The sequence below is a fragment of the Roseiconus lacunae genome, assembly GCF_008312935.1.
GTDB classification, from domain to species: domain Bacteria; phylum Planctomycetota; class Planctomycetia; order Pirellulales; family Pirellulaceae; genus Stieleria; species Stieleria lacunae.
This window is the reverse complement of sequence record NZ_VSZO01000001.1, coordinates 461,372-692,057: the sequence shown is the minus strand read 5'-3', so window position 1 is coordinate 692,057 and position 230,686 is coordinate 461,372. Positions and strand designations below refer to the sequence as shown.

Below are 230,686 nucleotides of genomic sequence, written 5' to 3'. Positions count from 1 at the left end.
TCCGCCACGTTTTTGAGTGCGGTAGCGGGCCGACGAAGATCCACCGTCGACTTCTGATTCCGCATCGCTCTCGCCTTCGCTTGCGTGTGGGCCGAATGGGGTGCGTTTGCCGTAGCCGTTTTCGCAAACCGTCAGCAACGTCGCTTCGGGTTCGGCGACAACCATCCCGACGACTTTGTCATCGCCGACCAGGCTGATGCCTTTGACGCCGGAGGTGTTGCGTCCCATCGGACGGGCATCGGATTCGCGGAAACGAATCGCCATTCCGGCCGAGGTGACCAGAATGACTTCGTCACCGGGGCCGATAACGGCGGCGGAAACGAGTTCGTCATCTTCGCGCAGTTTGATCGCGATGATGCCACCTCGTTTGGGGCGGCTGTATTGTTCCAGCGGTGTCTTTTTGACGAGGCCATTTCGCGTCGCCATGACCACATAGTAGCCTTCTTGATTGAAGTCACGGACCGCGAGGCAGGACGCGATCTTTTCGCCTTCTTCGAGTGCGAGCAGATTGACGATCGCTCGGCCTTTGGCGTCACGGGGCAATTGTGGCAGGTCGTAGACTTTCTGCCAGCGGACCTTGCCCGTCGTGGTCAGGAACAGCAAGTACGCGTGGGTGCTAGCGACGAACAGGTGTTCGATCGGGTCTTCACTACCCGTCTTGGCACCTTTTAGTCCTTTGCCGCCACGGCGCTGTGTGTTGTAGACACTGCTGGGGGTGCGTTTGATGTACCCTTCGTGACTGATCGAAACGACCATCGTTTCTTCGGTGATCAGATCTTCGAGGTCGAAGTTACCGAGTTCTTCGTTGCTGATTTCGGTACGTCGTGGTGACCCGAAACGACGTTTCATCTCTTCCAGGTCATCTTTGATGATGCCATGGACACGGGATTGGTTGGCAAGGATGTCCAGGTAGTCGGCGATCTCTTCGAGCAACTGGCGATGCTCGTCGGTTAGCTTTTCCTGTTCCAAGTTGACCAGTTGACCGAGACGCATCTTCAGGATTTCGTCGGTCTGAACACTGGTCAGCGCGTACGTGTCTGCTTCGCCGCGTTCGAGTTGAAATTGTCGAAAACCTTCGTCACCGAGGGCGCGTTGCATCATCGATGCAGGACACTCGATCCCCATCAAACGTTGCTTCGCTTCGGCTTGCGTGCGGCTTGTGCGGATCGTTTGGATAATCTCGTCAATGTTGGCCAGTGCCAACAGCAGGCCTTCGACGGTGTGCTTTCGGCGTCGTGCCTTGGCCAGCAAGAACTGGGTTCGTCTGCGGATTACGTTGACGCGGTGCCGCAAAAATTCGGCGAGCATTTCTTTCAGCGTTAGCTCGCGCGGCTTACCATCGACCAACGCCAGGAAGATCATCGAGATCGTGTCCTGGAGCGGCGAGAACTGGTAAAGCTGATTCAAGATCACGTCGGGATCTTCGTTGCGTTTCAGCTCGATTACCAAACGCACCGGCTCCTTCAGGTCCGACTCATCGCGGATTCCGGAGATGCCCTTGATACGATCGCCGTTGACCAAGGCGGCGATCTTTTCGACCACGCGGTCGCGGTACTGCTGGTAGGGGATTTCCGAAACGATGATGCGGTGACGGCCGCCTTTCATCTCTTCGATGCGAGTTTTAGCGCGAACGACGATCGTGCTGCGGCCTGTTTTGTAGCCGCGGCGGATGCCCGCTCGGCCGCAGATGATGCCACCGGTGGGAAAGTCCGGCCCGGGCACGATTTCGCAAAGCTCGTCGATGCTCGTTTCCGGTTCGTCGATCAATTTGATCAACGCGTCGCAGATTTCGGTCGGGTTGTGCGGCGGGATGCTCGTTGCCATCCCGACGGCGATCCCGCCGGAACCGTTGACCAGCAAGTTAGGGAACTTGCTCGGCAATACGGTCGGCTCGGTCCGCGCCTCGTCATAAGTCGGGATGTAGTCAACGGTGTCGAGCTTCAGGTCGTCCAGCAGTGCCGCGGCCACGGCAGAGAGGCGGGCTTCGGTGTACCGCATCGCCGCCGGTGGCAGACCCGCGATCGAACCAAAATTTCCCTGCTTGTCGATCAAGGGCGATCGCATGTTCCATTCCTGGGCCATGCGAACCAGCGTCGGGTAAATTACCGACTCACCGTGGGGGTGGTAGTTACCGGAGGTGTCACCGGAAATCTTCGCACACTTCACCCGCTTGCTGCCCGGCCCGAGGTTCAGGTCGTTCATCGCGACTAAGATCCGCCGCTGACTGGGCTTCAGGCCGTCGCGAACATCGGGCAGGGCTCGGCTGACGATGACGCTCATCGCGTAAGTCAGATAGCTCTCCCGCAGCTCATCCTCGATCGGCAAATCGATCAGCCGCAAGGCGCCTTCGCCGCGGTCTTGATCGTCACCGCCGCCCTCGCCTTCGGGCTGTGGGGGGCCGCCGGAGCCGTTCTCTTCATCCTGCGATTGATCGTCGTTTTCGTCTGCCACTTGGTGTCCTAGCGGAAGGGTGAAAAGCCGCTAAAAACCCGTCTTTTTCGGGCTCAGCGAGAATCACATAGGATACCAAATTTGGGCCATTTTCACAACGACCGGCAATGGCCTTGGGGACCTGCTCGGGCAGGCTTTTAATCCCGCCGCCGAGTCCCGCGTCGGACTCGACCGAAAACGTCACACAGCCGTCGTTTAGCTAACGAATTTGGCGTTCAGCAATCGCTGCTTGGTTTCCGACATCAACGCGTCTTCGTCTGCTTCGGATTCCGCGACATAGGTCACGCTGAATCGCAAGTAGGCGCCCGCGTCGTCCCAGGGAACGGTGACAATGCCGAGTTGTTCGATCAGGAATCGAGTCGCATCTTCGGCCTTGTCGAACGTCTCACCGCCTTCGGTGCCTTTCGGCGACGGTGTGTAAAGGAAGTACGTTCCGCCGGGCATCTCGCACTCAAAGCCGCAATCCTTCAGCACGGCGACGAGCTTTTCCATTCGGCGGCGGTACTTGGCGTTGATCCGCGTGGGAATCGAGTCGTCATCGAGCGCCGCCGCGGCCGCTTTTTGCGTCGCGATGAACTGGCCGCTATCGCTGTTGTCTTTGACGTCGGCAAATGCCGAGACGATTCGCTCATGCCCGGCGACAAATCCCATTCGCCATCCGATCATGTCGTAGCCTTTGCTCATCGAATGTACTTCGACGCCCACGTCCATCGCGCCGGGGGTTTGCAAAAAGCTGCGCGGCTGGCCGTCGAAGGTCAACAAGATGTGGGCGGCGTCGTGGACGACGACGAATTGCTTTTCCTTTGCTAAGGCGACGACCTTTTCAAAAAATTCTGGTGGCGCCAAGCGACCGGTCGGCGAATTGGGATAGTTCAGCACCAACAGCTTCGCGCGGCGATAAATGTCGTCGGGGATGCTGTCCAGATCCGGCAGGAAATCGTTCTCGGCCAGTAGCGGCAAGCGGAAGACTTCACCGCCGTAGTACCGCGTGTGCGTTCCGGCGACGGGGTAACCAGGGACGGTCATCAGGGTCACGTCACCGGGATTGATAAAGACGGCCGGAAGCATCGCGTAGGCAGGCTTGCTGCCGATGCAGTGATTGATCTGCGTGGCAGGATTTAGGCTCACGTCAAAGTGACGCTTCATGAATCGTGCCGCCGCCTCCTTGTATTCGGCGACACCGTTGTCGGCATAGCCGCGGTTTTCCGGCTGGTTGACCTCGTTTGCCATCACCTGACGAACCGATTCGTCGGCCATCGCATCGTTTTCACCGATGCCGAAGTCCAGCAATTGCCGGTCGGGATGGGTTTCGAGTGCTTTGCGTTTGGCTCGCTTGATCTTTTCGAACTTGTAGATCTCGGTGCTCTTTCCGTACTGCGATCCGCCGATTCGGTCGGCAAAAAGCTCTTGGAAGTAGGGATCGGCAACTTGTTGTTCGGAAGCGGTCGACATGGCAAATAGCAGAGGTGGCAACAAAAAAATAACGGGCCCGAAATCATAAACGCCAAGTCGCGGGCTGGCGAGTGCCAAAGGGGATCACGTGTCTGGGGAGCATTCGATCACATCGCTACTGGGCGAATGTCTTCGAACGAAACCCGCCGCCACAAGTTCAGGTAGCGGTCAGCCGTTCCCTCGACATCTTAGGCTCGGCATGGCTTTCCTTTTAGCGAACCGATCGCTCGATAGGCTAATGCGTCGGCGACTGCGGCGGTCGGCCCCAGGTAGTCACCGACGTCGAAAATGACCTGTGGGTGCCTGGCACGGGCTTCGTCGACTTGATTGCAGATCGCGTCGTAAAGCCGCCCTTGAAACAGCAAGTGGGGCTGAACGACCACGCGTCTGATTCCCGGTTCCGTCGCGGCTCGGTCAAGTACGTCGGGTAGCCGAGGTTCTGCCATCGCGTAAAAGCCGACCGCCCTCGATTGAAAGCCGGCTTGGTGGGCTACGATTTCGGCAAGTAGTCTCATGTCCGTCGTCGCACAGCTGTCATAACTTCCCCGCCCGACCATTACGAGGGCCGTATCTGGATCCGGCGGTGAGCCGTCAAGCGTTGCGGAGATCCGTTGTTTGAGCAGCTCGACGATTTGAGGGCATCGCGAAAGCGGACCGCCGTGGTAGTAGCGAGCGTCGATGCCGCGGTCCCGCGTTTCGTTGGCACACTGCTGGATCGTCTCGGGGATGTCCCGGCGGGCGTGACCGGCGGCGAACAGAAGCAGCGGTGCGACACTGATCGACCTCGCGCCACGCTCGATTAATCGCTGCCAGCCTTCGGCGATCGTTGGGTGCTGAAATTCAAGCAGGCAACCTTCGACATCGACGGGAGCAAGTTTTTCGCGCAGCAGTGTCGCGAGCGTGAAAAACTGCTCGGTGCCCAGTCGATCGCGTGTTCCGTGCCCGACCAGCAATAACGCGTCGGGCTGCCAGGGAGAGCGTTCTTGCGGCACGTCGGTTGGCTATTCGACGACGGTCGATCCGGCGAAGCCTAGTTCGCCAAGTTGTGCGATCGCGTTATCAACCACGAAGCCGTCTTTGTACTGGACAACGACTTGCGGTGTATCGATGACGCCTTCTTCTTTTTGAGGCACCAGTTCAACGCTAACCACATCGTCGCGGCCTTCCAAAGTTTTCTTGACGTTCGGATAGCACGCGAAGGGGCAATGCATGTCCGGGACGTTGAGAGTCAACGAGGCGGTGTTCACGTCGACTTCCGGGGCCACCGATGACGCCGCTTGCTGTTCCGGTGTACTGGTCGCTTCTTCGGGAGACTGGATGATGAAAAACATGATCGCCGCGGCGACAACGATTGCGGTGACGTAAGCGATAGCTCGCATGGTTGATTCCTAAATGGGGTTGGATCGTGGAAGGTTTTTTAAGGAGTGGCGCGAAGGAGGGCTGGTCAGCACCGAGATCGGATTTCGCAGGATACGACCATTCGAGGCAAGGCCAAGAAAGGTACCGGCCGCATTTTCGACGGGGCGCGTTGTTTCCGGCAAGGCGCAGTTTCATCTTGACGCGGACTCTCCAATTATCGCAATTTCTGACGCGGTTCGGCAGTTCGAGCCGAAATCTTGAGTCAAAAACTATGCGGTGGTTATTTTTGTGGATTTTCACTCAAAGACCAGTCGAAAAGCCTGTTCTCAATGCCCACGTGCGACGATTTGCCGAACATGCGCGGCGATCCGTCGAGCAATCGCACGCGTCGGCGTCATTGTTGGGCGAAAACGTAGCGTCGAACCGGGCAAACCGAACCGAGGGCCATCTCTGGTGGTCACCGCGTTGGTCTTCGGAACTGTGATCTTGTGGGGGAATTCGCATTGTTTTGTTTCGCCCGCCGAGGCAATCGATCCCTACCAGCGGGTGTCAGGCACTGGTCAGACGGCGACCGGTTCATCCGGTTTTTTTTCAGGGGTTCAGCGGATTGGTGATTCGTTGTTTTCCGGTCCCAGCTATCAGGTGGCTGCCGTTCCGCCGCAGCTAAACGCGCCTGCGACGATCCCCTCGCCTGTCGTCGGATCGCCGGTGATTCAGGGAGGCCCGGTTTACAATTCGATCGGCGGATTTGACCCTTTGTTCCCGGGATTGCGCAGCCAGATCGACACACGTTTATATTTCCGCGGCGAGTACCTGTTGTGGGATGCGACAGGAATGGGGACCCCCGCGTTGGTGACAACCAGCCCTAACGGAACCGGCCAATCGGTGGCCGCGGTGCTCGGGCAACCGTCGACCTCGACGTTGTTCGGCGCAAGTGATCTGAACGACGGGTCGGCGAGTGGGTTCTTGTTTGGCGGGGGTCTCTGGATCACTCCGCAGCAGACGGCGGCAATCGAAGGTGAGTACTTTCAGCTATCCGAGGAAAACGATCGCTATCGTGGTTCGAGCGGTGGCGATGTGATTCTCGGACGCCCCTATTTCGATTTAAGCAGTGGCCAAGAAGCTGCCGAATTGATTTCCTTTCCGGGGGCATTCGGCGGTGATATCAGTGTCGACAGTTCGTCCGAGTTGCGCTCGTTCTTACTTAACGCTCGGATCGCACTGTGCAATCACGGGATGCATTGTGTGCAGTGTGGTGAACGCGACCATACGGATTGGATCATCGGTTACCGCAATATTCGATTGCGAGACAGTTTGCAGATCAACGAAAACTACAACAGCATCGGGACGGCTCCATCGCTCGCGCTGTCTCGAAGTGATTCGTTCCGAACGACAAATGAGTTTCAAGGATTACAACTCGGCTTCATTCATCGAATCTTACTCAATCGCGCCTGGTTAGAATCGAGCATGCGAGTCGCGCTTGGTAACAATGAACAGACGCTGCAAATCTCTGGGAATACGACGCGAACTCAATCCGGAGTCACGGATACCTTTGACGGCGGTTTGTATGCACTTCGATCGAATAGCGGAACGCATAAGCGAGATGAATTCGCGATGATTCCCGAACTGGGATTACGTTTTGGCTATCGTTTGACCGATCGACTTCATGCGAGCATTGGTTATTCGGTGCTGTATTTGCCAAATGTGGCGAGGGCATCGGAGCAGATCGACCGTGACCTCAATTCTGGGTTAATCCCCGAAGAGACAAATCCGTTGATCGGTCCGCTTCGCCCGCAGGTGCTCTGGGTCCATTCAGACTACCTTGCTCATGGTGTACACTTTGGTGGTGAACTGCACTTTTAACCAAACGCAACAGAAGCACGATTTATGACAGAGAGCGAATCGCTACCTATCATCGGCTGGCGAGAATGGTTGTCTCTGCCAGAACTCGGGATCAAATTTGTGAAAGCAAAAATTGATACCGGAGCGAGATCGTCATCACTTCACGCATTCGACATTGAAACATACGAAGAGAACGGTGTTTCACAGGTTCGTTTCAAGGTCAATCCGATTCAGCGCAACGACGATTGGACTATTCAATGTTCGTCGCCGGTTCTTGACATGCGATCGGTGCGCTCATCAAGTGGTCAATCTGCTGTGCGTCCTGTGATTAAGACCCCGGTTACCTTGTTCGGTCATCGAATCGAGATCGAATTGACGTTGGCGGACCGGAATCAAATGGGGTTCCGAATGCTGCTCGGTCGCGAAGCATTTCGACGCCGCTTCTTGATCGATCCGGGGAAGTCTTATCTGGGTGGCGTTCCCAAAAAGAAACGAAAATCCTAGACCAACAAAATGAAACTCGGCATCCTTTCCTGCAGTCCGAATTGCTACAGCACCCGACGGCTGAAAGAAGCGGGCGTGCAACGTGGGCACAAGATCAAGGTCTTGAACACATTGAAGTTCGCGATCGACCTCGATCGTGGCGCACCGGATCTTTACTTTCGCCGCAAGCATCTCAGTGACTACGACGCGATCCTGCCTCGCATCGGAGCATCGATCACGTATTACGGTACCGCGGTCGTTCGTCAGTTCGAGCAGATGAATGTTTTCTCGACGAACTCATCATCCGGAATCGTTAATTCACGGGATAAGCTTCGCAGTTTACAAATCTTAAGCCGGCATCAAATCGGGATACCGCGAACGACTTTCGTTCGAGATAAACGTGATGTCTTGCCAGCGATCGAACGTGTCGGCGGCGCTCCGGTCATTATCAAGTTGCTCGAAGGCACCCAAGGGATCGGAGTGCTATTGGCCGAGACCATCAAGTCGGCCGAGGCAATCGTGGAGCTTCTGCAAAGCCAGAATCAAAACGTATTGATCCAGAAGTTTGTCGCCGAAAGCAAGGGACGCGACATCCGTGCGTTTGTCGTCGGTGATCAAGTCGTCGCGGCGATGCGACGTGTCGCGCAGGGACAGGAGTTCCGCAGCAACGTCCATCGCGGCGGAAAGACCGAACGGGTCGAATTGACGGACGAGCAACGTGACACGGCGCTCCGGGCCGCACAAATCATGGGCCTGCGTGTTGCCGGGGTCGATATGCTTGAAGGTCGTGATGGGCCCCAGATCATGGAGATCAATTCGTCACCAGGTTTGGAAGGAATTGAACGCTGTACGCAGCTCGATGTCGCCGGCGCGATAATCGATCATATCGCCGCACATGTCGACTTCCCCGAAGTCGATTTGCGTCAACGGTTGACCGTCAGTCGAGGTTGGGGAGTGACCGAGATCATCATTCCCGAAGGCGCAGATATGGTCGGCAAAACGATCGGCAGTTCTGACTTGCTAGATAAAAATATCAATATCTTGACGCTCTATCGGGACGCCACGGTCGTTCCCAATCCACGCTCCGATCGTGTGCTCGAGGCGGGCGATCGGCTGCTATGTTTCGGCAAACTCGAAACACTTCGACACCTAGTTCCCAAGAAGATTCGACGTCACCGACGACCGAAGATACAAGATCTTCCCGAATTGCCGGTCGCAAATATCGTTCATGATCCGCCGCCCGGATCGTCGGCGACTGCGGATAGCAATCGCGGCGAGGACTGATTCGCTGGAGCAAAGTAGCATTGAGTAAAAAGAAACAATCGTCGATCGATGTTTGGCAAGGGCAGCGGGTCGAACCGGGACAAAGCGTTGATCTGAAGTTAAAAGTCGGCGAGCGGCGTACCGGCGCACCGGTGCGGATTCCCATGCACGTTCGCCGTGGCCTCGATGATGGCCCGACCGTGTTCGTTACCGGCGCCCTGCATGGCGACGAAATCAATGGTACCGGCGCGATTCAGCAGTTACTTGTCGACCCAGAGTTTCAAATCACTCGCGGGACATTGGTGCTGATCCCGGTATTGAACATGCTGGGCTTTGAACGGCACGAACGGTACCTTCCCGATCGTCGAGACCTGAATCGATCTTTCCCGGGGACGCCAAGTGGGTCACTGGCGAGTCGATTGGCGTATCGTATCTTTAATGAGTTGGTCTTTCGTTGCGACTTTGGGATCGATCTTCATACCGCATCGGTTCGACGCACGAATTATCCTAACGTCCGCGGTGATTTGTCTGACGCTGCCGTTAAACGCATCGCAATGGCGTTCGGATGTGAAGTCATCATCAACGGCGTCGGTCCCGCCGGGGCGCTTCGCAGTGAAGCGACCGCGCATGGTTGTCCGACGATTGTGATGGAAGGCGGCGAGGTTTCGAAGGTTGAACCGGGGATCGTGCAGTCAGCCGTGCGTGGTGTTTGCAACGTGCTTCGTGAACTTCAAATGCTGTCCGGCGTCATCGAAAGCCCGCGGTATCAAGTGGTGATCGAGCAGAGCAAATGGCTGCGGGCGAACAAAGGCGGCTTCATGCAATTTCATATCGTGCCCGGAGAATTGCTGGAGCGAGATCAGCCGGTGGCAACGATTTTCGATTTGCTGGGACATGTTCAAACGACGATCTCGTGTCCTTTCGATGCCGTGGTGATCGGTATGAATACACTGCCGGCGGTCAGTCCCGGTGAACCGATCTGTCATCTCGGTCAGCTTCCCAGCCAGACCAGTGTCGCGACCCTGCGCAAGAGTCGGCGGCAGGAAGATGGCTTGGAGGAAAAGCTCGTCGACCAACTCTCTTCGAACGTTGTTTCGGTTACCCCTGACGACGTCGACTCGCCCTGACGTCTGCCCGGTGCTGAGAATTCACGCAATTCACCGGTGGGCGGAAGCTACGGTCGACCGACTTGCGTCTTGGCCGGTGACCCTCGTTCTGTCCGCTTGGGGCCGGCCTTAAGTGTTGCAAGTCGTATAAACAACACAGCCATGTCAGCCGGTAGCCGCGCGGCAAGTGCCGCCGACATTTTCTAAAACTCGACGCAAGTCGAGAACCACCTTCTCGATGACCCCCAATGGATCGGGGGTGATTGCGCAAAACCTGTGCGTTGCGTTGAGTTCTCCGATTGGATCTTAGGTAAATCAACATCGGAGAAGATGCGTGGAAGGTTTCGACGAAATCATTAATGAATTTTTGGTCGAGAGCTATGAAAGCTTGGACACGCTCGACGACGATCTCCTTGCGCTCGAAGATGCGCCCGATGATCTTGAACGTCTGGCTAGCATTTTTAGAACGGTCCACACGATCAAGGGGACCTCTGGCTTCTTGGCCTTGCCAACTTTGGAACGAGTCGCACATGTCGGCGAAAATTTGCTCGTACCTTTGCGCGACGGAGAGTTTCAGCTTTCCAGTGACATCGCCAATGTGCTTTTGGAAATGGTCGATGCGATTCGTGAAATCCTTAGCATGCTGGAGTCGGGACAAGGCGAAGGCGACAACGACTATGCCGACCTCGTTTCACGTCTACAGGTAGCCTTGGATAGCCGTCGCGGTGGCGGTACCGAAACGCCTGCGGAGGAAATCCCCGTAGCAGAAACGCCGACAAGCGAGGCGTCTGCTGTCGAAGAAGCCCCTGCTGTCGAAGAAACCCAGCCTGATTCTTCGCAAACTGGTGCACCAGCGATGGAGCCGGAGCCGAAATCTGCCGTCGAGCCATCGGAGGAGGTTTCGGAAGCTTCAGCCGAGACAACGGCTGCTTCTCAATCAGGTGACTCCCCTGGGGATACGGTCTCGAAGGTTGACGCGACACCTGCTTCCGTTGCTTCCGAGGCTGCGTCAACAGCGTCTTCCGAATCACCGAAACCGTCCGCGTCAACGCCGGCACCTAGTAAGCCCGTCAAGCGTGAGACTGGAAAGTCGGGTGAAGGCAGCGAGAAATCGGCTTCGGTCGTCGACAGCACGGTGCGGATCGACGTCGCATTGCTCGACAAATTGATGAACTTGGTTGGCGAGCTCGTGCTGGCGCGAAACCAAATCATGCAGTTCAGTGGCTCGACTGACGATCCAGCGATGGCCGCCGCGAGCCAGCGTTTGAATCTGATCACGACGGAGCTCCAAGAAGGCGTGATGAAGACTCGGATGCAACCGATTCGCAACGCATGGAACAAGCTTCCGAGAGTCGTTCGTGACCTTTCGGCATCGTGCGGAAAGAAGGTCAGCGTGGTGATGGAAGGCGCGGATACAGAGCTTGATAAAACGATCCTTGAAGCGATCAAGGATCCTTTAACACACATCGTCCGTAACTCTGTCGACCACGGGATCGAATCCGCCGACGTTCGAGCAGCTGCCGGCAAACCCGAGGAAGGAACGTTGTGCCTTCGTGCCTTTCATGAAGGCGGTCAGGTCAACATCGAGATCGTTGACGACGGCGGCGGGATCAATGGCGACCGCGTTCGAGACAAGGCGATTGAGAAAGGCTTGATCAGTCAAGAACAAGCCGAAACGATGGGCGAACGAGAGCTGACCAATTTGATCTTGTTGCCCGGCTTTTCGACCGCTCCAAAGGTCACCAACGTTTCTGGTCGCGGCGTTGGAATGGACGTCGTCAAAACCAATATCGAACGCATCGGCGGGACCTTGGAAATCCAAAGCGAAGCCGGGAAAGGTACAACGCTGCGGATCAAAATACCGCTAACGTTGGCCATCATCCCCGCCTTGATCATCAAAGCCGGGGGCGGTCAATACGCGATCCCACAAGTCAGCTTGTTGGAGCTTGTGCGTCTTGACGGAGAACGCGCACAACGGGAAATCGAATACATTCACGATGTCCCGGTCTATCGTTTGCGCGAACAGCTATTGCCGCTCGTTTACTTGGACGAGCAGCTCGGTTTGCGATCGTATGGCGAACATCGATCCGAATCCGAAGCCGTCAATATCGTGGTCTTGCAAGCCGAGGATCGGCAGTTCGGATTGGTGGTCGAAGCGATCACTGATACCCAGGAAATTGTTGTCAAGCCACTCGGGAATCACTTGAAAAATATTAGTGCGTTTGCCGGTGCGACGATCATGGGGGACGGAACCGTGTCGCTGATTCTCGATGTGATCGGCATCGCTCAGAAAAGCTGTGTCTTGACCGAACATCGTGACCGATCCCTACGAGAACACGCACATCGCGGGATGAGTCGAACCAAAGACGGCGAGTCAGTATTAATCATAGACTCTGGTGACGGTACCCGCGCGGCGATCCAGCTTTCATCGGTGGCTCGGCTTGAGGAGTTCACCTGTGAGGAACTTGAACGCAGCGGGCATAACTATGTCGTTCAGTATCGCGGCCAAATTTTGCCGCTAATTTCACTCGGTCCACAACTCGGTGACCCAAACCCCAGCGAAGAGACTCGCGGACGGCTACACACGGTGGTGTATTCACACGAGGGGCAAAGTGTTGGGATCGTGGTCGGCAAAATCGTTGACATTGTCCACGAGCAACTCAGTCGTACCGAAGATGTTTCCTCGGGTCGCAGTGTGATTCAAGATCGGGTGACGCAAATTATCAACCTTCAAGAGGTCGTCAGTCAGGGCGTCGGAACATCCTCGCATTGGTGAGGCAATAGCGTCATTGCGATTGAGCAATATTCGGCAAGGTACCTGTTTTTGCAACGTAGCGTTAAACGTTCTGCAAAGTAGGACTCACTCGACCGCCCCGACCAAACTCTCGTTCGGTTGGATGCCTCGTTTGAAAGCCGACTTGCTCATCACAAGAACACGGATTGGCATTCGAACCGTTTCACGAGTCTCGACGATTCAATCGTTCGTAGCGAAATATATAACAGTCATGTCGCAACAAACCAGCCAACAACTTGAATCTTATTGCACCTTCCGAGTCGACGACTTGCTATTCGGAGTCGAGGTTTGTCAGGTTCAAGAGGTGATCCGAACCCATCCCACGACGTCTGTTCCTCTCGCGCCGGCCGTCGTTCATGGGTTGATGAACTTGCGAGGACAAATCGTGAGTGCTCTGAACCTCCGTTACGTCCTCGGAATGCCACCATCCCAGTCCGAACGAAAACCAATGAACGTGGTCGTGCGTTCTCAAGAAGGTCCGATCAGCCTGCTCGTTGACGAGATCGGTGACGTGGTGCAAGTCGATCGAGATCGCTTTGAGCCTTTGCCGGAAACGCTCCAGAGCCAACAACGCGAGATGTTGACCGGGGCATTCAAGCTAGACGGTAAATTGCTTTTGATTCTCGACATTGAACGGGTTTTGGCGATTCCCGTGTAACGACATGGTGGTGGTAATCGCATTGTGAACGAAAGCGATTACAGACGACAACAATGATTGATCATTTACTTCCAGAGGCTACTTCAGTGTTACTTAGTCGATTCACCGTCCGGGCCAAAATTGGACTCTTGGTTGCGGTCGTCTCCCTTTGTTTTATCGGTTACGGGGTTTGGTCCTGGACGACCTTGAAAATCGCGAAAGTCAACGGGCCTTACTACAACGAAATCATTGACGGAAAAGACCTGATCGCAGACATGCGTCCGCCGTCGAACTACATCATCGAACCCTATGCCCTCGCGCTTCATATGGCGAATGAGGTGGACCAGGGGGCGGAAGAACAAACGATTCGACGACATGTCGCACACTGCAAAACTTTGAAGAGTGAGTTTGCAGATCGATACGCCTACTGGAATACGCATCTGCAGGATAGTCGAATTAAACAGATCAAGAACACCGACTGCTACCAGCCTGCGGTTGAATTCTTCGAGCTGCTGGAGACGGCGTTTATTCCCGCTTGTCTTGGCGGCGATGCTCGCGCAGCACAAATGCTGATCCGAGGGCCGATGCGTCAGGCGTTTGTCGCACACCAAGAATCGATCAATCAAGTGATCGACTTGACCGCCGAACGCAATGCGGAAAAGGAGGCGGAGGTTGGCAGCGTGATTCAGACCCGGCGAAATATTTCACTTGCCGCGACATTCGGTGTCTTGGTGGTTTTCGGCTGCGTTGGGTGGTACATCGCCCAGCAGACCGTGCAGCCACTGCGACTGTCGGCAAACGATCTTCGCCGGCTATCCAACGAAGAATTGACCAAGGTCAGTCGACGCTTGCGAGAAGATTCCGAGCAGACGTCCGATCAAGCCACGCTTGCCAGTGGTGTCGCTCGGCAGTTAAGCTCGAATGCCCAAACGCTCGCGACGGCTGTAGATCAATTCGAAGAGAGCATCAAAGAAATTTCTGCCAACGCTTCGAACGCCGCCAACGTCGCCAGAAATGCGGTGGAAGCGGCTAGCTTGACCAATGACACCATCACTCGTTTAGGCGATAGTAGCGGCGAGATCGGCAACGTGATCAAAGTGATCAACTCAATCGCCGAACAAACGAATTTGCTTGCCCTCAACGCGACCATCGAAGCGGCACGTGCCGGCGAAGCGGGAAAAGGATTTGCGGTCGTGGCCAACGAAGTCAAAGAACTGGCAAAAGAAACTAGTAAAGCAACCGAGGACATCATCGGACGTATCGAAACGATTCAAGGTGATACCAAAGAAGCGATCACTGCGATTGGTTCGGTCAGCCAAATCATTTCGGAGATTAGCGAGAGTCAAAACGCCATCGCCGGTGCGGTCGAAGAACAGACTGCAATGACGTCAGAGATCTCCCGTAATATCGGTGAAGTTGCCGCCGGCAGCAATGAAATTGTCGAGAGCATCACCAAAGTCGCTACCGCAGCAAAAAGCGCGACGACCTATTCCGATCAAACGCTAGATACGGCGGCCGACATCGATCGACTCGCCGAAGATCTGTTGCACCTCGTCGGCGAAGCACGCAATACCATTGAAGGGAAAGTGGTATCGAGTTCCAAGTCGCGATCCGATACAGGAGCTAGCGTGAATTCCGAAGCGTCTTCGGGCGGGAAGTATCGACTCGCCGAGGCTCAGGAAGATTCCTACTTGGGGTCGTTCTAGTTCGATCACGACGGTGACGTCATTTCGTTCGCCACCGGATTGAGAATCATAGTGACTTTGCAAGCCAGGTTCGGCTCCAGCATTCTTATTCGGGCGAAGCGCGAGGGGATCAATTTGATCCCCTTTTTTCGTGGTCGAATGCCATCGCGGGTGAAGATTTAAAAGGCATTTGGCGGGCTTCCGGCGGGCCGTGAGTCCGTGTTCCCTAAGCAACGCAAAATTCGAATTTACTGGCGGCAACCTGACTAGTGGCCAGCCAAGTTTCAACAACCGGCAGCGTTTGACATTCTGGCTGCTCCGCGAGGTCAAAGGTAAAAGTGATGAAATCTTTAGTCATTGATGATTCCCGCGCGATGAGACGCATCCTCCGTTCCATCATGTTAAGTCTTGGCTTTGACGTGATCGAAGCGGGGGACGGACGAGAGGGACTCGAACAGCTCACTTCAGCGGCAGACGAAGTCGAAGTGGTCCTGGTCGATTGGAATATGCCCGAAATGAACGGTTTGGAGTTCGTCAAGGCGGTTCGCAAGATCGACCATCTTGCCGACAAGAAGCTTGTCATGGTGACAACCGAGACAGAGCCGGCGCAAATGGCCCGTGCATTAATGGCGGGCGTCGACGAGTTTGTGATGAAGCCGTTTACCAAACAAATCCTTGTCGAAAAGCTTCGTTTAATCGGCGTCGATATGAATGCCGCCAAAGCCTAACCCCGAATATACCTTGATACCTTTTTCGTACTGGAAGGAAATGCAATGACCGCCAAAGTTAGTCCTAACGCCGATGCGTTGAAACAGACGTTGCTGGACCGGGCGGATCAATTGGCGATGCTCCCCGCCGTCGCGAGCGAAGCATTGCAACTCGCCAACGATCCTGAGTGCCGCACCGAGGAACTTGCCAACGTCATCGAGCGTGACGTCAAGTTAGCCACCGAGACACTTAAGATCAGCAACAGTGTGATCTTTTCGGCTAGCACTCCGGTCGTCAGTCTTCGCCAGGCTGTCGTGCGGCTCGGGCTGAAGCAAGTACGAAACCTGATCATCAGTTCCAGTGCCGCAAGTTTGATGAAGAACATGCCGTTGGAACAGGAGTGGGTTCGCGAGATCGTCTGGCAGCATAGCTTTCGCACCGCAACGGTAGCGTCACACCTGAATCAAAAAATGCGTTTCGGATTCGAAGGGGAAGAGTTCACTGCCGGGTTGTTGCATGATTTCGGGCGTTTGCTGCTGGCCGTCGCCGCACCCGAAGATTTCGCCGAAGCGGACCCGATGTCATTCGAGGAAGAAAGTGAATTCCTTTCCCGCGAACGACAAGTGTTGGGGATTGATCACTGTCAGTTCGGAGCATGGTTCGCCGAATACAACAAACTTCCCCGTTCATTGGTCGCCGTGATCGAATTGCATCACCTTCCCGAGACCCACCACCCCAATCAAGAGTTGATCGCACTCGTCGCAGCCGCAGATCATCTCGCAAGTCACTTTCAACGTTATGAAGAAAACAATGGCTATGACGTCGGGCTAAACCGTGGTGCCCACGCGCTGTCTAAGCTGGGACACCCTGAGCTGCTTGAAGATCGCGACCAAGTGATCGACGAAGTCTTTGGCGAGGTACTCAGTGCAGCCGGTACCGATCACTCCGACTTGGCATAAACAACGGAGAACGAAGGCTCATGTCCAACGAAATCCGAGTTTTGCTTTGTGATGATTCATCGGTGATGCGACGATTGCTCAAAGCTTCGATGCAAAGCGAGCCTCGCTTAAACGTCGTCTTCGAGGCCGAAAACGGGCTGGAAGCGGTGTCCAACGTGACCAAGGTCAAACCCGATGTCATCATCATGGATGTCGAGATGCCGGTGATGGACGGTGTCGATGCGGTCCGCGAGATCCGAAAGTTGTCGCGAACCGTGCCGATCATCATGTTCAGTTCGTTGACCAGTCGCGGTGCCGAGGCGTCCTTTGACGCGATCGAAGCCGGGGCATCTGACTTCGCGACCAAACCGATCGGTGCGGGGCATATCTCCAAGGCAATGGCATCGGTGCGGCGTGATTTGATTCCCAAGGTAATGCAATGGGCTCAGCCCCACGTACAGCCCGTCTTGTCGAAATTGGAGCAAGTAAATCCATCTAGCATTCAAGCGGCCCCGTCGCCGGCACCGGCATCGATACCGGCGGTGGGGTCGCAATCGGACAGTGTCCGCCCGTTGGTAAAGTCCGCCGGCGGAATCGCCGCGGTCGGTGTTGGCGTTTCCACCGGGGGGCCGCAAGCATTGATGAAGTTGCTCGGTGGTTTACCGAAGGATTTTTCGACACCAATTCTGATCACGCAGCACATGCCTCCGGTATTCACGGGATTGCTCGCCGGTCGGTTGGCCAGTCAAACGGGACGACCGATTCGTGAGGCGACTGACGGAGAGTCGCTGTCATCGGGGGCGGTGTTGATCGCACCCGGCGACTACCACATGACGGTCGCTCGTGTTCAATCAACTGTCGTGGTGAAACTTGATCAGAACCCACCGGTGAATTCATGCCGGCCATCGGTCGATCCGATGTTCGATTCCCTTGCCGATTGTTTTGGAAATCAGACACTCGGGGTGATCCTGACCGGTATGGGACAAGACGGGATGAATGGGGCCAAAAGACTAAGGGACTGCGGCGCCCCGGTGATCGCTCAGGACGAGCAATCGAGTGTTGTCTGGGGGATGCCCGGACAGATTGTCAAGGCAGGCTTAGCCACAAAAGTTCTGCCGATCGATCAGATGGCGAATGAAGTCACTCGGATTGTGCTTGCCGAGAAATCGGCGAGCACAATTTGATCAACTCCAGGGATTAAACGCAACGATGCCTTTAGCAACCGCTGACATTGACTTCCTTCGCGATCTTGTTGCCAAACACTCCGGCAATGTGATCGCCCCAAGGCAAGTCTACATGCTCGAACAGCGTCTGGCCCCACTAGCCGGCACGGTCGGACTCGGCGACGTCACCGCTTTGGTTGCGAAGCTGCGCGCGACGAACGATCGTTCTTTGTCCAAGCAAGTTGCTGAAGCGGTCACCGTCAACGAAACAAGCTTCTTTCGGGACATGCATGTTTTTGAGGCGCTACGAAAGTCGGTGATTCCTGACTTAATGAAAAAGAACGAGAAGTCGAAAGAGATTCGGCTTTGGTGCGCCGCTTGTTCGAGCGGTCAAGAGCCGTATTCGATTGCGATGGTCATCCGCGAACACTTTCCTCAACTTGCCAATTGGAAGGTCAGTATCACGGCGACAGATCTCTCCGAGGAAATGCTCGCGAAGTCTCGATCGGGTTCCTACTCCCAGCTGGAAGTCAATCGAGGGCTGCCGGTGAAAAGCCTCGTCAGATACTTCGAACGAAAAGGATCCCATTGGAATGCCAAGCGGGAACTATCGGATCTGATCGACTATCGACGGTTAAACCTCACGACAGCTTGGCCTTTTCTCGGACAGTTCGACATCATTTTTATTCGCAACGTCCTAATCTATTTTGACCAGTCAACGAAGGCCGACATTTTGAGCCGAATGCGTCGATCGATGCGATCGGATGGCTACTTATTTATCGGTGCCGCCGAAACAACCATTGGTCTTAACGTTCCCTTTAAGAGGACAGAAATTGATGCAACCGTCTGCTATCGACCCTGTAGCTAGTGAGCAGGTAGACGAATCGACCGTGACGATCGAAGAGATCGCTCAGATGGTCGACGACCTGTTCACGGCGATGCTTGAACTTGATGTCAACGCGTCGCCGATTGAGCCGCCAGAAGTCACCGACGAAACACTCTCTGCCACGGTGCAGATCAGTGGCGACCGAAACGCAATCATTCAGGTGTTCGCGTCTCACGATTTGGCTACAAAAATCGCGACTGCCATGTTCGCGATCGAAGCAAACGAGCTGTCCGAAGAAGAGATTCTTGACGCCCTCGGCGAAGTCGTGAATGTCATCGGCGGAAACGTGAAAGGGATCTTCGACCAAGAGTGTGCCTTGTCGCTGCCTTGTGTCGGACCGGTCCCGCAACCGCTACCAGAAGACGCGTTGACCACAGCCTTCGAATTGGAAGGCGAACCGATCACCGTCTTGTTCAAAGACCGAACTTAATCCCCCCATTCCCGTTTCCATTGCCAAGGCAGCATTTGCCTGTGGTGAATATATTTTCAGAAGGAAGTTAGATGAAGATCTTAATCGTTGACGACAGTAAAGCGATGCGAATGATCGTCACTCGCACGCTCAAACAAACCGACCTGAGCGATTTCACCGTCATCGAAGCCGGGAGCGGTGTCGAAGCGCTTGAAAAACTTGAAAGCGAGTCTCCCGACTTGATCCTTTCCGACTGGAATATGCCGGAGATGAAAGGGATCGAACTGTTGCAGAAGGTACGTGAAGCCGGAAACAACATTCGCTTCGGATTCATTACGTCTGAAAGCTCGGTCGAAACTCGAAAGCAGGCGACCGAAGCCGGTGCCGCCTTCCTGGTTACCAAACCGTTCACCGCCGATTCGATTCAAGCCGCTCTTGAGCCAATTTTGACTTAGTCGTCGGTGCCAATTTTCCATCCACATCCAAGCCCTTTGGATGTCTTCGTTCCCCATCTTTGCTCTCGGAAGGTCAATCATGACGACTGCAAGTTCTAACGTTACCGCCGAAGATGTCGGCTCTTTCCTATCAAACCTGCTTGGACTGAAGATTCAATCCAACGATTGCGACAACGATGTCGAGCCCGCCGCGGTCGCCGTCTATGTTGACGACGAAGGCAACCCGGCTGGATACATCGTGACCGACGTCGCATGTTCGGCAACGCTGGGTGCCGCTTTGACCCAAATCCCTCCAGGGATCGTCAAGGAAAGCATTCAGACCAAGCAAATCGCTGAGAACCTTCGTGAGAATATCGGCGAAGTTTTCAATATCGCGGTCAATCTGCTGCCGTCACATGAATCAAGCCATTTGGTTTTGCAAAAAGCTGACTACGAAGGTGGTATCGAGCTGCCAGCTCCGGACAAGATTTCGCTTGATCACAGTTTCGAACTGGATGTGCAACGCTACGGCAAAGGAAAAATTCGCTTGATTCAGTGCTAAAGTACGATCGCTCTGCGAGCAAACTGAACCACGAATTAGTACGACAACGCCGGATGAATGACTTTGGTCAAGCATCCGGCGATTGTCGTTTCGGCGTCTTTGGTCAGACGGTAAAGACCAAGCAATCAGCCGTCGCTCTAAGGGGGCGAGAACGCTTGGTGGACCCGAGTTGGCGGCAGCGTCTACGTTGCCTTTAAAGCTGACCGCCAGTGCTCGTTGCTGCCGAGAAAACCAATCAATCCAAAAACTTGAAACCACGGCCAATCGAAGTCTTTCGCGGATCGATTGTCAACCAATTCTTGAAGCGAATGAATTCGGGATCGGCATGGATTCGCTGGATATGGTAGGGATCTTCGCCTGGAAAATTGTACGCCCCGTACGCCGAACAAACGCCTTTGAGTCCCATCTGCCGTGTCAAATCGACGGCCGCCTGACTCATGTTTTCCGGTTTGCCGTAGGGAAACGCGAAGTATCGAATCGGACGCGAGATAGCTTCGGACAGTTCTTCGGTCGCCGTGACGACTTCGTCAATGAGCATCGCCCGGTCGGCGATGCCACCGACGTCACAATGGGAACGCGTATGGGCTCCAATTTCTACTCCTTGCTCGGCCATCCACCGACAATCATCGATGGTGTTGGTCGGTAGTGGGATCCCGCGTTTGAGATCATGTGGAAACGCCCGTTCCCCGTCCATGAAGCCGAAGGTGACAAAGTATGTGACGGGGATTCCCAGGTCCAAGAGCAGCGGGATCGCGAATTCCATGTTCTCGGCGTAGCCATCATCAAAGGTGATCGCAACGGCCATGCGGTCATTGTTGCCGCTACTGACCCGCCGTTGGAGATCGGGCAGCGAAATCAGCTCGAATTCCTGTTGCAACCACCGAATTTGGCGTTCGAAGTCGGCACAGGAAATTGACCAGGGATTGGGATGCGCATCGGCGACGCGGTGATAAAAAAGCGAGCAAACCGGCAACTGTCCTGTCTGCCGGAGTTTCTCACGAGACTGCTTGCGCCACCAAGACGTACCAAGGTAGTAAGCGTGTAACCCGATTTGCCGAGTGTCTAACATCGTCCCGGCCTTTAGGTTCTTGATGTTCCGAGACTAATGCCCGATTTGACGATGTTCTTGAAGGTGACACCGGTTTTCGAAACCTGTTTGCGAATCTGTGCCAAGCCGGAGCGACTGTACGTGCGGACCACTTGGGTCGCGACTTCTTCGGCTCGCCATCGCAATTTGTATGGTTCATCACCGCGCATCATGTCGAACGTCTTGCGGCCAGATTCGATCGACTCACGTATGGTGTGACAAAACACCGATAGTCCCGGACGCATCGCTGAGGCATCCGGATCCATTCCCGACTGATAAAAAGACCACGTGTCCTGGTCAGCAATCGCAAAATGGGCACAGACCGGCTTGTCGTTGGCGTACGCAAGGTAAAACTGCAAATAGCCGGATTCGAGCAGCCGCGATGCCGCCAATTTCAGAAACGTATCGAAGCCGGGGTAGTCGAAGCAGTTTGTCGTTCCGGCATCATCGCGGCGTTTCTGATGCAGGGCAACAAACTGGTGCCAATGAGAATCTAGCTCCTCGCATGTCCGGATACGGTCAAGCTTGAGTGTTCCGTCTTCGATCTGTCGAAGCGACTGGCGGATTTCACGACGTCCGCTTTTCGACCGAAGCTGAACGTATTGGTCCCAGGAATCGGGAAGTGGAACGGCAAAACAAGGGTCGCCGGATTCGCGTTCGACGTCTAAGCCGGCTTCGTTTAACGCCGTAGCTAACTGGTTGATCGTTTCGTCTTTTAAGTCGACGCCGACCAATTCCAGCGAATCCCAAAGCGATTGATGTTCCGGGGCCGTCAACCATCGGGCAATCGCGTAGGTCACACGTTGTTTATTTCCGGCACCCACGGAAATCGTTAAATGGTCCGTGCAGGCTTTTCCAGATCCGATAAACGCAATCGTCCGGCCGCCGATGGCACGTCGTTGCAGACACCAAGGAGCGATACCGATGATCTCGTCTTTTTGGTAGACGGCCAAGAGAAACGGGGATGCCGTTGATTGAAATGCCTCTAGCCAGCTTCCCATCCATTCAAAACGCTGGAACGGATGCGGTGCGAGTCGATTGATCGCTTCGATCACGTCATCCGATAGTAGTTCCGAGCGATCGATCAGCTCGATGCGAAGGGGCATGATGAATCCTCAGTTCCTCGAAACGACAAGGGAGTTTGTGTCTTTTTCGATTCGCACGTCTCGAACAGCATGCATGCTGTCGTGGTTGACTACAGTTTTTGTAAGATTTTGATTCGGTCTAAGTAACCAATTCGAAAGCCGAGATCCGAAAACGCGAGTGTCGGGGCTGCGTTCCCCAGCCTAGGTGAAAACTGCAACCTGCAGCCACCACCCTCGGGCGATTCATTCGCATTGATCGGTTTCCAGAATGGGGTCTTTCGACTCACGAGATTCTCATGGGCGAGCTAGACCTCATGAAACGTGGGTTACCCTCTGCAAGAGGCAAACCGACATGGGCCTTCGGGTGCCCAACTATCGCAGTCTCTTTGATCACGGCAACGCTTGGTCGTTAAATACCTCACAATCGATTCGACTTTGTGATCGTGTAATCGTTGGCGGCGCTACAGGCATCACCGACTTTGCATTGCGATGTAGCGTTGACCATCAAACCACCGATGTCGAAAGCCATCGAAAGCGACGGTCGTAGCGGGGGAGCCGCGGGGAAAAGATGAGTCGAGCCACTTCCGAATCGGTGCAGCAACCGAGAGGACGCAACACCGCAGCAGACACGTTTTCGAAAAGTGTGCTTCTGATCGCTTGCCTAATGATCGCCCAACGCGCGATCGGCTTCTTTCGTAGTTTCTACGTGTGTGGTGCCCTGTCTGCAGATGAAGTAGGGCAATGGGACCTGGCTTTCAACTTCCTAATGTTGGCCGCTCCGTTGACCGTCTTGGGAATCCCCGGTGCGTTCGGCCGGTTTCTTGCAAAGTACGAAACCCGCGGCGCGCAGAAGCAGTTCTTGTCACGAACCTTGTCCGCTTGTTTGATCATGACGGTGCTGACGTGCACGTCGCTATGGTTGTTCAGTGACGTGGTTGCGGAGTATTTTTTTGGCAACCCTGACGACCGATCGTTCGTTCGTCTGCTAGCGATTGGTCTACCCGCCGTTATCTTTTTCAATTTCGCAAGTAGTTGGTTTAGTGCCAAGCGACTGAATCGATTTGTCTTCAGAATTCAGTTTATTCAAACCCTGTTCTTCGCACTCGCTTGTGTCACGACGCTTCGGCTGTTTACAGTTTCTGCTCAATGGGTCGTTGTCTCCTACCTGGCATCCTGCTTGGTTGGCGTTCTGTTGGCATTCGGCTATGTCATCACCGACCGAGAGGGCGAGACTTGTGATTCACAGGCCATCAAGGATGACCAAGCAACCTTTTGGCGGTCGTTATTGCCGTTCGCCATTTGGGTTTGGGTGGGGAACGCGCTAGAGAATCTGTTCTCGCTCTGTGATCGATTGCTATTGGTGAACTTTTATCCGAATCCAGATGTTGAGATTCAGTACCTGATCGGCCAATACCATACCGCATGCATTTTCCCATTGTTGTTGATGTCGATCGGAGCGATGGCGGCATCAACGGGGATGCCCTACCTTGCGAAGGACTGGGAGGAAGGTCGAACCGAATCCGTTGGAAGGCAGATGAACTTGATGATCAAGGCGGTCGGATTGATTTGCCTAACCGGATCGGTGGTCGTCATGTTGGTCGCGCCGATTCTGTTTGGCGAACTTTGGAAAGACAAATTCACACTCGGTGAAGCCTTGTTGCCATTGACCTTGTGTTTCTGTTCGATCGGCGCCGTGTCTGCGGTCTCGCAGAACTACGTGTGGTGTATCGAAAAGGCATGGATCACCAGCTGCTTCGTCTTATTGGGACTACTCGTCAATTTCGTTGCCGGATATTTGTTGATCGGGCGGTTCGGTATCAATGGTGTCGTCGGTTCGACCTTGGTGGCGCATCTGGTCGTGCTGTTGAGCGTGTTTGGAATTTGTATCCGCTATGGTTTAAAGCTCGACAACGGCGTTATTCTGATCGGAATCGCATTACTTGGTATCGCCGGCGGCAAAGCATCCGCGTTGGTAGGGTTCCTCTTTATCGCGGTGTTGCTGTTATGGACGTCGATGATCATCGATGCTCAGATGCGCCGATCTTTGATCGAGCAACTCAAGCTGCGATTGCGATTGGTGTGACCGTGCTTCGTTGATTTGGAAGTGAACCGGTTGTGAAGAGACGCTGATCCTCCCGAACCTTAACGTACTCCGTCACTATTCGGATTGACGATCAACCGAATGGCGTTAGTCGTGGATTCCGTCCGATAACGGATTCCATGCAATAACGGGGCTAACAACCGTCGCCGGATAAATCGAACCCAGACATTTGGTCTCGACGGCGTACTAGCCGGTTCATGCAGACTGCGGTTAAAGTATCCGGGGTGCTTCAACAGACGTTGGCTACGGAGCCTTCCGGTGGCATTGGCTGCTTGCGATGGAAGTTGTGCTCGCTCCATCGACTTCCCGCTGATGGGCGGGTGGAATGTTGAATTCGCTGAGAAGGGCTTACTGAGAAGGGCTTTGGGACCGAAAGTTCTACTTGTGGCAATGCATTGGCTCGCTTAACGATGAAGATGGTATGAAGGAACCGCAGGGACTCACCGAACAAGAGCGTCAGACGTACCAATGGCAGATGTGGGTCGATGATTTTGGAGAGGCCGGCCAACAGCGTTTAAAGTCAGCGTCGGTCATGATCAGTCGTGTCGGCGGGGTGGGAAGCGTGGTGGCTTATGAGTTAGCCGCTGCCGGTGTTGGTAAGATGGTGCTGGCTCACGCCGGGAATGTCAAACCGAGTGATCTCAATCGTCAACTGTTGATGACACACGATTGGATCGGTAAGCCACGGATCGAATCAATCCGCCGTCGCCTGCTTGATCTCAATCCACGATTGGAACTGGTGACTGTCGGCGAAAATGTGAGTGAAGTGAACGCCGCCGGTTTAGCGAGCCAAGCAGATCTGATCGTTGATTGTGCGCCGTTGTTTCCCGAACGTTTTGCGATGAATCGACAAGCGGTCGAACAGGGGATTCCTCTCGTCGAGTGCGCAATGTACGAACTCGAGGCACAGATCACGACGATCGTGCCAGGGCAAACGGGCTGCTTGGCGTGCTTGTATCCCGAGGCTCCACCGAGTTGGACACGTCAGTTTCCAGTCTTTGGTGCTGTCTCGGGTACCGTCGCTTGTCTGGCGGCGATGGAGGCGATCAAGGTCATCGCGGGAATCGGCGAGACGCTGCAGAACCGCCTGCTAAAGATGGACTTGCGTGACATGCGTTTTCATTCGTTGAAATTTAGCCCACGCGCGGACTGTGGCGTCTGTGGATCGATAAACTCTTAGTCGGACATCATCGTCCGAATTGATTTTTTAATGAACATCATCATCCCGACTGCGTTTCGAAAACATACCAGCGGTGCCAAGGAGGTACCCTCGACCGCCGACACTGTCGGCCAGGCGATCGAGCAACTGGTTGTTGAATACCCAGCTCTTCGTGAGTATCTGTATTGCCAAACGGGAGAAATCGCTTCCTTTGTTGGTGTCTTTGTCAACGATCAAAACATTCGCGACTTGGACGGTGATCGAACCGTCGTGACCGAGCGTGACGAAATCCTGCTGGTACCCGCGATTGCGGGAGGATGAGTGATTCGATGTCTTTCACGAAGCCGCTTAGCAGGGATGAGCATCTGCGTTATTCCCGGCATACGATTCTTCCCGAAATTGGGATCGAAGGCCAACAGAAACTAAAATCTAGTTCTGCATTGGTTGTCGGTGCGGGAGGTTTAGGGTCACCGGTCTGCCTCTATTTGGCGGCGGCCGGGATTGGAAGGATCGGCATCGTCGATTTTGACCGAGTTGACGAGTCAAATTTGCAACGACAAGTCATCCACCATTCTTCCGATGTCGGTCGTCCCAAGGTGCAGTCGGCGGCGGGGCGGATTGCCGAGATCAATCCCTTTGTCAAAGTGCAACCGTTTCAAGAAAGGCTCTCAAGCAAGAATGCTCTTCGGATCGTGTCCGACTATGACATCGTCATCGACGGTACCGATAACTTTGCGACGCGATACCTTGTCAATGACGCTTGTGTCATGCTCGGAAAGCCGAACTGTTACGGAAGTATCTTTCGTTTTGATGGGCAGGCCTCTGTGCTTTGCCATTCCGAAGGACCGTGTTATCGCTGCCTTTATCCACAGGCCCCCGATCCTGGATTGATACCGAATTGCGCCGAAGGAGGTGTCTTGGGGGTGTTGCCCGGATTGGTGGGCACGATCCAAGCTACCGAAGCGATCAAGGTGCTACTAGGGATCGGAGAGCCGTTGATCGGCCGTATGTTATTGATCGATGCGCTCGACATGCAGTTTCGGCAATTGAAAGTTCACCGCAGCCCCGATTGTCCGGTTTGCGGTGAGCATCGTTCGATCACAGAACTGATCGATTATGACCAGTTTTGTGGTGGCGAGAATAAGCGACCAGAACCGCAAAGTCCGTACGATATCGAGCCGACCGAACTTCAACAGCGGCTTCAAGCGAAGACTCCGACTTTGGTGTTGGACGTTCGCGAAGCTCACGAATACGAAATTTGTAATCTTGCTGGGACATTGATTCCGCTCGCCGATCTTCCCGACCGAATGTCGGAACTCGATCCGAATGCAAGGATCGTCGTGCATTGCAAAATGGGTGGGCGAAGCGCCAAGGCTGTCAAACAACTGCGAGAGGCCGGATTTAAAAACGTCGAAAACCTTCGCGGCGGGATCATGGCATGGAAGGAACAGATCGATCCGACTCTGCCTAACTATTGATCGGTCTCGTCGACAATTCACCTCGATGAAGCTGGTACCGCACGTCACCGAGTGCTTCGGCTTCGTCTCGGTTGTGCGTCACATGCAGGATGGTGACTGTCTTCTTTAGCCGAGCAAGTAGCGATTGGATATCTTTTCGTGTTGCATCATCGAGTGCGCTCAGAGGTTCATCGAGAAGCAAGATTGAGGGGCGGAACGAGAGGGCGCGGCCGAGCGCGACACGTTGTGATTCGCCGCCGCTCAGGTGAGTCACCCGCCGCCGCAACAAATGATCGATCCCCAACAAGTCGGCCATTTCTTCGATCCGGTCATTGATCCGCGATTTTGGCCATTTTCGCAGACGCAGCGCAAACGATAAGTGTTCGGCGACGTTCAAGGTTGGAAACAACGCTAGGTCTTGAGGGACGTAGCCGACTTCGCGATCGCCGGGGGGCCAGCCGGTCATGTCTTGCCCGTCCATCAGGATTTGGCCGGCGGCGACTTTTCGGAGTCCGCAGATGGCTTCTAGAATCGTTGTCTTGCCACGTCCCGTCCGCCCCATGAGTACCGCATAGGTTCCCGCCGGAATCTGCATCGAGAGGTGATCGAGCCGAAATTCTCCCGCGACGATCCTGACGTCTTTCAGCTCGATCATGTGTTTAGCCCGGTCCCGAGTAATCGCAGGATCAACAGGACAACGATCGCCATGGCGACCATCAAAAGGGAGACGGCAACGGCAGAGTCCAATTCGCCGACGCTGAGTTCCAAAAACACGGTCGTCGATAAGACCTCTGTCCGCATTCGCGTTGCTCCGGCGAAAACAAGGATCGGCCCAAATTCCCCGAGTGATCGCGCCCAGGCGATGGTAGTGGCCGCGATCATCCCACGTCGAGCCTGTGGAAGAGTGACGGTAAGAAATGCTTGCCCGCGAGTACAGCCAAGTGTTCGCGCGACGTCTTCGGTTCGCGGGTCGATTTGATCAAATGTCACTCGCATCGTTCGCACCGCGAACGCACACGCCACCGAAAACTGGGCTAGGACCACGGCAGGCCAGCGGTAAGTCACCGAAAAGCCTCTATCGCCAAGGAAACGCTCCAGTTGCCAGTCGCCGATGGGTTGATGGAACAATATTAGTAGGCTCAATCCGAGCACGAGCGGTGGCAGCACGATTGGAATGTCGACGATCGTATCGATCAGCCAGCGCAGCGGAAATCGATACCGGCTGAGTAGATAGCCCAGTGGCACCGCGACCCACAACGAAAGGATCGCCGCCACCGAACAACTGGTGATCGTCAACCGCGTCGCCGCAATGATTTCCGGCTTGCTGAGCGCATCGCGAAAATCCGAGAGCGAAGTAAACCGCAGGTCGGCGACGAGTAGCAAAACGATAAGCAAGATGAACGTCGCCGAAATGCCGCTCATGACGATAAAGAACGGCGCATCGCTGCGTTTGCGAACACGTGATTTCGGGGCATCGTCGGGCGTCGCAGCGACCGATTTTGTCTGATGTGACGGTGTCGGTGTGGTTGACGAAAAAGCAGTCGCCTCTGCCGAATCCGATTGACTCATCGACCGGCTGGCTCCAATTGCCAACTGAAACCTTCCGACTTGAATGTGTCTTGCGATTCGACACTGCAGATTCTTTCAAATAGCCGGCTCGCCAATTGAGGGTAGGGGGATTCCTTAGCTACCGCCCATGGTTGTATTGCCGTACTGCACTCGATGCCTTCGATTCGAATCGCATCCAAAAAATCGGCCGCACCGGCCGCATTGCTCAGGTAGGCGACGGCGGCGTCGAGCGATCCCGTTTGCAATTGATTGACGAGCATGTCACCGGTCGGAGTTTGGACCGTCACGTTCGGCATAATCTCTTGCTGGACTCCACCTTCGCGAAACGTGTTTTGCGTGATCCATCCCATCGCGCACTGCTTTTCATGTCCGATTCCGACCCGTAAGCCTTCGCGCGAAAGGTCTTTCAACGAGCGGATGTTTTTCGGATTCCCTCTTTGGACCAAGATGACCAACTCGTTGTTGCTGACCGAGACTGGCTCGGGAAAGAGGTCGTGGACTTGGTTCATGAATTCTAGATCGCAAGCAAAGTAGGCATCGGGCTTTTGACCGGCTTTCATCTGGGCGACCAAAATGCCACAGCCGTTGTAAACTCGATTGACTTTAACTCCTTCACGCTCTTCGAATTCTCGAATCGTGTCTTCGATCGCGGGGCGTAGCATAGATCCGGCGAAAACTGACAGTTCCGGGGTTTCCGCCCATTGGTCACCTCCTTCGACTCCGAAACCGTATTGCTCGTACAACTCCAGCCCACGGTCTTGTGCCGTGACATAGCGGGCGAAGTGAAGGGCCGTGGTGGGTTGCTCGGTGCTTTTAACGACACCTAAGGCAATCGTTGACGAGGCCTCTTTGAGATCGTCGATGACAACTTGGTCGACGTCTTCAAAGGTGTGAAGGACGGCGTCGTATACGATTCCCGCGTCGGCAGCACCGATGGCGATGTCACTGACGACTTCATTGACGGTCGCACGGACCGCGACGGTGGAAGCTTCAAGGTCGGACCACTTCGATTGAGCGGACAAGACATCTTTGGTGACCTTGCCGATAGCCGCAGTTTCCGGGTTCGCCAATACCAAGCGAACATCATCACGCTTCAAATCGGCGAGTGACTTGATGCCTTTTGGATTGCCTTTGGCGACCGCAACCACCGCTCGCATTTTCGCAATCGGAATCGTTTCGGCTACGAACCCCTTTTCTTCGGCCATGGCCAGATAGCTATCGTCGGCTGGCAAAAATAGATCACCTTGACCGGCCACCTCGATCGACGACAGTAATGTTTGCGATGGGCCGTATTGGATATCGACTCGGGTGCCACATTCGTCTTCATAGCGTTCTTTGATCGCTTCCATCACGGCACGGTTGCTCGCGGCGCAGAACAACATGATTGATGCTTCGCTACCGTCGGCATTCAGTTTGGGTTGTCGCGGAACGGTGCTGCCACCGGGGCGGCTCATCGCGTAGACCAATCCGATGAGGGCAAAAAAAGACGCCGCGATCCAAATCAAAGTACGGTTCATCGCAATCTAAAGATCTCTATTTTCGACCGGGGGGGATCGGGACCAGGGTCGGTGGTTGGTTTGTTCCTTCGATATTTGACCGATCGGGCGGTCGATTATCTACTCCTCCGAACAATTCTGAGTCCCATTCACAATGAATTAACAAATCGAACCCAGGATTTTGTTCTTTAACTTGGCACGAGCAAGCACCGGCTAGGTATTCGGTAATCTGCCTCACCATGGATTCGTCAACAAGCCTCGCCGGAAGGACTTCCAGTGCCCGCCCGCGACCGAACACGGGAACGATTATCGGATCATCTTCTTGCCAGGGTAGCGGCCCCAAGCTGGTCAACGCGTCGATCAAATAGGGATCTTCGTTTTTCTTTGGGTCGATCTCTAAGACACTAAATTGCATCACTAAAGGGACGTCCGCATACAATTCTGATCCCGGAAGTCCGATACCTTCGGGCAGCTTAATCTTTGATTGCAACGATCGAAAACTGTCCCGCAGCAGCTTCGTCGCGGCGTCGTTTTTCGTCGCATCGGGTGATTTGATTAGCAGCCAAACCACGCTATGCCCGGCAAGCAGGCGTCGTTTTAGTTCATCGCGAACGGCTGATCGAATGATCGTCTCCGGGGCAACGTCACGAAGAGGACTCCTGAAATACCTTCCACCTCGTCCTCCGTTTCCCTTCGTGCAGACGGTCAAGTAGGGCATCGCAGAAACCTGATGCTTCAATCTTGACCACAAGGTTTCATAAGACGCATCGATCGGTTTCGTAACGTCGACATAAATCAGTTTCGCATTCAGGCTGGAGTCTGGCCCGCTGGCAAGATCGGACAATTGTTTCAATTTCAGGGCATCCGATTCTGGAAGATCACCTTTGCCAAAAACGACGATTTCGACGGGATCGGTTTTCCACCGTTCGAGGGCATAGCGGAAAACCGGGATGTTGCACGCTTTCGCCGATAGAGCGAAGGCCACAAGGAATAGCATCGGTGTGAACCAGCGAATTCCTACGGTAAAGACTCCAACTCTTAATCGCTGAAACTCTCTCATGGGATGTCGTTGCCTCAGGGAATGTTGGGTTACTGCTCGACGCGTTCTCGTTTTTCAAAACAAATCAATCCGCCGTCCATCGTTGACAGGTACAGTCGGCCGCCAGCCCCCGCCAGGCCATCCCATGTCGGTAACGATTCGATTTCAAGGTTGCCTTCGACGTTACCCGTATCGATATTGACCGAAAGTAATTTCGCGCCTTCGGCACCAGAAAGAATCTGGTCTTGTTCGTTGAGTATCGCTTGGACTTTGGGATCGCTTTCGCTGAGTTGCTGGAATGTTTCTTCTTCGTTGATCGAATCTCTGGGACCGACGACGAACAGGTTGTTGCCGGCGAGTACCATACCGCGGACATAGATCGGAACGTCCTGGGCCCATTTGGGATCAACTAAACTGTTCCCTTGGCGATTGTTCCCGCCGCTTCGCTTTTTGTTATTTCGAGCGATTTTGAATTGAATGCCTTTGCCGTATTTGCCATCGACAATCGTTCCACCGTCGATGGTGCCGCTGTTGCGTTGCAGGCTATGATCGCGAGCGGTGCCGTCATCAAAGCTGACCGCTAGCACGGCATCGGGAGAAATCTCTTGTCCGTTTTCGTAGCGGCGCAGAATTTGTTCGTCAGTTGCGGCGATGAAGTACAAACGTACTTCGTCGATCACGCCACTGAACTGGCTAGGCGATTGATAGTCACCGACGGCGGTCATGCCGTCGGCACCGACATCTAAGCCTTGCGCCGGGTCGACCGTTAGTGTTCCAGTCGTTTTTCCTTCGGTTACCAATTCGCCATCAACATATAGTTTCATCGAGCCGTCGACGTCGAGAACTCCGACCAGGTGATGCCAGCCGCCGACAATGCGATTGGGACCCGTGATTGTTTTCAGTTTCTTCTCGACGCGAACATGGAACTGCGGTTTTCCGTTGTTGAGCGATAGGGCGAAACCTTCGGTTGGCCCCCCGCGAGCGATCACAACGCCTTGGGGACGAATCGTCGTCATCCAAGCTTCTACTGTGATCGGTTTGCCGGCCGGATTCAGGCTCGCAGTTTTTGGGAACGACGCCGATGGAACCGAAGCCGCGCCGCCCCGCCGTCCAAAGTTCTCTGGGATTTCAGGTGGGTTTTGTTCGGCGGCAAACAGCTGGTGCTCAAGAACCGTCGTCCAGCGTAGGTATTGCGGTTTGCGTCCGTAGCCATAGACGTAGCCGTTACCCTTGACCAGGATTCTGCCTGACGGAGCGAAGCGTCCGGCTTGGTAGTACCCGCCATGACCGCCGGCGAAACTTTGTCCCATCACCCAGTACGAGCGATGGAACCAAGTGTCATCAAGGAAGCCCATCGGGGCAAAGAGATGCGCGTCATCCCCGCGCTGCTTGGATGCTTGGGTTGCGAAGTCCCCGGAATTCGGGCCTATCTCTAATCGATTGCCGTCGAAGTCGAACTTCTGGGATTTCATATAAAGGAATCGCCCATCGGTTGACAGGATATCGGGCAAGCCGACGGGCATCTGCAAGATCTGCAGTTTTTCCTGAATGTTATTTCCCGTCTCGGGGTTGGTTTCATCCAGGATACGTTCGAACTGTTGTTGGCCCGTTGCCAAATCAAGTTTGATCAAACGCAGTCCTCCGTCGATGAAAATCGAACGTCCGGCGACGCAGTAAACCGATTCGTCGTGAATCAATACGCTGCCGTGAACCGGCCAAAGAGACTCGAGTTGTTCATAGGCCATCGCACGGCGATCCAGCGGTGCGGCTCGGTATCGCCACACCAGCTTCCCTTCCTCGGTCAAGCAATAGACCCGGCCATCGGCACAGCCAAAGACCACTCTCCCACGCCGGACCGTTGGTGGTGAATCAATGCGGCCGCCCGCGGTGAACGACCACAACGTTTGTCCGTCATGTTCGTCGATCGCATGAAGGGTGTGTTGATCGATCTGGGCAACATACACACGTCCCCCGGTGATAACCGGTGAGGTCAAACGGCCACCTAGGTTAACTCGCCATTTCGTCTTCAAAGTTGCGTCGATCGGGCCATTGGTCGTGCCGCTGCGATTGGCATCATGACGGTACGTTGGCCAGTCATCGAGCGGTTGATCGCCGGCTGCGAGCAGAGCTGTACCGTAGGCCTCGCCTTGAGTCAGTCGTCCTTCTTCGGGGACTTCGTTGGGAATCGGACGAGTCGGCGCGACCGGGGCCAGGGCATTGAAGCCGTATAGCTTTGCTTCCGGGTAACACGCGCAGTTGTGAGGCGGCGCGTAGGTCAGGCCGTTGCATGGCAAGACACCGTAAAGGCAGCCGCCGCGGACCCAGTGATGAATATCCCAATGTTCCTGCTTGGGATCGACAAACTCGATACCGGTACGCGAAGGCATCAAAAAGTTGTCGGTCGCCTTGGCGATATAGCAGCGGTGATGGAACCAGTAGGTGTCGACATCAGGAGCGAAGGTCTTTTCGACTTTGCCGGTTTTGGGATCGCGTCCGGTGTAGACGCCGGAATCGCGCCCGCTGGTCAAGGGAGCCAGCCAAACTAGGCCGTCGACGACCATCAAGTCTTGTGGCGACTGGTAGCCACTGTTGGGGAAGTCGGCTTCCCAAAGGCGTTCGCCGCTCTTGGCGTCCAAGCTGACCAGTTTGCCATCGCCGCCGGCGTACAGCGCGACATCGTCGTGTAAGACCAAGCGGGGCCCGAAATTGAAGGTGAATGAATCTCGCCGCGTGACCGAATCACTCCGCCAAACTTGTTCTCCGTCGTGGCCGTTGACGCAGACGATGTGTTCGCCATCATGAAAGAAGACCTTGCCGTCGCTTGCCGAAAGTGACAGCGGCGAAACGACCGACTTCTTGGACCAGAGCCGTTCACCGCTACTGGCGTCAAACGCCATCAGCACACGTGGTTCTTCGTTCCAGAGGATGCTTCGAGAACGCGCTTGGTCTCCAACGGTGCCAAACAATGGCACGTAGTTCTGCAGTTCTGCTTCGCCTTTCCGGACAACGAGGTACAGTGTCTCGCCGGTCGAAATGATCTCTTCGGTTGCATCGCTGTCGGCGTACTCCTGCAACACTTCACCGGTTTCGGCATCCAAGGCTACCAATGGGGCGTTATAGCCAAGTGTCGCGTAGACGCGGTCTTCGGTGCAAACGAGTCGGCGTGCGAGTTGACTGGGGCCGCTCTTTAACGGCCATAGGTGTGATTGCCATGTCGCGATGTCTTTTTTCCAAAGGATGGTTCCGTTGAAGGCATCGCGCGCGATCAATTTCCATTTCGAAGGCAACTGAATCGAGATGCGACTGCCTTCGTCCATGATGTAGAACATCCGTCCGCCCGCCGAAACCAAAGCGCTCATGCTGGCCATTCGATCGTGGTGCCGCGACCAACGCGGCGAACCAACCCATTGCAGGTGACGTGGCGGGGCAACCACGTCATCATGGGCGACCGAATTGCCAGTCGGGTCGTGCAGGTAATGCGTCCATTCGTCAATGTTGTCCGGCCGTGGTTTGACGCGTCGTTCCCATCGGTCGCCTTGCTTGATCAGTGCCACGCCGTTTGGGACGAGCACTCGCAATAGTTCGTCAGTGGTCAGTCCCGCGGTCGACTCGGCGATCAAGAGATTGACCATGTTGTCGACGTAGGGCAATTGATCACCGTCTAAGTGGTCGGCTGAGATATCGCCGTAGTCACCGCTCGATCGAAGTCGCGTTCGGAACCGATCAACGGCAGCGTCATCATCCAACAGGACTTGCAGTTGCACCGAGTCACCGCCGCCGAGTGCTTTGGCAAGTTCTGGATCTTCACAGCCCAAGTGGACGAAGAACCCGGCTTTGATCCCCGCGTTGTCCAACAGCGACTGGGCGTCCGCAGAAGGAGTCGCCGCGTGCGAGTGTGCGGCGAAAAAGAATGACACCACCAAACCCAACAATGGGCGAGACAACCAACATGGCCGCATCGTAAAACTCCGGGCAGAGACAGGGACGGTCGGATCGACCGCCATTGTAGCCGAGTGTTTCGCCCCTCGTTGGGTCGGGGGGGGGCGACTTCGCCAGAAGTTTCGTTTCCGCCGTGAATCTTTGCGCCGTAAATCAGTCCGCTTTCGATCAACGTAGGCACAGAAAGCTGCCGCGGATGATCTAAGAGTTACTACCGAGACGCTGCACGGTTAGTTCGATCGCGGTAATCAACGCTCGCGCCTTGTTCATCGTTTCGTCGTACTCGGCATCGGGGTCGCTGTCGGCGACGACACCGCAGCCGGCTTGGACATGGACCGTTCCGTCCTTGATCACCATGGTACGCAGGGCGATGCAGGTATCCATGTTTCCCCGATAGTCGACCCAACCGACGGCGCCGGCGTAAGGTCCGCGTCGATGAGGTTCGATCTGATCGATAATTTCCATGGCGCGTACCTTCGGGGCACCGGAAACGGTTCCGGCGGGAAGTGCTGCCTTGAGTGCGTCGAATGCGTCCAAGCCCTCTCGCAGTTTGCCTTGCACTTCGCTACTGATGTGCATGACGTGGCTGTAACGTTCGACGACCATCACCTCGGTCAATTCGATCGAACCGAACTGTGCCACTCGGCCGACATCGTTGCGTCCCAGGTCGACCAGCATGACGTGTTCGGCACGCTCCTTAGGGTCGGCTAGCAACTCTTGTTCGAGCGCCTTGTCTTCCTTCTCGGTCTGGCCACGCTTCCTTGTACCGGCGAGCGGTCGTACGGTGACGATGGAGTCTTCGACACGACACATGATCTCGGGTGAGCAGCCGACCAAAACGCAATCGCCGGTTCTCAAGTAGAACATGAAGGGGCTCGGATTGACGACCCTCAGGGAGCGGTAGATCTCTAACGGATCCACCTCCGTCTTCACCGACAGACGTTGGCTGGGGACGACTTGAAAGATATCGCCAGCACGGATGTATTCCACGCACTGACGCACCGCATCGCAAAACGTTTCACGGGTGAAGTTCGATTCAATCGTCAGGGGTGACTCCTTCGCCGATTGCCGCCATACCGATTCATCCCAGGCGGCGGGCTGGAATTGATCGCCACCGGTTCCCATCAAGCGATCGATGGTTTGATCGACTTGTTCGGACGCTTGCCGATACACCTCCGACGCGGATGATTCGTCGTTGATGTGACGGCAATCGGCGAGGGTGACGACCGTGATCGTTTTGTCGACATGGTCGAACACACAGACCGTGTGATAGAACGCAAAGTCGAGATCGGGGATACCGCGATCGTCCTCGGGTGAATGGGGCAAGTCCTCGACATAGCGGACGACATCGTAGCCGGCATACCCGATCGCACCCCCGACAAAGGGCGGCAGTTCATCAAGCTGCGCGACCGTTTTATCAAGGTACTTGCGAAAAGCATTAAGCGGATCGGGATCTTCGAACTCGTCAATTACTTGGCCGCGTTCAAGGTCCAGCACCTGCACTTGCCGGCGTGTCGCGGCAAACCGCAAGATCGGCTCGACGGCCAAGAAACTATATCGGCCGACCTTTTCGCCCCCGATCACACTTTCGAAAAGGCAGGCACCGCCGGTCGTTTCGGCCGGTGACGTGTTCGATCGGCTGCTTTGACGGGCGGCACCATCAAGGCGCCGGAAAGCGGTCACGGGCGTAAGGGCATCGCTGAGTAGTCGCCGATAAACGGGGACAAAGTCATACTCAGTCGCCAAGGCGGCAAAGGCGTTTGGGGTCGGGTGATGCATCGTCAGATGAAGATCAGGAACGGGGCGACTGCTTAGTGGACTCGAACAACAGGGGGATCCGGCTGCAATGAAATCTCGCACGATCCTGCCAATTTTGGCCTTTTCAAGCGGATTCCCGCTAGTGTTGTCCCCCGAGCGTCCGACGTGTAGGGGGCTGACCGATGGAAGCCCGCCGCAAAACACGTCGCAGCGACGGCAGGCGACCTCCGCAGCGGTGGTGATGACCGCACGAGCTGACCACGTTTTTATTCGTCCCAGCAGGACTTCACCACCAGCGGGAAGGTTCGGGGGAACTCCGCCCGGTTTTGGTCGTGTCGCGATGCCCCCCAGATGATCGCCGATCGTGACGCCTTCAACGCTGCTGGGTTGGTTTTGCATTCGGCGAGCGATAGAATCGAGTCGGCCAAAACGCGAACGATCAATTTTAGATTCGAACCGGTAGCAAATCATGAAGTGCCAATTCTGCGAAAAACCGGCGACCTTCCATATCACCGAACTGACCGAACCGACCGGGCCCCAGGTGATGCACCTTTGCGAAGAACACGCCAAGGGGTTTCTGCACAAAGGCGCCAGTTCTCCGATGGCGGCGATCGCGACGGCACTTGCGAAGCAACTCGGACAAAGCGGCGATGACCTTGAAGAGCTCGATCAGAAAGAATGTCCCGTTTGCGGGATCACGTTCCGCGAGTTTCGAAACAGCGGTCGTTTGGGGTGCCCGTACGATTACACGCATTTCGAAGCCGATTTACGCCCACTACTGATCAACGTTCATGACCGCACCGATCACGCCGGCAAACATCCTCAGCGGTCTGCCGGGACAGCCGACTCCCAAGCTCGGATGATTAAACTGCGGAGCGAAATGGAAGAAGCGATCAAGTCGGAGGACTATGAACGCGCTTCCGAGCTTCGCGACGAATTGAAAAATATGGCCGCCCCGCTGAATCCACCTAACACTGAAACGGATGACCAATCGTGAAACGTGACGCTGACTTTGAACAGCTTGCACGCTACACCGGCGAATGGATGCGAGGCGAAGGCCCTGAGTCGGATATCGTGATCAGCACCCGCGTTCGCTTGGCACGCAACCTCGCCGACTTTCCTTTCATTCGTCGCTGCAGTGACGAAGACCGGTTGAGTATCGAACGGACGGTTCGCTCGCGGATGGAAACGATCGCCGATCGCCTCTGGGAATCGGCCCAATATGTCGACCTCGAACCGCTCTCGGAAATCGACCGGCAGTTGCTGGTCGAACGGCAGTTGATCAGCCGGGAAATCGCCGACTCCGATGGATCTCGCGCGGTCGCTTTTGATGCCAGCGAAGGCTACAGCGTGATGATCAATGAAGAGGATCATTTGCGAATCCAAGTGATGCGTAGCGGATTGGATATCGAGAACACTTGGAAGCAGGTCAACCGAATCGATGACATGCTCGAAGAAGTCGTGCTCTACGCCTTTCATCCCCGCTACGGATACTTAACCGCCTGCCCGACCAACGTCGGCACGGGACTGCGGGTGAGCGTGATGTTGCATCTGCCCGCGTTGGTGATCACCGAACAAATGGATCGCGTGTTCCGCAGTATGCAACGAATCAATGTGACCGTTCGCGGCCTTTACGGCGAAGGATCACAGTACACCGGTGACTTTTATCAAGTCAGTAACCAGGTCACGCTGGGCTACACCGAATCAGAATTATTAGACTTGGTCGGCAAAGAAGTCGCCCCTCGGATCATCGAGTACGAACGCAAAGCACGCGAAGCGCTGTTGAAAAACAATCGCGATGATCTGCACGACGAAGTCAGCCGTGCGATGGGGATCTTAAGTACCGCAAGAAAAATCAGCAGCGAAGAAACGATGCACCATCTGTCCAAGATTCGGCTGGGCATCAGCATGGGCTTGATCGACAAACCCGATGTCAAAATCATCAACCAGTTGTTCTTGCAATCACAGTCCGCCCACCTGCAGAAACTGCAAGGGCGAATCCTTGGTACCGCCGAACGTCACGCTCGCCGGGCGAGTTTCTTGCAGCAGCACCTTTCCGGAAAAGACGACGCGACATGGAATTGACCGTTCTCGGATTGACTTCGTGAACGTATTTTGAAAGCCGGTTGGATTGGTCCAGCCGGCTTTTTCTCTTCTGGGGTGACGTGTCTTGCGTCGCAGCAGGGCTCTGAGTGACCGATCAATGCGAATGTGCAAAATCGGGCTCTTTGCCTTCGTAAACGCGGTAAAAATCGAAGATCGCTTTTTCAAGTGCTTTTGCGGTCGCCGGGTCGGCAGATTGCTTGCACTTCATCGCACCGACCATCACGGCGTGCGCGGCAGTCAGTTTCTTGGTGTAGTTGTCGCCATCGGCTTTAATTCGCTGAGCCATGAAGTACGCGGCGATCGTGCTTTGGATCTTTGTCGCGTGCTCTTCTTTGGTGGTGACCCAGCGAGCGGCCTGATTGATCGCCTGGGCTTCTTGAAGGTTTCCTTTAGCGATTTCGCCGACTTGCGATTGCGCCTTGGAAATCGTCTGCGTGTCTTCAAGCATTTGCTCGAAACGCATTTGGTCGCCATAAATGCCACACGGTACTTGGCAGTGGGCCGATGCGATCGACGCGGTGAACATCAACGCCAGAGTAGTTGTCAGTAATCTAGTCATGTTCAGGTTTCAATTTGAGGGCGAACGAGAATGGGGTGATGGGGTTTGGGCACCCTTCCGCGGTCAAATTATAGCTGATGGGAAGTCGTCTCGTGAAAGCCGCCCCATTACAATGTCGCCGGTCCGATTATGAAGTAGTTCCAACCGATGGCCGCGTTTTGCCAACTGATAACGAAGCATTTGAACATGGGATCTATCGCGTCCTTGCGGCGGCGCCTCACGTTTCGGTGGGGAATCCGCAGCAAAACGCAAACTCGATCGGGGCTGTCATTGATTCGAGCGATGCCGATCTGATTGTTTTTCCCGAACTCGGGCTGACAGGGTACACCTGCGGAGATTTATTCGGTTGTCAGTGGTTGCTCACGGCTGCCGAGCAACAACTAATCGAACTGGCTCGGCGAACCGCGGGCAAGGCTGTCAGCGTCGTGGTCGGGTTGCCACTCCGGGTTGCGGGATCGTTGATGAATGTCGCCGCAGTCTTGGATAGTGGCCGGATCGCCGGTGTGGTGCCGAAAACATTTCTACCCAATTATCGCGAATTCTACGAAGGCCGGCACTTTCGCCCATCCGGTCCTGGGGATCCCAATCACGTATCGATCGATGGTGACTCGGTTCCTTTCGGCACCGACTTGTTATTTCGATGCGGCGAAGCGGTATTGGGGATCGAGCTATGCGAAGACCTTTGGACACCGAATCCGCCCAGCGGAAACCAAGCAATTGCCGGTGCGAATGTGTTGCTGAATCTGTCGGCTTCCAATGAAACGATTGGCAAAGCGGAATGGCGTCGTGACCTAGTTCGTTCCCAATCCGGGCGGTGTATCGCCGGCTACGTATACGCCTCCGCGGGCCCCGGCGAATCATCATCGGACTTGGTGTTCGGCGGACATTGTTTGATTGCCGAAAACGGAAGTTTGCTCGGCCAGTCGCGGCGGATCGGTGACGGGGAAACCCCGCCTTATGTCAAGGAAACCGAAGTCTGCTGTGATCTTGATTTGCAACGACTTGCCCACGACCGTCGTCTTGTCAGCTCGTTCGATGATGCGATCGATCGTCAATCAAACTCGTTTCGCTGGGTGGAGCTGAGCAATCAAAAACCGGCGAAACCCGCTCCAACAAAGTTGCGGCGATACGTCGATGCGCATCCGTTCGTCCCGGCGAAGTCGGAGGAGCTCGCCGATCGCTGTGCAGAAATTTTTGCGGTCCAGTCGGCCGGCCTGGTCAAACGCCTTTCGTGTCTATCCAAGACAACGCCGTTGGCAATTGGGATTTCTGGTGGTCTCGATAGCACCCTCGCGTTGTTGGTGGCGATTCAGGCTGTCGATGCCGCCAACTGGCCACGGACGAGTCTCGTTGGAATCACCATGCCTGGTTTTGGAACGACCACGCACACCAAAACGAGCGCCGATCGATTGATCGAACAAACCGGGATCACCGGCGAATGCATCGACATTCGCCAACTTTGTCTCGACACTTTTCGGTCGCTTGGACACTCACCGCTAGGGATTGAGATCGATGAACAGACGACGGTACAGTCGCTGCAAGAGCGGCTCTATCAGGTTCCCGAGGATGCGGCCGACCTGACGTTCGAGAATGTCCAAGCCCGTATCCGTACGATGTTGTTGATGAACCGTGGTTTCGTGCTCGGCACCGGTGACATGAGTGAACAGGCACTCGGTTGGTCGACCTATAATGCCGATCATATGTCGATGTACAACGTCAATACTTCGATCCCGAAAACGTTGGTGCGATTCTTAGTTCGATTTGCCGCCGACCATTATTTCCAAGGCGAGACGACAGAGCTGCTTCACCGTGTTGCCGACACGCCGATCTCGCCCGAGTTGCTGCCTCCGGGACCTGACGGCGAAATCCGACAGAACACCGAAGCGTCGATCGGAGCTTACGAATTGCATGACTTTTTCTTGTATCATTTTGTTCGCAACGGCTTCGATCGCGACAAGATTCTTTACCTCGCGACGCAAGCCCGTTTTGATGGCGACTACGATCAAGCAACGATCGCGAGCACGCTCGATCAATTTGCGACGCGATTCTTCCGCAATCAGTTCAAGCGAAATTGTGTTCCCGATGGTCCCAAAGTCGGTTCGGTCAGCTTGTCACCGCGCGGTGATTGGCGAATGCCAAGTGACGCCGATCACCGCGGATTTTAGACCGCATCGATCTGTTACCCACCTGAAACCTTTAATCACGCTTCTCGTTGGCATTCTGGTACCGACGGCAATCAGCGTTGCAGATGAAGCAAGGGGCATTGATCGACTGGACCGGGTCGCTTGCATCGAATCTCAGGTTCCATCGCAGCCAAACACTCGCAAGTTGTGCTCTGTCTTCGTCGTCAGTGCGGGGGCTCGGCTATTTCTTGTTACCGCCGGTCATGCCTGTGCAGAGACCAGCGGCGAAAGCCGACTTCGTTATCGCGACGCCCGTGGCGGTTCACAATGGGTGACGTTGAGATCGTTGGTTCCTAAGTCTTCGAATCCATGGCGACGAGATCCGACATCTGATTTTGCGATCGCGGAGATTCATTCACGTGAAGGCAACGAAGTTTACCTTTCGCATCTTGATGGACTTTCGATCCCTCTTGAATCGCTCTCTTCCGACACACCTCGGCGAACAACGCCGATTGTCACGATCGGATTTCCTCTCGGGATGGGAATTCAGGATGAGGTTTCGCCACTTGCGGTCGTGGGGCACATTGCTTCGCGAGAGACCTTGGCCGAAAGTCGCTGGGGAAACGAGCCGGTCGTCTTTTGCACTCCCCCTCTCGCCCAGGGAACCAGTGGCGGTCCAGCATTTCTTGCGTCTGAGGCGAACGACTCGTTGACGGTAATCGGGATGTATATCGGTGTCATACGTGATTCCACCGGGGCAAAGTTATCGAAAATGGTGCCCGCTCATCTGATCCGTAAGAGCATCAAATCGATGATCGCAGAATCGAGTGTGGATTGAGTCGGCGATCATGAGTGCGTGGATAATGGCGACTTATGCTTCGTTTCATTTGAAAATACGGGTTCGAGTCACCAGCCGACGGGCGTGAGCCCCGGTTATTGCACTGAAACCGTGACGAACGCTGTGCGGCTATTTCTAAAATCGAGTTGGAACGAGCATTCGCTGACTCGTGTTAATCCTTGACGGTTGTGCCTGTCCGAGCTTCTGTTCTGAATCGAAAGCTCGTTCGCTTGTCGACGGTTAAGTCTATTGCCCGTCCGCCCCCAAGTTGATTCGGAATGATCGGTGAGGATCTGGTTGGGCCATCCGCTATCAGATGACGACGCCTTCTTCTACGCAAGAGATTCAACGATTGAATCTGATTGGCGTGACCACGCAAGGAAGCGTTTATGTTGCAACGATCTGTTCGAGTACAAAACCTGCGTTACGCACTACTGGCATCGCTCACCCTCGTCGGAAGTGGTTCTGGCTTCGCGCAAACGGCAGCGACTCTCTCTCAATCAACGCCGGCGGGGACACCGCTCCGGTCACTTCTTGCACCTGCCCCGGTCACTCCGACCTTCATCAGTCCGGCGACCGATCGAAGGATGATTACGCGAGACGGCGCGGGGGCGCCTCGGATCAATCGGTACGTCGATCTGCATCAATACGACCAGTCACAACCAACTCGGTCCGCGTCCACGCCAGCGTATACGCTCGCCCAGCACGATGCCAATGCAGAGATCGTTGAGCGGTCATCGCAAGGCCAGGTTCGTCGGAATCCTTTGATCGCTGACGTCGCACCCAAGTTGCGGCAGTTTCACGTCGATGATCGCCAGTTACGAATTCCCGTTGATTCGAATCATCAAACACTCTCGGGAGCCTTGGTTGTGCGTGATCCGGTGATGCCGGAACGCATTTTCGAAGACATCGATGAAGTCGTCGATGTCTTGTCAGATGTTGACTCATCCGACGTCGAACGATCTCTCGGCGAAGCGCGTTCGACGGCGTCCCATGGTGGTTTTGGGATGCTGGCGATCGATCAACTTGGGAGTCATCTTCCGATGGATGAATCGCTGCCGATCGAACCCACTTGGGACCGCGACCGGCTGGCGACCGACTTGGTTCCGTTGCCAAAAACGCAGCTCGCGATGAAAGCTACGCATCCCAGCGATGCCGATTCGGTAGCAGGTTCGGCGACGCAGTCACCGCCCAGCACGGACTGGCTGAATCCACGCAAGAACACCGCGGACCTTGCCAACGTGATTCGTTCGCAAACGGTCAAACCAGATGAATCGACCGGATCGTCGAACTGGGCGGCGCGTGCAACTCAACTCGAAACAACGGAATTAGAGGAACTTAACCGATCGACTCCGTCTCGTGAATTATTGGTGACCAGTGAGAGGTTACCTTTGCTTCCGGCTCCAAATGGTCAGGCTGATCGGGGTGACGTCCGAGCATTTTTAAGCCCCGAGACTGGTCCGAGAGTAGATCGGCTATTTTCAGAGGCATCTGGAGCATTCGGGCTCGATCAACACGACGAGTCGAACCGCCGTGACGAGTCCGATGCCGATGAAATTGCATCGCTGGAGTCGGCGCCCGGGGAGGCAGCGACACCGACACGCCTCGTAGCCCGAGAGCCACACGCACCGATCGGAGCTCCGGCGACCTCGCCGACACTTGCCCAGCGTTTCTCGATTTGGACGAAACGGTTGGGGCCTGATCAAGCGTCGGCACAACCGGTATCGACACCGATCGAGCAGAAACAAAAAGGCATTTTTAGCCACTTTTTGCGAAGGTCAGAACCGGTGTCGCGTTCGGGGCGGTGATCACTGTTGCTGATCAGCGACGTTCGTTCCAAAGCTGTTCGCAGGTAAACGAGGAACACTTCGTTCCATTTGAAACTACGGTTTCGTGTGATCAGTCGACGGGCGTTGGCGCCAGTGATTGCAACGAAACCGTGGCGAACGCCATGCGGCGAATCCTAATCTCAAGTTGGCACGAAGCACTACTCACTCAAGACGGACTTTCCGAGTGGGTTGTGACGCGCGGTGTGTGGCACATCGACGAGTTCTTCGTTCATGCGTGCTCGGTATTCCATCAAACTATTGGGACCTTGAAAGCCGACAACGGTCTCGTCCCAGTTGAGTTCTTTGCTAATCATGTGACCGGCATCAAGATCGAATTTTATCGTTCCGTTGCTCAGTTGTTGAACGACCTGGGCACGCACAGACTCTTCTTTGATTGGCGTCAGCGGTTCGCTGCGAATGGACAGCGTGGCGACGCCCGACTTGACTTTTTCGAGGGTGTAGAGTTCGCGGATTTTGATGGGCTTGACCAAGCCATCGTCCGTTCGCGTTTTGATCTCGCGAGGGATCGACCAGGACTCGCCGATTGCGATCGGGTTTTCTGGAAGAGCCAACGTTAGTGAGCCCATGCCCAGGGAGGCTTTGCTACCGCCATGGTCTTCGCGAGCGGTCTCCTGACCGCGTGCGTTGACAGAAATGGTCGACAATGTTTTTCCGATTTGTTCGGCAACCTTTGAAAATTGAACCGGTGCGTCGTCGCCGGATGTGCTCGACCAGCGGATTTCTTCTTGGTCACCTTGTTGCTGGGTCATCTCGACAGCATCGACGACGTGATCGAAGGTCATGTCTTTTTCGTTGACATCTTTCACATCCCAATAACGTTGGCTGACGGTATGAACTTGTGAGACTTCTTCTTGGCCTTGGATGCGTGTTTTGGTTTTGGCGACGTGAGTCACCTCGTAATTCAATCGTTGACCATGATCGAGAGCATACCGAAGCGTGTATTTTTCGGGCTCTCCATCGGCGGCGCCGACTTTGGCAACTGGGAAAGACACAAAGAGTGCGACGATGGTCAGAAAAACAAGTAATCGGGCCACGGTAGCGAGTCTCCATACGGATGGCGGGTGGGGATACCAAGGGCATCATGCCGACGGTCCCCGTGAAACTCGCAGAATCGGGACGCCAACGCAAGATGGATCTCGCGGCGTTTTGAACCATTGCATCGAGACCACTGAATGCCTGGCCGGCTTCCGTTATGGTGTGAACGTTGGTTTCAGGAGTGATCCGGTTGACGTCTTAGCCGGCCACCTACGGAAGCAACTTGTGAGTCAGCATTGCTCGCCCCGATGGATACGACTCTGACGTGGCGAACGCGATTTGGCTGATCGTGAGAGCGATTCTAGTGCGTTGTTCCATTTGAAAAAGCGGGTGCGAGTCTTCGGCCGACTGGCGTTGGACTCGGGTATTGCTCGGAAACCGTGGCTAACGCCATTCGGCTGATCTTGGAATGGAACCGCGGCTAACGCCATTCGGCTGATCTTGGAATGGAACTGGAACGAAACACTAGCTGCGTTGAGCAGCGACTTGAATGTTTCTCAGTAGCGTCTTCGCACACAATTGTGCAAATTCGGGGTCATTGATTCGGCGGTCTTCCCAGTGGACAGGAATGTCATCTCGCAGCGAATTGGCCAGGCTCTCGAACAACGCTTGGTCGGCGTTCGGGTCGTGAAAGGGCCCCCCTTCGGCGCTGATGACGCTGATCGCTTTTCGGGGGATGAGCACCGATACGGGTGCCGACGATGGATTGATTTTTTGGGCTAGCACGCGCCCCAATTCGCGGCATTCTTCCCTCGACGTTCGCATCAAGGTGACTTGCGGGTTGTGTGCATAAAACCTTCGGTTGGCGAACAGTGGTGGGACGGAATTTTGTTCTCCGAAGTTAACCATATCCAGACAGCCCGGTACGACGATCGCAGGAACGCCCGCCTTGGCGGCGGCTTCGAGTCGATGGGGACCCGCAGACAGGATGCCGCCGACCAATTCGTCTGCCCATTCGGTCGTGGTGATGTCAAGAACTCCGGCAACCATTCCGCTCTCGATCAGCGATTCCATCGCCCTTCCCCCGGCTCCGGTGGCATGAAAGACCAGCACTTCATAGCCGGCTTCTTCGAGAACCGGTGTCGCAGCCGCGATGCACTCGGTGGTGTTTCCGAACATACTTGCAACGATCAGTGGTCGGTCGTCGGTGTCGGGAGCGACGTCGGATTCAACCATGCCACAAATCGCACCGGCGGCTCGCGTGAAGATCATTCGCGACACACGATTGAGTCCGGCGATATCGACGATACTGGGGATCATCACGATATCTTTTGTACCGACGTAGTGCACGATGTTGCCGCTTGCCATCGTCGAAACCATCACTTTGGGAAAGCCGATGGGGAGGACTCTCATTGCCGCGGTCGCAATGGCCGTCCCGCCACTACCGCCGAGCGAGATCACTCCCTGGATACGGGTTTGCCGGTACAGCTCTTGTAGCAGCAAAGGAGCAGCGGCCGTCATTGCGGCGACACACTCACCGCGGTCGCTTCGTGATTCCAACTCGGACCAGACAATGCCCCCCGCTCGCGCGACTTCATGTCGATCGATCTTCACATCCATCCGTAAATCATCAGGCGGCTCATAAGTCCCCACGTCAATCAGTAGCGGCGTATGCCCATGCTGGCGGATCTGTTCGGCCACGAAGGCATGTTCGCTGCCTTTGCTGTCCAGGGTTCCCAATACCGCGATCGTTGCCATGTCGGCTTCATCCTATGTTGTGTTCAATTCACGTGGAATTTTAAAGTCTAGCAGCGTTTCGCTAGGGGTTTGGGAACAGCTGCGTGAGCCAAGGTTGTGTCGAATTAGCCATAGCGATGCCGTTCGGCTATTCGGTCAGGTTTGAATTTTCGAGTGAATCAATTCACCCTTCGAGTCGCTGAATCACATTGCGATAATGAAGGCGACGTTTCGTCGGAAGTTTCCCGCTGTGTTTCCACCCTGGTTCGTGAGGCGGTTATCCTGGGCGGATTAGGTCTATCGTCGACCTTCCCCAGCCACGGCTCCTACCTGAATCAGATGATGAGACTACTTTGGAAAAGACGTTTGCTACCGATGGCGGTGTTGCTATCGGTGTTCGCTTGCACGGTGAAAGCTACCGATCTGCCGAACGTGATCATCGTTTATACCGATGACCAAGGTTTCGGGGATTGCAGTGCGCTAAATCCGGACAGCAAATTCAAGACGCCCCATCTGGATCGCTTGGCCGAACAGGGAGTGCTGTTTACCAACGCCCATTCCTCGGATTCGGTTTGTACTCCTTCGCGTTATGGCCTGCTGACCGGACGCTACGCTTGGCGAACGACATTGAAACGGGGGGTCATGAATGCGGAGGGAAAATGCCTGATCAAAGATCACCAACAGACGATCGCATCGTTCTTGCGCGACCAGGGGTACGCGACCGCGATGGTTGGGAAATGGCATCTCGGCATGGACTTTCCCGGCACCGGTCCGCAGACGCGCGATTGGACCAAGCCGGTGCAAGACATGCCGCTCGATAAAGGGTTTGATTACTTCTTCGGAATACCGGCGTCACTGAATTATGGCGTGTTAGCTTGGTTCGAAGGTCGGCACGCGAAGGTCCCACCGACGTTGTTTACCGCGAAGAAACCCAACCAACGCCATGTCGATTATCGAATCAAGCCGCCCTATCAAGACACACCGGAGCAAACCCGCAAGGCACTTGGAAAACGGGGCATGGAGGTCGCGCCCGACTTTGTCGACAACCAATGTCTGACACGGTTTACCGACAAGACGATCGAGTGGATTCGATCCCACCAGCAGAACGATCAAGACAAGCCCTTTTTCGTTTATCTTCCACTCACCTCGCCGCACTATCCGGTTTGCCCCTTGCCAAAGTATCACGGTCAGGGCGAATGCGGTGGATACGGCGAATTCATGATTGAAACTGACGATCATCTTGGGCGATTGATGGCGTACTTGGATCAAGCAGGATTAGCTGACGATACGATCGTCTGTGTGACGAGTGACAACGGCCCCGAAAATTCTTGGAAACAACGCATCGAAGACTTCGGGCATCGCAGTAACTTGCATTTCCGCGACGGGAAGCGGTCGGTCTACGAAGGCGGCCATCGTGTCCCGATGATCATCCGTTGGCCGGCTGGGATTCAATCCCCGGGGCGTCGCTGCGACGCGTTGGTCGGTCAAATCGATTTGTTCGCGACGTTGGCAGATCTTCTTGGCCAACCGATCGACAACGACCAAGCACCTGATAGCCAAAGTTTCGCTTCGGTGCTTTCTGACCTCGCCGCCAAGCATCAGCGTCTACCGCTGATCAATCATGGAATCAAAGGTCGCTTTTCGGTGACCGAGGGCGATTGGAAATTGGTCTTTCCCCATTCAGGCAGCGGCATCGAACTTTACCAACTTGCTAATGATCCGAGTGAAACCAAGGACGTTGCGGAGGCGAATCCTCGACGCGTCGACACGCTTCGTCAAAAGGCGACGCGCATCGTGGTCGATGGCCGGACCACGCAGGGGCCACGGCTATCCAACGACACCGGGTATTGGCCTGATCTGACGTGGATCAGTGAAACGCAATACGCTGACGGACGTTAACGGCCAGCGATCGATTCGATTTGGATCGAATCGATTTTGATTTCGCCGTCCGACTCGCCTTCGAACGAGAGCGTCAGCTCCGTGATTGGCTTTTTCCATTTCACCGGGAAGTACACGGTGGTCGCATCTGCCGTGTTGACCATCGAAGGTTGGGCAACGGTTGATGCTTCGGTTTGGCTGATCAAAACAACTTTCGTTTTCGAAGGGCACTGCAGCTTGATCATGACGAGTCCTTGATTCGACTTCGGGTCCAAGTTTAGCCCGGTACGCTGGATCGCCGCCTTGCCATCGGCAAGCTTGAAATCTAAGTAACCGAGTTGCCCGGCGATGTTGCCGATCACCGGATCGGTGGCGGTCCAACCCTCGGTCTGCCAGCCGCCGCAATCGAACGTGAATAACAGCTTTCCGTCGGAGGGATCACGATCGTTGATGCGTTCCCATTCGTCGCTAAGCCCGTCGCCATCGTTGTCTTCACGAACCAGTTCGTATTCGGGGTTCACGCCTTCGCCCCACTTGTGGCCACTTGCTTGATAGGCCAACTCACCGAGCGGTTCTTCGTCTTCACCGGCGTCGCCTTTTGCCAGCCAGTCGGCGAGAAGTTTGCGATGACGTTGGAGCTCGTCCGAGTATTTAGAGGAATCGGCCAGGTTATTGATTTGAGCCGGGTCGGCGACGACGTCATAGAGTTCTTCTTCGGGGCGCTCGCCGAAGTAAATCTGAGTCAGCTTCGGCGAGAGTTCACCGGACTGAAATAAGTCATGCAAGTTCTGTAGAAACGGACGCCCGTCGCGGTACTGAGGCTGCAACAGGATTCGATCGGTCTTGTAATTTCGCGTGTAACGAAACCGGTCCGTGCGCAGCGATCGAACACGATCGATCGTGTGGTCCATCCGGTCTTTGGCGGCCGCGACGAAGACACGTGGGACGACGATTTCGCCGAATAGATTTTGACCTTCAAACCATTTCGGTTGATTCACCCCTGCCCATGCGAGCGTGGTCGCAGAAAGGTCCAGCAAGTTGACCAAGTCGTCGCGGACCGAAGGCGACGGGACGTACGGCGATGGCCCCGCGATGATTAAGGGAACATGCAAGCCACCTTCGGTCACCATCTGCTTGTGACGAACCAGATTGTTGGCGCCGTGGTCACTGAAGTAAACCACAATCGTATTGTCGGTCAAACCATGTTCTTCGAGCCCTTGTAGGACGGTTCCGATGAAGTCGTCGTCTTTGCGGATCGCGTCATAATGCTGAGCAACCGTTTCACGATACAGTTGATTCTGTGGGTAATCCGCCGGGACGGTGACCGTGGCCGGATCGGTCTTGCGTTCGGCAGGAAAGTTGCTGGTGTTATTTTTGCCACCGGCGGTTTGAATTTGCCCAAAGAATGGCTGGTTGGATTTGATCTTGTCCCAGTCCAAGTTCCCGCGACGCTTGTTTTGCCACGAATAGGTCGCCGCCTGATCCCAGGCATAGTTGTAGTCGTCCTTTCCAAGGTTGAACGTGAAGTAGCCGCTGTCTTTGACCAGTTGCGGCAGCAGGCGAACGTTCTCGGGCAGTTCGATTTGTACCGGGCCACGACCGGATCGATGCTCGTGGGCGCCGAACCGAATTTGGTTCATACCCGCCATCATCGCCGATCGGCACGGCGAACAGACCGGGGCGGGCGCGTAGGCACGCGAAAAACGAACGCCTCGCTGAGCCAGTGAATCGATGTGAGGTGTCTGATCGCGGTTGATCGGGTCGCCGTAGCATCCCATCCAAGGTGACGTGTCTTCGGCGAAGAGCCATAAAATGTTGGGACGTTTGGCGGCTTTTTTATTGCGATTCTTTTGCGCCGACGCCGGCGACGGGAACGCAAAGAGAAGCAACGAAGCACACAGCAATGAAAGCAGTCGCATAATCGGTTCGGAGGCTGGAATGCGTTGGGGGAAACAAATACGGGACGGTGAAACCTGTGCCGACGGCGTCCAGTATAACGACACGCTTGGTAAGCGCCGAAAAGCCATGCCCCTGAAAAGTCAACGTGATCGTCACGTCAGGACCGTGCAAACTTTGCAACGATCGTGCCCTCGCTGAGTGCCGATGTAAGAACCGAAGCACTGTGTGGTCAGCTCTGCACCTTGCTTTGGGACCGGCGCGTCAACTGCCGGATTTTCGTCGCTGCCGCCCCTCCGGTCCCGATCGTATTCCCAGGTTTCATCCGGCCCTCACCATAGTCAGCCGGTATGTGCGCGTACCCATTTCATACGATGGAAGACTCTCGACGCTCCAGTCCCATTCTGGTCCTGTTGACGATTGGTTTGTTCGTGGGCGGAGGCTTGTATTTTGCACAGCATTACAAGATCGCCGGCCTGGATCAGATCCAAATCAAACCGAAGGACGAACCGGCGCCCACCCCGTCGCCTGAAACTGATTTAGACGATGTCTTCTTTGTCAATTCGTTGGACACCGCGGACAAAAGCCCGACGACGTTTTCCAGCTATGCCAAACCGGCGGGTTTCATCGCACGTCAAACCGTCCCGCCGCGAAACCTGAAACCGATCGTGATTGCATCGTGGGCACTCAGCGGATTCGGTCCCACCAAGTTCGCCGATGACCAGACTCGCAGTCGCGTTATCCGAATTTTACGCAAGTTTGACGTCATCGCACTGCAGCAAATCACGGCGGCCGAGCGTGATCTTGTCCCACGTTTGACCGATGCGATGAACGAAGGCAACGGGGCCAAGTTTGATTTTGTGATGGGGGATCCAACCGGTCCAGTCGCGCAAAGCGAGCAGCTCGCGATTCTGTTCAATCAGAACCGTGTCCGGATCGATCGTTCGCAAACCTACACCGTCGCCGATCCTCAAAATCAGATGACATATGATCCGTTGGTCGCTTGGTTTCGCGCCGCCGAACCGCCCGAGCAAGTCGCTTGGACGTTTTCGATGGTTAACGTTCGTGTCAACCTGGCACGTGCACCGGCGGAGGTTGCGCTATTGCCAGGCGTGATGTCTTCGGTCCGGTTGGACGGGCGTGGTGAAGACGACGTCGTGATGGCGGGACTCTTTCAAGCCGACGACACGTATCTGATTAAGCGCGTGATGGGGAACGGCGTGGCTGCAGCAGTGCAAAGCTTGCCCACAGACATCTTCGGACGTCATCAAACTTCAAATCTCTTGGTCGACCGCAATCGAACCAACGAATTCATCGGGCGCGGCGGGCCATTTGATTTTCTTCGCAAGGATAACCTCAGTCTTTCGGAAGCCGAAGCGATTAGCAGCCATCTTCCCGTGACCGGAGAGTTCACGGTTTGGGAAGGCGGGATCTAGACGGAGCATTGGCCGTAGGTCTTGCTTCTTAACTGCCTTTAGCGATACAAGGCCGACGCTATGTCGTTCGGCAGGATTCCAAATTTCTGTCGCGTTTCACGAAACCGTCCGTCAATCATTCAGGGGGTGCCAAAGTAACGTGGCGACCCAAATCAGTGTCAGCGCCGCCGGGAATGACGGCAGAATGGTATCTTCAACTAATCCCGATACCAACACATAAGTCGTCACGCCGCGCAACATGGGCTGACGCGACTTTAATGCCACCGCCAGCGTCATTATCAGCAGGCCAATCATCAACAAGCCGGCGATGATGCCGCCTGAAAACACGACGTGTAACAACAAGTTGTGCGTGCCGACGGATTCGGCGCTCATCACTGACGCGGCGCTGTCCATGCCATAGCCGATCCACGGGCGTTGGCTGATCAAGTCCCATGCTTCCTGCCAGATTCGCGTGCGACCGGTCAGTGACGTCAGTTCCTCGACGTTTCCCGACTTGGTGACCTTCGATGCGACGCTTCCCAATGCTCCGTCGTCGCTGGTGAGACCGATCCATCCCGCGATCAACAAAACTGCGATGAAGACAACGTTGGCAAGCAGTAATCCTGCGCGGCTGTAGAGTTTGTCGAACATCAATATGATCGTCGCGGCACCTACGGCGAGCATTGCCGTTCGTGAGACCGTCGCGACCATGGTCGCGATCACCAACAAACAGATCAAACACATCGGCCAGCGAAAACGATAACGCGTCACGTTGGTTTCCGCTGAATGCGTCGAATCGAAACGCCAAACGCCGAGCATGAGCAGCCAAGCTGTTGCGGCTTCGTGGGCGATGGCATTGGGATGCGCGACGCCGCCCATACGCGTGACGGTGTTGACCGCGTCGATGTATTCGTGAAATTGTCCGACCGAAGGGACGAATAAATAGACTCCCCATGCCAGACATAAAAACGCAACCAAACCCGCCAGCAGTGACCGCGCCAGTCCGACGATACCAAACGTCGCCAGCGCCGTAGCCGATAGCTGTAAGTAGCCAATCAAAATCAATGCCGCGGCAATGCTGATCATGCGCGAAGACGTCGGAGAAACGACGCCCGAAAACAAAAACACGGTGGCCAACAAGATCAACGCGGTGCCCGCCAGCGTGCCAAACATCCGCCGCGCCCGCCCGCTGTGCAATAGTCCCCAAACGCCTAAAACCCACGCCGCTGCGGCCGTCGCCAATTTGGCTAATAGGACGGGGTTGCCCGCACCTACGCGACCTTCGCTTACCGGTTGAATCGGGTTCAGCAGCGCCGCGGCGGAAACGATCGTGATGACGGCGACCATCAGGACCGGCAACCGGGTGCGCAGATGACCGGCGAGGGTCAACGGTGGGGGGGACGCCGAGGTTTCCATCGGTTGCAAACGCGGTACTTTTCTACGGTGGTTGGTATCCGAACGTGAGCCGACAGGATAGTCGGTCGAGGCCGTATCGTTACACTAGGTTTAAAGCCAGAGGGAGGCGTGGTGAAAACGCAAGTGCCCCATCGAAGTATTTTCCTTGCCCGACCCGTGGGAAAAATGATGGCGCTCGCTGGCTGAAAACGATTATTTGGAATCAAACGACCCGATCCGTGGGATCCCGATGGGACAGAACGAGACCGAAACTTATCAACTCAACGACGAACAACGCAAAGCCGCCCAATTCGATGGGGGTCACGCGTTGATTCTTGCCGGTGCCGGGACCGGAAAAACGAGCACCATTGTCGCTCGTGTCGATCATCTCTTGTCGCGCGACGTCGACGCACGGCGTATTCTGCTGCTGACCTTCACCCGACGGGCCGCCCGCGAAATGCGTTTGCGGATGATGCAGCGCAGCGGAGAAAGTACAAAGCTGGTTTCCGCCGGCACGTTTCATAATTTCTGTTTGCAATTCCTCCGTCGCTGGCCCGACCTGTTTGGCTGCGGAGCGCTGTCGATCATCGATCGCGATGATCAACTGCAATTGATGAAATTAGCGCGAGGAACGATCGTCGGAAAAGACGCCCAGTTCCCAAAGTCCGCCGAATTGGTGAACTACTACTCGTACGCCCGGAACACCAACCGCACCATCGCGGAATACCTCAAGCAGTTCACCGAACACGACGAAGAAACGATCCAACGGATCACGGGCGTCTTACAAGACTACACCAAACGTAAACTTGATTGCCGCTACTTTGACTATGACGACATTTTGCAATTGTTTGCTAAGGGACTGCACCAGAACAATGTGCTTCGCGAAAAGCTAAAGCGACGATTTGACCACATTTTGGTCGACGAAATGCAGGACACGAATCCGCTGCAATGGTTGATCCTTGACGGCCTTCGCGATCCGGCCAAGCTGTTTTGCGTCGGTGATGACGCACAAAGCATCTACGCGTTTCGTGGGGCTGACTTTAAGAACGTGCACTCGTTCACCGACCGTGTCGAAGGTGCTCAGGTTCTGCGGTTGGAAGAGAACTTTCGCAGCTATCAAGAAATCCTTGATGTCTCGAATTGGTTGTTGAAGCAATCGCCGTTGGATTACAACAAGAACCTGCACGCGGCGCGTGGGAGCGGTGACAAGCCGCGGATGCTGGAGTTCAGCGAAGACCTGGAAGAGGCGGACTGGATCACCGAAGACCTGGCCGCCCGTCACGAAGGCGGCACGCCGTGGGCCGAACACATGATCCTGACACGCACCGCATTTGGAGCGCGGCACGTCGAAGCGTCGTTGGTGATGAAAGACATCCCCTATCGCTTTGTCGGTGGGACGCAGTTGTTGCATTCGGCACACGTCAAAGATCTGCTCAGTCTGCTGAGGGTCGCGGACAATTCGGCCGATCAGTTAGGCTGGATGCGATACTTGACGCTATGGCCACGGATCGGTGAAAAGACCGCTGCGACGATCATCGGGAAACTGATGGGGATCTCCAGAGCCGACATGATCGAGAGCATTTTGACGGAACGGACCAAGGCGAACCCACGTTTGGCCGAAGCGTTCGCGGCTTGCGTCAAGCTGCTCGACCGACCCCAGCAAGCGATCACCGCCGCGGTCGACAAGATGACGCCGCTGCTGGAAAAGAAGTATGACGATTGGGATCGTCGATCAAAGGACCTTAAATTGCTCGAACGACTTGCGGAAAAGCATGCAACGATCGGCGAGTTCCTTGAAACGTATACGTTGGATCCGATCTCCGAAAGCGAAGCGTCCAACGAAGACGACCAAGACGTGGTGACACTGATCACTGTCCACAGCGCAAAAGGCACCGAGGCACCGGTATGTTACCTACTGGGAGTCCAGCCGGGTAATTATCCACACGTCCGCTCCATCGGGGACGATGATCAGGAAGAAGAAGAACGTCGCGTCTTGTACGTTGCGATGACACGCGCCAAAAACGAACTGATCATGACGGGGACGTCACGATACCAAGGCGCGTTCGTACCGTACCACAACCGCTATTTCGCCGCCGCGGGAACAAACTGCCAGTTGTACTTTTTGAGCGATCTGCCTGGTCATCTGTTGGGAGATGATTTGCCGTTTGACGACGATCCTTTTGACGAACCGATTCGTTCCTACCGCGACTAGTCACGGGGATGTTTGCCGCGTTTCTGATTAGATCGACGGGGATTAGCCCCGATTTGTGCTGAAGAACCACACGCTATCGCGATTGTGGCTGATCAAATCGGCAAGCCGTTGGCGAGTTTCGCTACCCAAAAAATCGCTTGAATTTATGCGTCCGGTTAACGGCGGGCGCTGCTTTCGATCAGGCTTAACAGTTCGGCAGTTGGCTGGCGGACGTTCAACACCCGTTGTCCGCTGGGATGATTGGGATCTCGGATGATCACGATCATGTCTTGGCCGACGGGATTTTGTGACGGTGCGTGACTCGCCGAAGGAAGGGCGTGAGGTATGGTGGCGAGCTGTGTTTGTGGTCCGGAGGGTCGCGCTGGCGCCGTCGCAGCAACGTTCGCGTTCGAGCTGCCATCACAGAGGTGTGACATGCCGATACGTGACATCTGCCAAGCGATGTTGCGAGGGCCGGTGTAGATGCCCACATCGTCATTGTAGTCGGCGGCGTTGCAAACGCCGATCAATACACCCCGGTCATCGAACAGTCCGCCACCGCTGCGGCCATCGATCGGTGCACCGGCGATTTCTAAGTTCGACGCGTTGATCTGTGGATTATATTTGTCGACTCCGGTCACGCGGGTGTCACGGCGCGAGGGATCGGCACCACGGTCACATCCAAAACTGAACGCAGTCTGACCGATTTGCGGGACTTCATTGCCGCCGATCAAAGGAACCACTGCGACATCACAGCCGGGACGAATCGTCACCAGGGCGATGTCGCGATCTTCGGCGTCATAGTCGACGACCTGACCGGGGACCGTGCGAACTTGGTTGCCGATAAATAAGTCAACTTCGACGTTGGATTGGAGTTGGGTTTCGCGGAACAAGTGGCCGCAGGTGAGCACCAACGCCTCTTCGCCGTGGCGGTCGATGATCGTCCCGGTACCGACGCCAAACCCGTGGCCGTCTTTGACCCGCAGGCGAACCGTTGCCGCACGAGCACGCTCGACCGCTTGCGCCCGCTGTAAACTGGGCATCGCTTCACCGACCGAGCTGTTGCCAATGGGTGGGTTTTGCACGAACGATTTTTGCGCGAACCGAGCGTCAGGTGAATCAATCAGTTGTCCATGATGAACGCCGGTTTCGGTCGGCAGCAATCTTCGTTGATCAAATTCCAGTGCCTCACGGATTTTGCTCATCGACTGGGCACCAACTAGCCGAGTCAATTCTCGTCCGCCCGACAAAACGACAAGTGTTGGTACTTGCCGTACACCGTGGCGACGAGCAAAATCCGATTCGCGATTGACATCGACGTAGCGAATCGGGGTGCCCTGTTGTTCGAGTTGCCGAAGAGTTGGTTCCATCGCTTTACAATGGCCGCAGTGCTCCGATCCAAAGGCGACTAAGACGGGCTTGGCAGAAGCCGTTTCCGTACCGGTCACCATCGAGACCAAAAATACAACCAGTGTGACCGCCGCCCCTGAAAGGCGGCCGAACATCGTTTGGTCCAACATTGTCACTCCATCGACTCGATAAGTCAGACGCGCGAATCCGTGCACGTCGGGGCGTACCATGCGGCGGTCGTTGCCGCGGACGGGTGACTGTCGGCGATCGCCCTTGTCGACGGCAAGGGCAAACCGGGGATCAAGTTTGCGAAACAGTGTGAAACACGCGGGATTACGAGTTTCACGGCGTTCGGTACAATCCTCACCATCGCCGAGCGTCGGCCGAGCATTTTGCGGGCAAACGCACCGTCAGGGCGGCTCGAATGCCCCCGCCTTGCGAGCCATCGTGTGGGCAAAATCCGTGTGGTGCGTTCGGCACGCTCGGAAACGGTCTGACACAAAGGCCATCCTTCGCCGCTGGTTTTGACAGCAAATCTAATATTTTCGCATCCATCGCCCGAGAATCTCCCCTACGAATCAATGACCCGACGAATTCTCGTTACCAGTGCGTTGCCCTATGCCAACGGCCCGATCCATATCGGTCACTTGGTCGAATACATCCAGACCGATATTTGGGTACGGTTTCAGCGATTGATCGGCAATCGATGTGTTTACATTTGCGCCGATGATACGCACGGCACGGCGATCATGATTCGCGCTAAGAAAGAAGGCCGCAGCGAAGAGGAGTTGATCGCGGACATGAGCGGTCAGCACCAACGCGACTTCGCCGGCTTTCATGTCGAATTCGATCACTACGGCAGCACGCACAGCGAAGAGAATCGCGGACAGTGCCACTTGATATGGCAGGCTCTTCGCGAAGCCGACTTGGTGACCGAAAAGTCAATCGAACAATTGTACGATCCCGAAGCGGAAACGTTTCTTGCCGATCGCTTTGTCCGAGGGACTTGCCCTACCTGTGGACGCAAGGATCAACCGGGCGATAACTGCGTTTGCGGTGCGACGTATTCGCCGACCGAATTGATCGACCCGATCAGCACGCTCAGCGGTGCGACCCCAGAAGTCCGTTCGGCGATTCACTTGTTCGTACAGCTGGAAAAACTGCGCGGCTTTCTGGCTGATTGGATCGAAAACGGCGATGCATTGCAGAAGGAAACGGCGAACTATTTGAAAGGCTACTTTTTAGCCGAGGACAAAGAGCTTCGCGACTGGGACATCAGCCGGCCGGCGCCGTACTTTGGTTTTGAAATTCCCGATTCACCGGGCAACTATTGGTATGTCTGGTTTGACGCACCGATCGGGTACATTTCGTCTACCGAACAGTGGTGTAAAGCAAACGGTGAGTCTTTCGATCAGTGGTGGCGCGATGAGTCGACGGAGATTCATCACTTCATCGGCAAGGACATCACGTATTTCCACACGTTGTTCTGGCCCGGTATGCTGCACACCGCCGGTTATCAGTTGCCGACGAAGGTCCACATCCACGGCTTCCTGAATGTCGACGGCGAGAAGATGAGCAAGTCCAAGGGGACATTGATCACCGCCGAGACCTATTTGAAGCACTCCGAGCCGGACTACTTGCGTTATTACTATGCGACAAAGTTGACGCCACGGGTCGAAGACTTGGACTTGGGGATCAAGGAGTTTGTCGACAAGGTTAACAGTGACTTGGTCGGCAAGGTCGTTAATTTGGCAAGTCGTGTTGGAAAGTTCGCGGGGATTACCGGACTAGCAGACACCTATCCCGATGACGGCGGATTGTTCGACAAGGCGGCCGCCGCTGGCGAAGAAATTGCCCAGGCCTATGAAGGTTGTGATTACAGCCGTGCGATGCGGCTAATCATGGAACTCGCCGATGCGGCGAATCCCTTTGTCGAACATGCCAAGCCGTGGGAGATGAAAAAAGATCCCAAGCGCCAGGATGAACTGCGTGACGTGGTCACTGTGGCGCTCAATCTGTTTCGACAGTTATCGATCTACCTGTCGCCCGTTCTGCCGTCGCTGGCCGAGAAGTGTTCGGCGCTGCTGAACGAACCGATCACGTCTTGGGATCAAAGCCAACAGCCGCTGCTGGGGACGTCGGTCGAAAAATTCACACGCATGATGGAACGTATTCAACCCGAGGATCTAGAAAAGATGATCGAAGAAGAGAAAGAGCAAGCTGCCGCCGATAGTGACGCGCCGGTTTCCACATTCAATGATTCCGACCAATGGATCAAAGAGAAACCGATCGAAGAGGAAATCACGATCGACGACTTTGTCAAAGTCGATTTGCGAGTCGCGCGCATCTTGACGGCCGAGCACGTACCGGAAGCCAATAAACTGTTGAAGCTAACCCTTGGGCTTGGCGGTGACGAAACGCGGCAAGTGTTTGCGGGAATCAAGTCGGCTTATGATCCAGAAGCGATCGTCGGCCGATTGGTGGTCATGGTCGCCAATTTGAAGCCACGCAAAATGCGGTTCGGACTGAGCGAAGGGATGGTCTGTGCCTCCGGTCCGGGCAAGGAAGACATCTTTTTGTTATCCGTCGACGAAGGTGCTCAGCCCGGTCAGCGTGTGACCTAGTCAGCCAAGTCGTTGATGGTGAGTCGTCAGCGAAAACTTCGGCCCCCATTGCGAAGACCGATTCATCCAATCGATTTCTGACCGGATCGAAACTTCCAAATCGAGCGATCGCGGTAGACACCAACGATTCGGTTTCTATCATGCCAGAGTCAGTGTCCACCGAATGCGAGAAGCGGAATCGCCATGATCGTTGCGTTTCGACGCCGAATTCTCGACCGATTCGTTCTGCGGCCGACGCGGAACGAATTAGACATCGGATCAAAGCAACGGCGTTGGTTTCAGTCTGGGCGTCATCGCGATGAGTACTTTGTCAGCGAGACGACCCCATCGGAGTCGAACGACTCGCGGGGCGGACCAGAGTTGTTGGTGATCAAGTTTCCTGGGACGGCCGGCCGTGCCGAACGGGCGACTGGGTGGCCAGGACAATTGCTTGAAAACGTTCACGTCCGACTCTGTACCTGGAACGCACCGGGCTACGGTCGTTCGACCGGACGTGCCTCGTTGTCCAACATTCCTGCACGTGCGCGTCCCTTTGTGTCGCACCTTTTGGATCAAATCGATCCCAAGCGGACCCGAGTTTGGTTGACTGGCAATTCGCTTGGCTGCGCGACGGCGACTTATCTGGCGAGCGAATTCGGTGATCGCCTTTCGGGATTGATCCTACGAAATCCGCCACCCTTGATCGAAACGGTCAAGGGGGTCGCTGATCGATATCCGATGGGGCGCCTGGCGCACGCGATTGCCGAGAGTCTGCCTCCGGAAATGAATTTGCACCAAAGCGCGCCGAAGGTCACCGTTCCTACGGTGATGTTGCAAAGCGAGCTAGACGAATTGGTGCCGCCGGAGCTTCAAGAGGGCGTCTTCGATCGATTGCCCGATCCCAAACGCCGCGTGCTACTAAAAGGCATCGGACATGCGGGGTTGATCAACGAGGATCATCAGCAAGATGTCGACGAGGTGATCGGTTGGTTGTGGCAGCAGTCACGTTAGCGAATGTTTTTCGGGCGATCAGCAGAACGTCTTCGACGTAGCGAGACGGCGGTCGCGATCGAGACGACCGCGGCTAGTAAGCTTGGTTCAGGAATCGCGGTCACAAACGTTGTCGACGAACCTCCGAGCGGACTGCTGTACGTCAGGTCGATCAACGAGGACTCGGTAACGGATCGAAGACCAACGACGGTGGTGCGTGTTGGTTTGTCTTCATCGGTGCCAAAGATATCTAAAGTGATCGTTGAACTTGAAGGCAAGTTCAACGCTCCGTAGTCGAACGTAAAAGTTCCGATCGTAAGTGGCTGTGTATCCTGGATCAAAAACACATCTGTTCCCGGTGGCGAGAATGGTTCGATCACCATTCGTGATTCGCTACCGGGCGTTTGCCCGAACGGGATTTGCCTCCAAACATCGAAGGGCATGGCGGCTTCGAATTCGACCACCGAAAAATTGGTCAGTGGAACAGAATCGATGTGCGACCCGGAAATATCGAGTTCGATGTATTCGATGTCGTCACCGACCAAATCAGCGGTGGCTTGGAAGTGCAAGTCAGTCTGAAAATACCCCGGTCCGGTCGATCGGGTTTCACTGAGGTAGGCAATGACATCGGCATCGCAACGCCTCTCTTCTATTGCTGTACTACATAAGAAGAGAAACAGGATGGCGGTGGGGTTTCGGATAGCTAACTGTTTCATGGTGCTGCGATGCTAAGCAGTTCCGTCGCCAATCGCAACTAGATAGTCCGTTAAATCACACCATTTCGATGACTCGAGAGCGAACTACGTCAAATGAATTTCTGTGTCCGACGAAGTTCGATGGCTAGTGCTTCGTTCTTCTGAAAATGCGGGTTCGAGTTATTAGCCGACGGGCGTTAGCCACGGTTTCTGCGCCGAAACCGTGGCTAACGCCATGCGGCTAATCCTAAATCAAGATGTTGACGAAGCACCACCGTCAGCAGAACTAGGCCCGCGGCAAGCGCCGCCGTCTCACTGTTGGCATCCCTTCTTTTCCGGATAGACTCTGGCCGACTGATCTAGAACATCTGGTCTAGAAAAAGCATTTGCACCGTCCCTCAGATGCCTCATTGAAACACGTGTCTTGCCGCCGGACGATGGTGAGCTCACCTTTTGAAAGAACGTTTGAATGAATTCGCCGCGACAAATATTGCTGACGCTCGCCAAAGTCATGATCCCTTTGGGAATCATCGCATTTTTGGTTTCTCGGGTGACGCCCGAGCAATGGGAGTCTTTGTCCGAGCATGACAAGAATTACCCGCTGTTAGCATCGGCTCTGTTCGTCGCCGTGGGGGCGATCAGCCTCTCGTTTATCCGATGGTGTTTGCTAGTTCGTTGTCAGGGGATCGACTTGACGATGCTCGAGGCGCATCGACTGGGCGCGATTTGTTTCTTGTTGAACTTTGTATCTGCCGGCAGTGTCGGCGGCGATTTATTCAAAGCCATCTTCTTGGCCAAGCGGCGTCCCGGTCGACGGGTGCAGGCGGTCGCGTCGGTAGTGGTCGACCGCGGTGTCGGGCTTTACGGATTGCTGCTACTTGCATCGGCCGCGTTCGTCTTTCAAGGCAACCAATTGGCAAGTGGTGCCGAATCAGAGGACATGCAGAAAATTCGCTTCGGATGCGGTGTGCTCGTGATTTTGGGAACCGTTGTGCTGTGCTTGTTGGTCTTTGGCGGTGCCTTTGTCGATCGACTGGTTCGGCGCGGGGCACGCTTGCCAATGATTGGTCCGGTCGTCGAACGAGTCGGACCTCCCTTGCGGATGTTCCATCACCATCCCTTGGCTTTCGGCATGTCGATTTTGATGAGCCTTGGGGTGCACGGCCTGCTGACGGTCAGCGTGTACTTGATCGCGCGATCGTTGTATCCATCGGTGCCGACCTTTGCCGAGCACTTTATCATCGTGCCGATCGGGATGCTTGCTTCGGCATTGCCGATCACACCTGCCGGTTTGGGGTTGTTCGAAGCCGCCATTGAATGGCTGTATCAATTGATCCCATCCGAACCGACGTTGGCGTCGGGGACGTTGATCGCCTTAGTGTTCGAAATCGTCAAAGTGATCATCGCGATCATTGGGACGGTGTTTTACTGGACAGCCGGTGACGAAGTCCGTGAAAGCATGGAAGAGGCCGAGCACGAAGCGGAAAGTCATTAGCGATCGAGACGGTCGAAAGTTTGGTCCCGAGTGAAAGCCGGCGACCGCGGGTAGATTAGGCGGCTAGCTTTCGCCGTTCGACGTGTAATTCTTGAATGCGGCGATACAGAGCTTCACGTTCGGCAGCGTGTTCGGCGTTGCGTCGCGCGAGTTCGCGGCTGAGCCGCTTCGCTTCGGCAGCCGGATGTTCGAGTCCATCAAAGAGTTGCAATTGTTGCGTTTCGTCAATTAAACGTTGTTCCAGGCGCGCGATGATCGCTTGCATCGACGCATTCAGCGGGGATGCGATCGGAGATGATGCAGTTGCCGCCGATTCGAGTTTGTGTTGCAGCGTCGCGATTTGATCGGCGTATTCGGCCAGACGAAGCTTGTGGTTCTCGACTTCGGATCGCAATTGACGGGCTTCGTTTTCGTATGCCCCACCGGACTGACGAAGTTCGTCGAGGGCGAGTTCTCCGAGCTGTAAGCGTTCGTTGGCCAAATGCAACTTTTCTTCGGTCTGGGCGAGCCGCCGGTGGGCCTGTTCGAGCTGTTTTTGTAGCCCGTCGTTTTCTTTGGCAAAGGCCTCACTGATGCGTTCTTTGTCGGCAAGCTGTGATTCGAGTTTCGCCGTCTTGGCGGTCAACTGGCCGACTTCTTCGGCACGGGTTTCGCCGTCGCGTTGATATTGTTCAACCAGCGTTTCCAATCGTTCGATCTCTAACGTTGATTCACGCGCCGTTTCGTGTTGTTGCAGTGTCGCGTTGGCTTCGGCGGCCCGCGTCGCGGCTTGCATTTGACGCAATTCTTGGTCACGCTCGTCGACCAGCTTCAGCGCTTCGTCGGCGTGATCATTCGCCTCGGCGAGTTTCGATTGCAGTTCTTCGATCTTGCCATCTTGTTCGCGGACTTGGGTTCGCAGTTGATCGTTTTGTCCGATCGCGACGGCATGTTCTTTTCGTAGATGATCAAGCTGCCGCTGTTTGTCGCTCATGTTGCGACTGATCGCGCTTATTTCCTGTTCTTTGGCGAACAGCGAAGCATCGAATTCATCTTCGGCTTGACGGTGTTGCTCGATCGTTTCAAGCAACGCCTGTTTTTCCCGCGAGAGCGCATCGAGTTTTAGGTTGGTCGTAGCGAGTTGATCGCTGACCGTTTGGGTTGCTTGGACGAGTTGTTGTTGATCGCGACGGGCGTGGGATGTCAACAAATCGCATTGTTCGGCGAGCAGTTCATTTTCGAATTCTAGCCGGGCACACAATTGATCAAGGTCATCGTTGGTCAGTTCGACCGTTTCGTGATCAACCTGCAGGACTGCAACGGTGTCGCTAAGTTTTCGAATCTGTTGATCTCGTTGACGAAGCAAACGCATCGCCTCGTCGTGTAGCTGATCATACGCAGATTCCGATGCGATGGCGTCACGCGTCATTTTTCGGCATTGATCGTCAAGCCAGTCGGCCAAGTCAACGGCCGCTGTCTGAGCCGTAGCCCAAGACTCAAGACGTTGCTCGGTGTCTTCGAGTTGCGCTCTCAAGGTCTGCGTTTGTTCTGCGGCTTTGGATACCTGCAGCTCTTGGACACGGATTTGTTGGTCGCGTTCGCTGACAATGGCGTCGTGACGCTGCGTTTGAAGCTGTAGACGTTCGGTAAGCTGCCGCTGTTCGCCCGAAGCGGCGGAGGCTGCGTTAGCCAGTTCCTGTTTCAAGGTTTCGATTTCATTGTGCAACTGATGTTGCCGCGTTCGGCTTTGGTCACGTTCGCGGCTGAACTGCTGCTCTAGCTCTCTCACTTGATCGGCGCGAGCTTGGGCTTCCTGTCGCAGGTGTGCCGTTTGTCGATCCTGCTTTTCTTGCGCAGTAGACAGCAAGGAACGCAAACGGACGATTTCCGCATTGGCTTGGCTGAGCTGGTGATAGATCGCTGCCGCGTTCGGGTCATGCGATCTTATCGGCGGCGATGGTTGCGGTGCGGCATAGCCATGTGCCACACCGGGATGATGCGGAACGGCGTCTCTGCCGCCCGACGCACCGGGCTGAGGCGGAACGTGGGGTTGGAATGCCGGCCCGACATTCGGGTTGGACGCTGGAATCGCATCGGATTGCATGCGCCAATGTTGCGTACGCCAGCGATGATCCATCGAATTATCCCTTCCGTGGGAGAGTGTCTGTTGTTTCCGCAAGTCCCTTTTCCGACAGGGCACGCTTCCCTTGCGGTTTTCCACGCGTGAAACATAGGCGAAATCGTCAAATCGACAAAGATCAGTTTCACGCGACTGGATCTTGGCAGAGCTTTGACGCGGTTTTGACATTGTTCTGATGATTCAACGCCCGTCCAAAATCATACTCCGGTCGAGGTTGCAAACTCGACGTTTGGCCGAACGGAGTGGTGCCTAAGGCTGCTTTGTTCAACTGCCAAGCAAGCCCCTTATCAAGGCTATCGTCAATGCTGTTATTTGCTTCGTTTCGTTTTCGCTCTTGTTGGACGGTCCTGTTTCTGTTGGGGTCGGCCGGGATCGTGGTCAGTCTGTGGGCTTACTTCGACAATGACCGAACAGCGACGTTTCTGTTGGAAAAAGGCCCGCTCAGGCACGATGCTTTCTGGCAGACCGCGTTCTATCTTCACCTCGTCTCATCGACGGTTTGCTTGCTCAGCGGACCGGCATTGATGTTTCGAAGGCTGATTCGGCATCGCCGGTTTCACCGCTGGATCGGCTATCTGCATCTTAATTCGGTTCTTTGGATGGCCGCGCCAACGGGATTGATGTTGAGCGTCAACGCAAAAGGCGGCGTTCTGTCAGCGATCGGGTTTGCGATCACGGGCATGTTGTGGTGGCTGGCCACGTGGCAGGGATACCGGTCGGCACGTGGCTGTCGGTACGCCGAGCACGCCAAATGGATGATCCGGTCCTATTCGCTTGCACTCGGTGCGGTTTGGTTTCGATTGCTGCAGATCGCGATGGCCTACGGCATACCGATTCTCACCGGCAAAGAAACCTATGTCGCCAGCGTTTGGCTGAGTCTTGTGGCCAGTTTGTTGGTCGCCGAGTCGAGCGTCATCGCACTCTTTCGCCAATCTGAAAAAGCCGTTGAACATCAACGGCGTGGGGATCAACGCCCCGCCGATTCGGTCTCCGGCGAAGCTCTCACCTCTCTTTCTGTTTCCGTTTCACCATCCGTTGAGGTTTTGTCATGAATCGACTGCTTGTGATTCCGCTTCTCGCTTGTGTCTTGCTATTCGCGGTGGTCTTTCAGGACCGGTCCCAGGATTCGCCTTCCGGGGAAAGATCGGGGGCCGCCGCTGCGACGCTCGCCTCGTCCGATCACCTGACCTCGTCCGATCTGCGTGGCGATCATCACGGCTTGATGCCGCTAGAGGAAGCTCGCCGCGAGATTCTCGAGCCCTGGCCGGAAGAGTCGATTGAGGAAAGATTCAGTCGACGGGAAACGTTTTTGTCACTTTCGGCTTGGTTGTCGCCGCCGGACGAGGTTTCCGTGAAGCAGTCGCCGACACGCTTTTTGTGTTCGTTGTCGGTCGATTACCATGCAACCGATCTCGATAGTGCGGCGATCCTGAATGCCACACTCGCCAATCCTTTGCCGATCTATGTCGACCGCCGGTCCCGCGAGATTTTCGTTTTCTATGACAGTCGTTGGCACGAATACCATGACTGGATCGGCACCTATCAGCCGGACATTAAGAAAATGACGGGCTTTGGGACATGGTAAGCCGTTGCCGGAGTTGCTGAAAATCGCCGGCCGCGGCGACGTATCGGATCCAATCCCTTTGCCGCGTGTTGAGAGGGACCGGCGTGCCGGGGGCCGTGAGTGCGCCGGTTAAATGGTCGAGCACCGTCTGAATCAAATCGTCGACTCCCAGACCCTCCGGTGCGATCGTCTCGATAGGCTTCGGATCCGTTATCTCGGCCTCCGTCTGATCGGCGATCAAATCGGCTTTGTTGAGCACTCGGATGATCGGCGGAATCGTCGCCAATTGATCTATCGCTTGATCGAACAGTTCCCCGGGCCGGGGTGTTCCGGGTTGAGAAACGACGATCAGCAGGTCTGCTTGCCGGACCGCATCGAGTGCTCGTTCGATGCCTAGACGCTCGATTTCGTTGGCCGCTCGGTGCAGTCCCGCGGTGTCCCGAAGTCGGATCGGCCAGCCGTTGAAGACCGTCTCCGCATCGAGCACATCGCGGGTTGTACCGGCGACATCCATCGTGATGCTTCGGTCATAGCCGACCAACGCGTTGATCAAGCTGCTTTTGCCAACGTTGGGGGGGCCGCATAAGACGACATCAAACGGACGCGTCAGACGAACGCCAACTGTGCCGGCGTCTACGATTAGCCGAGCTTGGTCGACAATCGTGCGATAAAGCTCATCCGCATTTGTCTCGTCGGAGGCCGCATCACTGAGTCTTTGCAGTTGGGTATCACGCCAGTTGCAAAACGCACCACGAATTTGATCGAGAACAATCGCGGCGGTTTTGGTGGTCACGCACTTCGGCAAGACCGTCAAGGCTTCGGCGACGAGCAGGTCTTCGTCTTCTTGGGAGTCATCGCTTGGGCGGAAATCGAGAGTTTGCAGCTCCGACGGATCGACCAGGACGGCGCCGAAAGACTGTAAATCGTCGAGGATTCGTTGGGCCGCGGCCGCTCCGCCGTGGCTGTGGATTTCAAAGCGATCGCCGTCCCCGTCGTGACGCAGGGGAACCAGCACGACGGACTCGCCGGCGGCTTGATCTGTTTTCGACCAGGTCCCGTAACGCACTTCTCCGATCGTGATCGGCCGCGTGTGTTGGGTGCGAAAACAGCGATGCAGCAATGTCGTCGCCTCGGGGCCTTCGATCATCACCACGGCGATGGCAGAACGGCCCGCACCGGTCAACTTGCAGCAACGGGTGGATGACTGGTTTCGATTCGTGGTGATCTCGTTCACTCGAGTTTGTTTTGATCTCGTTGGGTTGTTAGACTCGCCATCAGTGTTTGATGACCTATCGTTGAAGAAGTCAATGCCGTAAGACTTCGTCGAGCGGACGACTCAGTGTGTGTGTGAAGTGTCAGGGCTTTCAAGGCGGTCAGGCTTTCAAGGCGGTCAGGGCGATGAAAGTGTCAGAGGCTTCGATACGTCAGAGTTGTTTGTTTGAGCGGACGATGTGATTGGACGCATGTTCGTTCCGTCGCACCGAAGGGCTGAACCGTATGGCGATGCCTCGCGATCAACGACCGTTGCTAAAAGTTTGTGGAGAACCATGGGTGGGAGCGTGCCAGATCTAGCGTCGATGTCTGACGACGAACTGTTGGACATGCGGATCTGCGATCTGAAGCTGTCGATCCGTGACACGCCACTGGAAGCCCGCGTCGACCAGCTCAACGGCGAGTTGTCCGAGCGGGGACTTCGGTTCCGCCCGCACTTCTGGCTCAGCGACGACTGGTTTTCACCCGATGGTATACCGGGAATCGCGATTCCGTTCTATCTGGCCCATCCACGATTGTGCCGGCTCGAACGCAAACAATTGCTCGAAGTCGAAGGTGGGACGAAGCAGTGGTGCATGAAAATTCTGCGGCATGAGGCCGGACACGCGATCGATACCGCGTTTCAAATCCGACGCAAATCACGCTATCGTCAACTGTTCGGTAAGCCTTCGGACCCCTATCCGGAGTTCTACAAGCCGAATCCACAAACGCGAGACTACGTGCTGCACTTGGACATGTGGTACGCCCAGGCGCATCCGCTGGAAGACTTTGCGGAGACGTTCGCGGTTTGGTTGCCGACCAAAAGTCGTTGGAAGGCGCGGTACCGCAACTGGCCGGCTCTGAAAAAGTTGGAGTACGTCGACAAGTTCATGAGCGGAATTGTCGGCAAGCCCCCCGTCGTCCAGTCCAAACGGACGATCGACCCGGTCAGCCAAATCCGTCGTACGTTGCGGACCCATTACCGTAGAAAACGCGAGTACTACGAAATGGATTATCCGAATGTTTATGACAAGGATCTTCGCAAGCTCTTCTCCTGCGATCGCGCTCATCGTCGCAACCCGACCGCCGCGGCCCTGCTGTCTCGATGGCGTGGGGAGATCCGACGGGTCGTCGCGGATTGGACCGGTGCATACTCGTATATGGTCGATCAAGTTCTGCAGGAAATGATCGAGCGGTGCCGAGAACTAGAACTAAGGTTGGGCACCAGTGCGGAAGTCTGTAAACGAGATGCAATGATTTTGGTGGCCTTGCGGACAAGCAACTATCTCAATTCGGGCCATAGACGGGTGATGATGTGAGCAAACTGCGTGTGTTGGTGCTGGTACGGACCGGTCATGTCCCCCCGCTAACACTGGACGGTATTTCTGATAAGGAGCTTGACGCATGGAAGGCCGAATTTGACGTCTGCGACACCTTGCGACACCTCGGGCATGAGGTCTTGCCAATCGGTGTTTACGATGACTTGGCGCCGATCCGCGATGCGCTCACTGAATTCAAACCGCACATCACGTTCATGCTGCTCGAAGAATTCCACGGCGTGGTGACATACGACTTCGCGATCATCAGTTACCTAGAACTGATGCAGCAACCCTATACGGGATGCAATCCACGCGGCTTATTGCTCAGCAAAGACAAGGCACTGAGCAAAAAAATCCTGACCTATCACCGCATCCCCACGCCCCGCTTCACCGTCTTTCCGGTTGGCCGGACGGTTCATCGTCCGAAGAAGCTGGAGTTCCCACTGTTTGTCAAATCGGTCACCGAAGACGCTTCGTTCGGGATCAGCCAAGCATCGATCGTCCGTACCGACGAGCAGTTGATCGAACGTGTTAGCTTTGTCCACGAGCATGCCGGCGATGATGCGATCGTCGAACAATACATCGAAGGTCGTGAAATTTACGTCGGCGTGATCGGCAACCAGCGATTGCAAACCTTCCCCGCCTGGGAGATGGACTTCGGGCAAATGCCAGACGACACCGCGCGGATCGCGACCAGCCAAGTGAAATGGAATCGCAAGTACCAGGAAAAACACGGCATCACGACTCACGAGGCCGATGACTTACGCGGCGAAGCGGGTGAAAAAATTGCCAAGATCTGTAAACGAGTTTACCGGGCCCTCAATATGAGCGGTTACGCTCGAATGGACCTGCGCCTGACGGACTCCGGTGACATCTATGTGTTGGAGGCCAATGCGAATCCCAACATCGAATATGGTGAGGACTTTGCCGAATCCGCCGAGCGCGCCAGCGTCGATTATGAATCACTGTTGCAGCGAATCTTAAACCTGGGGCTTCGCTATAAAGCCGCTTGGATGACCAATCTGTAGCCGGTCTCGTGACGTTTTGCTGGTCGTCGGATCGTTTGTCCCGCCAGGTGCCCCGCCGAACCGCGGGGCGCGATCGCAGCAATCCAGATCAAGTCGATCGCCTTCGATTGCTGATTCACTGAGACTGCAGTGCGGGGCTGGGTGTGTAGCCTCGCAGGGCTGGCTGAGGAGAATAGCCACGCAGTGCCGGCTGGGGATAACTGCGGTTATTGGTCGACGGCAAGATCGTCGGTACCGGGTAATAGTACGGACGAACGATCGGCTGCGAATAGTACCAGGGCCTCGGTTGGTAGCGACGCTGTAGTTGCCACGCGGCATAACGGCGTGCGTTCAACGCGGCACGGTATTGGTTATAGAGGTAGGGATTACCGGCCGTGGTGACCGACATCATCGCGATCATGATCGCTGCGAAACAAAGTAACCGACGCATGTTTTTGATCCTAAAGGTTGGAGTTTTCGCGCGGCACTGTTCACCTTAAACGGGCTGATCGTACCGGCATGTCCGAATTTAGATTTTGTCGCATCTAAATCCTGCCGCGTTTGAACCGGTTGCAACTTTCGTTCCGCTTCCACTCGGTACTTTCCAAGCCAGCGCCTTCCTTGGTCGCGCTCTCGCGGGCAATGCACTGGATTGCCTGCTCGCTTTGAGCTGTCTTGGATTAAGGTTGGAGGTGCCGTTTTGCGAACTGGATGTACTGCTGCCAATCGAAATCTTTCACGTCGTGTTTACCTTCGCGGACGTGATAGCCGATGGTTCCCTGCACGCTGTTGCCGACAGTTGGCATTGATGTTGTCGGCAATCCTTCTTTGCCCAGAAGCTTGTAAACCGGATCGGCGTGGACGCATGAAAGGAATTCACCCTTGGGGTCCGCCCACCGATCCTCGACCGCACTGGCGACATACAGCGGTCGTGGGGCGATCAATGCCAACAACACATGATTGTCGAACGGCATTGTGTCTTCTTTATTGTTGTACTTTGTAAAGTTGCTACAGAACCAATGCGGAAATGACGTGTTGATCCGCCATAGTGTTTCGCCGTATTGGCGACGCGATAGGGCGGCGCCACCACAGCCCGAATTGTTGGAAATCACCAATGCGAAACGCGGATCAGAGGCTCCCGCCCACAGACTGGTTTTTCCTAATCGCGAATGACCGATGACGGCGATCCGATTTGCGTCGACCTCGTCAACTGTTTCCAAAACATCGACGACGCGGCTAAGGGCCCACGCCCAGGTGGCGATTGAGCCGGCTTCGTCCGCTATTGGGGGCCCGAGAACCGCATGGACTCCGTTTTGAAATCCATCGTCGTAATCGGGATCGACGTCACCGTAGTACAGCGTGACTAGACCAAATCCGGCGTCGACAATTCGTTCGATAGCCCATCGTGAAGCATTCGCACCACGATCAGATTCCTTTGCCTTGTGATCATCTGTCTTACGCATCCAACCGGACGGCAGTTTGATCGCGGGGTGATCGAAAACCGTGTGATTGCCACCGAAGTTGTATCCCATGAAGACCGGCACCGCAGTTTCTTTGGCTTTCACCGGCAAGAACATTGCGACCTCAATCGGTTGCTCGGCGATGGTCAGTGTCATCTGCCGCAGGAATCCCTTGCCGCCAAGAATTTCGACCTCCGGTGCGGTGTTTGCGACTGTGATATTACCGCCGGCTTCGGCCGCCGGTCCGCGTCCGAACATTTCGCGTGACAACAGGTCCAACCATTCGGCGCGTTTCGCCGGCCAATCCTTGGCGTGCGAGACGCCACCGAGCACGTCGGGCAAAGTGTATGACGGGATTTTGGATTCGTCGTAATTGGCGACGAAACGCTTTGCCGGTGGATCTTGGGCGATGACCGAAGACGCCAGGCAGACCATTGGTGTCAAGAAAAGGCAGCAGACAAGTTTCGGGGGCGTAAATCCGATCGTTTTCATGATCATGCTGAATCCAAGGGGGGAGGGTGCGGGCTGGGGACTTAATTTGCGTCAAAGTCGATGCCAATGATTCCAAGGCCAGTGAGTCAATCCGCGGCGTCACTCCAGCCCGGTGTCACTTAAACGCGGGGGGGGTGGGGCCATTCTCCGTGACTGCGGCGACGGATTCAAGTGAATCGATGGGCGGTGGCGGGGGGCTGACCGCTGTCTCCTGGAATGGTTGTAATCGCCACAACGCCCCAGTCTGCCTTGATTGGCCAAGTTTGCCTTGGTTGGCAGCATCGATCTGCTGTGAAAAACGGCCAATTTCTTGGCTATAATGTAGCAACGGCTATAATCGTGAAGCGAGAACGAAGTGTACGCCACGTGCGCGGTTTCGCGATGATCACGGGGCCGTAACGCCCCACTCCTCTTCTCGACGCCAAAAAGATCCGATGGGAATCCGTTTCGCTTGTCATGCCTGTGGAAAGCCACTGAACATCAAGAACGAATTGGCGGGGCGTCGAGGGGTCTGTCCGAAATGCAAGGAACGGTTCCGGATTCCCGAGTCGGACGCCAAGATTTCCTTGCCGCTTGAGGAGCAGCACCAAGCTGTCCACGAGCAGGATGAAACGCGCGAGAACCGTTCGGCTGGACTTTCGGAGGGCGTTTCGACTGGCCAAGCCTACGCCGGCGAACAGCAATCGGCGGTCGCGACCCTGCCGCGAACACAAACGGCGGTGAAGGCTGCACCGACTCAGGCCGCGTTGTCTCGCCCCACACCGGTTCCCACCGCAAAACCGAACTCAGCGAAAACGAAACCGAATTCGCAGTCTCCGGCCCCGCAGCCCTCTGTGGACAACGCTCCGGATATCCTCAGCGGCGACGATCCGGCGACGTGGTATGTTCGTCCGCCGAGCGGTGGGCAGTACGGGCCCGCTGAAACTAGTGTCCTCCGCGACTGGATCGACGAAGGGCGTGTCGCCAAGTCGGCGCTGCTATGGCGAGATGGCTGGCCCCAGTGGCGTGAGGCGGCCGAGGTGTTACCGGAGATCGCCGAGCGTTTGCCCGGGGCGGTGAACGTGGGGCAAACCGGTGGTGCGCAGTCGACCGCGCAGGGCGCCGCGCTAGGCAAAACGAAATCGATCGCGGCGGAGAAGACCAGCCCGCTGGATCCGTCGCTGGCGGGAACGGCGAAGATCGGGGCCGCCCGCCGCAAGCGGGCCAATCAGCGGATGACGTTGGTCGCCGTTTTGGGGGCCTTGGTGGTCGGCTTGATTGTGACGCTGGTTCTCGTCGCTTCGGCGGGATCGTAGCGTCTGCTCCGTCTCTATCGATTGGTTTGCATTTGTACCGGCTCTCCGGGTTCGTTTGGGGCACCCAATTCGTCTTCGCTGCCCAATCAGCTACAGTAATTCTATTGTAGAGCTGACTGCCTCACCCATTTACAACTTCTGTGGAGCTTTCGAGATGTTGCGTTCGTCGCGTTTGACTGCCTGTCTGGCCGCTGTTTCTGTCGCGCTGTTGTCACTCGGTGCCGGCCGAAGTGTCGCCGAAGAAGCGACTTCGGTCGACGTCCTAGGCAAAGCGAAGATGTCGGTCCCCAGTGAGTTTAAGAAATCAGAGAAGAAGTCTCGGATCATCGAGCATGAGTTCAAGGTCGGCGAAGACGAGAAGGCCGCTCGTTTGACAATGATGCGAGCCGGTGGTGGAGTTCAACCCAACATCAAACGTTGGAAGGGCCAATTTTCGGGTGGCAAAGAAGAAGATCAAAAGACCGAAACCTTCAAGGCGGGACCGTTCGAAGTCCACTTGATCGATGTCGCCGGCACATTCGCCGAATCGATGGGCGGAGGCCCGTTCTTTGGCGGCAAAACCGTGCAACGCGAAAACTATGCGATGGTCGGCGCGATTTTCGAAAGCGAAGACCGGTTGTACTTCGCCAAGATGGTCGGCCCCGCCGAAACCATCAAAGCGAACCGAGAGAAGTTCGTCGAAATGGCGAAGTCGGTCGGGAAGTAAAGGCAACAACCGCTGAAGACACCTTTTGAAGTTGCGTTTCTCCTTCGGTATTCCGATTCTCAAGTTTTTGGGACCGGAGCGACAAACGCGCCGTTTTGATCAGCCGTCGGCGATCGCCCCGGGACTCTGCGGTCACGCTGGCTCGTGCCCGCTTCACAGCCCGCATCATGGTTCGTTTGTCGCCCGCTGCTAGCAACGATGGCTCCCTTTTCACCGCCCCGACGCGACTCTCCCACTCGGAGAGCAAGATTTATCACACGCGATATCGAGCGAGATACGTTTAGTTCGGCGTCAATCACTTCGCTAAAAACGCAACTTCAAAACATACGCAGGAAGCCGCTATGAATATTCAGAGTCTGTTAGAGCATCATGGGATCGTTCGCAATCCCTTTGCCGAAGAAGACGCGCAAACGGATCAAGTGTTCAAAGAGCACTGCATCGCCAACGCCTACCATCCCGTCTGGGACAAGGTCTACGGCGATCCCAAAGAACCATCAACCGCCATGGTCTTCGGTCCCAAGGGTTCGGGAAAGACCGCAATGCGATTGCAGATTTTGCGGCATCTGAAAAAGTTCAACCAAGAAAATCCCGGCGAACGTGTTTTCACGATCGCCTATGACGATTTCAATCCGTTCCTCGATCATTTCAGCGAACGACTGAGTCGACGCACCGCCCGCAAGCCCGAGCGTGTACTGAAGGAATGGAAGCTGTGGGATCACATGGATTCCATCCTTTGCTTGGGTGTGACGAAGCTTGTCGATCAGATCTTAAAACCCGATCAGGTCCCTGATGGGATCGACGGACCAGCACTCGCACAACTGGATCATAACGATCGCCGCGATCTGCTGTTGTTGGCCGCTTGCTACGACCAAAGCAGCGATGGCGCGTTCGTCGAACGATGGAATTCGTTTCGGCGAAAGCTGGGCTACAACAATTTGTCGACGCACTTTAGTTGTTGGTTCGCCTGCGTCTGGTGCGCCGTGGTTTTGGTGGCGTTTTTGTACTTGATCTTCACCAGTTCTGGCGGGGTTGATGAAGCCGGCAACGCGGTGCGTTCGATCTGGGATTATCTTTGGTTGGCGCCGGTGTTGATGTTGATCGGGTCGGGGCCGTACCTGATCCGGTTTGCAAAAACAGCGTGGGCTGCCTTTCAAATTCGGCGCCATATGCGTGTCGGTCGACGCGAAATGGGAATCGTGCGCAAAGTCCTTCATTCCATTCCGGCGAAGGAATTGGCAAGCCAACCGCTACCGCGTTTCGACCGCACCGACGATCGATATGAATTGCTCAACAAGTTCCAATCAGTACTATCTCGCTTAGGGTACGCCGGGACTGTCGTGCTACTCGACCGCGTCGACGAACCCCACATGACCGGTGGAAAAGTCGAATTGATGCGATTGTTCGTTTGGCCGCTGCTGGACAACAAGCTGCTCAAGCATCCTGGCATCGGATTCAAACTGATGCTGCCTCAAGATTTGTATCGCGACATGGAGCGTGAATCGCGCGACTTCCACGAACGAGCTCGTTTGGATAAGCAAAACGTGATTCCCATGTTCCAGTGGACAGGTGAGTCGCTGTATGACTTGGCCCGCGCCCGCATGATGGCGTGTGCCCAGCCGGGGCAGCCGCCCGAGCCCAAGGATCTCTTCGCCGATCTTGAGTACTCGCGGATGATCAGTGCGTTTCATTCGCTGCGAGTCCCGCGGCATCTATTTCGATTCCTCTATCGGGTGCTGGTTGATCACTGCAACCGCTACACCGATGCCAATCCGGAATTCAAAATCAAGGCCGAGACATTCGAAACGGCGCTGGCAGTTTACAGCCGCGAAGTTGAGTCACCGACGCTGTGATTACGCTCTTTGGAAACGATCTGCTGGGATCTGAGCGGTGAGTAAGACGAAGAGCGAACAACGTCCCGTCGGTTCACCTTCCCCGGCCGATTCGTGGGCGTCCAAGGCATCAATGATCATTCCCTTGATGCTGTTTTTCATCCTGGGCATGCTGGTCAACACCGAGCCGCTTGTGGATGATCAGTCGATCAATCCATCCGCCTACATGGGATTGGTCGCGGGGCGTGTCGTGTTGATGCTCGCAGCGTTTGCTTGGTTTTCTCGCGAGATTGTCCGGCAATTTCCATTGGTCATCGACCGCTGGGGCTGGATCATCGGCGTTGTCGGCGCGGTGGTTTGGATCGGAATTTGCGAGCTGGGAATTGAACGCCAAATTCTTCGAGGGCTGTCAGTTTCCGACAATTGGCTGCCAGCTCGTGAGGGGGTCGATCCGTTTGCGGCCTATGCCACGGGGGTTCCGTTGGCAGGCTTTTTGCTAGCGAGGTTTATTTTGCTGGCGTTTTGCGTCCCGATTGCCGAAGAGCTTTTTCTGCGTGGATTCCTGATGCGATCGGTCGAGGCGGAGAACTGGACCGAGCTGCCGATTGGCAAAATCGGTCGTCGAGGGGTGATCGCGGCTACCGTTTACGCGGTCGCAACGCATCCCGGTGAAATCATCGCGGCAGTGGTTTGGTTTTCAATGGTCACGGCGTTGATGTTCCGTAGCGGTAAGTTTTGGAACTGCGTTGTGGCCCACGGGGTGACCAATTTGCTGCTGGGGATCTACGTTTGCTACGCAAGTGCGTGGTATCTGTGGTGAGGATTGGCGTGGTGCGAGAATTGGTGATCTGGGACGGATTGCGACTCATTTCGCCTTGTCTTGGCGACGTAATCTGCTACTCTCTGGGGCCCGACCGAGGACCTAGCTTGATTGAACGCTGGGTTGAACAAGATTAATAACTGAGTTTGTCGCGTTTGGCGGCATCAACGCATTGGAGATTTGACTGGGTGGGTACCAAGAAAACTGGAAAAGGGCGGCGTAAGGTAGGTCGTAAGAAACGACGGATGCGTAGCAAGATCCGTCACCGCAAGAAATAATTTCTTGCTGGTGCCTGCTGCACCACTCTCATTAACGATCAAGAGCCGCCGATGTCCGTTCCGATGGGCATCGGCTTGTTTTGTTGGCTGACGCAAGCCGCCGCCGGATCACGCGGCCTTCTTTCGCGCACCGTTGTCAAATTGCAAAGTTCTCTTTGCAATTGGCAATTTACTCAGCGGCCAGCCATTGAGTTCAGGCTGCCCTTTCGTGATCAGTGCTCGTGATCATGCGGATGTTCATGATCGTGGTGATGATGGTGCGGCACTTGCTTTGGCAGTGGCAGTCCAAGTTCGTCATGGTTGTGGTCAAAGCCATTTCCATCGAGATCGACGAACACGGGATTGCTGACGGCGATCGGTGCCCGTTTGCCATAGCTTGGGCCCATTACCTTTTCCATCGTCATCCCTTCCCCGATGGTTGCCACGATCACGTGGGCATCCGAATCGAGTTCGAGGTCGAAGTAGGAATCGAACTTCATCACCGAATCGGACTCACCGAACTGATCGGGGTGTGACTTGCGTGTCCGATTATGCGTTTCCGCCAGGCGTCCGTTGATCACGATCTGAACACGGTTGACGTCCAGCCAATTGGGGCACTGAACCGCCACGTGGACCCTTACCTTGCCATCTTTGGCGATGAGGTCATCCCCTGGGATCGCGACCTTATCGACCGACTTGCTGGTGGCCTTGACGGTCATGTAAGGGCCCGTCGACATGATGATGTGCCCCGCTTCGGCCTGGCGTACCATTTCATCGATGGAAATTTTGGCGGGATCATCGGTGCTCGAGGCAAACCAGTTCCTTCTCCAGCCGCTCCCGTGGTGATTGTAGTGCGCGTCGGTATTGATCACGCCGGGAATGCGATAGCCTTGGTTGAGAAGTTGCATCCACTGGAATAGCGGAATGCGCATTTCGCGGACGTTCGGCGGCGACAAAGCGACGTCATCAAAGATCGTTTGGAGCGGATGGACTTCGATAACGTCGGTCCACTTGAGCATCTTACGAAAGCCTTCGTCCGGTTTGCCGTCGACATCCAAGTCGCCATAGATTTGATGCAAGTTGGGGTGATTCATCTGGACGACTTTGTCCGATCCATCGTCCCACATCGCGATGCGTTCAATTTGCACGACCGGATTGGCATCGGCACGCGGGCCGCCGCCGTTTTGAGTGTGGGGAACGTGCCGAAGCGGGAACGAGTTTTGGTGGTTCACCGGAAGCGGCCGCCCGGTCACTTCCATACCGCTGCACGTTGCCATTGCGTCTTCCATGCCCATCGCACGCAGGTGTGGTACATAGCTACTGATCCGAGCATGTTCGGTGCAGGGGGCGAATTCGAGATGTTCGCACAGTAAGTTTTCGACGCGACCGTATTGATCCGACGTGTTGTCACCGGAGGGGCTGCTGTGACTGTGCAGTTCGGCGCTGACCCAGCCGCTGGAGTCGACCACGCGAAGCAACTGAACGTCGATTGTCTCGGTCTGGTTCGGTTTGATTTCGATCTTCCGTGACTCGCTATTGAACTCCGGGCCGTGGCTGAAATGAACGTCGTAGTTTCCCGCCGCGATCGGTACCAACATCGAACCGCTCACCGCATAGACGGTGTTGCGCACAAATGTCCGGGTGCTGTCGGGGCCAAAATCTGGGTTGTTGGCGTTTTCTTCATCGCCACCGATCGCATAGATCGTCGCCTTGACCGGAATTCGATTGCCTTCGCCGTCGGTCGCGACTGCGGCAAAGCCGCTGAAGCCATCGAGATTCAGGATTGTGGTGGTCGCTTCGTCGCCCCACGAAACACTCTGCTCCTTCGTTTCGTATCCGGGAGCTTTGACGACGACGCGATAATCGCCGGCAGGTGCGCGGAGTTTGGCGACACCTTCGTCGTCGGTCTGAATCGATTCACGATCCCCAGCATCGTTTCCAGCGGTGTCGTTCCCAGCGGCAGTGATTTGAACGGTCGCGCGGCGAACAAATGCGGTGGTCTGGTCGTCATCAACCGGGGCATCCGTGAGGACTTGAATCGTTCGCAGCGGAATCACTTTCGAAGCGACAACGGCTCGAAGGTCGGTGATGCTGGTCGCCGGATAGATCTTGACGCTCCAGCGAATCCCATCGTCGGAAAGGTCGATTTGAGACTTCGAGTAGCGCAGTTCTTTACTGCGTGAGCTTTTCGATTTCCAGCGTAGCGGCTGATCTGACTTGGCAGACTGAAAGCCGATGGCCGATCGAAAGAACGTGTCTTGGGCGACGGCCAATTGGTCGACTTCGGTCAACCGAAAGGTACGATCGGCACGAAGCATGTCGCGTGGCTCGACCTTGGCTGCTTTGTCACCGCGAATCGAAATCGAAGCCGATACATACGGGTCGCCGTCGGCAAGTTCGTACCGCACGGTGGCTTCGGTTCCGTCACCGGCGACGGCGTTGGAGGAAACGCAGCTCCAATAGACGGTGTCGCCTTCGCGTCCGACGTCGACTTTCGCAGGGTCGAAGAATTGGTAGCGAAGTGCGGCCGGAATGTAAGCGCTGAGCTGATCGTTCGACGCGTCGTTGACGGCCAGGTCAAGGATCGATGCTCCGATTTCACGAACGGTCAAATTCGCATCTCGGGTTGCGATCGGTGCCGCGATGGTTAGCGAAATCTTGTCATTGGTCATCAAGTAATCGCCGTAGATCCAGTCGACTTCCTTGCCTTCGATCTTCGGTTCGAATTCAGGGTAGATGACGCGAATGTCCGCGGCGACCGCCGGAAGCGACAATAAAACGGTGAAGGCCCAGGCTGTGAGCGGAACATGATGTCGTGACAATGAACGCATGGTTTGACCAATTGGGGTGTCGAAAGAGGCAGAGACCAGAGGAATCAAAAGGCCTAGCGGAGGGGTTGGCTGGGTGGCATGATGCAGGCACTACATGGTGCAGACGCGTCGTTGTCGAGACGCGATGATCGTTAAACCGCGGCACAATACCGCAATTCAATCGCGGTGGACCGGGGGGCCTCCGAAGCTGCGAGGTCATTTCACCCATTGTTCAACTAATCTTAAAAATGCCTCGTGAGAACGCGGTGAGGATGTCAGCCAAATGAGAAGTTATCACATCACCGGTCCTGGGGGGCTGAAATCTCTCACCGAGGTTCAAGCCGATGAACCGGAAATCGGTCCGTTTGATGTGCTCGTCGAAATGAAAGCCTGGTCGATGAATTACCGTGACCTCGCGATGCCCTATGGCGGCTATGTCGGTAACGACAAAGTCAAACGCAACCCACCGATGGTCCCTCTTTCGGACGGTTCGGGCGAGGTGGTCGCGGTCGGGAAGTCAGTCGATCGATTTAAGGTCGGGGATCGTGTTGCCGGGGCTTTCTTTCAAAAATGGCTCGACGGCGAATTGACGGCCGAGCAGATCGGTTCGGCACTCGGCGGGGCAATCGATGGGGTCCTGGCCGAACGCGTCGCCTTTCATCAAGACGGTTTGGTTTCGATTCCAAAAACTTATTCCTTTGAGCAAGCGGCAACGTTGCCGTGTGCGGCGGTGACCGCATGGCAAGCGCTGACACTGGGCAACCCACGCCCCGGACAAACCGTGCTGATGCTGGGAACGGGCGGCGTCTCGGTCTTTGCCTTGCAATTCGCCAAGGCGTTCGGGATGCGGACGATCATCACGTCCAGCAGCGACGAGAAACTTGAGCGTGCCCGCCAGTTGGGTGCCGATATCACGATCAACTACCGTGAGCACGCGGACTGGGAGCGTGTCGTGGTCGAGCAAACCGACGGAATCGGAGTCGACAATGTGATCGAAGTCGGCGGTGCGGGCACCTTCGAGAAGTCGATCGCGTCGGCCAAAGTCAGCGGGCGTGTCAGCTTGATCGGAGTTCTTACCGGCAACCCCGATCAAAATCCCTCGCCGATGATGGCGTTATTCAAACGCTTGACAGTGCAAGGGATCTATGTCGGTAGCCGCGCGATGTTTGAAGCGATGAACCGCGCAATCGAGGTCAATCAACTACGGCCAGTCATCGACACTCAATTCTCGTTCGATGACGTCCCCGCCGCTTACGAGCATCTCAAGTCGGCGAAGCACTTCGGAAAAATCGTCATCACGAGATAGGTACCGGTGGCTGAATCGGCAGGGCCGGGCGCTTTCAACGCGTTTCCTGCAGCGAGCTCCCCGAGGCGGTATGATAGAGGCCCCCTTCGGACTGCCCAGCCGATCCACTTCCCGCCTATTGAAGCGTTGCCACGTCCTGGCGATGCACCGATCCGTGATGAAAGACACCTTCTTGACGTGGCTTACCGCATTCACGTTCGTTGTCGCCACCGGCGGTTCTCTGGCCGCGGTCGATTTTCAATCCGACGTCGCGCCAATTTTGCGTGAGCACTGCCTGCGATGCCATCGCCCGGGCAACGCCGAGGCAGACCTCTCGATCGAGACCGCCGAGGCGTTGATCGATTCGGAGACGATCATTCCCGGTGATGCCGAAAACAGTTGGCTGGTCGAACTGATTACAGCCGTCGATGGCGCGCGGCCACAGATGCCTGCCGAAGGTGAACCGCTTGACGATTCGCAAATCAATGCAATTCGCCAGTGGATCGACGAAGGGGCGATCTGGCCGGATGATTTTCAGCTCAAGCATCAAGCCAAGGCGGGCGATGACTGGTGGGCCTTCCAACCGTTGGTCGGCGGCGCGGGCGCGAGTATCGATCAGCTGATCGATCAAACGCTGGCGGAAAACAAGCTTTCGCGAAACCCACCGGCGGGAAAGCGGGAACTGATTCGGCGGGCAACGTACGACTTGATCGGGCTGCCGCCGACCGCGGACGAAATCGACGCCTTCTTACAAGACGACTCGCCGGGTGCCTACGAAAAGCTTCTCGACCGCTTGCTCCGGTCGCCCCACTACGGTGAACGATGGGGACGTCATTGGCTGGACGTCGTCCGATTCGGTGAAAGCAACGGATTCGAACGCAACGTCATCATCAACGACTTGTGGCCATTTCGTGATTACGTCATTCGCAGTTTGAACGAAGACAAGCCGTTCGATCGCTTGATCAAAGAACATCTCGCCGGCGACGTGATCAAACCGGACGACCCAGACGTTGTCGTCGGCAGTGCGTTTCTGGTTGCCGGACCCTACGATGATGTCGGCAACCAAGATCCGGTTCAAGCGGCACAGATCCGCGCGAACACAATTGACGAAATGATTCGCGCCAGCAGCGAAGCCTTCCTCGGCTTGACCGTTGGCTGCGCCCGCTGTCATGACCACAAGTTCGATCCGATCACGCAGCATGATTATTACTCGCTCTACAGCACCTTCGCAGGGATCGTTCACGGCCGCGAGGTGTTGGCCAGCCCCGAAGAACGCCAACAACGTGCGGCAAAAGTAAAACCGCTGAACGAACGAAAGACGAAACTGGAAAAGCAGATCCGGGAACTAAATGCTGGCGTTCTACAACGAGCCAACGAGAACCTGGAAAGCTATCGCAAGCATTGGACGCGACCGCCGGTTGACCGAACCGGGACGAAGGAAACGTTCCCCACCGTCACGGCAAAGTTCGTGCGTTTGATTTGTGTTTCGCAAGATGTGAACCCGCCGTCATCGAGTGGTTTCCGCATCGATGAATTTGAGGTTTGGTCGGATACGGACAAGCCACAAAACGTTGCCTTGGCGTCCGCCGGCGGCAAAGCTTACGGCAGTGCCCGCCGAATCGAGGACTTCCCCGATGCGTACGGCCCACAGCTTGCCATCGACGGGCAAACCGGAGCAAGGTTTATTGCAACCGGCCGTGACTTGACGATCGAACTTGCCGAGCCGACGCCGATCAACCGAGTCGTTTTTTCTAGCGCCCGTGGCGAAGACCGTCCCGAACATGGCAAGTTTGTCTTCGTCGCCGACTACCGGATCGAAGTCTCGGGCGATCGTGAAACATGGACCGTCGTTGCGACCGGGGATGACCGCAAGCCGGCGTCCCATGCCGGGGCTAACGGCATCCGCCATCAAAACCATCGACTTTCGATCGCCGCGATCACCGAAGACGAAACGCGCCAGCGACAACAATGGCAACGGGAACTCGATGAAGTCAATCGGGCGTTGGCCGCGATTCCCTCGTTGCCACGCGTTTGGATTGGTAAGCGCGATCAACAAAAAGCGCGCGGGCCGTTCCACGTTTTCCTAGGTGGTAGCCCGCAAAAGAAAGGCGACGCTGTCACCACGGAAAGCCTTGCGGTGATGTCGCTCGGTCATGCCCAGGCAGCCACCGGCTTGCCGGCGTACTCGATGCCCGCCGACGGGAGTGAATCCGAGCGTCGGCTGGCGTTGGCAAGCTGGGTCACCGACTCGAATAACCCGCTAACCCTTCGCGTCCTGGCCAACCGGCTCTGGCACTATCACTTTGGCACCGGCATCGTCGCCACGCCGAGCGATTTTGGCTACATGGGACAGCGTCCTTCTCATCCGGAGTTACTTGACTTCCTTGCCGCTCAGCTTCGTGATCACGATTGGCGAATCAAGCCGATCCACAAGCAAATCATGATGAGTCAAACGTATCGGCAATCTTCGGAGTTTCGCGGGCAAGCCGCCGCGGTCGATGCCGAAAGTCGCTTGCTTTGGCGGTTCCCACCGCAACGTTTGAGCGCCGAAGCGATCCGAGACACGATGTTGCAAGTCAGTGGACGTTGGCAGCGGGCCAATATCATCGATGCAAATACGGTCGCCACGGGCCAGGCCGAAGCACCACATGACCCTTCGCCGGTCCCCGACGGCGGACCAGGTTTTCGGCTCTATCACTTCATGCAAGACAACGTTTGCACCTATGTGCCGCTCGATCAACACGGACCGGAAACTTATCGGCGAGCGGTGTATCACCAGAACGCGCGAGCATCGGTGGTTGACTTGATGACCGAATTTGACCAGCCCGATTGCGCGATGGGAACGCCGCGGCGGGCCGTCACGACCACCCCGCTACAAGCGCTGACGCTATTGAATCATCAGTTCACGCTGGACATGGCCACTGCGATGGCAGAGTCGCTTTCGAAAGCTTGCGAGCAATCAGATATGCAGACCGAAGCACAGGTCGTCCTCGGCTACCGACGCGCGTTCACCCGCCTGCCTGACGAAAACGAAACGCAAGCGGCGATCGACTTCATCGGGCAACACGGGCTGCCCGCGTTTTGCCGAGCCTTGCTGAACGCCAGCGAGTTAATCTACGTCCAATAAAGGCTTCCGATGAACCTGACTGCTCACACAAGACGGCGTTTCCTTGGCAACGTCACCACGGGGTTGGCCGGTATTGGTCTGATGGACCTTTTGGGAGGCCCCGCGCATGCGGCCGGGGGCGGGCAGGTGTCGCCGCATCACACCGCTAAAGCGAAACGGGTGCTGCAGATCTTTTGCCCCGGCGCGGCGTCACACATGGACTTGTGGGAACACAAGCCCATGCTGGAAAAGATGAGCGGCAAGCCGATGCCGGGCGAGGAAAACTTGGTTTCCTTTCAAGGCAAGAACGGAAACTTGATGCAAAGCCCCTGGCCGTTTGTGCCAAGTGGTCAATCCGGCAAGGCGATCAGTTCGATGCTGCCACACATGGCCGAGCATGTCGATGACATCGCGTTCGTGCACTCACTGCACAGCAAGACGAACACGCACGGCCCTGGCTGCGTGTTCATGAATACCGGTCACGACACCGAAGGCTTTCCCGGGGCCGGTGCCTGGGTAAGCTATGCACTCGGCAGCGAGAACGAGAACCTGCCAGCCTATGTCGCGATCCCTGACATTCGCGGTGAACCGCCGAATGGGAAGGCCAATTGGTCCAACGGTTTTCTGCCGGCAAAGTACCAGGCAATCACGCTGAGCGACCAAATGCCAATCCGAAATCTTCGTCGACCCGATTCAGTCGATGTCCAAACAGACCAGGCAACGCGCCGCTTTCTCGATCAAATGAATCGACGATTCGCGGCCGAGAATCCCGCCGAAAGCGAGTTGCAAGCGCGGGTGGAATCCTATTCGCTTGCGGCGCGGATGCAGTTGTCGGCACCGGAGGTTTCTGATCTGTCCGCCGAATCCTCGGCAACGCATCGCCTGTACGGAACGGACGACGAAAACAAGCTGAAGGCCGCCTATGCGCGAAACTGCATGCTCGCCCGGCGATTGCTCGAACGTGGCGTGCGTTACGTGAACCTTTATTGCGCTTCACGAGCTAGTGGCGTCGATGGGTTATTGAATTGGGACGCGCACAAGACGCTGAAGGCCGATTATGAACGCCACTGCCCGGTGTTTGATCAGCCGACCGCGGCGCTGCTATCTGACTTAAAGCAAACCGGGTTGCTTGAGGAAACCTTGGTGCTTTGGACGACCGAGTTCGGCCGCATGCCAACCCATCAACAAGGCACGGTCGGGCGCGACCACAATCCGGATGGCTTTACATGCTGGATGATGGGGGCCGGGGTGAAAGGCGGCGTCAGCTATGGCGCAACCGATGACTTCGGACGCCGGGCGGAGGTAAACCCGACAACGGTTTGGGATTACTACGCCACCGCGCTACATTTGCTCGGATACGACCACGAAAAGCTCACGTGGTATCACAACGGACTCGACCGGCGTTTGACCGATGTGCACGGGCACGTCATCAACGATGTGCTGGCGTAACGGACGCCGCCGAGTCCTCAGTCTAAATCTGTCGTCGACGACTCAGTAGGCAAATCGCTTGCCGGCCGGAGTCGACGACCTCGGGACGGCAATGCTTCGTTTCAGAAAAACTGTCTAAATTTCGTTGACCCAACTGCCGAACCACTGTACTATTTAAATATCACACTGGTTCGCTGACCTCGATACTCAGGTCCGGTCATGTTTTTTTCGATCGATGTCCATAGCGATGTCGCGATTTACCTGCAGCTTGTGCGGCAGGTAAAGTTCGCGGTCGCCGCCGGCACGCTACGCCCGGGGCAGTTATTGCCCAGCGTTCGAGTGCTGAGCAATCAAGTCGCGCTCAATCCCAACACGGTCGCGCGGGCGTTCAATCATTTGCAATCCGACGGGGTGATCGAATCGCTCCGGGGGCGCGGGATGATTGTCCGTGACGACGCCGTGGAGGCTTGTCGCCAGGAGCGTGAGACGGTCTTGGACGAACGCATCGGCGCGGTGCTTTCGGAAGCCTGGAATGCGGGGCTATCCAAGAAACAAATCAAAACGTTTGTGGACGCACACCTGCGTTCGATTTGTGAAACCGAGCCCGCTGTTTTGACATCAGCGTCTGAATCGGGCGACAACGGTCAATCCGAAACACTTGATGGAGCGTCTTGAGATGAGCACTACTTCTGAGAAAGACAACGCAACGCAACCGGTCATCACCACCGACGCCTTGACGATGCATTTTCGCCGCTGCGAGGCGTTAACGGATGTTGATTTGACGATTCGTCCCGGGACCGTGTTCGCCTTGTTGGGTGAAAACGGGGCGGGAAAGACGACGATGATTCGAATCTTGACCGGGTTTCAACAACCGACAAGCGGAAGCTGTACGGTCTGCGGGATCGATCCACAGCGTGAGCCTCAAGCGGTTCGGAAACGGATCGGTTACGTCTCCGACGCCCCCGCGCTTTATGACTGGATGACGGTCGCCCAGATCGGCGGATTCACCGCGTCGTTTTATGACGACCAGTTTTTGCCGGTGTATCAATCCATGATTCGGCGGTATGAAATTCAGCCGGAGCAAAAGATTCGCTTTCTGTCCAAAGGTCAACGCGCCAAGGTCGCTTTGTCGCTGGCGCTCGCGCACGATCCGTCACTTCTGATCATGGACGAACCGACCAGCGGACTTGATCCGAAAGTCCGCCGCAGTTTTCTGGAATCGATGATCGACCGGGCGGCAACGGGGCGAACCGTTTTCTTGTCCAGCCATCAAATCAGCGAAGTCGAGCGGGTCGCGGATACGATTGCGATCCTGCATCACGGCCGAATCCGATTGATGGGTGACCTGAACGAGATTCGCGAGTCGATCCATCAGGTCGTAATCGACACCGATGATCCTTTGCGGGCGATCGCAAAGCTTGGCGAACCGGCAGAGATCTTGATGGAAGAGACTCAAGGCCGCTCACGTCAGTTGTACATCCAAAACCTGGACAACGGGATGATCGATGCACTGAAATCCACACCGGGGGTGACCGACGTTCGCTGCCGACTGGCGACGCTTGAAGAAATCTTCGTGGCCTGCACGACGGCAAGTCCGGAACTTGAGCCCACCGCATAACCGATAAAGCAGAACTGACTGATGGCGGTTTGTTCAACGACAGTTCCCTGTCAAATCAGCGACGTGATTCAAATCACTTGAATTGCAACAACACGAATCCGGGCTTGTCTTTCTTCCCGGTGATCGACGGAACATTCAATAACGCTACGATTGAGATTCGATATGGCTACTCAAGTGACGACGGTCGACTCGGCGGTCCGTTCCAAGCACGAGCCTTCTTCGACGTCCTGGTTTTGGTGGAAAGAAACCCGCCAACTGGCACCACTGTTAGTGATGCTGATTGCGGTTGCCTTCTTGTCGCTATTCTTCGACGTCGTCGGCAATTCGCTACTGGACTGGCGTGTTCCCCACGAAGCCTTGCTGTTGGCGATTCCGGGGTTGTTCGCCACCGGAGCCGGCCCCCTGCTCGTCGGGCAAGAGCGGGCTCAGCGTACGATCGAGTGGCTCATGTTACTGCCCATTTCGCCGCGACGATTGTCAACGACCAAGTTATTGGTGTCATTGGTGGGGTTGGCGATCATGTGGGTGATCGCTTTGATGCTGCTGGCCTTCCTTGAGCCCGGTTCCGCATCTTGGTCATTCGGGCTGCGACAGGGTCAAGCCCATGGGACGCTCAGTCTTCCCGTCTGGTTGGTGCACTCGATCTTTGTCTTGCTCGTTGGCTTTTATGTTTCTTGGCGAGTCGAGAATCAGTTTTACGCGTTACTGCTGCTGATCTTAATCGCGTTCAGTCCCTTCATTGCGGTTTCGTTGACAAGCACGATGGTGGGGCGACCGCTATTGTCGACCGAGTTCGATCGATGGTCGCTTGTTTTCACCTGTGTCGGCGTCGTCGCGATGGTGCCGTTGTCGACTCGGGCGGCCGTGCGGACACTCAGTGCCAAACCCGCACCTCGGGCAAGACATCTCGAAGTTCGGCAGTCGTCAGCGGTGACCTCACTCGCACCTCGATTCAAAACCCATCTCGCACCGATCATTTGGCAAAGCATCGGATCGGCAAAGGGGACCTGGTGGGTGATCACCGCCATGTTTGCCGCGGGGGCGTTTGCGTCGGTGGTCTTGGTCGCCGAGGTGCTGCCACGGTCCATCGAAACACTGATGCCGTTTTTGATTTTGTTGACCGCGGTTGCGGCCTCTTGGGTGGGCGTTTGTACTTTTAAGCATGACGGATCGACCGAGCGACTACGCTTCCTGGCCGACCGAGGTGTCTCGTGGAAAAAAACCTATCTCGCACTGCATGCGTTCCCGGTTGCTTTCCTTAGCACCGCGCTACTGTTATTCGCTTTGTGGAACATCAAGGTCGACCACTTTAGTCCTCGCGGTAACAGCCAGATGCCATCGCTACTGACGATGTTGTTCGTCACGGCATTGGTTTACTCGGTCTCTCAGTGGATCAGCCAGATGTTTCGCACGCTGATCTTGTCGGTGATCGTTGCCCCGATTTTGGCGTGGGCGGCAGTAGGCTGGTTGGGAGCCGCGTTCCAAACCTGTGGATTTCCGATTTGGGGAATGGTGCTGTGCTTGCTGGCACCGCTTGTCGCGAGTTTCTTGCTGATGAATCGGTACATGGATGGGCGTGACCGTCCGTGGACATTCGCCGTGGGGGCGGTGGTCGTCGTTGTGATCATCGGATTGCCCGTGCTGACATCGTATCGATACGTTCAATCGATCCCGGCAATGTCATCGCAGCAACGGACCACGCTACTTAACGAAGCACTGTTGATACATCAGCGCGCGACACCTGCAAACGTTGCCAACGTTAGTTTTGAGCGTGAGATTGTTGATCAATCGCGTCTCCTTCAGGATACCGACCTGGAACGCAAAGCAGACGCTTACCGCCTTGATCCCGATTCGGTGATCGAGAATTTACGGCCGGGACCGAGCGGAGAGGTTCAGCCGGGAATCGTTCAGGGAAACGCGTTTTCGCTCTGGTACGGCGGGTTCTCGCTTGCTCGGTTGAATTGGGAGTCTAATCCCGAAGCTTGGCCGGAGTATGCGAAATGGTTGACATCGTCAGCGATTCTGACGAAGTCACTGCGCGCCGGACCGAATCTGCTTTCGCAGGAGTGGGCGGATCGATTGGAAATCATGCTGCTCGACGCATTGGCATCTGAGTCCATTCGATCGAAACGCGAGACCGATGCCGTTCGCGCTGTCGTCGATGCGATTGGCGATCGGCGAATCCGGGCTCAAGCTCGCCGCGATGCCCTCTTGCAAACGTGGCGTTCAAGTCTTTTGAACCCGAACGCTTATTGGTTTGGTTTCGGCGATCACTCGCTTCCGACGAATTACAGCGGCCTTTCCGGATGGGCGATCCCGAGAAAAGACGAAGCGATGGTCTTAACGCTTCTTGATGGAATCGAAGCATCGAAACAAGATCGCTCGGACAGCGATTGGCTTCGGCGGATGCATCAACTCGCTGACGATCATCCGGGCTATCAGTGGAGTTCTTATCACCCATCGCAACGGGAAAGACCAGCCATCGAAGAGCTTCATGAACGAGATTCACACGCGTTCTCTTACGGCCTGATGTGGGGAAGAGCGTGGGAATCACTCGAACCCAAGGCGTTGTTGTCAGGTGAAGAGCGTCCATCAACCTCATCCGAACGGGAGTCGACCGAATCATGAATACGATCCAACTGACCAATGATCGTGATCGCGTCTTGTTCGCCGTCACGCTCGTGCCTGTGCTGTTGTTGGTGGCCTTCGTCGCGATCGCCGCGATCGAATGGTCACGCAATGACGCGGCAGTCCATGCCAAGTTAAGGGAGCTGGTACCCCAGGAGGTACTCAATCAACCGACGAATCCCAATGTCTTAAAACAGTATGGGATGACGGTTGACCGAGGCGACATCGACCAAACGACGTTGGTGCGACACGCACAAGCGACCAGGGCGATCGGGCTTTTGTCTTACGAAGTGGACTACTTGCAGTCGCTGGAAGGTGACGCGGTGTCTTACGGATTCGAGTTTGATTCGCTTCCACGGCTTGCGGAAATCTATCAGCGGGCCGAGCCGGCGATCGAAGTGATACGATCCCATTTGGAGTTGTTTCATGGGACGGGGACACACGACTTTTTTCGCAGCAAGTTTAATTATCACATTCGTCAACGTGACTTCGAGCAGGCCACAGAGTCGCTGAAGTTGGCCCTTCGGGAAGCAAATACAGCGATCGACGTTGACATCGCTTCGGCGATGACACAGTCGGGTTGGAAGATCGATCAGATCGAAACGATTGAACGACTGTTCGCCGAAAGTTCGTCATCAGGTGTCGAAACTGAGCGTGATCCGCAAATAGAAACAATGGGAGCGGTACTTTATTCAATCGAGTGGCTACAAGGAGACCAGCCAACGAGGTATCACAACAATTATGAAACTTCCCCCTATCCGGTCGCAGGTTCGACAAGGTTTGCGGTGCTGCAGTTTCAAATCGACGCCGCCTCCATGGTTGGCGACCGAGCTACGATCGCAGGGCTTAAGAAACAATGGCAATTGGAGGAGAAATTCTACGAGACGTTGAATCACAACATCGATACGGCTTTACAGATTCCGTTCTATAACGTCGATGATGCAAGACACTTGCGTCGCAGACCCAATATCGAGTGGAGAATTCGATTGGCGAACAACAAACGTTTCGCAAAAACGGCGATTGCGATCCGCAAGTTTGAGTTGCTACGCGGCCACTTTCCAGAATCGATCAGCCAGTTGTCCGGAATCGGATTCTCACCCTCGGAAGCCGTCGATGTGACCGGTCAGACGTTCAAGTATCAAGACCAGGATCAATCACCCAGTGGGGCTGCGATCCTGGGAAACTCCAGTGAGGGATTCGACGGACAAAGAGCGATTGCTTGGAACGAAACCACCGAATCCTGGCGTCGCAACTTGACCGTTGAATACACGGAACTCTTCTTTGCAGGGTCGCGCTCTGAATCAGATGTGTCGCCTTCGGATGAGGCTTCTGGTCAGTGATGACCGACCCGGAAACTGATGATGCCAACGGGCGAGCCGGACGTCTACGCGTTCGGCTCGTGTATTTTTGTGTCGGGCTTTGACACAATTTAAGGTTGGCAAAGGAGCACGCTCGCCATTGCGTTGCCCATTGCCATTCGAGTCACTGTCGTTACGGCTGGACGACACCAAGCATTCTCCGCTGACCTCGGCGGATGGTGATGCGGAGGGGTTCGCCGGCGCGTTCGTATTCGCCGACGATCATCTCCAATTCGCGTGCGGATTCCAGTTGGTACCGCCCGGCGGTTTCGATCACGTCACCGACCATCAAGCCTGCTTCCTCGGCCACGCTATCCGCTTCGATTTCGGTGATGATCAAGCCACCTTGAAGGTTCGTGTAGTTGTATTTCTTGGCGATCGATTCGGTCGCCGGAACGACTTTCGCGCCCAGCACTTCGCCGGCGGCGAACTGGGCCATCAGTTCATCGGTTCGTTCTTTCAGATCGACTTGAACTTGAAGCGGTTGCCCATTTCGATCGACCGTCATCGCCATCGAAGCCCCCGGCGGACGACTGGCGACATAGTTCTTCATTTGCGAGCTGGACAGCATCGGTCGGCCGTCGATTGCGGTGACGACGTCGCGAGGTTCTAGCCCGGCCTCGGCTGCGGGCATGCCGTCTAGCACCGACTGGATCATCACACCGCGACGAGACTTTAAGTTGAATCCTTCGATCGTTTTTTCGTTCACATCAGTCAAGCTGGCGCCCAGGAAACCTCGACGGACAACGCCATGCTCGATGATCGAGTTGAGTACCGGGCCGGCGAGAGAAACGGGGATCGCAAATCCGATTCCCGCACTCGAACCGCTACGCGACATGATCGCCGTGTTGATGCCAACCAATTCCCCTCGGAGATTGACCAAGGGGCCACCAGAGTTGCCGGGATTGATCGCGGCGTCGGTCTGCAAAAAGTCCTCAAAACCGTCGCCGTCATCGACGATGCCACGGACACGGTTCTTGCCGCTGATGATCCCCGCGGTCACCGTTTGATCGAGGCCGAAGGGGCTGCCGATGGCAATCACCCAATCGCCGACTTGGATGCGTTCAGAGTCACCGATCGGGATGGCGGTTAGGTCTTCTCGGTCGACCTTGACGACGGCCAAATCGGTTTGTGGGTCGGTTCCGACGATACGACCGGCTGCTTTTCTGCCGTCGCTGAATTCGATCTCGAGTTCGTCTGCGCCCTCAATTACATGGTTGTTGGTCAGGATGTAACCGTCACGGCGGACGACGACGCCGCTGCCCATCCCAGTTTCCTGGCGTTGGCGTGGCTGGATTTCCGGAATGTTAAAAAAGTCTTGAAAGCCAGGTGGGAGCTGGCGTCCGCCGATGACCCGAGTTTGTTTTGTATTGATGCTGACCACACTTGCCCGGACAAAGTTGGCAACGTTTCGAAAGGCGGTAGAAAGACCCTCGGCGGCGGCAAGGTTTTGGCCGCCCAGGGGGCGAGCGTCCGAATTGCCGAACTCTTGAAGCATGTTCTGGTTTTCACGTTGAGCAATCAACGTTTCCGCCGGTTGTCGCATGACTGGTTCTTGGGCGACTGGATCGTTTCGCAAAAACGTTGGCGATGTCATCACGACGCCCGTGACGAGCGAACCAAAAATCATCGCTCCGAGCGCACCACTGACATGTTTCCAGGTTTTGGACATCCTGTTTGACTCCACAGTTCAGGTTGATTCTGGTTTCAAAGTTGACGGTCGATCAAGGCATGTTAGACGCTTGCAAACTTTTCCCCACCGAGTGACTTTTTTACACCCCGGACCGGCGAGCTTGCCACCACGCTGGTCCGACGATCACGAAGGCTGGGTTGCCTCGGGTGTTTGCCTTGACGCGAACGTTGGCCCAGTGATTCGGCGTTGCTTTTGTTGGGGGAGAAGTGTTCAAGCGTGTCGCCAATCGGATCGATTCTCGCCTGTCAAAATAGGGCCGGTGAGGGGAATCCCAACTCGACGGCGGTGCGTCACGATGGCAGTGTGAAGGGCGAATGGCAAATCTGAGACCAAACGACTCAGCGTGCGGTTTCGGCACCCTTATATTCTGTTTTAGGGGAATTATCCGCCATTTTCCGTCCCGTGGTGGCTTCTGCATTTGGTAACTTACGACAAAGGGTAAAGGTGCCGATATCGCAACGGTGTCCCTCGATGACAAACTTCCCCCAATGAAAACCGCCGCGTGCCAATAACGGTGGCGGCGATACCTGATGACGGAACAGGTTTCCTCAAATGCGTGACATCTTGACTGTGATTTTGGCCGGAGGGCGTGGCTCACGTCTCGAACCATTGACTCGTGATCGAGCCAAGCCGGCGGTTCCTTTCGGTGGTCTTTACCGAATCATTGACTTTGTGCTGAGCAACTGTTTGAACAGTGACATGCGTCGCCTATTGTTGCTCACGCAATACAAAGCGCAATCCCTTGATCGGCACATCAATCTGGCCTGGCGGCAGTACTTTTGTCGTGAGTTGGGCGAGTTCATCGACGTCGTCCCGCCGCAGCAACGAATCGCCGGTAACTGGTATTCGGGAACTGCCGATGCCGTGTACCAAAATATCTACGCGATCGAGCGGGAGAAGCCTGAACATGTGGTCGTCTTGGCAGGAGATCACATTTACAAGATGAACTATGGCCCGATGGTCGAGTTCCATCGTAAGCGTGGTGCCGACATCACCATCGGTGCACTCCGTGTGAGCGTCGAAGAGGCAAAGCAATTCGGTGTGATGCAGATTGATCCTGACCACCGAGTCGTTGGCTTTCAAGAAAAGCCGGACGCGCCGATCCCAACGCCGGAAGATCCCGATGTGTGTTTGGCGTCGATGGGCATTTACGTATTCAGCGCACGATTTCTTTTCGAGGCGCTTTGTAATGACGCGACCAACATGGCTAGCGACCATGACTTTGGAAAAAACGTGATCCCCGGAGCGATCAACTCGCACGTCGTGTGTGCTTATCCGTTCATGGACGAGAACCGCAAAAGCGACGCGTATTGGCGCGATGTTGGGACGATCGATGCGTATTACGAGGCGTCGATGGATTTGATTTCGATCGACCCCCAACTCAACCTTTACGACGAACACTGGCCGGTTCGCGCGTTCCAGCCTAATCTGCCTCCGCCGAAGTTTGTCTTCGGTAGTGAAGGCGGATCAACACGTCGGGGCACCGCGCTCGATTCGCTCGTGTGCCAGGGCGCGATCGTCAGCGGTGGCAGTGTATCGCGCAGCATATTGGGGCCAGGCGTCCGCGTGAATAGCTACGCTTCGGTCGAAGACAGTATCTTGTTCGATGACGTCAACGTCGGTCGTCGCAGCCGATTACGACGCGTCATTGTTGACAAGGGAGTCTCGATCCCGGCGGAAACCGAAATCGGTTTTGACCCAGCCGCCGACGCCGCCCGCGGTCTGAAGATTACCGAAAGTGGATTGGTGGTGATCAGTCGAGGCGAGAAAATCGAACCTTCGAAGGTCGCCGGTTCCGTCGGTTGATGGGGATCGTCTGATGGCTATCGTCGACCGAATTGATGGCTGCCCCCAAGGGAAGTATTGAAGTCCGCGATCAAACTTTCTGGGGGATTGGTGGTTTCCTTTCCACCAGGCTTTCGATTCGCCCCGGTGATTTACGATCGGGCGTTGGCTTCGGTGATTACCGGGCAATGGTGGGCAATGCCGAATCTTTAAAGGCGGATCGTCCGTTGGACCAAAACGGTCGGCATTCACCGACGCTTCGGGGGATGATTTTCACCATCCCCTGCCGAGCGAGGGCCGGTGCATTGACATCCCTGTCCGTTATGGCGGATAACGCGGGGCATGGAAGAGTTCAAGCCCATTATCGCATCCGTCATCGCCGTCTTTCTCGTCATGGGCGTTGGAGCGGTGTGCCGTTGGGCGGGGTGGCTGACCGCCGAAGCCGACCGGACGTTGGCCAACTTGACGGCGAACGTTTTATTGCCCGCCTACTTCCTAAAGAACTTTTCCTCGCGCGAGTCTGCCGACCAACTCGAGTCATTGGCCACCACTTGGCAGGCGCCGTTGATGGGGTTTTTGACCACGGCGATTGGTTTTGGAATTGCATTGCTTTTCGCCCGCAAGATCGGCCCGCTGGTCGGATTAAAAACCGATGCGTCACAGCGTGCCTTCGCGTTGTGTGCGGGAATTTGTAATTACGGCTATATTCCCTTGCCGCTTGCCGAGCGGTTCTATCAGACAGCCGTCATCGATTTGATCGTCCACAACGTTGGTGTGACGATCGCCCTGTGGTCGATTGGGATTTCAATCATCAGCGGGACGGGGGGCGATAGCTGGAAGAAAACACTGACCAGCATTCCCTTGTGGGCGGTCGTTTTGTCGATCGCGATGAGTCTCGTTGGGCTGACCGAAAAGATTCCCGATTCAGTTCAGACGGCGATCGATTCGCTGGGGTCTTGCGCGATCCCGATGGGGCTGTTGCTCAGCGGAGCGATCATCATTGATTTCGTTCGAGACCGATCTTGGATCATGGCGCCCGGTGTAATTTTGTCCGCGATCGGGATCCGTCAGATTTTGTTGCCGGCGATCTTGATCGTCACCAGCGGCGCGGTCGTCACGACGACCGATTTACGAACCGTTGCAATGCTGCAGGCAGCGATGCCGTCGGCGGTCTTTCCGATCGTGTTGGCAAAGCTTTACGATCGCGACACGCAAACCGCACTTCGCGTGGTGCTGGGAACCTCGCTGGCGGGACTGGTCATGATCCCGCTATGGCTGGCAATCGGTGCGTGGTGGTTAGGCCTCTCGCAACCCGCGAGTACGCCTTCGTAAGCTCACTTCGCCTGTTGGTCGGTCGTTGCCGAAGCTTGGCGAACGGGATTGGCCAATTGGTTTGCATCTGCGGGAGCGTTTTCCTTGGGGACGTACTTTCTGCCGGTGATCAAGACCAGCATCGTGGTCCGGACGTCCTCGGTGACCTGCTTTCCGAACATTTGCCCTGCATAAGGCACCGCTTTTAATGTTGGCGAAACTTCGGTCTTTGTCCGTCGCTGTGTCTGTTCAAAAAACGGATCCATCATGACGGTGTCACCTTCGGCGACTTGTTTAGAAAGTGCGGCGAGTCGAATTTCCTGGGTCGGAAGTTGCAACGACTTTGGGCTTTCACCGATCCCGTAGATCTTCAGATTGCGAACACTGGCGATGCGAGATTGCTGCAGTTTTGTTCGAACGGTCAATTGATCGCCTTCCCATTCGCCTTCGACCGCCAAGTCGACGCCTTCGTCAAGGACTTCGATACCAGTTTCGAAAGAGACTTGATCCTCGACCAGCACTTCGTTCATCTTGGACAGAAATGGACGCTGAACCTTTTTCTGAATCGCACCGGTTTGTCCCGGGGCGACGATCATGGTTGGGGCGCTGACCAGATTGCTGTTTTCGTTGTCGCGGACTGCCGCAAGAACGGCGAACATGCGAGCGTCGTCGATGGTGGCGGAGGAGATCACGCTCCCGGAAACAGTTCGATGGAAGCTCGCCGATGACGAAGGCTCGTTTTCGACGATCAAGCTTTCTTGGTCTTCGATCGCGGTGATCTCAGTCGTGATGCTTTCCGGATCGGCAAGTGCGTAGATCTGGTCGCGGGTCTCGGCGTCGACCGAAATGATGCGGATCTCGAACTTGATCAGTTCGCGTGGAACCTGGTGGGAAGCCTGACGCAGCATTCGCGCGGCGATTGTTTCACGCCCCAGCAGCGCGTCGGCGCCGCCGCTGACAAAGAGTGCGGCCGGAGGCAGCGGGGCGATCTTTTCCGCTGTACTTCCATAGGCGGTACTTCCATAGGCTGTGGTTACATCAGCGGTGGCTTCCTCGACATCAGTCTTCTTTCCTGGTGCGACCGTCGGATCGGTCGCCTGGACAAGTGGAAGCCACGTACAAATCGCTAGTCCGAACCCAAGCACCCTTACTGAAATCCGTCCCATCAAACCGACCCTCATTGTGTTTTGCTGCAAGACGCATCGTCTATAGCAAAAGGACACGAAGGGAGGAAAGACTGATGGGGGAGTGGTCGCCCGCCTCGGTTCATGCGAGTATTTCCTCTCGCAACCGGCGACATCAACGCGACGGTTTCAACCGGGGGTGAACACTATGACTTGGTCTCGGCCTGCCGTGCCCCGGATGCTTGCATGGTGCTCGTTCCACGCCCAATTCCGATCTGTTGCAGCATTGCAATTGAAATCGACATCATGTTTCCGTGAACCGTTTGAATCACGATTTGGGCGCCAGTGGCACCGCCAGCGGCGGATTGCGGAGTCAAGGTAACCATCGTAGGCCTCGTAGATGGAAGTGAAGGAAGACAACCCTTTATCGGCCACCGCTCGGTTGCAACATTCATTCCAATTCGTTGGTTGAGCCAACATCTTTGAATTTGGACGGCGTGAACGACGCCCTCGCTGTGTTCTCAAGTCTCTACGGCGGCTTTACGACGACCGTCGGCGGACACCGTGCCTCACAAAAGCTCAGTGTGTCCTTTAGCAAGGTTGGTGACGCTTCATCGATGTGGCATCAAATTGACAATCGCTTCTCAGGTTGAGATTCTGCTGTTTCGAATTGCGTCGCGGTAGCTTTGGCCGACGCCGATCCCAAGCAACGTGAACGCGATCACAGATTCATAACGCAGCGGACCCATGAACGACGCACTGCCAAGGCTCCAGCCCATATACCACAACGCACAGAAGAATAGTGACCACGCAAGGTGACGGGTGAAGCGGTCGATTTCCCATAGTCGCCAGCATTGGACGATCACCGTGACCATGGCAACGCTCCATAGCGTGAAACCGATCAGCCCGGTCCCCGCGAAGATTTGCAGGTAGATGTTGTGGGCGGTGTGGTTGGCAAAGTGATTCCAAACGTAAAGGCTGCCGGTTCGACTGGTCACATAATAACCATGACCGGTCAGCGGAGCGTGTAAGTATTCCGACCAAATCGCGGTCCACATCTCTTGCCTACCGGAAGCTTGACGCAACTGGGCAAGGTCTTGGCCTCGCATCAGATATTGAACGCTCGATCCGAGCCCTTGATCGATCAGTGTGAAGCCCGGATCGACGATGATTACCACCAGCGAGAGAACCGCCGCACCGACAATCATCGCGCCGCGGCGACGGGTCGAACCAAAGGAAAACAGACATACCGGGATGATCAGTCCGGCGAGCACCGTCGCCGTACGACTGTTGCTAAGCAGCAGCAGCGGGCCACAGGTCAAAATACTAACGGCCAGCACGCGAGCTGACCAATGAAAGCGAAACGCGGTGTACGCAATCGTTGCCAGCAGTAACCCAAGTGCGGCGGCGGCGCCTGACGCCGTCGGGTGAACCAAACCGTCGCCTTGGACGTTCAGAATTTCACGGTCCAGTCCCGAAGTCACCGGATCGAAGACGTAGACCGTTACGATGAAGGTCGCCAACAGAATTAGACTTTGGCAGAGGTGCCGAAAAAGCCGTGAAACATTCCCGCGATGGTCGCAGACCGAAGCGACAATGATCGAATGCAGCAACAATGAGAATAGACCGCCGGCTTGGCTAAGCGAAACCGTTTTTAACGGTGACCATAAAATGGTGGTCACCGCCCATGCGAAAAAGAGCAGCCATCCGCCGAACGATTGAACTGACCGGTCGATCGAATTCGAGCGAAAACCGAACACGATAATCAGTGAACCGATCGCGACGGTCGATGCCAAGAGAATGGCTTTGGTGAGCGCGAAGTATCGATCCAGTCCGGCGTTCTCCGGCGGAATTCCAGGTGTAGTGTATGTAAGCAGCGGAAGCAGATAGATCACCGCGATGCAGAACCGTGTCCGGGTTTGGGCACTCGACAACCAAGTTCGCATGTCGGCGAGTTTGGTCAGTAAGATGCCGTGCCGAGTCACCTGCTGCCTGACTCGTTGTGAATGCACCGGCGGATGGCGAAGCGGCGGCTGGGGCATGAGCGTTTACTTCGCCAGCCGCTTGGCGGGGTCTTCATTGTCATGTGACGCAGCACCTGACGGTTGAGGAGTGGTGTCTTGGAACATCGAATCCAAGCGAGCTTCTTCCTCGTCTGCTCGGTTCGACGATCCAGTTGCGTTTATCGGAGGACAAGCAGGGAGATCGGTCAGCGGTTCTGATGCCTGCTTTGTTTCATCCCAGCCGGCGAGTAGTAACGGCAAACCAAGAATTGTTGCGAAGCTAGCGAACATGCCCAACGCGGCGACGAGCGATTTCTTGGGGCTGATCGGCCGTTCTTCGAGGCTCGCATTCTGAATCACGTTCACGCTTGTAATGCGACGTTGCCGCAGCGCTTCGTCAATCCTCGCTTGGTCCAATCGTTTGCTGTGTTCGGCATACTGACGTTGGAGTACATCGACGCGGCGATCCAAAAACGAAATGTGTTGCTCGGTCGTATTCAGGTCAGCCATTTCTGACTGCAGTTGTTTGACTTGGGCGAGCAGGGTTTCACGTTGTCGTTGATGCCCCGCTTCGGCGGCTTTCTCCATCAGCAGTTCTTGTTGCAATTGCTGAAACACGGGGTTGATCCCGCTGGTGATTTCGGCGCGACCTTCGTCCTGCTGGTCGACGATTTGTTGGGCTTCGGCGAGTTGGCTACGGATGGTGATCAGTCGTGGATGATCGGACTTGTATTTTGCGGCAAACTCTCTTTCGAGGACTTCCAACTCGAACAACCGGCCGCGCATTTCGTCACGGGCTTCGTTCGCCTTGCCTTTGACCTCGTCGGTGACGGTGCGGTTTTCGGTTTTGGATAAAGAGGCGAGTAGTATTTCGGAGCGAGCTTGGCTTCCGGCGAGCAGCGTTTCGGTCTGAGACAACGATTGTCGCACTTGGGCGAGTTGATTCTCGAGCAGCTTTTGATGCCCGGCGACGGTGACCAACTCACTTTCCGTTTTCGCCGCTCGCAAATCCGCATAAGCCTGTTCGAGCTTGGTACGCATTTCATCTTCTTCGGCAAGAAAGAATTGATGAGCGCCGCTGGTTCGGTGCAGTTCGGCATGTTTGCCGAGGTAGCAATTCAGCCAAGTCGCGAGGATCTGCTGTGCGAGGGTGGGTGATTTTGCTCGGTACTCGGCATCGACCACGCTTGCTTCGCTGGTGGCAAAGACCTCTAGGTGGCTGCCAAGTTCGCGGATGGCTCGTTCGCGGTCGGTGATCGGATCGATCGATGCGATTGCCGCACCGGCGGAGTTTTTTAGTTGACTGAGCCAGCCGGCGGCTGAATCAGTCGCTTGTTCGGTGACCGCAGAGGTTTGGTTGGCGGCGCGATCGCCTTGCAGGATCAGTTCGGAACCGAGTCGATCGACGACTTCGGCGAGCACCGATCGGCTGTGCATCACTTGGAGCGCGGTTTCGATGTCGTTCTTGCGCGTCACCTGCAAGTTGACCATCTGTCCGGCAGCTTCGACGGTCGGGTCGATCGTGGCATTTTCGTGGCCGACCCGAAGCAACAGTTGTGATCGCGAGCGGTAGGTGCGTGGAAAATACAGAATCACCAATACCGTCAAGGCAACGATGATCACGACCGGGGCAAACGTCAAAACGACGTGCCGGCGAATCGATCGGGCCCAGATGACGAGAAGGTCCATGAATGCTGCAAACGGCCAGTGATACAGTAAGACAGTGAAACGAGTGTTCCGTTACCCTTTGGAAATAAGATTTGCCGATTGGCGCAAGCCATGGTTTTTATGCAATAACCGGGGCTAACGCCCGTCGGCGGATGAGCCAAACTCAAACTTAAATCTTGGCGGAGCACGAGAAACGATACAGGCAGACCCGTCCGCTCTGCTGCGATGACCGTTTGCAGGTTAGTTATCGACTTAAAAACGATGGCAAAATCTGACAAAATAACTGTGATCGAACAGCATGTTTCGCTCGCCGATGCGTGTTATGACGGCTGTGTGCCGTATCGCCGAAACAATTGGCGCTGCTGTTCGAAGAGCACGATGCCGGCCGTAGTCGCCAAGTTCAAGCTGCGGACGACTTTGGTGGTCGGCAATCGTAGGGCTTGGGGGTCGCCCGGTTGTACGATGGACCGTGGCAGGCCACTCGATTCGCTGCCGAAAACAAAGCAGTCGCCGTAGTCAAACTCGACATCCCAGATCGTCCGTTCGGCGAATCGTGAGAAGTAGTAAATGTTTGTCGCAGGCAGTTTCTCGGTCAGTTCCGTCCAATTTTCGGCGTCTTCGAGATCCAAGTGCTGCCAGTAATCTAGTCCCGCGCGGCGAACACGGGCGTCGCTGTAATCGAATCCTGCGGGACGAACGATCCAGAGTTTGGCACCGACGGCAACACATGACCGACCGATGTTTCCGGTGTTCGGTGGAATTTCCGGTTGATACAGCACGACGTGGGCGACGGGACCGGCACCACCTGGAACGGGTGAGGCATTGGGATCGGGGGCGTCAGACATTCAGTGGTTCCGGGAAAAGCCATCGGTGGCCAGCGCAATCGTCGCTGGCCTTTTCAGTCCTGGTGGGCTTGCGTGGCGATCGCTTAGTCAGTGCCGACTCGTTCTGGCGGTGGGTTGCAAAGCGGTACTCGCGCGTGACAAACTGTCCATACATCATGACAGATTCCGCGCAGTTTTCAGCGGGGTATCTACGATCATCCAGAACGCCCCCAGCCCTCGTCAACTTTTCTGACGCCGGTTTCCACTTACGGTAACGGCCCTATTCATGCCGATCCAAGTCACTTGCCGACATTGCCTGAAGCGATTCCAAGTTAGCGACAAGTTCGCCGGAAAAACCGGGCCTTGCCCCAGTTGCAAAAAGCCAATCGAGATTCCCTCGCTTGACGAACAAGTCGTCATTCACGCGCCCAAGGATGATTCTCCGAAGGACAGCAAGGGGCAGAGCGTCCTGAAGCCGATCGAACGCAAGGAAACCGACGTCACTCGAACCGGATTGTTGATCACCATTGGCGCGATCGTGATCGTGTTCGCACTCGCGTTCGTGTTTCGGTTCACACACCCCGATGGGGTTCCGTTGGCGGCGAAGTTGATCGGGCTGCTGCTTTTGGCGCCGCCACTGATTTGGGCAGGTTACAGTTTTCTATACGACCAAGAACGTGAACCCTATGTGGGTCCCGAGCTCCGCAACCGCGTCCTGATATGTTCGGCGATCTTTCCGTTGGTTTGGTGCGTGTACGCATTTGTCCCGTCTTACGTACTTGAACTTGACCAGACCAATCAGATGTCGTGGGCGGTGTTCGGTGTGACACTTTGCATCATGATCGCGCTTGGTGCGATCGCGTCTGCGGCCACGTTTGAAATCGAGTACTTCAGCGGAATCATTCACGCCGGCATGTACTTCATTTCAATCGTCTTACTGGCGTTTGCCAGCGGCGTTACATTGGCAGGCGTCGAAACCGAAGACGACTTCGACGAGGAACTTGTTGGGCGGTCCGACCGTGTCGAGCAAATCGCCCACCTGGAACCTCGCGTTGACGCTTTCAATACAACTCTCACGATGACATCGCCCCGCCTGTGACTCGCCTTCCCGAAATCGATCTTTTTCACCAAGCCGGCGCGGGATCTGGTTCGCTCGTTCGTGTTCCGCCTTCAGATTCGGTACCGCTATCGGATCGTGTTCGACGATTGTTGGACACCGCGGCGATGCATCGGCTTGCCGGAATCAGTCAACTCGGATTGGTTTCAACCGTTTACCCCGGGGCGATGCACACGCGTTTGGAGCATACGTTGGGGGTTTATCAAAACGCCCTGCGATTTCTCGCCCGGTTTTTGGGGGACTCGGTGGCATCGGATTGGCTGGACGAACCCCATTGCGACGCGTTCGTGCTGGCGGCACTATTGCACGACATCGGACATTGGCCGTTTTGTCATCCGATCGAAGATATGCAGCTAGACGAAATCCCTCGTCATGAGCAGCGTGCGATCGACTTGATTCGAAGTGGCGAATTGGCTGATCTGATCGATCGCGATTGGCGCTGTTCGGCCGAAGATGTTGTCGCGTTGTTGGCCGGAGACAACCAGAATCGCACGGACGGGCCATTCCGTGCCAAGCAATTCTTAGCCAGTTGCCTTAGCGGTCCGGTCGACATCGACAAGTTGGATTACCTGCAGCGTGATAGCTTGCACTGCGGTGTCGACTATGGCCGAAACTTTGATGCCGGACGTTTGATTTCGTCGCTGGTAATCGATCCCCAATCATCTCGCCTCGCCGTCGGCGAAAAGGGACGCACCGCGGCCGAAATGATGGTCTTTTCCAGATACATCATGTTCAGCGAAGTGTATTGGCACCACGCCGTTCGGTCGGCGACGGCGATGTTGCAGCGGGCGGTGTTCTTATTGCATCACCGGATCGACTTATCGGCGTCGCTGAAATTCGCTGATGCCGAATGGATCGCCCAGCTCCGCCGGACCGCCGCCGGAAGCCTCGCCGAACCGATGGTCGAAGGTTTGTTTGGTGCCCGCCGACAACTTTTTAAACGGGTGGCCGAATTTAGCATGCTTAACGGCGAAGCGGTTCATCAGGCACTGGCACATCGACCACACTGGTGGCTGGTCGCGTTGTCCGAAACGTTGGCTCAGGAGTTATCCAAACGGTACCGAGTCGCGCTCGCACCGGCCGATTTATTGATCGATGCCCCGCCGGTCAAATTGGAAGTCGATATCAACACCACCGTGATTCATAAAGACGGCACACGATCTCGACTCGGAGACGTTTCTCCGGTTGCCGCCGTACTTGCCGAACGTCAATTTGACCACCACGTCAAACGGGTCCGACTGTTCGTCCGTCCCGGACTCCGCGATCAGCTTCGCGACAAACTCCCCACCAATCAACACTGGGCCGATCTTTTGCTCGAAACGGCTCAACAATCGGAGAACCAATGGGCTTCAAAGTGAACGACGTCGTTAACGGAATCAGGGTGATCGTTTGCGAGGATTCCGACGCGGCTTCCCGCACCACTGCCGACTTGATCGCCGACCAACTTCGCGAACGCCCCCAATCAGTGCTTGGGTTGGCGACCGGAGGGACTCCGTTGAAAACGTATGAAAACCTGATTGAGCTCCATCGCGACGGTCAGATTAGCTTTGCCGAAGCGACGTCATTTAACCTGGATGAATACGTTGGCTTATCGGGAGATCATCCGCAAAGCTATCGGTCGTTCATGAACCAAACGTTGTTTTCAAAAGTTGACATCGCCCCTGAGAGGACTCACGTTCCCGACGGGCTTGCGTCGGATGTCCCCGCACACTGCACCGCCTACGAAGACAGTATCCAATCGCACGGCGGGATCGACTTGCAGCTACTGGGGATCGGGCACAACGGGCATATCGCGTTCAACGAACCCGGATCGTCAGTGGACAGTCGGACGCGACGGGTTGATTTGACCGATGACACGATCGAAAAAAATGCTCGCTTCTTTGATTCGCCGGATGAAGTGCCCCGCGAAGCGATCACGATGGGGATCGCGACGATCTTGCAAGCGAAGAAGATCGTCCTGCTGGCAATCGGAAGTGGGAAGACAGCCGCGATCAAGTCAATGCTGTTCGGCGAGGTGACTGACGAGGTTCCGGCGAGTTTTCTAAGGCAGCACGTTGGCGTCACCGTCGTTCTAGACGCCGCGGCAGCCGACGGGCTGTTCGATTCGCAATAATAAAGCGGTTCCGATCACGCACATCCTCGCGCGATCGGATGCGATTTGCAATGACCTCCAGCCCCACCAGCGATGAGCGATTCAATCAGCACCAGCGATAAAACCGAGGTAGCGATCGTCGGCGCCGGGCCGATCGGGATCGAATTGGGCGTCGCACTGAAGCGTGCCGGTGTGGCGGCCGAATTGTTCGACGCAGGCCCTATCGGTCAGACCATTTCCTGGTGGGCTCCGCAAACGCGATGGTTCAGCAGCAACGAACGGATCGCGATCGCGGGTGTGCCGCTATTGACCGTCGATCAATCCAAAGCCACACGCGAGGAATACCTCACTTACCTGCGGTCGGTTGTGTCCCAGTTTGGATTGAGTGTGCATCCGTATTGTCCGGTGGTGGACGTCCAGCGGCAATCGGGCGGACTTGGTGTGACGACCAAGCCGGGTGGAGAGGTCCGAACGTGGATGGCTCGCGCAGTTGTACTGGCGATCGGCGGTACCGATCATCCCCGGCGACTGGGAATACCCGGTGAAGACCTGCCGCATGTCGATGGTTACCTTCGTGAGACGCATCGGTATTTTGGACGCCGCGTGTTGATCATCGGAGGACGCAACAGCGCGATCGAAGCGGCATTGCGATTGCACCACGCCGGCGCAAAGGTAGCGCTTAGTTATCGAGGCGAAACGCTTCCCGAAGATGGGATCAAGTACTGGCTCCGCCCGGAGATTAACGGTCTGCTAAAGGCCGGACGGATTGAAAGTTTGATGGGCACCGAAGCTGTCCAGATCAAGTCTCGATCGGTCCATCTGCGGAAGATCGATTCGGGGGAGCCGATCGAAGTTGCTGCCGATGATGTGCTCAGTTTGATCGGTTACTCCCAAGACAAGACACTCCTGAGGTCAGCCGGTGTGCATTTGATCGATTCGGTCCAGCGTCCGAAGCACAACGAAGCGACGATGGAAACGAATGTCCCCGGTTTATACGTTGCCGGAACGGCGATCGCCGGCTCGCAAACCAGTAAGTACAAGACCTTTCTGGAAAACTGCCACGATCACGTCGACAAGATCGTTTCGCATCTAACGGGGCAATCGGTCGAGACGTCGCGGGAGTATGAATCTCAAATCACCGCACAGCCGGAGAGCTAGCGCGTCATCACTTGTTCGCGATGACGCGGTGAAAATGCAAGCGGACTTCTTGGTCAACCACCCGGCGGACACCTTCGACCAGACAGGCAGGTTCATTGTCCCGCTCCCCTTCGGCGATGATCGCCTCCAGGTTGGTTCCCGGATCGACGCTGAAGGTGCGTTGATTGATCGTCTGGTTGCCGGCATCGAGTTCCGGGATGATGAAATGGCATGTCGCGCCGTAGCTGAGCATCCGGCCGGCGTAGGCATCGTGGTAGGGGCGAAAACCGGGAAATCCGGGCAGCAATCCGTGGTGCAAATTGATGATTCGGCCGCCGGCGAACTGCCAGCAGGTGCTCGGTGGCAGGACTCGCATGTAACGGGCCAACACGACGTAGTCGACGTCGAATTTGTCGAGGACATCGACCATCGCCCGATCATCGGCGGCCCCGCTGGCGTCACCAATCAATTGGAAGGGAACGCCAAATTCCTCCGCCAGGAATCGCAATTTCTTTCGATTGGAGATCACCACGGCCGGAATCGCGTTAATTTTGCCGTCCTTGATCGCCTGCAAAACGGCTCGCGGTGTATGTTCGACAAAGGTGCAGCAGATCGCCAGGCGGGGCACCTCGTGCTGGCTGGGGCTCCAAACGCGTATGGCCAACCCGGTGTGCTCGCCGATTTGCATCATCGCCGACTTTAGCAGCGGAAATTGCGACTCTTCGATCGAAATCCGGCACAACATGGCGAACAATTGCTGATCGTCATGGTCATACATTTGGATTTCGGCGATGTTGGCCCCTTGGCCGGTCACATAGTGGATGATGGGGTCGGCCAACCCCACGTTGTCAGGGCCCAGTGCGGTGATGACGACTTCCATTAAAATGCTCCAGCTGCTATCCAGTCTCTTGCGTCAACAGATGCATCGTTTACACAAAAACGTCACTCAATGCGATACCTTCCGTGAATGTGCCAACGCGAGCGATCCGTCTGAAACGCAGCCAAGTACCTGACGGCGAAATCCTGTGCGACCACTGCACCGCGAAATGCTGCCACTATTTTGCGTTGCCGATCGACGAGCCGACGACGCGGAAGGATTTCGATTACATCCGCTGGTACCTGCTACATGAGCGGGCGACGGTTTTTGTGGAGGACACGAGTTGGTACCTGCTGGTCCACACGACCTGCAAACATCTCCGCGATGACCATCGTTGCGGTATCTACGAAACCCGGCCACAAATTTGCCGAGACTACACGACCGACGAATGTGAGTTCGACGACGACTGGTGCTACGACCAATACTTTGAAACGGCCGAACAGATCGACGAATATGCCGACGGATTGTATGGTCCACAGTTCGCCGATCCTAACCAGGTCGATCGTCAAACGCTACGGCGGCGACGTTCCGTTGGCCTGCCCGTCGTCGGCTGACCGAAAGCCGTTGTGATCGTCCGATCGCCTACGTCTGGTTCAACGATGTCGCTCGATTCGCTTACCGGCATTCGCGATTCGCTGTGTCAGTGTTTCATTTTCCATTTCCCGAACCATCCCATTCCTTGTCTTTGATTTCATGTCTTTGATAAAACCTCGAACCCTGAACGGATTCCGCGATTACTTGCCATCGGTGATGATCCCACGCGAAAGGCTGATGGAAACCGCCCGAGGTGTATTCCGGTCGTTCGGGTTTGCGCCGATCGATACGCCGACACTGGAATACTTAGAAATCTTGACCGGCAAAGGCAGCGACGAAACCGACCGGCAGATTTACCGATTCGAAGACAACGGCGGTCGAGCCGTCGGTATGCGGTTTGACCTGACTGTTCCATTGGCTCGGTTTGCGGCCCAGCATATCAACGAACTCGGCACGCCCTTCAAGCGGTACCACATCGCACCGGTATGGCGAGGTGAACGTCCGCAGGCGGGGCGCTATCGCGAATTCATTCAGTGTGACTTTGACACGATCGGAACCACCGGCGTGATGGCCGACATCGAAACGGTCGCGGTGATTGATCGATTGCTCTCTCAGATCGGCTTCGAACGATTCACCATCAGCATCAACAACCGCGGCGTCCTGACGGAACTGTTGCGGCACTTAGAGATGGAAAACAAAACGGTCGAGTTGCTTCGTGCCCTCGACAAACTGGCCAAGATCGGGCGCGATCGAGTCGCCGCCGAAATGTGTGACACCGCGGGCGTGACTGCAGCCCAAGCCGACAAGGTGTTGGCACTGGCCGAACTTAATGGTGATGCCGAATCGATCTTTCAGCGACTACCCGACTTGGTTGGGCCCGGCGAAGCGGGGCAAGCGGCGATCGAGCGTCTGAAAGACGTTTATCAAGGCGCGTTGGCCGCCGGTGTGCCCGCCGAACGAATCAAGATCGATGTCTCGATCGCACGCGGGCTGGATTATTACACCGGGATGATCTTTGAGACGACCCTGGACGACTTGCCAAAAATCGGCAGCGTTTGCAGTGGGGGACGGTACGACAACCTGGCCGGGCTTTATACCAAGCAACACCTGCCTGGGATCGGTGCGTCGTTGGGGCTCGACCGTTTGCTCGCGGCAATGGAAACGCTCGACTTGCTCGGCGATGCCAAGACACCGGCCGATGTTTTTATCGCTTATTTTGATGCCGACCGGCGCGACGATTACTTGGCTCTGTCGGCGGCGCTCCGCGACCGCGGGATCTCGAACGAGATTTACCCCGAACCGAAGAAGTTAGGTGCGCAGCTGAAGTACGCCGATGGGCGAGGATTTAAAATCGCCATTGTCGCCGGCGCCAATGAATGGTCCGAGGACCGCGTGCAGGTCAAGACGTTGGCGAGCAAGCAGACGCAGGATGTGAATTATCGGCATGACCAGTCCGACGATCTGGTGCAGGCGCTGAAGCAAATCCTTGCGGGCGAGGTATAATCTTAAGTGGCTCTCGCCTCGCTTCTTTTCTAGTTCCAAAGCCCTGATGGCCTATGTCGACTGCCGCACCGTCTTCGAATCGACAGTCTCGCTCTAACGCCGATCAATTGATCGATGATCGGATCGAAGAAGCTCGGCGAGCCTTGTGGTGGAGCGAACTGACTCGGGCGGTTCTGAAAATCGTCATCGGCAGTATGTCGGCACTGCTGGTTTGGCTCGTTGTCGATCATTGGATCTATGCGCCTTCGATGGCCGTTCGGCTGGTCTGCTTTCTCGTTTTTTTGGGTGTCATCGCATGGTACTTGGCGCGTCGGACGTGGCCGCTGATCACCCAGCAAATCAGCCGCGAGTACGCCGCTTGGGCACTCGAAAAAGATCACCCCGACTATCGCCAACAACTGACCAGTTACGTCACACTGAAAGCAGACTCGCCCCAAGGCATCCGGGCGCGAGTGGTCCAAGCGATCGGATCACGCGCCGCATCGCTTCTAAAGACATACGACGTACTGCCCGGTGAAGCGACGGGAACGTTCCGTTGGTGGATCGCCACGGCCGCCGTGTTCGCTTTGCTGGCGGCTTATATCGTCGCCTCGCCGAAAAGTTCCGTCGCTTCGGCAAAGCGGTTGGGGGCACCGCTTTCTTCGGTCGCACCTGCAAAGCGTGTTCAGATTCGTCGAGTCGCTCCGGGAAACGTTCAAGCGTTGGCAGGCAGGTCGATCGATGTGAGTGCGGAAATTGATGGCCTATTCAGTAATGAACCAGCGATCTGTTACGTCCAGAGCGATACAAACGAATCGTCGATCCCGTTGGTGTTCGAGACCGATCGTGACTTGTTCGTCGCGACGATCGAAATCGGTCATGCGGCAACAGGCTTGGTCAATTATCGCATCGAAGCTGGCGATGCGATCGCGGGACCATTCTCGATCAGAATCCAAAACGTCCCCGTCGTCGCCATCGAAAGTGTTCGCTACGAACCCCCGGCCTACACCGGTGCCCAGCCGCGGACGACATCCAGCCCGGCTATCAATACAAGCGATGGCACCAACGTGCGGCTGACCGCCAAAACGAATCATGCGGTTAAGCGTGCCGAGTTGGAACTGAACTGCAAGGAAGTCGGCGGTAAGATGCGTCCTACCGGCGGAACGATCAAGATGAAAATCGCCGATGACGGCGTGACGCTTTCGGCCGAGATGGTGATGCGAAGTTCGGTCGGGCGTCCTAATGCCGTCGAGCCTGAAAACTATCGCATCCGGGTTTGGGATCACGCCGACCAAACCAATCCCGAGCCGATTGTCTATCCGATCAAGATCATCCCGGACTTGCCGCCGGACGTGACGATCGTCGTACCGCGAAAATCACCCAAGGAAGTGCCTTTCGATGGTCAGCAAACGATCGAAGTCCACGCGATGGATGCGGACTATGAACTGGAACAAGTGAGTCTGAAAATCGTTCGTGGCCTGGACACCATCGTCGAACCGATCATTTGGAAACGTGAGGCTTCCGGCAAAGGAAACCAAGTCGCCGTCTATCGGTTTCGGCCCTTTCTGTATCGATTGGGCCCCGGCGATGTCGTTCGAGTCACCGCGACGGCAGTCGACAATCGTCAGATCCCCGGGGACGAAAGAGTCAAACCGAATCGTGTCACGACCGATCCGGTCGAACTGCGTATCGTCGATACCGACCCAGATCTTCCCGAAGACCCGACTGACAACGACGGACTTTCCAAACCCGATGATCGTCCGGCGACCAATGCCGATGGCGGTGACTCCGGCGAAGGCCAGCCGTCCGGCGGCGGTACGTCGGGCTCGGAAGGGACCGAAGGTGAAAGTTCTGATGAAAACAACGGCGGTTCGGGGCAGTCAGCGAGCGGTGCTTCCGGCGAGAACGAATCGGAATCCGAATCATCATCAAGCGATTCGAATTCGTCTGGTCAATCGGGTGAAGATTCCAATCCACAAGAAAATCCCTCCAATGATGTCGGCGATGAAACTTCCGACGGCAGCAGCGGAGGCAAAACGTCTAATTCGGGCGAATCACCGAATTCAGACAATGCGGATGGGAACGAGTCACCGGCAGCCGAACGTCAGGATCCTGGGGACGCAAGCACTGACCAATCGACATCCGGTGGCGATCAAGCTGATAGCACGATGAACGCTTCCGCCGAAGACGAGGCGTCCGGCGGGCAGTCAACTCAAAGCGAGACGAGCGACGGACAGCACCAGTCTGATAGCGCAGATCAAGATGGCTCGCAGGACGATGCCGCAAAACCGTCGGCACCGGAGCATGACGGCGAAGCATTTGAACGCATCAAAGATTATCTCGAACGTAACCAAAAGGACTCGCAGTCAGGTCAATCGGGATCGCGGCAAGCCGAAGAGAACCCAAATCAAAAACCCGAGAACTCCGATCAAGGCGGCGATCAGCAAGCGGGGTCGGAACAATCCCAATCGTCACCGTCATCGAGCGATTCTGGAAGTTCGCCTGATGGAAGTTCGCAAGACGAAACCGGCAATCGCGATCAACAAAGCGGCAGCGAGTCGTCGTCTGAATCTCAGGCGGGAACGCCCAAGGCTGATCCGTCGGCGGGTCAGGAGGGGGCGGGCGAGATGCCGAAGGATCAGTCACCCGAAGCCGCAGATTCAGAGCAGTCGGGGCAGCCAGAGTCGGGACAGCCAGAGTCGGGACAGCCAGAGTCGGGACAGCCAGAGTCGGGACAGACAGAGGATGCGAACTCCGACACTCGTCCGTCAACCTCGGAAAACACGCCAAGCGGTGATTCGAGCGGCGGTGAGCAAGGTAATCAAACCGGCGAAGATGATAACGGTTCGGATCAGGGGACACCCGCCGACGAGACGCCTCGTGATGATCCCTCGTCGTCGGCTCAGGACCGACCATCCGGCAGTTCTGAATCGTCGTCTTCAAGCTCGGGGCAACCGTCATCGGATTCGTCGCCACAAGCCGGCGATCAAACCAATCCGAATGGAACAGGATCGGCACCGGGCGAGGGCGACCGCGACGCCGAGCCTCCGCCGCCGCCAGATTTGGACTATGCCAAGAAAGCGACCGACATGGTGCTCGATTACCTGGACGAAAACCGCGACAAGATCGACGACGATTTGCTGGAAGAACTGAACTGGACGCCGGAGGATCTGGAGCGTTTCCGCAAACGTTGGGAGAACGTTCGCGACATCGATCAACCCACTGCGGATCCTAACCGAACGAGCGAAGCCGAAGATGCCCTGCGAAGTTTAGGATTGGAGCCTCGTGAGGCTCCGCAACGTAGTAACACGCGGCCTCGTGACACGATGCGTGACGTTCGCGACAGCGGTAACCGTCGCCGTGTGCCGGCGTCCATCCGTGATGCGTTCGACGCCTTTCGCCGCCGTTAGTCCCGACCGGGTCATTCCACGCATTCTGATTCACTCTCAACGAGCCCGGACGCTTACATCGTCGGAGCTAACGCTCGTCGCGGTATCTTGAACGAGGCGTGGTCTACTGGTTTGACTTGTTGATCTTTCTCATCAGTTTTTCGATTGCCTGTTTCTCTGAGGTTTCATCGAAGTCGGGGTTGGGACCGGGAATCGGTGCGCCGGTTTCCTGTCGCCACTGCTGCAGTTTTCGGTGCAAGCGATCACGGATGTCTGGGTGCATCTCTGCGAGGTTGGTTGTTTCACCGACATCATCCTGTAGATCGTACAGCTCGAGCGAACGGTCTTCGAAGTATTCATGAAGCTTCCATCGCCCGTCACGAATGATGCCGCATGGGCGGCTGCGATACAGAACGTCGCGTTGGCCGTCCATGCGGGCATAACTCTGAAGGTACGCCGGAAAGTGCCAGAATAGTGCGCGGTCGACGAACGCTTCAGACGTTTCGCCCGCCAACAACGGACGCAGGCTCAGTCCGTCGAGAGGTTGTTCGGGAAGATCCGCCCCGGTCATGTCACAAAATGTCGGATACAAATCAACGTTGACCACGGGGACGTCGCTCTTTGATCCAGGCTTAGTCACGCCGGGCCAAACGATAAACATCGGCTCGCGAATTCCGCCTTCGTAGTAGGTTCCCTTGTAGCCTTTCAGTGGATCCATTGAAGTCGCCGGACCGTAACCACCGTTGTCGCTGGTGAAGACGAAGATCGTATTGTCGGTTTGTCCGGCTTCATCGATCGCATTGACGATCTCACCGACGCCTTGATCGACGGCTTCGATCATCGCGGCCATCACGGCATGATTGTGCAGCATGCCTTTGGGTTTCTGCTGATACTTTTTCACCAACCCCGGTTCGCCCTGCAAGGGTGTGTGAACGGCGAAATGGGTGAGATACAAGAACCAAGGCTTTGACGAATCTCGTTGAATAAAATTGATCGCTTCTTCGCTAAGTCGACGCGTCAGATATTCGTCCTTCGGGGCGTCACGAAGTTCGGCGATCTTGCCATGCGGCGGATAGTAACCTTGCGGTGGGCTTCCGCTATGCGTGCCGGCGAAATTAAAGTCGAAACCATAGGGCAAGGGATCGTTGCTTAAGTGCCATTTGCCGATCGTCCCGGTTCGGTACCCGGCTTGTTTGACGCGGTGTGCCCAGGTTTCGATATCAGTTGAGAGCGTGTCCGTACCGGGGACATGCATCAAGCGACCATGCTGTTTTTTTCCACGTCGTTGGGTCCCGACGTTGTAGATCTGGTGCCGCGGCGTGTATTGACCGGACAACAAACACGCTCGTGAGGGGGCGCAATTGGCGGCACCGGCGTAAGCATCTGTAAACACCATCCCTTTGGCAGCCAACGCGTCCAGGTTCGGCGTCTCGTAATAATCGGTGCCCATGAAGCCTGCGTCACGCCAACCGAAGTCATCGAGGAAGATGAACAGCACGTTGGGACGTTCGGCGGCAGACGCCGGCGAGCAAGCGGGCAGGAAACAACCGATTAGTGCAATGACCAGAAGAACTGGGGTTTGCAGCGTGTATCGCATGGCAATCAAATAAGTGACCAAAGGGCGTTCGCTCATCGGCCGGAACACCTTGTCCGGTCGATCGTCGCCATCAGTCTAGCCCATCGGACAATCGCATGCTCATACGGCGGACTGTGACCGCATCGGCGTTAAACGGTCGGTTCGAGTCCCGACATTGTGGTTGTTCCGCTGGAGAAATCGCCGACCGGCAAACCGGTTTGTTGCAAGATCGAAACAAACAGGGTGGCCAGCGGATGGTTGTTCTTGGTGTCAAACGCCAAGTGTTGTCCGTGCTTAAAGCCACCGCCGCCGATCAATACCGGCAGATTGCGATTGTCATGATTTGACGCGTTGCCCAAGTTACTGGTCATCAAAACCGACGTGTGGTCGAGCAAGTTACCTGAAGGTTCTTCGAACGATGCTAACGACCGCAGAAACTCGCCGTAGGTGGCGACTAACTCGTCTTCGATCAACGCCAATTGTGCCAGCTTTTCCGGGTCACGCCCGTGGTGGCTAAGTGTGTGGTGTCCTTGGTCGACGCCTTCGATCGGCAGACGGTGATTGCTGCCGGGAATGTTCAGGGTGATGAAACGCGTTGAGTCGGTTTGAATGGCCAGCTTCATCACGTTCATCATCATCGAAAGACACCCGACGACATCGTTTTGGCTCGGCGGCACGGGGCGTTTCGCATCGACCGAAGGTTTGGGAAGCTTCGCCCAGCGCTCGTTGGCCGCCATGTGCTTTTCCAGTTCACGTACGCTCGTGAAGTAGGCGTCGAGACGTTGGCGATCGCCAGACCCGAGTTCACGTTCGAGTCGTTTGGCGTCTTCGCCGATTACGTCCATGATGCTGCGTCCTTGTCGAATTCGGTTCGCTTGTCGGACTTGCTCTTTTTCAGAATCATCGATGAACAATCGGGCGAACAGCGTTGCCGGTGAGCTTTCCGCGGAGATCATCGCCCCGGTGTCGGTGTATGACGGGCTTTGCGAGCCGCCGGTGCTAAGCACCAGCGATGGGAACCGCGTCGCTTGGCCAAGGTGTTTGGCCATCAATTGGTCGATCGAAATGGTATTCTTTGCGGCGCCTGAATTGCCGATTGGTGTCGCGGTCAGGATGCTCGCTTCTGCACGGTGCCCGTTGGAAACACCGGGGTGATGGGTCCCCGAGACGACGGTGAATTTTTCCCGAACGTCTTGCAGGGACTTCAGGTACCGCGATGTTTGGTAAGACTGGCCGGCGTCTTCGGGGAACAGGTTTTCGCCCAGCAGGCCAAGCCCGATCGAAACGGAAACAAAGCGGCGTGCCGGACGAGTGTCTTCGCTGGCACCCACCGATTGCATCGCCGATAACCATGGCAGCGCCACCGCGACGCCGCTGCCGCGCAACACCGTTCGCCGGTCGATCGCGTCTCGGGGGACCAACGTCGATTTCATTGCCGAACGCTTGGCGGTCGAAGGCAGTTTCAGTGACATGTTCCCACTCGCTATTTATTTAAGAAAGGTTGACTGGTCACGACCGCTTCGATCAGCGAACGCAAGCCATATTGGTTGTCTTCGGCGGCCGTCGCAATGGACTCCAGGTGATCGCGGTCGGAAAACGTGATCGGTGTCCCGGTGCCATACACGAGCAATTGTCCGGCAAAGTTCTTGGCGATCCGTCGAGATGTCGAAGCGGCCAATTCGCGAAATTCAACAAAGGAATCAAACTTGCGGCCATCGGGCATTTGGTATGACGCATCGATGTTCGGACCTTGACGATACTTGCCCGATTTCCGCACCAGATAATTCTCACGCCATTGTCCGGCGGCATCGAACATCTCGAGTGCAAACCCTGGCGGGTCGATTCGCTTGTGGCAAGAAGCACAGGAAACATCTTCACGGTGTTTGGCTAGCATCTCGCGGATCGTTTTGGCACCACGAACATCAGGCTCGATCGCCGGAACATTCTCCGGCGGATCTGGAATCGGGATTCCGAGTAAGCGATCGCAGATCCAAACACCGCGAACGACCGGCGAGGTATCCGTGCCGTTGGCGGTTACTTTTAAGATTGATCCATGGGTCATCAGGCCTCCGCGATACTCGTGATCACGAAGGTCCACTCGCTTCCACTCGGTGGGGCCGATTTCGACATCGATGTCGTAGTACCGCGCCAATCGATCGTTCAGCCAGGTGAAATCGCTATCGACCAGCTGTGACGCCGGTCGGTTTTCACTGATCAGCGTTTTCAAATAGCGACGAGTTTCACCCAACATCGCATCTTGAACGATTAGGTCGAAATCGGAAAACATCCGGCGATCGGGTTCGGTAAACGCGATGTCGGCAAGGTCCAACCATTGATCACCAAAGTCCGTTACGAAGGTATCGAAGTCTCGGCCGTCGAGTAGCCGTCGGGTATGGGTGATGATCGCGTCAGGGTTGTCGCGAAGTTGTCCCTTGTCGGCCGCTCGGCGCAGTTCCTCGTCCGGCATCGATCCGGTCAACAGATAACTCAATCGACAGGCGATCGCATGGTCATCAAGTTCACCAGGGGGCTCGGTGAAGTAGATCAATCGCGGAGAACAGAGGATCGCACGATACGTTTGCCGCAGCAGGGCGACCGGGTCTTGCTTAACATCCCAACCGGCCTCGATGATCTGCCGATAGGGGGCAAACGATTGCTCATCGATCGGGCGGCGAAAGGCTCGCGCGGCAAATCGTTTGGCTTGTTCGACCAGCGCCGCTTTGCCGGCCGGGTTATCCGGCGAAGCGTATTGCAGTTGCCATTGTTTCTTTTTGGGATGCCAGGTGACGTCGAGATCACCGAACAACGCCCGCCGCGTTTGATTCGTATCGCCGGCCGGATAGATGCGTTCGAGTTTTAGGTGGTGCATCGCGATGCCGGGAACCTTTTGCGGTTCGCCTTCGCCGAATCCGACTTGTCCACCGCGGAATTTCGCTTTTTTGAGTGTGTTGTCGGCGGGGCGGATTTCCAGCATGTGATCTTTCTCGATCCACGCATCAAACTGAAACGTTTGTGGCTTCTCGGTCAGTTCGATCGAACCAATCCAAAACATCAAGGCGGCTGTCGAAACGCACTTTCCACTGCGGATCGAGCACCACACGTTGCGGTCATCCGGTGGGTTCAGCGAAGACGCTTCGAGTGTGATCCGGTACCAGCCCGCTTCGTCAACAGTCGTCCGCGAAATACGACCATAGAACGCCATTGTCGACATCCAAATCACCGCCGCGTCTTCGCGGAGTTCAGGGTCGCGGTTGCGTTGGCCTTTGCGTTTGTTGGCGATACGGTTCGCCGGTAGATCGATGACCTCGGGGATGTCGGCGGTACGCAGTTTGGCGAAGGCCGCGTCCAATGCGGCGTCGACGACCCGCAGGTGATCTTCGAGATGATAATACGACATCGATTGGGCGTCGGCGATGTTGCGAAACCCGTCTACACGAGGCTCTTCGGGCATCAAGCGAGCAAGCGGAACGTCGATCGATAGTAGGTCACCCAAGGTTGCCGTCAGTTGATCGTTGGTGAGACGACGCGACAGCACTCGGCCATTCGACTGATGGTGACGATCTTGCGAGTTCTTGATCGCAGTGCGCAGGTCTTTGACAAAGGTTGCCCGCGTTTCGGAGTCGACTTCGACGTCTTCCGGCGGTGGCATCTCGCCTTGTTCGACCCGATCAAACGCACGGATCCAATGATGCAGGTCCTTCTCACTGGCGGCATCGGCAAAGATGTCAAGGTTGAGCGATCCGGCATTAAACCCACCTTCACCGTCGGGGCCATCGTGGCAATCCATGCAATGGTCGTTGACGAATGACGTCAGTGATTGAACGTCTTCTGCGGCCGAGCAAACGGTGCCGAGCGGAAAGCTGATCAGTAACAATCCAAGCGCGGCAGACGGCAGACCAAGCGCAGCGTACGGCCGACAAACCGGTGACCGGTCAGGAATGAAGCGTGACTTCATCGGGGAAGTTGTTCTGGTGGGAGTGGCGGGATCAGCCGGAAGTTCCTCTCCTATCGGGCGGACACTTCGGCGAGATCGGCTTTGCAGGCGGGACCGATCGACGGCTGACACTGGTCGTATTGTATCGCATCGGCCAGCAAAACCGAAATTCAATACGCTGATTTCAGCCAATTGCCACTTTGGCAGGGAGGTGCCGGGAACTTCAACGGACACGGTGACTTTGCAGCACGAATCGCCGTCTTAATCACAATAAAAGCACTAGCGATGACTTTGAATCGCTTCTCGAACGAGCACCGGATCAACGTCACCGACTAAATCCACCCGTCCGATTTCACTGGGCAGGATGAAACGCAACTTTCCGTGGGCGACCTTCTTGTCTCGCATCATCACCGGCAGCATCGCGTCGACATCGGCAGCGGGAAACGTGATCGGAAGCTGACAGCGTTTGAGCAAGTCGGTTTGCCGTTCCAATAACGATGGCTGGCAGAGCCCCAATCGAATCGCCAAGGTCGCCGCCATTTGCATTCCGATCGAAACAGCTTCGCCGTGTAGCAACGCCCCGTAGCCGGCGGTTGCTTCGATCGCATGGGCAAACGTGTGACCATAATTCAAGATCGCGCGGCGTCCGCTGGTTTCTCGCTCGTCTTCGCCGACGACGCTGGCTTTGGATTGGCAGCTTCGGGCGATCGCAAATCGCAGTGCGTCCTCATCGCGGCGGACGAGGGCTTCGGCATCTCGCTCCAAGCAATCGAAGAATTCCGCATCGTCGATCACGCCGTACTTGACCACTTCGGCTAGGCCACTGAGGTAGCTGCGGTCGGGAAGCGTCTTCATCGCTTCGGTGTCGATCCACACCAGTTCGGGCTGCCAAAACGCCCCCACCATATTTTTGGCTCCCGACAGGTTGATGCCTGTCTTGCCACCGACGCTGCTGTCGACCATCGCCAACAACGTCGTGGGAATTTGGACGAAACGGACGCCACGGGCAAACGACGCAGCGACGTATCCGGCTAAGTCGCCGATGACGCCCCCGCCGACTGCGAACACGACGCTTTTGCGATCGGCACCGCTTTGAAGCATCCACTCGAGCAACGCTTCGAACTGCTGAACCGACTTGCTCGGTTCGCCCGAAGGGACCTCAATCGAGTCGATTCGGTCGACCTCCGGTTGCAGTTGCTCGCGAAGACTCTCGCCTAATGCCGCCACCGCTTGGTCGCAGATCAGGACGGCATGCGAGAGGTCGCTGATCGATTTTTTCACCGCAGCGGCAAAACGCCCGGTTGCCGAGGAGACAATATGAATTGGATAACTACGGTCACCCAAGTCGACCGAAACAATTTTCTCTTCTGCTTCGGCGGTTCGATCGGATTCCATCTTGTGACTCGGTTTGGGCGGATTCAAGAAGCTGATTGGCGAGCAAGTTTACCCCATGCAATCTCATCCCGACGACCGGCCTGATTCGGAAACTCTGTCCGACGCCGAACATAATCTCGCGTCAGAAAACTCGTCGGCTGCCCAAGAAAGCTTGCCAGCCGAGGGGCACGTTCAACAGAGACATGCTGACAAGTACAACGATCCGCGTGTTCAGATCACCAGGCGAGGCATTTTGTTCGGCGTTGTCGTGCTCGTCTTTGGGATCGTCGGTAGCTTCATCAGCATCTGGGCGCGCAGGACGCAACTGGAAAAGACGACCGAGTTCTGGGGGGAGGATGTCGTGACGGCCTTTCAGTTGGCCGAGGAGGTTGAACTGCAGCCGATGTTCAACCAACCCGAGGCGAACGGTACCCCGGTCCGTTTAAGCGGAATGCCTGGCCTGGGACACCTGCGTCATGTTCTGCTAGATGATCGGAGCTACGCGTGGGGGTCGGTGACCCAGAAGGAGTTGGCTTCCGGTGCCAGTGACGACCCAAGCAGTGACGACTCAGCCAGTGACCAGTTGATCGTATTGCATTGGTCGGACCCCACGGCCGGGCGGTTTGAGGATTTGTCGGTTGCGATCGAGCTTGAACAGGGCTGGGTCGGAAAGCTCGGTGGGGGCAAAAAGGTGCAGCTGAACGAACGGTATCGTGAAGCGGTTCCGAAGTACCTCAAACGGATCGCCGACTTTGAACCGATTCGGGTGGAGAATCGAAAAGACCCGAACCCCGAGCCAGAGAGTTGACCTCAGGTTTCAATTCGTAGCGTCCGAATTCTGACCGGCTGAGTACAATTGAGTACTCGATGCCGTTCATTAAGGCGGACGGGCATGGTCACTACAGCGGTGGTCAACATTGCCATTGGGTGATCGTCGGAGAGTTAATGACCGACGCGATGTGCCGGGAAGTGAACCCACCGGGGTGAGTGCTTTGTTCCATTAGAAAATACGGGTGCGAGTTTTCAGCCGACGGGCGTTAGCCCCGATGCTTGCTCGGATACCGTGGCTAACACCATTCGGCTAATCCACAAATTGAACTGGGACGAAACACTAGTCTTTCATGTCAACACTTCGAAGCGCGTGCGAGGTGGCATCGCTTGGCAGCTTGACATCAGTGTTGCGTCGTAGATGCTTCATCGATCGGTATTTCGCAGGTTGCCCTGTGAGATAGCACGGATACGACCGGCATCGTGTGAATTGCACCGTTGTGATTGCGCGGTCGCGTATGGGTTGCCTCGTCGCATCAACGCCCGTGTTGATTACTTGTGATTCGATTGACTGTTATCAGGCCGCCGGAGCAAATTCTCTCGTCGGCTGATCCCGCCTTGCCTGTCCCTCCTAGTCTGTTTCAGCTTGTCTAATTTAGGAATCGAAGTCCGTGAGCACGAACGCTGATACGAACGAGCTCTCCGAAGAACCTGACGCGATCAGTGCGGCCGCACCGGCTTCCGCACAGCCTGCGGCGGAGTCCGAATCCGATGGCGGTGATGACTACAGTACTGACCGGCGTTTTGTCATGTTTCAAGCGATGCCGGCTTGGTTGGTCAGCACGCTGGTACATGTGTTGATCCTGGTCATTCTCGGATTGGTGTCCATTGCCGACCCGATCCAGATCGTCAACGTGCTGACGGCGTCGAGTTCACAGGACAACGGTCCGGAGGTGGAAGAATTATCGATCGAGGATTTCGATCCTGGCGAATTGGCCGAGTCTGAGGAAACCGTCGAGGAGGTCGAGATCACCGATCCGGTCGAGATGGTCGAACCCGTGGCAATGGAAACCCCGGTGATGGACATCGCGTCGGTGCCGCTGGAGATGAGCGATTTCGCCATCGACGTCGCACCGGCAGCAACATCGTTGCAGTCGATGTCGATGATGAACATGCGGCCTACCGACAGCCGTTCATCCGACATGAAGAAAAAACTGCTGCGTGAATACGGCGGTACCGAGAGCAGCGAAGCGGCTGTTACCGAAGCGTTAAAGTGGTTTTCCAGACACCAAATCAAAGTCGGCCCGAATGCGGGGGCCTGGACGTTCCAGCACGAAATTGTCTGCAAGGGCGCGTGCGGCAATGGCTGTACGAAAGAAGGCCGGGCCCGGCAACTCAATGCCGCGACTTCGCTGGCGCTGTTGCCATTCTTGGGGGCCGGTCAAACGCATATCAAGGGTGAATTTAGCGGTGTCGTGATGGCGGGACTGCGGTTCCTCGTCCAGAACGGAAAGCCGGGTAAAGAACGCGGACTGCCCTACATCGACTATCGGGCTGGCGGATCGATGTACGATCACGGTCTGGCAGCGATCACGCTTTGCGAAGCGTACGCGATGACCGGCGATCCTGAATTGGCCGGGCCGGCGCAGGCGTCGCTCAACTTCATTTCCGTCGCCCAGTGTCGTGACGGGGGATGGCGATATGGGATTCGCGACAGCGGTGGCGGTGACACCTCGGTAGTCGGTTGGCAGGTGATGGCGCTCAAAAGCGGTCACATGGGACACTTGATTATTCCTCCCAACGCCATCCAAGGGTCCGTCCTGTTCCTCGACAAGGTCGCCAGCGACAACGGTTCGATCTACGGCTACACCGGGCCGGTGACCAGTTTTCGCCCCGCTACCTCGGCGGTCGGATTGCTGTGCCGCATGTATACCGGATGGGATAAGAACCACCCAGGAATCAAGCGGGGAGTTCAGCACCTCGCCAAACGCGGCGTGCTAAAGAAAGACCTGTACTACGACTACTACGCCGCCCAGGTGTTGCGGCATCACGGTGGCAAAGAGTGGGATGAATTCAACACCGAATTGCGCGATTGGTTGGTCGAGACCCAAGATCAATCACGCGGTGCCAAAGGCAGTTGGTTTTTCCCCGAAGTCAAGCACCTCTCCGATAGTGGCCGACTTTGCCTGACTTCGTTCGCGACGATGATCTTGGAAGTCTATTATCGTCATATGCCGTTGTACGCCGAAGTCGCCGCCGAGGAAGAGTTCCCGCTTTAATCGTCAGTCTTGGTAGCGTTCGGTGCGGCGTCATTGGTTCGGCGCATTGCCGAACACGCTGCCGCTAAGTGTTCGTCGAGTCGTCTTCAGCAGGGGCGCCACTTCCGCGATTGAGTTCGAAGCGTCATACTGGCGGGCTTTTCCCCAGATCAGCCCTTCAGCGTGACAGGTACGGCATGTTTGAAGATAAAATTAGCTACAGCGGTGTCACGTTTGACGACGTGCTTCTGGAGCCCCGGTACAGCGAAGTCGTTCCCAGCGAAGTCGATGTTAGCAGCCATCTGACCAAACGCATTCGGTTGCAGATTCCGCTGCTATCGTCCCCCATGGACACGGTGACTGAAGCCGAGATGGCAATCGGACTGGCCAAAGAAGGGGGGCTTGGGATCGTCCATAAGAACCTCTCGACCGAGGCCCAGACTGAAGAAGTCTTGAAGGTCAAACGCTCGGCCAACGGGATTATCATCGATCCGGTGACCCTTCCGCCGGGGGAAAAGGTCGGTCGAGCAGCCGAGCTGATGGATCAAGCAAACGTGTCAGGGATCCCGATCGTTCATGAGGACGGAACCCTTGCCGGGATTCTCACCCGCCGCGACCTGCGCTTCCTGGAGGACCCAGATCTCCCAGTTTCCGAGGTGATGACCTGTGAGAATTTGGTGACGGGTACGGGGAATGTAACGCTTGAGGAAGCTGAGCGGATTTTAACGGCAAAAAGAGTCGAGAAACTCTTGCTGATTGACGAAGATAGAAAACTAACGGGTCTGATCACGATTCGCGACATCGACATGATGAAGCGATTCCCTCGAGCCTGCAAAGATTCGCAAGGGAGATTGCGAGTCGGGGCGGCGATTGGGGTCGGCGATCTGGTCCGTGCCGAGCAGTTGATCAAGCAAGGCGTTGACTTGCTGGTCGTCGATTCGGCGCACGGCCACAGTAAGAATGTGGTCGAAACAGTTCGTGAGATCAAAGCACAGCAGAGCTGGGATATCGATGTTGTCGCCGGAAACGTGGCGACGGCAGAAGGCGCCGAGGCCCTGATTAGTGCGGGGGCCGACGCGATCAAAGTTGGCATCGGTCCGGGGTCGATTTGCACCACCCGCGTTATCAGCGGCGTTGGTGTACCACAGATCTCCGCGATCATGCGAGCGACCGAGGTCGCCAAGAAACAAAACATACCTGTCATCGCCGACGGCGGCGTTCGCTTCAGCGGTGACATTACGAAAGCAATCGTTGCTGGTGCCAGCACCGTGATGATTGGCAGTCTGTTTGCCGGACTCGCCGAGAGCCCCGGCAAAGTGATCCTTTACCAAGGTCGAACGTTCAAAGCGTACCGTGGGATGGGATCGATGGGTGCCATGGTCAAAGGCAGCAGTGATCGATACCGCCAGAAGGGCGTGCAAGCTGGGAAGCTTGTCCCCGAAGGCGTTGAAGGCCGTGTGCCTTACAAAGGTCCGCTTAGCGACTACGTTTACCAATTGGTCGGCGGCTTGCGAGCGGGCATGGGATATTTGGGAACAAGGACGATCGAAGAGCTGCGGCGGGATGGACGATTCATCCGTGTCTCCGCAGCGACGGTAAGGGAGAACCATCCGCATGACATTGCGATCACGCAAGAAGCGCCCAACTACAGTCCCGACGTCGGGTCATCCGACCAAGGCTAAGGCCAGACTGGCGCGTCCGACACGGTTGTTGCTCGGCGCCCTGGTCACGTTTTCTCCGCTGAGCAGTCTTGGGCTCGGCGAACCTCTGTTCGCCCAACAGGCGATGGCACCTTTGCCGGTCGCCGCCCAACCCGCTGGCCCCCAGCAGGTGAACTCGCAGGGATCAAATCTGCGATGGCGGAAAAGTTCACGGGTCACGCCCGCCCCGGTTCAAGTTCCTGCGAACGATGTCTTTGCACAGCCGGCACGCAGCGATTCTGCAGCCAGTGTTAACTCTGCCGCCAGTATCAAACCGCCAGCGACGGTCAACCACACCGCCGCTCCGGTCGCACCGCAAGCTTACGCCGCACCGCAAACGTTCCCACAATCGCAGCGACGGACGGCTCAGTCCTCGATGACGCAACAACACGCGTCCGATCAGCAATTGCACGCGCGGCAGTTTATTCAGCGCGGCAGTGTTCAGTCAGCTTACCACCAGCAGGACAACGCGTTCGCCCAACAGTCTTCTGTTCGGCAAACCCGTCAGCCGGTGATCCAGCAAACCGCGCACACCGAATCGGTACCTGCGACCACGGCCGGTGGTTCCGGCTTAGGCCGACCTCAACGCGGACCGGTGGCAAATTACCGACGCGGCGTGGCCCCGATCGCTCAAGGCCAGCTTCAAGAGCGTTTGCCTCGACCGGAAGATTTCTTCAACGATCCGTTTGCCGATGGAACCAAGGCCGCTCCGCCTGCCAGCTCGGCTCGCATGGCTGCCGCCCCAATTCCGGTTCCGGACCCACAGGTCGACGAGGCGCCGGCGACCGGTGGATTTGGTCTTCCCGAAACAACGCTGCCGCAACAATCGACGCCAGCGAATCCGTTCCGTGGTCAAATGATGCCTGATCCGACGGCTCCGGCGACCGAGCAGATTCCACTACCCGATCAAGAATTGCCCGCACCGGCCGACGCGTCTGCGGGAAAATCCGAGCTTCGCGGATTGCTGAATGATCCCAGCCTGTTTCCCGAACAACAGGCCGATCGGCAAGCCGTCCCGCAGGAATCGGCACCCGCACCAGCCACCGAGAAGCCTCCGGTGCCGACCCCGGATACGTCGCCGGACGCAGCCGATTCGATGGACGGCTTTCGTTTTACGCCACCGGCGCAGCTTGATCGCCCTTCCGGTGAGGCGTCTCCGAGCGATCGTCCGACGGACGGGTTTCCCGGACGCGGCCGAATGAATGAGGAAGCCACCTTCGGCGAAACATCAATGTTGCGACCAAACGAACTGTCCTGCGAAGACTTTCGCGAACGGATTGCCCGGGAAACTATCGATACGATTTCGCTGGATCCAAGCCCACCGTTTCGTCCCGATTTGTTTGATCCGGAAGACTACGACAAACAACGGCAAAAGTTTGAAACGCGTCAATCGATTCGTCCTTGGAGTAACCTTGGCGGCCAAGAGATCGCACGTGGACGTCTTGTTGGCCTCGCGTACGAGCAAGTGATCATTGAAACCGAAGCTGGCGAACGAGAAGAAGTTCCCGTCAATCAGTTAAGCGAAGGTGATCTCGGTTATCTTGCCGACAACTGGGGACTGCCGAAGGAATGCTTGGTTGAGCAGGTTGCATATACGCCGCGAAACTGGACTCCGCTGACCATGACTTGGAAGGCATCCAACCTTTGCAGCAAGCCGCGTTACTTTGAACAAGTCAACTTGGAACGCTACGGCCACACTGCCGGTCCTTGGTTGCAACCGGTCGTCTCGTCGGCGCACTTCTTCGCCAACATCGCCGTGTTGCCTTACAAGATGGGAATTCATCCTCCTGACGAATGTGTCTACGCCCTGGGTTATTATCGCCCCGGTAACTGTGCCCCTTGGATCGTTCCTCCGGTGCCGATCAGTGCACGTGGCGCGTTGGCTCAGGGCGCATTCATGAGCGGTGCGTTTTGGTTGGTTCCTTAAAGGAACGCTGACCGACGACCGCAAGTGGATCGATCGTTTTTCTGACCGCAATGGCTTCCGATGTTGCAACTCGATCAAGTTGATCTGTCGAAACTAACGCGGCTCGCCGACGCGATGGTGGGGCGTTTACCGGAGCAGTTGACGATCGGGTTAGTGGGGACCCTTGGGGCTGGGAAGACGACGTTCACCCAGGCGATCGCGAAGGCGGCAGGGATCGATGCGAGCGACGTGACCAGTCCGACGTTCACGTTGCTTTCCAGCTATCAAGCGACCATGGCTGCCGGTCCGATCATGCTGCATCACATGGATGCTTATCGTGTGCATGACGAAGATGAGTTCTTAGCACTTGGCGTCGAGGAACTGTTCGACGCCCCACAGACTTGGGTGCTCGTCGAATGGGCCGACAAAGTCGAATCGGTGATGCCGCCGGAGACCCTATGGATCACCATCGAAGCGAGTGACCGCAGATGCTTTCGCTTTGAATGTCAAAACGCGTCGGTCCTATCGACGTGTGATGAAATTGTTCGTTCGTTGCTCTAACGCTCCGTCGAGACAAAATGTCTGGCGTGGCTCATCAGCCGACAGGCGTTAATCCCGGTTATTGCGCAGAAACCGTGTCTAATGCCGTTCGGCTGCTTTAGATTTTTGACGTCGAAGAAACACTACCAGCATGACGGCAAGCTGGCTCGTCGCACAAACCCGACGTGTCAGTTTGGCTACAATGACGGGGCGTTGTTTGGCGGCTTAGAGTCTGGCGGATTCGATTCGAGCTGATTCAACGTTTTCTCCACTCATCGAGCGTTTGAATGCTGAGACTAGTATTGATGGTAGTGTCGTGCGCGGCGTCGATTCAGTGTCGCGGGGAGGTGGTTTTTACGCTCAGTGAAGCGACCGTTCCGATCGGTGGCACTGGCCAGCTTGATGTTTGGGTCTCGACTTCCGGGACGACCGAGACTTTTGCGTCTCTAGAGTTTGAGTTGCTGACCAGCCCCGACCCGTACGCCAACCTTTGGTTTCAAAGCTCACAATCGGAATCCTTTGCGACGTCTCCAGACTACATCTTTGCGGGAGACAGTGAAGCGATCGCCGCCGACGAAGCGATCACGGATCCGTCCGGACAAATCCGCTTGGAGTTCGCGGATAGCACTTTAAGCAATCTGGACGTCACGTTATCGCCTGGCGAATCAAAACGAATGGCATCGTTGGGGATCCAGCACAACGGAGATTCAGCGGAAACCTTTTATGTCAGCTTTTCCGGATGGGTACGTCAAGCCGATGGAACTCCGCTGCAATACTCAAGCAACTTCGGTAGGGTCGATGCGATTACCGCGATCCCCGAGCCTGCGTTGCTGTCCGTAATTGCTTTTGCGTCTGTTCCGCTTTTACTTCAGCGCCGACGGGTGAATGCAAATCAATCGCACCTGTAGGGTGCCACGCACCTGTAAGGTGCCACCCACCATTTGCACATTGGAGATTTTTCTCGCGTGATTCCAGAGGACGTTCGGCAGTTATTACTTGCTTGCAATAATGTTGAGTCGACTCATCTGGTACCCGGTGGCTTGAGCGGTGGATCCGTGTTCCGATGTGTTGTCCGCAAAGACTCTGGTAGCCTTTTGGGCTCAACTGAAGCAGCCGCTGGTTTTGCTCTCAAATGTTGGCCCGCGGGGGCGTCAATTCAACGTGTCACCCAAATTCACCGAGTCGTATCAGAGCTGGCAATTCGGACTCGGATCATTCCGAAATACAGAGCGGCTCTCAACGGGCAGACTTTGGTAGCCGATCAACAGGGGCGACTCTGGGAGCTGGCCACATGGGTCAACGGTCAGCCGATCGCTCAGGACGCAGATTGGGAGCTCGTTCGAAAAGGTGCTCAGGCAATCGGTTTGGTTCATCGGACGCTCCGCGAACTCAAACCTTGGCCTGCTCTGTCCCCGTCGGCCGCGATCGAGGAACGACTTGATCGGATTCGCCGGGGCTCTGTCACCCTGCAGACTTGTCTTGCTAGCAAGACAGTGGGGTCTGTCCCCCAGGAGCTTTGCTGGCGCGTTTCCGATGCCTGTCATGTGCTGCGGCTACATTGGGAGCGGAAATGCCATCAAATTGGTGCCGAACTGGGAGAGTTTCGCGGCGTTGATTTGCCACAACATTGGATTCTTCGCGACGTTCATCAGGAGCACCTGTTGTTCGACGCCGGGCAGGTCACCGGTATCATCGACTTCGATGCGATGAGGGTCGATTCACCCCTTGTCGATTTTGCCCGCTGGTTGGGGAGTTTCCAGTGTTTTTGGCAGGCTCCGGCCCAGATCGCCGAGCAAACGTTGGCGGAATGTTCTCCCGGCACGCCATTTCCTGCACTACCAGCAACTTCTAGTAAACTATTGGTAGCGATTGCCCGTGCTTCACTATGGATTAGCTTGGCAAATTGGGTCGTCTGGTTGATAGACGAGTCACGACAATTTCCTGATTTAGACCGTGTGCAACGGCGACTTGGTCGATTGACCGATTACGCCTCTCGCGATGCAGAACATTGACGTTTTTTGTCCTCGACAAGTAAACTTCGGGGGCAACAAAAATGATAGTGCGAGCGATCATGAATCGAACCGATACCCCTATTCGAATGATGCGGCGACCAGCAATGACGTCTTCCCTGTACAGCATGGCTTCGTCCCGTTTGACGTTCCAAAATTCGCGTCGGCTGGCTTGGGCCGCTGTCGCTTTTGTGGCGTTGATCTCGGTCGCGATCGCGGCAAGCCCGGTCGCCGCGCAATTTGACACTTCGACGTTTAATCCCGATGGGTTCGGGCAATTGGGAAGCAGTGAAGATGACGAAAGTCTCTTCGGCGATATCAATTTTGGAAGCATCGCGGAAAACAACGCCGAGCCCTATAAGTTTTCCGCCCGTTACTTCGCATCGGGTGACAAAGGCCGTTTGGAAGTCGAAGCGATCATTGGAAAGTCATGGCATATCTACTCCACGACTCAGCCATCCGGCGGTCCTCTGCCAACCAAGATCAGCATCAAGAATTCAAGTTCGGTAAAAATCACCGGTCCCGTCCGGCCCGACGCGCCGCCCGCCAAAAGCGTTTCGGACGTTTACCCGGGCGTAACGATTGAAGAACATGACGGCAAAGTCGTGTGGTCGGCACCGCTTGAACTTCCCCGCGGATATCAAGACGCGATCGAAGTCGACATTAAATCGTTGGTTTGTAAAACCGGCGGTTCTTGCATGCCCGCGAACGCGACGTTGACGGCAGCCCACGCCGGTCCACTGGAGGGCGGAACCACGGTTTTTGCGAACGCCGACGACGCGGCTAAGAATGTCGACCCATTTGCCGATCCGGCTGCAAAGACAACGAAGTTTCAAGAAGAGGATTACGAGGTCTCCTGGTTGGCCGGTGTTTCAGCGTCGATCGCTCCCGGCCAACGTGGGCAATTGGTGTTCCGTGCCAAACCATCCGGCGAATACCACGTCTACAGTGCGAAAACGGATGATAGCCGGAATGCGACCAACTTTGTCGTCACCGAAAAGGGCGGCCTGAAAGTTGGCGAGCCCCACACAGAGCAGCCGCTTGTCAAATCGGAAGTGCTCCCCGCGGTACGTTATCACAAAGGCGACGCGACTTGGTCACTGCCGATCTCCGTTCCCCAGTCCGTCTCGTCTGGTCCGCATGAACTGAAGGGCTTCATCGCCTACCAAGCTTGCACGGACAGCAGTTGTTTGCAGCCGATGGGGTTGGAGTTTACTGCGACGATCAATGTCACCGACAAGACCGAGCAAACACTTCAGCCGATCAAGATCACCGCGGCAAAGTACGTCAACGTCCTCGACGCCGCAGCCGAGAATGCTTGGGTTGATCGAGTCGCTCCGATCGGAGCGACCGAAGAGCCAAAGCTGTCTTCGCAGTCGACCGCCGATGACGAAGCGATCGCAGTCAATGATTCTGCAACGGCTGAGGATGGATCAGAGGACGCCGTAACACCGGTTGTCTTGAGCCAGTCGGAGCAAAAAGCTGCTTTGCCGTTCATTTTGTTGCTCGCCTTTGGTGGCGGTTTGATCTTGAACCTGATGCCCTGCGTATTGCCGGTCGTTGGTCTCAAAGTGATGAGCTTTGTCCAACAAGCCGGCGAAGATCGCAAACGTGTGATGATGCTGAATTTCGCGTATGTTGCCGGAATTTTGTGCGTCTTCGGATTGCTCACCTGCCTCGCCGTCTTCGCTTCCTTCGGGTGGGGACAGCAACTCGCCTACTTCCCCGTGCGTCTTGGGTTAACTGTTCTGATCTTTGCATTGGCGTTATCGTATTTGGGCGTTTGGGAGCTGCCGACGCCGGGAATCGCAACGGGTGAGAAGTCACAAGACCTGCAGCAACGTGAAGGTCCGGCGGGGGCGTTCTTCACCGGGATTTTCGCGACGCTGATGGCCACGCCTTGCAGCGGTCCGCTGTTGGGGGCGGCCTTGGCGTACACGATCGCAATGCCCGGACCAGAAAAGGCGGCCGTGTTGATGACCGTTGGTTTGGGAATGTCGATTCCCTACATCATTTTAGGGATCTTTCCTAGCTTGGTTGGTTTCTTGCCCAAGCCCGGCAACTGGATGGTGACGCTCAAAGAGTTTTTGGCGTTTCTGTTTCTCGGAACCGTCGCGTTCTTTTTCAATCAGTTCAGCGATGGGCAGAAGTTGCCGGTCTTCGTAACCTTGATTGGTGTTTGGTTTGGTTGTTGGGTGATCGGTAAGGTCCCGCCATGGGAATCACTGCAAAAGCAGGTGCGCGGATGGTCAATCGGTGTGACCAGTGCGATTGTCATCGGGTTGGCGGCGTTCACCTACCTGACCGCCAAACCCGTCATTCGAGCTGAAGGCAGTGGCGTCGAGTACATTGTCGACGACCACCTGCGTTGGGAAAAGTATGACGAGGTGCGTTTGAAAGAACTGCACGCGATGGGCAAGACTGTCATGTTAGACTTCACCGCCGCATGGTGCGTGAACTGTATCGTTAACAAAGAAGTCGCGCTCGACACCGAAGCGACTCGCAAGATGCTCGAGGACCTTGATGGCGTTGCGATGCTCGCCGACTTAACCGATCAACCTGAGGATCTGGTCAAAAAACTTGAAACCGAACTCGGTAGCAAGTCGATTCCGATGCTTGCGATCTACCCTGGGAAATCTCCCGGCAGTCCAATCATCTTGCGTGATCTGGTTAGCCAAAATATGGTGCTCGCTGCCCTTCAGGAGGCGGGCCCCAGTGTCGGCGATGGAAGCGACTCGGCAGCCAATGTCGCCGGCTCCTCACCACAGGCGACACGTCTGATCTCGGCCGTCAAAGAACCGTCGCCCGTTGCGAGTCGTTGATGCGAACGGTGAAGCAAGAGCCAGTGAAGTAAATCGAGTCATGATGGGCGTCGTCGAAGTCGGCGAAACGATCGTTGCAATCGCGACACCGTCGACTCCGGCGGTGCGCGGGGCAATTCGAATGTCGGGATCCGAGGCGATTGAAATTGTGCGCCGGCTTGGGATCGAGCCGACAAGTCACGCGCGTCCCCATTGTGTCGACGATCAAGTAGATCTTGGCGAACCGCTCGGCCGGGTCCCTGTTCGTGCGTTGCTTTGGCCAACCGCACGCAGCTATACCGGCCAGCCGTCAGTCGAACTGCATACCTATGGTTCGCTACCCATTTTGCAGTCCCTTGTCGATGCGTCGATTGCCGTCGGCGCTCGGGCGGCGAGGCCGGGAGAATTCACGATGCGTGCTTTCTTGGCCGGTCGTTTGGACCTCGCCCAAGCCGAGGCGGTGCTGGGGGTTATCGACGCCGAGTCACGCGGGGCGCTCGATCATGCACTTCGGCAGTTGGCGGGAAACCTTTCCAAGCCGATTGAGCGGCTTCGGGGCGAACTGTTGGACCTGTTGGCCGATGTCGAAGCGGGACTCGATTTTGTCGACGAAGACATTCAGTTTATTGAGGATGATCAGCTGACGGCTCGACTGACGTTGATGGCTGAAAGTCTTTCGAAGACACGTGAACAACTCGAGTTACGCCGCGAGGACAAATCGAATTGGACGTTGGCTTTACGAGGCCTTCCCAATGCAGGGAAGAGTAGCTTGATCAATGCGATGGCCGGACGCGACGCCGCGATCGTGACCGATGTCGCCGGGACGACTCGTGACGTCGTTGCGATCACGATGCAGATCGGTGATTTTGACGTGACTTTTGCCGACACCGCTGGATTAGAATTCGTCGAAGGTGACTCGCCGGAAGATCAGATCATGCGGGTCGCGCAGAGTCTCGGCGGTCGGGCCGGTCATGATGCTGACATACGGCTCTGGTGCGTCGACGTCAATCATCGGGACTTCATTGTACATGCCGATCAGATGAGACGACTGGCCAATGAGAAGCGGCGGTCGTCGATTGATTTGTGGGTCGCAACTAAATGCGATGATCCTACATGTTTGGTGGAGCCACCATGGATCGCGACGAGTGTCAAAACGGGACGCGGCCTTGAAACGCTGCGTCAATCGATTGAACGTTCACTCGAGCAAGTTTCAGGGAATGACTCGGCGTCCGTCGTCGGTACAGCCGCGCGGTGTCGCGGTAGTCTGCTCGCAGCCGAGCAAGCGATCGAAGCGGCGATCGGTTTTGTTCGTGGCGGTAACGGTCATGAATATGTCTCTAGCGAGCTGCGGTTAGCCGCATCTTTCTTGGGTGAAGTCACCGGCGCCGTTTACACCGATGACATACTTGATCGCGTCTTCAGCCGTTTTTGTATCGGCAAGTAAATTTGCCAGGCGCCGTCAGGCCGCGCCCATGCCTTTGATGCGTCGCCATGTGCTGAACTGTCCCATGTGGATCATCAGGTGTCCGCCCAAGTAGAACCCATGCATCGCCGCGATCGTCGGGAACTTTTCACGCATCGCTTCGTTCGGATTCGGTGCATCGAACTGATCATCGGTAGCTAATCGGACCGTTTCGATCGCGAGTTGATGAGATCGGCGAAAAGCATCGACGACCGCATCCATGTTCGGGTAGATCGTTCCGTCGACATCGTCCCTGCAGGCAGCATCCTTATTGAAGCAGGTCTCAAACGCGTCAGTGGGTTCGATCGACGCGGCGTCCCCGCCAAGCTGCGAGACGACTCGGCAGGGATACAAACTCAGGTGCCCGAGGATGAAGCATGGGTGATTAGCCTGAACAGTCGTATCACCGACGGCAGCAAAACGTGCAAAGTCGTCTGGCCCGACTCCCGTCAGCAGTCGGTCCGCGTACCCCATTGCTAGCTTGGCCGATGCCGCGATCATCTCTCCGATCAAATTGCCCGACTGGCTCATCTCGTTCCTCGACATTAAACGTGGTTGATACTCAAAACATCCCGAGTGTACCGAAACCATGTAAAAGGTGTCAGGACTCTTTTCGGCGATCTGGTGTGTGGTTACACTGGGGGAATGCCACGACCCAAGCGAGCCGACGAGAAGAACGCCATTTACCATGCCTTTAATCGAGGCAACGCGCGATCGACGATCTTTCATAAAGACGCCGACTATGAGGCCTTCGAGAATATTCTCAGCGAAGGATTAGAGCGATACCCGTGTCGTATCTTGGCATACCAGTTGATGCCCAATCACTGGCACTTCGCCCTGCAGCCGACCGCAGACGGTGGGATGAGCAATTTTTTGCGGTGGGTCAGTCTTACCCACACGATGCGATACCATGCCCACTACAGCAGTTCTGGCGAAGGGCACGTGTACCAGGGACGCTTTAAAAGCTTCCCGGTCCAAGACGATGACCACTTTCTGACGCTCTGCCGCTACGTGGAACGCAATGCCATGCGAGCCGGACTAGTCGCCCGCGCAGAAGCCTGGCGTTGGGGATCACTTTATCGGTGGAACTGTTCGAGCGAACCGATTCCGAAGCTCCTCTCGCCCTGGCCTATCCGTCGTCCTCCAGGCTGGCTGGACCGAGTGAATACACCACTGGAGGAAAAGGAGCTAGATCGAATCCGCTGGTCGATTCGTCGGGGCAGCCCGCTAGGCGATGCCGGCTGGGTCGAGTCAATCGCCAGGCGTTTGGACTTAGAATCGACACTCCGTCCAAGAGGCCGCCCTAAAAAGCGGCCACCAGGGAACGGTAAAGAGTCCTGACCCCCTTTTTTGGGGTGGCCCCTCGTTGGGGTGGGGGAAATAGGATGTGCGTTGACGTGGTGTCGTTCGGTTTGCTATAGCCGTCGATGAGCAATATTTTGGGGCGATATGATTGCCACACCGCCCCCAGCCGCTTCGGTTTTGGGCCACCGGCCCGGCCGAAAAGACACCAAACACCGAGTACCTGCTTTCTCCGAACGAATCGGTCTCTGCCGGGCAACTCGCGAAACGACGACGAACGGAATCGAACGATGGGCGAGATCTTTGGACTGCCAGTATTCCCAATCTTTGTGTTCATCTGCGCCGGGTTTGGTCTTGGCTATCTCTATTTCTATTCCGACGGTGACGACAAGGATCAGCGAGTCAAGGAACTTGAAGAGCAACTGAGGATTCAGACGAGCGGTCAGCAAGATCAAAGCGGTCAGGTCGAGCAGCTGACTCGGTCGTTGGAGACCGCGACGTCCGACGTCGATCGATTGTATGACGAGATCGCCGCGCTGCGTGCAGACAATGAAGAGCTTGACGCGGCGTTAGCCGAGGCAAAATCCGATTCGCAAGACCGGACAAAAAAGCACCAGGAGATGCTCGAACAACTCGATTCACTTCAGATCGCGAACGAGTCGTTGCAGAACCAGTACGAACAAGCTGTTGCGGCGAAAGAGCGAGCGATCGCGGATCGGGAAGTGGTTGATCGCGAAACTCATTCGACAGAATCGGCGACGATCGCCGCAAATGAGAAGATCGCGCGGCAAGACGAAACCATCAACGCTCTGCGTGAATCGAATTCGGCACTGACGATCGAGGTCGAGGAACTGAATGAAAGGCTGGAAAAGCTTTCGGTGTTCCAAACTTCTCACGCAGAGCTAACTGCGTTAACTGAACAGTCCGAACGTCAAGCTGTTGAACACAATGAACTCGTCGCGTCGCTGCGGGAAGAGTTAAAGCAAAAAAACGACCGAGTCGCGGGGCTGGAAGATAGCTTGGAAAAGTTGCAGCAATCGGTGTTGCTGCGACAACGTTCCGACGAAGAGCTTGAACTCTCGTCGCAACAACTACTCGAACAAACTGAAACGCTGCAATCAGTCCTCTCCGAGAAAGAACGGCAAATCGCAACGCTACAGGGTAGCCTGAGCAGCCAGCAAAGACAGTCCGAGCAAAACGAGACCATCGTCGAACAGCTGCGGCGGAATATCGAGTCATTGGTCGAACAAAAAGACGAAGCGACCGGCAAGTATGCTTCGATCGTTACCAGCGTCGAATTAATGCAACAGCAGCTGGCGTCGGCGCTCGACCAAGCCGAACGGACTGCGGATCAAAATGAGCGTTTGGCAGACCTCGTCGAAGAAAAGCAAAACCAGATATCGGATCTAGAAACCAAGCTTGTCAGCGCCGAAAGCTATCGAAATGAGCTACTAGAACTTCAGCTCGAAAATGATGGCCGGATGTCTGAGTTGGACGATCGAGATCGCTTGATCGCGACGTTGCGAACGGAAATCCAGACACTTCGATCTGAGTTGCAGGAACTCATTGACGTGCGTCAGCAGTGCGATGATTTGGAAGCACAATGCAATGAGCTTAGCCTTCGATGCGGTCAGCAAAACGAACAACTGGAGCAACTGCCGGTCCTGCAAGCTGAGCTCGAAGAACTCGATGCGGAAATGGAATCCTGGATCAGTGATGTGGAACAGGAGCATGCGATTCGAGTCAGCCTGGAAGCAAGTGTAAGTGATAAAACAACGCGGATTGCCGAGCTTTCCAAACGTTGCGAAGAGATCGAGCCACTGAAGGCTGAAAATTCACGGTTGGGAGAGACCGTAACCGCGCAACTTGAAACGATCACGCAGCTTAGTGAGCAGCTTGAGTCGACTGAGTCAACGTTGCGAGATTCCGAAGAGGGACGAGAGCAGCTTCAGGAGCAACTTGCCGTCATCGAATCCCTTGAAAGTGACAATCAATCGCTGGCGGACAGACTGCGTGATCACGTCGACAAAATGGAATCGTTGACCAACAGCGTCCGTGACAAAGACGTGGAGCTGACCGAGCTGCGCTCGAAATCAGAGTTGGCCGAAGAGCTCGAGTCGAAGCTCGCGACATTGCAGTCGCAACTGCAGACACAATCATCGCTTGCCGAAGATTTGGAAGATCGATTGGGAGCCCGGGAAGTTGAAATCGCATGTCTGCTCGAACAGGTGGAATTGGTCGGGCCTTTGACCGAAGCGAACGAAGCCATTTCGGAACAACTGAAGGAGGCGAATCGACAAATCGCCGGGCTGAATGCTTCACTGAGCGATCAAGAGATGGAGATCGAATCTCTTCGCGAATCAGAGCAGCAACTCACCGAGATCCAAGAACAATTCGAACTCGCCCTACAGCAAAATGATCAGGCAGCCGAAGTGATCAAAGCCGTCGAAGCAGAAACTGCTTCCGTCAACGCACGGTACGAAGAGCTTACGGTGACGTGCGAAGATTTACGGTCGATCAACCAAGAACTTCGGGACGAGGTCGAAGTTCGTCAGGAACGATTGCAGTCGGCAGTCACGACGATCGAATCGATGGGGGCTGATCTTCGCGAAAAAGAACAAGATATGGCAGATCTAAAAAGCCGGATGGCTGATGTAATCGATTTGGAAAAGCAATTGCATCTGCGTGATCGAGACATCAATCAATTAAAACAACAGAGTGAGCTGCAAACGCGGGCATTCGCTGAGCAGCGTGAGGAGTTGCTTCGTTTGCGTGATGAAGTGGTCGACATGGACGCAACCCGTCAGCAATTCGAATCGGCAAGGCTACGGATAAGTGAGTTGACCAACAAATACGAAACTCTGCTGTCAACGAACAAGACGGTCCGCAATCATGTCGACGAGTTGACTCGCGAGCTGGATTCTGGCAACGAGGTCATCGCCGACTTGCGGCGTCAATTGTCCGAACGATCGGATCAACAGCAGGCAACGACGGCCCGCTTAAAAGATGTGTCTGCAGAACTTGAAGCATTAAAACGTGCGAACGAGCTGCTGATCGCGAAGGCGTCCGACCTCACCGCTCATTTGAAACGAGTCAGCGAAGAACATGAGGCAAGCTTGCAAGCGAACGAGCAGGCTCACTCTCAAATCCGTGAACTGCAGACTGAAATTCATCGCCAGAACACCACTATCCGCACTCTACGGCGTGACCGTGGATCGATCGATCAAATCGACACTCGCGATGCGGCATAGTTGAACCTGCTCGTGCTGAAAGTAAGGGCTCATCATCCGGTAAAGAATTGCTTCATGCTGTGGCTTGTGCTCCGTCTAGACCAACTGGTCGGGTTCGACTCATTAACCGACGTGCGTTGTACACCGGCTATTGCACTGAAACCGTGGCTAACGCCCATCGGCTAAGTCGCATTTCAGATATCGACGAAGCACCTACAGCAAAAGTCTGTTGAAGCAATTCCTTCGGCATCTAGATGTTCGCTTTCGGGGGGCTAACTTTGGTTGGCCCGGTGTACCGGTCTTTCCGGCGAGCTTTTGCGGTTCTGCGGTCACCAACTGATTCGGCGACTTTGGCCCGTAGCTCTGAATAGATCCAGAAATCGAGCTCGAGATCGTCTTCACCGATGGCGACAAAGTTGTCGTGCCATGACTGGACCAAAGCTTGTTCGTCGCCGTTTTGGGATTCGATACAAGCGACTCCTGAGGAAACCAATTTCGCCATCTTTTTGAAGGAATCATCGAGCTCGTTTTTGTTGACCAGTCCGATCGCTTCGCGAAGGTCTTCGACCGGCGCTAGGTGCACACAAGCCATCGCGCGCACAATCAGGAACGTCGCGTCGATGCTATCGGGGCGATAGGTCACGCCATCTTCGAGCAATTGACCGACCAATCGGTAGTCTCTTCTGGCGAGTCCGGCCAGGATCGCGGGAACGAGGTGGTTGGCTCCTCGATTTTCCACCTTGTGAAATTTTGCGGCGACCGAGCTTGCTTTTCGCCACTGTGCACCGGCAAAAAGCATCCAAAGGGCGGGTTCCCAGAGTTGCACACGCGAATAGAGGGTCGATCCAAGTTTGCGAATCAGTTTAAGGGCGAGTCGATTGAAGTGTTTTTTGGTTTCGGGGTCGTCGGAGCGGCAACCGTTGTGAACTTTTTGCAGTAGTTCGTGGGCGGCCTCGCAGGCCGCGTCATTCCGTGGCAGTTTACCGAATCGTCCGATGGCAGCGGCGATGTCGCCGCCACCGACTTGCAAGATCCCCCATGCCCTGCCTACGCCAATCGATGCGTTCTTTCGTTTCATCGTCTTGGCTAGAACGCTTGCCAATTCACCGTCTGGGGGGAACTCAAACTGCTTAAGAGATTCGATGCAGACGTAGTAAGGATTTTGGTCATCAGGCAAACGCTGAAGCACCGTCACAAACCCCTGGTAGTCTTTCTTCGCCAAAGCGAGCGTGCTTTGAGCGATCGCCAACGGCATCGGTTCAGCCTTATCGGACATCGAAGACACGAGTGATTCAATTTTTGAGATTTCGTTGTCATCGATATATAGACCCAGTAATTCTGGGATTGCATAGACGTATTCTTTGTCGAGCTTAATTGCGTGCCGCAGGTGCTCCTTCGCAGCGTCGCGGCTTCCCTGGCGTAACTTGGTAGCCGCGATATACCCGTGGCTGGAAGCGAGATAGGGGGCGCGATCAAGAAGTTCGTTTGCCGCACGATCATACAGTTCGTTATCTTCCAGTGACTCGGCCCAATCGGCCAGGCGTCGCCAGCCATCAAGGTTGGTCGGGTCGCGTTCCAGTGCCAATAGGATCCGATCACAGGCTTCTTTCGTTTTGCCGTTAAGGTTCAGCAGGTTGGCGGCATAGAGGTTCAATTGGTTGAGGTCGAAGGGATCAATCCCATCTGGCGAGCAGGCGGCGATCGCTTCGTCGACCATGTCGCGTTCATTAAATCGTTGAGCGAGCAAACCATGCAAGTCAACGTTGCGTGGGTCGCGACCAATCGCCGATCGAATGACGGCGACCGATTCCTCCCACTGGTCTTCACGATGTAGCATTTCGGCCAAACGTAGGTTGGCGTTGGAATCATGAGGCCGCTGGGCGACGAGTCGTTTGGCTGCATCGACCGCATCGGATTCGCGGTTTTCGTATTGGCAGAGCGAAAGCAGTAGCTCCCACGTTTCCCCGTTGTTGGGGGCGAGCATTGCCGCATCGAGAATCAGGGTCGAGCGTTCATTGTCGTCTTCGACAACTCTGCCAAGCTCGACCATAAGATTCGAGTCGGCAGGAGAGGCCCCGAGTGCGCGCCGGAGAGTTTGTTCGGCGTCTTTGGGACGTTCGACCGCTTGGTAGACGTGTGACGTTCGAATGGCCAGTTCGCTATTGAACGGATCCAGTAGCAACGCCTTTTCAAAAGGATCGAGTGCTGCCGGCAGGTCTCCCTTGGACAGGAATACTTCGCCGAGGAACTGCCAATACTCGGGAAGGTGACTGAAGCGGTCTTGAACATCCGTCAAAGTCTTTTCGGCGACGTCGAATCGTTTGCACTCGCAATGATGATCGGCGGCGACCTTATGCATGATCAATACATCCGGACGGACCGCACGCAAGCCATCGAGTTGTTCGCATAGTTCGCTGTCTTCGACGATCCCCGTGGAAAAGCGTTTATAAGCGATCACGCCATCGCCATTGCTGGGTTGTTCGATCAACTGTTGAAATATTTCGCCGAGAATTTGACGGGTCTCTGCTTCGTTTTCACAGAGTTTGATCCAGGTCAACATCGCCGGAGCATGATCACAATCACTTTGCATGGCGAGTCGGCAATTAGCCCGAGCCGCATCGAGTTCTCCTCGTCCGACCAGTGCTTCGGCTAAAATGTTGTAAGACATCGCCGAGCGTTCACATTCCAAACCGCGGGTTGCGCTTCGATGGGCTTCGTCATACCATCCTGCAGCCGCGCAAACGAGTGATCGTTCACGCCATGCCCAGGCGTCGTAATCACAGGTTTCTAAGATTCGATCGAGATACTCGACGGCTTCTTTGTACCGTGCCGCGCGGTGTAGGTATTCGGCCGTGACAGACAGTAGGCTACGGCAGTGTGGGAATTTTGAAGTGATGGCTTCGAGGAATGTCAGGGCACTATCGAGACCTTCCAGGTCGGCCTTTAATTCTGCAATTCGGTTGACCGCGTCGAAGTTCATCGGCTGAAGCTCGTATAGTTCCAGCATCGCTTGCAGCGCGTCTTTGGGATGGCCGTCACTGATCGCCAAATTCGCCTTTGCATAGAGCACTTGGTCGGCGGGCAATGCAATCGTTGCGTTCTCCAAAAGCTCCAGCCCGACCGAAGGTTTTTCAAAACTTCCGAGTGCCGATGCGGCTTCACAAAGAAGTTCGGCATCGTCGGGGCGTTTCGCAAGTGCTTCACGAATGACATCTGCGGCTCGGTCTGCGTGGGTGGTGCGAGCGAGCGCGTAGGCGTATGTCAATCCGGGATTTCCGCTGGCATGCCCGTGTTTCTCGAAGCGTTCTTTTAGAATGGCTATCGCTTCGTCCTTTCGGTTCATACGAGTCGCTGCGGCTAAGAAACGACGCGCGTGATCCTCGTCACGTTCGCCGGACATCGCGGCCAAACGCAGGAGTTCCAACGCATCGTCACGTTTCATTTCATCCCACAACCGAATCGATTCCTGAGACAATCCGTCGGGATTGGTGGGGGCCGTTTTCAGGATCTGTCGAAGCAGGTCGTTGCGTTCTTCACGATCGTCTTCGCTTTCAAGAAGCATCAACAGACGCAATCGACTTTCGGTGCTCGGTGTTTCGCCTTTGACACATTCGCGTAGTCGTTCGATCACTTTGTCTTGGCGATCGATCATCGACAACAAATCGCATTCCGCGATCGTCAATAGTTGATTCTTGGGGAACTTGTCTCGCAATGACTGAATCGATTTCAGACGCAGCGGCAGGTTCATGTCATAGCGAGCAAGCTCGGTTTCAGACCAGAGTGCGATGGGATGATCTGGCGAAGACGTTTGTAGCGTTTCCAGGATCCGTACGGCTTGATCGCGGTCATGGTGTTGCAACGCAACGGCAATCGCGTGTTGCTGATCATATTTGTCAGCATCCGGCAGCTCGATCGCATCGAGACGTTCCTTTTGATCACTGGGGATCAGTACCAGTCCACGCGGTCCAAATGCTTCGTATTGCTCGATAAATTCTTTGAGCAGCGCTTCAATCCCGTGCCATGTTCCCGGGTCTTGCATTAAGAGAACGCCACGGCGGGAATCGTATCCGCAGACCACGTTGATATGGCCGCCACCGGGATCAACCGTTGAAATCCCGAAGGGAATTTTCGCGTCGATCAAAGCCTGTGCCGATGATTCGGTCATACGGAACTCGCGCGCGATCAACCCTTGGGATTCAGCCCACACGCGTTGTTTGACAGGAGCCGTTCCGTCGTAGCAGATTTCATCCACCACGGAGTCATGATCCACTTCCAGTCCCCAGTACGCTGATAGCATCGCCAGCGTAGCCGGCGCGCACGTCACATCGTTCTGGCGGACGAAGGGGACCTTCAGACGAACCCGTTTGCCTTGTTTTCCATGGTTTTCAAGATTCTTCGCCAAGGTGTCATGAAAAGGGTTGTTTGCTTTATGGGCCAAGCAAATCGAAGTTTCAAGATCGCCGGCATGGCAAGCGAGTTCGGAGCGGATCTTAGCAATTGTCGATCGAACGCTGTCCCGTTTTGCACGGCCATCACGCAACGGATCGGCAAGCGGAAAGAACTCTTCGATGTTCTCTACTAACTCGCTCGCTTTTTTGTACTGGCGGTTCTGGATTTCCATCGTCGCCAACTGCAGTCGGCAACTGCCCGACTGGTTGGATTCGATCGATCGGTAAAGCAAATCAAATGCCTCGTCGATCTGGTTGTCTTGCAACAACAGGTGCGAAAGAGTTTGGATTGTCGGCGGAAAACCGGGAAGCAGTTCCAACGCCGTCCGGCACGTCTCGATAGCTCGCGTCATCTGGTCGCTGCACAGATAAGATGTCGCGATTCGCAGCAACGGACGTGGATCATCGGGAACGAGCTCGCGACCGGTTTCAAGCCATTCGAAGCCACGATCAAAGTCCCTCATTCCGCACAGGATCAGACCTTTGACGACACACCAGTTTGAAACCAGTTCGGGATCATCGGTGTCTAAGTTTTGGTCACGAATCTGTAGCCAAACCCTAGCCAGTGGTTGTCGCGAGAGCTTTTGCATCGTTCGCAGAAACCTGACTTCGGGATCATCGGGAAATTGACGACCCATTCGATAAGTCAGTACGTCGGATAGCTGAGAACCACCCAATCGGTCAGCCATCTTCAACGCGATCAATCCGCCCTGACAGTCGGGCCATTGATAAAGGTCTTCGCCGAGAATCGACTTTGCATACTCGAACGCGTCGAGATAGAGGCCTTTGTCAGACAACCGGCGGAGCTGTTTCCGAACTGTTTCAAAGTCAATCGCGATTGCTGATCCGGAGTCCGACACACGTTCGTTGTTCTTAAGCATCACAAGCACCAAGATGAGGGCGGAATGACTTGTCCGATATCCTGGCAACTCTCACGATCGGGATGCGTCGAAGGCGCCGTCAAAGATCCGATTCTAAAACACGATCCTGCGCATGGTTCCAGTTCGATTTGAGGCTTAGTCGGACGATATCAATGATCGCTGAGCCGCAAAAATCCGGGCAAACGCCCGTCAGTGGATGCATCACATCCGAATGGTTAATTGGAACGAAGCCCTGGTATAGCAGTTGTAGAAGTGGATCCGACTGGCTCCGAGTTGACGCGACCCTGCAGTCAAAGTCTGTCAGCTATCGGGCATAGCCAGGCAACCAAAGAAGGACATGTTCCGAGTTGCCACGCACTGCAAAAATGGTCAGCGCGAAGCAAGCCAGGCTCACATGCGATATCACTCGGTCGTCAAGCTAGTCGGTGAGACAAGTCATCATAGCAACTTGGTTGGCACCGCACGGGACGATCGAGGGGGTTCATGCGATCATGAACAAAAAAATGCTACCGGGAGGCAATAGCGCAAGAAGTGCTTTGAAGCGGTGAGTGGAACGCGATCAAGACTGTGAAGGAACGACCACGGTTGACCCTCGAACCTAGTGCTTCGTTCCATTTGAAAATACGGTCCAAACTCGTCAGCCGATGGGTGTTCGCTGCGGCTAATTGCAGCGAAACTGGCGCTTACGCGATGCGGCTGATCTTAAAATTGAATTGGAACGAAACATTAGCAGTTTGCCAGCGATAGCCCACTTGACGTTTCTTCGACACAGCATCGAACCGCTGAATTGAAGTCGAGTGACTTGCCTGCCCACAGACGTTGCATCGAGGCGCCATTTCCACGATTGGCCAATCGTTCGACGAACGAATCAACCTGCGCTTCATCGCCGGATGATTGTAACGACGGACGACACCATGAGACTAGCTTCTCGACGGCTTCGACCGCCGGTCGAGATCTCTTGTCAATCGGGTCAATCAGATCTTGATCCATCCCGTAGCGGGCGGCGTGCCACAAGGTGTAACGTAGCAATTGAGTCGAGATCGGCGCCTGCTTCACCCCGTCCCGGATGTCGGCTTGTGATTGCATTACAATCCCACGGATCAAGCCCACGTACGCGACAACATCGTCGATCGACAGCATCACATCAGCGACACGGAATTCAATGGTCGGGATTTTTTCTGGAAGCCGGATATCCCAGTAAATAAAGCTTTCGTCAGCAATCGCGCCAATTTCGATCAGGTCGGAAACCTTCCTGTTGTAGTCTGCGAAATCGACGAAATGTGGAGGCGGGCCTGCCATCGGCCATTGTGCCCAAAGTTCACGTCGGTAACTTGCGTAACCCGTATCGTGTCCATCCCAAAAAGGACTGTTTGCCGAGACTGCCAACAATGTCGGCAGCCATCGTCGGGCACGATTCATCACTTCCACACCGAGTACTTTGTCCGGCATTGAGACGTGGACGTGGCAACCGAAAATGAACAAGTCACGAGCGAGTTGTTGGTAGCGACGCGTCATGCGGTTGTAGCGTTCGCTTGGTGTGATATCGTCGGCATGTGGCAAAGGTAGCGGGTTGGTACCTGCCGCAGAAAGTGCCGATCCCGCCTCTGCGGCGGCCTCTTGCAACGCACGTCGCGTCTCGATCAGCGACCGCTTCGCGTCATTGAGCGTCGCACAAACCGGTGAAGCCATTTCGATCTGGGTTAAGTGCAGCTCATGCTGGATTTCCGCATCAACGTCATCCTTCAAGCGACTCATCACTCGCTTGCAGTCGGCGCGCATCGCGCCGTGAACGGGATCGACTAGTTGGTACTCTTCCTCAACGCCAATTGCTGGAATATCCATCGCACTAATTCTTCGAGCCGACACGGTCGTAATCTTGCTACAGGCGTGGGCGCCTGCGTGCGACGAACGTCCCGCCGCGTGATTCGGCGATGAAGTGCATTTTATGTGCCAAAGAAAAGAGCGTTTTAGCCGCGGGCGCCGGCGACTTCGGCTGCTTTGTAGACAATCCGAGACTTGCGAAAACCCATGCGTTCATAAAGTCGAACGGCACCGGTGTTTTCGGTTGTGACTTCGAGATGCATTCGTTCTAGTCCTGCGGCCGCAAAACCCGCGGCGGCTTTGGCCAGCAAGATGGTTCCCAGTCCACGCGAGCGGTGCTCGGGGGATACGCCGAGGTTCTGGATCGATCCCCACCCATCGCATGCAAGCCCCTGGATCGTTCCGACGGGGAGCTTGCAAATCGATCCCGTTGTCGGGTCTTGTTCCAGATGCCGGATCAACCAAGTCGCTCCGGGGACGAAGTCACTGCGGTTAGTGATATCCCGCATCAATTTGAGGCATCCGTCTCGTCGAGCCAGGCAAGGGAAAACGTCGGCATCGAGTTCGAAGCGGAAGCTGTTGTACTTCGCGATCGCGTGCTCACGAAGCTGATCGCTCGCAAACGGCAGCAGTTCATAGTCCGCTGGGAGTACGGGGTCACCTAAACGCAAGTTGCGCAGGTCGAACTCCATTCGGTATCGCTTGAAATATGTCATCCCCATGGCATTCGATTCTACCACGCGTTTACCGTTTGCGCCGTCATCGCCTACACTTTACCCGATCGGAACAATAGTCTCATCCGTTCCGATCGCGCTTTCGTCGAAAACTTGTTCAGCATGCCCCGACCGACTGACCCTTCTCCAGACCAAATTCAGACCTTCCCGCCGCTGATCGACAAGGCGATGGTCATGACCGGCGCGACGGCTTCCGGCAAAAGTCAACTCGGCATCCAACTCGCCGAGCGACTGGATGGCGAAATTTTGTCACTCGATTCGATTGCCGTCTATCGAGACATGGACATTGGCACGGCGAAACCGACGCGGGCGGAGCGCGACCGAGTTCCCCATCACTTGCTGGATTTGGCCGATCCAGACGAAGACTTCAGTGTTGCTCGATACCTGCACGCGGCGCATCGGTGCGTCGACGAGATCCTTGATCGTTCCCGAGTGCCGATCTTTGTCGGTGGGACGCCGATGTTTCTCAAAGCGATCTTGCGAGGATTTGATCCTGGGCCGCCTCCGGATTGGGACTTTCGTCGGTCGGTCGAAGCGGACGTCGAAAAGTTTGGTGTCGAGCCTTTAAGACAGCGGTTGCGTCAAGTCGATCCAATTTCGGCATCCAAGATCGGTCCCAATGACATCCGCCGAATGATCCGAGCCCTCGAGGTTTCCAAAGCGACCGGGTTTCCGCTCAGTCATCGCCAGATTCAATTTGATCGTCAGACGGACGCCGAAAAGTGTCATGTGTTCGCGCTCATGCACCCGCGATCACATCTACACGAACGAATTAACGAACGAGTCGAAGTGATGTTCCGTACTGGGCTGATCGATGAAGTCAAAGGCTTGCTGAAGCGATACCAGACGCTTTCGCGAACCGCTTCACAGGCAGTCGGTTATCGTGAAATCATCGAGTGGCTGTTGAACGCTAACGGGCGACAGGAGAACCTGCGTGCCGACGCGAATGGATTTGATAACAACACATCACTTGATCAACATCGGCACTTGATTGAAGACGTTGCCACACACACACGTCAGCTTGCCAAGCGGCAGGAAACCTGGTTTCGTTCTTTCACTGAAATCACTGCCATCGACTGCGGCGACGTTTCTTCGATGGAGGCAATCGTGGAACGGATTGCCGGACGTTGGCATCAAGCCCACCGCAGAGATTAAACTCTGAGACTTTGCGGAACAGGTTTCGCGTTCGTTGCAGTTTGAGGTTTCGGTGACGGGCGTGTCTACGTAGGGGTGATACCGTCATGAAATACGCTGGTACATTGATCTTTGTCGCTGTCGTTTTATTCCTCGGTTCCGGTGGTCGCCTTTCATGCAGGGCGGAAGAGCCGACAGTTGTCGTAGCGAACCAATGGCAGCAGAAGTCAATCGAATACGCTCGTATCATGTCACAGGTTCAATGGACGCCCGTGGCCAATACCATGCCAAGACGCGGCGGCTACTTCACCGCGGGAGAACAGTACACCGGTGTTCCATACTCAAGTGTCAAACATGTCGGTCGCTACATCGGGTTTGACATCTACTTGAAAACGTTTCTTGCCGCCGTCGAAAATCCGAAGAGTGTTCTCTACAGCGAGAACTTGTACGGCAAGGTGAAGAACGCTGAATGCTACTATGGAAAAGTTTGTTCTTCGTACACCAGTTATGCGCTTCAATGCGGCATTTGGTACGTCAGCAAACTGCACGGCCCGAAATTCCGAGACGGTGTTGAACGAGTCGAACCGCAAGCGGCGAGCGCGGCCAATCCAGGTGATGTCATTTACACACCCCCGGCACGCAAGGGTGGCGGTTCGCATATTGAGTTGGTGACCGATGTGATCCGCGATGATCAAGGTGTGGTCACGCACGTTCGTGTCGAAGAAAGTCGTCCACAGACGACACGAGATACGTTGCGCACCGTTAAGGAATTCAACTCGCATCTGGCATCGCGCAACCGAGAACTTTTTCACATCGTTGATCTTGATGCCTGGCGGGGTGAGAACAGGGCGGAATCCTTTCTGTTCCCTAACTACGAAGAAGATTCGGCCACACCGCAAATCAATCGTGTTCTGCTACTCGATCTGGGGGACTGGGTTGTCTATCACAAAGGCCAACCCGTGAAGATCAATGTCATGGATCGCGAGAACCGAGGTGTTCGCGCATTGATCATTCAACGTGGTCAAACACTGGTGGAAAGGATCAAGCTGACCGGTACAGGTGTCGTGAAACGGGCGTTCGATCAGTGTGGTGACTACACCGTTCACTGTGAAATGGTTGACGGGTCGCGAAGCCAAGCATGTGAATTCGCCGTCTCTGAACTTGACTTTCAGCTTCCTGAGAAACCACTTAAGCGAGGTCAGCCTTGGGACATCAAGTTAAACACCGATAACATGGATGCGGTGATTGTTTACTTTAAGAATTCATCGAGCGGGTATGACGAACACAACGTGTTTGTTACCGACGATGATCGTCGTGTCGGCAAGGTCAGGGTCCCGGCAAGCGTGACAGAGAAAGCCGATAAGATGCAAGTCTGGGTGATCGGGGAGAACCGTTATGGGCGGCTAAAGAAGCGCCAATTCATTCAGGTCGTCGGTGAACCTGGAGCGAAGTAGTGACGGTGCGAACCCCACCACCTGATCCGTCACCGCCAGACTAGGCTTCGTGTTGTCGATTTGACACCACTTGTGGGGGGCGGCGAGGTTTGTCGACTCTTTCGAACCAATCTCGACCGGTTGATTGGCAATCCGGTAGGATACCCAAAGAAGGCAATTCGTAGTGAGTTTTCACAGTGTTTGCGAGTCTTCTGGCCGCGGTGTTTGCGGCGTCCTCTGGGTGGGCAGGGCCTCCAGAGCTTCCTTTCGCGATGAACAATCCTTTATTTAGTTGGCTCGAATGGGACTGTATGAACGCGACTACGGTCGCGACGACGAGATGTCACCTTGGGAACGTCATCAACGCTCCCAGCAGCCGAAAAGCATGGCGATCATCGTATTAGCGGTGACCTGTGGTGCCTGGGTGCTGGACATTCTGACAACGAAAAACGTTGACGGAACGCGAGTGAGCGTGATGGCCGAGTGGTTCGCTTGCTACGGGACGTCGTTGATTCAGCCCTGGTATTGGTATCAGTTTCTTAGCTACGGATTTGTTCATGATATTGAGCGTCCGTTCCACATCCTGTTCAATATGTTCAACCTGTTCTTCTTCGGACGGGCAATTGAAATGCGGTTGGGACGTTGGGAATTCCTTCGTTTCTATTTAGTTTCGGTCGTCTTTGCCGGAGCGCTTGGGGCATTGACTTACTGGGTTGCCGGTGATCCGAGTGGTCGATTCATCGGGGCAAGTGGCGCGGTGTCGGCGCTGTTAATCCTTTTTGTTTGTTTCGACCCACATGCCGATTTGAATTGGTTCGGTATCGTTCAGATCAAGGCAATGTGGATCGTTGTCGCATTCTTGGTTTGGAACGTTTATGGGTCATTGCAGATGCTCAGCGGTCCTAACCGAATGGGTGGCGGAACGGCGTTCACCGTCCACCTGGCGGGGGCTGCGTTTGCCTACCTCTATCATGCCAAACGCTGGAATTTGGCTTGGCTTGACCCATCTCGATTTCAGCAGTCTTTTGGGACATCGGTCCGGCGTTCGCGGCTAAAGATTCACGATCCCGATTCAAAGCTTCGAAAAGAGGAAGAGGAAGTCGACAAGATTTTGGCTAAAATTCATGCGTCGGGTGAAGAGAGTCTGACCCGAGCTGAAAGGCGAATTCTGGAACGCCACAGCCGTCGCCAGCGCGAGATGCGCAACCAAAAGTAACTCTGATTTGCAGTATGAATCGAATCGAAAACGACTATTCATTCAGCCGCCGACAATGGCTCACCGCTGCGGCGGCGACAGGCTTGGCCGCCTGGCTGGCCCGACCTGTTCATGGTTGGGCGGCTCAGTCGGCGGCAGGACTTCCGTATCTGAATCGTCTTGGTTTGCAGCTATACACGGTCCGTGACCAGATGGCCGAAGATCCTCGCGCGACGTTGCGGGCGATTGCCGCGGCGGGCTACAAGCAGGTCGAGTTGATGTCGATTGATGAGGAGGCTTTGCAATTGGCTGCCATGGCACGTGAGGAAGGCCTTCGCGTTCATAGCGGTTTCTTGAATTGGCGATGTATCGCTTCGCCCGAAAATAATTCCGGTTTGAACGTCGAACAGTCAATCGAAATGGCCGAGAGGATCGGCCTGCGGCATGTCGTATTCGGCTATATCGACAAAGGGTCGCGTGACACGGCAGACAAGATTAAGGCGATCGCAGATCGGTCCAACCAAGCAGCCGCGAAAACACGTGACGCCGGTATGCGGATGGCTTATCACAATCATTCTTTCGAATTTGGCGATCTGGATGGCGGAAAGACAAACGCCTACGACATTTTCATCGAACGGTTTGATCCGCAGTTGATGGATTTTGAGTTGGATGTTTTTTGGGTCAAAATCGGTGGTCACGATCCGATCGCGCTGATGAAGAAGTTGGCCGGACGCATCACGATGGTCCATCTCAAGGATCTGAAGGATGGGACTGCGACGATTCATGACGAAGGAAACGTGCCCAAGGATGCCTTTCAGGAATGCGGCGACGGGACAATTGACATACCCGCGGTGATGCAACTTGCGAAGGAAATTGGTGTTTTGGAATGCCATGTCGAGCAAGACCAATCACCGGCACCACTGGAAAGTATCGCGGAGAGTTATCGTTTCTTGGCAAACGCCTCGGTAGTCGATTAGTGGGTGAGCACCGTACGTGCTTATTCTCATTCGAATGGCGGGTGTGTTGATCAGACGACGGACGCTAGCCCCGGTTGCCGTGGCGGGAGTCATGCGGCTAGACGGCAGTCAAGCTGAAGCACCGGATTCGGCCAGGGCTATCGCGAGCCTTGCGGTTTTCATCGACTGCTTGATCGTTTCTATCTTTACTTATTGAAATCGGTATTTTGAGATGATGAAATTGAATGGGCTGATCGGCTGTTTGGCAGTGGCGGCGACGTTGGCGTCAATCCCTTCGGTCTCGGCAAAAGAGCCCGTCGCGGTTGGTGATAAAGCTCCCGATTTTGAATTGCCCATCCAAGGCGAAGACGCCTATGCAACCCTTTCCAAGTTGACCGAGGACGGACCCGTCGTCGTCGTTGTTTTACGAGGTTATCCAGGCTATCAGTGCGCCGCATGCCAACGTCAAGTCAGCAGTTTGTTGAACCGTCGTAAGGCGCTCGCAGCTGCGACGGGCGACAAGCCGCATCGCGTGGTCTTAGTTTATCCCGGACCGGAAACGGAGCTCGACAAATATGCCGACCAGTTTATCGGAGCCAAACGCGTGCCCGATACTTTCTTATTCGTTCGTGACCCCGACATGAAAATGGTTAGCGAATGGGGGCTACGATGGAAAGCTCCCCGGGAGACCGCCTACCCATCGACCTATGTGATCGGGCCGGGGCAGCGAGTCAAGTGGAACAAGGTCAGTGAATCACACGGTGGTCGGGCAACCGTTGAAGAAATCCTCAAAGGGCTGAAGTCGTCTTAGTCCTGTGTTTTGATTTGATTTCAGGAGTAGCCGCTCAGCTTGAGTCACGATTGGGCCGCAATGACGGCGGCTGACGATTTTATGGCGAGGAGTTTTTTGGGATTCCCAACTCGATACATCGGGTTGGGAAGAAGCCCCGCTGAAACGAACCGACTGAGATGAATCTTGATCAACGCGGACATTATTTTTGCCGTCTCGCCTGTGTTGCCAACCATTGCCGCCGTATAACAGAGTTCCTATCGATTGGTGGGGACTGGTTTCAATTGGCGTGATCGCAGACGGCGATCAATGGTTTTCAGGAGTACATTGCGTGACCGCTCGGATTCATATTGTCGGAATTGGCGATGACGGATTAGATGGACTGACCGGACACGCCAAATCGCTGCTCGGAGCGGCCGAGGTGGTGATCGGTTCTACGATGTTGTTGGAACGAATTGGTTCATCGCTATCCGCCGAGCGAATCGAATGTAATGGTGGACTGGACGAGTTGAAGCAAGCGATCTCACGATTGCCCGACAAGCCCACCGTACTGCTCGCCAGCGGTGACCCGTTGTTTTATGGCATCGCGAATTACTTGACCGAAACGGTCGGTAAAGATCGGTTCGAGATCGTACCGCATGTCAGTTCGATGCAATTGGCGTTCGCCCGTGTTAAGGAAAGTTGGGACGACGCCTATCTTTCGAATCTTGCCGTTCAGCCACTCGATCGAGTTGTTGACATGATTCGTTCGGCAGAGCGGGTCGGGTTGTTTACGACCGAATCGATCACGCCATCGGTGGTTGCCGAAGCATTGCTCGATCGCCGGATCGAGTATTTTCACGCGTACGTTTGTGAGAACTTGGGGACACCACATGAAACGGTCACGCGAGGCGACTTGCGTTCGTTTTTGGGGCAAAACTTTTCACCACTGAACGTGATGGTGCTGGTTCGGCGAACCGGTGCGGCTGACTTGCCTAGCTCGGGAAAGCGTACGCGCCTGTTCGGCAATCCTGACGATGTGTTTTTGCAGTCTCGTCCCAAACGTGGATTGCTGACGCCGTCGGAGGTTCGCTGCGTGGCCTTGGCTGAATTGGAGCTTCGACCGGACTCAATCGTCTGGGACGTCGGTGCCGGAAGTGGCGCATTGGCGATTGAAGCCGCATCGATCGCATCGTCTGGCAAAGTTTTTGCGATCGAAATGGACGCCGAGGATTACAACTTGATGCTTCAGAACGCCGAGCGTTTTGATGTTCCCTCGCTCGTACCCGTACACGGTCAAGCGCCCGCGGCTTGGTCGAGTCTGCCGGACCCGCACGCGGTGTTCGTTGGCGGAAGTGGCCGAATCGTTCCCGATTTGGTGCGTGGCGCGGCCGAGCGAATGAAGACCGGACGGATCGTGATCAGTGTCTCGAGCCCCGACAACTTGGTTGCCGTTCAGTCGGTTTTAGAAGCCGCCGAGTTCCGAACCGAGGTGCGAATGATCAACATCGCACGCGGCCAGCAGCAGCTTGACCGAGTGCGTTTCGAATCACTCAACCCCACATTCTTAATCGTCGGTGGCAAATAGCTGGTCGGTGAACGAAACTGTCTTCCCTGCCCGCGTTAAGGATTGTGTTGGGGTTAAGCAGGCAAACACGAGTCTTTGGGTTTAAACATCTGGATAACACCTTCCCGCTTGCGGGAGGGTCGGACGAGCAAACGGCCGGGGAGGGTGCCCTCTCCGGGCCTGAAGGCCCGACTCTCCCAGTGGGAGAGTGAAATGACTTAAGCCGAATCTTTCGTGTTCAACTGCTTAGCGTGGGCGTTTCTTCTCCAGCCATGGTTGTGTCGGAATCAAGCTCGGATTGTTCTTTGCCCACGCGGGCACGGGGAACCATCGCAATCCGCTGATTCGCGGATACGTTTCCCATACATGTGCCGCTTCGGGGTCGGTCACCCGTAAGTCACCCGTTTCGGTCAGATACTTTGTCAACTGATCGGAGAGTTCGCGGTGCGTTTGTGCGTGCGCCGGATTGCCGATGAGATTTTTTAAGCAATCGGGGTCCACGCGAACATCGTAAAGTTCTTCGGCGGGGCGCAGTGCGACGGCATCCTGAAGTCGTTGCCGGACCACGGTTTCATCTTGGTGAGCGATCATGAAATCAAGTGTCGGGCAAGCATCGATATCGTGGTAGCCGCCTTCCGCGGGACCGAGCTTGCCGTCGATCAAATTCCCGCCGTCATCATAGATAGCACTCGCGTACTTTTGCGGCGCCCCGGCCGGGTATCGCTGTGGCGTGAAGTTTCGGATGTAGAGATAGCTGTTTGATCGAACACAGCGGCAGGGATAGCCAAGCGTATTAAATCGCGACGAGGAGTGACGTTCTCGGCCACTGTAGACATACCGGCGTTGCGGCTTTTTTTCGGAGGCGTTCCGAAGATTGGGGAGCAGGTCGATCCCGGGAAGCTGATCGGCTTGGTCCGCAGCGACACCGGCGGCACTAAAGAGGCTTTTCGTCACGTCAATCAGGCTGACCAGATCATCGTTAGTTTGGCCACCGGGAATCTGTTGTGGCCAGGCAATCGCCAGTGGCATGTGGATGCCGTATTCGTAAAGGTTGGCTTTCGCCCGCGGGAATGACATGCCGTTATCGCTGGTCACGACGACCAGCGTATTGCCAAGTAGGCCTTCTTGTTCCAGCCGGTCAAGCATCCGCTGGAGGTGTTGGTCAAACCACTGAATTTCATACAGGTAGTCGGCGATGTCTTGGCGGACTTCATCGGTGTCAGGCAAGAAGCCGGGGACGGTAACGGTTGCCGGATCGATGCCATTGCGAGCCCCGATGCCTTTGTCAAATACTCGGTGCGGTTCGGTCGCACCGTACCAAAAGCAAAACGGTTTTCCATCTGCGTTGTCATCTAGGAAAGCATCAAAGTTTGCCGCGTAGTCATTCGACGAAATCCCTTTGGGCGACTTCATCTTGTGCTTGCTGTACGATTTACCAGCGGGGTTGTGCGGCCATCCAAGAGCCTTCCCTGGCGACCAGCCTTTTCCCGTCATGCCGACGTGGTAACCGGCTTGTTCAAGCTGTTGGGTGTAAACAGGAAGGTCCGTCGGAAAGTAACTGGCGTGGGTTCCGGCTTCGCGAATTTGCCAGACTTCACGTCCGGTTAAAAAGGCGGCTCGCATGGGACTGCAGCCAGGGGCGGGCGTGAATGCATTGCGGAACAATACGCCCGACTTTGCAATTCGATCAAACGCCGGGGTCGAAATCGCCTGTTCGCCGTACGCACTTGCATGTGGATAGGACTGGTCATCGGAGATCGCGATCAGGATGTTGGGGCGATCGGCTTGACAGGAACCGACCGAGTTGACAAGTGCGATCAAGCATAACGCACCGACGGTGCCAATGGGTTTCAACATAGATGAATCGATTAATTGAAGGAGGACTGAACCTATCTGGAAACCGGGGAATCAATGTCAGGGCCGGGCATGCGTTGCCGAAAACGTCGATAAGCGGGACCGCGGCTAGCGTTGACGACTCACAAAATAGCGTGCACCGATTTTCGGATCGGCAGCTTAGATGCGGGGAAGGCTATGGTGTCGTTTGCGATAACGGAGTGGAGTTTCACCGATGTGCTTTTTGAACTGTTGTGTGAAGGCGCTTTGGTCGCAAAAACCAAAGCGGGCTGCGATTTCACCGACACTCGAATCGGTGTGGATCAACGCATCGCTGGCTGCCTTGATTCGGGTCTTGGCCAAGAACTCTTGAACATTCAGGCCAAACAGTTGAACGAAGCGGCGATGGAGTTGGCGAGACGAGATGCCGGCGATTTGGGCGAGTTCGGTGACACCGATTTTTCGATCCAAGTTGTTATGAATGAAATTCAGGATATCGTCGACTTCCGAGTAAGCTTTGATCTCTTCCTTGGCACCGCTGTAATCGCGAACGGTCCCCATCACCCCGATGACCGACCCGTCACGGCCGTAGACCGGTAGCTTGGTCGTTACAAACCAATCCAGCAATCGTTGTTCGGTGTACCAGATCTCGACGCGGTTGATCAGCGGGCGACCGGTACGCATCACCGATTGATCATCGCGAATAAACTCTTGCGCTAATTGCGCCGGGAAATGGTCGAAATCGGTCGTGCCGATGACTTCCTCTTCTTTATCGACGCCCAGGCGTTTCAGGATCGCGTTGCTAGCGCCCATCATCCGGCTGTTCGTGTCTTTGAAAAAGAAATAGACATCCGGAAGGTGCGCAAAGAGCTGCTGAAATTGCTGAAAGCCACCCATCCGATCAAAAAAGTCGGCTTGCAGCGGATGGATAGTTTGATGTGGTATCGTGCTCATGGTTAGAAAATAGCGTTTCGCATTCGTCGCAAAAGGCGTAGAACGCGGGAACCCATTATGGTCCAACCGCCGAACGCAATGGGCGAAAACTGAACACGGACGACCATGAAAATCGAATCCGACTGGAAAGTTGGGAATTCATGGCTTCCGATTCTACCCAGCGGCAATCTCGTTGATTCCATAGGCCGACCGGACGACGGCCGACGGTGAAACGTGTAAAATCATCGGTTTCGTGATGCATGATCCACTCGGATCAACCCACCTTTCCCATTCCCACCCAGCGAGCCTCCCACGATGCGTTTGACCGCAGCCCTGTTTGCCGTTGTTTGTCTGGTCGCGATCGGACTAAAAACGGCCGACGACACCGGCACCCAAGTCGCGACCTATGCCAACCAGTTTCTCAGCCAGCTGGATGACGATCAGAAATCCAAGGCGGTGATGGACTATGACAGCGACAAACGCGTGGATTGGCACTTTATCCCGAAAGACACTCGGAAGGGACTGGCGCTACGTGACATGAACGAAGCCCAGCGGGTCGATGCATTGCGTCTGTTGCGCTCGGCGCTGAGCGAAGCTGGGTATTCGAAAGCCAGCCGCATCATGCTGATGGAAGGCCTACTGCGAGAAATCGAAGGCGACGATCGGCGTTGGGAGCGTGACCCGCAAAAGTACTTTGTCACCATCTTCGGAACGCCAGGTGAAAAAGGTCCTTGGGGACTTAGTTTCGAAGGTCACCACCTATCGATGAATTTCAGCTTCGAAGGCGGCGCGATGGTCGATAGCACCCCACAGTTCTTTGCCGCGAATCCGGCGACGGTGATGAACGAGGTTCCCGAACTGTCCGGCAAGTTGTTGCCCGGAAAAGGAACTCGGATCCTGAAAGACGAAGAACAACTCGCGTTCGATCTGATTAACTCACTCGAGGGCGAAACAAAAGAGGCGGCGATCATCAATCAAGATGCACCGGCAGAGATTCGATTTGCCGGCGAGCCACAAGCCAAGGTGGGGGAACCGGAAGGTGTCGCCTATGCGGCACTCGGCGACGATGCCAAGGCAACGCTTAAAAAGCTCGTGATGACCTATGTTAACGTTGTCGCCGGGCCGATCGCGAGTGAGCGAGAAAGCATTATCGAAGAAGATGGCTGGGACAACGTTCACTTCGCATGGGCCGGCCCGACTGAGCCTGGCATCGGGCACTACTACCGGGTTCGCGGCAAGCGTTTCCTGATCGAGTTCGTCAATACGCAACCCGATGCGGCTGGCAACCCGGCAAACCATATCCACTGTGTGTGGCGTGACCTTTCGGGCGACTTTAATCTCGCGTCGGCCGAGTAATTTTTTGAACGTCGCGGCGGCTTTCGAGATCGATTGAACGCTGAAAGTTATTTGATCGCGACGATGTAGCAGATCCAGCTGGGATCGCTGTCGGCGGCGCCGCAGCGATACCAGCCGCCGTCGAGCTCAGGGTCTTCTTCGTTTTCGCGTTCCCAGTAGACTTGAGTTTCGCGGAAGCCGGCTTCCGCCAGCATCTCACGGACTTCGGGGATCGTCCAGAACCGCCAGTGGTATTCAAAAGCTCGTTTGAGCTTACTACCGTCGGGAAATTTGAATGAGATCGAAAACGACGCATCGGCCGTGATCGGATTGAAAGATTCCTGGGTCCAGTGATAGGCAAAGCCCTTTTTGCCTTTCTTGATTGTTCGCTTGTCGGTGTGTCGTTCGGTGTAACATTCACCACCGCCCATCATGTCCATCACCATGATGCCGCGTTCGGCGAGGTGTGAACGGGCGGTCTTGAAGTACTCAATCACCTCGCGCCGTGTCTTGAAGATCCAAAACGAAAAATTTTGGGCGGCGAGTACATCGACCGGTTCGGTGTTGCCATCGCGAACGTCTTGTTCGAGTAGTCGGACTCGCTGTTGTTGCTCGGAAGTCAACAGTGCCAAGTTATGGTCTCTGCCCCACTGCAGCGTTTCGCTGCACAGGTCGACACCGATCGCGGTTCGTCGTTTGCTGGATTTCGCCCATTCGCAGCAGACCGCAAAGGTGCCACAGAAATCCTCGCGAAGGGTAATGGGTTTGCGATTGTAGGCTTCGCGATATGCCTGTTCGAAGAACTCGACCTCGTGCTCGGGTGTTTGCACCGACCGTTGATAGAGGTCAAATTTATCGGCCTGTTCGGCAGCGGTCAGGTTCTTCGGTTGGCTTTGGCGTTTTCCCATCGCAAACAGTGGCACCTAGCAGTGGCGGAGGCGTTATCGGCGAGCCATTCGTCGCGCGATCGCTTCGGTCGGTAGCGGCATGATTTCGGCCGGCCCGCTGGGATTGAACAACGCGTCGTCACGACCTTGCGTGTCTTCGGGTTGTTCGTACGTCACCAAATAGGCGCCGATGATGTCACCGCCTCTTTCGTAGACCGGCGGCCAAAATTCTTCACCGCGAATGGCAAGGGTCTTTGCCAACAAACGGGTGGCGCGACCGGAGAAACCGCTGAGCACCATATCGAGGCGCCCGAGGGCTTCTCGGTAAATGTAGAACACCATTGCGGTGTCTTTGTTTTTACCGCCAGCGAATTCCCAGGTTCCGTCGTCTTTTTCGTAATAGAACCCTGGTTCGGGGGCGTCTTCGTTCTTGCTCAACCGGGTTCCCGCCGAAGCGCTGTCCGGCTTTGGGTCGGTATCGCGATAACGCAAGAAGAACGGGCACGAGCGAGCCTGGACATCGTCGACGTCGTCTTCGGTCACAAACGGTGTGAATCCAAACACGTCCGAGAATAGCAGCTCGACCACCGGATTACTTTTGATACTGCCGACGCAAATCATGCCGCGATCGCCGGTGGCATCAACAAATCCGTCGAACACTTCTTCGGCACGACGGCGAACATCTTGTGGTTCGACTTGGCCGGGGCTCCAAACCAGGGTTTGTTGGAATCGATCCGGCATCGGGACTTCGCGTTTTTCTTCGCCAGGCTCGGTTTCCTTGTGCTTGGCAACTCCGCCGAGAGTCGAAACACCACTCAGGACTTCACCGACCAGAACCGAATCGCTAGCGACAACCGAGGCGCCTTCGGGGGTCGCGTTGGCGTCGGTCGCACGAACGCCAACGATGATCTCGATTTCATTGCGACGGGCGATCAGCTCCCAAAAGTTCTCGGGGTTGACCGCGAACAAGGCACCGGGCAATTGTTCGGCGGTCGCGTGACCTTGATCGATCAAGTAATCGCACAGGCGTGACAACGCATCGAGTGGAATGTATTTGGCTTCGTTTTTCAAAAGCGAAGCAACCTGATGGCGATCCAGTCCGGTGTGTTCGACGATCGATTTAATCGTTCCCGGACGTTTGCGACGGTCAGGGGTGTGGCCCAGCAGCTCAGCTAGCCGAAATGCGTATCTCATGTGCAAATCTGTTTCGAAAAAGGCTCTCGTGATTAGCAAGCCGCGCGAGGTCCGCCTCGATCTACGCACAGCAACGTCAGTTTCGTCGATCCCCCGACGCCCGACTACCCCACAACAAGCGTGACAGCCAGTATGCAATCACGCCTAACGAGAGTGTGCCTAGTCCTACAGTGCCCTGCACGGGTACCCGTACAGCCGTCAGTGTAGCAATCATCAAGGTGCCGAACACGTAGACGACCGGGACCCAAGGAAAAGCCCATCGTGGAAGCACCGGGGCGTCTTGCCGATGAACGACGAAGACCAATGCCCCACAAAGTGCCGCACACACCGAGAGTGTGAGTCCTAGGTAGTCTAATTGCTGGCGAAGCGTTGCAATGCCGATCACGAGGCATCCCAACACCGCCTGGGTGAGTATCGCCGGACGGAGGTTCAAGCCAACCCCGTCATGGCGGTCGCCCAAATGACCGCGAAGGAACGATGGTAGTAACCCGTCGGAGGCCATCTTTTGATAAACGCGTGGTCCGGTCTGGGTTAGCGCAAGCACCGATGTGGCTAATCCGGTAAGGATTGCGATTCGCACCAAAGGGCTAATGTAACGGCCGATTCCACTGCCGCTTGCCGTCAGCTGCTCTCCGATGGCCGCCGCAGCGGCTGTCGCGACATTCGGCTGGGCTGTCACCCGTGCGGCTGCCGGTGCGAACACAAAGATTGCATTCAGCGCGACATAAATGACGGTCACAATCAGCGTCGCATACAACATCGCTCGGGGGACATTTCGGCGAGGATTTTTTATCTCGCCAGTCATATAAACGGCCGCGTTGAATCCGCTGTAGCTGAGCGAAATCCAGGTCAACGCGTTTGCGAATGCCAATATTGACGCAAATGGTGATGGCGCCTCCGGGGCTTCATCGATTCGATCGTGGCTGGTGTCGACCGTCGCGATACTTCCGCCTGGGGTTGCACTGTTTGCTTGATTGCCAGAGCCGGCGTGGCCCGTAAAGCCTTCCCAGTTCGGCAGGTTGGCCAAGGCGAGCATGATGAATAGGCCGATCATCATGAACTTCATCACGACGACGGCATTTTGGACTCGCGTCCCCGGATGCAGTCCAACGCTATGGACGCTGGCGGCGATTAAAACCAGGCCAATCGCGATGCAGCGTTCGGGGAGTCTCTCTAGCGCCGGCCAGCCGGTTTCTCGAAGGTACGATTCGAACGTGCTGGCGGCGAAGGCCATCGCACCGGCGAACCCTGCCAGCAACGATACCCATCCAGCCATCATTCCGGCAGACGGATGCACGGCGCGGGCCAAGAACAAATACTCGCCACCCGATTCGGTAAAACGTTGTGCGAGTCCGCCGTAACAAATTGCGCCACAAATCGCGATCGCACCGCCGATGGCCCATGCCAAAACGACTTGGGTAGGTGACCCCAGGTCAGCGAGTGTCCATCCGCTCGTCGTGTACACCCCCGCACCGATCATGCTGGCCGCGACAATTGCCCCGGCCGAGAAGGGGCCTAGGGTTGGTGTGACGGTTCCGGTGACGTCGTCCCTCGGTTGGTCTACATGCGATGCTTCGAAAGGATTGTTAACGCTTTCGCTCACGCCAGGATCTCGTTTACCACTTGCCCGCCTTCGACGCCCGTTAGTCGCTGATCGAGCCCTTTGAAAGCGAAGGTGAATCGATTCGCATCGATGCCCATCAAATGCAAAATCGTGGCATTCAAGTCACGGATGTGAACCGGATCTTTGGTGATGTTGTAGCTGAACTCATCCGTCTCTCCGTGGACAACACCACCTTGGACGCCGCCGCCGGCTAGCCAGACGGTGAAGCACTTGGGGTGATGGTCACGGCCATAGGTTTTCTGGGTCAGTTTGCCTTGGCAATAAATCGTTCGCCCGAATTCGCCCCCCCAGACGACTAGCGTGTCATCCAGCATGCCGCGTTGCCGCAGGTCCGTCAGCAGCGCCGAACTTGGGCGATCGATATCACGGCACTGATTTGGAAGGTCTTTAGGGAGGTTGCCATGCTGGTCCCAGCCACGATGAAAGATCTGGGTAAAACGCACGCCACGTTCGGCCATCCGCCGCGACATCAAGCAGCAGTGCGCGAATGTTCCTGGGGTCGTCACGTCGGGGCCATAGAGGTCCAGGATGTACTGGGGCTCGTCGCTAATGTCGGCCAAATCTGGAACGCTGGTTTGCATCCGAAAGGCCATTTCGTACTGCGCGATTCGTGCCTGTGTTTCAGGATCACCGATCGAATCGGCGGTCATTTGATTCAATCGAGAAAGCGAGTCGAGCATTTGCCGCCGGACGCCTGGGCTGACACCTTTCGGGTCGGACAGGTACAGCACTGGGTCACCACTGCTGCGAAGTGCAACGCCTTGGTACTTACTGGGCAAGAACCCGCTGCCCCACAACCGGTTGTAGAGCGCTTGGGCTTCCTTGCGTCCCGTCCACGACGCGGTCATGACCAAGAACGCGGGAAGGTTCTCGTTTTCGGTTCCCAGACCGTAGTTCAACCATGACCCAAGACTTGCCTTACCGGGCAATTGATCGCCAGTGCAGATATACGTGATCGCCGGGTCGTGATTGATCGCCTCGGTATGCATCGATCGTATCAGCGCAAGGTTGTCAACTTGCTTGGCGGTCTCCGGCAAGAGTTCGCTGACAAGGGTTCCGTTGTCACCGTGAGGGGCAAACTTGTAGATGCTTGGAGCGATCGGGAATCGTGATTGCCCACTGGTCATGGTGGTCAAACGTTGGCCCATTCGGATCGATTCAGGCAGGTCTTTATCAAACCACTCGGCCATCGCGGGCTTATGGTCCCACATGTCCATTTGGCTCGGAGCACCTGACATGAACAGATAAATCGCTCGCTTAGCCTTTGGGGCGTGGTGCGGCAAGTTCGGCAATCCGCCCGGTGTCGGATGTGGCGTGATGCTGTTTTTCGGCGAAGCGTTGGCAAGCCGGGCGTCAAGTGACGAGAGCGCGGCAACACCAAGGCCTGCGGCGGATCGCGAAAATAGGGAACGCCGCGTCATCGCTAGTCGTTGTTGTTGATCTAAATTCATCGCTCGTTTTTTTGCTGCGGTTCGCTTAGTTGTTGACTGTTTCGTCCAAGTTTAGCAGCGTGCTCGCCACCATCATCCACGCCGCTTGCTCATCGGCAGTGGTCTCGTCGAGTAACGTCTCGTCGACCACGGAAAGTAATTCTGACGCCGCGTCGACGTCTTCGCGGTAATACGAGCGGAGATTCGAAAGTAGACTCATCAGTTCTTTCGCTTCGTGATCACTCGGCGGTCTCGCGGTGACCGTTTCGAACATCCATGTCAAACGCGATGCGTCGTCCGCTTCTCGTTGGGTGCGGAACGTTCGTTGGGACAAGTGCTTGGCCGCCTTGAGGTATTGGTTCTCGTTCATCAGCACCAATGCTTGTAGCGGCGTGTTGGTGCGTTCGCGTCGCGCGATGCAGGACTCGCGGCTGGGCGCGTCAAAGGTTGACATCTGCGGCGGCGGGCTAGTCCGTTTCCAAAAAATGTACACGCTGCGTCGCAAACGTTTTTCCGGTTCTGTGTCAGCCTTGAAGTTCGCGGTGTTACTGCGGGTGTAACCGACGGCGTACCACAACCCCGACGGCTGAGGTGGTTTGACGCTCGGTCCGGTCGGTTGCTCGTTGAGTAGCCCGGCCAGCGATAACGCTTGATCACGAAGAACTTCGGCGTCGAGTCTGAATCGAGGCCCGCGGGCGAACAACCGGTTGCCTGGATCAACCGATAGCTGCTCTGCCATCACCGTCGCGTCACGCCGATAGGTCTTACTGGTAACCATCTGTTTGATCAGCCGCTTCATGTCCCAGCCATTCTCTTGGAAGTCGACGGCCAACCAATCGAGCAATTCAGGATGGCTCGGCGGATTTCCCTGACTGCCGAAGTCTTCGCTCGACTTGACCAAGCCCGATCCAAAGAGCCATTGCCAAACGCGGTTGACGGTGACGCGAGCAGTCAACGGATGCCCCGGTGCGGTCAGCCACTTGGCCAGACCGAGTCGGTCCCGCGGAAGGCCTTCTTCCATTGATGGCAAGAACTGAGGAACGTCGCGAGTGACTTGTTCCCCAGGTTGATCGTATTGGCCGCGAACTAAAATATGGGCGTCGCGTGGTTTGTCTAGTTCTTTCCAAACCAACGTCGTCGGGATTTCATTGCGGACGTTTTCCTTGGCTTTTTCCAAGCCACGCACCATGTCTTGCAACGCCGTCCAATCGGGATGCTCGCATACGACTTTGCGATAGTACGTACGAATCGATTGGTTCTCGGCGTCACTACGCTCACTGGCATCTTGCGAGACAACATCGGCGAATTGCTTCGGCACCGGTATCGCGGGCGATCGATATGCGAACGCAACTTGGGCAGGACGCGATTCCGATACCGTCTTGATGTACAGATCGTTGACGCCTTTGCGAAGCTCCAACGCGTACGTCTGTGAGAGTGGATTGATCGGTCCGACCGCCTTTGTGATCTGCAAGCGACGGTTGTTCAGATAGACGACGTGCCCATCACTGCTACCAAGCAATAGGTCGATGGTTTGTTCCTTTGGCGACGTCAGCTTTTGGTACAGCACATTGACCGCGACAGAATCATCGTTGATTGGCAACGTGTGAACCGCGACGGGGGACCAATCCGGACGGGCGGTCCATTTCACTTCTTGATCGCGATACTTGAACGTTTCTTCCGGGTCGAACTTTCGTTGTTCAGACACGAACACACGCGAATAACCCGGTGCCGAGCTTTCCACTGCAAATGGGCCGGCGCTATAAATTGGTCCCAGCGTGATCCAGTCGTCGCGGCTGACCTGCGGGGCTTGATCGGTCAGGCTGAATTTCATCGCATAGAATTGATGGGCCGTGTAGACCGAGCGAAAATCCAAGGTAAACCGAAGTTTGCTCGGGCCAAGTTTCAGCGTCGACTGCAGGTCGGGAAGCCCGAATTGAACGCTTCTGCCGCCCGCGGTTTGGTGACCACCGATCGCCCAGCCGGCTCCGTCCCGACGCCCATCGATCGCATTGGTGACTTTGAAATCACCGCCTTGCTGTTCGATATCTGCGATGGCATCATTGATCGCGATCGGTTGCCATTCGTTTTCCAAGAACGCCTCGACGGTGAACTCGGTTAGGACGGCATTGCCGTTGGCGGATACCCCGGCGCGATTCGTCTTGGGGTCTGGCAACACATCCATCACCACTGTTTGCCAGGCTTGTTCCGTAGAGAGGTTCGCGATGGGGATTTCGACCCAAAGTGTATTCTTGTTTTTCGCGGGTTGATCGGAATAGACAACTCCGGCGTCATCGACCTTCAGTTCGCCGCCGTCTTTCGCATTCGCTTGTTTAGGAATCAGCCGTTGCAACCCCGTTTCGGATGCTTGCTCGGGAGAGTCTTGCAGCGAGAGTTCCCATTGTCGTTGGGCTTGATCGACGGTTTCGATCTCCCCTTCCATTTCCCGTTCTAGTTCCTCAATTTGTCGATCAAAATCGGCTAACTGGGCCAGTTGCTGTTCGCTGGGGACCTGAACGACTGGAGGGTGATCTTTCTTGTTCCCATCCATCGCTCGCCCGTCCAAACTGTTGAAAAACGCGCTCAACGAGTAATAATCTTTTTGCGTGATCGGGTCGAACTTATGGTCGTGGCAAACTGCGCATTGTGTTGTCAGGCCTAAGAAGATTGTTCCGAACGAGTCGGTACGGTCGATCACATTGCGGGCGAAAACTTCTTCGTAAATTGAGCCGCCTTCGTTGGTCGTTACGTTCAAACGATTGAATCCACTGGCGATCTGCTGTGAGAGTGTCGCATCGGGTAGTAAATCGCCCGCGAGTTGTTCGGTGATGAATTGGTCGTATGGCAAATTCTTGTTGATCGCATCGATCACCCAATCACGGTAGGGCCACATCTCGCGATAATTGTCGAGGTGCAAGCCGTGCGTGTCGGCGTAGCGAACCAGATCCAACCAGTAGCGTCCGAAGTGTTGGCCGAAGGCAGGTGACGCAAGGAGTTCATCGACCAGTCGTTCGTAATCAAACTCTCCACGACGGACACGTTCAATTTGTTCACGGCTTGGCGGCAGGCCGGTCAGGCCGAGTGTGACCCGCCGAAGCAACGCCTCCGAAGACGCCATGCCGTTTGCCTTTAAACCGGCTTTGGTGATTCGCGATTCGATGAAATGGTCAATGGCATTCTCTGTTCCAGTCGGGACCGCGGCTTTGGTGGGGGCTTGAAATGCCCAGTGCCCTTGGAATTCGCCACCTTCGCTGACCCAGCGTTCTAGGATCGCCTTTTGCTCCTTGGACAAAGGCTTACCGTATTCTTGTGGCGGCATTAATTCGTCTTCGCTGTACAGTCGACGTACCAACTCGCTCTCTTCCGGATGTCCGGCTTCGATCACCGAGTCAACGCCGTCGGCTTGATCGAGCCGCAATCCGCCGCGGCGATCGTGTTCGTCTGGGCCGTGGCACGCGAAACAATGGTCCGACAGAATCGGCCGAACATCGCGGCCAAAATCAAGCGGCTCGGAAGAACGCTCAACGTCTTTTTTGTCGGGGCCACTGGTCGCGGCGGCGAGTGGGGGCTGATTCGCGAGCGTCGCAATGACGAAGGCAACGATCAAGTCACAAGCCGCGATGAGACGCATGGGCATCAATCGGTGGTGCATGTTGGGTAGGCTGGCGGGGGTGGGAGCGTGGGCCGCTCGTTCTATTTTAGCTGATCACCTCCCAGGCGTCGCCTAATGTTTCGGCGCCAGCGGCATGATTGAACGACTCTTCCGTGTGGCATTTGGACAGTTGTGATGAATCCGCCGCCATTTATTAGCGGATTGCCACGACTGTGTCTGACATGGCAAAAACGCGGACGCACTTACTTGAGAGGGGGCGTGATTCCCTTCGTTAGTTCGATCAGGTTCCGCGGGTTTTGCCCGAGATCGCCTTTCCCTAATCGCGATTCGCTGGTCGCTTCGATTCGGCAGCCGTTGCCATTGGGATTCGGAATGATTGTTACAAACAGATCGTCGACGAAGCGAAATACGGATGTGCTACGGGTCAGATGCAGCGTCCGATTTTTCTCGGATTGCTGGTCGTCGGACGTCGGCTGGGAATCGGGGATTGCGTCTTGATCTTGGGGCCCGATCACTTGCCAGTTGCGTTTGGTTTCCACCCATGAACAAATTCTCGACTCCGCCTGTTCGGCCGATCCATCCCATCGCACCGGGCGAAGTTCGGGTTGGCTTGCGTCGTCGCTTAATTGGGCCGTGTTTTCGGTCCAGTCGCGACTCCAATCATCGACACGCCAGGCGATCGCCGCCAAAATGGTTGCGGTGATTGCCAACGCGATCCATCCGATCATCTTCATTTACCGTGGTACTTCGAAACGGGATTCATTCATCGACATGTCAGACACTCCGTCCCTATTCGAAGCCGAAGAGTCAACACATCTGGATTCTGCTAAACCGCTGGCCGCGCGAATGCGACCAAAGACGTTGCAAGAATACGTCGGGCAGCAACATATCCTAGGGCCTGGGAAACTGTTGCGGCGAATGGTCGATGCCGGCAAGCTGGGGTCGATCATCTTGTCCGGGCCGCCGGGGACCGGGAAAACCACTTTGGCAAATCTTTTGGCATCGGAAACCGGCAGCCGGTTTCGGCCACTGAGTGCCGTTACCGGTGGGGTGAAAGACGTCCGCGAAGCCTTGGCGTGGGCGAAAGACTTGGTCGCCAGCGGTGAACCGGCGCCGGTCTTGTTCATCGACGAGATTCATCGTTTCAGCAAAAGTCAACAAGACGCATTGCTACCCGACGTCGAAGAGGGAATCGTGTCGTTGATCGGTGCGACGACCAGCAATCCGTACTTTGCGGTCAACGGGGCATTGATCAGCCGCAGTCATGTGTTTTTGCTACAAACCTTGGATGCCGAAGAGATCGAAGTTGTCTTGCGACGGGCGATCGGTGATCGCACTCGCGGTCTCGCCCGCATGCAACCAGCAATCAGCGACGACGCGATTCGTTTGCTTGCCGATGTTTGCGAAGGCGACGCACGGCGAGCCCTGACGTCCTTGGAAATTGCGGTCGCCAGTAGCCCTGATACCCCGCCAGTGGTCACCGAAGATTCGGCCGCCGAATCAATCGGTAAGCGAGTCGCCGGGTACGATGGAACCGGGGATGATCACTATGACCTGATCAGTGCAATGATCAAAAGTATTCGTGGTAGCGATGCCGATGCGGCACTGTATTGGTTGGCGCGAATGCTTGAAGGCGGCGAAGACATTCGTTTTCTATGTCGTCGGTTGGTTATCCTGGCCAGCGAAGATATCGGCAATGCCGACCCGCATGCACTGCCATTGGCCGTTTCCTGCATGCAGGGTTGTGAGTTTGTCGGGCTTCCCGAAAGCCAACTGATGTTGTCACAAACGGTCTCGTATTTGTCGCTCGCCCCGAAAAGCAATGCGTCAACGGTGGCAATCAATCGAGCTCGTCGCGATGTCCGCGACAACAAACTGATTGCCGTACCGCAGCACTTGATGGATTCGCACTCAACGTCGGCGGCAAAGCAGGGACGCGGCGACGGGTACATTTATAGTCATGAGTGCCCTGATGGGATTGCCGCACAAGACTACCTCGGAACCAGCCGAACATACTATGAGCCGGTCGAACGCGGGTTTGAACGGGACTTGCAAAAGCGAAAAGAGTGGATCCGAAAACGGCTTAGCGGCGACGCTTGATTAGGCTATCACTCCGCATCGGCAATGCAGATGCTTCGCGTTTTGGGAACGAACTGTTGCTCGAGAAACGATGCGACTGAGATGCCCATCGAAGAATGACGTGCACGGTCTTTCTCACAGCACAATTCGCACAAATGTGAATCGTAAACTGAATTTGAACGCAGCACTCGTTTGACGGCGCATTTTGCGAAACCAACCGAACTTCCATTTAAACTCCGATCACCATGATCCTCCGATTGCTCGCTTGTGCTCTGATGACCGGCCTTTCGTTTTCAACCGCGCTGTCCCAGCAAGACGCTCCACAACGGATTCGTATCGCGACATACAACGTTTCGCTTTATGGAAAAGAAGCTGCGGAGATTCGGCAGCGGTTGTCTTCGGCGGATGACACGCAAGCGAAAGATATCGCTCGAGTCGTTCAGACGGTTCGTCCCGACATTTTATTGGTTAACGAACTCGACTACGACAAAGATGCTCAAGTCGCGACGCTGCTGGCGAAGAACTATTTCGCCGTCGGGCAAAGTGTCGCCGACAACGAAACACTTCGTGGCATTGACTATCCTTACGTGTATTCCGCGCCCAGCAACACGGGGGTTGATTCCTCGCTCGACTTGAACAAGGACGGGCAGCTGCAAACCGCCAATGACGCGTTTGGTTATGGGATTTACCCCGGCCAATACGCGATGACGATCTATAGCCGATTCCCGATTCAGGATGATCAACGACGCACTTTCCAAACCTTGAAGTGGAGTGCGATGCCCGGAGCGATTCGGCCCAGCAGCGAAGGTGCTAGCTATTACCGCGATTCGACATGGCGTCAACTTCGCCTGAGCAGCAAAAACCACTTGGATGTGCCTGTGCAGGTCGGAAAGCAGACCATTCATGTGTTAGCAAGTCATCCTACGCCTCCGGTCTTTGACGGCCCAGAAGACCGCAACGGTGCACGCAATCATGACGAAGTGATGTTCTGGGTCCATTACATCGATGCCAAATCTCAGGATGCCGACTCGACTTGGATCGTGGACGACCTTGGGAACGTCGGCGGATTGTCGTCGACCGAGCCATTCGTCGTGATGGGCGATCTAAATGCCGACCCGGTCGATGGTAATAGTCGCCGTGAAGCAATCCGGCAACTGATCAGCCACCCGCGTGTCAACGATGTCGAACCGAAGGCGACCGAGGAAGCGATTTCCACTCGCCGCTCGCGTTATCGTGGGCGCGGCGACCTCGCTACGAAGACTGCCGATTGGGGGCGAAATTTGATGCGAGTCGACTATGTGCTACCCAGTGTTCATTTAAACGTGGTCGGCAGCGGGGTCTTTTGGCCGGGAGATGATGACCCTCGCGAGAAATGGATTCGAGCGAGCGATCATCGTTTAGTTTGGATCGAGGTTCAACTGCCTTGATTGAATCGCGGGATCTTTCCAATGTTCGAAAACGTGTCTTGCTGATGATCAGCTCGATGCGCGGCGGCGGCAGCGAACGTCAAGTGTTATTGCTTGCCCAGCACCTCTGTCGCGATCGGTTTGACGTGCACTTGTACCTTTCCGAAGCTGCCGGGGCGTTCCTTGACCATGTTCCCGTGGATGTAACCATCCACGTCGATCCCAAGGTGGCAAACGGAATGTACTTTCCGGGACGACGGCTACGTCAACAAATCTCGTTCGTCCGCTCGGTGATTGAGCAACATCAGATCGATGTGGTCTACGATCGAACGTTTCACATGACGATGCTTGCCGGTCCGGCCGCCGTTGGGGTGCGACGTGTTTCAACGATTGTCAGTCCTCCGCATTTGGCCGTTCCTTTTGTCGAGCATCGATTTGTATGGCTTAAACGCAAACGCTTGGCCAAAGCCTACCGTGGATCAGATGTCGTTGTCGCAGTCAGCAAGCAAGCCGCCGAATCTGCAGAACGGTTTTATGGCCTGCCTTCCGGTAGCGTTGTTGTGATCCCAAATCCAGTGTCGGTCGACTGGAATGATTCACCGCAAGCTGCCAACGAAACGGCATTACGCCAGCAAACTCGCTTGCTGTGCGTCGGGCGAATGACGGCCGAAAAGGGGCATGCCGATTTGATCGATGCGATGGCACACGCCGTTAAATCTTGGCCGGCGACAAAGCCACCGCCGGAACTGCGTCTGGTGGGCGATGGCCCGCTGCGATTCGAACTGGAACAACAATCACATGCTTTGCAACTTGATGCGGTTTGCAAATTCCTAGGCAAAAAGAATGACGCAATGAACGAGATCTGTGCCGCCGATGCGTTGATCCTGCCATCACGTTTTGAAGGCATGCCCAACGTCGTTCTCGAAGCGATGGCAGTGGGGACGCCAGTGATCGCTACGCGTTCCGGCGGTACGGTCGAACTTCAGCGTGACCAGCCCACCGCGTTTTGGGCCGAGGTCGCCAATCCAAAGTCACTTGGGGAAGCCATCCTTGAATTCTCACGTCATCCGGATCGCGCCCAACAGCACCGGCACAGCGCGCTGGACCTGATCGAACGGCATCATCGATTGGAAGTTATACTTGCGAAAATCGAGTCTCTGCTTGATCCAAGATAATTAGTTCGCGATCAAATTTTGGTAGTTGGAAAGTTAAGCGACTTTGTCGCTCGATTCTACGAATCGTTGGCATGCCGATTCCGTCACCAACCGATAGTCTTGGCGTATTGAATTGTTGGAATTCCGGATACACCATTGTTGTTTGACTAGCTAGCGGTTGATCGCGGTACACAGGAACTGATCGAACGAGTCGAATTCGGAAGCCGTGAGGTCACTCACGGCGAAGGAAATCGCATCGCATGGATAGATGCTCAGTTCTCCTCGGGCGAGTCGCTTAAATTCGTTTGCGTCTTGGCATTCGAGATAAGTGAGCGCTTCGGCAGCGAACTCGATCGAGTATCCCGGCGTTTCGGCAACTTGATCAATCATTGCTTGGTTTTGCCAATGGTCAATCAATGACAGTGCCAGTTCGTGTTTGAGGAAACGAGCGCATCGGCGATCCTCCCAAATCACTGGATTCAGACTTAAGAGCGATAGAGTTGCGGCACCATATTCGACCGTCCGTAGTATCGACCTGCGTTGGCTTAAACTGTTGCGCAGCTGGTCTATTTGATGGCGGTGACGTTGTTCGTTGATCATGAGGGCAATCGAAATCGCCGCGATGAGTGTGACCCCCAGCACATCTTTCAATGAAAATTGTAGTTTCATGGTCGCGTCCGTTGAGGTGATGGCCGTTTCGTGACCGGGAACTGTTAGTGTTTCGTCAACCTTTGAGATGGGGCTTGGTCGTTTGGCGTCATCCACGGTTTCGGTGCGATCGCCGGTGTAATCGCCAGTCGGATCATGAGTCGAAACTGCACTCTGGTCTAGACGGAACTGCTAGTCCTTTTTCGCTGCGTTGATCGCTTCGATGATTCGTTTCTTGCTATAGTCGCTTCGTGTTTTTCTCAGCGCAGTTTGGTACGCTTCGATTGCGAGTCGTTTTTCACCGAGCTTGAGGTAGAACTCTGCGATGCGCGTGAAGTCATACTCGCTCGAACGATCCTTTTGTTTGTAATGATCGACGACATGTCGATAGGCGGCGATTGCTCGTTCATGTTCTTCCGCCTTCAGCCAACTTTCCGCCGCCCGTTGCCAATAGGTATAGGCGATGGACGATTGGTTTTCCTTAGCTTTATCTTCCTGCTCTTGAGCTTTGACGCGATGTTCATTCAGCGGGTCAAGTTTTTTGGCGACTTCAGGGTCAAACGTTGGTAGCGTCAGATTGTTTTTCTCGGCCAAGACGCTTGCTGACTGGTGGTAACGTTGAGCCTGGCGGTCTTGGGTAGCATGTTCGACGGCATGCGCATAGCAGCGGACGGCGGATTCATTGAGACCGGCCGCTTCGTAGACGCTCGCGATTTTTGCGTACAGTTGCTCGTGCGGTCCATACCGGGCGGCGGTGGGGATCTTTGCGATCGCCGTTTCGATCTCTTTGCCGACCCGTTCGACTTCATCGACAGCGTCGGCTTCTAGCCATTTTCCCGCGGCGCGCGTCAGGTTCATTGCCGTAATGTGCGGTGTGCTCGAGGATCGTGTCTCGTATAGCTTTGCCGCGATGCGGTAGCGATACGATGGATCAAGTAATGGCTGGAGTTCCTGCTGCTGCTGTGAGTCCAACGTGCCGATGGCGGTGAGAAGTGCGGACGCCTTGTTCTGCAATTTTTCGACGTCGTGTTCGCTGTCGACAACCCGCAAGGCATGTTGGAGCTGTGTCAACGCATCGAGTTTCATTTCGACCTGTTCGTACAAGTCCGAAAGCGTCTCGTGATCGCGATGTTTTCCGCTGCTCGTTTTCGAACGCAAGCCGGTCACCGCAGACTCGATTGCTTTTTTCGCTCGCTCGATCTCACCTGCTTGAATCCAGGCCTGAGCCGCCTTGGACATGGATGAAAAGCGAATCGATGGACTGTTCCGTGCCAATTTTTCATGCTGTTCAGCTTCGGCACGCAGCGCACGATTAGGGTCCAGCAGGGCCTGCGTTTGCGCAGGTAAGGCGGTGGTCCCAGTGACTTCGTTCGGTGCCATCGGTTTCGCCTGGCCGCCAGCCGAGTCGAGGTTTGCCAAGTTGCCGTCTTCCACAATGGGCATCGTTGGCGTCGTAGCATTGGTATCGCCGAGGCTGTTTGGCAAGGTCGCGACGGGATCGATCGGTGTGCCGATCGCAGAGAGTCGCTCGATCCGATTTTGAAGGTCTCGAATTTGATGAGGCGTTTTTTCGTTTTTCAATGCGGTGGTCAAAACTGCGATCGCTGAATCGCGATCGGGGAGCTGCGCAAACTGCTCCGACAACTCGATCAAATAATGTAAGCTGACTTTGGTAGAGGTCCCTTCGACCTCGCGTTTGGCACGCAGTAAGGTTTGCTTCGCCTTCTCTGCATCGCTGACTTTCGTCCACGCTTTCGCCTCGATCAACCGTAAACGCAATCGTTCTTCAGGTGGTTTCGAAGTCGCCAGATCACCGAGCAGCAGGGCGCCTTGGCGAGCATCGCCACGATCGATTTGCAGTTGTGCCAACGCAAGTTTTTCCGTCGCGTCCAGAGCGTCACCACTTAACTCGTACAGCTTCGCAAAGACCTCTAGCTTTCGATCAGGATCTTCATGGATCCGGTCGACGAGAAACTTCAATGCTCGTAAGGCGATCGCATCGGACTCATTGCGCGACAAGCGATTTTGTAGTTTGGCATCGATCTGATTGCTAATCGACTCTGGGAGAGTGACCTGCAATTTGTAAACCATCTTTTCCTGCCAAGCATGCTGACTGACTGGCGATCGATCTGCAAACGCCTTCGCCGATCGGAAAAGATTCGAAATCGAAAACTCAATGTTTGTCGGATTTGACTGAGCGTCGATGATCGCAAGATGAGCTTCCAGCAGGTCGTCGAAAGACTCCCCACGTTCATAAATCTGAACCAACATTTGGAAAATGGTCGCTCGAAGGGCCGCATCAGGGGCGAGTGATGCGGCGAGTTCGAGTTGCTCCTGCGCTTGGTTCCATTCCTTCGCATCGAGATGTTGTTTACCGCGATTGAATGCGAACGCCCATTCACCGGCCACTCCGGGGCGGTTACCCTCGCGACGTGCCGACGGTCGCACGATGGCGGCAATTCGGCTTGCGGTTCCTGTAAGTTTTCCGATGCCCAGTACGCTGGCTAGCGCGGCATACGTTTGATCAAAAGTTTCACGTTTGACCACACCGCCGGGGACCTTTAATGCGCCGAGGATCCGCGCCAGGTTTTCGTCTTTCATACCGGCAAGTTCACGCTGTAGTTGCCGGGCTGCGATCCCAAGTTCCGCTGCTGCCGTGTTCAAATTTACTTCGCGTTGGTAGCGCCGTGAAGTCATCTGGATCGGTTCACCAGCCAGGGTTGGATTTTGAATCCCAATTTCGTCGCTTGCCAGAGCATCCAAGTACAGCCGTGTGTCTTGTTGCATCGATCGGGCCATCATCGCTGGCTCTTGATAGAGCGCCAGGATTTCATTGGCTTTGGGATAGACGTTCCGGTTAGCGAGTACTTGGCGGCGAACTTCATCTGTCTTTTGAATGAAACCACCGAAATGGCATGACATGCAAGACACGCCATTGATCACGGTTTTGTCGCCTTGACGTGGGTCGCTGACAATATTGATCGGACCGCGGTCGATACGTCCACCGACGTGATCGGTCAACATGAATCCAAGCATTCCGTTGGGCAGTTGAAAGATGATTTCGCCCCCATCGTGGGCGAACGTGCCGGCAGATACTCCGGGGCCAAGCGGATTTTGAAACAGATTCTTGCGTCCCGTATTACCCGCAAAGTCATAGCTTTTCCAATAAGCCCCGAAAACGGACTCATGCCGCTCGATCATTCGATTGTTTTGCGACACCCCCGATCGAGAAAACCCCGCGCGGACCACGCGACCGTCCTTGATGTTTTGCAGCACGTCGACGCGAAGCAGTTCTTCGAGCCGTTTGTCAGAACTTGGGATCTGAGCGAGTGAATGGTACAGCGGCGGCCGCGAGGCGACGTGCAGAAACCAATCGGCTCGTACGATCGGCATCTCTGTCTCGGTCGCCTTGAGCACCATGGCCGCATCGGTGCCGTCGGGGACGACGCCATGAGGGTGAGACGATAAAATTTCATCCCAATCTTTACTGGTCCAGCCAAGGTCACGAAGATCGATTCGAAACACGTGCTCGTCGCGATCGACAGGATCGAGAGAGGCTAGGCGACGATTCCATGAAAGGCTGTTGATCAGTTTCGCCAGTGCCGAGCGGTAAATCGCTTGCCCCTTTTTCGGCATTCCGGCGTTCGCCAAATTAACGATCGAGAAATACCGAACGAAGGACCGATCAGCAGCCGCCAGTTTTTGTACGTCCAGCGCGATCTGCTTGAAAACCATCTCATGTGTTGTCAATCGCGAAGGGCGATTGCTTTCCACCGGAGCCGCTCCGCCACGAATCCAATTGCGGATGACCGCGATTTCGTGCTCACTAGGTGCCGGCTCTCCTTCCGGCGGCATTGGTGAGTCCTGGGAAATCAATCGTTGGAAAAGAGGTGACTTCGCTTCATTGCGAGCGGTGATCATTCCTGACGTGACTAACTGATCGCGATCCAGGACTGAATCGAAACCTCCTTCGTCGGACTGATTTAGTCCATGACAGCGATGGCAATACTTTTTCAGCACGGCCATCGCTGCGGAGGGAGAACTCGCGTCTTTGGGGGGCGCAGCTTGACCGCCGTCGCTGTCGGTCTCTGAACTCTCTGGCGATAACTCGGATTGCTTCTTTCGCAAGAACGCTTGGTCGGATCGACTGAGCCGATCGATGGGTAGGCTCACAATCCGGCCGTCGGCTCGTTCCAAAATCACCGTTTGGCCGCGGACGGCGACGAGTTCAGCTTCGACGCGATGCTTCCCTGTCAAGTCGATCCACTCGCGACCCACCGCGATCGATCGAAAACTGAAGGCTAGCGTCATCAAGGCGAACATCAACCACAAACGCATTTCGACCGGCCTCGCATTCAATCGAAAGGGAAAACAACTCAGCGTCACACCAAGTCGCTAGCCTATCTCATTTGGTCACCATTTTCCATAAAACTAAAAAGGGGTCAGGACTCTTTTAGTCGTGAGTAGACGCAGCGTTCGTTCATCCACCAAGTGTGTTGACTAGAAATAAGCAGTCGCCATGACCAAAGATGAAGGTCGGAAGACGAGTTTATTGATGGACACCGAATGTGGGCGTCAAGGCGTCTTGGTCGCTCGTCGCAATTAAAACGAATGCAATCGCTCAGCCGATGGATGTCAGCCGCAGTCATTGTGCGGGAACAGCGGCCAGCGCCATTGGGATGTTTCTCATTTCCGAGGTTCACGAATCACCGGAAGCCTTGTTCAAAATGCGATCACAGATGCGAAAAGAGTCCTGACCCCTTTTTCGAAGGGTGGTCAAGGCGAAGAGTAGGATTGCTAGAAAACTCAGTGACGAGGGTTCGGGGACGGCGGTGATTGTCAGCGCGTGCGTTCGCGAACGATCGGCTGCGTCGATGGTCGGATCGATGGCGAACAGTTCTTTATCAAACGTCGTGAACAACGCATCGTTGAAGGCAAAATCCGCTCGATTGGGACGAGGGTCGAAGTCGCCAAAACGGATCTCACTCGTTCCCTTCGCGGTCGTATCGACGGTGAACGCGCCGAGCAATATTTCGCTTCCTTTCGGATCGATCCCAATCAATGCTTCCCCGACGATGGAAAACTCGCTGGGAATTCTTACTCCCGATGAAGCACTGAAATCGGAAAATAACAATGAGTTGAAAGTGACGTCGCGAATGGTAATGAACGATGGATCGATGATTGCTCGTGTTCCAAATCCGATCAAACCATCGTTGGACAATCTGTTCTCGCCAGCAGTTTCACGTAGGTAAAGTTCGACATCTACCGAGTCGCCGACGGTTGTGGAGATGGCATTCGTAAACGACGCGCCGCTGTCTGTCGAAAAACTAAGTACGATTGCCGCTTGGCAGGGCATGTGCCCGCACAACATTGCCGCGATCGCGATGCTGGTCCAAATGAGTCTAGGAATCATGATGTGAAAACTCTTTCAGTGTTAGAACCTATTGAAAATCCAATTCGCTGCGATAGCGTCGGCGGAACTGGCCGAAATCTTGTATGCCGATGTAGCCATCACCGTCGTAATCGAGTTGCGGTTCGAAACTCGGGTCGGTCTCGTCGACTCGGTAGGCGTGGCGGAAAAAACCGAAGTCACGAATGCCTACATAGCGATCCCCGTCGACATCACCATACAGGCTGAAGAACTGGTCGGCCTCGTCGGCTCCGAAGACCATCGCACCTCCGGCAACCCCATCCCCGTCCCCATCGATCTGAACGCTGGTGCCAGCTCGGCGGATTCGATCGGGATTGATCGAGAGTTCATAATTGCCGTCTTCTAAGGCACCGCCAATCGGACGAACGCCGTCACCCCTAAAGGTGATCGTGGCAATTGTTTGGCCATCTTCGTTGAGAGGTGCGACGGTGAAATCGGTGTCAATGATTGATCCCGTTTCGCCACGTCGGGAGAGCTCAAACGCGGAGGGATCGATGTCGACTGGGCCGTCGAAAATGACTTCTAACGCATTGATCGTCGAGTGTCCGCCGGTACCGATCAGTTTCACCGAAGGGCCTTGGATCAAGTCGACTAGTTCCAATCGTACATGATCGACCTCTTCGATCACGTCCCAACCACGACCCTCGGGAGCCTCCGGAAGCATCTCGATGTTGAAGTCATCCGGCAGGACGTTGATTCGAGCCGATTCGATACTGGTGAATTGAATCAGCTCCTGCCGCTTGATTGGCGGATCTATCGTATTCAAATCAAATTCGGTTATCCCGCTCGCGGTCGTGACAAACAGTGTATGATCGCCGACCACTTCTAAGTCACGCGGCGCTTCGACTCCGGCAAGCCCAAAACGCCCCTCTTGTAGCATCTGGACGAATTGCAACTGTCCCGTAGCTACGTCTCTGGCGTAAACGGCGATCGAATTTTCGCTTTCACTGCTAATGATCACGAACGCGTTGTTGTGGGTTAGCTCGATGTCGGTCGGTGAGACCAGTCCGAGGTTTTTCTGATTGCTGAATAGTGTTTCAATGGCACTAAGTTGATCGGTTTGCAAGTCACGCTGGTATACGGTGATCGCATGACTGGCAGCGGAGGTGACATAGACGAATCGATCGTCGTTACTGACTTGAATGTCCGCTTGTCCGGGCAACCCTGCGAGTGTCTGGACGGTGCGGTCATAGTCGGAAAGGCTGACATTAATGAGCGAGGTCACCGAACCGCTGGGGAGCAAAAAATTGCCGATCGTATAGTCGGTACTGTTTCGGAACCGCCGACGCAAACCATCGGAGCCTTCGACATCGATTGACCAATCGCGTAGTGTGCCGTATTCGCCGGTGGATGGAAACGTCGCGCCGGTATCGTCGATGACCTGCAATTGCCAAAGTCCGTTGGCGTCACGACCATCGAGAGCCGACAACGAGCTTTCTGGACGATAGGTGCCTGAATTCAAGTAGCTTGTAATTGACCGATTGGCTTCGTCATCGAGTGTCACCGTTTCCGCCGATCGAAAACCGCCGACGTCAGTGAAAAGCGGTACCGTTCTTCCCCAGGGTGATCGTAAGTAGACATCCAATTCGCTCATGATGTCGTGATCGATACTCACATTGACATCGACATCGACGATCGTCGAAGGGGCCATTCGTTTGATGACTGACAAGCTCCCGTCGGATGAATTGACGGTGTAAGTCAGGGCGCCGTCGATGCTGGAGGTCAACGCCGAGATGCCGGTTCCGAGGTTGCTGTTCGGGTCGTTCGATAGGGACCCATTGGTGTGGCGGCTGAATCGCGTGACCGTTGATCCGGTCACATGTAGTTCAGAACCGTCGGGTTTGATCGAGATCGTTCCGTCACCTTCTCCGATATCGACATCCAATTGTTGTAGAAACACAAGGTCACCGGAGTCCGGGTCGCGGGTGAAGGTTGCTAGCTGATTTGAATCCGAATCGCCAACATAGATATTGCGACCATCGGGACTGATAGTGATGTCACTGGGGTGGGCGACTCCGCCGAAGTCTTGGCCGCTGACGAGCTGTTGACGCTGCGAGAGATCTCCTGAGTTCAGGACCAACACGGTGCCGTCGCTGGCGCTGACGGCATACAGGTGATTCCCGTCTGGACTTGCCGCGATCGCATCAAACCCATTTAGATCAACATCGGGATTGGTCGGATCAGCGGTCAGGTAGGCCACTTGGCCATTGGCTAATGGAACGTTCTGTAGTGAGTTGAACCGACCTGCGATCGAAGCGTTCACGCCGATGGCGTCTTCGGGAATCAGTGTCGCCCAAACGTTGCGACTTCCGATTACCGGCAAAACGGTTGCGCCTTGAAAACCGGTGCCGGGTGTTCCGCCGAAGCTTGGGTCGATGGCGAAACCAGCGGTGAGCAGCGACTCGGTGAAGGGGGCATCTTCATCGGTCATCGTCACCCCGATCGCAGGATCGATTAGTTCACCGAATGACAGATTCGCGAAAAGCAAGATGTCATAGCCAAGGAAGTTTTCGTCAGTCGTCGCGGTCAGGTCGGTGTCGAGGGAATCGAGTCGATAGACGGCGGCGACGGCGGTTGGATTGCCAAGCAAATCAAACGCATCAAAATCCGACGCTTGATAATGGTCAAGGATCCCAAAGACGTCGGCTCCACCGATCAAGTCGGTCACATGGGGAGTCACCGGAACGCCGGCAACAAAAGGATTTTGTCCTGCGATCCACTGTGGTCTTTCGTGACCAGTAAAGGTCAATGTCGAGCCACGGCGGTCGACCAACAACTCTGAGTCGATCACGGCATTGCTTCCCAGGATCACGCGGCCATCAGCAGCATCGCCGTAGGTTCCCCAGCCGCCGCGAGCATCGACCTGGACTTCATCGGGAATTTCCAAAGTCGATCCGACGAGTTTGACGGTGCCGCCGGCGCCACCCGAACCGGCCGTTGCCGCACCGCCTTGTCCGCCGCCGCGACCGTATCCGCCTGATCCACCTGAACCGCCACCGCCACCATTTCCGGCATCGGGCGTTAACAGTGCCGTCTCACCATCGCCGCCGCCGGACTGGCGGCTTTCGTTTTTACGGTGGTTCCGTCCGGAATCCAAACCAACGTTGATTCCGGCATTTTGATCAGACGAATCCTGATCGGTTCCGGAACCACCACGAACTAAGAACGTCGTGCCGCTGGAATTGCCATCGGCCTCACGATCTTCGGCGACAGTCAGTCGTCCACCGGCGATGATTTCGAATCCGCCACCACCACCGCCGCCGTTTCCTCCATCGGCCCCATCACCGCCGTCTCCTCCGTCGCCGCCATCACCACCACGGCCACCGTTTCCACCGCGGCCGCCGGTCAAATCATAGTAGACCACGGCAAACGGAATGGGCGTGCCGCCATAACTGGATCCGCCGCCCCCACCGCTGCCACCGCTCGATCCCCCGGCACCTCCGCCGCCTCCGGCGCCACCACCTCCGCCAGCACCCCCGCCGCCTCCTCCGCCGCCGGAGATCATGTAGGGATCAATCGCTTGATGTCCGCCGGCTGAAGAAGCAGACGCACTCCAGCCGTTCGCACCGTGGGCGCCGTCGCCGCCTTCGTCGCCGTTCCCGCCACTTCCGCCATTGCTTTGGACACTGCCTCGGTTTCCGCGAGACCCGACCGAAGCCGAGGCGACACCACCTTCACCCGAGTCTCCGCCCAGGCCGCCGCTGCCGCCGACCCCTGGAATACCACCATTGATTCCGGCACTACCAGCCGTTCCAGGCTGACCGGTGGCTCCCATCGAGCCGTCCGTCCCGTCGCCGCCGACAAGACCACTACGGCCATAATCGCCACGATCGAGCGAACATGGAACAGACTCCCATGCGGCGACAGTTTTGCAGCCCGTCGACACGCCACCGGAACCACCGGCCCGATAGCCACCGCCGGAACCTCCGCTGCCACCACTGCCGCCGTTTCCGCCGTGCCCGCCCTGTCCGCCTTGGCCACCACCGGGGCCGGCCAGATTGCCTTTCGCTTCAAAATCAAACGTCACGTCATCACCGATGTTCGCATCGTTGGCCACAACGAAGCTGACCCCACGGCTTCGATCGCCCAGCACTTCGACCGTCGCACCATCGGGAATCAATAGGTCGCCGGCAAAACGAAACTGGGCGATCGTTCCGTTCTCGATCCATTGGGAGTAAAACGTGGTGCCATTGAAGACTCCGCCGCTTGCGATTCCGTTAAGCGTCAAATTTAACGTATCGATTTCCAGCGACGCTGACGTTGCGGTTGTCAACGCTACCGGTCCGATCGTCGCCGCCGATCCGACCGGGTAACGCAGGATTGAAAGATTGTCAAACGTCAGCGCCACACCGTTGCTAGTCCAAAACTCCGCCGATGTGATCGCGCTAAAACTGGTGGGAAGTTGAATTCGCTGAGCCCCAGTTCCGGGGGCGATGACATACGTTGCCTCAACAGGCTGTCCCGACATCGACGTTGCCGCGAAGGAGACGATTTGCTCTCGATCGGTCCGCGCGAGATCGATCGAGTAGAACGCGAACCCGGATCCGTTTTGTGTTTCGACTAAGATTCTGCTTGTCGTTGAGGCGGCGCGACTCGCATCGTCGCTACCGGTCATCGAACCGGTTTCGGTGACGACCACCATACCGTCTTCGACGTGAGTCTGTGTCGAGGACGGCAACTGATCAAAACCAACATGTGATCGAAAGCCGCGGAACACCCAAGCACGAGGTGCGGACAAGACGTCCAATCCGTTTTCGACAAACAGACTTGGTCCGACCAAGATTGTTTCGCCTGTCGCGTCCGTTTCAAACACTAAACGGTCATCGGCGTTGGAGGCTAACAGTTCGATCCGATCCACGCCCGAGGCATCGATAACTGAAACGATCCGATTCGGGTCTGAATTGTCGATCGGTTGTGCGGTGAGCCGGAAATCGGCATGCAGCGTCCACTGAGATGCGATCGCACTAGAACGATTGTCGACGATCAATTGGTTGATCTCAAATCGATGCCCGGCAAAGTGCGACGCCGAAGGCACTGCCGGAATCAATAGCGTCGCGAGATCATCCTGTTCGCCACCGATCGTTCGCAACTCAAACTGGTTGTCCGGATGGATAACGAATTCATCGGCCCCTTCGCCACCATCAAGCGTTAAGCCAACCGAGTTGTCAATTCCACTGCCCGCGGCACGGACTTCGAAGTGGTCGCTTCCAGTGCCCAGAAGCACGTTCGTTTGATCAAAATTGTAAATGAAGAAACGATGATTGGGAGGCGTCTGACTTCCCGGGCTCGCAAGTTCAGCTTCGTAGTCATACATACCACCCCACGTCAGCAACGTCGTTGGCTGCGCAGTCAGGTATTGCCCGATTGATCCATCGACGATCGTTTCAGTCGAATCGCTTAAATCGATCGAGACATTGTTTTGTCCGTTTCCGGCGGCGACTTCAAAGTAATCAGCCGTCGGGACGATGGACACTTCGTTGTCGCCATCGTTTAGTCTGACCGAGCCACCCGCATCGTTATTCAGGATTTGAACCGTGTCGTTTCCGTCACCCAACTGTAGATGCGTTTCGTAGCTTCGCAGATTGGCGATGATTTGATAGTCAACCAAATCAGAGCCGATAAAATTGACTTGACTCATCGGATTCAGATTCAGTGTGATCGAACCGGAACCAAAACCCGAGACGATTCGGTCATCAAATCTCCCAAATCGCGACGATCGGTTTTCGGCATGGCCGTCATCAATGAGCACGACTGCACTTTCTGCGGGGATGTTAAGTTCGATCGGCCCGGCGATCGATGACAAACTTCGCGAACTAACGAGGCCCACGCCCGAATGCCCGATGGTGATGTGTGGGGCGGTCGAGTTGATGTCGTTGACCACCACGCGTTGGTTCGCTTGCGTCGAAAGCACACGGATGTCCCGTGATGGATGACCGCTGTCGAGTGTGTAGGCAAGCGTCCCTCCGCCGATGCCTTCAAACACCGGTTGTGATTGTTCCAGGCGGTTTCCCAAGCGAAGTTGCCCGTTGACGATCAGCCAATCATCGTGGACGTTTGGGTTGTCAACGGTAGCGGTTAAGTGTGAATCGGCATTGGAAATAGTGAGTAGCGGATGCTGCGACTGTTGCGTGAAGGGGACCAAGTAGGTCGCCGACACGTTGTCTTGACCAGGCCCGCCGTCGATAGAAAGGTGTCGTTCGCTGGCGGCCGATGATTCCGTCAAGCTCGCTTGGCCATAGGTCACATCAAAAATGTCATCGCTTGAACTCCCGATCGCTTCGACGGTTTCAATGTCGTCGGCAATTTGAATCGGATTCGCGGTGATTGGCGAGGAGATCGAATCGCGTGTGATCGTTAGCGAAACGGCACTCGAGTTATCCGATGCGTCCCAGCGAACCGTGTCAATTCCATCGTCGCCATGTATGGTCAGGTTTCCTGTAAACGCTGAGATCGGAACGCCACCACCGAAACGAACGTGGTCGTCATCACCACCGAGATTCAACGTGGTGGTTCCGCTAACACGTCGAACATCAACGAGGTCATCGCCGAGCCCTGCCGAGACAATCGTGGAGATGGTTTCCGCGGTTTGATCGATCGTCAATGTGTCGTCATCAGGCGAAAGCATGACCCCGACGTTGTTGAATCCAAGGTAGTAAACACCCAGCGGCATCCCAAGCCCTTGCACGGTGTCGTAGACCGTGGTGCTTTCCAGATTCGATGACCGCACGAATCGGTTCGGAACGCTGATCAGGATTGGCATCGTCGAAAGCATGCGGATCTCTAGGATCGCACCGTTTTCGTCCAGATCGGTTTCGAGTTCGAAGGTGATTTCCGAATTCGCTAATCGCGCATCGCCAACGACTTGCGCGATCCCATCGTCATCAACACCTGCCTCAAAGGCTTGGGTTTGAGCGAAGGCAGAGAAAGCGTCAAATGAATCAAACGTGTTGATTCGAGTTCCTGGCGAAAGCGTCACCTCAGTCGCGCCGTCTCGATTATCCGTCGCGAGGATCTGGTCGATTAAGCCTTGTTGGCGGATTCGGTGTAGGTCACGTAGTTTGTTCAGAACCGCGTTTTCGATCACGACGTCCGAGACACCTTCTGGGGTGACCGGCGTCAATTCCGAACGGTCGGTGCTCAGTGAAACGTCTTCGACATCACGTCTTCGCAACGCACCAACTAAGTGATCGGTCGAAACAAGATGCGCCTCGCTATTGTCAAACGTGATTGTATCACCGCCGCCGTCGATGTCCTGAGTGACACCATCGATGATTACGGGACCACGGATGCCAGAGAGATTCTTCCGCTTGGGCATCGTGACCGGTAATAGATACCGCGGGATTATCACCGTTTCGGTTTCTTCGAGCGGCGGGACCGGGGTCGTGACCGTGTAGGAATATCGAACCGGCGGCACATAGGTTCGGCGGTAGATCGGGAACAATTTGAATGCGGGGACTCGGTAGCCGACCAATTTGTTGTAGTAATACCCTGGGAATAAGGTGATCGTAAATCGTTCGACCCTGTCTGGTTGCGGAATCAATTTGGTTCGCGTTTCCATCGATTCGGGAATGTCGACGATCATTGATCGCTCGTCGCCACCAAAATAGACTCCGTCGTCACCGCTACCGGTGTTGATTTGAATCTCTTGATCGGCCAGCGTGCCGTATACATAAACTCGATCGTCTCCCGCACCGGTCAAAATAATCAGCCGTTCGATCCCTTGGATCTCGGGAACCACTAGGCCGACGCCGTAAATCCGCTGAACCAATTCGCCGTTCTCGTCAAGTTCCGTGAAAACAAAGAACTCGTCGTCGACCTGTGTTCCCAGAATCACCAGGGTGTCGATTCCGTCGCCACCGAAGACATTAACCGGGGCATTGCGTACATAAGACAGCACGTCACGCTCGCCTTCGGCCGAATGAACATTCACATCACTGAGCGCCAACGGCTGACTGACTGATTCATCCGCCGGTGAAGTCGTCAGGTGTGCCTGTAGGAAGAACGTGTCGTCGCCGGATTCGCCAAACAGTGAAATCTCGGCGATGTTGTGATTGACTTCAAAGTAATCGTTTCCGCTGCCGCCATAGAACGACGATGGAAACGAAACACCGTTGGTGATTTCGTCGACGACATCGATTTCACCCAGCGTGGGGTGTTGGAACTTTTTCGTCGAAATGACGTTTCCGATAAAGAAGCGATCGGCGCCGGAGTCCCCGTAGACGATCAATTCACGACTGCTGTCGTCAACGATGAATAAGTCATTTCCTTCTAATCCAGATGTGACCAAGCCTTCGGCGCTACTGTAGCGAACCGATTGGCTGAAGAACGCATCCAGGGCCGGATCGCGAACGGTAATGTCGGTGGTGAAGTCGGTCAGGGCATCGAACAGGCTACCGGTGGATTGGCCATCACGTGCAATCACACGCTCGACGACCCCCGCACGAAAACGGAAGGTGTCGCTTGCCGATGTTCCCATGATGGTGACGTGGTCGAAGCCGTATTCGCCAGTGTCCCCAATCGTGATTTCCGAATTAGTCGATCGCGGGATTGATGCATCGAGCGTCAGCTTGTATTCGTCGGCGGCGGGCCCACCGTCCAGGTCAGCTACCCCGCTCCACCCATAAACCACGAATTGATTGACACTGTTGGTCTCGTGTAGACCGTCGGTTTCCGAGCCATCATTGAAAGAGGCATGGTCAGCATCAGGGCGGAAACCATTCAGGTCAGCCGATTCAAATAAACCTAGTAATTCATCCGTTTCGACCAGCCATTCCGTACGTGGCAAAATCACCAGGCCGTCATCATCGGTCTGTATCGTCAGGAACGCCATCGTTAACGCTTGATCGGACAGCGTGAAGTTTGCGTCTTGGTATTCCGTGATCGTATCGATACCACCGGCGTCGATGAAGTAATCCACGCCGCGGCCGCCGGTCACAATGTCATCTCCCAACCCGCTATTAATGGTGTCCGCGAACGGTGTCCCGATCGCGATGTCGTTTCCATCCCCGGTCGATAGATTCAGATTAACTAGGCTGGTCGTGACTTCGGCGGCGTCGATGGTGTCATCGCCGCCGAAGGTTTCGATCCACAATTGGTCGCCACGTTCGGCAGAGGCATTGGTGATCGAAAATTGGATCCCGTTTTCGATCGAACCATAGATTTCGTCTTCGTCACCACGAACGGTCACGTTGTCGTTTTCGGGGCTGCCGAAGAAGTGCAGAGTATCGGCATCGGAATCGATTCCATACTCGGGAGTGATGAAGATCTCTTCGAGTTGCACGCCGTTGGCATCCAGAGCCGGTTGACCGTTTGCATCGAATACGGGGATCGATTTTTGTCGCGAACGTTCGATGTACCGCAATTCAAATAGCACTGGCTGGTCGGCAGACCCATTGATCCAAATTGGGTTTCCTTCGTCGTCAACTTCGCCGTCGCCATCAATGACTTGGTAAAAGACCAATGTGCCATCATCATCGAAACTCTCTAGGACCGGTTCGCCCTGTGCGTCGAACTGATAGCTCGCATTGGTCTGCAGCGTTTGTCGTCGAAACGGCTGGATCGTCGAATCGATCGAGACGCCTTCTGCCAAAGCTTCGCTCTGCTCGAATACGCGGCGAACCTCGCGATAGCTGATCAACGATCGAGTTTCGAAAGGAAGGAAGATCGGATCACCAGCATCGAGAATTGGCGTCCCACCGGAATGGCGCTGCACCAGTACAACGGATCCATCGGGCAACATTGCTTCTCTCAAGGCCGGCGCGCCATCGGCTTCGAATTCGTAGTCACCGCCGACAAAGGTTTGGCGGAAAAAGACTGTCGTGGTGTTCGTGTCGGGGGCAAACGCATCGTCGGCTCGGAAGACCGAAGCCTGACCTTGGTTGCCGATAAGCAAGGTTTCGCCGGTCTTGAATTGCTCCATCATCGGAACAAATTCAAGAATCTCGCCCGAACCAAAATCGACATCGAGACCTTGCAGCGTTGTGCCGCGGAGGTCTTGAACGTTGATCGTGTCTTTGCCCGCCTCCAGGGTGAATGTCAATCGCTGAAGCTGAGTCAACGTGAGTGTTGTGATACTACCTTGTGAATCGAAGGTTACGACCACATCGGATGGATCGGCGGTCGACGGGGCGACGTTTGCCGTGTCGTTGAATCGACCGTCGAGGCTGCGAATCCGCAGGGTGTCGACTTCGGGAACCGCCGTGCCTTCGTCGTTGAGCTTGTCGGAGTGGCCACCGGCGATTAACGCGTCCTCTCCGTCACCGACGGTCCATTCGAAGGTGTCTTCGCCGCCTTGGCCTCGAAGCCAATCCGCATCCAGGCCGCCTTCAAGCGTGTCGTTGCCACCCTGCCCCCAAACATGGTCGACACCCATGCCACCACGCAAAATGTCTTTTTCGCCGCTGGCCGAAACTGTAACGATACCGTTCTGATCGATCGTGACTTCATCGCCGTAGATTTGGTCGTCGCCATCACCGCCGTCAATTCGGTCTTCGCCGCTACCGCCGATAATCACATCATTGCCGGCATCACCTGAAATTGAATCATCGCCTACTTCGCCTTCAAGATGATCATCACCATCACCGCCACTAATAAAATCGATTCCGGCACCGCCCAGGATCGTGTCGTCGCCGCCCATCCCACCTAGGACATCATTACCGGTGCCGCCGTCGATCCAATCTGACGCCTCACTGCCGGTGATGGTGTCGTTGCCATCTCCACCGTGAATTTCTCGTGTATCGCCAACGGTGGAGTAAACTTCGATGGTATCGTCACCGCCGCGGCCATGAATCTCGATCGATGCATCGACACCCGCCGAGACGATGTAATGGTCGTTTCGGTTCGTCCCAGGGACATAGATCTTGGCTACGTTATTGGGATCGAATTCGATTCGATTACCTCGCGATGTAATCACGATTCGTTCGTGCATCGCGTTGTCATTCGGATCCAGCGGCGTTGCATCGACGAGTTTTTGTTCGACCCGGTACAGTTCACCTTGACCGGCGGGGATTGGTTGACCCGGCCCGGGAACAAATGCCAAGGTCACTGTGTCGCCCGACTGAGTCGCGATCGTCGCATTCGGACTGGGGCAACTGGTATTAAAGTCCGCCAAGATCGCGCTGAAGAACGTCTTTCGGGCTTCAAAAACAGTGACTTGGCCAAAGATCCCCAGGTCCAAACCGACCCAGAAAAATGCGTCTAAAAATGCCGACAGTTGTCCGTAGGTGTCGAACAGACAACTCGCTCCTTGGTCGAGACGCTGGGTGAGTTCTTCTAATCGAAGCTTTCCGTCATAGTGTTGGCCGCCACTGATTGCGGGGTTGGGAACGTCGTTCAAGTCAAATTCGATTTGTGCCTTGATCCCGCCTTCCACGCCGGCTTCGACCAGCCCCGGTACGCCGACGGATGCTCCGGCGAAAATTGAGGACGACAACACCACTTCAGGTAGGTCTGCCTTGATCAGGCCGCCGCCCTCGATCAGCGTGCCATCGACGAAGGTGACTTGGTCATCGACGAAGAAGCCTTCAAAGATCTTGCCCGCTTCGCTAACGGCGAAGTTGCCTCGTTCGGCCCACTGCCGGATACCGGTGGTGTCAAATCCGAAGACAAATTCGGTATCGGCGGTCACCCGTCCGCCCAAACGCGCATTCAATCCCGGGAAGATTGGAAACGACTTTCGATACTGGAAATTGAGTGCCAATCCTGGCATTTCATATTGGAACAGATCGACGTCTTTGCCCAGCAATAACTCGAACGCGGTGAACGGATCGGACAGCAGTGGAAATTCAAAGCTGCCCTTGGTGGTCCCAAGTTTTTCGGTGACTTTTTTGGTTTTTGAATTGGTGGCGTTATCTGTTTGGGAAATCGTGTCTTTGGCTTGGTTGGTCGTCGGAGTTCCGCTGCCACCGGGGGTGCGGACTTCGTCACCTATTCGAAAGCTACCGAAATCAATGATCAACGATTCAGCGTTATCAAAGTCGTCGATCGCATCGATAAATTCGAACAACTTCGTCACCGCTTCGACGCCCTTTGCCACTGGTGCGAACTTGGTTGGACCCAAGATGACTTTGGCAATATCTAAGAGTGAAGTCTGAGATGCGCCGATACTTTTCAGAAGTGGGATTTCGTCGGTTAAGACGTCAACGATTGGCTCGATCGGTTTGATCACCTCGGCGACTTCGCCGACGATCGGCCCGACGAAACCAGTGATGAATTCGCCGAGGTCCATTTGCACGTTTGCAAATTCGATGATCGGTGAATCACCGAAATTTGCCATGGATCCACCGGTGCCGAATTCAATCTGAGCAAACAGTTGGTGGTAGCGAAACGTCGTCGCCAGTTCCGGCAATTGCAATCCGCCACTCGCTGGCAGTTTGACAGTCGCATCAAGATCAATGTCGGCGTCGGCTGTGATGCGTCCTTGGACGCCCAGCGGCTCAAGTTTCAGTGGAGACCATCGGCCGTTGCCGTCACCGTCTTGAAGATCAATTTCGATTCGCCCGCGTAGTCCGCTTGTACCGGCGGCGTCATCGAGCTGAACCTTCAAAAAGCCTAATTCACCGATGAGTGATGTGCCGGGATCGAGTGTCGCGGAAAGATCCAACGCGAACTCGGACCCGCTATCGGTGACACCCGTCGTGTCGACAAAGAACCAGTCCGAGCTTGAAACGCCAAAGCCCAGCCCAAACACATAGTCCATCTGGACTGAGATGGCACTTCCGTCGCTCGAACGAAGTCCTAGTCCCGGAATACTGGCGTCGAAATTCAAGGGAACTTTGAAGGCATCAAAGACACTGCCGGAGATCGCCAAGTTGAACTGGGCGGTGCCGTCTTTGATTGTGATACCGATGTCTTCGGGACGATCGATCGCTTTGAGACGTAACTTTCCATCGGTATCGAATTGTGGTTGGCCGTCATCGTCCAGAACGGGAACTTGCAAAGCATTCGTCCCAAGCTTAGTTACCAAGGCGTGGACCTCACGGCGGACCAAATCGATCACGCTTTCTTCGTTGCCGACGGCGGATTCCAGTGCCGCACCCAGTCTGGCGTCATACGATCCGTCGCCGTAGTAAAAGAACCCTCGCTCGTTGGGCACCGCGTTTTTTAACCCTAATAAATCAGCTTCCAAATCACCAAGAAACGCCGCAGCGTCTTTGAGTTGGTCACCGATCAGGGGCAGCCCCAATTGTCGAAATTTGGTGTCGATGTCTGATTGCAAGCCATCGAACATCGCCTCCAACCCGTCGAGTAAGTTTTGAGGGTCATTCAGCATCGCCCCGAGGCCTAGCAACTGTTCGACGCCAGGGCCGGAGAGATCGTATTCGATGTCGCCGCCGCTACGATTCGCGTCGGCAAGCGAAATACCGAGGTGCAGGACATGATCGCCAAAGCCGTTGCCGTCGTTGTCCCGAGTCGTTCCTCCGACGGGGATGTTGTCGCCGAAGTACAGCGGCAACGACAAGTCTGCATTTCCGCTGACGGTGATTTCTAAATCGTCTGCCGTGATCGATTCGACCTCATATCGTCGGGCGTCGAGGTCCTTCAATCCATAAGCGGCTTGAATTTCAATCGCTGCGGTGGCTTGTCGGATAGCAAAGCTGACCGTTGGCAGGTCCGCACGTTCTGGTTGCCCGATCAAATCGGCAAGCCTAAGACGTACGTCAAGGTCAATCGGGTTTTCAAACGCTGCCGTCGCCGAGACATAGACTTCCGATTGATCGGTCACATACGTTACCGGATCGGAAACGTCGCTCAAGTCGATGCCGAAGCCGAATTGGATTCCACCGGATCCACTGACATCCAATTGAATCAGACCTTCGGAATCCCCGATCTGAACATCGAGTGCGGTGGGATCGATTGGGATTTCACTCAGGAGCGGACTAGAGTCGAGAAATGATTGAATTTCGTCTTCGAATAGCGACTGAAGATCGATTGAAAAGTCGAGCGATTTTTCGACCAACAGTCGCTCCAAGGCGAAGTCGATCAACAGCGTTGAGTTGTCGTAAGTGATCGTGAACGGATCAACTCGGTCGCCATCAAAGAATTGGTTCACGGCGGCGTTCAGTTGATCGGCGAGCATGCCTAGATTGCTGTTGGCATTGTCGTGGACATCGGCAATCGCATTCTTTAGTCCGACAATGAAATCATCAGTCCCATCGCCGAATAGGTCGATCACGCTTTGATTCAGTCCGGGAATCTCTCGTGCGATCAGGCTACCGTTGATAGGATCCTCATCGACCAAGGCATCCAATCCAGCGATGATGCCGTCTAAGATTTGGTCCAAGCTAACGCTGCGAAGATCGAAGGCGTTCGCAAGTCCGGGGGTCCGCAAATCGATACCATCCACGAGACTGTCGAGCGATCCGATGACTTCACCAAAATTCCCGTTCGCCTTGATCGCCAACCCTTCGTTATTGATCCCCGACAATGCACCCGTCAGTTCGATTGGCAAATTGACGTCGATAATCGTGTCGTTGCCTAAGGCGGGTAACAGCAGCCCCGGCGGAGAGGCGTTGTTGATCAACGACGGATAGGTCAATCGTTCGGGCGTTCCCAGTGACATCGAACCACCGATGAGAATCGTACCTCCGACGATGCTTAATCCCAGGGGGCCTAGCGAAGCGTCAAGATCGAAGGGTACTAAGTTGCCTTCGGTATCGGTTCCACTGTCGATTTGAACGGATGCGACCAACGTAGGACGTTCGACATAGAACTCGCCTTCGCTGTCGATACCAAAGTCGAACCGGAAATCGATTTCGGCGGACACTTGAAGTTCTGGTGGTGAATCACTTGTGATGTTGAAACCGAAGTCGGACGGATCAAATCCGGCAATTCGCAATTCATCCAGATCAAGCTCGTACGCTTGTGAACGATCCAATTCTGACATCGCGACGGTCGCCGAAAAAGCCAAACCATTGGTCGATGCAGCCCTTTCGATTTGATCCAAGTCGGCGATCAAGTCAGCCGTGACCGGCTGCCCGGATGCAAATATCGATCGAATCGAATCAATGATGTCCGTTCGCAATCCTTCGTTTAGTTCCTCAACGAAACTCGTGTCGGCGGTGTTGATCCCAAGAAGATCTGACATCCGGAGAGTACCCAAAAATGGGATCTCTACTTCTGGGCTGAATGCATCGATGAAACGGTCGGCCAGCGAGTCACCTCCGTTTTGACCACCGACCCACTCGGCAAAAGCGTTCAAACCGAGATCGATCTTGGCTTGATCTGCCAAATCGGATGGAACCGCGAAATCGATTGGCGGCATGCGACGTGTCGCCGTAGCTATTGATTCGTTCATCAACGCATCCGGCGCGACTGAACTTCCCAGTCCGATCGTATGACCGATCTCGTGCATCACGACGTGTAGTAAATCGATCTTTCCGGAACCGATGGTCGCGACATCATCGGCCGACGAAGGGCTTGGATCAACAAACCAGCCATGACCAGCCGCATCAGGATCCAGGCGAATGGTTCCGTCTGGCAACGTGCGTACTAAATTGCCATCGCTAAGGTGACCCACCGTGACAATTGGCGTTTGAACGGTGAATCCCGGCGGTGCGACTGATTGCCAATTCGCAACCGCGTGACCGACTAAGATCGACAAATCTGTCGTTTCGTCGATCGTTCCATCGATCGACATGGTGACTGTTTGAGGCGTTTGGTCGGTATTGCCGATCGCGTGCACCAGACTGGGAACCGTTCGAGCGATTTGGCCCGGGGCAAGTGCCGTGGAAACGGCATCATTGGTCAGGCGATATTGAAGCTCGCGAACTAAGACCGAAACCAGGTCAATCCGACCGGCCACGACGCTCAGGTCGGCGTCGCTGTCCCAACCATAACCGGCAGCAGTGCGGTCGAGCTTGATGTCTCCTTGCAAGGTCCGCGTCGCGAGCTGCTGTCCCGGTAAGTCTGTCAGAATGATTTTAATATCGGCCGAATCGATCAGTACGACACCCTCGGCGGTTTGAAGTTGACGACTGCTTTGATCGTCGGAGTCCACGACGAAGAGGGTTTTGCTGGTCGACGCACCGCCGGGGCCTCCGGCAAGTGTCAACTGGGTTCCGTCAAAAGCTTGAAGTGCCGTTTCGATCGCAATGGACGGAATGGTCGGCATCAAGTGATCGACCGTCGTCGTCAGATTCCGGGTGGCGATTTGAGGCGAATAGCCTGCCGGAACCGCACCGGAAGATAATTCCACCTCGTAATCGTCGACGATGAACGCCAAGGTGGAGTTTTCCAGATGGACGGTTAAATCGTTCTTGTCATTACGCGGGATGCGAATCTCGTGCGGCAGCAGAGCACCTTCACCGTTGTGCGCGACAATTTTGAAATAGTCCAGGCTAAGATCGTCAACCCAAGAAAACGTCCAACTGGCCGGGACACGAGTCAAGTCGATGATGTCATGTCCGACCGTTTGGGGTGAATCTGCGGCGACGCCACTGGTGACGACATCGATTCCCCAGCCGTTGTTTTCGTCGGCGGCTTCGAACATGAACGTGTTGTCCGCAGAGGAACCGACGATGTGATCGTTGCCCGGACCCGACACGACATCTTGACCGCCGGTCCAAGTCAATAGCACACTCGGTTCGCTCGCGCCAGGAATGGTGTTGACGACTTTATTTTCAAGATCGACAAAGAAGTTTAGCGTTGCAGGGTTGGCATCGAATAAGTTCAGTACGCCAGAGACGGTATCCAAGGGTCCGGCGGCGAACTCCAATTCGCTACCTTCGGAGACCAATGTGTCTTCATAGGGGCTTCCGATTACTTTGGCTAAACCAGACACGCCGAATTCGGCGAGCGTTGATGAGACAGGATTCTCGTAACCGACGATTTCCGTCACGTCGATCAGTGTTGTCAGGCCCTGAAGTCGATGTCCGCCGATCCCCGTCGCACCGGCGGTGGACGTCGCCGGGCGATCCATCAAGATCGGCAGCACCTCTCCATCGACGAGATAGCTTTGGACCGAATCCACAACGTTCTTCGTTCGATCGTCACCTTCGATATTGAGCAGGTTACTGAGCGAGTATTTGCCGGCGTGGACTTCGACCGGCGATCCGTATTCGGAATAATCCAGTTCGACAGTTCCGTTGGACCCCGCTGTCACCGTCCCGCGTAGTTCCGCTTCCCCATGGAAGTTGATTTTTAAAACGCCCAGTTGAGGACCAATGATTGATTCGATATCGATCGCGGCAAGGAAACTGGTCCCGGTACCCGATAGGAAATCACGTACGTCGGATTCGCTGTCTCCCAGGACGGTATCCAAGCCCGCACCGACCGAAACGTCGCGTACCAGGACGAGGTTTCCGGCTAGATCGGCGATGCTGTCGATCTCGAACTGCGAAACATCGACCCCGTCAAATCCGCTGAGCAACCAATCGCCCACCCCGTCTTCTCCGAGAACGGAGAGGTCAAATACGTCGACTTCCAAGCTGCCGACCATTCGGGAAAAATCTAGCGTATCGAGTGACTCGGGAACCGGTTCGCCGAAGAGATCCAAGTCGGGATAGTCGGCGACAACGGCCGCTCCCCAAAAATTGGTGAAGCTGTACGTGTCCGGACCACGACCCCCGTAGAGGCCATGAATTCCGGGGACCAAATTTTCGTGAATGAAGGTGTTCGCCGCTGAGTTGCCTCGAATAAAGTTGTAGATTCCTGAGTAGACGACGCCGGTAACGTTCCCACCATTTGCCGTGCTGTAATTCAAGCCTTCGATTTTCTCTTCGGTCAAATCGACGAAGGTTTCCTTGCCGAGATAACCGTCGGTCACGGCGAGCGTGTGCCCGACGTTGAGGCCATCGGGAATACGATTTTCTCCTGGCAGCGAGCGTTGCCGATAACCGCCGGTGAGGATCAAGTTACCGGGGAAGACGCCGTCATCGAGCGGGCGGTAGATGTTGTCGTTGCTCCCGGTGATGATTGTCGTGTTTGCGTTCGGGACGGGAATCGAAATCGTCGACGCAATTTTGTCAAGCAAGTAGTCGTCCAGTTCACCCGGAACGGCGGCACCAACGATTCCACGGGTGATCCCGTTGATGCGAGATACCCGCAACACAGACTGACCGTCGACTTTGACGAATCGGTATTCCAGCGGCACCGCAGTGGCAGAAAAGTCGAAGGTGACGGTCGCCCCCGCGTCGGTGGCCTTCGAGGTATCAAACTCGGCGGTTTGCCAGTTGTTTCCGAACTTGATGGTCTGTGTTCCACTACCGGTGATGATTTTTTGAAAGGCGTTGCTGTTCTTAAATCCGCTCTTGGTTTTTAATTCGCTCCCGTCTTGCGACGTAACTTCGATTTCGTTCGCCTTCAGTTCGTACTCTAGATTCGTCGTGACCGCCGATAGATCTAGGATGTCTTTTCGAAAGTCGACGTAGCCGGTTTCGATCGTATCGTTGCCCCAATCGTTCTGGTAGACAAAGGTGTCAACTCCTCCATTGCCACGGAGTCTGTCGTTGCCCGGGCCGCCCACGATTCGGTCGTCGCCGCTTCCGCCGACGATGGTGTCGTTGTCCGGGCCACCAAAGAGCAGATCATTGCCTCGACCGCCTTCGATCGTGTCGTCCCCAGTCTGGCCTCGAATCAAATCGTCCCCGTCACCACCACGAAGCGCATCCTTGCCGTCTTTGCCAAAGATCGCGTCGTTGGCGTCACCGCCGGCAAGGGTTGAATCGTGAGTACCATCTCGGTCGAATAAAAAATCGCTTCCTTTGCCGCCGGTCACGCTGACCACGTTCGATGTTCGGCCTCCGACCGAAGGCAAGTGATCGGATTCATCGCTTAAGGTGAGCGCGATCGATGCCGTATCAAAATCAAAACGCTCAGGTAGGTTGGTGCTTAAGTCGATCGAGGATTGAAGGTCTGCCGCACCGATCACACCTTGATGATCGTCGTTCGGTGTCGACTGGTAAACGACCGAAATTCCACCGGCGCCGCCGAGCAAATCTCCCAGTAGGACCGCGCCCGAATCAAACGTCACCGTGTCGCCGACACCCGACCCGATGATGGTTCGAATGTTTGTCAATTTGATATGTTTGTTCGGGGCTAGTAGACCGTTGTCAAATGACACAGTGACGACGTTGTGCTTCGGCCCCGTCTTGGATGCCGCGATTACGATCTCGGCGGATCGACTGAGCATCGACAGATCCAGCACCGTGGTCGGTTCGGCGGATTCGTCGATTTCGTTAAAGACGCTCAGTGTGTGATTCAGCCATCCGTCGACGTCCAGTGACGTCGTGATTGCATCGGTTAAGCGGTAGGTCGCCTCACCCGAACCCCGCCGAATATTCTCGATATGATTGGTCGAACTCACCCGGTGAAAGCCACCGGATCCATCGGGCGTGGAGGCGACGATGAATTCGCTTGCTGGGCCACCAAGCGTGAAAGTAAGGGAGGTTTGAACCTGTGAAAAATCGAGGGTGTCAGTTCCCTCGCCGCTCGATTCAATGACAGTGTCTTGTCCAAAGCCCTGCTCTGCAGACGTGGCAACGAACCGATAGTGGTCATCACCGGATTGGCCGAGCAGAACGTCGTTGCCGATCGCTTGTGCGGTGGGCATCGATGGGGTCGATGGATCGAAGTCACCGTACAAGACATCGTTACCGTTGCCGCCATAAAGGAAATCATGACCGCCGCCGCCGATCAGCGTGTCATCGTTCGATCCGCCAGACAGAATGTCATCCCCAGCCTGCCCGTCGATGTGATCGTCGCCCGCGCCGCCCTGCAGTGCGGCGAACTCCATACCGGTGCCTCCCGGTCGTCGATCATTTCCTTCACCGCCCGCGATCATGTCGTCGCCGTCGTCACCACGCAACCAGTCGACGAGCTGGCCTCCGACAAGGGTGTCGTTGCCCTTTCCGCCGCGAATCGTGTTCTCGATCAACGTTTCCCCGGTCAATAAATCCTGGTTCCGTCCGCCGACGAATTCGATTCTTCCGCTCAAAATGTCGAATTGAACGCCAACGGATTGGGCAACCGGGAATCCGCCCGCGCGATCGAGCGTGATAGGGTCGGAAACTCCACTGGCAAACCGTTTGTTGGGGTTTACGAAATCACTGGTGTAGGCGAGTACGATGGACTGGTTTGGCAAGGATGCGTTGCCAAGGATCTCTCCGCGGGCAAGTTCGCCGCCGTCTTCAACGATAAAGACATTCTCGCCGCTACCGGGAACAAAACGTTCGACGTTCGTCGCCAAGGCAGACCAATTCGATGTTTCGCCTCTGACCGAAACGGTGTGTTTTGCCTTGATTCGAAACGTCAGTTTTTCGCTGACGGCACTGAAATCGAGCGTGTCGGTCGACGTCGCATGCTCGGTGATTTTGGATTGGTTCCAGTTGTTCGCGCCGAATTGATAGGTCGTCGACTCGATCGCCATTGGCGCGAACTCTTTGACTCCTGATTGTGGAACCGGCACGTTGGCTAACATTCGCCGTGGTTCCAGAGACTCGATCAAGGCTCGCGTTCGTCGCCGCTTTGCCCACCGGCCTGGGTTGCGACGCGATGAACGAGAAGTCTGCTGTTCGAGCTGCCGATTGGCCATGAAAGGTGATCTGGGTTATAGTCGAACCTGCGACCACCTTTTCCAAAGGTTTGCCCGCAGATAAATGAACTGGCAACCCTCTATCAACACGGGAATTAATTCCCCGCCACAAAAAGGACTGCCAATCGGAATTCTTCGCTGATTCCAATTGGTTCCCTGCGAAACCTTCGCCCGATCCCCTTAACCGTTTTTCAAAAGTTTCGTGATGTCAGATCTGCTGTTCAATCATGGCGACGAAAGCGGAGAAGTGACGAACTGGTTTCGAAACTTGGAGAACGGCGACGAACAGGCGGCCGAGAAGTTATGGGAATACTGTTTTCCCAAAATGTTGGCCCATTCCAAACGCCGTTTACCGCCGAATTTTCGCAAAGCACTCGACGAAGAAGACATCGCCCTGAGTGCCTTTCGCAGCTTGTGCTCGCGAGCCCGGCGAGGTCACCTGCAGAGCATTCAAGGGCGCGACGAGCTGATCAAATTGCTCACCGTCATCACGACACGCAAGACGCTTAATCACATTAAATTCGAATCACGAGAAAAACGTGGTTCGGGAAAGGTTCGTGGCGAGTCGTGGTTTTTTTCCAGTCGCGATCACTCGCACGCGAATTCCGGATCGGCGATGGAGCAGTGTGAAGCTGCTGTCGACACGCCGGCGTTAATGGCACAGTACACCGAGCAGTGCAAACGAATGCTCGATGAACTCCAGGACCCAGTTTTAGAAACCATCGTCCTGCTGCGTTTAGAAGGCTATGGTATCGACGAGATCGCCGAGCGGATGGGCTGTGCCAAACGTACCGTCGAACGTCGGCTGAAGCTGATTCGTGAAATCTGGAAACAGCATCAGTGCTGAGGGACCGTTCCGCGACGGAGGCCTCGGTAGAGGTCGGAACCGGGTAACGAAAGCCGCAAACGGTTTGTCGATTGACTTAGAAGTGTGGCGAAGATAGTCGCCTTGGGCTCCGCAAAAGTAGCGTTTGCGTACACGACTTTCACGGAATGAAAAGTGACTATTGCTAAATCGACAGGCCCCTGGGACGGTTTTGGCAGCTTTCCCTTCGGCGATGGAAGTCACTTTAAAAGCGCCGTTGCCTCGGCACGCAGCATCCAATTGAAGTACTCGTAATGTTTGCGATCCGACCAATCTGCTTCGATCGTCGTTCGCTGTTGGCGGGCGTTTCCAATATCAATTGAGGCGGTAGCGATACAGCGGATCAATCTGCTTTCCATTTTTTTGAGTGGTTTCGAGTAGGACTCCAGTAGGCTCCAGGCTCGATCGTGTTCTCCACTGCGAACAAAAGCGAGCGCCTTGGCCGCCAGCCCGGCTTCGGATTGTTGATCCACGGATGCCGGATCCGTATTGACAAACTGTGTCAACTCCATTGCCAACGCCACGTCGGGGGATCGAAGTAGACACGCATCGATCGCCGTACGCGTCGCGATTTGACGGGCATTTGGAAACGCTTTTAGGTCCCGCTTGGATCGTTCGATCGCAGCGACCAGTTTTGGCTGTACCCGATCGATCGATTCGGTAACGGGTAGCCCATCGCGCCGATCGATTGCCATTTGGCATGAAATAGATTCGATCGTCGCGATCATCGTATCCATTCGAAACTGGAGTCCCGTGGGATGGTTGGCAACCAATTCTGACGCAACCTGATACGATTTGTCGGCGTATTTTAGCGCATCATCGAGTCGATTTCGCCAATTCGAGTACGTCCCATAATTTGAATAGACGTTGGCAAGTTTGCGACGATACTCGGCAACTGTTGGATTGGCTTCGAGCAATCGTTCAAGTGTGTCGATACACCTCAAAAAATTGGCGTTCGCTTCATCATACTGCTGAATGTGGTTGCAGGACATCGCGAGATTCATCTGATCGCTGGCAACACGATCGAGGTACTTGAATTCTCCTGGCGACCGTTCGGCTGCCAGCGTAGAAAACTCAAGGGCTTTTCGGAACGATGCATTGCACTGTTTCCAATCTCCTTTTCCCCAGCCATAAAGGACACCTAGCGTTCGGTGAATGTCGCGTAGATGAAGACAGATTTCTGAATCGTCTTGATGCTCTTTCCAGTACGCATCGGACCGCCGCAGCGCTTCCGCCAAGCTTGATTCGCTTTCGTCGAAGTTTTTAAGGTGATACAGCGTTCGCCCCATCCGTTGAAACACGATCGCGATTCGGAAATGGTCTTGGTCGGTCCCACGCGTCTTGATCAATCGTTCGTACCCCTCTTTCGCCTGTTCGAACGCTTTGAGTTCCAGCTGCGGACGTTTGGCGAACCGGTGAGCCATCCCGATCGCCAAGAACGATTCCGCGTGTAGTTGCAAAAGCTCCGGATCACCAGGTTTTTCGGCAAGCAGGGAGTCACAAATCGTGATGACTTTGTTGCGATAGGCCATCGCCTCTTCACCGATCGGGTCGATGACCTGAGCGATATCACCGAGACGCCGGTAGGCCAGTGCGGTTTCAAACTGCATGTTTCGATCGTCGCGGGATTCTGCCAAGAAAACTTCATAGTAGTCTCGTGCTTGCTCCAGTAGTCGACGACGAATCGGCTGAGTGCCAGGGACTTTAGCGAGTAGTCCTTCATCGTCGGCGACTTCCGATAGAAAATCATCAACGACCTGTTGGGCTTGTTCGAATCGGTCATCGGCCAATGTGAGGGCGGCACTTGCTCGCGCGTTCGCTCGACTCGCTTCTTGCCATTGCCAATAGGTCACGCCCGTTCCAAGTAAGGAGATGAACGCCACCAACACGGCCGCTCGCGTTTGAAGTCGGCGGCGTTTGCTATCTTCGGCAGATCGTACCGATTCCTCGCGGCGTCGGATGTCGGCTTGTCGTGCCCGCTGCTCGGCACTTTCTAAGTAAGCGGTGATTTCAGAAGCGACAATTCCCGCGTCCGCTGGTCTTGCATCGGGATCATTTTGTAAGCAGCGTTTGCATAACCGACACAATTCTTGGTTGTCTTCGTTCGCATCGATCCGCTCAAACACTGCCCCGAAGTCGTAGGTTGCTGTCCGACGCATCGCTTCGGCCACGCCTGTCCCGTGATGCAGTCGCGAGCCAGTCAAGATTTCGAACAGTATGACACCCAATGTAAATACATCGGACCTGCGATCGAGTGCATCGATTTCGCCTCTGGCTTGCTCAGGTGACATGTAGGCCGGCGTACCCATCACGTCGCCTGCGACGGTCAAGCTATGGCTGATGTCTTCCCAGGATTCGTCATCCGACTTGGACCACGTTTCGATCGCGTTTGGCGACGGGGTGCTGGTAACCGTTGTGTCGAAAAAATCCGACGTCGATTTAGGCAAAGACTGGCCATCGGATGGGGAAGTGTGGGACGCGACGGACGTAGGATTACTCAAGCGTTTTGCCATGCCCCAATCCATGACTTGCACTTCGCCGAATTTCCCGACCATCACGTTGCGTGGTTTCAAATCACGATGGATCACGCCTTGGCTGTGCGCGTAGGCGACCGTTTGAGTGAGTTGTTCGAAAATCCCTAAACAATGGATGCGACGTTCGTTATCACCATCACGAAGCAGAATGTCTTCCAGTGTTTCGCCGCCAATCAGTTTCATCGAAAAGTAAGGCGTCCCGTCGGCGAGGCGACCCCTGTCATAGATTGGTGGGATGCCTGGGTGTTGTAACTTTCCGGTCACCAGTGCTTCACGTTCGATCCTGGCATCTGCGTTGTGATCCAGCTCACGACGATGGCGCAGCAATTTGACGGCCAGCGTGCGTTGACTGATCTGATCGTAGACACGCCAGACATCTCCGTTGCCTCCTGAACCAACCTTCTCGATGAAATGATAGCGATCGGAAGTGGGGGATTTTGGTCCGCTGATTTCGGAAGTATCAGCCTCGGAAAACTCAGATTCCGATAGCTCAGTCCCCGGTGATTCGTTTGTCGCAGTCTTCAAAAGTGATCGCAGCGTTTGCGATGGGAGGCTGACACCGCACCGCGTGGCGATGGTTTGGTAATGTTCTTCGGTTGGCTGTTCTCCTCGGCCCCGGCGGTATTCGATATCCAATGCGACTAATTCGGTAAACAATTCGCTGCGTTGCTCTCTTTCGATTTCTATCAGCAGAGGCGCAATCGAAGCTTCACCGGACAACCATTGATTCTCAAAACGAGTGCAAATCGACTCGATGCGGCGAAGAGATTCGAGAGAAGGCTGGCCCACGTCGAGTTCCTGGCATGTGTTGAGCGGTGTTTTCAACGAGATTATTAGACGAAGTCGCTCGTTGACACTCTATCCACTTTTGTTGCTGCTGTCCGCCAGGTTGGCGTTTTGAGCGTCCATCGAAAGCGATTGTCAACTCGTCAAAGAGACGATGGGCGAAAGGATCGTAGTTGGTAGGTGTGCGATGGACAGGACAGCCGAACGTATTCGGAATGTCGACAGGGCACACGGGAACGTGCCAGTACTGACATCGCGGCCGACGGTACGCCCTCTCGATGAATGATTATTTGTCTGTCTCTACCTCACCCGATGGTCGGCATCTCCTCATGTTTGACGGTCAATTCTTGATCGAGTGCGGCTTCGCACAGAATTACTCAAAACGTTCATCCAAACGCTGGACATTCCATGTGCGGGAGTCGATCGGAGGAGGTAGAAATACGTTGGCGTCCCCGTGCCATCTTGAGTCTTGAAATGAAGCCGGTCCGACCGTGATCGGTACAGACTACTCGAATGCGACCAGCTTTCTCTTCAATCAAGGTCACGCCGGATGCCAAACGAAGGAAACGATCTCGACGCGCAATCACTCGAATTGAGGTTGCGCAAAGCGACAACCGGATTCATTGTTTTCGGGGTTGTTTTACTGGGGTCGCTCGAGTTTCTCTTTAGCGGCCAAATTTTTCTGACTGCCGTGGTCTTGGGGGCTATCGCGTGGTGGTTGCAACGTTGCCAGTGCGCCGCCCTAGAGCAAGCCTATCGAAATGCGGTCCGGCTGGAAGCGGCGAACGAAAAGTTGCGTCAAGAACAGACGAGACTACGGCGGACCATTCAAGCGGCCCCGGTTGCGATGATCATGGTCGACCAACAAGGACGCATCGCATTGTCAAACGATGCGACCGAGCGTCTGTTTGGCTATTCGCAAGAAGAGATGAATGGTCAACCGGTTCAAATGCTAATGCCCAATCGGTTTCGAGAGCAGCATCCTGATAAAGTCAAAGGATTCTTTCGTGATCCATCGGCCCGACGGATGGCTGCCGGCCGGAAGCTATTGGCTCTCCGAAAAGACGGGCACGAAGTTCCGGTCGAAGTCGGTCTTGCACCGATCGAAACCGCAACGGGAACCATGGTCTTGGGAGCGTTGGTTGATGTGACCGAAGCGGTCGAAACCAATGCAGCACTACAAGAGAGCGAGAGCCGATTTCGGATTACCGCTGACTCCAGTCCGATCAGCATGTGGATTTGTGATATCGAAACCAAATGTGTCTGGCTGAATCGACAGTGGCTTCAGTACTGTGGGGCGAAGCTCGAAGATCACGTAGATGAAGGATGGTTGACCGCAGTCCACCCCAACGATCGACATTTATGTTCAGAAATCTATCTGCGTGCTTTCGAAAATAAAGAGCCGTTTGACTTGGAATACCGATTGCGACGTCACGACGGTCAGTACCGCTGGCACCGCGCGTTCGGACAACCTCGATTCAGTGATGCGGGGGCATTTCTTGGTTACGTTGGTGTCAGCATCGACGAACATGACGAGCGCCGGTTGCGTGACGAACTGCTGCGTTCCAACAATTCGTTAGTCGCATCAGAACAGAAAGCGCAATCGGCGGTCAGAGCCAAAGCTGATTTTCTGGCCAACATGAGTCATGAAATTCGTACGCCTATGAATGCGATCATCGGTTTGACCGAGATCGTATTGCAATCGAACTTGAGTGACCTCCAACGCGATTACTTGTCGACGGTGTTTGATTCTGCGGAATCATTGCTTCAAGTGATCAATGATATCTTGGACTTTTCCAAGATCGAAGCCGGAAAACTAGAGTTGCAGCATGTCGACTTTGCGATTCGAGACACCGTCAGCGATGTATTGAGGGCGTTCGCACTAAAGACTCAAACGAAAGCTCTCGAATTGACCTGTCGGTGTGACAATGATGTGCCTAACTACGTGATCGGTGACCCGGGGCGATTGCGACAGATCTTGGTGAACCTGATTGGCAACGCCGTCAAATTCACAACTCAGGGACATGTCCTGGTCAATGTGAGCGTGGTGGCCGGATCACCTGTCACGACCGACCTGATCACACTTGAATTCTGTGTCGAAGATAGTGGGGTTGGAATCCCCGAAGATAAGATCCAAACCATTTTTGATAAGTTCGAACAAGTCGATGGATCGTCGACACGCAAGCATGGAGGAACCGGTCTTGGGCTTGCCATCACATCAAAACTTGTCGAAGCGATGAATGGTGAGCTTGGTGTCGAAAGTGTGTTCGGCAAAGGTAGCGCATTTCAATTCACCGCCCAATTTGGTCGTTGCGAAAAAACGCCGACACAGTCATGGCGAGAGGTCGTATCGAAACTCAAATCCACAAAGATTTTGGTCGTCGATGATTCTCCTGTGAACCTGGCAATTCTTACGGAGATGCTTGCGACCTATACAGACCAAATTGACGCAGCCGAAAGTGGTTTCGAAGCTCTCTCGGTTATCAGCATGGCCCAGGCTAAAAATGATCCCTATCGCCTGATCATTTCTGATGTCGTCATGGAAGGAATGGATGGCTATCAGCTTGCCAAAACCATTCAATACGAAGTCAAAGCACCCCCGCCGGTCATCCTGCTGACCTCATCATTCGATTCCGGTGATCTGCGGCCATTCGATGACCAATCAGTCGCCGGACGTTTAATGAAGCCTGTCAATCAATCTGAACTACTAGAGTTAATCATTCGGGCTTTGGGACTCGCCGAGCCTTTGAAGGAGAATGAAGTCGAGGCTGTTTCAGATGAAAGCAACACGAGTCCTCGAAATCTGCGCGTTCTGCTTGCCGAAGACAGTTTTCCGAATCAGAAATTGGCACTTGCCGTTTTGGATGCGGCCGGTCATCAAACCATGGTTGCTCACAATGGGCGTGAAGCTGTGGAGGCGGTTGAGCGGCATGTCTTTGACGTCATCTTGATGGACATTCAGATGCCGGAATTAGACGGGTTTCAGGCCACCGCCAAAATTCGATCTTACGAATCCAAACTTGGCAATCGGACGCCAATTATTGCGATGACTGCCCATGCTCTCGCCGGCGACAAAGAAAAGTGTCTGAATGCCGGAATGGATGACTATGTTTCCAAGCCCGTTCGACCAAACGAGTTGTTTGCGGCGATGAACCGTGTCGTCGAAGTTGAGCAGCCGGAAATGCTGCTCGAAGAAACCTCTGGTCACCAAACGTTGACGTATCACCCTCCGAATCATGACATAAAAATTCCGTGGAACCAGTTGCTTTGTCATGTCGCCGGAAACGAAGACACTTTGCTTGAAATCGTCCAAGCCTATCTGGATGAAATGGTCGACGTGGTGCCGCGCATCGATCGTGCGATTATCGAAGCCGATGCGACCACCGTTTGTAAGCAAGCGCACAAGCTGAAAAACGTGATGCGGTACTTTCGGCGAACCGACGAAACCGAATGGGCACAGGCGATTGAATCTCGAGGAGCTGAAGGGGAACTCGAGGATATCGGAGACGATTGGCAGCGTCTCCAGCAAGCCGCGACCGATCTACGAGTCGTACTCGATGATTATCTGGCCCTGCCCCACGAGGCATTCGATCGCAACGAAAAAACGAATCACGTCAACAACAGTCCGTGAGTTGGTTGCGCCGCCTCAAACGCCAACTCGATCGATCGCGGAGGCTTACCGCGCCCCAACCGCAGTTTCGTTTGAAGGCAACTGCGTTGGTTGATTTTCGATCAGTGCCTGATAGTATTCAGGAATCTGTCGTCGTCTAGCTGGACAACCGGCCTTCGCCCGACCGATTTTACCCTCAGCGTGTGCACGGACGGCACATTACGAGTCGGTACGGATGGGGTTGCAGGCGGGCGTTAACGAGTGGCTTTAGAAAATCTTAACCGTATGATGATCATGCTGCTGTTGGCGGCAACCGGTTTTCTTGGCATCGTGAATGCCCAAACAGAAACCGATGGATCTATCGGGATGAACGGCTCATGCGAATATGACGAACCTTGGCAGGCCGCATGTGACGCTGTCCCGCGTGATGACTCGATTGGTTGGTTCGATGAGCTTTACATTCGGTTAGCGTTCGACGGTTCGAAGCAACCTCAGGACTTTGGAGTCAATGCAGTCGCTGGTGGCCAAGCAACGATGAACCTTGGTCTGCCTCTTCTTCGTCAGGCGGGAATTGGGATCCAAGCTGGAACCAGTATCACGGCTACTTCGAATGCGGTGCGGGTCTATGAGCTTGTCGGTGAGACCACCGGACGCACGCAGAGTTTTACAACGTTGGGGCTCTTTCAAAGATTGGATTCAGGCTGGGCTTGGGGCGTCGTGCACGACTTTCTACATGAAGACTACTACGACGATTTTAATTTAGGCCAATGGCGGATTCGATCGACCTATGATCTGAACGATTACAACCAAATCGGCGTGACCGCGATGCTCCGGTCTTATGATGACATTGGAACATTCGGGGCGGCGACGAACGTCCGACTGAAGTCCATCGATCAACTTCAGTTTGCGTGGCGACACTACTGGCAAAGCAGCGCTCAAACGGCGATCTGGGTAGGGCTCGCCGACGAGCATAGTGAAGACAACGCGGTGACAGGATTTGCCCCAGCCAAAGACGAATCCTTTTTGTTCGGTGCAGATGTCTTGATGCCGCTAACCCCTTCGTTGGCGATTTTTGGTGAAACCAATATCATTACGCCGATCGATACCGGGACGGTCGATGCCTACCTCGGGATTCAGTGGTATCCGGGCAGCCGAGCCTATTCGGCTCGACGTGGTCGATACAGCCCGCTCTTCGAAGTTGCCTCCCCGGTCAGTATGGCCGCCGACCTGATTCGCCTGTAGTGCTTCGTTCCATTTGAAAAGACAAATTCGAATCATTAGCCGACGGGCGCGAGCCTCGGTTATCGCACCAATACCGTCGCTAGCGCCATGCGGCTAGTACTAAAATCGAGTTGGAACGAAGCATCGTCCTCCGTCTAGACTAAGTGTTTGGGGCTGGCTCGTCAGCCGATGGACTAACGCCCGTCGGCTAAGACATCACCTGAGCGGCAAGACGCTCGTTGCCGGGGTCATAGCAGTACGTTCTCCGCACTCTTTCAGCCCGTGCAGCAGCTAATGCGTTGCTGCTGGACCGACTCATGGTTGATTACGCAGTGAATCGACGTGGACTCTGACACAGTCGAGCATTGCTTGCGGATCATAGCCGCCTTCTTGAGCAGAAACGACTTTTCCGTCGGCAAAGCTCTTTGCAATTTCGATCACCGTTTCGGTCAACGGCTGAAAATCTTCTTCGCCGAGCCCCAACGACCCGATCGGATCGTCGCGATGGCAATCAAACCCCGCACTGACCAGTACCAATTGTGGCTTGAATGCTGTGGCGAATGTTTCGAGCCGTGACCGGAATAGGTCGAGGTAGTCTTGCGGTGTGGTTCCAAACGAAACGGGCACGTTGACAGTGGTTCCCAGGCCGTTCCCACTGCCGGTCTCCTCTTCGTCACCAGTTCCGGGATAAAACGGCCAACGGTGAATTGAAAAGAATCCGACACGGGGATCTTCCCAGAAAACATCTTGAGTTCCATTGCCGTGATGTACATCCCAGTCGACGATCAAAACACGATCGAGTTGAAGTTGCTCGATTGCAAATCTAGCACCAATGGCGACGTTGTTGAACAAACAAAAACCCATCGGGGCGCCGGCAAGTGCATGATGGCCAGGCGGACGCACGAAACAAAATGCGCGCTCATCGACTCCGTGGACCACTTTTTCGACCGCATCACAGACTGCGCCGGCGGCCAAAAGCGCGATATCAAAAGATTCAGGACACACAACCGTATCCGTTTCGATCCGCCCGCCGCCGCGTGAAGCGAAATCCCGCACTTTTTCCATGTAGTACGGCTTGTGGATCAGACCAATTTGCTCGGGAGATGCGGGCTGCCATGTCTGGCGTTCAATTCCGTCACCTTTTCCAAGCGACGCGAGGTGGTTTTCGGCGAGTTCGGTTCGCGCCGCACATTCGGGGTGGTTGCCCGTGTCATGAAGTCGGAACCGGGGATCCTGATACAGCAGCGTCATCGTTTCTCGCTTGTGGTCAACGGCCTTCTTCAGGCCACTCCGCTGGGATTAATTGAATGCCGCTACGACCGTTCGGTTCGGCGACACGCAGCGAGTCACGAACATAATCATGACACTGAATACAAAGATTGGTCATGGCCAGGTAAGTGAACGTCGCACCCTGATGATTCTTTTTAGCGGCAAGCTCTTCGAGTTGCGAGCATTGACGTCGAAATTCAGCACTGAAATGTTCGTAAACCTGATCACGGGCGCGTGGCCACTCGACGGCTTCACTGATCAATTTCATGTCATGGGCTCCTTTCGCGATCGCTGCGTAGTCCTTTCGCAACAGCCCTTCTAACACACTTTGCGATCGCTTTAGTTTCGAACGCATCAAGACTCCCTCGGCTTGACCGATCGAGCGTACCGACGCATCCGCCGCGACACTCTTTGAAAGCTGTCGATCAACAGTGATCGTTGCAAGCACGAACAAAACCACAATCACGGTGGTTGCCTTAAGTGAAAAATGTTTGAGCAGGCTATTCGCGGACATCGTCGAGGCTCCGATGAAGGTTGGATGAACCGATGACGTTTGTTCTAAAGCAGAAAACGCGACTTCGAAACTTAGCCGGAGCACGGTTTCGAAGGGGCGGTTCTAGGTACCGGACCGGTCGGCTTTAGCATATCGATCCTGATTCGATCTATGCCGATTCGGAGAATCCAACCCGATTAGCAAACTTCGTGACACAGCGTCGCGCTACTGTCGATCGAAGGCAGAGCTTTGGGAGTCAGGCTCGCTCGGCGACAACGATTGCCCGAACCGGGGCTGGGTACCCTTCGACGGTCTTGGCGGGATCCGCCGGATCAAGAAAATCCGTCAGTGACTGAAACGTCATCCACTTCGTCGAACGTTGTTCCTGGGCCGTCGTCGTCGTCACATCGATCAACCGCTCGTTTTGAAAGCCGGTCCGCCGCAACCACCGAAATATCAGCGGAACCGATGGAAGAAACCAAACGTTCCGCATCTGTGCATAACGGTCCTCAGGCACCAGTGCGGTTGCCTCTTCGTCTTCGACAATCAGCGTTTCCAAAACCAACTCACCGCCCTTCACCAGTGCCTGCGCCAAGCTGCGAAGGTGGTCGATCGGACTGGTGCGATGGTACAACACGCCTGCCGAGATGACGATGTTGAACAGTTCCAAGCGGTTGGGCAAGTCTTCGTCGATCAGCGGCACGACATCGTGCCGGTAAGTTTCGTCGGCGTATCGCTTGAAGACCTCGAACTGGGCCAAGAATCGAAGCGTCGGATCGATCCCCAGTACCGAGGCGGCTCCGTCAGCCAACATTCGCCATCCGTAGTACCCGTTCCCACAGCCGACATCCAAAATATCTTTCCCTCGGAAGTCGACACACTCGCGCATCCGTTCGTACTTCCAATCCGATCGCCATTCGGTATCGATGAAGTGCCCGGCGAACTCTAATGGTCCTTTTCGCCAGGGATGGAAACACATCAGTTGCTCACGCAGCATCGAAAGGTCCGTTATGCGTGGCCCCACCACACGAACTTTGCCGTCGCTTAGATCCAATGAGTACCGATCGGGCGACGGAAGCTCATTGAACGTGTTGATCCACCGTTTCAGATCTCCGTTGGTTGGTTGCGATAATCGCTCGGCCGATAGCCTCGTAATCAATTCGGCGAAGTCGACTCGTTTTCGGTCACGCAACCATCGATCGAGATCGCTTCGATCGAACCATCTCCGTCCGTTGCTCATGACTTGATCGCCAGGATCGAAACAAAGTTAAAGCACTGAAACCAGGGCGTGACTGTTTCAAAGCCCGCTTGTCGCAAGCGATCGACGTGCGTCGAAACGGATTCAGGGATCAGCGTGTTCTCGAGTGACGTGCGTTTCTGGGCGATCTCCAATTCGCTGTACCCACAAGCGCGTTTGAAGTCGAGGTGTAACTCGCTAAGCAGCGTTTGTTCGGCCGGATCATCGAAGCACACCTTTTCACTTAAAACCAATCCGCCACCGGGAAGCATCGCGTCATAGCAGCGCTGAAGCAACGATGTCCGCTGGTCGGCCGCGATGAACTGCAAGGTAAAATTCAGCACGATCATCGATGCGGTCACCATGTCGGTTTGGCAGAGATCCTGTTGGTGGACTTCGACACGACAGCCTTTGTCACCGGAATCTTGAATCAATCGTTCGCGTAGACGCCGAACCATCGCGGCGGAATTATCCACCGCATGGACCGTGACATCGTGAGGGACCCTGCCACGAATAAGCATCGTCGTGGCACCCAGTGAACAGCCAAGGTCATAGACGTTGGAACTAGCGACGACCAAACGTTCGGCCAACTGTTCGATGACCGAAAGAATGGAAGTGTATCCGGGCACGCTGCGAGAGATCATGTCCGGAAAAACTTCGGCGACGCTTTCGTCAAATTGGAAATTCCCGACTTGATCCCGCGGCAACGCGTAAATGTTGTCACGCGACATAGTCATCCGCTGCAAGATTCAATGGAAGGCGATCGCGGCCGCGATCGCCACCTTCGGAACGTGGAGGATTCCATCGGGCGATCGAGAGCGTAAGCGATCGGCTGGATCAATCGTCGCCGCTGGCGGTCGGTGGCTTGAAGGAAATTTCTTGCCACTTGATCCCCTTGTCCATCGGCTCGATCTGCATCTTTAGATAGCCATTTTGATACAGGCGGACCGTTCCTGTCGACTGGCTGACGACGATTGCGATCGCTTTCGTCCGACGGGTAATCGCTGCGGCGGCCCAGTGTCGGGATCCAAGGCCCTTGGACATGTTCAAGTCTTCGTGCAGCACCTCCAACATTTGGCGACTGCGTTCGATCGTTCCGTCAGAGGTAATCAGGAACGCCCCGTCGAGCTGGGCGAGTTCTTTGGCATCTTCCTGCGTTTTGGGATCAAGCAGGTTGCGCGCCTTTTTGTTGTAGCCGCGGAACGGGTCGACGCCACTTTCGCTGGCATGCTTGATGACGTTGCGCGTATCGCCGACGACAAACAGGGCCCCGCAGGGTTTGCCTTCGCGACCCTCCAGGCCGACTTGGACGGCTAAGTCGACCACCGCCTTGAGGACTTTTAGTGGGACACTGCTTTCGAGCGACTGCAAATCGCGGGTGCTCAGCCGACGCATCCGCTCGTCGAGTTTCAGATGGCTGATCGAATCCAGCCGCCCAGTGGTGAAACCGCCGTAGATCGCCACCAATTCGTCGTTCGGCTTAATAAATTCGTCCGCGGCCGCTTCCAAGATCGCGTGCTGAAGCCGTTCCAAAAGCGGCGCCTTTTCTTTGTTCAACGCGATCGGCTTGAGCCCCGCTTCGGCGGCTCCGTCAAGCTCTTCGACGGTGTTGACCGCGACGATGACCGGTTTCTCACACTCTTTCTTGCGGACCAATTCCGCGATTCGTTCCCAATCGCTTGATCCTTCCAGCAGTAAGACCAACGCGTCTGCGCTGATTTCATTGACCAATGACATCGCCGATTCGAGCATCGCGATGTTGTGTTTGGTCAGCCGGAGGTTTGCCATGGCAGGTCAGTGGAGCTATGCATCGATAAATAGACAGTTTTCTCCTTAAACTGTAGCTCACCGGTAAAGTTCCGCCCAGAGACGCCAGCGATTTGAGCGGAGATTGTCTGGCATTTTACCGGTTAAGTTACGTCGCTCGTGATCTCGATTTTCCAAATGGCGAGTCCGTCAGATGCCAAGACCATCGGTTGGTGAAGCAAGTGGCACGCTCACGATTCGGAGAATCGAGCGACAATGTCGCTCAACTTTCCGAGTTGAGATCGAAACAGCGCGAGTGACTCCCCCGATTTGAAAACGCTTCCGGTGCTTGAAGCTTGCAGCGGATCACCGGACACCGTCAATCCGGGACTGCGTCAAGCTGTCGGCGAAGTTTCGCGGCTCGTTCGGGATTCGACATCGCGACAAAAGCGATCGTGCCCTCCAGTGACGCTCGGAAATTGGGATGGTGGTCTCGGTTCTGTGCGTTCAGTCCTGTTTTTTCTGCGTTGTGCAAAATCGCGCGGATCAAACGCAACTTCTTGCGTCCGACGCCGGCTTTGTCGTTGACGACCAAGCCGGTCACCCGCTGGGCTGCGTTTTGACGTAGTACGCGCGTTTTGGAAAGCTTGACCCGAAACCCTTCGTCCTCGGCGATGTGCCGAACACAAGCCATCGCGAAAGCAGCCTTGTCATCAAAGTCGCGATCTCCGGACAACGTCAAGTCGTCGGCATAACGCGTGTAGGTCGCTCCCAGCTTGCTCGCCAGACCGCTAATCCGACGGTCGAGTTTCGCCGCGATCAGGTTTGACAGCGCAGGGCTGGTACATGCCCCTTGCGGCAACACGCGAGGCCCGGTCGCGACGTAGTATTCGCCGCCATTGAACCGCACCTTCCGGCGCGGTGCTTCGCTGCACAACAGGGCCAGTACCGTCGCCACGGCAGGCGAATAGCCTATGAACTGAAACGCATGACGAATGCGTGCAAATCCGATCGAAGGAAAAAAATCCTCGAGGTCGAGATTCAAAACCGTCTGGCTTCCGACATGTGGTGCCGCACCGGTCAAGATACTGCGACCGGGAACGAAACCGCTAACACATTCCGGGTGCGGTCGCTCTCGAAGGATCTGAGAATAAATCCATCGCTGAGCCGCGGCCAGCCGCGGCAATGGTGCACTCAGCGTTCGTGTCCCTCCCGACTTCTTTGGAATTCGAAAGGAAATGTAGTGAGACCGCTCGGCGACATGACTATGGAAAGCAAGCCATCGCAAACGTGGGATTTCGATTCCCATCGCGTCGGCCAATTCGGTCGTGGTCTGAATCACCGGAAGTCCAGCTTCCTTCAGCCGATCGACATCGCTTTCGCACAGATGAAGCTGAGTCGAAACGCCTCGGCCCAGGAAATCAATTTGCGTCGCGAACCGACGCTCGACCCGCTCGCGCCGCCGAATCCGTTTGGCTTCCGCCTCCGCCTGCTTGCGGGCTTTGCGTTCCGCCCTGGTTTGGCGATCAAGCTCGACGGCATCACGACCAGCTTGTCGGGCCTGATGACGCAGAAAAAGCTCCGCCGGTCGGTAGTAATCCATCTCGGCACCGACTTCGTGAATCCGTGTCAACTCGTCGGGCGTCAGCAAGCCTTCGGTGACCATCCCACGATCGATCAAGCTCGTTCGTGGATCGTCGGCCGGTGGGATCAAGTCACGCCGGCCGAACCAAGGGCTGGCCCACAAGTTGATCTGCTTGGCATCACTCAGCAATTCATCACGATCGATCGGCAGAAATGCTTTTGCATCCAGATCCAACGTCACCTTCTCCCGCCGGCGTGGTGGCAGCGGGCGCGGCTGCTGAGCCATCGCGGCAAATGAGTCGGAGCTTCGGTCGGGGCGTCGCGTCGGACCCCCAAAAAGCGAACGGAAGATACGTCCCAGCCAGCCCAGTTTGGGGTTGGGGGACGCCGGCTGCTGATTGGACGCTTGATTGGGCGATTGATCAGCCATCACATTCAGTTCCAAAACCGTTGGTACCAACTCTCGACCGTTTCACCACCGGCGCCATCGCCGCTTGCTTGACGCGTCCACCGATCACGCACCGCTTGAAGGTGTCGACACGGTCCCATGCGAAGGGCGTTCTTAAAATGATGCGAGCACCGACACGAACCGCGGACGATACGGCCGTCACCATCGATCATTAATTCAACGTCTCGGCCACCGGCGTTTCCTTCGATGACGACCAGGCCACTCTCGGTTGTCCGCGTTTGCTTGGCCCGAATGCGTCCTTGCGAAACCAACTTGCGAGCCGCTTCGGTTTCCGGATCGTCACCCCCAAGTTGCTCCATCGTCAACGGCGCGGGCATCACTTGTCGCCAGCGATAAACGCTACCGGGTAGATCATGAATCACCTGGCCCAGTAGCGCTAATCGATTCAACCCTGCAGCAATTTCGACCGGGCGGTACATCAGCGTTTGACACAAGCGATCGAACGTTTGAGAAGGAGAATCTTTGAATGCGGCGGCAATCTCGGTCAGCATTCGTTCGCTTAAATCGACCGGCGCGGCGAGCTGTGACAACGCCGACGACCCCGTCCAGTCGTTATTGGTCCAACCGCTCAATGCCAACGTCAAACGAAGGTTGCCCATGCGGATAACCCAGAAACTCGGCAATCCAGTTCCTTGAACGTATAGCTCTGTCGAATCGATCATCGGTAGCAATCGCGAGAGAACCTGCAAGCGATCTCGGCCCCAGAGGCGGACCGACAAACTGGTTTCGCCGACGTCGCTTTGAGGTGGTAGCGGAATCGCTTTTTCCCAAGGCTCCAAAACGATCTGTGGCGGCTGACCCTGATGACACTCGATTCGCATGGCCCGTGGGCTTTGTTTCGCCCGGTTCCGTTTCAAAAACGCCAGCAGGTTATAAAGTGCTTCGCGACTGACGTTGATCCGCTTCATCGGCAAACTCATCGCGGACTGCAATTGCATCAAACCACGCAGCCAACTGTTGGGAAGATCAATCTTTTCTTCCAGATGGCCGCCACTCTCGGAGGTGCTGACGCCGAATCCTTGCGGATCGATTTCGAAGCGCGTTTGGCGATAGCTTCGCAGCGTTTGAAAATGCTCGTACAGTTGCCAGGTGTAGTCGACGTTGGTCGTTCCCAAACTGACATCCGACTCATCTCGAAAGGCTTCGCGATCGACCGATAAACACCCATAGCTCGATTCGTCGGCACTGAAACATTCAAACAGCAACGTGTCCGGCGCGACCGTCACGATCGGGTCGCATGGCATGAGGTACCGCCATAGTTCACGATCATGTTTGAGCAGATGACTGGAGTACTTTCGTCGCGCCCGCCAATATTTTTTTCGCAACGATTGGTATTCCGGTTCCAGTCCATCGGGCATCGGTTCCGGCTGCGAACGTTTCAATTCCGAGAGACGTCCACGATAAGCCTGACGCCGAATTTCCGACTCACGCTGCGACTGCTGCTCACGATATGCCTGGTAGGCAGATCGATCCCGCGGTTGATAACGCAAATCGCTGATCACAATGTCATGGAGGGCACCGATTGCTTCACGGAATCGCAACGGATCGATCAGCTCCCCTCGATAGCTTACGCGATCACGGCGGAGGTTCGGAGCCAACGCGATCGCCAAGCCCGCGGGACTGCGATCGACCGTGCTCCGCCGTCGATATCGAAATGATAGATCCATCGTCACTCACGGATTACGAAGTTGCGTTCGCTACTTCAGCTGTTCGCTGAACGCGCGGCCAACTCCCCAGCGAGCACCACAGCAAACATTCGGATTAAGTCGGGAGGAGTGCTCGTGCGACCGACTTCAACGCGTTGACCAAGGTCGTTCCCTCAAGCCAGATACGACACCGTAGCGGCGTAAACGTGTTGATTCAGTCCGCCGCTACGGTGTCGTATCTGGCGAACGAACAACGGCTTTGGGAAAGCATCGCAAAGCAATCTCACACCATGGCGTATCACCACAGCAAATTAGTCTCGGTCGTCGATTCACTCCTCCCGATGTTCGGTTAGACACTGTTATACCGTCTGACGCCGCCGGCGGGTATCAACCTCACGGCTTTTGCGGTGCATTACCGATCTGGGTGTCACCATGATTTTGACAACTTAATAGGTCAGGCCCATTGACTGGTGAAGGAAGCGGCACGCTTACGATGGCACGCCGACGATTCGGAGAATCGAGCGACAATGTCATTCAACGTTCCAAGCTGAGAGTCGAACCAAATGTCGTTCAACTTTCCGAGTTGAAAGCGAGCCAGCGCGAGTGATTCCTCGGCACGCCGACGATTCGGAGAATCGAGCGACAATGTCGCTCTACTTTCCAAGTTGAAAGCGGAACAACTTCAGTGACTTCCCCAACTAAAAACATTTCCGGCACTTGAGGTTTGCGGCGAATCACCGGCGACGCCCTAACGATCTTCGGATTCCGCCAAGAGCTTCAGTTCCGGAAACGCTTCTTCGAGTTCCGTCGCCATGTGCGGATTCCTTGCCGCGATGCCCGTGATCCCCGCTATCACCGATTTCCATTCGGTTGACCGGATCGAACGAAGGCTGATCGAAAGCAGCGGCTTGAGTTCGTTCAACTGATCGGGGTGCCGTTCGAGGTGCTCGATAATCTGTCTTACGACGCCGGGCTTGCGGCGGCTACCACGACGCGTGTTGAGCAATACCGTGGCCCACAAGCGACGAAGATCGTTCGAACCAAGCGATTGACCGATCCGCGTTTCCGTCGCCGAGTCACGGCGGCGTTGCATCGGTTCGCGCAACTCACGCTCCAGCAGGCCCACCAAAGGTAGTTGGATGTCATCATACGGCGACTCGATTAAACGCTGCCAAACGGACGGATCGTTTCGCAAGCGATCCTCATCAAGCAACCACTGCCATCCACAGCGACGTACATCCGCGTGTCGGCTGTCGAGTATGTCCATCGCAAGATCAGAATCAAACGACGGCGACGCGGCAATTAGCTTGCTGACGGTCCCAACCAAAGCCTCGCGATCGGATTCCGAGCGGGCTTCGCAGATTTCCAGGGCTAGCAGGCAGTCGTCACGGGTGACCAGTGTCCGTGCCTGCAACCACCGGTGCCCCAAGGTTGCGACCAACGACGACGGCTGCGTTGCGACGGAAACGATCTCACGAAGTGACAATCGATTGGGATCGATCTGCTCGGCCGCCGCTCGAGCCAACGGCGCAAGGACTGCCGGATTAGATTCACATAGCAAACGCACCCAATCGCTCGTATTGATTTGGCTTGCGTCCCGATGCGACTCCAGAATCTCGGCCGCGAATTCCGCCAGTTCCGTCGCCTCACCGGACAGCCAGTTCAAAATTGTTTCCAAGTCCAGTTGTGCGATCGCTTCGGCGTGATTGCTTCGCAGCATCTCCAAGCACCACTGACGCACCGGCCTGCAATTCGCATCGCTTACCAGTCTTAGTAGCGGCGATGCGTCACGTTTCCAAGCAGACAAGAACGCCGGCGCGGGGGCTAATTCACCCAAAGAACGATCGTCCGCGATATTCCAACCGACCGGGTAGGACTCGAGCACCGGCGAATCATGAAACAGAGCATGCATCATTCCCCAATTGTCGATCAATGCGACACCATCGGCGACGTCCTGATCGGTATACCGCGAAAGTGCGATGACCATCGCTTCGAGATAACGCTGCGGATCGCGATTGCCCAACTTGCGAAAGTACCGCCAACTTCGTCGACGCAGGTAACGACGCGTTTTTAGTGAGAACAACCGTAGCGATGCTCGATCTTTAAACCATCGCAAAATCCGTGGATTGCGAGGCATGACCCTGCCATGTGGGACCGATAAGGTTTCCTCTTCCCAGCTTTCACGGGTTTGCCAATCGTATTGATACCGTGACGTCACGACACGGCGAATAGAGCGATCGAACGCCACCATCATCCACGCCATGACTTCGTCATCACCCGCTTCTTCGGCCAACTTGAACAAGCGTTTGACGAGCGCTTCGTGGCGGAAATGATTGAGCGGTTGATTCAGATACTGGCTGAGAAAGCGTCGTGCTTCAGGACGCCGGTCCTTTAACCAAAGCCCGGCGAAGCTACCCAACGTTTCGGCATCGTTAAACCGACATAATTCATCGACGAAGGCCGGATCCGCGGATTCGAACAGCTCTTGGACGACGAGCCAAGAACCACCGGAAGATTGCAATCGAGCTGCCATTATATTTTGCCTACGATCACGTTGACTCGATGCACCGAAGAAGGATGGACGGGCGAGTGATCGTCGATCTTATCAGAAACGCGGCAAGCATTGTCGCTTAGTGCGTCGTCAACCTTTGAAATTAGGATTAGCCAGATGGCATTAGCCACGGTTTCGGTGCAATAACCGGGGCTACCGCCCGTCGGCTGATGAGCCAGACCCGAACCGTCGGTCTCGATGGAACACTACGGTGTTAGCAGCAAGATGGTCAAGTCGTCAAACTTACCAGGAAGTGCGTCGTCCTCACCGTGCATCCGGTCGGTCGCCAAGCGGACCAGTTCTTCCATTCGCCGGCCAGGCTTTCCGATCCGGCAACGCTGGACGACTTCGTTGGTATGCAAATTATCGAATAGACCATCGCTACCGACGACGATCGTGTCGCGGGCAGAGAGGTTGATCGCCGGACCGATTTCGATGTGCATCTCGCGAGAACCGACGAGGTTGGAAACCAGATGCCGCTCGTCGTGATACATCGCGTCTTCTTCATCCATCAAGCCTGCCTGAACGGCATAGCCGACGGGGGAATGCGACGTTGACTTCCATTTGATTGCCCCGCGACCGCCGACAAACAGCATCATCGAATCACCGACTTGATAGCCACGTGCGATGCGGTGGTTGACTTCGACAATCGATAGCGTGGTGGCCGAACCTGTTCCTAAATCCAGGATCTCCGCATTCGCCTTTTCGATTCCGTCAAGGATGGCGGGACGCAGGTCCAATTGATCGACGACCGCGTCTCCCGCTCCGGCGAACGATTCGCTTAACGTTTCTGCCAAGCACTCGATCGCGATCGCAGACGCTTTGTAACCCAGCGGGGCCCCCCCGACGCCATCGGCGACCGCCATCACGAATCGATCAGCCGAGAGTGAAATCACCAACGCACTGTCGTCGTTGGGCTCGGTCTTTCCGGGGCAGGTTTTCGAAAAAGCTACGATGTGCCCACCGGCGACATCGATCAGCTCGGGCTGATGCATGTCGCTTTCGCGAAAAAAACGGGTGGGGTGAACGATCGTGGCCATCACGGCATTCTACGTTTTGGCTCGCTGCCGGTTGAGATACCGAAACGCTTTCAGTCGTGATTTCTCCCAGGCCTGGGCCATTTTTCCGGCATCAGCGTAGCGCTCGCGCGGGCTGACCTGTAGAGATTTGCGGATTATATCGATTGCATCGCGATGGACACGCCGCCGCAACGTCGCGGCGTTGGGCAGCGGCCACTCGAATGGATACTCGGGCCACTTTCCCGAAAACATTCGATAGATGATCAGGCCGATCGAAAACACATCACTTCGGCGAGACGGCTTGCCCATCGCCTGTTCGGGCGCCATGTAGCCGAGTGTTCCCGTGCCTGACCCGTGAATGGTTTTTTGGGCGACTTTTGCGATTCCAAAGTCCCCCAGTTTCAGCGTGTCGTCGGCGAACAAAAAGATATTCTCCGGCTTGATGTCGCAGTGGATCACGCCTTCTTCATGCGCAAATGCCACCGCATCGAGCAACTGCGAAGCGTACTCAAATGCTGACTCAAATCGCAGTCGTTTCTTCAAACGATCGTCCAGCGTTCGATCAGCCAGCGGGGTGACGACCACTAGATGATCATCGATAAAACTGGCATCACGGATCGGCAGGATGTGCGGATGTTCCAATCGCAATGACAGCCGAACTTCACGGCGGAACTCATCGACTAAATCCTCGGTGACCCACTGGGCACTGGGAATCTTCAACGCCACCTTGATCCCAAGTAACGTATCAGTCGCGGAGTAAACGTCCGCAAATCCGCCCTGTCCGATCCGCTTGTCCAAGCGATACTTGCCAAGTCGACTACCGCTTCGCAGCGTTCGACGGGGCCCGGATGGAACAGGGAATTTGCTCATTCAGAAGGGGCTCGTACAGGATTGGCTCATCTTCGGCGACACTTAATTCTGCGTCTCGTCGGACGACGATGGCTGAGCGAGAATGGTCGCTTCGTCACCATTACCGACTGTCAAATCACCAAGCGAGCCGTTCCGTGTGGGAATTTTCTTTCCCGCCGTTAAATACGTGTACCCGCGTAGCGCTGACTCGAACAATTCAGTGATCTCACCAGCTTGTTCGTGATCGATTCGGTTCGCGGTGATGCTTTCTTCGACCGAATCTTGAATGTTCTCGATCAACTCGCGAACTTCGTATTGAACATAGCTCAGAACTTCGCTGACGGTGTCGCCTTTAACAATCGAACGAACCTTACTCACACCGCCTTCGCATTCGACATGTACGGCGTGCGTATCTCCAAACAAGTTATGGAGATCGCCGAGGATTTCTTGATAGGCCCCGACGGCAAACACGCCCAAGCGGTACGGATTATCCGCTCCTTCAAAAGGATGCAGCAACAGGGTTTTCGTCCGGCCCTGACCACACACGAATGAATCGACCTTGCCATCGCTGTCGCAGGTAATGTCGCCGAGCACCGCATGACGCGTCGGCTCCTGCTGAAGTCGATGAATCGGCATGATCGGAAACTGCTGGCCGATCGCCCACGAGTCGGGCATCGATTGGAACAGGGAAAAGTTGACGAAGTAAATATCCGAGAGCATGCGATCGAGATGCGATAGCTCATTCGGGCATTCGCTTCCTTGTTGAATCAGTTCGCGAATGCGATGACACAACGCAAAGTACAATGTTTCGGCGGCGACCCGCTGTTCGAGCGGCAGGTAGCCACCGCTGAACAGGTTCATGCACAAGTCCATCGCGACTTGCGAATCATGAAACATCTCGCGCATGTTGGCGGCGTTCAGATTGCTGTACGCATCCCAAAGGTCATGGACCGGCTGTTCGTAGTCTTCCGGCGGCCCGGCGGGACTCGGTGTGGCGGTCGGTTCGTCCGACGCGGTCGCCCACCCCGGAAGCTCAGTGTTGCCTTGCCGCGTCACACCCAGCGTTTCCATCACCAGCACGCTGTGCTGGGCGGTGATCGCGCGACCGCTTTCACTGATCAATTGCGGGTGTTCGATGCCGGCTTCGTCGCAAACCGTTTGAATGTGGTACACCACGTCATTGGCATACTCTTGCACCGTGTAGTTCATGCTCGATTCTGAATCGCTACGTGAACCGTCGTAGTCGACGCCAAGACCACCGCCGACGTCCAAGTAGCCCATCGCGGCACCACGACGCTTTAGATCGACGTAGATTCGCGCCGCTTCCAGAATTGCCGATTTCAACTGACGAATGTTTCCGATTTGGCTGCCGACATGAAAATGAAGAAGCTGTAAACAGTCCGCCATCCCCAAGCTGATCAAACGATCGAGCTGCGCCAGGATTTCGGCGACCGTCAGTCCGAACTTGCTGCGGTAACCGCCACTGGCTTGCCAACGCCCCGAGCCTCGGGTCGCCAGCTTGACGCGCATTCCTAACGTTGGCCGGACGCCGATTTCAGCTCCGACACGAAGCGCCAAGTCGACTTCGGTCGCCTTTTCGATCACCGGGAACACACGGCGACCGAGCTTCTGCGCACTCAACGCCAACCGCATGTATTCTTCGTCTTTGAATCCGTTACAAACCAACGGGACATTGGCATCACTCATCGCGATCGCTGCCACCAGTTCGGGCTTGCTACCCGCTTCGACGCCAAACCCCAATTTGGAACCTTCGCCGATGATCTGCTGGACAACCTCGCGCTGCTGATTGACCTTGATCGGAAACACGCATCGATAGCGGTTTTGGTAACCGTTTTCGGCAATCGCGGTCTTAAAACAATCGTCCAGGTGGTGCAGGCGGTCTCGCAAAATCCCGTTGAACCGAATTAAGATCGGGAGTTGCAATCCGCGTTGACACAGTCGGTCGACGATCGTGTTCAGGTCGATCGCGTTGGCCGGATTTTTATCCGGAGTCACCGTCACCGTGCCTTCGGGCGAAATCGAAAAGTAACCATCACCCCAACGATCGACCCCGTAAAGCTCGGCCGCGTCTTGGAGGGACCAAGGAGACGACGCGATCGTGTTTGGTGCGATCTTATTCAATGCGCTCTTATTCAATGCGCCAGTGCCTTTTGAAAAGCGAACGAAGAATCGGGAATACACCCTTTGTAACTGCGCAGGAAGTATCCGTCCAAGCCAAGCTTTTGCAAGACAGCTAAGAACGATAAATCACCGGCGGTCGGCCGGCGTGGAGGCTTGGCGTTTGAAGCGCGACGTCGCCCCGAGCCCTTCTAGACGGCGGTGTCTGGCAACGGGCTGAAACGGCGCCCGATAGCCGGTTCGGCTAGTGAATCGGGCTGGCCGCCCCGTCTTGATAGACTTCCTTGACGCGTGAGAGCGCCTGGATGAAGTGCTCGATCGTGGGGGTGCGTTCGTCGACTTTCGGTTCGATCATTTGCATGATCGCCCGCGAGAGGTGCGGATTCACATTCTGGCACGCTTCACCGAGTGGCATCGGAGGCGACGTATCATGATGGAGCGCCGCCCGGCCGGTGACTTCCTCACCTTGCCAGGGATGCCGAAACGCGATCAGGCAGTAATACGTTACTCCGAGTGAAAACAAGTCGACTCGTTTGTCGGTCGCCCTTCGACGAACGATTTCCGGTGACATGTACAACGGCGTCCCGGTGCGATTCCCCGGAGCCATGTACGGGGGTAAGGCGGGGACGGTCAAGCCAAAGTCGATCAGTTTGACGTCTTCACGATCCGGGGTCAGGATAAAGTTTCGCGGGCAGATGTCGCGGTGGATGAATTCCATCGAATGGACATACCGTAGCGCTTCGGCCATCGACTGAATCAGTTCTAAACGCCGTCCTTCGACGTGCTCTTCCTGCTTCTTGACGATGATGTTCTGCATACTCGGCCCGGCGATATACTCCATGATTAACACCGGATTTCCGGTGGTGGAGACGCCGACTTCGTAGGTTTCGACGACGTTGCGATGACGCATCTTCATCGCGATTTCGCCTTCGGAAGGCTTTTTCAAATGGCGGAAGCGTGCTTCAAATGCCTCGACCTTTTCCGGGTCCAAGACCTTCACGCCGACGATTCTTCCGTCGTTGTGTAGGTCCTTGGCCGCGAAGAACTTTGCCATCGTCCCGGTGACCGCCGTTCGCTCTAGCGCGAAGCGTTCCTTGAGATCGATTCGGCCGCCACCGCCAGATTTGCCGCTGCCGCCAAGCATCGATTTGACGGAATCAAAAATGCCCATCGAGTGTGGCCTACTTACCGCAGTAATCGATCGCGCGGGCGATTTCAGTTTTGAGGTTCTTGCGAGTCACGATGCGATCGATGTAGCCGTGCTCGAGCAAAAACTCACTGGTCTGAAAGCCTTCGGGCAGTTCGATCCCGATCGTTGCCTTGATCGTCCGCGGACCGGCAAATCCGATCAGGGCTTTCGGTTCGGCAAACACCAAGTCTCCCAGTGACGCGAAACTAGCCGCGACGCCACCCATCGTCGGATTGGTCAGGACGCTGATAAACAACCCGCCCGCCTTGTCGTACTTGGCAAGCGCCGCGCTGACCTTGGCCATCTGCATCAACGAAAGGATCCCTTCGTGCATCCGGGCACCACCACCGCTGGCACTGATGATGATCAGCGGTAAATCTTGGGTCGTCGCATGTTCGATCAGTCGGGCCAGTCGCTCGCCGACGACCGATCCCATGCTGCCCATGATGAAAGCGCTGTCGGTCACCGCCAACGCCACCCGACGGGCACGGATCATGCCGGTTCCGGTCAGTGCCGCGTCGGTCAATCCCGTGCGTTTTTGCTCGCCTACCAAGCGGTCGGCGTAACGTTTGCGGTCGGAAAACTCCAGCGGATCGGTCGGCCGCAAGTGTTCGTTCATCGGTTCGAACGTGCCTTCGTCGATCACTTGTTTGATTCGGTCGGTCGCCGAAACGTAAAAGTGATGCTCACACTTGGGACAGACGTTCAGCCGTTGTTCGACTTCCTTCTTGTAAACACTGGTCCCGCAACCAGGGCACTTCAACCACAATCCTTCCGGGACGCCACGTTTCTTGGTCGGCCCCGTGGTTCCTTCTGTCGATTCGGGCATCTTGCGGCTGGACTGTGTTTTGCTGGATGAAGTTTTGCTGGATGAAATTCGGTTGGACGAGTTCGGGCTGTCCGATTTGGAACTGGTTTGGGAATCGAGTGTCGCCATACGCAATTATGAAGCCGGGAAGACTCGGTCACGGCGGCGAGCCACGTCATTCGATCGGAGCCGCCAAGCCGTCGGGAATTTTTCTTGAATCATGCTAAGAGACGGACCAGTTTAGCTGAACCCGGCCATTTTCTCAGCCCCAAAACAGCCGGCCCCGCCGTTCGGGGAGTCCGCCACCGGTTTCGCCCGCTGCAGCTCGGCCGACAACCGGGTTCCCTGACAAGCTTTTCCGCCGAAAACGGTGTATCCTATCGAAGCAAACGCAGTGGCTGACGCGGCGTTTCAGTTTGAATTCAGGATTTCGCAGGACGCTGGGCCGAAAACCTTGGCTTTTTAATTTCATCCGAAGTGCGACGAACATAGTCGCCTTTTGCTCCGCAAAAGTAGCGATGACGTGCGCAGCTTTCACGGAGTGAAAGGTGACGATGGGCTGGACCGAAAGCCTCGGCGGCTTCCGCTACGGGGCGAAATCTGAATTTGAATCAGGCACAAACGCTTGTGGGTCACCGCCGCAAAATTTGCTTCCCTAAGATTCCTTCCCCTACTCACCCCTCCCATGATGTGTTTTCCTCAAACTTACGGTGGTTGGTTCTCCCGGACGGTCGCCGCTATCGCCGCCGTGACGTTGTTTGCGTCCGGGCAACTTCGCCAATCTGACGCGGCAGAAGTGTTCGTCGAATGCGAAAGTTTCGATTCGTTGGGAGGTTGGAAGCTGGACACCCAGTTTATCCAACAGATGGGTTCGCCATACTTGCTCGCCCATGGACTCGGCAAACCCGTCGACGATGCGGTCAAACAGGTCGAAGTCTCAGAATCTGGGACGTATCGGGTTTGGGTTCGCACGTTTGATTGGGTCGCCCGCTGGGACGCCGAAGGTTCCCCGGGAAAGTTCGCGTTGTCGATCGGCGGCGAGAACCTTGAAACGACGTTTGGCACCGAAGGCAAACAATGGGGCTGGCAGGACGGCGGCACCGTGAAGCTCAGTCGCGGCGAGACTGAATTTCGCTTGCACGACCTCACCGGGTTTAACGGGCGATGCGATTGCATCTATTTGACCACCGAACTCGAAGCAACGCCCCCGCCAACCGATGGCGTGCTAACGGATTGGCGTCGTAAACAACTGAACTTGCCCGCCGAACCGTTCGAGCGTGGGCCGTATGACCTTGTCGTTGTCGGCGGCGGCTACGCGGGAATGGCCTCGGCAATCAGCGCCGCGCGGATGGGGTGCCGGGTTGCCTTGGTTCAAGATCGTGGTGTTCTGGGGGGCAATGGTTCGAGCGAAGTCCGCGTGTGGGCAATGGGCAACATTCGCCGTGGAAAGTTCCCTCGCATTGGCGAGATCGTCGAAGAGTTTTCCGACAAGGCGACCAAGTCACCCGGACGCTACGAAGAATTCGGGGATGACTTAAAAGAACGTGTCGTTCGTGCCGAACCACAAATCGACTTGTGGCTGCACCATCACGCCTTTGATGCGGTCGTCCAAGATAACAAGATCGTCTCCGTCGACGCTTTGAACACCAAGACCGGACAGGTGGTGCGAATGCTTGGCGATCGATTCGCCGACTGCACCGGCCATGGTTGGTTGGGGCAATTCGTCGGTGCCGATAGCGACATGGCACCGGGCGGCCGGATGGGGATGAGCAACATGTGGCGATGGGACGAAGTTGACCAACCGACCGAGTTCCCGGAAACGCCCTGGGCACTGGATCTCAAAATGGAAGACTTTCCCTACCCACGTGATCACCACGGCCAATGGTTCTGGGAAAGTGGCTTTGACAAAGACGCCATCGGTGACGCCGAAGGCATCCGTGACTGGAACCTACGCGCCGTCTTTGGTGCGTTCAATGCGATGAAGAATCGCGACGGGGCGAGCGACCACAAAAATGCGGTGCTGACCTGGGTAGCCTATGTCGGAGGACCTCGGGAAAGCAATCGATTGCTCGGCGACGTCATCCTGGAACAAGATGACATCGTTGCCAAACGCGAGTTCCCCGACGGTTGCGTGCCAAGCACTTGGTCGATCGACCTGCATTACCCCAAAGAGGAATTCGCGGACAAGTATCCCGACAATCCATTCATCAGCAAAGCCGTCCACGATCGTCGTGTCGATCGCATGTACGGTTATCCGGTTCCCTATCGCTGTTTTTACAGCCGAAACATCGACAACCTGTTCATGGCCGGACGCAACGTGAGCGTCACCCACGAGGCACTCGGAACGGTGCGGGTGATGAAGACCTGCGGGATGATGGGCGAAGTCGTCGGCAAGGCGGCGTCGATCTGTGCGGCAAACGATTGCTCGCCACGTGAGGTGTACGAAGATCATTTGCCGGAGCTGTTGAAAATGCTCGACTTGCCTGGCAAGGCTCGGCGTAGCACACCTTCGGCACCGATCACGATCGATCCCGGCGCGCTGCCCCGGGCATCGAAGTTTGGCCCGCCAAGTGGACTCGATCCCGCAAAACTTGACGGCATGATCGTCGACGACCGCGACGCCGAACTTCAAGGTGACTGGAAAGATGGTTCGTCCGGTCGACGGTATGTCGGTTACGGCTATCGTTATGCCGGCAACGGCAGCGGTGCGACGGCAACGTTTACATTTGTCGCCAAAGACAACGGCACGTATCGATTCGGGTTGCGAACGGCACCGTTCGACAATCGATCGACTTCGGCGCCCGTCAAGCTTCAGCACAACGATGTGGAAACCAACCACTTGGTGAACTACCAAGGCAGCGAAGACGGTGAATTCGTTTTGGTCACGACGCTAGAGCTTGAAAAAGGCGATACGGTGAAACTGATTCAGTTGACCGATGGCGTCAAAGGCCTTGTTCACCTTGACGCCGCGCAGATGCTCAAGCAGTAGCGAACCGCGTCAGTCTTTCGGCCACGCGGACTTGAGTTCGTGAACCTCCAAGGAATCCACTTGGATCGAACCACCACGAGTTTCAAAATGTAGCCGTTGATTTTCCGGCTGCATCTCGAACGGGAGCGGAACGTAGCAACGTCCGCCGCTGGCGAACACCTCGACGCCCGTCCGATCAACGTAGACGGTCAGACGTTTCTTACCGTCAACGAGCGGCGCGGAGGCTGTTTGATCGTCCACACGAAGCTGTTCGAGCGACGGATCGTAAACGATCATCACGTCGCGCAGATTCAGCACGACCTCCGTCGCATCTCTGGGCGTGAACTCCAAACGCAATTCAATCAATTCGTTGCGAATATGATCGATCGGATTGTCATCATTCGGCGATAAATCGAACGCATCGAACGTGTGCGTTCGATCACGCAAGACGTGCAGTTCCTCCGCTGGCGAGAATGTCAGTCGTGGTCCCTTGTCGGTCGACACCAGTTTTAGGACGAGCGGGATCGTCATGCTTTGATTGAACGGCATGGCCCCAGTCGGCGTTTGCCACCAGCCGATCATGATCCTGCGACCATCTTCTTTCGGAATATCGCTGAATGTTTGAGCCGCATAGAAACCCCGGCCTTGATGTCCCGGCAGCCGCTCTTGCTCCGGCGTGAAGTTCTTTCCGTCGAAGTGGCCGATCGCGTAGGAACTGTCCGCCGCCGTCAGCACCCAGCGTTTGTTGTTGGGATCGCCATCGATCGCTAGTTCAAAGAATTCCGGGCACTCGTAAAGGTATCGCCCTCCCGGTGCATCACCTTCGGTCACGCTAGCCAATTCCCAGTCCTTTAAATTCGCCGACGTGTAAAAATGGATCGTGTGTTTGCCGTCCAGCAACACGTACAACACCATCACCCAGCGTTGTGTTGGCTCGTGCCAAATGACTTTCGGATCACGATTGCCCGGTGTCACTTGACCCAGGATTGGATTGCCGTCGTACTTCGTAAAATTTCGGCCATCGTTGCTGAAGGCAAGGCCTTGAACAGTCGGGCTTCCGGCAGCGGTGTAGAACAGCACCATCGGAGGTTCGCCGTCTTTTCCAAATCCACTGGTGTTATTCCAGTCAACGACGGCGCCTCCGCTGAACATCGGCCCCATGTCATCGGGAAGTAGCTTGTCGCCCAGTTCGGTCCAGTGAACCAGGTCACGGCTGACCGCATGTCCCCAGTGCATGTTCCCCCAGTTCCAGCCGTACGGATTGTGCTGAAAGAACAAATGGTATTCGCCGTTGTAGTAAACCATTCCGTTGGGATCGTTGTTCCAACCGCGAATCGGCGAGAAGTGAAATTGCCCACGCTTCGCTTCTCGGTACACATTGTCGGCGCGTTTACGTTCGTCCATCAGTTCGATCGCATCGAGTGCGTTGGACGACGCGGCCACGCGATCGATGCGAATGGTCAGTTCCTTTCCCGCCCAGCGACTGACATCCATCGGCGCCCACCAGTCTGCTTTCTCATCAGCGATTTCTCCGCCGGCAAGTTCCATGGTATTAACCACCGCTATTTGGCCGTCGACCAACAAGGTGACTTGTTTCTTGGACGCGCCGTTCTTGATGGGAAAGTTCAAGTATCGCGCGTCGGCAAGCAAACGTCGTTCGGCGTTGCGGACCGGGCTTGGCGGTTGTTGATCGGTCTGGACAAGTTGGTCGACATTGATGTGCCCCCAGCCGCCGGAGGCTTGATCGATGATTCGAATCGATGCTTGCTTGCCCTTAAGTTCGCGAACATCCCACGCGTCCTGTTCCAAACGTTCGCTCCCACCGGCTTGGTCATTCGGCCCGGTCGCCGAACGGACGACGTTGCCATCGACGATCAATTGCAATGCCAGTGAGGTTTCGTTTTTTCCACCGCCGATCAGGAATCCGATCCAATCGCGTTGGATTTCAAATGACGGTGACGTAAGCGTCCCAGTACTTTGGTCGCCTTCGTAAAACGTGTTCACCAAACCGTCGCCCTGAAATCCCTCGACTGCCATTTGCCCGGGGAGCGTTCCCTGTGCCGGACCGGGGCCAAAGGCGGTGCCTTGGACGTTCCACGCCCCATAATCGCTGGATTCAAAATCGGCGATGATCACGTCGTCGGATGTTTCTGCGGCGGACGCGACCGGTGACGTCGCCATCACCAACGGACAACTGAATGCGGCGGTCACCAACAAACGCCGCGTGAAGTGCGAAGCAATTTCGGGGATCAATAGTGTCATGATGATTCACTGGCAGGAAGATCATTGGCGCGAAGACTGAGGGGGGAAACGCACCAACAGTGGCAAAGACATCGTCGCCATCTTGGCATCCGAAGTCACGAAAATCTTTTGACTTGCTGCCAATTCTATTATGATCCGGCCATGAACACGCAACGGTTTCAAGAGCGTTTTTTTGCGCAGCTCGGCGACGCGTCGTCCATTCGTCAGATGTTCGATTACCTGCCGGGCGTTTATTTTTTCGTCAAGGATCGCGAGCGGCGGTTGGTCACTGCTAGCGCAATGATTTTGGCACGCTTGGGGATGAAGCATGAGCGTGACTTCATCGGCAAAGTTGACGAAGAGGTTTATCCGCAACGGTTGGCGGCCGCCTATCAAGCCGACGACGAGTGGGTGTTCGAAAACAAAAAGCCCTTGGTTAATCGCTTGGAAGTCTGGTTGGACGAGGAGCGTCGTTTCGATTGGTGTGTGACGACGAAGTTACCGCTATTCGATCGGCAATCGCATGTTGTCGGACTGATGGGAATTTCCAGACGCGATCTCGAACGCGACGTATTGCGCCCAACCGACGAGGCGACCCAGGCGGTGAATTTTCTGCGGCGAAGACTCGACCGCATCGTGTCGGCCGAAGAATTGGCCGATGGAATTGGAACGTCCGTTCGGACGCTCAACCGAAAAGTCAACGCGGCGTTTGGTATCCCGCCGTATGAGTTAATGCTGCGAATGCGAATCCAGTCAGCAGCCGAGTCGCTCCTGAAAACCGACGCAGAGATTTGCAGGATCGCCGTTGACCATGGGTTCTGTGATCAGAGCACCTTCACACAGCACTTTCGCAAACGGATGGGGATGACACCGCGGCAGTTTCGTTTGGCGCATCAAACGTGAATTGGCGTGACTAGCTGCTCCGTCTAGCCCCAAACCTTAAGGACGACTTATTAGCCGACGGACGTTAGTCCCGGTTGTTGCAAAGAAACCGTGGCGAACGCCATTCGGTTATTTCATATCCAACCAGGCTGCCAAGGTTGCTTCGGCTGACGCTTCGCTTGTCTCCGGCTTCAGATCCTTTTGCATCGCTCCGGCCAAGCGGGCGACGTAATCGATCGTGCTTTCGAGTGCGTCGTCGCTTGCCGTTGCGTCCAGTTTGGCGACGAAGAAAACGATGTAGCCATCGCTGTTCTTTTCGACCGCCCACGATCCGATCTTGGTTGCCGAATTTTGTCGCATCAATCGCATTAAAAGTGTTTCCTCGGGAGCCGTCCCGCTCGATTGCACCGTCGACCAAATCCGGCGGACGTCGGCTCGTCCGTGATACTCGGTGTGCTTGGCGACGAAGACGGCTTGCCGGACGTCGTTGCCGATCGCTTGGTCGATCTGATAGTGACCGCTTTCATGTCGGGTGTATTCGATGCCGGCTTCGTCCAATAACACCCGGGTGGGCAGGGGCGCCGATTTCCAAGGGCTTTCCAGCAATTGCCGAATCTCGGTCACATCGACACAAAAACTGACGAGGGCACTTTGGGGCGAAAACGATTGGGCCAACGCAACCAACTCGCCATTCTCGTCAACGATCGGGCCGCCGCTGTCCCCCGGTTTAATTGGACTCTGCGTTTCGACGGCCATGAAATCATGCTCTCCATGCGTCGATTTAAATTTCTTTTGGTAAACCGAACGAACCGTCCCCGATGTATAAACCCACAGGATGTCGCTATCGCCCGGATTGCCGACCAAGTCGACTTTTGTCCCCGGCGTGGTGCTCTCGGCAGCCAGCTTGATCGCGGTGACCGACTCGGGAACTTTGGGCAACTCGATCAATGCCAAGTCACGGCGACGGTCGACGGCGATCACCGTTCCTTGGATACCGAGTTTGAGAATGTTCTTCAGGTAGTGCTTTCGCCGCACGGCGAGTTTACCGCCGGGCGAATCCGGGAAAAACACGACCGCCTTGCGGCTGTCACCGACCACGTGCGAGTTGGTCAGCAACAATTTCTTTTCCGCGTCGACCAAGACGCCGGTGCCGGTGCTGGTTTCATTTTCTGCGTTGCTGGTGATCACCCAGGCGACACTTTGCAGCACCTTTTGATACTTTCCCGAGTCAGCGTTTGCGTGCGATTGACCGATCAAAGCGAATAAAACCGCGATGAAAATGCCCAATCGTTTTGGTGGAGTTTGATGCAACATGCGGATCACCCTAAATCGCCAGTGCGAGTGTTTCTCTGTGAATCTGCAGAACAAAGCGGACGGACGGACGAAGTGTTTCAAACTTTTTCACGCCCAAACCAGACGTCTCGGTAGCCGGGGCTCAGCGAGGGGGGCGGACCACACCGGACACCGGGAAATGCTTTACAATCGGAGTCCCTCCAACCAACGAGCTTTGCCATGTCCCACCTTGCATCGCCCCAATTTGCGGCGCGTTTTCGAAGTCGTCGATTCGTCACGTCGGTGATCTCCCTCATGGCGTTTTCAGTCGCCTGGATCGTGACCGAAGCGACAGCCGAGGACGGCACATCAACGCTTCGCGTCGGAGCCGCGACGAGCAACATCACACCTCCGCTGGGCGAAAAAATTGTCGGCGGGTGGACTCCGGTGCCGGCAACGCTCATTCATGACGAGCTGCACGCACGCTGCATCGTGATCGACGACGGGAAAACCCAGGTCGCGATCGTCGCCTGTGACAATGTCGGAATCCCGCGTGAAGTCTTCGATCACGCCAAGAATCTTGCCGAACAAGCAACCGGATTGCCGGCAAGTCATCAATTGCTCGCGTCGACACACACGCACTCGGCAACAACCGCCCGCGGTGAAACCAAAACGCAGCCTTCGGAAGAATTGACTGCTTACCAACAATTCGTTGCCCGGCGGATCGCCGATGCGATCTCCCAAGCGATGACGCGTCGCCAACCGGCGCGAATTGGATACGGGTTTGTCGACGAGCCTTCGGAAGTGTTCAATCGCCGCTGGTTTGTCACCGATTCTCGTTTGGGAACCAATCCCTTTGGTGGCACCGACCAAGTCCGGATGAACCCGCCACGAGGAAACGCGGCCTTGGATCGACAAGCCGGTCCGGTGGATCCACAGATCAGCTTTCTTTGTGCGGTGGATCTGCAAGACCGCCCGATCGCGCTGCTGGCAAATTACTCCTTGCACTACGTCGGTGGTGTCCCTAGTGGCGAAGTGTCCGCCGACTACTTTGGTTACTTCGCCAAAGC

The 230,686-nt window shown here is 55.5% G+C and carries 147 protein-coding genes (2 of these 147 cut by a window edge); 80 read left to right on the top strand and 67 right to left on the bottom strand.

Features of this window, described 5'->3' with window-relative positions; all coding sequences use genetic code 11:
- The 4 genes from gyrA to FYC48_RS28085 form a co-directional block, all read right to left on the bottom strand.
- Positions 1 to 2,340: the 5' portion of a DNA gyrase subunit A gene (gene gyrA, locus FYC48_RS02335; protein ID WP_390622110.1), read on the bottom strand. The gene continues 381 nt to the left of window position 1, outside the view; the window shows 2,340 of its 2,721 coding nt (coding positions 1-2,340); the start codon lies at positions 2,338 to 2,340; its stop codon lies off the left edge, out of view.
- Between the two features lie 306 nt (positions 2,341 to 2,646).
- Positions 2,647 to 3,903 (bottom strand): LL-diaminopimelate aminotransferase, encoded by a 1,257-nt coding sequence (locus FYC48_RS02330; protein ID WP_149495073.1) that lies wholly within the window; start codon positions 3,901 to 3,903, stop codon positions 2,647 to 2,649.
- 188 nt (positions 3,904 to 4,091) lie between these two features.
- On the bottom strand, positions 4,092 to 4,895 hold the full coding sequence (locus FYC48_RS02325; protein WP_235034030.1) for a sirohydrochlorin chelatase: 804 nt from the start codon (positions 4,893 to 4,895) through the stop codon (positions 4,092 to 4,094).
- Positions 4,896 to 4,904: 9 nt separating this feature from the next.
- A complete protein-coding gene (locus FYC48_RS28085; protein WP_163981260.1) occupies positions 4,905 to 5,282 on the bottom strand; it encodes a heavy-metal-associated domain-containing protein in 378 nt (125 codons plus the stop codon).
- Between the two features lie 433 nt (positions 5,283 to 5,715).
- On the opposite strand from FYC48_RS28085, the gene FYC48_RS02320 reads away from it, so the two are divergent.
- The 14 genes from FYC48_RS02320 to FYC48_RS02255 all read left to right on the top strand — a co-directional run bounded on the left by FYC48_RS02320 (position 5,716) and on the right by FYC48_RS02255 (position 20,172).
- The gene (locus FYC48_RS02320) at positions 5,716 to 7,125 is read left to right on the top strand and encodes a BBP7 family outer membrane beta-barrel protein (protein WP_149495072.1); all 1,410 of its coding nucleotides are present in this window, start codon (positions 5,716 to 5,718) and stop codon (positions 7,123 to 7,125) included.
- A gap of 24 nt (positions 7,126 to 7,149) precedes the next feature.
- Positions 7,150 to 7,608: an ATP-dependent zinc protease family protein gene (locus tag FYC48_RS02315; protein WP_149495071.1), complete on the top strand. Its 459-nt coding sequence runs from the start codon at positions 7,150 to 7,152 to the stop codon at positions 7,606 to 7,608.
- 9 nt (positions 7,609 to 7,617) lie between these two features.
- On the top strand, positions 7,618 to 8,871 hold the full coding sequence (locus tag FYC48_RS02310; RefSeq protein WP_149495070.1) for a RimK family alpha-L-glutamate ligase: 1,254 nt from the start codon (positions 7,618 to 7,620) through the stop codon (positions 8,869 to 8,871).
- 20 nt (positions 8,872 to 8,891) lie between these two features.
- Positions 8,892 to 9,977: a succinylglutamate desuccinylase/aspartoacylase family protein gene (locus FYC48_RS02305; protein WP_230780152.1), complete on the top strand. Its 1,086-nt coding sequence runs from the start codon at positions 8,892 to 8,894 to the stop codon at positions 9,975 to 9,977.
- A 313-nt stretch (positions 9,978 to 10,290) separates the two neighbouring features.
- Positions 10,291 to 12,732: a chemotaxis protein CheA gene (locus FYC48_RS02300; protein WP_149495069.1), complete on the top strand. Its 2,442-nt coding sequence runs from the start codon at positions 10,291 to 10,293 to the stop codon at positions 12,730 to 12,732.
- Between the two features lie 229 nt (positions 12,733 to 12,961).
- Positions 12,962 to 13,408 (top strand): chemotaxis protein CheW, encoded by a 447-nt coding sequence (locus FYC48_RS02295; protein WP_149495068.1) that lies wholly within the window; start codon positions 12,962 to 12,964, stop codon positions 13,406 to 13,408.
- A gap of 86 nt (positions 13,409 to 13,494) precedes the next feature.
- Positions 13,495 to 15,093, top strand: a complete 1,599-nt coding sequence (locus tag FYC48_RS02290; RefSeq protein WP_235034029.1) for a methyl-accepting chemotaxis protein — start codon at positions 13,495 to 13,497, stop codon at positions 15,091 to 15,093.
- Positions 15,094 to 15,413: 320 nt separating this feature from the next.
- Positions 15,414 to 15,800, top strand: a complete 387-nt coding sequence (locus FYC48_RS02285) for a response regulator (RefSeq protein WP_149495066.1) — start codon at positions 15,414 to 15,416, stop codon at positions 15,798 to 15,800.
- A 45-nt stretch (positions 15,801 to 15,845) separates the two neighbouring features.
- Positions 15,846 to 16,739 carry an HDOD domain-containing protein gene (locus tag FYC48_RS02280; protein ID WP_149495065.1) on the top strand — a complete coding sequence of 298 codons (894 nt, stop codon included), beginning with the start codon at positions 15,846 to 15,848 and terminating at the stop codon, positions 16,737 to 16,739.
- Between the two features lie 20 nt (positions 16,740 to 16,759).
- Positions 16,760 to 17,902 carry a protein-glutamate methylesterase/protein-glutamine glutaminase gene (locus FYC48_RS02275; protein WP_149495064.1) on the top strand — a complete coding sequence of 381 codons (1,143 nt, stop codon included), beginning with the start codon at positions 16,760 to 16,762 and terminating at the stop codon, positions 17,900 to 17,902.
- A gap of 25 nt (positions 17,903 to 17,927) precedes the next feature.
- Positions 17,928 to 18,749 carry a CheR family methyltransferase gene (locus FYC48_RS02270; protein ID WP_160149283.1) on the top strand — a complete coding sequence of 274 codons (822 nt, stop codon included), beginning with the start codon at positions 17,928 to 17,930 and terminating at the stop codon, positions 18,747 to 18,749.
- Positions 18,718 to 19,197 carry a chemotaxis protein CheX gene (locus FYC48_RS02265; protein WP_160149282.1) on the top strand — a complete coding sequence of 160 codons (480 nt, stop codon included), beginning with the start codon at positions 18,718 to 18,720 and terminating at the stop codon, positions 19,195 to 19,197. The genes FYC48_RS02270 and FYC48_RS02265 overlap by 32 nt, the downstream gene beginning before the upstream one ends.
- A 71-nt stretch (positions 19,198 to 19,268) precedes the next feature.
- Positions 19,269 to 19,631, top strand: coding sequence for a response regulator (locus FYC48_RS02260; protein WP_149495061.1), 363 nt, complete (start codon positions 19,269 to 19,271; stop codon positions 19,629 to 19,631).
- 79 nt (positions 19,632 to 19,710) lie between these two features.
- Entirely contained in the window at positions 19,711 to 20,172 is a 462-nt protein-coding gene (locus tag FYC48_RS02255) for a hypothetical protein (RefSeq protein WP_149495060.1), read from the top strand.
- A 235-nt stretch (positions 20,173 to 20,407) separates the two neighbouring features.
- On the opposite strand, the gene FYC48_RS02250 is transcribed toward FYC48_RS02255, so the two are convergent.
- On the bottom strand, positions 20,408 to 21,241 hold the full coding sequence (locus tag FYC48_RS02250; RefSeq protein ID WP_149495059.1) for a polysaccharide deacetylase family protein: 834 nt from the start codon (positions 21,239 to 21,241) through the stop codon (positions 20,408 to 20,410).
- A gap of 11 nt (positions 21,242 to 21,252) precedes the next feature.
- On the bottom strand, positions 21,253 to 22,365 hold the full coding sequence (locus tag FYC48_RS02245; RefSeq protein ID WP_149495058.1) for a GNAT family N-acetyltransferase: 1,113 nt from the start codon (positions 22,363 to 22,365) through the stop codon (positions 21,253 to 21,255).
- Between the two features lie 547 nt (positions 22,366 to 22,912).
- On the opposite strand from FYC48_RS02245, the gene FYC48_RS02240 reads away from it, so the two are divergent.
- The 4 genes from FYC48_RS02240 to moeB all read left to right on the top strand — a co-directional run bounded on the left by FYC48_RS02240 (position 22,913) and on the right by moeB (position 27,082).
- A complete protein-coding gene (locus FYC48_RS02240) occupies positions 22,913 to 24,427 on the top strand; it encodes a lipopolysaccharide biosynthesis protein (protein ID WP_149495057.1) in 1,515 nt (504 codons plus the stop codon).
- A gap of 439 nt (positions 24,428 to 24,866) precedes the next feature.
- Positions 24,867 to 25,625: a HesA/MoeB/ThiF family protein gene (locus FYC48_RS02235; protein ID WP_149495056.1), complete on the top strand. Its 759-nt coding sequence runs from the start codon at positions 24,867 to 24,869 to the stop codon at positions 25,623 to 25,625.
- Between the two features lie 30 nt (positions 25,626 to 25,655).
- The gene (locus FYC48_RS02230; RefSeq protein WP_149495055.1) at positions 25,656 to 25,925 is read left to right on the top strand and encodes a MoaD/ThiS family protein; all 270 of its coding nucleotides are present in this window, start codon (positions 25,656 to 25,658) and stop codon (positions 25,923 to 25,925) included.
- Between the two features lie 8 nt (positions 25,926 to 25,933).
- A complete protein-coding gene (moeB, locus tag FYC48_RS02225; protein ID WP_149495054.1) occupies positions 25,934 to 27,082 on the top strand; it encodes a molybdopterin-synthase adenylyltransferase MoeB in 1,149 nt (382 codons plus the stop codon).
- Here moeB and FYC48_RS02220 read toward each other — a convergent pair.
- The 6 genes from FYC48_RS02220 to trpE form a co-directional block, all read right to left on the bottom strand.
- The gene (locus FYC48_RS02220; RefSeq protein ID WP_149495053.1) at positions 27,072 to 27,716 is read right to left on the bottom strand and encodes an ABC transporter ATP-binding protein; all 645 of its coding nucleotides are present in this window, start codon (positions 27,714 to 27,716) and stop codon (positions 27,072 to 27,074) included. The two genes, moeB and FYC48_RS02220, sit on opposite strands and share 11 nt — an antisense overlap.
- Positions 27,713 to 28,630: an ABC transporter permease gene (locus FYC48_RS02215; RefSeq protein ID WP_200836516.1), complete on the bottom strand. Its 918-nt coding sequence runs from the start codon at positions 28,628 to 28,630 to the stop codon at positions 27,713 to 27,715. Before FYC48_RS02215 ends, FYC48_RS02220 begins: the two co-directional genes overlap by 4 nt.
- Complete coding sequence (gene modA / locus FYC48_RS02210) at positions 28,627 to 30,147, bottom strand: molybdate ABC transporter substrate-binding protein (RefSeq protein WP_149495052.1); 1,521 nt, start codon at positions 30,145 to 30,147, stop codon at positions 28,627 to 28,629. Before modA ends, FYC48_RS02215 begins: the two co-directional genes overlap by 4 nt.
- Before the next feature lie 16 nt (positions 30,148 to 30,163).
- Positions 30,164 to 31,186: a hypothetical protein gene (locus tag FYC48_RS02205; RefSeq protein ID WP_149495051.1), complete on the bottom strand. Its 1,023-nt coding sequence runs from the start codon at positions 31,184 to 31,186 to the stop codon at positions 30,164 to 30,166.
- Between the two features lie 29 nt (positions 31,187 to 31,215).
- Positions 31,216 to 35,124, bottom strand: a complete 3,909-nt coding sequence (locus FYC48_RS02200) for an outer membrane protein assembly factor BamB family protein (protein ID WP_160149281.1) — start codon at positions 35,122 to 35,124, stop codon at positions 31,216 to 31,218.
- 181 nt (positions 35,125 to 35,305) lie between these two features.
- Positions 35,306 to 36,883 carry an anthranilate synthase component I gene (trpE, locus tag FYC48_RS02195; RefSeq protein ID WP_149495799.1) on the bottom strand — a complete coding sequence of 526 codons (1,578 nt, stop codon included), beginning with the start codon at positions 36,881 to 36,883 and terminating at the stop codon, positions 35,306 to 35,308.
- A 448-nt stretch (positions 36,884 to 37,331) separates the two neighbouring features.
- Here trpE and FYC48_RS02190 point away from each other — a divergent pair, with 448 nt between their 5' ends.
- Positions 37,332 to 37,859 carry a UvrB/UvrC motif-containing protein gene (locus FYC48_RS02190; RefSeq protein ID WP_149495049.1) on the top strand — a complete coding sequence of 176 codons (528 nt, stop codon included), beginning with the start codon at positions 37,332 to 37,334 and terminating at the stop codon, positions 37,857 to 37,859.
- The gene (locus tag FYC48_RS02185; RefSeq protein ID WP_230780106.1) at positions 37,856 to 38,947 is read left to right on the top strand and encodes a protein arginine kinase; all 1,092 of its coding nucleotides are present in this window, start codon (positions 37,856 to 37,858) and stop codon (positions 38,945 to 38,947) included. The genes FYC48_RS02190 and FYC48_RS02185 overlap by 4 nt, the downstream gene beginning before the upstream one ends.
- Before the next feature lie 115 nt (positions 38,948 to 39,062).
- Here FYC48_RS02185 and FYC48_RS02180 read toward each other — a convergent pair whose 3' ends face one another.
- Entirely contained in the window at positions 39,063 to 39,527 is a 465-nt protein-coding gene (locus tag FYC48_RS02180) for a superoxide dismutase [Ni] (RefSeq protein ID WP_149495048.1), read from the bottom strand.
- A gap of 158 nt (positions 39,528 to 39,685) precedes the next feature.
- Here FYC48_RS02180 and FYC48_RS02175 point away from each other — a divergent pair, with 158 nt between their 5' ends.
- The 3 genes from FYC48_RS02175 to FYC48_RS02165 all read left to right on the top strand — a co-directional run bounded on the left by FYC48_RS02175 (position 39,686) and on the right by FYC48_RS02165 (position 44,296).
- Entirely contained in the window at positions 39,686 to 41,692 is a 2,007-nt protein-coding gene (locus tag FYC48_RS02175; RefSeq protein WP_235034028.1) for an NAD(+) synthase, read from the top strand.
- Positions 41,667 to 42,488: a S1 family peptidase gene (locus FYC48_RS02170; RefSeq protein WP_235034027.1), complete on the top strand. Its 822-nt coding sequence runs from the start codon at positions 41,667 to 41,669 to the stop codon at positions 42,486 to 42,488. The genes FYC48_RS02175 and FYC48_RS02170 overlap by 26 nt, the downstream gene beginning before the upstream one ends.
- A 389-nt stretch (positions 42,489 to 42,877) precedes the next feature.
- Positions 42,878 to 44,296: a hypothetical protein gene (locus FYC48_RS02165; protein ID WP_149495045.1), complete on the top strand. Its 1,419-nt coding sequence runs from the start codon at positions 42,878 to 42,880 to the stop codon at positions 44,294 to 44,296.
- Positions 44,297 to 44,475: 179 nt separating this feature from the next.
- Here the strand turns inward: FYC48_RS02165 and FYC48_RS02160 are convergent, their stop codons facing one another.
- Both FYC48_RS02160 and FYC48_RS02155 read right to left on the bottom strand, forming a co-directional pair.
- A complete protein-coding gene (locus tag FYC48_RS02160) occupies positions 44,476 to 45,372 on the bottom strand; it encodes a hypothetical protein (RefSeq protein WP_149495044.1) in 897 nt (298 codons plus the stop codon).
- A 466-nt stretch (positions 45,373 to 45,838) separates the two neighbouring features.
- On the bottom strand, positions 45,839 to 47,071 hold the full coding sequence (locus tag FYC48_RS02155; RefSeq protein ID WP_149495043.1) for a Tm-1-like ATP-binding domain-containing protein: 1,233 nt from the start codon (positions 47,069 to 47,071) through the stop codon (positions 45,839 to 45,841).
- A 354-nt stretch (positions 47,072 to 47,425) separates the two neighbouring features.
- On the opposite strand from FYC48_RS02155, the gene FYC48_RS02150 reads away from it, so the two are divergent.
- Complete coding sequence (locus tag FYC48_RS02150) at positions 47,426 to 48,949, top strand: sulfatase family protein (protein WP_235034109.1); 1,524 nt, start codon at positions 47,426 to 47,428, stop codon at positions 48,947 to 48,949.
- Here the strand turns inward: FYC48_RS02150 and FYC48_RS02145 are convergent.
- Positions 48,946 to 50,847, bottom strand: a complete 1,902-nt coding sequence (locus tag FYC48_RS02145; RefSeq protein WP_160149280.1) for a sulfatase family protein — start codon at positions 50,845 to 50,847, stop codon at positions 48,946 to 48,948. The genes FYC48_RS02150 and FYC48_RS02145 overlap by 4 nt on opposite strands.
- 351 nt (positions 50,848 to 51,198) lie before the next feature.
- Here FYC48_RS02145 and FYC48_RS02140 point away from each other — a divergent pair, with 351 nt between their 5' ends.
- Positions 51,199 to 52,260, top strand: a complete 1,062-nt coding sequence (locus tag FYC48_RS02140) for an exonuclease/endonuclease/phosphatase family protein (RefSeq protein WP_149495041.1) — start codon at positions 51,199 to 51,201, stop codon at positions 52,258 to 52,260.
- Positions 52,261 to 52,371: 111 nt separating this feature from the next.
- Here the strand turns inward: FYC48_RS02140 and FYC48_RS02135 are convergent, their stop codons facing one another.
- Complete coding sequence (locus FYC48_RS02135) at positions 52,372 to 53,655, bottom strand: O-antigen ligase family protein (protein ID WP_149495040.1); 1,284 nt, start codon at positions 53,653 to 53,655, stop codon at positions 52,372 to 52,374.
- 229 nt (positions 53,656 to 53,884) lie between these two features.
- On the opposite strand from FYC48_RS02135, the gene FYC48_RS02130 reads away from it, so the two are divergent.
- On the top strand, positions 53,885 to 55,846 hold the full coding sequence (locus FYC48_RS02130; RefSeq protein ID WP_160149279.1) for an ATP-dependent helicase: 1,962 nt from the start codon (positions 53,885 to 53,887) through the stop codon (positions 55,844 to 55,846).
- Positions 55,847 to 56,001: 155 nt separating this feature from the next.
- On the opposite strand, the gene FYC48_RS02125 is transcribed toward FYC48_RS02130, so the two are convergent.
- The gene (locus FYC48_RS02125; protein ID WP_149495038.1) at positions 56,002 to 57,405 is read right to left on the bottom strand and encodes a trypsin-like peptidase domain-containing protein; all 1,404 of its coding nucleotides are present in this window, start codon (positions 57,403 to 57,405) and stop codon (positions 56,002 to 56,004) included.
- 351 nt (positions 57,406 to 57,756) lie between these two features.
- Between FYC48_RS02125 and metG the strand changes: the two genes are divergently transcribed.
- Positions 57,757 to 59,799, top strand: a complete 2,043-nt coding sequence (gene metG, locus FYC48_RS02120) for a methionine--tRNA ligase (protein ID WP_149495037.1) — start codon at positions 57,757 to 57,759, stop codon at positions 59,797 to 59,799.
- A gap of 183 nt (positions 59,800 to 59,982) precedes the next feature.
- Complete coding sequence (locus tag FYC48_RS02115) at positions 59,983 to 60,789, top strand: alpha/beta hydrolase (protein WP_149495036.1); 807 nt, start codon at positions 59,983 to 59,985, stop codon at positions 60,787 to 60,789.
- On the opposite strand, the gene FYC48_RS02110 is transcribed toward FYC48_RS02115, so the two are convergent.
- The gene (locus FYC48_RS02110; RefSeq protein WP_149495035.1) at positions 60,786 to 61,484 is read right to left on the bottom strand and encodes a hypothetical protein; all 699 of its coding nucleotides are present in this window, start codon (positions 61,482 to 61,484) and stop codon (positions 60,786 to 60,788) included. The genes FYC48_RS02115 and FYC48_RS02110 overlap by 4 nt on opposite strands.
- A 448-nt stretch (positions 61,485 to 61,932) precedes the next feature.
- On the opposite strand from FYC48_RS02110, the gene FYC48_RS02105 reads away from it, so the two are divergent.
- Positions 61,933 to 62,958 carry a lysylphosphatidylglycerol synthase transmembrane domain-containing protein gene (locus FYC48_RS02105; RefSeq protein WP_149495034.1) on the top strand — a complete coding sequence of 342 codons (1,026 nt, stop codon included), beginning with the start codon at positions 61,933 to 61,935 and terminating at the stop codon, positions 62,956 to 62,958.
- A 55-nt stretch (positions 62,959 to 63,013) separates the two neighbouring features.
- Here FYC48_RS02105 and FYC48_RS02100 read toward each other — a convergent pair whose 3' ends face one another.
- Positions 63,014 to 65,074: a coiled-coil domain-containing protein gene (locus FYC48_RS02100; RefSeq protein WP_149495033.1), complete on the bottom strand. Its 2,061-nt coding sequence runs from the start codon at positions 65,072 to 65,074 to the stop codon at positions 63,014 to 63,016.
- 305 nt (positions 65,075 to 65,379) lie between these two features.
- Here FYC48_RS02100 and FYC48_RS02095 point away from each other — a divergent pair, with 305 nt between their 5' ends.
- The gene (locus tag FYC48_RS02095) at positions 65,380 to 66,129 is read left to right on the top strand and encodes a DUF2306 domain-containing protein (protein WP_149495032.1); all 750 of its coding nucleotides are present in this window, start codon (positions 65,380 to 65,382) and stop codon (positions 66,127 to 66,129) included.
- A complete protein-coding gene (locus FYC48_RS02090) occupies positions 66,126 to 66,662 on the top strand; it encodes a hypothetical protein (protein ID WP_149495031.1) in 537 nt (178 codons plus the stop codon). The genes FYC48_RS02095 and FYC48_RS02090 overlap by 4 nt, the downstream gene beginning before the upstream one ends.
- Here the strand turns inward: FYC48_RS02090 and FYC48_RS02085 are convergent.
- Positions 66,631 to 67,875 carry a GTPase gene (locus FYC48_RS02085; protein WP_149495030.1) on the bottom strand — a complete coding sequence of 415 codons (1,245 nt, stop codon included), beginning with the start codon at positions 67,873 to 67,875 and terminating at the stop codon, positions 66,631 to 66,633. The genes FYC48_RS02090 and FYC48_RS02085 overlap by 32 nt on opposite strands.
- Positions 67,876 to 68,218: 343 nt before the next feature.
- Between FYC48_RS02085 and FYC48_RS02080 the strand changes: the two genes are divergently transcribed.
- Together FYC48_RS02080 and FYC48_RS02075 are read left to right on the top strand one after the other, a co-directional pair.
- On the top strand, positions 68,219 to 69,211 hold the full coding sequence (locus FYC48_RS02080) for a putative zinc-binding metallopeptidase (protein ID WP_230779386.1): 993 nt from the start codon (positions 68,219 to 68,221) through the stop codon (positions 69,209 to 69,211).
- Positions 69,208 to 70,239: a D-alanine--D-alanine ligase family protein gene (locus FYC48_RS02075; protein WP_149495028.1), complete on the top strand. Its 1,032-nt coding sequence runs from the start codon at positions 69,208 to 69,210 to the stop codon at positions 70,237 to 70,239. The genes FYC48_RS02080 and FYC48_RS02075 overlap by 4 nt, the downstream gene beginning before the upstream one ends.
- Positions 70,240 to 70,354: 115 nt before the next feature.
- Here the strand turns inward: FYC48_RS02075 and FYC48_RS02070 are convergent, their stop codons facing one another.
- Both FYC48_RS02070 and FYC48_RS02065 read right to left on the bottom strand, forming a co-directional pair.
- Entirely contained in the window at positions 70,355 to 70,669 is a 315-nt protein-coding gene (locus FYC48_RS02070; protein WP_149495027.1) for a hypothetical protein, read from the bottom strand.
- A 229-nt stretch (positions 70,670 to 70,898) separates the two neighbouring features.
- On the bottom strand, positions 70,899 to 72,176 hold the full coding sequence (locus FYC48_RS02065) for a glucuronyl esterase domain-containing protein (protein ID WP_235034026.1): 1,278 nt from the start codon (positions 72,174 to 72,176) through the stop codon (positions 70,899 to 70,901).
- Positions 72,177 to 72,604: 428 nt separating this feature from the next.
- On the opposite strand from FYC48_RS02065, the gene FYC48_RS02060 reads away from it, so the two are divergent.
- From FYC48_RS02060 to FYC48_RS02045, 4 genes are all read left to right on the top strand, one after another.
- Positions 72,605 to 73,465 carry a GYF domain-containing protein gene (locus tag FYC48_RS02060; RefSeq protein WP_149495026.1) on the top strand — a complete coding sequence of 287 codons (861 nt, stop codon included), beginning with the start codon at positions 72,605 to 72,607 and terminating at the stop codon, positions 73,463 to 73,465.
- 154 nt (positions 73,466 to 73,619) lie between these two features.
- Positions 73,620 to 74,171 carry a hypothetical protein gene (locus FYC48_RS02055; RefSeq protein ID WP_149495025.1) on the top strand — a complete coding sequence of 184 codons (552 nt, stop codon included), beginning with the start codon at positions 73,620 to 73,622 and terminating at the stop codon, positions 74,169 to 74,171.
- A gap of 341 nt (positions 74,172 to 74,512) precedes the next feature.
- Positions 74,513 to 76,021, top strand: a complete 1,509-nt coding sequence (locus tag FYC48_RS02050; RefSeq protein WP_149495024.1) for a hypothetical protein — start codon at positions 74,513 to 74,515, stop codon at positions 76,019 to 76,021.
- A gap of 37 nt (positions 76,022 to 76,058) precedes the next feature.
- Positions 76,059 to 76,820, top strand: a complete 762-nt coding sequence (locus FYC48_RS02045; protein WP_149495023.1) for a CPBP family glutamic-type intramembrane protease — start codon at positions 76,059 to 76,061, stop codon at positions 76,818 to 76,820.
- Between the two features lie 490 nt (positions 76,821 to 77,310).
- Here FYC48_RS02045 and FYC48_RS02040 read toward each other — a convergent pair whose 3' ends face one another.
- Entirely contained in the window at positions 77,311 to 79,908 is a 2,598-nt protein-coding gene (locus FYC48_RS02040; RefSeq protein WP_149495022.1) for a CehA/McbA family metallohydrolase, read from the bottom strand.
- 262 nt (positions 79,909 to 80,170) lie between these two features.
- On the opposite strand from FYC48_RS02040, the gene FYC48_RS02035 reads away from it, so the two are divergent.
- The 7 genes from FYC48_RS02035 to FYC48_RS02005 all read left to right on the top strand — a co-directional run bounded on the left by FYC48_RS02035 (position 80,171) and on the right by FYC48_RS02005 (position 91,292).
- Complete coding sequence (locus FYC48_RS02035; RefSeq protein ID WP_149495021.1) at positions 80,171 to 81,193, top strand: zinc-dependent alcohol dehydrogenase family protein; 1,023 nt, start codon at positions 80,171 to 80,173, stop codon at positions 81,191 to 81,193.
- 157 nt (positions 81,194 to 81,350) lie between these two features.
- Positions 81,351 to 84,299: a DUF1553 domain-containing protein gene (locus FYC48_RS02030; protein WP_200836514.1), complete on the top strand. Its 2,949-nt coding sequence runs from the start codon at positions 81,351 to 81,353 to the stop codon at positions 84,297 to 84,299.
- A gap of 9 nt (positions 84,300 to 84,308) precedes the next feature.
- The gene (locus tag FYC48_RS02025; protein ID WP_149495019.1) at positions 84,309 to 85,727 is read left to right on the top strand and encodes a DUF1501 domain-containing protein; all 1,419 of its coding nucleotides are present in this window, start codon (positions 84,309 to 84,311) and stop codon (positions 85,725 to 85,727) included.
- A 198-nt stretch (positions 85,728 to 85,925) separates the two neighbouring features.
- Positions 85,926 to 86,381, top strand: coding sequence for a GntR family transcriptional regulator (locus FYC48_RS02020; protein WP_149495018.1), 456 nt, complete (start codon positions 85,926 to 85,928; stop codon positions 86,379 to 86,381).
- Position 86,382: 1 nt separating this feature from the next.
- Positions 86,383 to 87,324, top strand: coding sequence for an ABC transporter ATP-binding protein (locus FYC48_RS02015; RefSeq protein WP_149495017.1), 942 nt, complete (start codon positions 86,383 to 86,385; stop codon positions 87,322 to 87,324).
- 162 nt (positions 87,325 to 87,486) lie between these two features.
- Positions 87,487 to 89,952 (top strand): ABC-2 transporter permease, encoded by a 2,466-nt coding sequence (locus tag FYC48_RS02010; protein WP_149495016.1) that lies wholly within the window; start codon positions 87,487 to 87,489, stop codon positions 89,950 to 89,952.
- Positions 89,949 to 91,292, top strand: coding sequence for a hypothetical protein (locus FYC48_RS02005; RefSeq protein WP_149495015.1), 1,344 nt, complete (start codon positions 89,949 to 89,951; stop codon positions 91,290 to 91,292). Before FYC48_RS02010 ends, FYC48_RS02005 begins: the two co-directional genes overlap by 4 nt.
- Positions 91,293 to 91,443: 151 nt before the next feature.
- Here FYC48_RS02005 and FYC48_RS02000 read toward each other — a convergent pair whose 3' ends face one another.
- Positions 91,444 to 92,982, bottom strand: coding sequence for a Do family serine endopeptidase (locus FYC48_RS02000; RefSeq protein ID WP_149495014.1), 1,539 nt, complete (start codon positions 92,980 to 92,982; stop codon positions 91,444 to 91,446).
- 573 nt (positions 92,983 to 93,555) lie between these two features.
- On the opposite strand from FYC48_RS02000, the gene glgC reads away from it, so the two are divergent.
- On the top strand, positions 93,556 to 94,809 hold the full coding sequence (gene glgC, locus FYC48_RS01995) for a glucose-1-phosphate adenylyltransferase (protein ID WP_149495013.1): 1,254 nt from the start codon (positions 93,556 to 93,558) through the stop codon (positions 94,807 to 94,809).
- Between the two features lie 321 nt (positions 94,810 to 95,130).
- Complete coding sequence (locus tag FYC48_RS01990; RefSeq protein ID WP_149495012.1) at positions 95,131 to 96,120, top strand: AEC family transporter; 990 nt, start codon at positions 95,131 to 95,133, stop codon at positions 96,118 to 96,120.
- A 2-nt stretch (positions 96,121 to 96,122) separates the two neighbouring features.
- Here FYC48_RS01990 and FYC48_RS01985 read toward each other — a convergent pair whose 3' ends face one another.
- The 5 genes from FYC48_RS01985 to FYC48_RS01965 all read right to left on the bottom strand — a co-directional run bounded on the left by FYC48_RS01985 (position 96,123) and on the right by FYC48_RS01965 (position 101,739).
- The gene (locus FYC48_RS01985) at positions 96,123 to 97,265 is read right to left on the bottom strand and encodes a hypothetical protein (protein WP_160149278.1); all 1,143 of its coding nucleotides are present in this window, start codon (positions 97,263 to 97,265) and stop codon (positions 96,123 to 96,125) included.
- Between the two features lie 164 nt (positions 97,266 to 97,429).
- Positions 97,430 to 97,609, bottom strand: coding sequence for a hypothetical protein (locus FYC48_RS01980; RefSeq protein WP_149495010.1), 180 nt, complete (start codon positions 97,607 to 97,609; stop codon positions 97,430 to 97,432).
- A gap of 258 nt (positions 97,610 to 97,867) precedes the next feature.
- Complete coding sequence (locus tag FYC48_RS01975) at positions 97,868 to 99,265, bottom strand: O-antigen ligase family protein (protein WP_149495009.1); 1,398 nt, start codon at positions 99,263 to 99,265, stop codon at positions 97,868 to 97,870.
- Positions 99,266 to 99,271: 6 nt separating this feature from the next.
- The gene (locus FYC48_RS01970; protein WP_149495008.1) at positions 99,272 to 100,915 is read right to left on the bottom strand and encodes a GumC family protein; all 1,644 of its coding nucleotides are present in this window, start codon (positions 100,913 to 100,915) and stop codon (positions 99,272 to 99,274) included.
- A gap of 299 nt (positions 100,916 to 101,214) precedes the next feature.
- The gene (locus FYC48_RS01965) at positions 101,215 to 101,739 is read right to left on the bottom strand and encodes a tRNA (cytidine(34)-2'-O)-methyltransferase (RefSeq protein WP_149495007.1); all 525 of its coding nucleotides are present in this window, start codon (positions 101,737 to 101,739) and stop codon (positions 101,215 to 101,217) included.
- A 265-nt stretch (positions 101,740 to 102,004) separates the two neighbouring features.
- On the opposite strand from FYC48_RS01965, the gene FYC48_RS01960 reads away from it, so the two are divergent.
- From FYC48_RS01960 to FYC48_RS01945, 4 genes are all read left to right on the top strand, one after another.
- Positions 102,005 to 102,817, top strand: coding sequence for a hypothetical protein (locus tag FYC48_RS01960; RefSeq protein WP_200836513.1), 813 nt, complete (start codon positions 102,005 to 102,007; stop codon positions 102,815 to 102,817).
- Complete coding sequence (locus tag FYC48_RS01955) at positions 102,814 to 104,193, top strand: HD domain-containing protein (protein ID WP_149495006.1); 1,380 nt, start codon at positions 102,814 to 102,816, stop codon at positions 104,191 to 104,193. The genes FYC48_RS01960 and FYC48_RS01955 overlap by 4 nt, the downstream gene beginning before the upstream one ends.
- Positions 104,178 to 104,948, top strand: coding sequence for a glucosamine-6-phosphate deaminase (gene nagB, locus FYC48_RS01950; protein WP_200836512.1), 771 nt, complete (start codon positions 104,178 to 104,180; stop codon positions 104,946 to 104,948). Before FYC48_RS01955 ends, nagB begins: the two co-directional genes overlap by 16 nt.
- Before the next feature lie 72 nt (positions 104,949 to 105,020).
- Positions 105,021 to 106,085 (top strand): NAD(P)-binding domain-containing protein, encoded by a 1,065-nt coding sequence (locus FYC48_RS01945; RefSeq protein ID WP_149495005.1) that lies wholly within the window; start codon positions 105,021 to 105,023, stop codon positions 106,083 to 106,085.
- 7 nt (positions 106,086 to 106,092) lie between these two features.
- Here the strand turns inward: FYC48_RS01945 and FYC48_RS01940 are convergent, their stop codons facing one another.
- A complete protein-coding gene (locus FYC48_RS01940) occupies positions 106,093 to 106,944 on the bottom strand; it encodes a formyltetrahydrofolate deformylase (protein WP_149495004.1) in 852 nt (283 codons plus the stop codon).
- 83 nt (positions 106,945 to 107,027) lie between these two features.
- Here FYC48_RS01940 and FYC48_RS01935 point away from each other — a divergent pair, with 83 nt between their 5' ends.
- The 3 genes from FYC48_RS01935 to FYC48_RS01925 all read left to right on the top strand — a co-directional run bounded on the left by FYC48_RS01935 (position 107,028) and on the right by FYC48_RS01925 (position 112,367).
- Positions 107,028 to 107,495 (top strand): YkgJ family cysteine cluster protein, encoded by a 468-nt coding sequence (locus tag FYC48_RS01935; RefSeq protein ID WP_230779467.1) that lies wholly within the window; start codon positions 107,028 to 107,030, stop codon positions 107,493 to 107,495.
- A gap of 145 nt (positions 107,496 to 107,640) precedes the next feature.
- Entirely contained in the window at positions 107,641 to 108,978 is a 1,338-nt protein-coding gene (hisS, locus tag FYC48_RS01930) for a histidine--tRNA ligase (RefSeq protein ID WP_149495794.1), read from the top strand.
- A gap of 53 nt (positions 108,979 to 109,031) precedes the next feature.
- Positions 109,032 to 112,367, top strand: a complete 3,336-nt coding sequence (locus FYC48_RS01925; protein WP_149495002.1) for a hypothetical protein — start codon at positions 109,032 to 109,034, stop codon at positions 112,365 to 112,367.
- Between the two features lie 103 nt (positions 112,368 to 112,470).
- On the opposite strand, the gene FYC48_RS01920 is transcribed toward FYC48_RS01925, so the two are convergent.
- The 4 genes from FYC48_RS01920 to aroB all read right to left on the bottom strand — a co-directional run bounded on the left by FYC48_RS01920 (position 112,471) and on the right by aroB (position 119,251).
- Entirely contained in the window at positions 112,471 to 113,979 is a 1,509-nt protein-coding gene (locus tag FYC48_RS01920) for a sulfatase (RefSeq protein WP_235034025.1), read from the bottom strand.
- Between the two features lie 92 nt (positions 113,980 to 114,071).
- Positions 114,072 to 115,394 (bottom strand): DUF1552 domain-containing protein, encoded by a 1,323-nt coding sequence (locus FYC48_RS01915; protein WP_390622098.1) that lies wholly within the window; start codon positions 115,392 to 115,394, stop codon positions 114,072 to 114,074.
- A gap of 11 nt (positions 115,395 to 115,405) precedes the next feature.
- Positions 115,406 to 117,877, bottom strand: coding sequence for a DUF1592 domain-containing protein (locus FYC48_RS01910; protein WP_235034024.1), 2,472 nt, complete (start codon positions 117,875 to 117,877; stop codon positions 115,406 to 115,408).
- A gap of 258 nt (positions 117,878 to 118,135) precedes the next feature.
- On the bottom strand, positions 118,136 to 119,251 hold the full coding sequence (gene aroB, locus FYC48_RS01905) for a 3-dehydroquinate synthase (protein ID WP_149495001.1): 1,116 nt from the start codon (positions 119,249 to 119,251) through the stop codon (positions 118,136 to 118,138).
- Positions 119,252 to 119,306: 55 nt separating this feature from the next.
- Here aroB and FYC48_RS01900 point away from each other — a divergent pair, with 55 nt between their 5' ends.
- The 9 genes from FYC48_RS01900 (at position 119,307) to FYC48_RS01860 (ending at position 132,656) form a co-directional block, all read left to right on the top strand.
- Positions 119,307 to 120,038: a hypothetical protein gene (locus FYC48_RS01900; RefSeq protein WP_149495000.1), complete on the top strand. Its 732-nt coding sequence runs from the start codon at positions 119,307 to 119,309 to the stop codon at positions 120,036 to 120,038.
- A 631-nt stretch (positions 120,039 to 120,669) separates the two neighbouring features.
- On the top strand, positions 120,670 to 122,277 hold the full coding sequence (locus FYC48_RS01895; RefSeq protein ID WP_235034023.1) for a prenyltransferase/squalene oxidase repeat-containing protein: 1,608 nt from the start codon (positions 120,670 to 120,672) through the stop codon (positions 122,275 to 122,277).
- Between the two features lie 176 nt (positions 122,278 to 122,453).
- Positions 122,454 to 123,938: an IMP dehydrogenase gene (gene guaB / locus FYC48_RS01890; protein ID WP_149494999.1), complete on the top strand. Its 1,485-nt coding sequence runs from the start codon at positions 122,454 to 122,456 to the stop codon at positions 123,936 to 123,938.
- The gene (locus tag FYC48_RS01885) at positions 123,871 to 125,883 is read left to right on the top strand and encodes a hypothetical protein (RefSeq protein ID WP_160149277.1); all 2,013 of its coding nucleotides are present in this window, start codon (positions 123,871 to 123,873) and stop codon (positions 125,881 to 125,883) included. Before guaB ends, FYC48_RS01885 begins: the two co-directional genes overlap by 68 nt.
- Positions 125,884 to 125,943: 60 nt before the next feature.
- On the top strand, positions 125,944 to 126,423 hold the full coding sequence (gene tsaE / locus FYC48_RS01880; protein WP_149494997.1) for a tRNA (adenosine(37)-N6)-threonylcarbamoyltransferase complex ATPase subunit type 1 TsaE: 480 nt from the start codon (positions 125,944 to 125,946) through the stop codon (positions 126,421 to 126,423).
- A gap of 266 nt (positions 126,424 to 126,689) precedes the next feature.
- Entirely contained in the window at positions 126,690 to 127,310 is a 621-nt protein-coding gene (locus FYC48_RS01875) for a hypothetical protein (RefSeq protein WP_149494996.1), read from the top strand.
- A gap of 57 nt (positions 127,311 to 127,367) precedes the next feature.
- Positions 127,368 to 128,414 carry a phosphotransferase gene (locus FYC48_RS01870; protein WP_160149276.1) on the top strand — a complete coding sequence of 349 codons (1,047 nt, stop codon included), beginning with the start codon at positions 127,368 to 127,370 and terminating at the stop codon, positions 128,412 to 128,414.
- A gap of 104 nt (positions 128,415 to 128,518) precedes the next feature.
- Complete coding sequence (locus tag FYC48_RS01865) at positions 128,519 to 131,233, top strand: protein-disulfide reductase DsbD family protein (RefSeq protein WP_160149275.1); 2,715 nt, start codon at positions 128,519 to 128,521, stop codon at positions 131,231 to 131,233.
- 40 nt (positions 131,234 to 131,273) lie between these two features.
- Positions 131,274 to 132,656 (top strand): tRNA modification GTPase, encoded by a 1,383-nt coding sequence (locus FYC48_RS01860; protein WP_235034022.1) that lies wholly within the window; start codon positions 131,274 to 131,276, stop codon positions 132,654 to 132,656.
- 15 nt (positions 132,657 to 132,671) lie between these two features.
- Here the strand turns inward: FYC48_RS01860 and FYC48_RS01855 are convergent, their stop codons facing one another.
- Positions 132,672 to 133,205: a DinB family protein gene (locus FYC48_RS01855; RefSeq protein WP_235034021.1), complete on the bottom strand. Its 534-nt coding sequence runs from the start codon at positions 133,203 to 133,205 to the stop codon at positions 132,672 to 132,674.
- A gap of 114 nt (positions 133,206 to 133,319) precedes the next feature.
- Here FYC48_RS01855 and FYC48_RS01850 point away from each other — a divergent pair, with 114 nt between their 5' ends.
- Together FYC48_RS01850 and FYC48_RS01845 are read left to right on the top strand one after the other, a co-directional pair.
- Positions 133,320 to 134,015, top strand: a complete 696-nt coding sequence (locus tag FYC48_RS01850; RefSeq protein WP_149494993.1) for a transposase — start codon at positions 133,320 to 133,322, stop codon at positions 134,013 to 134,015.
- Between the two features lie 251 nt (positions 134,016 to 134,266).
- On the top strand, positions 134,267 to 137,227 hold the full coding sequence (locus FYC48_RS01845) for a coiled-coil domain-containing protein (RefSeq protein ID WP_149494992.1): 2,961 nt from the start codon (positions 134,267 to 134,269) through the stop codon (positions 137,225 to 137,227).
- A 229-nt stretch (positions 137,228 to 137,456) separates the two neighbouring features.
- On the opposite strand, the gene FYC48_RS01840 is transcribed toward FYC48_RS01845, so the two are convergent.
- The 3 genes from FYC48_RS01840 to FYC48_RS01830 form a co-directional block, all read right to left on the bottom strand.
- Positions 137,457 to 142,535 carry a tetratricopeptide repeat protein gene (locus tag FYC48_RS01840; RefSeq protein ID WP_149494991.1) on the bottom strand — a complete coding sequence of 1,693 codons (5,079 nt, stop codon included), beginning with the start codon at positions 142,533 to 142,535 and terminating at the stop codon, positions 137,457 to 137,459.
- A 726-nt stretch (positions 142,536 to 143,261) separates the two neighbouring features.
- Entirely contained in the window at positions 143,262 to 144,377 is a 1,116-nt protein-coding gene (locus FYC48_RS01835) for a carboxylate-amine ligase (protein ID WP_149494990.1), read from the bottom strand.
- A gap of 125 nt (positions 144,378 to 144,502) precedes the next feature.
- A complete protein-coding gene (locus FYC48_RS01830; protein WP_315853759.1) occupies positions 144,503 to 145,072 on the bottom strand; it encodes a GNAT family N-acetyltransferase in 570 nt (189 codons plus the stop codon).
- Between the two features lie 120 nt (positions 145,073 to 145,192).
- Between FYC48_RS01830 and miaA the strand changes: the two genes are divergently transcribed.
- The 6 genes from miaA to cbiE all read left to right on the top strand — a co-directional run bounded on the left by miaA (position 145,193) and on the right by cbiE (position 152,165).
- Complete coding sequence (gene miaA, locus FYC48_RS01825; protein ID WP_149494989.1) at positions 145,193 to 146,245, top strand: tRNA (adenosine(37)-N6)-dimethylallyltransferase MiaA; 1,053 nt, start codon at positions 145,193 to 145,195, stop codon at positions 146,243 to 146,245.
- Between the two features lie 86 nt (positions 146,246 to 146,331).
- The gene (locus FYC48_RS01820) at positions 146,332 to 147,678 is read left to right on the top strand and encodes a hypothetical protein (protein ID WP_235034020.1); all 1,347 of its coding nucleotides are present in this window, start codon (positions 146,332 to 146,334) and stop codon (positions 147,676 to 147,678) included.
- 280 nt (positions 147,679 to 147,958) lie between these two features.
- Positions 147,959 to 148,873: a rhomboid family intramembrane serine protease gene (locus FYC48_RS01815; protein WP_149494988.1), complete on the top strand. Its 915-nt coding sequence runs from the start codon at positions 147,959 to 147,961 to the stop codon at positions 148,871 to 148,873.
- 14 nt (positions 148,874 to 148,887) lie between these two features.
- Positions 148,888 to 149,829: a sugar phosphate isomerase/epimerase family protein gene (locus tag FYC48_RS01810; protein ID WP_149494987.1), complete on the top strand. Its 942-nt coding sequence runs from the start codon at positions 148,888 to 148,890 to the stop codon at positions 149,827 to 149,829.
- Positions 149,830 to 150,040: 211 nt separating this feature from the next.
- On the top strand, positions 150,041 to 150,619 hold the full coding sequence (locus FYC48_RS01805) for a redoxin domain-containing protein (RefSeq protein WP_149494986.1): 579 nt from the start codon (positions 150,041 to 150,043) through the stop codon (positions 150,617 to 150,619).
- Positions 150,620 to 150,929: 310 nt separating this feature from the next.
- Positions 150,930 to 152,165, top strand: a complete 1,236-nt coding sequence (gene cbiE / locus FYC48_RS01800) for a precorrin-6y C5,15-methyltransferase (decarboxylating) subunit CbiE (protein ID WP_149494985.1) — start codon at positions 150,930 to 150,932, stop codon at positions 152,163 to 152,165.
- Positions 152,166 to 152,390: 225 nt separating this feature from the next.
- Here cbiE and FYC48_RS01795 read toward each other — a convergent pair whose 3' ends face one another.
- Positions 152,391 to 154,001 (bottom strand): sulfatase family protein, encoded by a 1,611-nt coding sequence (locus tag FYC48_RS01795; RefSeq protein ID WP_149494984.1) that lies wholly within the window; start codon positions 153,999 to 154,001, stop codon positions 152,391 to 152,393.
- Between the two features lie 156 nt (positions 154,002 to 154,157).
- On the bottom strand, positions 154,158 to 154,931 hold the full coding sequence (locus tag FYC48_RS01790) for an AraC family transcriptional regulator (RefSeq protein WP_230777745.1): 774 nt from the start codon (positions 154,929 to 154,931) through the stop codon (positions 154,158 to 154,160).
- Positions 154,932 to 155,225: 294 nt separating this feature from the next.
- On the opposite strand from FYC48_RS01790, the gene FYC48_RS01785 reads away from it, so the two are divergent.
- Entirely contained in the window at positions 155,226 to 156,266 is a 1,041-nt protein-coding gene (locus FYC48_RS01785) for a DUF3500 domain-containing protein (RefSeq protein WP_149494983.1), read from the top strand.
- A gap of 47 nt (positions 156,267 to 156,313) precedes the next feature.
- On the opposite strand, the gene FYC48_RS01780 is transcribed toward FYC48_RS01785, so the two are convergent.
- The 6 genes from FYC48_RS01780 to FYC48_RS01755 form a co-directional block, all read right to left on the bottom strand.
- Positions 156,314 to 157,153 (bottom strand): class I SAM-dependent methyltransferase, encoded by an 840-nt coding sequence (locus FYC48_RS01780; protein WP_149494982.1) that lies wholly within the window; start codon positions 157,151 to 157,153, stop codon positions 156,314 to 156,316.
- A gap of 33 nt (positions 157,154 to 157,186) precedes the next feature.
- Positions 157,187 to 158,326 carry a helix-turn-helix domain-containing protein gene (locus FYC48_RS01775; RefSeq protein WP_149494981.1) on the bottom strand — a complete coding sequence of 380 codons (1,140 nt, stop codon included), beginning with the start codon at positions 158,324 to 158,326 and terminating at the stop codon, positions 157,187 to 157,189.
- Positions 158,327 to 158,402: 76 nt separating this feature from the next.
- Positions 158,403 to 159,929, bottom strand: a complete 1,527-nt coding sequence (locus tag FYC48_RS01770; protein WP_149494980.1) for an APC family permease — start codon at positions 159,927 to 159,929, stop codon at positions 158,403 to 158,405.
- Positions 159,926 to 161,401, bottom strand: a complete 1,476-nt coding sequence (locus tag FYC48_RS01765) for a DUF1501 domain-containing protein (protein ID WP_149494979.1) — start codon at positions 161,399 to 161,401, stop codon at positions 159,926 to 159,928. The genes FYC48_RS01770 and FYC48_RS01765 overlap by 4 nt, the downstream gene beginning before the upstream one ends.
- 25 nt (positions 161,402 to 161,426) lie before the next feature.
- Complete coding sequence (locus tag FYC48_RS01760) at positions 161,427 to 165,008, bottom strand: PSD1 and planctomycete cytochrome C domain-containing protein (protein WP_160149274.1); 3,582 nt, start codon at positions 165,006 to 165,008, stop codon at positions 161,427 to 161,429.
- Between the two features lie 224 nt (positions 165,009 to 165,232).
- Complete coding sequence (locus FYC48_RS01755) at positions 165,233 to 165,718, bottom strand: DUF1499 domain-containing protein (RefSeq protein ID WP_160149273.1); 486 nt, start codon at positions 165,716 to 165,718, stop codon at positions 165,233 to 165,235.
- A gap of 43 nt (positions 165,719 to 165,761) precedes the next feature.
- On the opposite strand from FYC48_RS01755, the gene FYC48_RS01750 reads away from it, so the two are divergent.
- From FYC48_RS01750 to FYC48_RS01740, 3 genes are all read left to right on the top strand, one after another.
- Positions 165,762 to 167,090, top strand: a complete 1,329-nt coding sequence (locus FYC48_RS01750; RefSeq protein WP_149494976.1) for a replication-associated recombination protein A — start codon at positions 165,762 to 165,764, stop codon at positions 167,088 to 167,090.
- Positions 167,091 to 167,314: 224 nt separating this feature from the next.
- The gene (locus FYC48_RS01745; RefSeq protein ID WP_230777735.1) at positions 167,315 to 168,496 is read left to right on the top strand and encodes an endonuclease/exonuclease/phosphatase family protein; all 1,182 of its coding nucleotides are present in this window, start codon (positions 167,315 to 167,317) and stop codon (positions 168,494 to 168,496) included.
- Positions 168,497 to 168,540: 44 nt separating this feature from the next.
- Positions 168,541 to 169,650: a glycosyltransferase gene (locus FYC48_RS01740; protein ID WP_149494975.1), complete on the top strand. Its 1,110-nt coding sequence runs from the start codon at positions 168,541 to 168,543 to the stop codon at positions 169,648 to 169,650.
- 150 nt (positions 169,651 to 169,800) lie between these two features.
- On the opposite strand, the gene FYC48_RS01735 is transcribed toward FYC48_RS01740, so the two are convergent.
- The 4 genes from FYC48_RS01735 to FYC48_RS01720 form a co-directional block, all read right to left on the bottom strand.
- Positions 169,801 to 170,298 (bottom strand): hypothetical protein, encoded by a 498-nt coding sequence (locus FYC48_RS01735; protein ID WP_149494974.1) that lies wholly within the window; start codon positions 170,296 to 170,298, stop codon positions 169,801 to 169,803.
- Between the two features lie 171 nt (positions 170,299 to 170,469).
- Positions 170,470 to 174,615, bottom strand: a complete 4,146-nt coding sequence (locus FYC48_RS01730; RefSeq protein ID WP_149494973.1) for an SHD1 domain-containing protein — start codon at positions 174,613 to 174,615, stop codon at positions 170,470 to 170,472.
- Positions 174,616 to 174,976: 361 nt separating this feature from the next.
- On the bottom strand, positions 174,977 to 175,690 hold the full coding sequence (locus tag FYC48_RS01725) for a hypothetical protein (RefSeq protein WP_149494972.1): 714 nt from the start codon (positions 175,688 to 175,690) through the stop codon (positions 174,977 to 174,979).
- 28 nt (positions 175,691 to 175,718) lie between these two features.
- Entirely contained in the window at positions 175,719 to 196,238 is a 20,520-nt protein-coding gene (locus FYC48_RS01720) for a beta-propeller fold lactonase family protein (RefSeq protein ID WP_160149272.1), read from the bottom strand.
- 205 nt (positions 196,239 to 196,443) lie between these two features.
- Between FYC48_RS01720 and FYC48_RS01715 the strand changes: the two genes are divergently transcribed.
- Positions 196,444 to 197,085, top strand: coding sequence for an ECF-type sigma factor (locus FYC48_RS01715; RefSeq protein ID WP_149494970.1), 642 nt, complete (start codon positions 196,444 to 196,446; stop codon positions 197,083 to 197,085).
- Between the two features lie 218 nt (positions 197,086 to 197,303).
- Here the strand turns inward: FYC48_RS01715 and FYC48_RS01710 are convergent, their stop codons facing one another.
- Positions 197,304 to 200,426 carry a serine/threonine-protein kinase gene (locus FYC48_RS01710; protein WP_149494969.1) on the bottom strand — a complete coding sequence of 1,041 codons (3,123 nt, stop codon included), beginning with the start codon at positions 200,424 to 200,426 and terminating at the stop codon, positions 197,304 to 197,306.
- Positions 200,427 to 200,973: 547 nt separating this feature from the next.
- Between FYC48_RS01710 and FYC48_RS01705 the strand changes: the two genes are divergently transcribed.
- On the top strand, positions 200,974 to 204,054 hold the full coding sequence (locus FYC48_RS01705) for a hybrid sensor histidine kinase/response regulator (protein WP_149494968.1): 3,081 nt from the start codon (positions 200,974 to 200,976) through the stop codon (positions 204,052 to 204,054).
- Between the two features lie 345 nt (positions 204,055 to 204,399).
- Positions 204,400 to 205,275, top strand: coding sequence for a DUF6666 family protein (locus tag FYC48_RS01700; protein ID WP_149494967.1), 876 nt, complete (start codon positions 204,400 to 204,402; stop codon positions 205,273 to 205,275).
- Positions 205,276 to 205,569: 294 nt separating this feature from the next.
- Here the strand turns inward: FYC48_RS01700 and FYC48_RS01695 are convergent, their stop codons facing one another.
- From FYC48_RS01695 to accD, 13 genes are all read right to left on the bottom strand, one after another.
- Positions 205,570 to 206,505 (bottom strand): histone deacetylase family protein, encoded by a 936-nt coding sequence (locus FYC48_RS01695; protein WP_149494966.1) that lies wholly within the window; start codon positions 206,503 to 206,505, stop codon positions 205,570 to 205,572.
- 16 nt (positions 206,506 to 206,521) lie between these two features.
- Positions 206,522 to 207,037 carry a hypothetical protein gene (locus tag FYC48_RS01690; protein ID WP_149494965.1) on the bottom strand — a complete coding sequence of 172 codons (516 nt, stop codon included), beginning with the start codon at positions 207,035 to 207,037 and terminating at the stop codon, positions 206,522 to 206,524.
- A 235-nt stretch (positions 207,038 to 207,272) separates the two neighbouring features.
- Positions 207,273 to 208,256, bottom strand: a complete 984-nt coding sequence (gene cmoB, locus FYC48_RS01685; protein WP_149494964.1) for a tRNA 5-methoxyuridine(34)/uridine 5-oxyacetic acid(34) synthase CmoB — start codon at positions 208,254 to 208,256, stop codon at positions 207,273 to 207,275.
- Positions 208,253 to 208,990, bottom strand: a complete 738-nt coding sequence (gene cmoA / locus FYC48_RS01680) for a carboxy-S-adenosyl-L-methionine synthase CmoA (RefSeq protein ID WP_235034019.1) — start codon at positions 208,988 to 208,990, stop codon at positions 208,253 to 208,255. The genes cmoB and cmoA overlap by 4 nt, the downstream gene beginning before the upstream one ends.
- Positions 208,991 to 209,090: 100 nt before the next feature.
- Positions 209,091 to 210,041, bottom strand: coding sequence for a DNA integrity scanning protein DisA nucleotide-binding domain protein (locus FYC48_RS01675; RefSeq protein ID WP_149494963.1), 951 nt, complete (start codon positions 210,039 to 210,041; stop codon positions 209,091 to 209,093).
- Positions 210,042 to 210,378: 337 nt separating this feature from the next.
- Positions 210,379 to 212,013, bottom strand: a complete 1,635-nt coding sequence (locus FYC48_RS01670; RefSeq protein WP_149494962.1) for a reverse transcriptase family protein — start codon at positions 212,011 to 212,013, stop codon at positions 210,379 to 210,381.
- A 5-nt stretch (positions 212,014 to 212,018) separates the two neighbouring features.
- Positions 212,019 to 213,719, bottom strand: coding sequence for a hypothetical protein (locus FYC48_RS01665; protein WP_149494961.1), 1,701 nt, complete (start codon positions 213,717 to 213,719; stop codon positions 212,019 to 212,021).
- Positions 213,720 to 214,446: 727 nt separating this feature from the next.
- Complete coding sequence (locus tag FYC48_RS01660) at positions 214,447 to 216,231, bottom strand: hypothetical protein (RefSeq protein ID WP_149494960.1); 1,785 nt, start codon at positions 216,229 to 216,231, stop codon at positions 214,447 to 214,449.
- 224 nt (positions 216,232 to 216,455) lie between these two features.
- Entirely contained in the window at positions 216,456 to 217,289 is an 834-nt protein-coding gene (locus FYC48_RS01655) for a PP2C family protein-serine/threonine phosphatase (protein ID WP_149494959.1), read from the bottom strand.
- A 9-nt stretch (positions 217,290 to 217,298) separates the two neighbouring features.
- The gene (locus FYC48_RS01650; protein WP_149494958.1) at positions 217,299 to 218,138 is read right to left on the bottom strand and encodes a serine/threonine-protein kinase; all 840 of its coding nucleotides are present in this window, start codon (positions 218,136 to 218,138) and stop codon (positions 217,299 to 217,301) included.
- A gap of 42 nt (positions 218,139 to 218,180) precedes the next feature.
- Positions 218,181 to 220,250 carry a biosynthetic arginine decarboxylase gene (gene speA / locus FYC48_RS01645; RefSeq protein WP_200836545.1) on the bottom strand — a complete coding sequence of 690 codons (2,070 nt, stop codon included), beginning with the start codon at positions 220,248 to 220,250 and terminating at the stop codon, positions 218,181 to 218,183.
- 250 nt (positions 220,251 to 220,500) lie between these two features.
- Positions 220,501 to 221,427, bottom strand: coding sequence for a serine/threonine protein kinase (locus FYC48_RS01640; RefSeq protein WP_149494956.1), 927 nt, complete (start codon positions 221,425 to 221,427; stop codon positions 220,501 to 220,503).
- A 10-nt stretch (positions 221,428 to 221,437) separates the two neighbouring features.
- Entirely contained in the window at positions 221,438 to 222,274 is an 837-nt protein-coding gene (gene accD, locus FYC48_RS01635; RefSeq protein WP_149494955.1) for an acetyl-CoA carboxylase, carboxyltransferase subunit beta, read from the bottom strand.
- 664 nt (positions 222,275 to 222,938) lie between these two features.
- On the opposite strand from accD, the gene FYC48_RS01630 reads away from it, so the two are divergent.
- Positions 222,939 to 225,242, top strand: coding sequence for an FAD-dependent oxidoreductase (locus tag FYC48_RS01630; protein WP_149494954.1), 2,304 nt, complete (start codon positions 222,939 to 222,941; stop codon positions 225,240 to 225,242).
- A gap of 9 nt (positions 225,243 to 225,251) precedes the next feature.
- On the opposite strand, the gene FYC48_RS01625 is transcribed toward FYC48_RS01630, so the two are convergent.
- On the bottom strand, positions 225,252 to 227,483 hold the full coding sequence (locus FYC48_RS01625; RefSeq protein ID WP_149494953.1) for a glycoside hydrolase family 32 protein: 2,232 nt from the start codon (positions 227,481 to 227,483) through the stop codon (positions 225,252 to 225,254).
- Positions 227,484 to 227,624: 141 nt separating this feature from the next.
- Here FYC48_RS01625 and FYC48_RS01620 point away from each other — a divergent pair, with 141 nt between their 5' ends.
- The gene (locus FYC48_RS01620) at positions 227,625 to 228,365 is read left to right on the top strand and encodes a helix-turn-helix domain-containing protein (protein WP_149494952.1); all 741 of its coding nucleotides are present in this window, start codon (positions 227,625 to 227,627) and stop codon (positions 228,363 to 228,365) included.
- Between the two features lie 108 nt (positions 228,366 to 228,473).
- On the opposite strand, the gene FYC48_RS01615 is transcribed toward FYC48_RS01620, so the two are convergent.
- Positions 228,474 to 229,658, bottom strand: coding sequence for a S1 family peptidase (locus tag FYC48_RS01615; RefSeq protein ID WP_149494951.1), 1,185 nt, complete (start codon positions 229,656 to 229,658; stop codon positions 228,474 to 228,476).
- Between the two features lie 198 nt (positions 229,659 to 229,856).
- On the opposite strand from FYC48_RS01615, the gene FYC48_RS01610 reads away from it, so the two are divergent.
- Positions 229,857 to 230,686 carry the 5' portion of a hypothetical protein gene (locus tag FYC48_RS01610; RefSeq protein ID WP_235034018.1) on the top strand. Its footprint extends 679 nt past the window's final position, so 830 of the gene's 1,509 nt are visible here — the first part of the coding sequence; its start codon is at positions 229,857 to 229,859; its stop codon lies beyond the right edge, outside the window.

What these genes read in the sequence shown, in the direction of transcription:
- FYC48_RS01705 (WP_149494968.1), top strand. Translation starts at nt 200,974, where the DNA reads ATGCCAAACGAAGGAAACGATCTCGACGCGCAATCACTCGAATTGAGG.
- FYC48_RS01665 (WP_149494961.1), bottom strand. Translation starts at nt 213,719, where the DNA reads ATGGATCTATCATTTCGATATCGACGGCGGAGCACGGTCGATCGCAGT.
- FYC48_RS02140 (WP_149495041.1), top strand. Translation starts at nt 51,199, where the DNA reads ATGGAAGACTCTCGACGCTCCAGTCCCATTCTGGTCCTGTTGACGATT.
- FYC48_RS02250 (WP_149495059.1), bottom strand. Translation starts at nt 21,241, where the DNA reads ATGTTAGACACTCGGCAAATCGGGTTACACGCTTACTACCTTGGTACG.
- FYC48_RS02060 (WP_149495026.1), top strand. Translation starts at nt 72,605, where the DNA reads ATGGGAATCCGTTTCGCTTGTCATGCCTGTGGAAAGCCACTGAACATC.
- FYC48_RS01820 (WP_235034020.1), top strand. Translation starts at nt 146,332, where the DNA reads ATGAAATACGCTGGTACATTGATCTTTGTCGCTGTCGTTTTATTCCTC.
- FYC48_RS01620 (WP_149494952.1), top strand. Translation starts at nt 227,625, where the DNA reads ATGAACACGCAACGGTTTCAAGAGCGTTTTTTTGCGCAGCTCGGCGAC.
- FYC48_RS01835 (WP_149494990.1), bottom strand. Translation starts at nt 144,377, where the DNA reads ATGGATATTCCAGCAATTGGCGTTGAGGAAGAGTACCAACTAGTCGAT.
- FYC48_RS02205 (WP_149495051.1), bottom strand. Translation starts at nt 31,186, where the DNA reads ATGAGAGAGTTTCAGCGATTAAGAGTTGGAGTCTTTACCGTAGGAATT.
- FYC48_RS02220 (WP_149495053.1), bottom strand. Translation starts at nt 27,716, where the DNA reads ATGATCGAGCTGAAAGACGTCAGGATCGTCGCGGGAGAATTTCGGCTC.
- FYC48_RS01760 (WP_160149274.1), bottom strand. Translation starts at nt 165,008, where the DNA reads ATGCGTCTCATCGCGGCTTGTGACTTGATCGTTGCCTTCGTCATTGCG.
- FYC48_RS01720 (WP_160149272.1), bottom strand. Translation starts at nt 196,238, where the DNA reads ATGGCCAATCGGCAGCTCGAACAGCAGACTTCTCGTTCATCGCGTCGC.
- FYC48_RS01850 (WP_149494993.1), top strand. Translation starts at nt 133,320, where the DNA reads ATGCCACGACCCAAGCGAGCCGACGAGAAGAACGCCATTTACCATGCC.
- FYC48_RS01990 (WP_149495012.1), top strand. Translation starts at nt 95,131, where the DNA reads ATGGAAGAGTTCAAGCCCATTATCGCATCCGTCATCGCCGTCTTTCTC.
- metG (WP_149495037.1), top strand. Translation starts at nt 57,757, where the DNA reads ATGACCCGACGAATTCTCGTTACCAGTGCGTTGCCCTATGCCAACGGC.
- FYC48_RS02030 (WP_200836514.1), top strand. Translation starts at nt 81,351, where the DNA reads ATGAAAGACACCTTCTTGACGTGGCTTACCGCATTCACGTTCGTTGTC.
- FYC48_RS01940 (WP_149495004.1), bottom strand. Translation starts at nt 106,944, where the DNA reads ATGGAAGTCGTCATCACCGCACTGGGCCCTGACAACGTGGGGTTGGCC.
- FYC48_RS01810 (WP_149494987.1), top strand. Translation starts at nt 148,888, where the DNA reads ATGAATCGAATCGAAAACGACTATTCATTCAGCCGCCGACAATGGCTC.
- FYC48_RS01830 (WP_315853759.1), bottom strand. Translation starts at nt 145,072, where the DNA reads ATGACATATTTCAAGCGATACCGAATGGAGTTCGACCTGCGCAACTTG.
- FYC48_RS02035 (WP_149495021.1), top strand. Translation starts at nt 80,171, where the DNA reads ATGAGAAGTTATCACATCACCGGTCCTGGGGGGCTGAAATCTCTCACC.
- nagB (WP_200836512.1), top strand. Translation starts at nt 104,178, where the DNA reads ATGGGCTTCAAAGTGAACGACGTCGTTAACGGAATCAGGGTGATCGTT.
- FYC48_RS01625 (WP_149494953.1), bottom strand. Translation starts at nt 227,483, where the DNA reads ATGACACTATTGATCCCCGAAATTGCTTCGCACTTCACGCGGCGTTTG.
- FYC48_RS01745 (WP_230777735.1), top strand. Translation starts at nt 167,315, where the DNA reads ATGATCCTCCGATTGCTCGCTTGTGCTCTGATGACCGGCCTTTCGTTT.
- tsaE (WP_149494997.1), top strand. Translation starts at nt 125,944, where the DNA reads ATGTTGCAACTCGATCAAGTTGATCTGTCGAAACTAACGCGGCTCGCC.
- FYC48_RS01865 (WP_160149275.1), top strand. Translation starts at nt 128,519, where the DNA reads ATGACGTCTTCCCTGTACAGCATGGCTTCGTCCCGTTTGACGTTCCAA.
- FYC48_RS02215 (WP_200836516.1), bottom strand. Translation starts at nt 28,630, where the DNA reads ATGAGTCAATCGGATTCGGCAGAGGCGACTGCTTTTTCGTCAACCACA.
- FYC48_RS02070 (WP_149495027.1), bottom strand. Translation starts at nt 70,669, where the DNA reads ATGCGTCGGTTACTTTGTTTCGCAGCGATCATGATCGCGATGATGTCG.
- FYC48_RS02260 (WP_149495061.1), top strand. Translation starts at nt 19,269, where the DNA reads ATGAAGATCTTAATCGTTGACGACAGTAAAGCGATGCGAATGATCGTC.
- glgC (WP_149495013.1), top strand. Translation starts at nt 93,556, where the DNA reads ATGCGTGACATCTTGACTGTGATTTTGGCCGGAGGGCGTGGCTCACGT.
- FYC48_RS01965 (WP_149495007.1), bottom strand. Translation starts at nt 101,739, where the DNA reads ATGTCTGACGCCCCCGATCCCAATGCCTCACCCGTTCCAGGTGGTGCC.
- FYC48_RS01740 (WP_149494975.1), top strand. Translation starts at nt 168,541, where the DNA reads ATGATCAGCTCGATGCGCGGCGGCGGCAGCGAACGTCAAGTGTTATTG.
- FYC48_RS01700 (WP_149494967.1), top strand. Translation starts at nt 204,400, where the DNA reads ATGAACGGCTCATGCGAATATGACGAACCTTGGCAGGCCGCATGTGAC.
- FYC48_RS01875 (WP_149494996.1), top strand. Translation starts at nt 126,690, where the DNA reads ATGCTGAGACTAGTATTGATGGTAGTGTCGTGCGCGGCGTCGATTCAG.
- FYC48_RS02135 (WP_149495040.1), bottom strand. Translation starts at nt 53,655, where the DNA reads ATGGAAACCTCGGCGTCCCCCCCACCGTTGACCCTCGCCGGTCATCTG.
- FYC48_RS02050 (WP_149495024.1), top strand. Translation starts at nt 74,513, where the DNA reads ATGAATATTCAGAGTCTGTTAGAGCATCATGGGATCGTTCGCAATCCC.
- FYC48_RS01765 (WP_149494979.1), bottom strand. Translation starts at nt 161,401, where the DNA reads ATGAATTTAGATCAACAACAACGACTAGCGATGACGCGGCGTTCCCTA.
- FYC48_RS01985 (WP_160149278.1), bottom strand. Translation starts at nt 97,265, where the DNA reads ATGGGACGGATTTCAGTAAGGGTGCTTGGGTTCGGACTAGCGATTTGT.
- FYC48_RS02285 (WP_149495066.1), top strand. Translation starts at nt 15,414, where the DNA reads ATGAAATCTTTAGTCATTGATGATTCCCGCGCGATGAGACGCATCCTC.
- FYC48_RS01855 (WP_235034021.1), bottom strand. Translation starts at nt 133,205, where the DNA reads ATGAGCCAGTCGGGCAATTTGATCGGAGAGATGATCGCGGCATCGGCC.
- FYC48_RS02100 (WP_149495033.1), bottom strand. Translation starts at nt 65,074, where the DNA reads ATGGATCATCGCTGGCGTACGCAACATTGGCGCATGCAATCCGATGCG.
- FYC48_RS01755 (WP_160149273.1), bottom strand. Translation starts at nt 165,718, where the DNA reads ATGATCGGATGGATCGCGTTGGCAATCACCGCAACCATTTTGGCGGCG.
- FYC48_RS02105 (WP_149495034.1), top strand. Translation starts at nt 61,933, where the DNA reads ATGAATTCGCCGCGACAAATATTGCTGACGCTCGCCAAAGTCATGATC.
- FYC48_RS01900 (WP_149495000.1), top strand. Translation starts at nt 119,307, where the DNA reads ATGCAATCTCATCCCGACGACCGGCCTGATTCGGAAACTCTGTCCGAC.
- FYC48_RS02025 (WP_149495019.1), top strand. Translation starts at nt 84,309, where the DNA reads ATGAACCTGACTGCTCACACAAGACGGCGTTTCCTTGGCAACGTCACC.
- FYC48_RS01980 (WP_149495010.1), bottom strand. Translation starts at nt 97,609, where the DNA reads ATGGTTACCTTGACTCCGCAATCCGCCGCTGGCGGTGCCACTGGCGCC.
- FYC48_RS02125 (WP_149495038.1), bottom strand. Translation starts at nt 57,405, where the DNA reads ATGGTACGCCCCGACGTGCACGGATTCGCGCGTCTGACTTATCGAGTC.
- FYC48_RS02165 (WP_149495045.1), top strand. Translation starts at nt 42,878, where the DNA reads ATGTTGCAACGATCTGTTCGAGTACAAAACCTGCGTTACGCACTACTG.
- FYC48_RS01640 (WP_149494956.1), bottom strand. Translation starts at nt 221,427, where the DNA reads ATGGGCATTTTTGATTCCGTCAAATCGATGCTTGGCGGCAGCGGCAAA.
- FYC48_RS01970 (WP_149495008.1), bottom strand. Translation starts at nt 100,915, where the DNA reads ATGGACCTTCTCGTCATCTGGGCCCGATCGATTCGCCGGCACGTCGTT.
- FYC48_RS02110 (WP_149495035.1), bottom strand. Translation starts at nt 61,484, where the DNA reads ATGAAACAGTTAGCTATCCGAAACCCCACCGCCATCCTGTTTCTCTTC.
- FYC48_RS02200 (WP_160149281.1), bottom strand. Translation starts at nt 35,124, where the DNA reads ATGCGGCCATGTTGGTTGTCTCGCCCATTGTTGGGTTTGGTGGTGTCA.
- FYC48_RS01860 (WP_235034022.1), top strand. Translation starts at nt 131,274, where the DNA reads ATGATGGGCGTCGTCGAAGTCGGCGAAACGATCGTTGCAATCGCGACA.
- FYC48_RS01795 (WP_149494984.1), bottom strand. Translation starts at nt 154,001, where the DNA reads ATGTTGAAACCCATTGGCACCGTCGGTGCGTTATGCTTGATCGCACTT.
- FYC48_RS02265 (WP_160149282.1), top strand. Translation starts at nt 18,718, where the DNA reads ATGCAACCGTCTGCTATCGACCCTGTAGCTAGTGAGCAGGTAGACGAA.
- FYC48_RS02230 (WP_149495055.1), top strand. Translation starts at nt 25,656, where the DNA reads ATGAACATCATCATCCCGACTGCGTTTCGAAAACATACCAGCGGTGCC.
- FYC48_RS02280 (WP_149495065.1), top strand. Translation starts at nt 15,846, where the DNA reads ATGACCGCCAAAGTTAGTCCTAACGCCGATGCGTTGAAACAGACGTTG.
- FYC48_RS01805 (WP_149494986.1), top strand. Translation starts at nt 150,041, where the DNA reads ATGATGAAATTGAATGGGCTGATCGGCTGTTTGGCAGTGGCGGCGACG.
- FYC48_RS01780 (WP_149494982.1), bottom strand. Translation starts at nt 157,153, where the DNA reads ATGGGAAAACGCCAAAGCCAACCGAAGAACCTGACCGCTGCCGAACAG.
- FYC48_RS01735 (WP_149494974.1), bottom strand. Translation starts at nt 170,298, where the DNA reads ATGAAACTACAATTTTCATTGAAAGATGTGCTGGGGGTCACACTCATC.
- FYC48_RS01785 (WP_149494983.1), top strand. Translation starts at nt 155,226, where the DNA reads ATGCGTTTGACCGCAGCCCTGTTTGCCGTTGTTTGTCTGGTCGCGATC.
- FYC48_RS02090 (WP_149495031.1), top strand. Translation starts at nt 66,126, where the DNA reads ATGAATCGACTGCTTGTGATTCCGCTTCTCGCTTGTGTCTTGCTATTC.
- FYC48_RS01715 (WP_149494970.1), top strand. Translation starts at nt 196,444, where the DNA reads ATGTCAGATCTGCTGTTCAATCATGGCGACGAAAGCGGAGAAGTGACG.
- FYC48_RS02130 (WP_160149279.1), top strand. Translation starts at nt 53,885, where the DNA reads ATGGGACAGAACGAGACCGAAACTTATCAACTCAACGACGAACAACGC.
- cmoB (WP_149494964.1), bottom strand. Translation starts at nt 208,256, where the DNA reads ATGAGCAACGGACGGAGATGGTTCGATCGAAGCGATCTCGATCGATGG.
- FYC48_RS02010 (WP_149495016.1), top strand. Translation starts at nt 87,487, where the DNA reads ATGGCTACTCAAGTGACGACGGTCGACTCGGCGGTCCGTTCCAAGCAC.
- FYC48_RS28085 (WP_163981260.1), bottom strand. Translation starts at nt 5,282, where the DNA reads ATGCGAGCTATCGCTTACGTCACCGCAATCGTTGTCGCCGCGGCGATC.
- FYC48_RS01725 (WP_149494972.1), bottom strand. Translation starts at nt 175,690, where the DNA reads ATGATTCCTAGACTCATTTGGACCAGCATCGCGATCGCGGCAATGTTG.
- FYC48_RS01660 (WP_149494960.1), bottom strand. Translation starts at nt 216,231, where the DNA reads ATGGCAGCTCGATTGCAATCTTCCGGTGGTTCTTGGCTCGTCGTCCAA.
- FYC48_RS02115 (WP_149495036.1), top strand. Translation starts at nt 59,983, where the DNA reads ATGATCGTTGCGTTTCGACGCCGAATTCTCGACCGATTCGTTCTGCGG.
- FYC48_RS01630 (WP_149494954.1), top strand. Translation starts at nt 222,939, where the DNA reads ATGATGTGTTTTCCTCAAACTTACGGTGGTTGGTTCTCCCGGACGGTC.
- aroB (WP_149495001.1), bottom strand. Translation starts at nt 119,251, where the DNA reads ATGGAATCCGATCGAACCGCCGAAGCAGAAGAGAAAATTGTTTCGGTC.
- FYC48_RS01910 (WP_235034024.1), bottom strand. Translation starts at nt 117,877, where the DNA reads ATGAAGTCACGCTTCATTCCTGACCGGTCACCGGTTTGTCGGCCGTAC.
- FYC48_RS02080 (WP_230779386.1), top strand. Translation starts at nt 68,219, where the DNA reads ATGTCTGACGACGAACTGTTGGACATGCGGATCTGCGATCTGAAGCTG.
- miaA (WP_149494989.1), top strand. Translation starts at nt 145,193, where the DNA reads ATGCCCCGACCGACTGACCCTTCTCCAGACCAAATTCAGACCTTCCCG.
- FYC48_RS02310 (WP_149495070.1), top strand. Translation starts at nt 7,618, where the DNA reads ATGAAACTCGGCATCCTTTCCTGCAGTCCGAATTGCTACAGCACCCGA.
- FYC48_RS02145 (WP_160149280.1), bottom strand. Translation starts at nt 50,847, where the DNA reads ATGCGACTGCTTTCATTGCTGTGTGCTTCGTTGCTTCTCTTTGCGTTC.
- FYC48_RS01655 (WP_149494959.1), bottom strand. Translation starts at nt 217,289, where the DNA reads ATGGCCACGATCGTTCACCCCACCCGTTTTTTTCGCGAAAGCGACATG.
- FYC48_RS01790 (WP_230777745.1), bottom strand. Translation starts at nt 154,931, where the DNA reads ATGAGCACGATACCACATCAAACTATCCATCCGCTGCAAGCCGACTTT.
- FYC48_RS02240 (WP_149495057.1), top strand. Translation starts at nt 22,913, where the DNA reads ATGAGTCGAGCCACTTCCGAATCGGTGCAGCAACCGAGAGGACGCAAC.
- FYC48_RS02295 (WP_149495068.1), top strand. Translation starts at nt 12,962, where the DNA reads ATGTCGCAACAAACCAGCCAACAACTTGAATCTTATTGCACCTTCCGA.
- moeB (WP_149495054.1), top strand. Translation starts at nt 25,934, where the DNA reads ATGTCTTTCACGAAGCCGCTTAGCAGGGATGAGCATCTGCGTTATTCC.
- FYC48_RS02005 (WP_149495015.1), top strand. Translation starts at nt 89,949, where the DNA reads ATGAATACGATCCAACTGACCAATGATCGTGATCGCGTCTTGTTCGCC.
- FYC48_RS01960 (WP_200836513.1), top strand. Translation starts at nt 102,005, where the DNA reads ATGCCGATCCAAGTCACTTGCCGACATTGCCTGAAGCGATTCCAAGTT.
- FYC48_RS02065 (WP_235034026.1), bottom strand. Translation starts at nt 72,176, where the DNA reads ATGATCATGAAAACGATCGGATTTACGCCCCCGAAACTTGTCTGCTGC.
- FYC48_RS02245 (WP_149495058.1), bottom strand. Translation starts at nt 22,365, where the DNA reads ATGCCCCTTCGCATCGAGCTGATCGATCGCTCGGAACTACTATCGGAT.
- FYC48_RS02315 (WP_149495071.1), top strand. Translation starts at nt 7,150, where the DNA reads ATGACAGAGAGCGAATCGCTACCTATCATCGGCTGGCGAGAATGGTTG.
- FYC48_RS02015 (WP_149495017.1), top strand. Translation starts at nt 86,383, where the DNA reads ATGAGCACTACTTCTGAGAAAGACAACGCAACGCAACCGGTCATCACC.
- FYC48_RS02055 (WP_149495025.1), top strand. Translation starts at nt 73,620, where the DNA reads ATGTTGCGTTCGTCGCGTTTGACTGCCTGTCTGGCCGCTGTTTCTGTC.
- FYC48_RS02155 (WP_149495043.1), bottom strand. Translation starts at nt 47,071, where the DNA reads ATGGCAACGATCGCGGTATTGGGAACCCTGGACAGCAAAGGCAGCGAA.
- FYC48_RS01975 (WP_149495009.1), bottom strand. Translation starts at nt 99,265, where the DNA reads ATGCCCCAGCCGCCGCTTCGCCATCCGCCGGTGCATTCACAACGAGTC.
- FYC48_RS02255 (WP_149495060.1), top strand. Translation starts at nt 19,711, where the DNA reads ATGACGACTGCAAGTTCTAACGTTACCGCCGAAGATGTCGGCTCTTTC.
- FYC48_RS01750 (WP_149494976.1), top strand. Translation starts at nt 165,762, where the DNA reads ATGTCAGACACTCCGTCCCTATTCGAAGCCGAAGAGTCAACACATCTG.
- FYC48_RS01690 (WP_149494965.1), bottom strand. Translation starts at nt 207,037, where the DNA reads ATGTCCGCGAATAGCCTGCTCAAACATTTTTCACTTAAGGCAACCACC.
- FYC48_RS01885 (WP_160149277.1), top strand. Translation starts at nt 123,871, where the DNA reads ATGACATTGCGATCACGCAAGAAGCGCCCAACTACAGTCCCGACGTCG.
- FYC48_RS01615 (WP_149494951.1), bottom strand. Translation starts at nt 229,658, where the DNA reads ATGTTGCATCAAACTCCACCAAAACGATTGGGCATTTTCATCGCGGTT.
- FYC48_RS01915 (WP_390622098.1), bottom strand. Translation starts at nt 115,394, where the DNA reads ATGTCACTGAAACTGCCTTCGACCGCCAAGCGTTCGGCAATGAAATCG.
- FYC48_RS01815 (WP_149494988.1), top strand. Translation starts at nt 147,959, where the DNA reads ATGGGACTGTATGAACGCGACTACGGTCGCGACGACGAGATGTCACCT.
- FYC48_RS01920 (WP_235034025.1), bottom strand. Translation starts at nt 113,979, where the DNA reads ATGAGCGAACGCCCTTTGGTCACTTATTTGATTGCCATGCGATACACG.
- FYC48_RS01695 (WP_149494966.1), bottom strand. Translation starts at nt 206,505, where the DNA reads ATGACGCTGCTGTATCAGGATCCCCGGTTCCGACTTCATGACACGGGC.
- FYC48_RS02040 (WP_149495022.1), bottom strand. Translation starts at nt 79,908, where the DNA reads ATGCGTTCATTGTCACGACATCATGTTCCGCTCACAGCCTGGGCCTTC.
- guaB (WP_149494999.1), top strand. Translation starts at nt 122,454, where the DNA reads ATGTTTGAAGATAAAATTAGCTACAGCGGTGTCACGTTTGACGACGTG.
- FYC48_RS01945 (WP_149495005.1), top strand. Translation starts at nt 105,021, where the DNA reads ATGAGCGATTCAATCAGCACCAGCGATAAAACCGAGGTAGCGATCGTC.
- FYC48_RS02150 (WP_235034109.1), top strand. Translation starts at nt 47,426, where the DNA reads ATGGCGGTGTTGCTATCGGTGTTCGCTTGCACGGTGAAAGCTACCGAT.
- FYC48_RS02190 (WP_149495049.1), top strand. Translation starts at nt 37,332, where the DNA reads ATGAAGTGCCAATTCTGCGAAAAACCGGCGACCTTCCATATCACCGAA.
- FYC48_RS01775 (WP_149494981.1), bottom strand. Translation starts at nt 158,326, where the DNA reads ATGAGATACGCATTTCGGCTAGCTGAGCTGCTGGGCCACACCCCTGAC.
- FYC48_RS02095 (WP_149495032.1), top strand. Translation starts at nt 65,380, where the DNA reads ATGCTGTTATTTGCTTCGTTTCGTTTTCGCTCTTGTTGGACGGTCCTG.
- accD (WP_149494955.1), bottom strand. Translation starts at nt 222,274, where the DNA reads ATGCCCGAATCGACAGAAGGAACCACGGGGCCGACCAAGAAACGTGGC.
- FYC48_RS01675 (WP_149494963.1), bottom strand. Translation starts at nt 210,041, where the DNA reads ATGGCAAACCTCCGGCTGACCAAACACAACATCGCGATGCTCGAATCG.
- FYC48_RS01840 (WP_149494991.1), bottom strand. Translation starts at nt 142,535, where the DNA reads ATGCTTAAGAACAACGAACGTGTGTCGGACTCCGGATCAGCAATCGCG.
- FYC48_RS02270 (WP_160149283.1), top strand. Translation starts at nt 17,928, where the DNA reads ATGCCTTTAGCAACCGCTGACATTGACTTCCTTCGCGATCTTGTTGCC.
- trpE (WP_149495799.1), bottom strand. Translation starts at nt 36,883, where the DNA reads ATGCATCACCCGACCCCAAACGCCTTTGCCGCCTTGGCGACTGAGTAT.
- cmoA (WP_235034019.1), bottom strand. Translation starts at nt 208,990, where the DNA reads ATGACTATGTCGCGTGACAACATTTACGCGTTGCCGCGGGATCAAGTC.
- FYC48_RS02000 (WP_149495014.1), bottom strand. Translation starts at nt 92,982, where the DNA reads ATGTCCAAAACCTGGAAACATGTCAGTGGTGCGCTCGGAGCGATGATT.
- FYC48_RS01670 (WP_149494962.1), bottom strand. Translation starts at nt 212,013, where the DNA reads ATGGCTGATCAATCGCCCAATCAAGCGTCCAATCAGCAGCCGGCGTCC.
- FYC48_RS02235 (WP_149495056.1), top strand. Translation starts at nt 24,867, where the DNA reads ATGAAGGAACCGCAGGGACTCACCGAACAAGAGCGTCAGACGTACCAA.
- FYC48_RS01845 (WP_149494992.1), top strand. Translation starts at nt 134,267, where the DNA reads ATGGGCGAGATCTTTGGACTGCCAGTATTCCCAATCTTTGTGTTCATC.
- FYC48_RS01650 (WP_149494958.1), bottom strand. Translation starts at nt 218,138, where the DNA reads ATGAGCAAATTCCCTGTTCCATCCGGGCCCCGTCGAACGCTGCGAAGC.
- FYC48_RS01730 (WP_149494973.1), bottom strand. Translation starts at nt 174,615, where the DNA reads ATGCGTTTGTGGTTGATGTTCGCCTTGATGACGCTAGCCTTCAGTTTT.
- FYC48_RS02275 (WP_149495064.1), top strand. Translation starts at nt 16,760, where the DNA reads ATGTCCAACGAAATCCGAGTTTTGCTTTGTGATGATTCATCGGTGATG.
- FYC48_RS01925 (WP_149495002.1), top strand. Translation starts at nt 109,032, where the DNA reads ATGTCGACTGCCGCACCGTCTTCGAATCGACAGTCTCGCTCTAACGCC.
- modA (WP_149495052.1), bottom strand. Translation starts at nt 30,147, where the DNA reads ATGAACCGTACTTTGATTTGGATCGCGGCGTCTTTTTTTGCCCTCATC.
- FYC48_RS02180 (WP_149495048.1), bottom strand. Translation starts at nt 39,527, where the DNA reads ATGACTAGATTACTGACAACTACTCTGGCGTTGATGTTCACCGCGTCG.
- FYC48_RS02020 (WP_149495018.1), top strand. Translation starts at nt 85,926, where the DNA reads ATGTTTTTTTCGATCGATGTCCATAGCGATGTCGCGATTTACCTGCAG.
- FYC48_RS02330 (WP_149495073.1), bottom strand. Translation starts at nt 3,903, where the DNA reads ATGTCGACCGCTTCCGAACAACAAGTTGCCGATCCCTACTTCCAAGAG.